This is a genomic window from Burkholderia sp. BCC1988, from assembly GCF_905339895.1.
Lineage (GTDB): Bacteria > Pseudomonadota > Gammaproteobacteria > Burkholderiales > Burkholderiaceae > Burkholderia.
On sequence record NZ_CAJPHA010000005.1, the window covers coordinates 113,628 to 344,313 of the forward strand.

Below are 230,686 nucleotides of genomic sequence, written 5' to 3' on the forward strand. Positions count from 1 at the left end.
GCGGGGCGCCCCATGCTTGCGGGTCCGGCGGCCGGGCCGCGGACACTCGGGGTGATGCGGCGGGGCACGGGGGACGGCACGGTTCGATTCCGTACGCGGGCAGCGTTGACGATAGCGAAGTCGATCCTGATCGACCAATTAAATGTTGCGATGCCATCCATTCGATTTCCCACTACCCGCCGCGGTGCGCGACGGCCGGCGAACGCGTGCCGCGGATGCGTCGGCGTATGAGGGAAATCCTGATGACCGGACGCCAACGCGTCGATCAGCAATATCGAAACGGGGTCGGCCGAACCTGCCCGGCTGCATGTCGATGCAACGGGAGATGCCGTCTACAAGCGGGAAAAGTCAGGCAGGAGAGAGGCGCCAACCCGTCGAACGAGGCTGGGCATGAACTGCCGAAGGGGAGAAGGTGCCGGTCTTGCCGGCGACGGCCGCCCGGCTGAAGCTGCCGGGCCGGCTGTCGGATCGAGTGCCGACGCGTCGGGCGCGCCGGTGCGCGAACCGCGCACCGTGCCGCGCCCGCGGGGATCAGTCCCAGTCGCGGTGATGGCGATGCTTGCGGTGACGATGGCCGCGATCACCATAGTCGCCGCGGTCGTACGAGTTGCGCGACAGGTTGCCGCCGAGCGCCGCGCCGGCGCCGCCGCCGACGGCTGCGCCCAGCAGGCCGCCCGTGCGGCCGCCCATCGCGTTGCCGGCCGCGGTACCCGCGCCGCCGCCGAGTGCGCCGCCGATGATCGCGCCGGTGCGTTCGCGACGGTTCGACGTCACGGCACCACCCGCGCCGCCGCCGATCGCGCCGCCGATCACGGAGCCCGTGCTGCCGCCGACTGCGCCGCCGACCGCTGCGCCGGCAACCCCGCCGAGCGCGCCGCCAAGCGCGTTGTTCATGTCACCGGCCATTGCCGGCAGTGCGGTCGCGCCGGTCAGCACGGCGACGACGAGAGTGGGGGCGATTTTCTTCCACATTCCCGTATTCTTCCTTGTTCGCAATCTGGTTATTAAAGGTCCGCTCGTTACGACGATCCGAATCGATCGACGTCGATGCCGGCATTGTGCCGAATCCCGGACCAATTCATTTCAATGAGCTTGCGGCGAAGAATAGCATCGGTCGCGCCCCCTTGCCGTCGACATTCTGGTAACAAGTTGTTTACCGCAACGGGACCGGAAAAGGTTGCCGAAAACCGCCTGCAAAGCCCGCCGGTACGGGCTCCGGCCGTGGGCCGGCCGCACTCGAAGGAGGTGCCGGAAGCGCCCGTCGCGCGGGTTCGGACACACGTGGCAACACATCGCGGGTGCGCCACGAGCCGGCCGGGATCGACCGGGCCATCCAGGACGAACGAGGGTCAGTACACGCCCGGCAGCAGCCGCCACGTGTGCGCGCAGTACGCGTCGTATTCGGCGCCGAATTGCGCGCGCAGCAACGCTTCCTCGGAACGGATGCGGGCGACCAGCGGGATCATCGTCAACGCGACGAGCAGCAGCCCGATGCCCGAGCGGAACGCGCACGCCCAGCCGGCCGCATTGACGAGCAGGCCGAGATAACTCGGGTTGCGAATTCTCCGATAGATACCGTCCGTCACCAGCGTGTGGCCCGGCTGGATCGCGACGAGCCCGCTGAAGCGCTTGCCGAGCACGAACACGGGCCAGATGCGCAGCACGCCGCCCGCGACATACAGCACGACGCCGGTCCAGCGCACGGTGTCGCCGCCGAAGGTCCATACGTCGAGCCGGTCGGTCAGCGCGGGCAGGTAAGCGAGCAGGAACCCGCTGGCCGCAAAGGCCGCGAGCACCCAGCGGTTGTCGCGGTTCTCGCGTTCGCCGGCGCTCAGGTTGCCTTCGGTGAACAACGCGGCGACGGCCAGCGCGAGCGTCGCGACGGCAATGACGGTCAGTTGCGGATGCGAGAAGAAGGCGGCGAACCCGCCGATGCCGAGCACGGCGAGCCCGAGATAGACGAGCGTGGAGACGCTCGCCACGATTGCGACCTTGCGCGTAACGGCCATGGCTGCCTCGCCGGAGTGGGCTTTCCTGTGAAGTATAGGAACCCGGGCGGGCCATGCGCACGCGCGCCGTCATGCGGCGCGCGAGTCGTCCGTGCGGGAAGCGGCGGCCAAGCGTCGAACGACGGGGCCGCTCGACGTGCGGGCGGCGCCCGCGCCTGCCGCCCGGTCAGCGAATGCGGAAGTTGCCGCCGATGCCGACGCTGACGGGCGGTGCGTAATAGGCCGGCGCATAGCCGTAGTAGGCCGGCGCGGGTGCGTAGTAGCCGTAAGGGGGCGCGACATAGCAGCCGGACAGGCCGCCGATCAGCGCAAACGTGATGAGGATTTTGTACATGACTCGATTCCCGGCGAAGAGGGCACGTTGCATCTCGCGAAAACCACGCCGTCGCAGCCTGCGACGGCCGGCACGGAAGAGACAACCGGCCCTTCCCGTCGCTCGATGCGGCAATGCGCGGAGTCTAGCGCCGGGGCCACCGGGACACGTTTCGCGAGCGGTTACACGTGTTACGTGGTGTGACCGCTGAAACAGGCGCGCACGGCGTCGCGGCAAGCGCCCGCTGGCGCCGCCCGAACTACGCGCCGTCTACGCGTTACACGAAACGCGCGCGGATCCGCTCGGCGACCGATTCGAGCGTCGCCGAATCGGCGATGTCGCGCGCGTGCATCCGCAGCTCGACGCCTTCCCAGCGCGGAATCACGTGGAAATGCACGTGCGGGACCGTCTGGCCCGCCGCCGCGCCGTTGAACTGGCCGATGAAAACGCCGTCCGGCCCGAGCGCCGCGCGCACGGCCGCCGCGACGCGCTGCGTCATGCGAATGCCGGCCGCGGCCGCGTCGCCGGACAGCTCGAAGATCTGCGCGGCCGGCTCCTTCGGGATCACGAGCACGTGACCGTCGGCCTGCGGCATGAGATCCATGATCGCGAGGGTCGCGTCGTCTTCGGCGACCTTCACGCACGGCAGTTCGCCGCGCAGGATTCGGGCGAACGGGTTGTTGTTGTCGTAGGACATGGGCGTTTTCCGATGTTTGCGATTGCGGTTTGACTGGGAACGATGCCGGACGATTATCGGCCGACGGCGGTCCGGATTTCAACTTGTCAGGCCGTGTCGCCATGGCGGCGAACAATGCGCGCCGACTCGCGTGCAATGCCCGTCGCCGGATGGAATATCCGGCCGTCGCGATCCGTTTATTTCGAGTGCGGACTCGCACGTCAAGACCGCGGATCCGCGCCGGACATCCGCGCGCTGCGCAGGCCGGCAGCCGGGATGACTGCTCGCGATCATCAACCGGAGTCATGCCATGGACCCTCTCCCCTCCTGTCGTTCGCCCGCCCCGCCCGTGTTTGCCGTTCATCCGCCGATCCTCGCCCACGCCTGCCGCACGATGGCGCGCACGCTATGCCGCGCGGCTTGCGGCGCGGGGCTGATCGCGTTGTCGTCGGCTTTCGCGTGGGCCGGCGGCGGCAATTCGATCCTGCCGGTTTCGTCGGTCACGGCGTCGACCGTGCCCGCCAACGGCGACGTCAATCCGTACGGCATCGCGTTCGTGCCGCGCGGCGTGCCGAGCTGGAGCACGCTGAAACCGGGCGACGTCGTCGTATCCAACTTCAACGCGGCATCGAACACGCAAGGCACCGGCACGACGGTCGTCAAGCTGTCGCCCGGCAAGACGCCGGCAACGTTCTTCCAGGGCAGCAATGTCGGCCTGACGACCGCGCTCGCGGTGCTGCGCAGCGGCTTCGTGCTGGTCGGCAACGTGCCGGCACCGGACGGCAAGACCGTGGTCCCCCCGGGCTCGCTGCTCGTCATCGGTCCGCAAGGCAATCTCGTCACGCAACTGTCGAGCAGCACACTGCTCGACGGACCGTGGGACATGACCGTGATCGACCGCGGCCAGCGCGTGACCGCGTTCGTGTCGAACGTGCTGAACGGGACGGTCGCACGGATCGAGCTGATGATCGGCAGCGACGGCGTCAGGATGCTGCCGGGCTCGCAGATCATCGCATCGGGCTACGTGAACCGGACCGATCCCGCTGCGCTCGTCGTCGGCCCGACCGGCCTCGCGTACGATCCCGACATCGACGTCCTGTATGTCGCCTCGACCGGCGACAACGCGGTGTTCGCGATCCAGAATGCCGCGACGACGAATCGCAACGGCGGCGTCGGACGGATGATCTACTTCGATGCGGCTCACCTGCACGGCCCGCTCGCGCTGGCGCTCGCGCCGAACGGCCATCTCGTGACCGCGAACGGCGACGCGGTCAACCCCGACCCGCTGCAACCGAGCGAGATCGTCGAATTCACGGTGGACGGGCGCTTCGTCGCGCAGATGCAGGTCGATACCGTGCCGGGCGCGGCATTCGGGCTCGCGTTCGGGCGCGGCAGCAAAGGCCAGCCGGAATTCGCGGCCGTCGACGACAACACGAATACCGCGACGGTCTGGACACTGCGTTCGGACAACGACAACGCACAATGACGCATCCCGCGAACGGGCCGCGTGCGGCCCGTTCGAACCTGCGCGATCGACACATGCGATTCGCAGACGCCGGGCACCATGCCGCCTGACCGACGCCGCCCGGCGTCACCCGCCCCCACGATTGCCACCGCTCGCGCGAACCTGCGACACTGCCGGATCGTTGCCATCGTTGCCGGCCGGCACGCCACCGAGGACGCTCGCGCATGACGATCCCCTTCAAATCGCTGATCCTGCGCGGTGCCGCCGTCGCGCTCGTCGCCGCGGCCGGCTACGCCGGCTACATGCTGTCGCGGCTCGCGCCCATCGCGACGGGCTATGCCGCGAAGGCGCTGTGTTCCGGCGTGTTCGTGTCGGGCCGTCCGGCCGCGTCGGTGATCGACGTCGACATCATGGCCGGCGTGCATCCGCTGCTGAAGCTGGTGCGTCCGTCGATCGATCCCGAGCATCATCGTGCCGTCGCGACCTTCGCCGGGTTCGCGCAACGCGAGGCGGACTTCCGGCCCGGGCTCGGCTGCACGCTCGCGCTCGGACCGTCGCCCGGCGGGCTGCCGGCCGCGCTACCGCCCGCCACCGATCCGCCGCCCGCGCACGAAGCGGCGCCGGCCGACCCGCCCGCCGGCATCGACGCGCGCAAGCTGCAGGCCGCGCTCGACCGCGCGTTCGACGAACCCGATCCGGCGCGGCCGCGGCGCACCCGCGCGGTCGTCGTGATGTGGCGCGGCCAGGTGATCGCCGAACGCTATGCACCCGGCTTCGCGGCCGACACGCCGCTGCCCGGCTGGTCGATGACGAAGACCGTGACGGCCGCGCTGGCCGGCATGCTCGTCGCTCAGCACAAGCTGTCGCCGGACGCGTCGGCGCTGCTGCCCGAATGGCGCGACAGCGGCGATCCACGCGCGGCGATTACGCTCGACGAGCTGCTGCGGATGACGAGCGGCCTGCAATTCAACGAGGACTACGACGACCCGCTGTCCGACGTCGCCGTGATGCTGTTCACGCAGCCGGACACCGCGCGTTTCGCGTCGGCCATGCCGCTCGCCGCGCAGCCCGGCACGCAGTGGTACTACTCGAGCGGCACGAGCGCGATCGTCGCGCGCGTGATGCGCGAGGCGATGGGCGGCAGCGAAGGCGACTACCTCGCGTTTCCGCGCCGCGCGCTGTTCGCGCCGCTCGGCATGCGCAGCGCGGTGTTCGAGCCCGATGCGGCCGGCACGCTCGGCAGCGCGTCGTTCATGTATGCGAGCGCGCGCGACTGGGCGCGCTTCGGGGAGCTTCTGCGGCAGGACGGTGTGTGGAACGGGCAGCGGCTGCTGCCGCAAGGCTGGGTGCGCTACCTGACGCGCGCGACGCCGCTGTCGACGCGCCAGGAATTCGGCGCGCATCTGTGGGTGAAGGTGCCGGAGCCGTTCAACGATCGCGATGCGCACGCGAGCCCGCTGCCCGTCGACGCGTTTCATGCGGTCGGCCATGAAGGCCAGTTCGTGAGCGTGGTGCCGAGCCGCGAGCTGGTGGTCGTGCGGCTCGGGCTGTCGCGGCCGGAATCCGCATGGAATCACGAGGCGTTTCTCGCGCGCGTGCTCGAGGCCGTACCGGCATCGGGCTCGTGACGGCCGCGGCGCGGCGGCGATGCGGCGGCAAATCACGCCGCCGCGCCGCGCGCGACATGCGATGCGTTACGGGTTCGCGCTGCCCGCGTACTGCTTGAAACCTTCGCGCGTCGCCAGGCGCTCGATGTAGCGCTTCACTGCCGGGAAATCCGGATGCTCGAACGGCGTGCCGAACCAGCGGTTCACCGACAGGCCGATCGGAATGTCCGCGAGCGTGAAGCGGTCGCCGGCCACGAACGCGCCGGTCGCTTCGAGCTGCGCGTTCAGTATCTGCATGTGCTTCGTCCAGCCCGCGATCGACTGCGCGATCGCCGCCGGGTCCTGGTGATCGGGCGACTTGCGCACGAGGCCGAGGAACGCGCCGACCCACGAGCGGTTCAGGTCCGTGCCCTGCCAGTCGATCCACTGATCGACCCGCGCGCGCGCCTGCGGCTCGGCCGGATAGAGCGCGTCGCCGCCATAGCGGTTCGCGAGATAGCGGATGATCGTGTTCGACTCCCACAACACGAAGTCGTCGTCCTTGATGACCGGCACGAGGCCGTTCGGATTCAGCGCGAGGTAGGCCGGGTCGTTGGTCGTGCGAAAGCCCGCGCCCCAGTCTTCCTGTTCGAACGGCAGGTTCAGTTCGGTGCACAGCCACAGCACCTTGCGGACGTTGATGGACGGGATCTTGCCGAGGATGTGCAGCATGCAGGCTCCTTGTGAGGTCGAATGCGAAGCGTTCGGGAGGCGCGACACGGCCCGGACGCGCTCCCGTCGAAGTTATACACGAGCCCGCGAGAATCGACAGCGCGTCAGGCGAAATCGCCGTTGCAGGCCCCACTGCCTCGCTCACATCGGCTTGAGCACCATCAGGAAATAAACGCTCAGCATCGCGAAGAACGCCGGATAGCCGAGCAGCTCCCAGCGCTTCGCATAGCGCCAGTACCGTTCCGGCAGCGCGGCATCGCCGTTCGCATGCGCGAGCTTCGCCATCGCGGCCAGTTCGATCTGCAGCCATACGACCGGCAGCCAGCACGCGCCCGCGACCGCATACAGCACGATCGACGCGACCAGCCACGGCGTCGTCCACGGCCAGCCGGCCGTATGCGCGAGCCACAGCCCGGATGCGGGCTGGAACAGCACGGCCGGCGTCGTGAACCACCAGTCCGCGCGCACGACGAGGCGCGACACGGCGGCGATCGCCGGCACCGAGCGCGTGCGGTTCGCGAAGAACAGGTAGAACGCGGTGCCGAAACCCGTGCCGACCATCAGCACCGAGGACAGGATATGCAGCGTCTTGATCACGAGATAGGTGTTCATGCGTGTTCTTCTTCTGAAAAGAGGATCAACAGGATCGCCAGAATCGGCACGTTCTTGAGCACGGGGCCGAACGGCTCGGCGAGCAGGCCGGGCATCGTGACCGCGATGACGGCCGAATACGCGACGATCAGCGCGCCCTGCGCGGCCCACAGCCGGCGGGACGGCGCGACGACGGTCGCCACGCCGAACGCGAAGTCCAGCGCGCAGGCCGCGTAGAGCGCGATCAGCGCGGGCAAGCCAGTCAGGTGCGCGCGGGCGAGCATCGCGAGGCTGTCGTGCCGCGGATGGATGAATGCGCTGACGATGGCCGTCCAGATCCAGACGATCGCGAGCGCGCCCAGCAGCAGCGGCCGCCGCCACATCGCGAGCGCGTCGCGGCGCAGCGCGGGCGCGTCCGCGCCGATGAAATGCCGCAGCCCGCGCGGCGGCCGGCCGAGCACGGCCGCGAGCGCCGCGGGATCGCCGGTGTTGCCGCCGCGCAGCATCGTCCACGTGTCGCGGGTCAGCATCGCGCCCGGCAGCGTGCCGAGAAGCGCGGCCGCCGCACCGACCAGCGGGCCCGGCAGCGCGATGCGCGCCGCCGGCGGGAAGCCCAGCGCGGCGCGATAGACGCTCAGCATCTCGCGATACTCGACTTCGTCGCCGCCGACCGCGTCGATGACCGGGTTGCCGGCCGCCGGCGCATCGACGAGCCGCGCGACGAGTTCGGCGAGATCGTCGATGTGCACGGGGCGCAGCCGCTGATGGCCGCCCGCCGGCAATGCGTGCACGGGCAGGCTCGCGAGCATCCGGAAGAACCGTGCCGACGTGCCGGAAGCGCCGTAGACGAGCGCCGGGCGCACGATCCGGTAATCGAGCGGCAGCGTCCGCAGGAAGGTGTCGGCTGCGTATTTGCTGGCGAAATACGGCGTGTCGCCGCGCTCGACGCCCAGCGCCGAGATCTGGATCACGCGTCGCACGCGGGCACGACAGCACGCGGTGAAGAGCGCGCAGGGCGCCGCGCGATGCACGGCGTCGAACGTCGCGTCACGCCGGTCCGCAAGGATGCCGACCGCATTGATCACCACGTCGACGCCGTCGAGCCGGGCGAGCCACGCATCGGGATCGACGTCCTTCGTGAAGTCGATCGCGACGTCGTGCGGGCCGACCGCATGCCGCACGCCGCGCAGCACGCGATGGCCGCCGGCTTCGAGCCGCGCGCCCAGCGCCCGCCCGATGAAGCCGTTCGCGCCGCAGACGAGGATGTTCATGTCGCACTCCACGGTGCGGCATGCCGGCGGATCGATCGCGATGCCCTGTTCATTTTCGTCCTCTATCTACAGTTATTTCTGTAAAGACAGAAATTTCACTTCCAAAAAAAGCGGGCTGCGTGCCCGCACGTCCGGTACCGCTTACTTCGACGACTTGCGCCTGACCGTCTGGCTGATCTTCGCGCCGATGCCGAGCGCCTTCATCAGCGTGTCGGGCTTGAGCCGCAGCATCTCGTCCGACCAGGTCGTGAGCGTCTCGACGAACTGCAGCGTGTCGCGGATGCGCTGTTCGGTTTCGCGGCTCTCGTCGGCGATCTCCGGGCTCGTCAGGCAATCGCGCAGCACCGTGAGCGTCGGTTCGATCTCGCGCTGCCGCCGCCCTTCGACGATCAGCTTGAACAGTTCCCAGATGTCGGTCGACGTCTCGAAGTGGTCGCGCCGGTCGCCCAGCACATGCACGACCTTCGCGAGCCGCCATGCCTGCAGTTCCTTCAGGCTCGTGCTGACGTTGGAACGCGCGACGTTGAGCGTCTCGGCGATCTCGTCGGCCGCAACCGGCCGGCCGGCCAGGTACAGCAGCGCGTGAATCTGCGAGACCGTGCGGTTGACGCCCCAGCGCGAGCCCATTTCGCCCCAGTGGAGGATGAATCGTTCGGCAATCGGTGTGAGTTTCATGTCGGGGAATTTAGTTTTTTCAGTTATTTCTGTCAAGAGAGAAATAACGGGCGGCGACGCGAATGGCTGCCTCGACGGTCCCGCCCGCGGGCGACTGCGACCGCGGCCACGGCTCGCCTTTCCCGCCGTTGCGCCCGCTTCCATTACAATGCGCGGGATTTTTCCGATTTCAGGCCGTCCGCGCCTTTCTGACTAGAGGTTCTCCCATGATCATCAAACCGCGCGTGCGTGGCTTCATCTGCGTGACGACTCATCCGGTCGGCTGCGAAGCCAACGTCAAGGAACAGATCGACTACGTGACTTCGCACGGCCCGATCGCCAACGGTCCGAAGAAGGTGCTCGTGATCGGCGCGTCGACCGGCTACGGCCTCGCCGCCCGGATCTCGGCCGCCTTCGGCTCGGGCGCGGACACGCTGGGCGTGTTCTTCGAGCGCGCCGGCAGCGAAACGAAGCCGGGCACCGCCGGCTGGTACAACAGCGCCGCGTTCGAGAAATTCGCCGCCGAAAAGGGGCTCTATGCGCGCAGCATCAACGGCGACGCCTTCTCCGACAAGGTCAAGCAGATCACGATCGACACCATCAAGCAGGATCTCGGCAAGGTCGACCTGGTCGTCTACAGCCTCGCGGCACCGCGCCGCACGCACCCGAAGACGGGCGAAACGATCAGCTCGACGCTGAAGCCGGTCGGCAAGTCGGTCACGTTCCGCGGCCTCGACACCGACAAGGAAGTGATCCGCGAAGTGTCGCTCGAGCCGGCGACGCAGGAAGAGATCGACGGCACCGTCGCCGTGATGGGCGGCGAGGACTGGCAGATGTGGATCGACGCGCTCGATGAAGCCGGCGTGCTGGCCGACGGCGCGAAGACGACCGCGTTCACGTATCTCGGCGAGCAGATCACGCACGACATCTACTGGAACGGCTCGATCGGCGAAGCGAAGAAGGATCTCGACAAGAAGGTGCTGTCGATCCGCGACAAGCTGGCCGCGCATGGCGGCGACGCGCGCGTGTCGGTGCTGAAGGCCGTCGTCACGCAGGCGAGCTCGGCGATCCCGATGATGCCGCTCTACCTGTCGCTGCTGTTCAAGGTGATGAAGGAAAAGGGCACGCACGAAGGCTGCATCGAGCAGGTGTACGGGCTCCTGAAGGACAGCCTGTACGGCGCGACGCCGCACATCGACGAGGAAGGCCGTCTGCGCGCGGACTACAAGGAGCTCGACCCGCAAGTGCAGGACAAGGTCGTCGCGATGTGGGACAAGGTCACCAACGAGAACCTGTACGAAATGACCGACTTCGCGGGCTACAAGACGGAATTCCTGCGCCTGTTCGGCTTCGAGATCGCCGGCGTCGACTACGACGCGGACGTGAACCCGGACGTGAAGATCCCGGGCATCATCGACACGACGGTCTGACGAAACGCCCCGCCGCCGCGCTCATCGAGCGGGCGGCGGGGTCGCGCTGCCGGCCGAGTCAACGCGGCGCCGGCTCTTCCAGATAGACGCCCGACGACAGCGTGGCCTTCACCTGCCGCGTGAACTCGTCGGTCGACACTTCCTCCTCCCCTGCTTCGATTGCGTCGTACGCCTGGCGCACGACGTCGGCCGGCGTGGCCTTCGGCACGTCGAGGCCGGCCGTCAGGTCGGTATCGATGAACCCCGCATGCAGCCCGACGACCTGCGTATGCTGTTCGCGCAGCGAATGGCGCAGCCCGTTGGTCAGCGCCCACGCGGCCGACTTCGACACGCCGTAGCCCGACAGGATCGGCCGGTTCACCCAGCTCGCGACCGACAGCACGTTCAGGATCGCGCCGCCGCCGTGGCCGGCCAGCGTTCCCGCGAAGGCGCGCGACATCGCCAGCATCCCGAACACGTTGGTTTCGAAGTGATCGCGCAACGCGTCGAGCGCGCCGTCGTCGGTCAGGCTGCCGAGTCGCGCGATGCCCGCGTTGTTGATCAGCAGCGTGACGTCGCGCGCGATATCGGCGGCCGCGGCGACCGTCGCCGGATCGGTCACGTCGAGCCTCACGGGCACCACGCCCGGCAGCGTCACGCTGGCCGGATCGCGCGCGCCCGCATAGACCTTGCGCGCCCCGCGTTCGAGCGCCTGCTTCGCGAACTCGCGGCCGAGCCCGCGGTTCGCGCCCGTGACGAACACCACTGCACCTTCGATCTTCATGCTCGTTCCTTTCGGAGAAAGGATCCCGCTCGCGCCGGTTCGCCGCGCGCCCGGGATCCGGTGATAAACCACGCCGCCATCGCGGACCGAACCGTTGCTCCGCCGGTGCCGTGCCGGAAGCCGCGCAGTCCGCCGCCCACGCCACGCCGCACCGGGACCGATATCCATCCGTGCCGCGCCGGTCGCTTCGCTTCATTCGTGAAGTCGGCTACACTCGATGTCAATGTCGATCACCATTGTCTTTGCGATGCATTGTGTCAGCGCGATTTCGACACGTCAATGGCGATCACCATTGTGTTTTTCAATCGACGCAATTGCCGGAATGAGGGAGGGATCGATGGGCGTCTCGAGACAACAGGCCGCCGAAAACCGCAACGCGATCGTCGCGGCCGCCGAGCGGCTGTTCCGGGTGCGCGGCGTCGACGCGGTGGGGTTGACGGAGTTGATGAAGGAAGCCGGCTTCACGCAGGGCGGCTTCTACAACCACTTCAAATCGAAGGATGCGCTGGTCGCCGCGGTGATGGAGAAAGCCATCCAGGACCGCGCGGATTCACCGAACGCCGTCAGCGTCGCGAAGCAGGCGACGGCGTACCTGTCGGCCGCGCATCGCGACAACGTCGAAGCCGGTTGCCCGCTGTCGGGTTTCGCAGGCGATGCCCCCCGGCTGACCGACGCGGCGCGCGCGTGCTACGCGCACGGCGTCGCCGCGTATCTCGACCGGCTGGAACGGATGGTGGCCGCCGAAGGCTCGGCCGCGGCGGACACGCGCCGCGACGCGATCGCCGCCTTCAGCCAGATGGTCGGTGCGCTCGTGCTGTCGCGCGCGATCGCCGGCACCGATCCGGCGCTGGCCGACGAGATCCTCGACGCGGGTCGGCGCACGCTCGGCGCGCAGCCCGACGATCCGGCCGTACCGGCGTAGCGGCACGACGGGCGCCGGTCGCGCGCGGTCGCTATTGCACGGCCCTGGCGGCGTCCCACAACGGCCGCTGGCCGAGCGCCGCATGCCACGCTGCAAATTGCGTGCGCCACGACTCGAACGGCTCCGTCAGCGGATGACGCGGATCGTCGCTCAACGCATACGCCATCCCCTCGATCAGCCAGCGCGGCTTGGTCGCGACCGCGAGGTTGCCGAGCACTTCGGCCTGCCGGTGGTGGATCAGCTCGTGGGCGAGAAAGTAGGTCTGCCAGCCGCGCGGCGCGACGACTACGCCGAAATCCCCGAGCGTCAGTGCCGCGCGTTCGCCGAGACCGAACTGGTCGGCACACGCGCGCGTCGAGCAGAACACGACGCGCGGCGCGTCGCGAAACGGGCCGACGGCCGCGGCCGCGCGCGCGTAGCCGTCGCGATAGAGCTGCTGCGCGATGCCGAGCTTCGCGGCATCGTCGGTGCAGATGTCCGCGCTCGGGCATGACACGCCGGGCAGCAGCGCGGGCGCGACGACGCGCAGCGGCTTGACGAGCGCGTAGGCGGCGATCGGCACCGCGACGAGCAGGCCCGTGAGGGCGAAGGCGATACGGGAGCGTTTCATCGAGGCGGCAATTCCGTTGGCGTGGCGGTGACGTGTTCCAGCACGAATATATCGGAGCCGCGGCGGCGCCGGCCGGCTTTTCTGGTTCGCCCGGCTTCCGGCGGCGGTACTGCCGCGCCGCCGCGCATGCGCGCCGGTCGCGACCCGGATCGCGACCGCATCCGGCCCCGTTACGCGAGCTGCTTGTGAAAATACGTCGTCGCGCACAACGCGCCGTCGGGCATCAGCGCATAGTTCGGCACGACGCCTACGCGCTGCCAGCCGGCCCGCTCGTACAGGCGCTCGGCATCGCCGCCCGTCACGGTGTCGAGCACGAGCACGGTCTTGCCGGCGGCGCGCGCGGCGTCGTCGGCAGCCGCCATCAGCCGCGCAGCGACGCCCTGCCGGCGCGCACGACGCGACACGAGCATCTTCGCGAGGTCCGCTCGATGCGGCTGGTTCTCCGGCTGCGCGGTCACGAGTTGTACGGTGCCGACGATCCGGCCGGCCGCGTCCTCGGCGATCAGCAGGATGCGCTCGCCGCTCGCGACGCCGTCGGCCACCCGCGTCCAGAACGCGACGGCCGTCGAGCGTTCGATCGGCAACATGAAGCTGACGGACGCGCCGCCTTCGACGCAATCGATCAGCACGTCGGCCAGCGCGTCGATGCAGGCGCGGGCTTCGCTCGCGTCGACACGGCGGACGGTCACAGGTTCTGTCATACCCTCTCCGGAAATCAGGCGGAGCACGCGTTCGGCCGACGTGCGCCCGGATCGAATGGAATGCCGCCGTGTTGCTGATACATGCGAAACGGCGGCGGATGCCCGGCAACACGACGCCCGGCCCGGTCGGCGCGTGTTACCACCCCATCATCCTAAGCGACGAAAATTCTCGTTGCATTGCCTATACTTAGCCGCATGGCTAACTTTGAACCCGGCATCACCGACGTATTCCAGGCGCTCGCCGATCCGACGCGCTGCGCGATCGTCAGCGCGCTCGGCAACGGCGTGCGGACCGTTTCGGAACTGGCCGCGCCGTTCGACATGGCGCTGCCGTCGCTGATGAAGCATGTCGCGGTGCTCGAGCGCAGCGGCCTCGTCACGACCCGGAAAACCGGCCGCACGCGCACCTGCGAGCTGGTCGGCGGCCGGCTGGCCGAAGCCGAGCAGTGGCTCGCCGCGCAGCGCGCGCTGTGGGAAGCGCGCGCCGATCGTCTCGTGGAATTCGTCGAACGCCGTCACCAGGAGGAGCACGCGCATGTCAACCCGCCACGTCGACCCCGCCGAAGCTCATGACCTCGTCATCACGCGCACGCTGCATGCGCCGCGCCAGGCGCTCTGGCGCGCGTGGACCGATCCCGAACTGCTGAAGGAATGGTGGTGCCCGAAACCGTGGACCACCGAAGTCCGCGCGTTCGACCTGCGCCCGGGCGGCGCCTTCCACACGTTCATGCGCGGCCCCGACGGCGGCACGAGCGACAACCCCGGGTGCTTCCTCGACATCGTGCCGGAAGCGCGCATCGCGTTCACGTCGATGCTCGCGGGCGGCTGGCGGCCGCAGGTGCCGTGGCTGGGCTTCACGGCGATCATCACGATGGCGGATGACGCCGCCGGTTGCCGCTACGACGCGCGCGTGATGCATCCCGACGCCGCGACGCGCGAGCGCCACGAGGCCCTCGGCTTCTTCGAGGGCTGGAACACCTGCATCACGCAGCTCGACGAATTCGCGTCCGCATTGCGCTGAATACGCACGTGCGCGGGCCATTGCATGCCGCCGCGCGCGCGCCTAGGATTCCTGAAGGAAGCGTGACGACACGCCGGCATCCGGCGTGCACCGTCGCGCGCGCTCCGCGGGAGGCCACATGCTGCAGATGCACACGCATTCGACCCGGGTCAGCCGGCACCTGAACGCACCGCGCGGGCGCGTCTATCGCGCGCTGCTCGATCCGCACGCCGTCGAACAATGGAAGGTGCCGGACGGCATGACGTGCCGCGTGCTCGCCTACGACGCGCGCGAAGGCGGCGCGCTGCGCGTGTCGCTGAGCTACGACGAACCGTCGGACGGCACCGGCAAGACCACCGCGCACACCGACACCTATCACGGCCGCTTCGTGACGCTCGTGCCCGACGAACGGATCGTCGAAATCGACGTGTTCGAAACCGACGATCCGATGCTGCGCGGCGCGATGACGATCACGATCACGCTGTCCGACGAAGCTGGCGGCACACGCGTCGACGCGGTGCACGACGGTGTGCCGCCCGGCGTGCCGGCGGCCGACAACGAGACCGGCTGGCGCATGGCGCTCGCCCGGCTGGCGGCGCTGGTCGAGACGGGCTAGCCAGCGCGACGCGACGTGCGCGGTACGCGTCAACCGAGCCGGTACGCGTGCGAGACGGTCCCGCGGAACAGCGCATCGCGCTCGTCCGGGCTCGCGTGTGCGGTCAGCCGCTTGAACGCGTTCCAGCCGTTCACGTACGAATACGAGCCCTTGTCGACCGGAAAATTGCTCTCGAACATGCAGCGCTTCGCGCCGAACGCCTCGATGCACGTGAGCATCCACGGCTTCCACGCGGCGGCGAGCTGTTCGGACGACGGCGGCCGCGTGCCCTTCTCGAAATCGAACCCGTTGATCCGCATGCCGAGGCCACCGACCTTCACGAATACGTTCGGCAGCTGCGCGAGTTCGCGCATCGACGCCGACCAGCGCTGGAAGACTTCCGGCCGCTGGTCCGCGTAGCTCGCGATCCGCACGACGCCGCCGCAGTGATTGACGACGATCCGCGTGTCGGGGTTCGCCTTCGCCAGATCGAACAGCTCGGGCAATTGAGGAAAGAACAGCCACGCGTCGTACGACAGTCCGAGCGGCGCGAGCTGCGCGACGCCGGCCCGGTACGCGGGGTCGAGCAACAGCCCGCGCGGCACCGCCGACAACGGGTTGGCGAGCGACGGATCGGCATCCCAGGTACTCAGGTGTCGAACGCCGCGAAAGCGTCCGCGCCCCGCGTCGACATGCGCTTCGAGCACGTCGCGCACGCGCTCGCCGAGCCGCAGGTCCGCGTGCCCGACGATGCCTTTCGCGACGGCCGGGCCGCTGCGTTGCAGCGGCTCCGTCACGCCGGCGACGTAGGCCGTCTCGCCGACCGGCTTCAGTTCGGCCGGGCCCGCGTCGCGATAGCGCGTCAGCGCCTGCATGTAGACGGATGCCTGGACGTTGTGGCCGGATCGCGCGTCCTGCAGATAGTCGTCGAGCATGTAGATCCAGCCCGGCCGCTCGTAGAAGTGATGATGCGCATCGACGATCGGCAGATCCGGATCGAGTGCGGGTTCGAGCGCAGATGCGAGCCAGTCGCTTCGCACTGCGAGATAGTTGCCTTGGGTCGTCATGCGGGAGGGTCCGTTTTCAGCCGGCGCGCGCGTATCGGCCCATGCAGGGAGCGCGAGCGATGCGGCGGCCGCACCGAGCAACCGGCGTCGTTTGATCGAAATGGTCGCATCCATGTCATTCGCTCCGGTCGAATGCGTACAGCGACAGCGTGAGCAGCGTCGTGATCGCCAGCACGATCGCGAGGCCGAGCATCCCGGCCGTGAAGGTGCCGAAGCCGTCCTTCAGGTAGCCGACGAGATAAGGGCCCGCGAATCCGCCGAGCGCGCCGATCGAATTGATCAGCGCGAGCCCGCCGGCCGCCGCCTGGCCGGACAGGAAGCGCGAAGGCAGCGTATAGAAGATCGTGCGGCCGGCAATCGTGCCGATCAGCGCGAGCGTGATGCCGACGAGTGCGGGCCCGAGCGTCAGGAAGTGGGTCGACACACCGAGCGCCACCGCGCCGATGGCCAGCCCGATCGCCAGGTTCGCGACCGGGCCGCCGCGCCGGTCCACCCGCTTCGCCCACCACAGCAGCGCGACGGTCGCGAAGAAATACGGCACCGCGGAAAGCCAGCCCGTCTGCATCGTCGACATGCCGTGCGCCTTGAGCATCTGCGGCAACCAGATGCCGATCCCGTAAGAACCCATCGTGAAGCCGAACGAGATCAGCGCGAGCACATACACGCGCACGTCGCGCAGCGCGACGCCGAAGTGCTTCTTGCGGCCGGCGGCCGCGCCTTCGCGCTCGAACGCGCGCTGCAGCGCGGCGCGCTCGTCGCTCGACAGCCACGCGGCATCCGCGGGCGAATCGGACAGCAGCTTCAGCACGAAAAAGCCGAGCGCGCACGCGGGCAGCCCTTCGACGATGAACATCCACTTCCAGCCCGCAAGGCCGAGCGCGCCGTCGAGCTGCAGCAGCCACGTCGACAACGGGCCGCCGATCAGCGACGACAGCGGTGTCGACACCGTGAACCACGCGAGCACGCGGGTGCGGTAGCTCGCCGGAAACCACACGGCGAGGAAGAAGATCACGCCCGGAAAGAACCCGGCTTCGCCGATGCCGAGCAGCAGCCGGATCGCATAGAAACTCGTCGGCCCGGTCGCGAGCGCGGTCGCCGCCGCCATCAGCCCCCACGTGATCATGATGCGCGCGAGCCAACGGCGCGCGCCGAAGCGATACAGCGCGAGATTGCTCGGCACCTCGAACACGCAATAGCCGGCGAACATGATCCCCGCGCCCCAGCCGAACTGCGTCGCGGTCAAGCCGAGATCGCGGTTCATCGTCAGCGCCGCGAACCCGACGCTCGTGCGGTCGAGGTAGTTGAAGAAGTACGCGAGCGCGAGCAGCGGAATGAAACGCCACGCGGCCTTGCGCACGGCCCGTTGCTCGATCGACGCGTCGGTTTCGCGATCGGCGGCCAGCGCCGGGGAAGCGGATGTCATGGTTGTCTCCGTGGATACGGCGCTACGCGCCCGCGCGATCGCACGGGCAGGACGCCTTTTGTTCGTTCGATGGATCGCGGCGGCGCTACGCGCTCGCCACTTCGTTCGCCGAAGGCGCATCGGCCGCCACGTCCGGCGGTTGGCCGTCCGCGCCGTATCCGTGCGACCCGGCGACGACGCCGGCTGCGATCAGCGCCCGGGCCTCGTCCGGCGTATAGCCGAGTTCGCCGAGCAACGCGCACGTGTCCTGACCGAGCGCGGGCGGCGCCGCGCGCAGCCGCAGGCGCTCGCCCGCGAGCGTGAGCGGCAGCAGCGCGGTGCGCGTGTCGACCGGCCGGCCGGCGCTGCTCGCGTCGGCCGGCAGCGTCACGGCTTCGAGCCCGCCCGTCGCGAGCAGGTGCGGATCGTCGAACAGGTCCTGCGGCTTCGTGATCGGCGCATACGGCAGGCCGATCGATTCGAAGATCGCGCCGATCTCCGCGGCCGAATGCGCGGCGAGCCGCGCACGCAGTTCAGGCAGCAGCCACTCGCGGGCCTGCACGCGCAAGTTGTTGGTTGCAAGACGCGCATCGTCCTTCAGCGCGGCGAGGCCGAATGCATCGCAGAACAGCGCCCATTGCGTGTCCGATACGACCGCGAGAAAGATCTGCTCGCCGTCCTTCACCGAAAACACGTCATAGACCGCCCACGCGGAAATGCGGCTCGGCATCGGCGACGCGGCCTGCCCCGTCACCGCGAACTGCATCATGTGCTGCGCGACGAGGAACACGTTGTTCTCGAACAGCGAACTCTGCACCTGCTGGCCGCGGCCGGTGCGTTCGCGCTGCGCGAGCGCGGCCATCGCGCCGATCGCGCCGAACATCCCGCCCATGATGTCGTTCACGCTCGAGCCCGCACGCAACGGCCGGCCTTCGGGGCCCGTCATGTACGCGAGACCGCCCATCATCTGCACCACTTCGTCGAGCGCGGTGCGATGTTCGTACGGCCCCGGCAGGAAACCCTTGTGCGACACGTACACCAGGCGCGGATTCAGCGCGGACAACGCGGCATGGCCGAGACCGAGCCGATCCATCGTGCCGCTCTTGAAGTTCTCGCTGAACACGTCCGCCGTCGCGACGAGCCGCCGCACGATCTCGAGCCCGCGCGGATCCTTCACGTCGACCGCGAGGCTTTTCTTGTTGCGGTTGAACATCCCGAAGAAGCCCGCGCCGGAACCGCGCAGCGCACGCGTGCTGTCGCCCGCGATCGGTTCGATCTTGATGACTTCCGCGCCGAGATCCGCGAGCAGCATGCCGCAGGTCGGGCCCATCACCATGTGCGTCATCTCGATCACGCGCACGCCTTCGTACGGCAGCGCCGCGGCCGGTTGGCGATCGTTCATTGCGCGACTCCCGTCAGGCAACCTTCCGGCTGGGCCGCCGACGGCGCACGGCCGTCCGCGTAACGGAATCCCTTCGGCAGCCCCGCGTCCGGCACGTGGCCGTACAGCGGCTCGGCAGGCAGCGCCGCGTGCAGGATCGCGCGCGCGGCGAGCAGCGCATCGGCGTCGATGCCCGTGTCGATCCCTATCGACTCCAGCAGGAACACGAGATCCTCGGTGACGATGTTGCCGGTCGCGCCCGGTGCATACGGGCAGCCGCCGAGACCGCCCTGGCTCGCGTCGATCGTCGTCACGCCGGCGTCGAGCGCGGCAACGACGTTGGCGAGCCCCTGCCCGCGGGTGTTGTGGAAGTGCGCGCCGCCGGCCTTGTCGCCGACTTCGCGTTGCAGGCGCGTGAACAGCCGGCGCACCTGCACCGGATTCGCATAGCCGCTCGTGTCGGACAGACCGATCTCGTCGACCCCGCATTCGGCCATCGCAGCCGCCATCGCGATCGTCTCGTCGTCGGAGACCGCGCCGGCAAGCGTGCAGCCGAACGCGACCGACACGCCGGCCTCGATCTGCACTGACGGAAACCGCGCATCGCGCAGCGCGACGATCGCGCGCACCTCGTCGATCATCTGCGCGGGCGTCTTGCGGATGTTCGCCAGCGAGTGCGCCTCGGTCACCGAGACCGGCAACGTCAGCTTGTGGACGCCCGCCTCGAACGCGCTTTCGGCGCCGCGCAGGTTCGGCGCGAGCGCGGCGACGTGCAGCCCGGGAATCGCCAGCGCATGCGCGACGACTTCCCGCACGTCGGCCATCTGCGGCAACAGCCGCGCGGGCACGAACGACCCGACCTCGATCTCGCGCAGGCCGGCCGCGGCGAGCGCGGTGATCCAGCGCCGCTTGTCGGCTGTCTGCATCACGGCCTTGATGCTCTGCAGGCCGTCTCGCGGCCCGACCTCGCTGACCAGCACCTCTGGATACCCGGAAACGCTCATTCGACACCTCATAGTTCTATCCAAAAGAACAACGTTCTGTTTGACGGAACTTTAGAGGCGCGTCGAATCGCCTGTAAGCGGGGTATACCCGTGAAATTGCGATTTTCTGGAACTTGTGTTCTATCAGGCAGAACGATATAGTGGATCGACCGTCACCCAAGGACCCGCAAGCCGTGCCTCCGACCTCGCTCCCCGCAGAACCCACCGGCGCAGCACCCGACTCGTCGGCCGACGCCTCCAGCGGCGTCGCCGTCCTCGATCGCGCGTTCGCGATCCTCCATGCGTTCGGGCAAACCGACGACCGGCTGTCGCTCGCGGAACTGTCGCGTCGCACCGGGCTGTACAAGAGCACGATCCTGCGCCTGCTCGCCGCGCTCGAGCACGGCGGCTTCATGCGCAAGCTCGACGACGGCCAGTACGCGATCGGACACGAGCCGTTGCGGCTCGCCGCGCTGTACCAGCGTTCGTTCCGGGTCGGCCCGGTCGTCGAGCCGCTGCTCGAGACGCTGAGCCGCGAACTCGGCGAAACGGCATCGTTCTACGTGCGCCACGGCGAGATGCGCTCGGTGCTCTACCGCGTCGAACCCACGCGCACGGTGCGCGTGTCGATCCGGGTCGGCGAGGAGTTTCCGGTTCACCAGGGAGCGTCCGGGAAGGTGCTGCTCGCGTTCACCGACCCGCACGATGCGCGCTGGAACGACATACGCGAACAGTTGTGGGCCGCGTCGTACGGCGAGCGCGACCCGGAGACGGCGTCGGCGTCCGTGCCGGTGTTCGGCGCGGCCGGCGATTGCGTCGGCGCGCTCACGGTGTCCGGGCCGAAATCGCGGCTGGCCGCCGCGCCGGCGATGGCCGCGGCGCTCGCGCTGCTGTTGCCGCTCGCGCAGAAGGCGACCGTCGCGCTCGGTGGCGCCGGCGCGCGCTACGACGCGCAGGCCGTGCGCGACAGTCTCGCGCGCTTCACCGCGGCGGCGGACGAACCCGCGCAGCCCTAGCCGGCACGCGCGTCCGCGACGCGGCAGCGCAAACGCCGGCCGCATGCGACACTGGCCGCTGCCGCATGCAGCGCGCCGCCCGCCGGCGCGGCCCATGCCACTGCCGTCCGGACACGCACAAGGGAACCCACGATGAACGCCCCGCGCACCGCCACCTGGTATTTCGATTTCGTCTCGCCGTTCGCCTACCTGCAGCAGGAACGGTTCGACGAGTTGCCGCCGGCTGCCGCCTACGAGCCGAAACCGATCGTGCTCGGCGCCGTGCTCACGCACTGGGGCCAGAAAGCGCCGGCCGAGATCGCGGCAAAGCGCATCTTCACCTATCGCCACGCGCAGTACCGCGCGGACAAGCTCGGCATTCCATTCCGGATGCCGCCCGCGCATCCGTTCAACCCGATCCGGCCGCTGCGTCTCGCGATCGCGATGGGCAACACGCCCGATGCGATCCGGCGGATCTTCCGGCACATCTGGCGCGACGGCCAGGACGTATCGACGCCAGAGGGTTTCGCCGCGCTGTGCGAGGCGGTCGGCTTTCCGGAAGGCGTGACGGCGGTCGACGCGCAAGCGGTGAAGGACGCGCTGCGCGCGAACACCGATCAGGCGATCGCGCATAGCGTGGTTCGGCGTGCCGACCTTCGAACTCGACGGCGACCTGTTCTGGGGCGACGATGCGACCGACATGTTCGTCGATTGCGCGACGTCCCGCGCGTGGCTCGACTCGCCCGAAGTGCGCCGCATCAGCGCGCTGCCCGAAGGCATCCGGCGCGGTTGACGGCGCGCCGCGGCGCTTGCGGCTCACGTGTCGCGTCGTTCGACGCGCAGCCGCCTCGACGCGGTGCTGTTCTCGGCATGTTCATCGGGATGGAGGGCGGCGCCGCGCTCGGCGGTTCGTTGCTCGCGCAACTTGACCGGCATGCGGTGATCGCACCGGCGCCGACAACGTCGCCACCGGCATTGGCCGTGCGCACGTGGCGCCGTCGATTTTCGACAGCGCGATTGCGAGGCAGGCGGGGCCGCAGGGCTTGCCCGCCTTTTCTTTTATTTTCGATCGGTGCTGTGCGGCCCCGCGCGGGACGGCCGATTCGTGCGAGAGACAGCCGGCATTCGTTCATCCGATGCAATACTCGGAACGCGTCGCCGGATTGCGCAGTTCAACCGATTATTTTTTCGCCCGCGCCCGGCGCACGCGCGCAATCATCGGATCATTTATCACGGCCGCACCGCACGGCCCTCCGCAATCCGGCCCCATCGGCAAAGGACGTGTTCTCAGGGGATTCCCGGTATTTTTTCCCATTTTCTTCGAAATTACCGGTGACATACTTGCCCCCCATTGCGCTCCGGTGCGAGCGCGCTTCCTGATCCCTGCCGGTCGCATGTCCTGTGCTGCGTGTCCGCCGGGGTCGCAGAACATGAACAATTTCGACACCACGATCCAGATCTTCCTCACCCACATTACGTTCGGACCGCTGATGAATCATGCGATCCGCGTGATCGCCGGCCTCTATACGTTCAAGGGCTTCGTCCTGATCCCCGTGCTGTGCTGGCTGTGGTTCCAGCCGGGAGCGCAGCGCGAACGGCAACGCGAGCTGGTCATCGCGACGGTCGCGAGCGGGCTCGTCGCGCTCGCGTTCGGCCGGTTGCTCGCGAAAGTCCTGCCGTTCCGCGTGCGGCCGATCTACAACCCCGACCTGCACCTGCACTTCCCGTCCGAGGAATTGCGTGCGGCCACGCTGCAGGCCTGGAGTTCGTTTCCGAGCGATCACGCGATGCTGTGGATGGCGATCGCGACGGGCATCTTCATCATCGCGCGACGCGCCGGCGTGTTCTCGCTGCTGTACGCGGTCGTGTTCATCTGCGTGCCGCGCGCGTATCTCGGCTATCACTACCCGACCGACCTGATCGCCGGCGCCGCGATCGGCATCGCGCTCGCGTGGCTGCTGACGCGCGATGCGATTCGATCGCGTTTCGCGCCGCAGGTGCTGGAGGCGATCCGGCGCTTCCCCGCGCCGGCCTATACGCTCGCGTTCCTGCTGTGCTTCGAGCTGATCACGCAGTTCGACGAACTGCTGACGCTCGCGCAGTCGGTCAAGCATACGGCGATGTAACGGGACGGCGCCGCCATGCATCCGCTGCTGTCGACACGACGCCCGGGCACACGCTGCCGGCCCTGCGCGGCGGCATCGCGCCCGGCGCGCGCCGCCGTCCGGATCGTCGCCGCCGCGGCGACGGCGGCCGCGCACGTCAGTCGCGGTCGGGCGCCCCGAGCGGGAAGAACGAGCGATACGGCCGCGCTTCGTCGACCGCACGCGCGAACGACGGCCGCGCAAGCAGCCGCCGGCGATATGCGATCACGTTCGCGAACGACGGATCGATCCGGTGCGTCCAGTCCGCGTAGAACAGGAACGGCGCCGCGCCGCAGTCGGCGAGGCTGAAGCGGTCGCCGGCCGCCCATTCGCGATCGGCCATCGTGCGATCCAGCCATGCGTACGACGTTTCGAGCATCGCGCGCGCATCGGCGACACCCCGCGCATCGCGCTCGTGTTCCGGCCGCAACGCATCGAACACGACCTTCTGCTGCGGGGTCGCGACATAGTTGTCGAAGAAACGATCCATCATCCGCACTTCCAGCGCCGCGCGCCGGTCGTCGGGCACCAGCCGCGCGGGGCCCGGGTGGTAGAGATCGAGATACTCGACGATGATCGTCGCCTCGATCACGGTACGGCCCGCGTCGACGAGCACCGGGAAGCGCTTCAGCGGCCACAGCGCGGCCAGTTCCTGCATCGGCTTCGGATCGTCGTGCGCGAGCACGCGATAGTCGAACGGCGTGCCGTTCTCGTACAGCGCGGTCAGCACCTTCTGGCAATAGGACGAAAAGGGATGGGCGTAAAGCGTCGGCGTCATCGCGAGTCTCTCGGGGTTTCGGCGCCGCGTCATGCGGCGCCACGTGATCGGATACCTTGACGACGAACGGCGCCGGGCCGAATCGACACCGGGCCGAACATTTTTTTCCGTTGCGCGGCATCGCGCCGCTACGACCGGCCATCCATCACGACGCGGCCTTCGCCGCGCCAGCGCAGCATCCCGCCGCCGAGGTTCGCGACGGCATCGAAACCGGCCTTCAGCAGGATCACGGTCGCCTGAGCGGAGCGGCCGCCGGCGCGGCACACGGTCACGATCGGCCGGTCGCGCGCGAGTTCGCCGGTGCGCGCGGCCAGTTCGCCGAGCGGAATCGGCGTCGCGCCCGGCAGGTGGCCGAGCGGGCCGGTGAATTCGTCCGGCTCGCGCACGTCGACGACCTGCACCGCCGGCAGGTGATCCTCGAGCCACTGCGGATCGATTTCCCAGAATCCGGCGAACGTATAGACGAGCGGCGCCCAGTCGGGCGCCGCCTGCACGTCGGGCGCGTTCGCGGCGAGCCCGCACTGCAGGTTCGCGGGCACCGCGACGTCGATCTGGCGCGGATGCGCGAGCCCGAGGTTGCGCATGTAGCCCGCGAAATCGTCCTCGCTGAGATCGCCGCCGAGGCGCGGATTGAAGCGCCGCTCCTCGCCGACGCTCGTGACCGTGAGCCCGCGATAGTCGTGCGCGGGATACAGCAGGCATGCGGCCGGCAGCGTGAAAAGGCGGCCGTGCACCGCGCGATACAGCGCGCGCGGGTCACCCTGCTGGAAGTCGGTGCGGCCGGTGCCGCGAATCAGCAGGCAGTCGCCGGTAAACGCCATCGATTCATCGTCGAGCACGAGGCTGATGCAGCCGCTCGTGTGGCCCGGCGTCGCGCGCACGGTCAGGTAGCGCGGGCCGAATGCGCAGCGATCGCCGTCGTTCAGGTAGCGGTCGGCGCCCTGCGCGCCGCTCGCGGCCGAAATCGCGATCGCGCTGCCGGTGCGCTGCTTCAGCAGCCACGCACCCGTCACGTGATCGGCGTGCACGTGCGTATCGACGGTCGCGACGAGCCGCAGCCCGAGCTCGTCAAGCAGCGCCGCATCGCGGCGCACCTGCTCGAACACCGGGTCGATCAGCAACGCTTCGCGCGATGGGCGGTCGGCGAGCAGGTACGTGTAGGTCGACGATTGCGGGTCGAAGAGTTGCCGGAAGATCATCGCGAAATCGCTCCGTCGGCTGGGCGTGTCGGTCGGGTGAAGGGTGCGGGTCGTGCAACCCGCGCCGCGTGTGGCGCCGGCTCGCGGCGCACACGTTCATACAGCGTAGTTCAAAACACGCGCGCCACCGGCGTCGTTGCACGCGGCGAGACGTCACGCCGCATCCGGTCCGTCGCGCGTGCTGCCTTACACTACCGCCTGTTCTCGTCTTACGTTCACAAGAATTGCGTCGACATGTCTCTGACGATCGATCCGAAGCAAGCCGCCGCGCTGCTGGCCGTCGCCGACACCGGCAGCTTCGAGCAGGCCGCCGTGCGCCTGCACGTGACCGCGTCCGCCGTCACGCAGCGGGTCCGCGCGCTGGAGGCGAGCCTCGGCGCGCCGCTCGTGCTGCGCACGCGGCCGTGCCGGCCGACGGCGGCCGGGCAGCGCGTGCTGCAGCACCTGCGCCGCGTCGCGCTGCTGCAGGCCGACCTGCAAAGCACGCTCGCGACCGAGCGCGAATCGCCGATCTCGGTCACGATCGCGCTGAACTCCGACAGCCTCGGCACCTGGTTTCTGCCCGCATTGACGTCGGTGCTCGCGGGCGAGCGCATCCTGTTCGAGCTGATCGTCGAGGACCAGGACCACACGTTCGCGCTGCTCGAAAGCGGGATGGCCGTCGGCTGCGTGACGACCGAGCCGAAGCCGATGCGCGGCTGCGTCGCGACGCCGCTCGGCACGATGCGCTACCGGCTGCTCGCGGCCGCCGCGTTCGCGCTGCGCTGGTTTCCGCGCGGCCTGAACCGCACGGGCGCGCGCCATGCGCCGGTCGTCGCGTATTCGCGGCGCGACACGCTGCAGTCCTCGTTCCTGAAGGAGAAGTTCGGGTTGCCCGAAGGCGCGTATCCGTGCCACTACGTGCCGGGCACGCACGCGCATTTCGCGGCGGTGCGGCACGGGCTCGGCTACGCGATGGTGCCGGAGCCGCTGCTCGGCGGCGCACCGCTCGACGCGCAGGGGCTCGTCGATCTCGCGCCGCTGCATCCGACCGACATCACGCTGTACTGGCACGCATGGACCGTGCAATCGCCGACGATGGCGTCGCTGTCCGCACGGGTCGTCGAAGCGGCGCGCCGGTTGCTCGCGCCGCTGCCGTGACGAACGGGTGATCGACACCGCCGGCGCGGCACGTCGCGCGGCATGCGCGGCATGCGTGGCCAAGAGAAACGCCGCCGCGCCGCCTATACTTTTTCCATCGGCCCCGCGAACGCGCCGCGCGGCCGATCACGCACATCCGGCCGTTCCCTTTCCCGTGAGGAGAACATCATGCCCCGCCGCTATATCGATTGCCGCGAGTTTCCCAGCGCGATGAATTGCTCGGTCGCAATTTCCGCCGACTCCGACGACGAACTGCTGGAGGCCGCCGTGCAACACGCGGTCTCGGTGCACCAGCACACCGACAGCGCCGAACTGCGCACGCAACTGAAAACACTGTTCCGCGACGGCACGCCGCCCGCCGACATGCTCCGGCAAGCGTAACCCGCCGGCACGCCAGATATCGACAGACGGGCTGCATCGCCGCCCCCGTCGCCTCCCTGCTCCTGCTTCGCGCCACGACGCGCCGGCGCCCCCCGCCGGCCGGCGCATTCGGCTTTACGTACGCCGCTGCGCGAAATACGCGCCGACCGCATCGATGAAGGTATCGATGTCCGCGCGCGACACGTCGCAGTGCGTGACGAAGCGCGACGCGTACAGCATCTGCGTGAGGATCCCGCGCGCCTTGAGCCATGCCTCGAGCGGCGCGCAATCGGCTTCGGGGAATTGCGCGAACACCATGTTCGTCGCATGCGACAGCACCTTCACCGGCTCGATGCGCGCGAGGCCTGCCGCGAGATGCGCGGCGTTCGCGTGATCGTCGGCCAGCCGCTCGACATTGTGGTCGAGCGCATACAGGCAGGCCGCCGCGAGAATGCCCGACTGCCGCATCCCGCCGCCCAGCACCTTGCGCCAGCGCTGCGCGCGCTCGACCAGCGCGCGATTGCCGACCAGCACCGAACCGACCGGCGCGCCGAGCCCTTTCGAGAAGCAGATCGACACGGTATCGAACGGCGCGCACAGTTCCGCGATCGGACGGCCCGACGCGACGGCCGCATTGCACACGCGCGCGCCGTCGAGGTGCGTGGCCAGCCCGCGGCTGCGCGCGAGCGCGACGGCTTCCTGCACATAGCCGTCCGGCAACACCTGGCCGCCGATCGTGTTTTCGAGCGCGAGCAGGCGCGTGCGGGCGAAGTGATTGTCGAGCGGCTTGATCGCCGCGGCGATCTTCGCGAGCGGCAGCGTGCCGTCGGGCGCGTTCTCGATCGGCTGCGGCTGGATGCTGCCGAGCACGGCCGCGCCGCCGCCTTCGTACTTGTAGGTGTGCGCGAGCTGGCCGACGATGTATTCGTCGCCGCGTTCGCAATGGGCCATCAGCGCGGCGAGGTTGCTCTGCGTGCCGCTCGGGAAGAACAGGCCGGCTTCCTTGCCGGCCCGCTCGGCCGCGACCGCCTGCAGGCGCAGCACGGTCGGGTCGTCGCCCCATACGTCGTCGCCGACTTCTGCGGCAGTCATCGCGGCCAGCATCGCCTGGCTCGGACGTGTCACGGTATCGCTGCGTAAATCGATCATCTTCGTGCCCTGAGTGAACGCGGACCGGTACCGATGCGCCCGGCCCTGCCGAAACGAGACTCAGAGTGTACGCAATTCGCGCAGCGCTTGCCGATGCTTCGCGCCGGGCGAAAGCCACGTGACCGGGCGCCGCAGGTGCACGATCCGGATACAACCGGCACGACGCGACGCGGTCCACGCCGGCGCGGCATCGTCAACAACGCGGCGGCGGCCGGACACCCGGCATCGGCATCGGCATCGGCATCGGCATCGGCATCGGCATCGGCATCGGCATCGGCATCGGCAGCATAGGCCGCGCGTGCCAACGCGTGGCACCTTCGCGCACGCCGCATCGTTCCCGTGATGCGACGCGCCATATTGCCGCACGTGCGGCAGACCGCCACGCCACGGTCGCCTGCGGCGCGCGCCGCGATCTTGATACGAATCAACGATTTATCCCGAAACCACGCGCGCCGGGCTGGACATCTGCGACGAGTTGGCGCATTTCGCGGCGCAACATCGCGGCACATACTCCAGCCAACCCCGATGCCCCCTCCGGCCGGGGTCCGCCGGCACCCCGCCGGCGGGTATCGTCAAGCCTCGGTCAACTGGTATGGACACCGCATTTTCGGCCCTCGATCTGGCCCGCCTGCAATTCGCGTTCACCGTCTCCTTTCACATCGTCTTCCCGGCGCTGAGCATCGGCCTCGCCAGCTTCATCGCCGTGCTCGAATATCGCTGGCTGAAGACCGGCAAGCAGTACTACAAGACACTCTGCCTGTTCTGGTCGAAGATCTTCGCGGTCGCGTTCGGGATGGGCGTGGTTTCCGGCGTCGTGATGAGCTATCAGTTCGGCACCAACTGGTCGGGCTTCTCGAGCTTCGCCGGCTCGGTCACCGGCCCGCTGCTGATGTACGAGGTGATGACCGCGTTCTTCCTCGAAGCCGGCTTCCTCGGCATCATGCTGTTCGGCTGGAACCGCGTCAGCCCGCGCGCGCACTTCGGCGCGACGCTGATGGTCGCGATCGGCACGCTGATCTCGACGTTCTGGATCCTCGCGTCGAACAGCTGGATGCAGACGCCGCAGGGTTTCGAGATCGTCGACGGCCGCATCGTGCCGACCGACTGGTTCGCGATCGTCTTCAACCCGTCGTTCCCGTACCGCCTGTTCCACATGGCGATCGCCGCGTTCATCGTCGCCGCGCTGGTGGTGGCCGCGACGGGCGCGTGGCACCTGCTGAAGGGCCGCCGCGACAAGGGCGTGAAGAAGATGTTCTCGATGGCGCTGTGGCTGCTGCTGGTGCTCGCGCCGCTGCAGGCCGTGATCGGCGACCAGCACGGCATCAACACGCTGAAGCACCAGCCCGCGAAGATCGCCGCGATCGAAGGGCTGTGGGAAACCGAAAAGGGCGGCACGGCGCTCAACCTGTTCGGCATTCCGGACATGAAGGCCGAAACGACCCGCTACGCGGTGCAGGTGCCGCACCTCGGCAGCCTGATCCTCACGCACAGCTGGGACGGCGAGATCCGCGGGCTGAAGGAATTCCGCCCCGAGGATCGTCCGAACTCGACGGTCGTGTTCTGGAGCTTCCGGATCATGGTCGGCCTCGGCTTCGCGATGATCGGCCTCGCCGCGCTCGCGTGGCTGCTGCGCCGCCGCGGCAGCCTGTATGAATCGAAGTGGTTCCAGCGCCTCGCGCTCGTGATGGGCCCGACCGGCTTCATGTCGCTGCTCGCGGGCTGGGTGACGACCGAGGCGGGCCGCCAGCCGTGGGTCGTGTATGGCGTGATGCGCACCGCGCAGGCCGTGTCGCCGCTGTCGGTGCAGCAGGTCAGCCTGTCGATGATGACGTTCGTGATCGTCTACTTCCTCGTGTTCGGCACCGGCGTGTACTACATGCTGAAGCTGATGAAGGCCGGCCCCGCGCTGCCCGACGTCAAGCACGACGCGCGGCACGGCGAGCCCGACACGCGCCCCGATCACACCGCGCGCCGCCCGATGTCGGCCGTCGACGAGCTGATCGAGACCGTCTGAGCCCACCCACTTTCGCAAACGAGAAAACCTATGGACGTCACCGTAATCTGGGCCGCGATCATCGCATTGGGGCTCTTCATGTACGTCGTGCTCGACGGCTTCGACCTCGGCATCGGCATCGTCTTCCCGTTCTTCCCTGACGAGAAGGAACGCGACCTGATGATGAACACCGTCGCGCCCGTGTGGGACGGCAACGAGACGTGGCTCGTGCTCGGCGGCGCCGGGCTGTTCGCGGTGTTCCCGATCGTGTATTCGACGGTGCTGTCGGCGCTGTACCTGCCGTTGATCTTCATGCTGGTGTGCCTGATCTTCCGCGGCGTGTCGTTCGAGATCCGCGCGAAGGCGCGGCGCACGAAGCAGCTGTGGGATCTCGCGTTCATCGGCGGCTCGGCCGGCGCGACACTGTTCCAGGGGATCGCGCTCGGCGCGTTCCTGCAGGGCATCGACGTGAAGGACGGCGTGTACGCCGGCGGCGCATTCGACTGGCTCACGCCGTTCAGCCTGCTGACGGGCCTCGGGTTGATCGTCACGTACGCGCTGCTCGGCTGCTGCTGGCTCGTCGCGAAGACGGAAGGCGACCTGCAGCGGCGCCTGCATCGCGTCGTGTGGCCGCTGACCGTCGTGCTGCTCGGCTTCATCGCGGTCGTCAGCCTGTGGACGCCGCTGCAGGATCCGGCGGTCGCGCAGCGCTGGTTCGATTCGGGGCTGTTCTGGCGCCTGCTGCCGGTGCCGTTCCTGGTCGCCGGGTGCGCGGTGTGGATGCGTCGCGCGGTACGCAACCGGCACGACATGACGCCGTTCGTGCTCGCGCTGGCACTCGTGCTGCTCGGCTACGTCGGCCTGCTCGTCACGATGTTCCCGTATGCGATTCCTCAGACGATGACGATCTGGGAAGCGGCGGCGCCACGGTCGAGCCAGACCTTCACGCTGGTCGGCGCAGCGGTTATCCTCCCGATCATCATCGCCTACACGACGATGGGTTACTGGGTATTCCGAGGCAAGGTGCGCCATGAAGACCAGCATTACTACCACCACTGATCCCGCGGCGCGCCGGCCCGACGCGCCGCGGCCGCGGATGCGCGGCTGGATGTGGTTCGTCGTCCTGTGGGCGGGCGGCGTGCTCGGCGCCGTCACGCTCGGCTATGCGTTCAAGATCTTCATGAACCTGACGCTGTTCGCGGTGAAGTAAAAGGCAGCGCGCCGGCCGGGCGATCGCGTCACGCGCGCGGCCCGGGCGCGGCGCGCATCGATCGCCCGATGGATGCGTGATCCGCTGCCTCTTCCTCCGCGTGCGTTATTGCGGCGCCCGCCGCACGACGCCGAGCTTCAATCCCAGCATGCCGAATATGCGGTTCATCGTCTGAACCGTCCCGTCGCTGCGGCCCTGCTCGATATCCTGAATCGTCTTTGTCGACACACCGGCGAGCTTCGCCATTTCGGCGCTCGTCAGCCGCATCGTCTGCTTCAGATGACGCACGGATTCGCGCAGCGACCACTCGGGATGCGCGAGAACGTCCTCGATCGCTTGCCGGCGCAACGCGAGCTGATCGGGAAGCGACATCGCGTTATAGCGTTTGTCCATCGTGTCGCCCTCGCCTAGCGCAGTGCATCCAGTTCGCGGGCGAGCCGCTCGATGCCCGGTTTCAGGAAAGCATGCACATCGTGCTCCAGTCCGAGATCGACACCCCGATCGGCGATCTCCTGCAAGCGCGGCGCCATTGCGTGCAGCCGTGCCCGCAATGCGTCGCGATCCAGCGCGGCATGCGCCTCCCCCGCCTGCGGCTCGCTCGACCGGACGACCGCATCGAGTACCCGCGCCCAGTCTGGCTGACCACCGTCATTTCCTTCCCAGCGGATGCGCCGTGCGATGCCGTCGGGATGCAGATACATCGGTGCGAAGTCGTAAAGCGGCGTCAACGCAACGCGTCCATCGAAGTCGCGTTGCAATGCCGTGTTCCGTGCATGATTGTCTTTGTTCCCCAACGCGAGATTCGCAACGTCGCGGCACAGATACTCGGCCACCTCGGCTTGAGGATCCGTGCATCGGCGCACGAGATGCCCGCACACCTCGTCGTGACTCGGCACGACGCCGAAGCCGGTTTTTCCGGTCAGCGACGCAATACTTTCCTGAGCGAACCGGACAACGCTGCCACCAACGCGCGCGCGATCGAACCGCGGAATGAATAGCGACCGATCGCGCAGCGTCAGCGGCGCATGCACGCGCAATCCAAGACGCTGGGCCAATGCCATGTAGGGCGCTTCGTGACGAAGGATTTGTGCAAGACGCTCGTTCGTGCCACGTCCGAACTTGACGATGTAGTGCGCGACCGCGCGCGCATCGGGCAGCGTGTGATCGAGATAGAGCAGTCCGTCGTCGGCACGGGTCAGCAGCAGCTTCGGCCACTCGCCCTGCACACCCGAGGAGCCCGCGACGAAGAATCCATGTTCGGCGAGGTATTCGCTGAATGCGTCTCCGCGTGCGGCAACGTCATCGTCGGTAAATCCTTGCCGCGGCCCCTGGCGCTCGGCGAGCCACTGCGCGGCTTCCTTGATCCGCAGATTGCCGATCGAGTTACCGGCTCCCGCGAGCAGCAACGGCCAGTCGGCACGCTCCTCGGCTGTTTCCGGCAGATCGAGGCGGCGCAACAACTCCTGACGGCCGAAGCCTTGCGGCAGCAAATCGATCAGGAAAATCGGCCAATGGGGCGTCACCAGTGGCTCGAGATCGACCGGAAAACCGCATGCCATCGCGTGCGCATCGCGGGCGAATTGATGTCGAACGATCCATTCGACGTCGTAACCCGTATAGGCACGACTGCGCCAGCCCTCGTCAGGCTCGCCGAAAAGGGTGACGACGCCGACGTCGTGCCAAATACCATCGGCGTGGAGCTGGATCGTGCAGGAAGCGTTCATTTCAGCAGAAATCTATACAAATCATGCCGTTCATCGTAGCTGAATTATATAAATTTCTACCGAAATAGGAATCGAGCCCCTTGAACTCCGGAAGCAGCGGTCGAGGGGAAACTGCCGCCGCTTACCGCCGCTCGCGCAGCGCCGCCTCGATCTTGCGATCGGTCTTGTACTGGCTCAGCGCATACACCGACCAGATCGCGGCCGGCAACCAGCCGATGATCGTGAGCTGCAGGATCAGGCAGATCACGCCGGCGATCGGGCGGCCGATCGTGAAAAACTGGAACCACGGCAGCAAGAGGGCAAGCAGCAGACGCATCGGATTTCCTTTTCGCATCGTTGAAGAACAGCGTACGCGGCCAATATGGCGCGTCACGCACCCCATTTCAAGCCGGCGCGCGCCCGGCACGCAGCCGACGCCCCGCGCCGGAACGCCCGCACCGCCCTCGCCTTCTTCACCCGCCGGCCGCGAAAAAACGGCCCTCGCATCGCACGAGAGCCGTATCGAAATCGCTGGAGAAGGTACCGCGCCGCGCCCGGAACGTGTGCCGCATGCCGATCCGCACGCGCGTCTGCGTGTTCCCGTCAGCCGGGATGCCGACCTACGCCGAACCGGACAGCCATCGCGCAACCTGCGCGACGAGCGGATCCGCTTCGTCGAAACGCTCGACGCCCGCCACCTGCGGCGCGTCGCAGATCGCGAACACCGGCTTGCCCCATTGCAGCCCCAGCGCGATTTCGGACAGCGTGCCGAGACCGCCGCCGACCGCGATCAGGCACAGCGACGCGCGTGCGATCAGCGCATTGCGCGTGATGCCGAGCCCGGTCGGCAGCGCGACCGACAGGTATGGATTCGCGTCCCGCGCATCGTCCTCGGGCAGCAGCCCGATCGCGCATCCGCCCGCGGCCCGCGCGCCGCGCGCCGCGGCCTCCATCACGCCCTGCTTGCCGCCGCCGACGATCGCGATGCCCGTCGCCGCGATCGCGTGCGCGATCCGCTCGGCGACGGCGAGCTGCGCGTCGGTCGCGTCGCGCGGCCCGATCACGCCGACCGGCATCCGGTGCCGGCGTGCGCCGCGCTGTCGCTGTGCGAGCTGCGCCAGCGCGGCGCGCGTGTCGTCCGACCATTCAATGACGTCGTTGCCGTGCAAGTCCTTCCCCCAGTGCAAGAACGCAGGTGCAAAGCGCCGTCAGCACGATCGACAGTACGGCGGCCTGCGAGAAATCGGTCTGTCCGTCGGACAGCTTCAGGTACATCAGCAGCGGCAGGATGTTGACCTGCGTGCCGGCCAGCGCGAGCGCCGTGCCGTACGTGCCGAGCGCGATCGCACCGACGAGGCACCACGCCGACGCGATCGACGGCCACAGCTCGCGCCACGCGACGTCGATCCACGCGCGCCACGGCCGGGCACCGAGCGTCAGCGCCGCCTCGAGCGGCCGCCGGTCGAGATTCGCGAGCGCCGGGTAGAGCATCAGCGCGACGCGCGGGATCAGGTAGTACGCGTAGGCGAACGCGAGCCCCGGCATCGTGTAGATCGCGCCGCCGACCACGGTCGGGTCCGCGCCGAGCGACGCCAGCAGCATCGTCACGAAGCCGGCGCGGCCGAACACGAGGATGAAGCCGTACGCGATCACGAGGCCGGAGAAGGCAAGCGGCACGCCGAGCAGCGCGAGCGACCAGCGGCGCCGCGCCGGCGACTGCCCGGCCAGCACGAACGCGACCGGCACGCCGACGGCGACCGACAGCGTGCCGGCGCCGATCGCGAGCGCCAGCGAGCGCACGATCGCGTCGGCGACGAGCGGATCGCCGAACACCGCGGCGAACGCACGACCGCCGCCGTCGAACGCGGCGCCGACGAGCGCGGCGAGCGGCAGCACGAAGCACACCGCGAACAGCCCGGCCGCCGGCACCGCGCCGTAGCGGCGCAGGACGCCGCGCTGCATGGACGAAACCCGCATCGCGCGCCCCTTACTTGCCGAGCGTCGCCTGCGACCAGAGCTGGTCGACTTCGGCCTTGTGCGCCGCGGCCTTCGCGACGTCGAGCGGACGCACCTGCGGCGCGTTCGGCAGCTTCGCGGCGACATCCTGCGCGACCGGCGTGCCGGGCACGGCCGGACGCACGAAGCCCTGCGCGAACAGCCCCTGCCCGACGTCGCTCATCACGAGGTTGAGCCACAGCTGCGCGGCGGCCGGATTCGGGCCGTTCTTCACGAGACTCATCGCGTACGGCGCCGACACGCTGCCGTCCTGCGGAATCACGACTTCGGCCGCGTCACCCATGCCGTCCGCGTACTTGGCCTTGAGCCCGTCGTTCTCGTAGCCGATCAGGATCGGAATCTCGCCCTTGACGAATTTCGCGTACGGCGTCGTCCCCTCGACGCGCAGTACGTTGCCCGCCTGCTTCAGCTTGCCGAAGAAATCCGCGCCCGGCTTCGGGTTGTCGACGCTGCCGCCGTTCGCATAGGCGGCGGCGAACACGGCGACCTGCCCTTGCCCCGTCGAGCGCGGATCGAGATAGACGACCGCATTGCGATATTCGGGCTTCAGCAGGTCCGACCAGCGCTGCGGCACGTTCTTCACGAGCTTCTTGTTGACGAGCAGCGCGATGTTCAGCGAATGCACCGCGAACCAGCGGCCGTCGGCCGCGCGGAACACCGTGGGCAGCTTGTCGAAATTGACCGGCTTGAACGGCGCGACGACGTCCTTGGCCGTCGCATCGAGCGCCGACGCCGCGAAGTAGTACGCCGTGTCGGCCTGCGGGCGGCGTCGCGACTTGTCGAGCGCGACGACCGTGGCCGCCGAGCCGATGTCGTTGTACGTGATCTCGACCTTCGGGTAGCGCTTGCGGAATTCGGCGAACAGCGACTTCCAGTTCGCCCATTCCGGGCCCGTGTCGAACGACACGACGAGCCCTTCGTCGGCGGCCTTCTCGTACAGCGCGTCCTCGCCGGGATACAGCGGCGCGGCATGGGCCAGCGCGGGCGCGAGGGTCGCGAACGCGCAGAGCGCCAGCAGGCGGCGGCGCGTCGCATGAAGGAAGTGGCGGCGTGCAGACATCGTGATTCTCCGTTGAATGAATGGGTCGTCCGCGCTCACGCGGCGGGCAGCACGAGCAGATGGCGCGGCTCGATCGACACGCAGCGCGCGGGCAGTTCGCGCCCTTCGCCGAGCAGTGCGTCGGTCGTGCCGGCCGGTACGAAGTCGAAGCGCTGGGTCGCGCCGAAGTAGCGCACCTCGCCGACCCGGCCGTCGATGCGGTTCGCGACGGACTCGGGTGGATCGGGCTGCAGGTGTTCGGGCCGGATCAGCACCTCGACCGGGTCGCCCGGCCGGTGCGCACCCGTATCCGCGCGCAGCGTCGTGAACCGCACGTCGACCGCGCCATGCGCGAGCACGCGGCCGCGCAGCAGCGTGGAATGACCGACGAAACGCGCGACCTGCGCGGTCGCCGGACGCTCGTACAGGTCGCGCGGGGTGCCGGCCTGCAGCATGCGTCCGCCGTCGACGATCGCCACGCGATCGGCCATGCTGAGCGCTTCGTCCTGGTCGTGCGTGACGAGCAGCGTCGTCGCGCCGCATGCGCGCTGCAGCGCGCGGATCTCGTCGCGCAGCTGGTGGCGAATGCCGGCGTCGAGCGCCGCGAGCGGCTCGTCGAGCAGCAGCAGCTTCGGTTCGATCACGAGCGCGCGAGCCAGCGCGACGCGCTGCTGCTGCCCGCCGGACAGCAGCGCCGTGCTGCGTCCGGCCTGCGCGGCGAGGCCGACGCGTTCGAGCATCTCGAGCGCGCGGCGGCGGCGCGGCGCCGCGGCCATGCCGCGCATCTTCAGGCCGTAGGCGACGTTGTCGACGACCGACAGGTTCGGAAACAGCGCATAGTGCTGGAACACCATCCCGACCTCGCGCTGCCACACCGGCACGCCGGCCATGTCGCGGCCGCCGATCGCGATACGGCCGCCGTACCCGTCGAGCAGGCCGGCGGCGAGGCGCAGCAGCGTCGATTTGCCGGAGCCGCTGCGGCCCATCACGGCGAGCAGTTCGCCCTGGGCCGCGGACAGCGTAACCGCGTCGACGCCGTGACGGGCGCCCGGATACTGGAAGCTGACGTTTTCGAAATCGAGACTCATGACGGTTTCACTTCAGGCGTGGCACGGTGAGGACGGAAGCGAGCGTCGCGAGCACGGCAAGGACGAGCAGCACGACGGTCGCCGCGCAGGCCATCCCGGACGCGCCGTAGAACGCCTGCAGCAGCACGATCGGATAGTTGCGGTAACGGAAGCCCGCGATCAGGTTCGAGATCTGGAATTCGCCGATCGACAGCGCGGCGACCATCACGAGGCCGGAAAACAGGCTGTGCCGCAGGTTCGGCAGCACGACCGTGAAGAACTGGCGCAGCGGCGTCGCACCGAGCGTCGCCGCACACGCCTCGAGATGCGCGAGCCCCAGGTGGCGCAGGTCGCTCAGCAGCGTCTGCAGCAGGTACGGCAGCGTCAGCACCGCATGCGCGGCGATCATCAGCGGCAGCGTGCCGAGCCACGGCAGCGCATCGCCGCTGAAGATCGCGATGTAGCCGAACCCGAGTGTCAGCGCCGGCACCGCGATCGGCATCAGCATCACGATGCGCGCCGCGAAGCCGCGGCCGGCCAGTGCGCGGTGATGCAGCGCATAGGCGAGCGGCAGCGCCAGCACGGCATTGATCGGGCAGCAGGCGAGCGCGACGACGAGGCTCGTGCCGAATGCGCGGGTAAAGCTGCGGTTCGCGGCCAGATCCGCGAACCAGTGCGACGTGATGCCGGTCGGCAGCAGCGTGTTCGTCCACGACTGGCCGACCGAGCCGATCAGCAGCAGCACGATAGGCAACGCGAGGTACAGCCCGAAGACCGCGACGAGCGCCTGCAGCAGCAGGCGTCCCGCGATCGCGCGCGGCCGTTTGTTACGACGAATCGGAATAGCTTCGGCAAGGGCCGGAGCGGCTGGCGGATGCATGGCGAATCTCGCTGACGGACACGGAACGAGTCACGCAACGCCCGCCGGGCAGGGCCGGCACGCGTTGTCATGACGGCCGCAGTGTGCGGATCCGACATGGCATCGTCATGAAAAAAACGTACAACGCCCGCATCGATCTGTGCGCGCAAGGAATAGTTCGCCGTGAAGCACCTGTTTCCCAACGTCGCGGAGCTGCACGCGTTCGCGACTTCCGTGAAGTACCTGAACTTCTCGTATGCGGCGCGCGAGCTGGGCCTGACGCCGAGCGCGGTCAGCCGGCAGATCGCGAATCTCGAGACGCTGTTCGGGGTGAAGCTGTTCGTGCGCGAGGGGCGCAATCTCGCGCTCACGCGGGCCGGGCAGGTTTATCACGCACGCGTGATCGGCCCGCTGCGCGAGATCGGCAACGCGTCGATCGAATTGCTGAGCGCGCGCGAGGACAGCGACCTGCTGACGATCGCAAGCGTGCCGACCTTCACGACGAAGTGGCTGGTGCCGCGCCTCGCGCGCTTTCTGGCCGGCGCGCCGGACGTCACGCTGAGTTTTCGCCGCCATCTCGCGCACGGCGACGTGTTTCCGTTCGGACTTGACGCGGCGATACGCTATGGCGACGGCGCATGGGAAGGCGTCCGCTGCGATTACCTGGACGGCCGCACGTTCGTGCCGGTCTGTTCCCGCGAATTCGCGGCGCGACATGCGCTGCGCACGCCCGCCGACACGGCCGCCGCGCCGCGGCTCGTGCACGAGCAGGCGGAAATCGCGTGGTCCCTCTGGGCGGAGCGCCATCGCGTCGCCCGGATGAACGCGCTGGCCGGGCCGCGCTTCGAACAGTATTCGGTGCTGATCCAGGCCGCGCAAGCCGGGCTCGGGCTCGCGCTCGTGCCGCGCTTCCTGATCGCCGACACGCTCGCGAGCGGCGCGCTCGTCGAACCGTTCGACGCGCCCGTCGACGTCGATGCGCAGGGGCACTACCTGTGCTATGCGCCGGAGCGCCTGGAGACGAGCGCCGCGTTGCGGCGCTTCAGGGAATGGATCCTCGGCGCATGCGCGGAGCGCTGAGCGTGCCCGGCATGGCCGGGCACGCCCGGACGGCACGGCGGCGCCGGTAACACGGCGCCGTGCCGCCCGTCCCGTTGCGTCAGTGGTCGATGCCGAGCCCCGGCAGCACGTGCGTGTTCTCGGCCACGACCGCGTGCAGCAGCTTCGGTTCGGCGCCGAGCAGCCCGAGGATTGTCGGCGCGACCTGCTTCGTGCCGACCACATCGCTCACGGTACGCGCACGATGGAGGCCCGGGTACGACACGAGCAGGCCGAGGTGGCTGTCGTCCGGCGCGTTGCCGCCGTGTTCCTCGTCCTTCTTCGTGCTCGACGTGTAGATCACGCCCGGATTCGGCTGGACGATGATGTCCGGCGTGCGGCCGTTGGCCGGATCGCCGAACCGGTCGGCCAGCGCCGCGCCGTACAGGATGGATGCCTGCGGGCCGTCGGCGCAGATCCCCGGCGCGTTGCAGCCGAGGTTCGCCTTCAGCGTCTGTACCACGGCCGTGCGCTGGCTGCGGTCGCGCAGCCAGATCAGGCCGACGTCATCAGTCTGCACGAAGCCCGTGCCGACCAGGCCCGAGCCGTCGTTCAGGTTGCCCGTCGTCGTGTTGTTCTGGCCGAAGTTGCCGTTCGGGTCGACGTAGTTGTTCGCTTCGAGCAGCTTCGTCAGCGTGTCGCCGTTCTTCACGAGCTTCGTGTGATCGGTCGGCGACTGGCCGTGCTTCGCCGTGACGATCACGGCCGTCGACGTGTACAGGTTGCGCTGCTTCAGCTCGGCGACGATGCGGCCGATCGAGTTGTCGACGTACGTGATCGCGTTCGCGACCTGGCCGTTCGGCGTGAAGTTCGCGTCGAGATAGCCGCCGCCCTTCGCGACCGGCGCCTTCTGCGCGACGCTCAGCGTCTGGAAGTTGGCGCCGAACAGCGTCGGCACCGGCGCGTTTTTCGTGCCCGTCGAATCGCGGCCGTCGATCTGGTTGACCAGCGCCTGCACGTGCAGGTTGTCGAAGCGCGCCGTGTGCGAATAGACGTCGGTGTAGGCCGTGTTAGTCGCCGGGTCGATCGAGTTGATCTCGGTGCGCATCAGATCGTCGACGCCGGTGCCCGACGGGCCGTTCAGCCAGTCGTAGCCCCACGCGTGCTTGTCCGCCCACGCGGTGTAGGCGTTCGGCACGCCGGCCTTGACGGCCTCGAACACCGTGTTGGTCTTCACGTAGTTGTGCGGATAGACCGGCACGCACTGGCCGTCGACCTTCGCATGCGGAATCGCCTGCGGATTGAATGCGCCGCCGCCGTCGAGGTGCACGAGCGCGCCGCCGTTGAACGCATCGATGCCGGTCGTCTCGTCGAACACGACGTTCCAGCCCTGCTTGCCCGAGCAGGTCGTGTCGCTCGGCGCGTACAGGTTGCGGTCGTACGACACGTCGTAGAACAGGCCGGCCGTCTTCGGCGAGCCGCCCGTCACGAGCGCGGCGAGCCCCGGGAACGAGTCCGACAGGCCGGGCGTATAGGCGTTCGTGTACGTGACGCCGCTTTGTGCGAGCACGGCGAGGTTCGGACACGTGTTCGCGCCGATGCAGCGTGCGAGATCCTGCTCGTGCAGGCCGTCGACGCTGATCAGCAGCACGTGCTTCACGACGCGCCGGCCGTGGCCGGCGTCATCGCCCTGGCTGTTGCCGTCCTGCTGCGCCGCGTAGACGCCGGCGCTTGCGAGCGCCAGCGCGCCCGCCACCATCACCGCCATTTTTCGTTGCTTAGCGAACCTGGAAATCATCACCCCACCTCATCGATTGACGTTGAACTGCGTGACCTGCCATCAGGCGCGCAAAATATCGCCGCGCCGTGGGGCGCTCGCGTGAAGCGGGGCTTTCTGTTTTCTGTCAAACGTAACCAATCGCAAGTGACACGACGCGGTCGCAAAAGAAAGCGACCCGGCGCACGCTGCGACGTGTGCGCGCGAGGTTCGCACCGGGTCGGTGCATCGGGCGCGCCGTCGCCCGCCGCGCGAATTTTTTTCACGCTTGGCGTATGACTATTGGCGTGTGATAAAGGGTTTTCCCTGACCCGGAGCACGAGTATGTCGACCCTGGAAGCTCTCCGGTTCGTGCTGGACGATGCACGCACCCCCGAAATCATTCGCCACCACGTCGTCGACGCGCTGCAGTACGCGTTGCGCAACTACGGCCAGGTGTTCACCGCGAAGGAAGTCGAATGGCTCACGCATTGGGACGATGCGCGCCTGCCGCTGGCCGCGAGGAAGGAACTGGACAAGCGCGAGCCGGCGATCGAGGTGCGCTGACGGGACGCGCGCCGCCGCGCCCGATTGCCGATCGGACGCGGCGGCGGCGGATGAGGGCGTAACGCTTACTGCAGGCCGAAGTCGACGCGCGTCGTCGCGCCCTTGTCCTCGATGCCCTTCGCATCGAGCTTCGGCGCCACGACGAACATGCGGCTCGCATCGATCTTGCCGTCGAGGTACTGGCGCACGGCCTGCGCGCGCTGCTGCGCGAGCGCGCGCAGCGCGTTGTCGTCGGCCGGCGCGTGATCGGCGAGCGCCTGCTTCATGTCCGCATCGGGCAGCGTCTTCTGCAGGCCGATCAGGTTGCGCGGCTTCTTGAAGTCGGCGTCCTTGTACGCGCGCGTCAGGTACTTGGTGTACTCGGCCGGTTCGACCTTCACCGACATCGGATCGATGCTCTCGCCCTGGCCGACCACGTCCTTCAGCTTCTGCTGGCGAACCAGCCGTTCGACGTACGCGTCGCGCAACCCCGGCGTGTCCTTCGCCGGATCGACGCGGCCGATCAGGTCCAGCCGGATCGACGGCTTCTCGGTCAGCATCTTCACGACGGTATCGAGCTTCTTCTGCTGCGCGTCGGTCAGCTCGTACGCGCCCGGCGCGAACTCGACGTAGCCGAGATCCTCGCCGCCGCTGCCGCCGAACGCATTCGCGAGCAGCGTGAACGGCGACGTGACCGCCTTCGCGATCAGGTTCAGCACCGCGCGCCAGATCAGCCCGCCGACGCTGAACTCCGGATTCGACAGCGAGCCCGACACCGGCAGGTTCACGTCGATCTGGCCGCGCGTGTTCTTCAGGAGCGAGATCGCGAGCTTCACCGGCAGCTTGGTCGCCGTGTCGTTTTCGACGTGATCGCCGAACGTGAGCTGGTCGATGAAGATGTGGTTGTTCGCCTGAAGCTGGTCGTTCGCGAGCTGGTAGTGCAGGTCGACGTTGAGCTTGCCCTTCGTGATCGGGTAGCCGGCGTACTTCGCCGAATACGGCGTCAGGTTGGTCAGCTCGATGTCGTGCGCGGTCGCCGTGAGATCCAGCGCGGGCTTGTCGATCAGCGGGTTCACCGAGCCCTTGATCGAGATCGGCCCGTTGCCCGCGAGGTTCGCGGCGACGTCGACCGGCGCGGACGTCATCGAGTCCGTGCCGAACGCGCCGACCGTCCCCTTGATCGCGACCAGGTTCGCCGTGTAGTTCGGCTTGATGAAGTTGTCGGTGTAGGTCACGCGGCCGTCCTGCAGCAGAAGCTCGCCGAAATGCATGCGCACCGGATTCTGCGGCGGCGGCGCGGCCTTCACGACGACCGTCGCCGATGCGGCGGCCGGCGCCGACGCCTGCTGCGCGGCCGCGGCCGACGAGGCCTGCGCGGCGGCGGCCGGCGGCGTCATGCCCGGCGACAGCGGCACCGGTTCGGGCTTGCTCGCGTCGCGCGTCAGCGACTGCGCGGGGCCCGTCTCCTTCGCGACGACGTCCTTCAGGTTCAGCCGCCCCTGCGCATCGAGCAGCACGCGGCCGTAGAAGTTCGAGAACGTCACGCGCGCGGCGTCGACGTCGGTGCCCTTCTCGTCGTGGTTCACCTTCAGGTTCGACAGCGCGAGCGAGCGCCAGCCGGCGAACGGGTCGGACGTCGCCTTGTCGAGCATCCGCACGTCGACCAGCGCGACGTCGCCGCGATAGGTCGCGCGCGGCATGTCCTTCACCTGCGCGAACGTCAGGTTGCCCTGCGCGTTGAGCAGCGCGCTCGCGATGGTCGCGTTCAGCGCGCTGCCGAAGTACGGCTCGAACGCGGCCGCGTCGAGGCGGTTGCCGTTGATCTTCAGGCCGAGCTTCAGCGGCTGCGCGGTCACGTCGCCCGACACGTTCACCGAGCCCTTGCGGTTCAGCGTCGCCTTCAGCTGCACCGGCAGCGGCTTCGTCAGGTCGTCGCTGATCTTCTGCACCGACAGGTCGAGCGGCTTGATCGCGAGCTTCACCGGGCGCGGCGTCGACAGGTCCGTGAAGTTCGCGGACGATTCCTTCACGTTCAGCGCGTCGATCCGGTAATGCCATGACGGCGCGGCCGCCGCAGCCTTGCGCGCGACCGTGCGCCTGGGCACCGCCGCCTGCGCGGGTTCGCCCAGCGCCGCCAGGTCGATCTTGCCGTCCTTCAGGCGCTTCACGTCGAGCGCGAGCCCGGTCGCGTCGACGCTCGCGATTTCCGCGCTGCGCGCGGCGACGTCGACCTTCGTGATCTTCGCGCTCGCGTCGGGCAGCACGATCGCGGGCGCCTTCGCGTCCGGCGTCGCGAGCTTCAGCGACTTCAGGCTCACCGTGCTGTCGGCGACCTGCGCGTCGAGCGGCGTCTTGCCCCAGTCGGCCTTCGCGTTGACGCTCGCGCCGAGCGTGCCGTCGAGCACGCGCGCGCGGGTCGCCTCGCCGAGATACGGCTGCAGCGCCGGCAGCGCGAGCGCATCGACCGTCAGCTTCGTGTCGGCCTGCTTCGCCGCCAGGCTGAACGCGCCTTCGGCCTTCAGGTCGCCGCCGCGCGACAACGACGTCGACAACGTGTATTTCGCGGGCGTCTTGCCCTGCAGCGCAAAGCCGTCGAGCGTCGCGGCCAGCTTCGTCAGCGACAGCGCGGTCGGCGTCGCCGGCACGCGATCGTCGACGTTGATCGTGCCGCCGTCGATCGCGAGATGACGGATCGTCAGGTCGAGCGGCGGCGCTTCCTTCGCGGCGGCTTCGGCCTTCGTGCCGCTCGCGGCGGCGACGGCGGCGGCTTCGCTCGATGCGGTGGCACCCGATGCGGCAGCGGCCGACGAAGCAGCGGCCGGCTTGCCGGCGGCCGCCTTCGGCGCGGCAGACGGCTGGCCGGCGAGCTTCTCGACGTTCAGCACGCCCTGCTTGTCGCGCGCCAGGTCGACGACCGGCTGGTCGAGCCGGATCTCGTCGAAATGCAGCACGTTGCGCAGCGGCTCGAGGCCGGCGGCCGCGACGTGCACGCCGCGCGCGGCGAACAGCGGCGCGGACGCGCGGTCGGTCACCTTCGCGTCGTTGAGATCGACGGTGCCCGACACGCGCAGCGCGGGTGTGTCGCCGCTCATCACGAAGTTCAGCTTCAGGTCGCTGCTCAGGAGGCCGCTCGTGACGATCACCGGCAGCTTCGCCGGCGCATACGAAATCAGCTTCGGCACGTCGAGCCGGTCGAACGTCAGCGCGACTTCCGACTCGCGCGACTGCGCGAACGGCTTCGTCCTGCCGTCGATCGCGATCGGGCTGCCGTCGAACCGCGCGCGCAGCCTCGGCTGCACGAAGATGTCGGTCTTCGACGGCAGCGTCGCGATGAACGGGATGCCGAGCGTCCAGTTGTCGACCACGTGCTTTTCGTTCAGCAGGCGGTCGTCGAAGTCGATCCGGCCGTCGTTGACCTGGATGTTCGACACCGAGAAAAGTGTCGGCTTGCTTTCGGGTTTGGACGGCGTCGAGAACTTCTCGATCAGGTCGGTGAAGTTGAAGCGCTGCGCGTCGTAACGGACGATATGGAAGCGCGGCGAGTCGACGCGCACTTCGTTGACGATCGGCGCGCCGCGGAACAGCGACGACCACGACGGCCTGACGACGAGCTTGCCGATGTCGATGAAGTCGCCCTGGCCGCCGCGCTCGCCGACGTGCACGCCGTCGGCTTCGAGGTTCAGCGTGTACGGATTCAGCGCGACGCGCTGGACCGTGGACGGCCGGCCGAGCTGCTGGCTCAGTTGCTGTTCGGCGATGTGGCGGATCAGCGGCGGCGCCGCGAAGAACCCGAGCAGTCCGAATAAAACGAGGAAGATCAGCACGCCGAGGCCGATACGCCGGGTCCGGCGCGAGCGTGCAACGCCGCCGAGGGCATGGAGGGTCGAGGGTACGGTTTCTTTGTCTGCGCTTGCCATGCTTGGATGCCTCGGGATTGGATGCCGGGCCGCGCCGGAAAACCGGCACGGCCGTGCACGCTATCCCGAAAGTATAGGCTCAGGTGGTGACGGAACGACGTTCGGGCGCTGCTGCCGCGCCCGCGGATCGGACAGCGGCGGCGCCCGTCGGTTCATTTCCGGACGACGACGGGCGGCATCCACGAGCCGTCGCTCGCTTGCGGCTTCGGCGCGTACAGCCGCAGCGCGAGCGCGAAATCGGTGCGCGGCGCCGGCAGCCAGTTGGCCGCATGCGTGCCGCCCGGCGATGCCGACACGACCACGTCGATCGAGCCGTCGTGGTTGCGGCGCAACCGGTCGCGGTCGCCGAGCGAGCGGCGCGCCGAGCCGACGTCGGGCAGCGCACCGTTCGTCGCGTACGGCGTGAGCGTCCAGAACCCGCGCACCGGCGGCAACGCGCCGGGCGCGAAATGCAGCACGTAGCGGTTCGCGCCGTTCAGCGCATGGCCGTCGCTGTCGACGCGCACGAACGCGAGCGTCTCGTCGTCGCGTGTCGCGGTGCCGAACTGCGTGTAGGCCGCGTACGCGCGCAGCGTGTAATCCTGACCGTACTTGCCGGCCGTGTCGCCGATCCAGCTCCAGCCGTTCGCGTTGAGCAGGTTCGACGGCGGTGTCGCGAGCCGCGCGCGCGCCTCGGCGACGCCGGCCGTCGCGGCGTTCAGGCGATCGCCCGTCCACAGCACCGGGTAGCCGGCCGTCACGCCGATGTCCTTCAGCTGTTCTTGCGCGTGCGCATCGTCGGCCGGTGCCGGGTTGTCCTGCAGCGCCTGCGCGAAGCGCGTGAAGAACGCCTTCGGGTCGAGCGCGGCCACCTGCTCGGCCGGCGTGCCGCCGCTCGCCGCTTCCGACGGCGCGCTGCCCGCATGGACCGCGACCGACGCGCCGCGCGCGCTGCCCGTATAGACGGACAGCGGCACCACGCGGATCGTCCGCTGCAGTTTCTTCACGTTCGTGAGGTCGCGCCCGCCGCTCGTCTGCAGCCGCACTTCGAGCCACGCGTTGGCCGACGGCACGTCGATCCGCAATGCGCCCTTCGGCAGCGTGCCTTGCCAGTCCTTTGCGGCGAAGGCAATCGTTTGCGCTCTCACGACGCCGCGAGCGCCACGCGCCGCCACGCTCGACGCCGACCACAGCACGTTCGTCCACATGTCGAGCGCGCGCGCATCCCAGTAACGGCCGCGGGTGTCCGGCAGCGTCACGATCACCGGCTCGGCGCCAACGTCGAGCCAGCCGGTCGAGTCGAGCGTGTCGACGCCCGGCAGCGGCGGGTTGAGCGCGCCGACGGGCGGCAGCGCCTGCGCGTGACGCAGCGTGTTGAGCGGCGCCTGGCCCGGCTGCGCGCCGTCGCCGCCCGTCGCGGCTTCCTTCGCGACGTCCATCAGCACGAGCGGATACGCGTATACATAAGAGTCGGCCACTTCGGCGCGCATCCAGCCGGTTTTCCGCTGGATCGCATCCGGTTGCGACGCGCATCCTGCCAGCAGCGTCGCCAGGGCCAGCGACGCGCCTGCCGCGCGCCGCAGAGCAATTGATTCTCGTAGGTTTTCAATCATTGAATACTGGCCGAATATCGTTCTTGTCAGTCAACGCCTTGTTCGACTCACGATCGGCGAAGGCAAGGCACCCCAGCCTGCCCGGTCGCCGCTTCGCCGGGCGGACGCTGATGTCAGGCCGGTATCATAGCGCCTAAGGGCATCCCCCAATATGCCGAATAACGGGCGCAGCAGTAGCCGGCTTGTCGTCAGCCTGAATTTCCGCTGATCCGGCCCCTTGTACGAAGCGGTCCGCCGCCTGCGCTGGCCGGGCATGACAGGCGAGAATGCGTTGGCCGTCGACACGATCCTGTATTGCATCCCCCCTTGACCTTCCCATCATGGGAATGTTGATACTGACATCATTCGCGGCTCGATCCGCGCTCTTGGGGAATCCGACATGACTGAACCACTCGCCTCCGCAGCCCTGCAAACGGTCGAACTGACCGTCGACGGCATGCATTGCGGCGGCTGCACCGGCCGTGTGCAACGTGCGCTGGCTGCGGTGCCGGGCGTCGTCGAGGCCGCGGTCGATCTCGACGCGCATGCGGCCACGGTCACAGCGCATGATGCGGTCACGCCGGCGCAACTCGTCGATGCGATCGGCGCCGCCGGCTATCGCGCTACCGTGCGCGAAGCGACGGGCGCAGCCGCGGCGGCCGCGCCCGCGGGGCACGCGACGCGCGTCGCAGCACCGCCGGTAACGGCAACGGCATTGCCCACCACCGCCACCGCCACCGCCACCACGATCGAACTCGATATCGACGGCATGACCTGCGCGTCGTGCGTGTCGCGCGTGGAGAAAGCACTCGCGAAAGTGCCGGGCGTCACGCGCGCAACGGTCAACCTCGCGACCGAACGCGCGACGGTCGACGCCGCAGCGGACGTTTCCGCGTCGCAACTGGCGGATGCCGTCAGGCAGGCCGGTTATGGTGCGACGCCGCTCGCACCGGATACCGCCGCCCTCCCTGCCTCGTCCGTGCCTCCGGCATCCGCCAGCCTCGAACTCGCCATCGACGGGATGACCTGCGCGTCATGCGTGTCGCGCGTCGAAAAGGCGCTGGAGAAGGTGCCGGGCGTCACGCATGCGTCGGTCAATCTCGCGACCGAACGCGCGTCGGTGCATGGCACCAGCGCGCTCGACGCCGCCACGCTGATCGAGGCGGTCACGACGGCCGGCTATCGGGCGTCGCTCGCCGCCACCGCGGACGTGGGCGCCTCGACCGACGCCACCGCCGGCGCCGACACCGGCGCCGCCGCGCAAGCCCCCGACGCCCGCAAGCAACGCGAAGCAATCCGCGAGCGCAATCTCGTGATCGGCTCGGCCGTGCTGAGCGCGCCGCTCGTCGTGCCGATGCTCGTCGCGCCGTTCGGTTTCGACGCGATGCTGCCCGGCTGGCTGCAGCTCGTGCTCGCGTCGATCGTCCAGTTCGGCTTCGGCGCGCGCTTCTACCGCGCCGCCTGGCATGCGGTGAAGGCACGCACGGGCAACATGGACCTGCTCGTCGCACTCGGCACGTCGGCCGCGTTCGGCCTGAGCCTGTGGATGCTGCTGCGCGACCCCGCGCACCCCGGCCACCTGTATTTCGAGGCATCGGCCGTCATCGTCACGCTGGTGCGCTTCGGCAAATGGCTCGAAGCGCGCGCGAAACGCCAGACGACCGAGGCGATCCGCGCGCTGAACGCGCTGCGTCCGGACCGTGCGCGCGTCGTCGAGCACGGTGTCGAACGCGACGTGCCGCTCGCGCAGGTGCGCGTCGGCACGACCGTCAGCATCCGTCCCGGCGAGCGTGTGCCCGTCGATGGCCGGATCGTGTCGGGCCGCTCGCACGTCGACGAATCGCTGATCACCGGTGAAAGCCTGCCGGTGCCGAAGGACGACGGCGATCCGGTCACGGCCGGGTCGATCAACGGCGAAGGCGCGCTCGTCGTCGAAACCACCGCGATCGGCGCGGAAACGACGCTCGCACGCATCATCCGCCTCGTCGAATCCGCCCAGGCGGAGAAAGCGCCGATCCAGCGGCTCGTCGATCGCGTCAGCGAAGTGTTCGTGCCGGCGATCCTCGGCATCGCCGTGCTGACGCTGATCGGCTGGCTGATCGCCGGCGCCGGCACCGAAACGGCGATCCTCAACGCGGTCGCGGTGCTCGTCATCGCGTGCCCGTGCGCGCTCGGCCTCGCGACGCCCGCGGCGATCATGGCCGGCACCGGCGTCGCGGCCCGCCACGGCGTGCTGATCAAGGACGCCCAGGCGCTCGAACTCGCGCAGCGCACCACCGTGATCGCGTTCGACAAGACCGGCACGCTGACCGAAGGCAAACCGTCCGTGACGGCGTTCGACGCCGTCGGCATCCCGCGTGAGCAGGCGCTCACGCTCGCGGCCGCGGTCCAGCGGCAAAGCGATCACCCGCTCGCGCGCGCGGTGGTCGCCGCACACGATGCTGACGTCTTGGCCCGCGGCGGCGGCGCGGGTTCGGCCGAGATCGTCGCGGCCGATGCGCGCGCGGTGGCCGGACGCGGCGTCGAAGCGCGTGTCGACGGGCAGCTTCTCGCGCTCGGCAGCACCCGCTGGCGCGATGAACTCGGCATCGTCGTGCCGCCCGAACTCGACGCGCGTGCCGCGGAACTCGAACGCGCGGGCAATACGATTTCGTGGCTGATGCGCGCCGATGCGCCGCGTGCGCTGCTCGCGCTGATCGCGTTCGGCGACACCGTGAAGCCCGGCGCGCGCGACGCGGTCGCGGCCCTGTCGGCACGGGGCGTCGCGAGCGTGCTCGTGACGGGCGACAACCGCGGCAGCGCGGCGGCCGTCGCAGCGACGCTCGGGATCGGCGAAGTGCATGCGCAGGTGCTGCCCGACGACAAGGCACGCGTGGTGGCCGAACTGAAGCGTACGCACGGCGGAATCGTCGCGATGGTCGGCGACGGGATCAACGACGCGCCCGCGCTCGCCGCGGCCGATGTCGGCATCGCAATGGCCACCGGCACCGACGTCGCGATGCACACGGCCGGCATCACGCTGATGCGCGGCGACCCGGCGCTCGTCGCCGATGCGATCGACATCTCGAAGCGGACGTACCGGAAGATCCAGCAGAACCTGTTCTGGGCGTTCGTCTACAACCTGATCGGCGTGCCGCTCGCGGCGCTCGGCTGGTTGAATCCGGTGATCGCGGGGGCAGCGATGGCGTTTTCCAGCGTCAGCGTCGTGACGAATGCGTTGCTGCTGAGGAGATGGAAAGGGCGGGCGCGATGAGCCGGCGCGGCGCGAAAACGGGCGGGACTGCAACCCGCACGCTCGCCGCCGCGCGCAGGATTCAACGGCTTCGACGAATCCAGAAACAATACGCGCCGATCGCGACCAGCATTGCGCCATCGACAATACCCAGCAACGGGAGCGGATTCGTCCACTTGTCCATATTGGTCGTCCGCGCGTAGTAGGGTGGTCCGTCGCCGTATGCCTCTTCGAGATTGATCGCGTTGAACGCAAAAACGAGCAGGATCGAAATCAGCAGCGCCACACCAATCAAGATATGCAACGGGCGTTTTCGCATGTCAGTATTGAATCGTCAGTGGAACGTAGCACTCGGGCGCGTCCTTCGTCGCCGCCTCGATGTCTCGAACGAAATTTTCCATTCCGGAATGAAGATTGATGCATCCGGCAGATCCCGCGTTCGTGCCACCATGGATGAAGAATCCACCGCGACCGAACGCTCGGGTTCCGGGCATGACATGAATGGTCAGTCGGTGATCGCCCCATGCTGCGTATGAGTACGCCAAACTGTTGGCCCGCTCATCATAGGATCCACACTGGATTTCGGTTGCCATGCAGGTTGGGCGCCCCGCGTTCAAAAGACCAAATCGGGCTCGCGGGCCCGTCCAGAGCGCGCCACGGCCCACGCGTGTGCTTACGTCAAATCGTGTCGAAACGAAAACGTTGCGCCTGCGGTGTCGAATCTTCGTCGTTAGCCAGAGACGACCGGCTTGATCAGCGTCGTCGTGATCGGCGCGAAGCCGCACGCCCGATACAGCGCACGGGCAGCCGTGTTGTGATTGAACACCGACAGCCCGATCTCGGTGACGCCATGGCGGCGCGCCTCGGCCTCCAGCGCATCGAGCGCGCGTGTGGCCCAGCCTTGGCGGCGCCGGGACGGGACGATGTCGAGGTCGTAGATGAACAGCGTGCGGTTCGGCCCTTCGGGCACGATCGCGTACCAGAGATCGCCGACCGTGTCGCCGCTGGCAGCGTCGATCAGTTGGACGAGTGTCTGGCCGGAAGTGAGCAGGCCGTCGGGCAGCAGCGTATCGAAGCAGGCGCGGGCGCGGCTCGCCGCGTCGTCGGCCGCATTCTGCCCGGACGACACGAGATCGCGCGCGTAGCCGTCGATGGCGCGCGTACGGTATGCGTGGAATTCACCGGCCGTCATCGGCCGCATCTGCAGCATGGCCCGGGTGTCGCGAGGGAAGTCGGACTTCCAGTGTAGCGGGACGGTCACACCGGCGCGCGATGCGACGGCGGAAAGCGGGCAGGCAGTCGCGGCGAGCGCTGCGCCGGATCAGCGGATCAGCGGATCAGCGGATCAGCGGATCAGCGGATCAGCGAATCAGCGAATCAGCGAATCAGCGAATCAGCGAATCAGCGAATCAGCGAATCAGCGAATCAGCGAATCAGCGAATCAGCGACGATACAGGACGATCGGCACGAGGTTCGCACGACGCACGCGCTCGGCTTCGGCGCGACGCGCAGCGTACGAATATTCCGCGTCGAGCGGCAGGTGCGGGGAGACGAACAGGTCGTCGATCTTTTGCAGCAGGGCAAGAATGAAGCTCATGTGAGACTCCTGACAGATGGCGCTAGGGTTTTCCCTTAGATGGACTTCATTCTAAGGGTTTTCCCTGAACTCTGCCAGCGCGCCGCATCAGTTTGCCGCACCCGTGCAACGGCCAATGGACGGTCTCCCGCGACGCGCCTTGCCAGGCCGGGGTTTGCAGGTAGGGTCGGACGATTTAGTGCGTTCGACGCGCGCGCTTCGCGGCCGTCGCCTCACGGTTCGCATTGCGCTGCAGCCGGTCGACCTGCGACAGCATCGCTTCGTGGTGTTCCGCGAGCGTCATCAGCGTTGCCTGCTGCGTCGACAGATCGGCAGCCAGCCGGTCGATCCGCTGTTGCCGGGCATCCAGCTCCTGCTTCAGGTGCGCGATCTGCCGTGTTTGCAGCACCAGTGCGGTGAGCCCCGCGAACACGACGATCGCCAGCGCCAGCAGCAGCCGGTTGACGCGACGCATCTCGCGATCGGCCGCCTGCTTCATGCCGGCCGTGTCGGCCTGCAGGGTGGCGAGCCGATCCGACAGCGGGCGCAGATGCGTGTCGGGATCGAAGGCTGGCCCGCTCGACGCGGCCGGTTGCGCGCGATCCGCCGACGGCTTCGTCACGAACGACGCCGCGGACGCCACCGGCTGCACGACCGGCGAGACCGGTGCTGCGGCTGCTCGCGCAGCATCACGGGTACTCGCGGCAATCGCGGCAGCGACCGGCCCGGCCGGTTCGGCGCTCGCCTGCGGTTCGGCGGTCGCCTGCGGTTCGGCGGACGGCGCAGTGTGCTGCGCCGGAGTCGCCTCCGCCCCGGCGCCGACAGGCGCTGCTCCCGGCGCACTGCGCACCGCTGGCGCTGCCGCTTCGCGCGTGCCGGCAGTCGCACGTCGCTTGCCGCCGGAGGATGCGCGACGCCCCTTCGTGGTCTCGCCGGGCGCCCGCGCCGCGTCATCGTGTGCGACCGGCACGGCGGCACCTTCGGCCTCCCCGCCCGCTTTCACGAGACGATCGGCGATGACGGCCTCGACCGCACCGCCCACCGCATCGGCATTCGCGGTCGAACGATCGGCGTTCGTCCCGGCCGCGCCGCCGGCTTCCGACACGCTGCCGGCCTTCATCTGGCCGCCGCCCGTTGCCGACTCACCAGCTGCGGGCGCGCCGCCACCATCGGACAGCCGCGCCCCGCCAGGTTTCGTCGTGTCTGCAGCGGGCGCGGGCACGACATCTGCACCGACCGCATCGCCGTTTCCACGCGTCGAAGCCGACTCCGTCGCCGTCGCGACGTCGGGCGCCGGCTCGACCGCCCCGGCAGCGGCGCCCGGCGTCGCGAATCCGTCCAGCGTCGCCTGCCGAGCGGCGTCCTCGCCGTCCGCAACGGCGGCCACCGTTTCGGCGTCCGCCACCGCGTCATCACGCGTGACGGCCGGCGCACGCGCAGCCGGCTCGCGCACCGGATCGCCGAACAGGTCGAGCGTGTGTTCGTCCCGCGGCGCATCGCCGCCCGCGTTGCCGGACCGCGCGGTTGCCTTGGCGGCGGTGTCTGCCGCGGCCGCGACGGAACGCGGGCGCGAACGGGCCGATGAACGGTCGGAGCGGGAATGGGAACGGGAGCGAGGCACGGAAACGGATTCGGTCATGGAGTCGGATTGCAGGCCCGCGAGCGCGGAACCGAAGGTCGAACGGAATCAGTGACCGGCCATTGTCGCATGACCGATCGCCGATCCGGCCGATCGGATGCCGTCTATTCGTCGCCCGGCAACCCGCCGCCTTGCTCGAATCGCGTCACGCACGACAGCCCGCGCAGCTTGTCGCAGATCGCGCGGTATTCGAGATCCGACACGCGCCCGAGCGCGATGCGCACCTCGTCGTGCTCGCCCGTGTCGTCGGCGCGCTGCACGATGAATTGCTTCACGCGCGCGCTGTCGGGGCCGAGCGCCGCGTGCAGCGAATCGAACGTCAGCGCGCCGCTCACCACCGTCAGCGCGAGCTGACGCCGCTGCCGCACCGTGAAGTAGCGCCGCTCGAGCGGCTTGATGCCGGCCAGGATGATCAGGATGATGAGCGTCGCGGCAATCGCCGCGACGTACAGGCCGCCGCCCACCGCGAGGCCGATCGCGGCGACCGACCACAGGCTCGCGGCCGTCGTCAGCCCGCGCACGATCTCGCCGCGCAGCAGGATCGAGCCCGCGCCGAGAAAACCGATCCCCGATACCACCTGCGCGGCGATCCGCGACGGATCGAGCACGACGTGGTCGCCGCTGCCCAGCACATCGGCGAAACCGAATGCCGACACGATCATGATGAGCGTCGAACCGACACAGACCAGCATGTGCGTGCGCAGGCCGGCCGCCCAGGAAAGGCGCTCGCGCTCAAAGCCGATGACGCTGCCGAGCGCCGCCGCGAGAACCAGCCGCATCACGAGTTCCAGGTTGTCGAGCATCCGATTTTTCTCCTTTTTTGGCGTCGGCCGCGCGGAATGTTTTATCCTTGGCCCCGGCCGCGCCGATCCTCCGGGCCGCGCCGACACGTTTCGATCCAAGCGCATAACCCCGTCATGTCCGTTTCCGACTCCGCTTCCGCCCAGGCCGCCCAGTTGCGCCGTCATTTCGCGCACGTCGTCTTGCCGATCTGGCAGGGTTCAGGGTTCGACCACACGCTGCGGCTACCGTTCGAGGCCGTCGATCCGGCCAGCCATGCACCGCTGCCCGTCACCCGTTATCGCGCCATGGCCTGCGCGCGGCAGCTGTTCGTGTTCGCGCAGGCCGGCAACATCGCGCACGCGGCCACGCTGTTCGACTCGCTGTGCGGCCGCTTCCGCGACCCGCGCCACGGCGGCTGGTTCTACAGCGTCGACGCGCAAGGCGCGCCGCTCGACACGACCAAGGACCTCTATACGCATGCGTTCGTCGTGTTCGCGTGTGCCGCGTGGCATGCGGCGTCGGGCGACGCCGCGGCGCGCGCGGCCGCCGAGGACACCGCCGCGCTGATCCAGGACCGCTTCGCGCCGCAGCCGGGCGACGCGCTGCTCGACGCCGCGCGTCACGCCGATTTCTCGTCGTCGGGCAGCGGCGCGCTGCAAAACCCGCTGATGCACCTGACCGAAGCGTGGCTCGCGGCCGCCGATGCGTTCGGCGACGCGGCGTTCGACGATGCGCTCGCGCGCACCGCGCAGGCCGTCGAACGCACGTTCATCGATACCGTGACCGGCTGCGTCGCCGAGCTGCCGCTCGGGGCGGCCGACAACCGCTTCGAGCCCGGCCATCAGTTCGAGTGGTTCTATCTGGTCGACGCGGCCGGCGCGCGCCTCGCGCAAACCGGGCTGCCCGACGCACTCGCGCGCGCGTTCGCGTTCGCCGAGCAGCACGGGGTCGATCCGCAGACGGGCGCCGTGTGCGCGGCGGTCGACGCACGAGGCGCATGCCTCGACGGCACGCAGCGGATCTGGGCGCAGACCGAATACCTGCGCGCGCTCGCGACGCACGGCGGCACGCCGGCGTCCGCGCCGCTCGCGCGGCAGATCGAGCGCTTCGCCGCGCGCTTCCTGCATCCGCGCGGCTGGTTCGAGTGCAAGACGGCCGACGGGCAGGTGTCGCGCGCCGACATGCCGTCGACGACGCCCTACCACCTCGCGACCGCTTACGCGGCGCTGCCCGCCGTTTCGTAACCGGCGTCGGCCGGCGACGGCGACCCGCGAACGTCGCGAACGCCGCGAGCCGCGCGCGCGTCGCCCAGTTCGAACACCGACACCGCCTGCATCAGGTGCGCGGTCTGGTCGTTCAGCGACGCAGCCGCCGCCGCGACTTCCTCCACCAGTGCCGCGTTCTGCTGCGTCAGCTGGTCCATTTGCGTGACGGCCTGGTTGACCTGCTCGATGCCGACGGTCTGCTCGACCGACGCGGCCGTGATCTCCGACATCGTCTGCACGACCCGCGTGATCGACGCCGAGACCGTCCGCATCGCGTCGCCGGCCCGTTCGACGAGTTCCGAGCCGCCGTCGATCTGCGCGACCGACTCCTCGATCAGCGCCTTGATCTCCTTCGCCGATTGCGCGCTGCGCTGCGCGAGCGAGCGCACTTCGCCCGCGACCACCGCGAAACCGCGACCCTGCTCGCCGGCCCGCGCGGCCTCGACCGCCGCGTTCAGCGCGAGGATGTTGGTCTGGAACGCGATGCCGTCGATCACCGAAATGATCTCCGCGATCCGCCCGGAGCTCTGCGCGATGCCGCGCATCCGGTCGATCACGCTGTCGACCACGCCGCCGCCGTGGCGCGTCGCGTCGAGCGCCGCGTCGGCCAGCGCGCTGGCCGCACGTGCGCTGTCGGTGTTCTGGCGCACGGTCGCGGTCAGTTCCTCCATGCTCGCGGCGGTTTCCTCGAGCGACGCGGCCTGCGTGCCCGTGCGCGCGGACAGGTCCGCGTTGCCGCCGGCGATCTCGCCCGCGCCGAGGTGGATCGCGTCAGATGCGTGACGCACGGTGCGCACGGTGTCCGCGATGCTCGCCTGCATCGCGGCGAGGCCGCGCAGCATCCGGTCGATCTCGAACACGCCGCCCGCCCGCACGGCTTCGTCGAGCCGGCCCTGCGCGATCCGCTCGAAATGGCGGCCGGCTTCGTCCAGCGGCGCGACCACCGCGCGCCGCGCGGCCGCGTAGATGGCCGCGCTTGCCGCGAGCATCGCCACCAGCAGCACGATGCCGACCCACTTGAACCACTGCATCCCGCTGTCGATCGTGGCGAGCGCGTCGCGGCTCGACGCGCCGCCGTAGTCGGCGAAGCGGTGCAGTTCGGCGAGATACGCGTCCTGGAAGCCTTGGGTCGGCTGGTCGAGGAACGCCTGGATGTTGTCGGCGTCGAGGAACTGCACGAGTTCGCCCAGCGCGCCGCGCAGCGCGCGATAGCGCTCGGCGAGCGCCGCGACGCGCGCGCGGTTCGTCGCGTCGACGGCCTGTGCGGCCGTCAGCGCGGCGAACGCCTTGTCCGCTTCGCCGAGCGAAGCGCTGGCATGACGGATGATCTCGTCGGGCTTCGGGCCGCCGCGCACCATCCGCGTGCCGGCGCGCGACAGGTTCACGCGGGCGTCGAGCAGGCGCTCGGTCGCCTGGCTGGCCGCGTCGACCTGCGCGATCGCGACGTTCGACAGATCGTCGACGCCGCTGCGCGTCGACGCGAGCGCCCAGAAGCCGAGCGCCTCGATCGCGAACAGAAAGAGGCAAAACACGGTCAACACGCCGAGCAGACCCGACGCGAGCTTGATTTTTCCGAACATGGGGGAGATTCCTGGAGAGCCGACGATGAAGCAATGCCCCGGCATTAGCGGCATTTCTTCGTCGGACTTTAGGAACATCCGGCGAGAGGCGCCCGGCCAGTCCCCACCATTCCCGTCGAATCGCCGGCAAACGAGGACAACATGCGCGTTCGACGCAATCATCACGTCGCATCGCGCTGGCATCTGCATGAAATGCGGACGAATTTCCTTGCTTATCCGCGGCCCCCTTCCTAGAGTTCAGCGCAAGCGGACACGCATTGGGGAAGTCGATGACGGACATCACGGACCACGCGCGCGGCGCATTGCGCGCGCAACCGTTCAGCATGCTGCTGGGCACGGAGCTGATGCATATCGGCGACAACGAAGTGTCGCTGTGCCTGCCCGTGCGGGAAGAACTGCGGCAGCAGCACGGCTTCGTGCACGGCGGCGTGATCGGCTATCTCGCCGACAACGCGCTGACGTTCGCCGGCGCGCTGGTGCTCGGCCCGCGCGTCATCACCGCCGAATACAAGATCAACTACCTGCGGCCGGCCGTGAACGGCACGCTCGTTGCGCGCGCGAAGGTCGTCTACGCGGGCCGGCACCAGGCGACCTGCCAGTGTCATGTGTTCGTCATCGACGGGGACCACGAGCGGCTCGTCGCGATCGCGCAAGGCACGATCAACCGCGTCGGCGACGGCAAGATGCCGGATGCGCGGGAGGAGACGGCGTGACGGGCGCCGCCGGCCGGCTCGATGAGATAAGCCGCGAAACGCCGAAGCCGCAACGCGTGTCGCGCTAGCGTTTCATCGCAGCGAGATAGACGGCATCGCGCTCGCGACGCCCCACAGCGACCACCAGCACCACGACCTCCGCCTCGCGCACTTCGTACACGAGGCGATAGCCGACACTGCGCAGCTTGATCTTGTAGCGGTCCGGATGACCGTGCAGTTTCGCCGAAGGAATGCGAGGATTTTCGAGCCGTTCGGCAATTCTCGCCTTGAACTGATCGCGAACGGTGCGATCGAGCTTCTTCCACTCCTTCAATGCAGGTTCGAGAAAGGCGAGCTCAAAGGTCATTCAGGTTGACCTTGACGACTTTCCCCTTGGCGCGTGAATCGGCGAGCGCGTTGTCTTCAATATCTTCGAGACGTTCGACCATCGCCTCCCATGTCTTCGCCGGGATGCAATAGAACGCGGGTTCGTTGTGATTCAGGATCGCGACCGGGAAGCCCTCGCCCGCCGCCACGGTTCCCATCGGGTTCCGCTTCAGCTCCGAAACGCTCGCCGTCACGCTGGCCAGAATGGTGTGGGGCATGCTCGCTCCTGGTTCGATTGAATTTTTATTGTACCTTATTTAGCACCAAATTTAGCTCCATCCTGAATGCTCTACGGACCACACCAGGTTTGCTCCCGAACCGTGAGGTTCGACGCGCTACTCGGCCCCATCGCCCGCCAGTGGCAAAAAACGCGGCGCCACACGCGCCCGCACGTTCCCGTTCTCGTCAGTTCGATAGATCCCGCGCGCCGCATTGTGCGGATGCTCCAGCGCTTCGGCCACGCTCAGCAACGGCGCGAAGCACGCGTCCGTCCCTTCGAGCAGCGCGCGCCAGTGCGCGGACGGCTGCTGCGCGAACACCTCCGCGAAACGTGCCTTCAGCGCCGGCCAGCGCGCGCGATCGTACTGCGACGCCGGATCGACGTCGCTCAAACCGAGCAGCTCGACCAGCAACGCATAGAACGGCGGCTCGAGCGCGCCGATCGTCACGCATTCGCCATCCGCGCAGCGATACACGTCGTAGAACGGCGCATCGTGGAAGAGGCTCGGCCGCGCGCCATCGAGCTGCCCGTTCGCGCGTGCCCACAACGCGAGCGAGCCGAGCATCGACACGATGTCGACGATCGCGCCGTCGACCACGCGCCCCGGGCCGCCGCCGCGCACGTCGAACAGCGCGCAGACGATCCCGAACGCGAGCCCGAGCGCGCCGCCCGCATCGCCGACGACGGTCGGCGGCACGCCGGGCCGGCCGTCGCGCGGTGCCGACAGCGACAGCAGCCCCGTCAGCGCGACGTAGTTCAGGTCATGCCCGGCGGCCGTCGCGAGCGGGCCGTCCTGGCCCCAGCCCGTCATGCGTCCATACACGAGCTTCGGGTTGTGGCGCGCGCAATCGTCGGGCCCGAGGCCGAGGCGTTCCATCACGCCGGGACGCAGGCCCTCGATTAGCGCGTCGGCCTGCGCGATCAGCGCGAGCGCCGCGTCGCGGCCGGCCGGCGTCTTCAGATCGAGTTCGACGATCGTCTTGCCTTCGCGCAGCAGGTCGCCGTCGCGGGCCTGCAGCGCGTCCGGTGCGCTGGTGCGGCCCGCCGGACGCGCGATCAGCGTGATGCGCGCGCCCATCCCGGCGAGCATCCAGCCCGCGAGCGGGCCGGGACCGAGGCCTTCGAATTCGACGATGTGGACGCCGGCAAGCGGCGCATCAAGCGACATGCGATTCTCCTGTCGATCCACGTTAGCGCTTTAGCGCTTACGTGGATCCCATGCTTCGCGGTCGATCCACGTTTGCGCTTTAGTGCTCACGTGGGTCCCATGCTTTGGGATCGATCTGCGATGACTCACGCCAGCGCGGATCCGTGCGTCACGACCGGGGCACGCTTCCGCGCACCGGTACGGTCACCGATCCCACGCGTTGAATAGCGAATTGCCTTCGTCACGCATGCGCCAAACGAAAAAATCCCTGCGCAGCGGGTCCGCTTCGCAGGGATCGGTCCTGTTCAGCGCTGCAGGGCTGCACGCACGAACCGCGGAAAGCTCAGAACGCATCCCCCGGCACCCGCACCCAGCCTTCCATCAGCACGCGCGCGCTGCGGCTCATGATCGCCTTCGTGACGGTCCATTCGCCGTTCTCGAGCTGCGCTTCCGCGCCGACGCGCAGCGTGCCCGACGGATGCCCGAAGCGCACCGCATTACGCTCACCGCCGCCCGCCGCAAGGTTGACGAGCGTGCCGGGGATCGCCGCGGCCGTGCCGATCGCGACCGCCGCCGTGCCCATCATCGCGTGGTGCAGCTTGCCCATCGACATCGCCCGCACCAGCAGGTCGACGTCGCCCGCATTCACGCGCTTGCCGCTCGACGCGACATAGTCGGCCGGCTTCGCGACGAACGCGACCTTCGGCGTATGCTGCCGCGTCGCGATCTCGTCGAGCGTGTCGATCAGCCCCATGCGCAGCGCACCGTGCGCGCGGATCGTCTCGAACTTCTCGAGCGCCTTCGGGTCGCCGTTGATCGCGTCCTGCAGCTCCGTGCCCGTATAGCCGATCGCTTCCGCCTCGACGAAGATGGTCGGAATCCCCGCGTTGATCATCGTCGCCTTCAGCGTGCCGATGCCCGGCACGGCGAGGTCGTCGACCAGGTTGCCGGTCGGGAACATCGAGCCGCCCGCGCCCTCTTCGTCGGCGGCCGGGTCCATGAACTCGAGCTGCACTTCGGCGGCCGGGAACGTGACGCCGTCCAGTTCGAAATCGCCCGTCTCCTGCACCGCGCCGTTCGTGACCGGCACGTGCGCGACGATCGTCTTGCCGATGTTCGCCTGCCAGATCCGCACGGTCGCGACGCCGTCGCGCGGCACGCGCGACGCATCGACGAGGCCGCCGCTGATCGCGAACGGGCCGACCGCCGCCGACAGGTTGCCGCAGTTGCCGGTCCAGTCGACGAACGCGCGGTCGATTGCGACCTGCCCGAACAGATAGTCGACATCATGCCCCGGCCGCGTGCTCTTCGACACGATCACCGTCTTGCTGGTGGACGACGTCGCGCCGCCCATCCCGTCGATCTGCTTGCCGTACGGATCGGGGCTGCCGATCACGCGCAAGAGCAGCGCGTCGCGCGCGGCGCCCGGCGCTTGGGCGGCATCCGGCAGATCCTGCAGCCGGAAGAACACGCCCTTGCTGGTGCCGCCGCGCAGGTAGGTCGCGGGAATCCTGATTTGAGGAATGTGAGCCATGTTTGCGTTGTCCCTGTATGACCCGGTCAAGCCGCCTGCGACGATTCGAGGAAGTCCTGCGCGAAGCGCTGCAGCACGCCGCCCGCGTCGTAGATCGACACTTCCTCGGCCGTATCGAGCCGGCACGTCACCGGCACGTCCACGCGCTCGCCGTTCTTGCGGTGAATCACCAGCGTGAGATCGGCACGCGGCGTACGCTCGCCGATCACGTCGAAGGTCTCGGTGCCGTCGATGCCGAGCGTCGCGCGGTTCGTGCCCGGCTTGAACTCGAGCGGCAGCACGCCCATCCCGATCAGGTTCGTGCGGTGGATCCGCTCGAAGCCTTCGGCGACGATCGCCTCGACGCCCGCGAGCCGCACGCCCTTCGCAGCCCAGTCGCGCGACGAGCCCTGGCCGTAGTCGGCGCCCGCGATCACGATCAGCGGCTGCTTGCGATTCATGTACGTCTCGATCGCTTCCCACATCCGCATGACCTTGCCTTCCGGCTCGACGCGCGCGAGCGAGCCCTTCTTCACCGCGCCGTCGACAACCGCCATCTCGTTGATCAGCGTCGGGTTCGCGAAGGTCGCGCGCTGCGCGGTCAGGTGGTCTCCCCGGTGCGTCGCGTACGAGTTGAAGTCTTCTTCCGGCAGGCCCATCTTCGCGAGGTATTCGCCGGCCGCGCTGTTCGCGAGGATCGCGTTCGACGGCGACAGGTGGTCGGTCGTGATGTTGTCGCCGAGCACCGCGAGCGGGCGCATGCCCTTCAGCGTGCGCTCGCCGGCCAGCGCGCCTTCCCAGTACGGCGGGCGGCGGATGTACGTGCTCTGCGCGCGCCAGTCGTACAGCGGCGCCGCGCGCTCGCCCGCATCGGCCGCGCGCGCGAACATCGGTTCGTAGACCTTGCGGAACTGCTCGGGCTTCACGCTCGATGCGACGATCGCGTCGATCTCCTCGTCGGTCGGCCAGATGTCCTTCAGCGTGACGGGCTTGCCGTCCTGGTCGTGGCCCAGCACGTCCTTCTCGATGTCGAAGCGGATCGTGCCAGCGATCGCATACGCGACGACGAGCGGCGGCGACGCGAGGAACGCCTGCTTCGCATACGGGTGGATACGGCCGTCGAAGTTGCGGTTGCCCGACAGCACGGCCGTCGCGTACAGGTCGCGCTCGACGATCTCCTGCTGGATCTTCGGATCGAGCGCGCCCGACATCCCGTTGCAGGTCGTGCACGCGAACGCGACGATGCCGAAGCCGAGCTTCTCGAGCTCCGGCAGCAGGTTCGCTTCTTCCAGATACAGCTCGACCGCCTTCGAGCCCGGCGCGAGCGAGCTCTTCACCCACGGTTTGCGCGTGAGACCGCGCGCGTTCGCGTTGCGCGCGAGCAAGGCGGCCGCGATCACGTTGCGCGGGTTGCTGGTGTTCGTGCAGCTCGTGATCGCGGCGATGATCACCGCGCCGTCGGGCATCTCGCCCGCCTTCTCTTCCCACTGGCCGGCGATCCCGCGCGCGGCGAGGTCGGACGTCGGCAGCCGCTTGTGCGGGTTCGACGGGCCGGCCATGTTGCGCACGACGCTCGACAGGTCGAACGTCAGCGTGCGCTCGTATTGCGCATCGTTCAGCGTATCGGCCCACAGGCCCGCCGCCTTCGCGTAGGTCTCGACCAGCTTCACCTGCTCGTCGCTGCGGCCGGTGAGGCGCAGGTAGTCGGTCGTCTGGCCGTCGATGAAGAACATCGCGGCCGTCGCGCCGTATTCGGGCGCCATGTTCGAGATCGTCGCGCGATCGCCGAGCGTGAGGCTCGCGGCGCCTTCGCCACGGAATTCCAGGTACGCGCCGACCACCTTTTCCTTGCGCAGGAACTCGGTCAGCGCGAGCACCACGTCGGTCGCGGTGATGCCGGGCTGGCGCTTGCCGGTCAGCTCGACGCCGACGATGTCGGGCAGGCGCATCCACGATGCACGGCCGAGCATCACGTTCTCGGCTTCGAGGCCGCCCACACCGATTGCAATCACGCCGAGCGCGTCGACGTGCGGCGTGTGGCTGTCGGTGCCGACGCAGGTGTCCGGGTACGCGACGCCGTCGCCGCTGACCTGGATCACCGGCGACATTTTCTCGAGGTTGATCTGGTGCATGATGCCGTTGCCCGGCGGGATCACGTCGACGTTCTCGAACGCCTTCTTCGTCCACTCGATGAAGTGAAAGCGATCCTCGTTGCGGCGATCCTCGATCGCGCGGTTCTTCGCGAACGCGTCGGGATCGAAGCCGCCGCACTCGACGGCGAGCGAGTGGTCGACGATCAGCTGCACGGGCACGACCGGGTTCACCTTGGCCGGGTCGCCGCCGCGCTCGGCGATCGCGTCGCGCAGGCCCGCGAGATCGACGAGCGCCGTCTGGCCGAGGATGTCGTGGCACACCACGCGCGCCGGGAACCACGGGAAGTCGCGTTCGCGCTTGCGCTCGATGATCTGCTTCAGCGACTCGGCGAGGATCGCCGGATCGCAGCGGCGCACGAGGTTTTCGGCGAGCACGCGCGACGTGTACGGCAGCGTGTCGTATGCGCCGGGAGCGATCGCTTCGACCGCGGCACGCGCGTCGAAGTAGTCCAGCGACGTGCCGGGCAGGGGTTTGCGGTTGGCGGTATTCATGATGTGGGGCGGAATTCGGGGTAAGACGTTGCGCGCGCGCCGGCGGCCCGCATCACGGGCGCCGGCGCGCGCGGCCGAAGATCAGCGCTTCTCGATCGGCACGAACTGCAGGTCTTCCGGACCCGTGTAGTTCGCGCTCGGGCGGATGATCTTGTTGTCGACGCGCTGCTCGATGATGTGCGCGCTCCAGCCGGACGTGCGCGAGATCACGAACAGCGGCGTGAACATCGCGGTCGGCACGCCCATCATGTGATACGACACCGCGCTGAACCAGTCGAGGTTCGGGAACATCTTCTTCGCGTCCCACATCACCGATTCCAGGCGCTCGGCGATGCTGTACAGCTTCAGGTCGCCCGCTTCCTTCGACAGCTTGTGCGCGACGCCCTTGATCACCTTGTTGCGCGGATCGGAGATCGTGTAGACCGGGTGGCCGAAGCCGATCACGACTTCCTTGTTCTCGACGCGGCGGCGGATGTCGGCTTCGGCATCGTCCGGCGAGCTGTAGCGGCTCTGGATTTCATACGCGACTTCGTTCGCGCCGCCGTGCTTCGGCCCGCGCAGCGCGCCGATCGCGCCGGTGATCGCCGAATAGATGTCCGAACCCGTGCCCGCGATCACGCGGCCGGTGAACGTCGACGCGTTGAACTCGTGCTCCGCGTACAGGATCAGCGACGTGTGCATCGCGTCGACCCACGACTTCGACGGCGTCTTGCCGTGCAGCAGGTGCAGGAAGTGACCGCCGATCGAGTCGTCGTCGGTTTCCGTCTCGATGCGCTTGCCGTTGTGCGAGAAGTGATACCAGTACAGCAGCATCGAGCCGAGCGACGCCATCAGGCGGTCGGCGATGTCGCGCGCGCCCGGCAGGTTGTGATCGTCCTTCTCCGGCAGCACGGTGCCGAGCACCGACACGCCGGTGCGCATCACGTCCATCGGATGAGCCGACGCCGGGATCTGCTCGAGCGCGGCCTTCAGCGCGCTCGGCAGGCCGCGCAGCGCGCGCAGCTTGGTCTTGTACGCGGCGAGTTCGGTCAGGTTCGGCAACGTGCCGTGCACGAGCAGGTGTGCGATTTCCTCGAACTCGCACGATTCGGCGACGTCGAGAATGTCGTAGCCGCGATAGTGCAGGTCGTTGCCGGTCTTGCCGACCGTGCACAGCGCCGTGTTGCCGGCCGTCACGCCCGACAGCGCCACCGACTTCTTCGGCTTGAATGCGCCTGCGGCGGCCGGTGCTGCTGCGTCTTTCGTCTCGCTCATGTTTCCGTTCTCCAATGGGTATCTGGGGTGTCACGTCGGCCGGGCGCGGCGCGCGTGCGCGCGGCCCGGCTTCATGCAAAGCGTTCCGGGAACCGTGTCCCGGCGCGCGGGCCGCGTTACTTCTTGCCCTGCGCGAACAGTTCGTCGAGCTTCTGCTCGTACGCGTGATAGCCGAGGAAGTCGTACAGCTCGGCGCGGGTCTGCATGGTCGGCACCGCCGCCTTCTGCGTGCCGTCGCGGCGCAGCGTCTCGTAGAAATTCAGCGCGGCCTTGTTCATCGCGCGATACGCGCCGCAGCAGTACAGCGCGATGTCGACGTTCGCCTCGCGCAGCTCGTCGAGCGTGAACAGCGGCGTCGAGCCGAACTCGGTCAGGTTCGCGAGGATCGGCACCTTCACGGCGGCCTTGAAGCGGCGATAGTCGTCGAGCGTCTTCATCGCTTCCGGGAAGATCATGTCCGCGCCGGCTTCCACGTAGGCGATCGCGCGCTCGATCGCGGCGTCGATTCCTTCGGCGGCGGCCGCGTCGGTGCGGGCCATGATCACGAACTGGTCGTCGGTGCGCGCGTCGACCGCGGCCTTCACGCGATCGACCATTTCGTCGGTCGGCACGACTTCCTTGCCCGGACGGTGGCCGCAGCGCTTCTGGCCGACCTGGTCCTCGAGGTGGACGGCCGCGACACCGGCCTTGATGAACGAACGGACCGTGCGCGCGATGTTGAACGCGCCGCCCCAGCCCGTATCGATGTCGACGAGCAGCGGCAGGTCGGTCGCGTTGGTGATCCGGTTCGCGTCGATCAGCACGTCTTCCATCGTGCTGATGCCGAGATCGGGAATGCCGAGCGAATTCGCGGCGACGCCGCCGCCCGACAGGTACACGGCCTTGAAGCCGACGGCCTGCGCCATCTTGGCTGCGTACGCGGTGATCGCGCCGACCACCTGCAGCGGCTGCTCGGCCGCGACTGCCGCGCGGAATTTCGCGCCGGCGCTCTGAAGATGCGTGTTGCTCATGAACGGCCTCCTGAAGGAATGACCATGAACAGCAAGGACCGGGCCAGCTCGTGAATCGGGGCTAACCCACTGATTCTTAAGCAACCGGCACGGGCGAGGCAGCGCCCGATGATTTCATTTCAGCAATTTCGGGTTTCAAAAATGAAATCGCGCGCGCATAATCGGTCGCCATGGACCTCTCCTCGACCAAGCCCGTCGGCCCGGCCGACCGCACGGTGCGTCCGCGCATCTGGGCGATGGGCATCAGCCGCCTGCGCGACCTGTTTCGCGAGATCGCCGGCGAATTCGACGAACGCGCCGACGTGCGCATCGTCACGCGCGCGTACGAAGACGCATTGAGCGCGATCGCGGAGGCCGGCACCGCGCGCCCCGACGTGATCGTCGCAGCCGGCTCGAACGGCGGCTTCCTGAAAACGCGTGCGCAGGTGCCGGTCGTGGTCGTGTCGCCGACCGGCTTCGACGTGATGCAGGCGCTCGCGCGCGCGCGGCGCGACGCATCGCGGATCGCGCTCGTCAGCGCCGGCGAGACGCCGCCCGAAGTGCGCCGCTTCGTCGCCGCCTACGGTCTCGACGTGCAGTTTGCGTCATATCAGTCCGCGCAGGAAGCGGAAGCCTGCGTGCACGACCTGCACGACCGCGGCATCGAGACGATCGTCGGCCCCGGCCTCGTCACCGATCTCGCGGCGAGCGCCGGCATGGGCGCGGTGTTCCTGTATTCGCACGCGTCGGTGCGCAAGGCGGTCGAGACGGCGCTCGAGGTCGCGTACGCGACGCACGCCGAGGCGTTTCGCCGCCAGCGGCTCGACAACCTGCTGCAGCACCTGCGCGACGGCGTGGTCGCGCTCGACGCGCGCGGCCGCGTCGAAGCCATCAACGAACGGCTCGCGTCGGCGCTCGGGGTCGAACCCGCGGCGGCCGTCGGCCGCGCGCTCGTCGACCTGCGTCCGGAACTGCGCACGCTGCGCGGCGAGGACGGCGACGCGCTCGCGACCGTGCGCGGCGTGCGATACGTCGTGCATCGCGGGCCGCTCGTCGATCGCGGCGTCACGTCGGGCAGCGTGCTGACGTTCCAGGAATCGCGCGCGGTCGAACGGCTCGACCGCGCGCTGCGTTCGCAGCCGAACACGCAGCAGTTCGCGGCGCGCTACACGCTCGACGACGTGGTCGGCGCGTCCGCGCCGATGGCGCGCGTGCGCGATCTCGTGCGCCGCTACGCGAAATCCGATGCGACCGTGCTCGTGCTCGGCGAAAGCGGCACCGGCAAGGAAATGATCGCGCAGAGCCTGCACGCGCTGTCGGTGCGGCGCAGCTATCCGTTCGTCGCGATCAACTGCGGCGCATTTCCGGAGGCGCTGCTCGAGAGCGAGCTGTTCGGTTACGAGGAAGGCGCGTTCACCGGCGCGCGGCGCGGCGGCAAGACCGGGCTGTTCGAGGCCGCGCACCGCGGCACGCTGTTTCTCGACGAGATCGGCGAGATGCCGCCGTCGCTGCAAAGCCGGCTGCTGCGCGTGCTGCAGGAGCGCGAGGTGATCCGTCTCGGCTCGACCGAGCCGATCCGCATCGACGTGCGCGTGATCGCCGCGACGCACCGGCCGCTGCTCGCGGCCGTCGAGGGCGGCACGTTCCGCGCGGACCTGTATTACCGGCTCAACATCCTGAACGTCGGCCTGCCGCCGCTGCGCGAGCGCGCCGCCGACATTCCGGCGCTCGCCGCCACGCTGCTCGTGCAGGCCGCGCGGCGCGAGCCGCGGCTGGCCGAACGCATACGCGAGGCCGACGATGCGATGCGCGTGCTCGGCGCGACGCAGGCGACGCTCGCGCGCTACCGCTGGCCCGGCAACGTGCGGGAACTGCAGAACGTGGTCGAGCGGATCGCGGTGGAACTGGCCGAGGAGGTCGACGAGCACGATCCGGGCGCCGCGTGCGCGGCACTCGCGCCCGATGCGCTGCAGGCGATCGCACCCGAGCTGTTCGCGGCGCCGCCCGATGCGGCCGATGCCGACGCCACCGACGCGCAGACGCTCCACGCGCGCCGCCGTCGCGCGGAAGCCGACGAGATCCGCGCGGTGCTCGATGCGTGCGGCGGCGATCGCGATCGCGCGTGCGCGATGCTCGGCATCAGCAAGACGACGCTGTGGCGGAAGTTATCGGCGCAATAGGTTCGGGATTCGAGGTTCGGGCGGGATTCGCACGATGGAGGCGTGACGCGCCGGACACGCGCCGCCGTCACTCGGCCTTGTGATAGTGGCGATACGCCTTCGCGCGATTCCCGCATGACGACATCGAGCACCAGCGGCGGCTGCCGTTCTTGCTGTCGTCAATGAACAGCCACTGGCATTCGTCGTTCGCACAGCGCTTGACCTTCGCAAGCCGCGCGCCGCCGAGCAGGTCGATCGCCGACCACAGTACCGGACTCAGCAGCCCCGCGAGCGTCGCGCCTGCTGCGCCGATCCGCCACGCATAGCCGCCGTCGATCCGCGCGAGCGCGACGCGCGGCGCCGCTTCCACCAGGAACCCGCTCAGCAGCGCGAGATCGTCGGCCTGCGGCTCGCGCCGCTCGGCCTGCGCGTGAAAGAGCCGGTAAAGCGCCTCGCGCAACGCGAGCGCGCGCGCCAGCGTCGCCGGCTCGTCGCCCTTCTCTGTCTCCTGCTCACGGACGCGACATGCGTCGGCCAGGCCGGCCGGTACGCCCGCCTGCTCGCGGCACCATGCGAACAGGTCGTCCAGCGTGCCGAAGGTTTCGGTCGGCACGTCGGCGCCACGCCAGTACAGCGTGTTCGCGAAATCGATGCTCAACGTTTCGGACGGGGCCGGAACCAGGCAGTCCGTCGTGACGGAAGGTTGCGTTTTGCTCATGACGCGATCGTATCTAACCACCATGCCGGTTGACAAGCATCCGGGCGCTTCCTAACATAACCAGCATGGTGGTTAAAAACGGGTTTGCTGCTGCGATGTCCCCTCTGTAGTTCAAGGAGCCACAGATAATCGATCGTTTTTCGCACGACGTTGTCCACACCGGCCGCAGCCGCGCGTTCCACGACAGCATGCTGGGCGCGCTTCGCCACAAGCGGATGGCCTGGTGGTTGTAAGCAGGTTTGCTGCACTGATGCCCCCCTTCAGTTCAAGGAGCCACAGATGATCGATCACCTTTCGTTCGGCGTTGCCCACATCGACCGCAGCCGCGCGTTCTACGACAGCACGCTCGGCGCGCTCGGCTACAAGCGGCTGTACAGCGACGACGGATCCCTCGGCTACGGCACCAGCGAACCGGTGCTGTGGTTGCAGCACGCGGCGCGTCCGGTCGTCGCCGATCCCGATTCAGGGTTGCACCTGTCGTTTCACGCAGCGTCGCCGGTGGAAGTCGATGCGTTCTACCGCGCCGCGCTGCAGCACGGCGGACAGGACAACGGCGGGCCGGGCAAACGCGAGCACTACGGCCCCGGCTATTACGCGGCGTTCGTCATCGATCCCGACGGGTATCGCCTCGAAGCCCATTGCGAGCTGGGCAACGTCGTCTGATCCGCCGAGTCCCAACGCGGATGAACGACAAGGGCCCGGTTCCGCGTCATGCGGAACCGGGCCCTTGTCTTTGTTGCATCGGGGTCGGCGTTCGACTCGCGTCGGTCGCCGCCGGCGATCCGGCGACGGGTCCGGCGGCGCTGGCGGATAGCCGGCCGGTTACGTCCGCCAGCCTCGCCCGCGCCGCGCGAGCGCTCACTGCGCGTTGCGCGTGCTCTGTAACTGCTCGCCGAGCCCCGCGATCCCGAGGCGCACCGTCTGACCCGCCTTCAGGAACACCGGCGACGGCTTGATGCCCATCCCGACGCCCGGCGGCGTACCGGTCGTGATCACGTCGCCCGGTTGCAGCGTCATGCAGGTCGACAGGTAGGCGATCAGTTGCGCGACGGTGAACACCATCGTGCGCGTGTTGCCGTTCTGATAGCGGTGGCCGTCGATCTCGAGCCACAGGTCGAGGCGCTGCGGATCGGGCACCTCGTCGCGCGTGACGAGCCACGGGCCGATCGGGCCGAACGTGTCGAAGCCCTTGCCCTTGTCCCACTGGCCGCCGCGCTCGATCTGCCACTCGCGCTCGGACACGTCGTTGACGACGCAGTAGCCGGCGACGTAATCCAGCGCGCGCGCTTCGTCGACGTCCTTGCACGTCGCGCCGATCACGACGCCCAGTTCGACTTCCCAGTCCGTCTTCACGGAGCCCTTCGGGATGTCGATGCCGTCGTTCGGGCCGCAGATCGAACTGGTCCACTTGCCGAACACCACGGGTTCCTTCGGCACCGGCATGCCGGCTTCGGCTGCGTGATCGGCATAGTTGAGACCAATGCCGATGAACTTGCCGACGCGCCCGACGCAGGCGCCGATGCGCGGCTCGCCGGAGACGAGCGGCAGCGTGGCCGGGTCGATCGCGCGCAGGCGCGCGAGACCGGCGTCGGACAGCGCATCGCCGGCAAGATCCGGCACGTGCGCGGACAGGTCGCGAATCCGGCCGTCCGCGTCGAGAATACCGGGCTTTTCCTGGCCCGACGGGCCATAGCGAAGCAGTTTCATCGTGCTCAACCTCTGTTGTCGAATGTGACAGGATACCGGCCGACGCGGCCGCTGACGGCCACGCGCCGGACTGAATGCCGATCGTCGATGACGCGCGTCAGCCCCCGAATCCGGCAGGCCAATCGACACGCGAGGCTCGCGCAGGCGCAGCGATCGCGGCGCCGCACCGGGTGCGACGCGCATCGAACGGGCGGCCGCCGGTCTGCGCATCGGCGACGACGGCCCGGCCTCCGCGCCATGTGCCGGCCGGTGCCGGTCGGCTTCACGCGCGGCCGCACCGTCGCTGGCCCGCCGCTCTTTGTACCATCGGCGGCCCGCCGTGAAATGGCGCGCGACGGATACCGACTATTGGTGCGCCTGCGGAGATTGCACAGCAGCATCGGGGCCGCCGAACCATCCGGCTTTACGCCCAATGCCGCGGTCCTTCGATACCGAAAGATGAATGTCGAATATTTCTTACGACCCTGTCATCGGGAACGGCACGTAATCCGTTCTTGCTGGACAACGATCGACAAAAAGACGCCGCATTGCACACTGAACGTTTATTGTCAGGCTCGTCCGGACGGCAGTCACATCCGCCTGCGGCTTCGCGAATCTGCGTGCAAACCGGCCAGCGTGCGTCGCCAACCGATTGGCCATTCCCGGACTTCCTACCATGACGCAAACGACCAATAACCCGCTCCCCGGCAGCGACGCACGGGCGTCGATGGGCGCAGCCGACCGCTATCGCGCACCCGCCCTCGACAAGGGGCTCGACATTCTCGAACTCCTGTCGGAACAAAAGGAAGGGCTCACCCGCACCGAAATCACGAAGGAGCTCGGCCGCAACGCGAGCGAGATCTACCGGATGCTCGAACGTCTCGTCGCGCGCCGCTACGTGATGCGCTCGAGCGGCGGCGACCGTTACACGCTCAGCCTGAAACTGTTCGCGCTCGCGCACCGCCATCCGCCGATGAACCGGCTGATCGCCGAGGCCTTGCCGCTGATGCAGCGCTTCGCCGATGCGGCCGAACAGTCGTGCCATCTGACCGTCTACGATCGCGGCAACCTGCTCGTGATCGCACAGGTGGACGGCCCCGGCCCGTGGGGCGTGTCGGTGCGGCTCGGCTCGCGCGTCGGGCTTGCCGATACGGCGTCGGGACGCGTGATGCTGTCGTTCCAGGGTACCGAGCAGCGCGCGCACATGCTGGTCGAGCATCGCAAGGTCAAGGGTGAAACGCCGATGAACGAGCAGGAACTCGCGCACGCGTGCCAGTCCATCCGCCAGTCCGGCTACGTGCGCCAGGACAGCCGCCAGGCATACGGCGTCACCGACCTGAGCGCGCCGATCCTCGGCCCGGCCGGCCATGCGATCGCGGTGCTGACCTGCCCATACATGCGCCGGATCGACGCGCACATGGCGCCGTCCGTGGAGGTGGTCGTCGCAAGGCTGCGCGATACGGCAGGCCAGTTGTCGATGTGCCGCGCGGAGACTTGCTGATTGTTGTCGAGCGGGCGACCGGGTTGAAATTGGTCGGGCGAGCGGGCGGGCGCGGCGGGCGGTCGTTCGGTCAGCGGGTCGGGCAGGCCGGTGCGACGCCGCCCACGCGGTATGCGATGCGAGCCGGTCGCGCAGGCGTTCGTACCGGCATTCCGCAGACCGTTTCCGGATGCGCGGACGCCGCGCTACGCTAGAATAGCGGCCCTCTCAAAAACTACGGCGGCCGGCTGTCGCGGCCGTCGTATCCGATGGATGTCATGGCCAAACTTCTGAACGATCAAGAATTCCAGCGTTTCTCCGAACTTCAGCAGAAGCAGGCGAGCTTCACGATCACGTCCGAGGAAGCGGACGAGCTGCGCGACATCGTCGCGCGCGCGCAGAAGAAGCGCGACGACCGTGCCGCAGCGATGCGGGCGATCGAGAACTACATCGAGCAGTTCGACATCACGCCCGACGAACTCTTTTCGCCCGAGCAGATTGGCGACGCCGCACGTACCTACGGCCTCATCACGGCCACCAAGAAGGAACGCACGCTGCCGCCGTCGATCACGTACAACGGCAAGCCGTACCAATGGACCAAGACGCTTCCGGACGACGTGCGCGGCGCGCTGTTCGATGCATTCACGTCCGGCGAATCGGTCAAGCGCTTCATCGCGATGCCGAAGGACATCGCGCGTTGCGCGCTGACGATCGCCCGCCTCGAGCGCGAAACCGGCGGCATCTATGCCGACGCGCACCTCGAAGAACTCGCGATTTCGCGTGAGCAGGTGAACGACGCGGCATCGAAACTCGCTGCATAAACGCTGCTGCGGGCACGGTTCATGCGTGCCCGCACCGGCCGGACGCCGGCAACAACCGGCGCCGCGCCAGCCGGAGCACTGCGTTTGCAAGCTCCCGAAAAGTCTCACCGAAGCGTCCCGTAAACGCTCACCCAGACATCCCGGAAAAGCTCACCTGAAGCCCCCGGAGACGCTCACCAACCCCTTCCCGAATGTTCTCACCGATGCCTCCCGGAGATGCTCACCGGGCCCTCCCGGAAAGGCTCACCAGGGCTTCCTGCAAGGGCTCACCGGCAGTTCCCCGGAAAGGCTCACCGAGCGCTCCCGTATCGGCTCACCCGACAGCTCCCGGAAAAGCTCCCTCGTGGCTCCCGAAAAGTCTCACCTTTGCTCTGTTCCCGATCCTGCGCATGCGAAATGCCGGAGTTCATGCGCTCGACCATGACACCCCGGAACCGGTGATACGCGGAGGTCATCGGCACACGCAACGCGCCCGCCGCGGATGCCGTGACTCGACGCGTTCGCCGTTTCCCGCCGGTCACCGAGCGACTGTCGTACAGATCCACGCAATCGAGCGAACCAGTCGAACGATCGGCATGCCGAACGTCGACGAATTCGCTCGGCAGTGCCTGTACACCATCGACATCATGCATGCCGTACCGACTCTGCACGCTGCCGCCGGACGCGCGAGCACGCTCACCCACGCGATTACGGTTGCAGCTTCATCCTGAACCCCACCACGCCGGGTTCCTCCGTCGTCGACACGGCGAAGCCGCACGACTTCGCCAGCGAGATCATCGCGGTGTTCTCGCGCAGCGCCTCGCCGATCATCCATCCGGTGCCGCGCGACCGCGCATAGTCGATGATGCGGGTCATCATCAGCCGCCCGAGGCCCTTGCCCTTCTGGTCGGGCCGCACGGCGATCGCGAACTCCGCCGTCTCGTTGTCGGGATCGGTAACCGCACGCGCCACCGCGAGCGTGTGCGACCGGCCCGACGCGTCGGAGAACGACACGATGAAGGCCATCTCGCGGTCGTAGTCGATCTGCGTCATGCGCGCGACTTGCGAATGATCGAAGCTGCGCACCGCGCCGAAGAACCGCATCCGCAGATCGTCCGGCGTCATCGCGCCGAGCAGTTCGTTGTGTGCTTCCTCGTCTTCCGGACGGATCGGACGGATCGTCACGGTCTCGCCGCGCCATTCGAGCGTCTGCTCGAGATGGCGCGGATACGGCATGATCGCGAGCCGGCTGCGCCCGGCCGCCACCGTGATGCGCGGCCCGACCACGTATGCCCGATCGGACAGCACGCGCAGCGTGACCGACATCGCGACGACTTCGCGCACGTCGCAAACGACTTGCGACAGTGCCGTCAGCGCATCGAGCGTGGGTTCGACGGGCGTGCGGCGCGCATATGGCGAACGCTCCATCACCGCGCGGGCGAGCACCGTATTCAACGGCGGCAGCCCGTACACGACGAACGGCGCCGATACGCCATCCGCCGGCGGCACGGCATAACGGAACACCGGGCCGAAGTTCGAATCGTCGTACATGTCGACCGTGACGTCGACGATTCTGGCGCCGGCCGATTCGTCGGCCGGTGAATCGGCCGGCTCGCCGTGCAGGCCGAAGTGGGAGAGCCAATGCAACGCCGCTTCGCCGGCCAGTTCATGCTCGCCGGCCTCGACCATCCGTCGCGCCTCGGCCTGCGCGGATGCAACGCATTCGGCCGGCTGCGGCGGCGTGCCCTCGGGCGTCTGCATCAGCAACTGCCGCCCGAGGTTGTAGTCGACGAGCCGTGCGTATGCGCGCGCAAGCCGCTGCGGCGTGGTGTGCACGGGAATGCCGTTCGCGTGCAGCGCGTCGCGCGTCGCCGCGTCGACCGCACCGAAGAAACACGCGAGGATGCCGCGGTACGCGTACTGCCGCGATTCGATCAGCGTGCGCGCGACCGCGTCGGCCGGCGCGCTGTGAGACGTCGAATGCACGACGAACAGCGTGCCCGTTTGCGGAAACGGCGCGAGCGCCTCGATGGCGGCGCCGAAATGTTCGGGACGCGCATCGTCGCCGAGCGTCAGCGGATTGCCGGGGGCGGCCAGATGCGGCAGCGCGACCGCGACCGCCGACGTGGCCGCCGCCGGCCAGTCGGCCAGCACGTCGCGCACCTCCGCGACCGCATCGACCGCGAGTTTCGCGACGCCTGCGTCGCTCGTCACGAGCGTCGCCGCGCCGCGCGCGGTGACGCGCCCGACGCCGAGCGTCTCGATCTCGTCGAGCAGATCGTCGAGCGCATCGACACGCACCAACCCCGCGCGCTGGAACGCCGCCGTGTAAAGCGCGTCGCCGGGATCGGCGCGCCCGGTACGCAGCGCGAGCACCGGCTTGTTGCGCGCCGCCGCGCGCGCTGCCGACATGAACTTGCGCGCGGCGCACACGGTGTCGAGTTCCAGCAGGATCGCACGCGTGCCGGGATCGCTGGCGAGATAGTCGAGCACGTCGCCCGCGTCGACGTCGGCTTCGCGGCCCAGCGCGACGACATGCGAAAAACCGAGGCCTCGCGCATCGGCCCAGCCGAGTACTGCGTTCGTCAGCGCGTTCGATTGCGACACCCACGCGACGCCGCCCGATCGTGCCGTATAGGCCGGCGCGCCGAAATGCGCATGCCGCGCGGGCGACAGCACGCCGAGACTGCCGGGCCCGACGATTCGGAGCACGAACGGTTTCGCGGCCTTGAGCGTGCGATCGAGCGCGGCGCGATCGGCGTCGGTGCGCGCCTCGCCGACGATCACCGCGACGCGCGTGCCGATCTCGCCGAGCTTGCGTACGATGCCGGCCCACGTGGCAGGCGGCGTGCAGATCACGGCGACCGACGGCGGCGCGGGCAGCCGGTCGACATCGGTCACGACCGTGTGCCCGTTCAGTTCGCGATGCTTCGGATTGACGGGCCACACGGGCCCGTCGAACGCGCCGTCGAGCACGCGCGCCCACACCATCGCACCGATACTGCCCGCGCGCGACGATGCACCGACGACCGCGACGGAGCTGGGCTGGAATAACGCATCGAGATGGCGGACGGTCACATCGGCTCCATACGGTAACGAAAGACGACACGACCGGCACACAGGCACGGATGGCCGTGCACCGGTCGACGCGAACTCCAAGCATAGGCGAACCCGATGCGGCTGCCTATATGCCGAACGGCCAACTGTGCGACGCGCATCAATGCCCGCAACATGGGCCGGTCGCCGACGCCTTCGCACGACGCAATGGGCGAAGGCGACACGATGCGGTCATCCGGCCGTCACTTCAAAGGTGAGGATTTACAGGAACCATGGTGAGCAACTTCGGGAATTGCACGGCGCAATGCGCCAATGCGCGAGAGGTGACGGCAATCGGCGGTACGTCAGCACCGCGGCGATCGACAACGCCAATGCGCGCATGCCGCGTAATTGCGGGGTTGTTTACCGGAATTCGCGGCGATATCCGGTCGAATCGCGGTGAATTCGCAAAACGGGATCCGTCAATCGCGCGGCATTGGCGTTCAATTCGCGGTTTCAAGTCGTGCTGTCGCCACCCAAAAACAAAACGGTGCGACGGCCGCATGGCCGTTCGCACCGTCAGTCAGCGCACGAAAGGTGAGGATTTTCGGGAGTCAGTCCTTGATCAGGAAACGCGCGCGGTTCTTGCCGAGCCATGCCGGCGCACGCCCGCGGCCACTCCACGTTTCGCCCGTCTTCGGATTCAGGTACTTCGGCGGCAACGGACGCTTCGGTTTCGCGGCGGCAGCAGTGCCGATCGGCCGGAAACCGAGCTCTTCCGCGGTAATGTCGAACTCCTCGATTTTCGCCCGAATGGCGGCAATCGCATCGGCAATCGCCTTTTCGCGTTCCTTGTCGATCTTTTGCTGAAGTCTTTCGAGCTGCGCTGTCAGTTGCCTGTAGGTCGCCATATTGGATGGGACTCCGTGAGTGTTATTCATGAAAAATAGCCGACTCCAAGCGAATGGAAAAGCGCTTCACCCGATTATGGTCTCCTTATCCAGGCATATCGGGATCAATAGCCGCTTTTCCTCTTGCATGCGAAGAGAAGATTTCGCACGGCGTCATCGGTCGATTGCTGGAGAACGTCGTATTCCCCATTGCAGATGGCGCGGGCATTGTCCGTGCAATTGCTCCAGTCGCTGCCGGTGCACTGCACCTGCGTAGTCGGGCGCCCGTCAGAAGTGAACAGCGGCGCCCCACCGCCGCAGCCGCCGAGCCCCGCAACCAGGGCCAACAATCCGGCCCGACGCCAATGCGTTCGAGGCCACCGACAGACCGACGCAAGCATGTGATTCATTGTTCTTTCCGTCAACCGATTTTTGAATGCCGCGAGTATGCCACGCACCGTCGTCACACGTTCAGTCCCGCGCTCGGTCCGGCGTCCGGTCCGGGCGTCCGCGCGTCTTGTACGGCACGGCCCGGTGCGGATCGTCGGTGATGCGAACGAACACCTGCTCGACGTCGGGGAGCGCGCCGAGTTCGCGCGCCAGCGCCTCCCGATCGAATGCCGGATCGGCGCACCCTTCGACATAGATGAAGCGCCGCTGCACGGTGATCCACAGGCTCGTGCCCTGCAGACGATCGGTGCCCGCGAAATGCGCTTTCGCCGCCTCGGCGATCGGCGCGTCATACATATAGGAATTCGGTTTCGTGCAGCGGTGAGCGAGCCAGCAGGTGGTCCCGCGCTCGGCGCGGTAATGCGCGTCGTCCGTCATCTCGGCGCGCGTCATCCACGGGCCGAGCGGCAGCGGGCATTCCGCGAAGCCCCGCGACAACGCGACGAACGGATCGTTGTACCAGTTGCGCCGCACCGCAGGCGAATCCGCATCGTCCGCCTGAGCGAACGAGGACGTCGCCGCCAGTATGGCCAGCCATCCGGCAATGCCGATTCGCTTCATCGTTGTCTCCTGTCGGGCACTTCACCGGTGCCGTTCGTCATGTCCGGGCGCATCGGCCACCGCTTGCTAGCGGTCGATCCCGAGCGCCGCGAGTTTCTTGTAGAGCGTCGCCCGGCCAATGCCGATGCGGGCGGCCGCTTCTACGACCTTCCCGTCACAGGCCGCGAGCGCGTCGATCAGGAACTGGCGCTCCCACGCGGCCAATGCATCGGCATACGAAACGACCGGCACACCGGCGGCACCCGATGCGTCGCCCGCGTCCCGGCCGAGCGGCAACGGAACAGCCCGCGTGCCCGCCGGCACGCTGTCCGGCGCCACGCGCACCGGCCCGAGGAACGGCGCGAGCGCACCCGCATCGATCACCGAGCGATCCGACAGCATCAGCGCGCGCTCGAGCGTATTGCGCAACTCGCGCACATTGCCCGGCCACGGGTACGCGCACAGCATCCTCAGCGCATCGTCGGTCAGTTCGCAGTGCGCGGCACGGCCGTGCTGCGCGGCGAGTTCCTCGAGCGTCGCATAGACGAGCGCCGCGATGTCGGACGCGCGCTCGCGCAAGGGCGGCGCGTGAATCGTCAGCACGTTGAGCCGGTAATAGAGATCCGCGCGAAAGCGGCCGGCCTCGACCAGCGCCGGCAGGTCGGCCGACGTCGCGGCGATGATCCGCACGTCGGCGCGCACGATCCGGTTCGAGCCGACCGGTTCAAACTCCTTGTCCTGCAGCACACGCAGCAGCTTGCCCTGCAGCGGCAACGGCATGTCGCCGATCTCGTCGAGAAACAGCGTGCCGCGATCGGCCAGTTCGAACTTGCCGACGCGTCCCTTGCGGTCGGCGCCGGTATACGCGCCCGGCGCCGCGCCGAAGAATTCGGTTTCGAGCAGCGTGTCGGGAATCGCCGCGACGTTGACGGTCACGAGCGGCTGGAGCGCGCGCGCCGACGCCGCGTGGATCGCATGCGCGAGCAGTTCCTTGCCGGTCCCCGTCTCGCCGAGCAGCAGCACCGGCGAATCGACCTGTGCCGCGCGCCGCGCCTGCCGCTTGGTTTCGAGGCTTGCGGCGCTCGTGCCGACGAAGCTAGCGAACGTGTATTTCGCGCGGCGCGCCTGCGCGAGCGAACGCTGCGTCGCGATCAGTTGCTGCTGAAGCTGCGCGTAACGGGAAAAGATCGGCGTGAGCGTCTTCAACTGGTCGAACAGCGCGAAGCCGATCGCGCCGACCGTCTCGCCCGCCTCGTTCTTCAACGGCAGGCGCGTGACGACGAGCGGCTCGCGGCCCGTCTCCATGATGTCGAGCAGGATCGGCTGTCCGGTCGACACGACCTCGCGCATCAGGCTGTTCGGAATCACCGCCTCGCAGTCGAGGCCGACCGCCTGCTGCGGATCGGCGAACCCGAAGCGCGCCGCATAACGCTCGTTCATCCACACGACGCGCGCGTCGCGATCGACGACCACCGTGCCCGCACTCGAATCCTCGAAGGTCCGAAACAGCGACTCGGCGGCGCGCAGCAGCACGTCGCCGTAATTGACGGGCAGGCGCGCCCAGTCGTTCATCATCGTGTCGTCGTCTCCGCGTATGCTTGGCCGGATGTCTCCGGAACGGGACGCAGTATCTCATTTTGGAGACACGCCGGAATGCCTTGTCCGGGAAAGCCCTGCCCGCTTCGATCGGCTGTCCCGACGGCCAAAGCGTCTCCGGATGGAGACGATTTATGTAGAATCTTCAGACATTGGCCGGCGCGGGCCCGCCGGCCTGCGCCGGACCCATGTCCGGCGGCGCAATGCGGCCGATGGCACGAAATCTGCAAGAACCTGGGCCGGTCCGCGGCGCGCTCCGCGATCGAACAACAACCAAAGCCATTCCAAGCTATTAGGAGACTCCCTTGTCTTTCGTGATCGTCCTCGCCGCGCTGGCGTTCCTGATGTTCGCCGCGTATCGCGGCTACAGCGTGATCCTGTTCGCGCCGATCGCCGCGCTCGGCGCAGTCCTGCTGATCGAACCCGCCGCCGTCGCACCGGTCTTCTCCGGCATCTTCATGGAGAAGATGGTCGGCTTCGTCAAACTGTATTTCCCGGTATTCATGCTCGGCGCCGTGTTCGGCAAGGTGATCGAACTGTCCGGGTTTTCCGAGTCGATCGTGCACGCCGCGATCCGCTACATCGGCCGCTCGCGCGCGAATGCGGTGATCGTCGCGGTGTGCGCGCTGCTCACCTATGGCGGCGTGTCGCTGTTCGTCGTGGTGTTCGCGGTGTACCCGTTCGCGGCCGAGCTCTATCGCCAGAGCAACATTCCGAAGCGGCTGATGCCCGGCGCGATCGCGCTCGGCGCGTTCTCGTTCACGATGGACTCGCTGCCCGGCACGCCGCAGATCCAGAACATCATCCCGACCACGTTCTTCAAGACGACCGCCTGGGCGGCACCCGCACTCGGCACGATCGGCTCGCTGTTCATCATCGTCGTCGGCCTCGCGTACCTGGAATGGCGCCGCCGTTCGGCGATGGCGAAGGGCGAAGGCTACGGCACGTCGCTCGTCAACGAGCCGGAGCGCGTCGAAGCGACAGCACTGCCGAATCCGGCGCTGGCGATCCTGCCGCTGCTCCTCGTCGGCGCGTCGAACTTCACGTTCACGAAGCTGATTCCGCAGTGGTACGGCGCAGCGTCGTATACGGTCGCGCCGGACGTGCTGCCCGGCGTGCACACGCCGGTCACGACGTCGATCAAGACCGTCGTCGCGATCTGGTCGGTCGAGGCCGCGCTGCTGCTCGGCATCGTGCTGGTCGTCCTGACCGCGTTCAAGCGCGTCAGCGACCGCTTCGCCGCCGGTTCGAAGGCCGCCGTCGGCGGTGCGCTGCTCGCCGCGATGAATACCGCATCGGAATACGGGTTCGGTGGCGTGATCGCCGCGCTGCCGGGCTTCCTCGTCGTCAGCGACGCGCTGAAGAGCATTCCGAACCCGCTCGTGAACGCGGCCGTGTCGGTCAGCTCGCTCGCCGGCATCACCGGGTCGGCGTCGGGCGGCATGAGCATCGCGCTCGCCGCGATGTCGGACCTGTTCATCAAGGGCGCGCAGGCCGCCAACATTCCGATGGAGGTGCTGCACCGGGTCGTCGCGATGGCCAGCGGCGGCATGGACACGCTGCCGCACAACGGCGCCGTCATCACGCTGCTCGCGGTCACGGGCCTCACGCACCGCGAGTCGTATCGCGACATCTTCGCGGTCACCGTGATCAAGACGCTCGCGGTGTTCTTCGTGATCGCCGTGTACTACACGACGGGCCTCGTGTAAGCCGCCGCATCGGGCGGCGTTCCGAGCGCCGCCCAACCCTGCCGGCCGCATCGACGCGGCCGGCGCGCCTTCCTCCCTCCGCGTGTTCCCGGCTGTTCGACCGGTCCGGCATTGCCGCAGCGGCATCACAGCGCGATGCTTGTCGCGACGCGCCGCACCTTCCCGATACCTCCGCTTGCAAACCAGCACGGATCGCCGGGATTCGCATCCGCCACTTCGTCCCCGGCCGACCGGAACCACTCGACGCCACATTGCGGTGCAGACCGGACGGCCTGTCGCCCGTCACGTGCCGCCATCCGGGCCGTCCGCTCCACCGTTCATTGTTTCCGGCAGCAGAACACTGCGTTGGGAGCGATCGCATTTTTCCCGCGCGTGGTCGGGCCTACACTGCTTTCAACCGCCGCCGCTTCGTCAAACGGAGTCCGGCCGCCCAGCTGGAAACATGGAGGTCACGATCATGAAGCGCCTGATTCACGCAGTTGCCGTTGCCCTGGCTATATCCGCCCCGCTCGCCGCGCAAGCGCAGTCGAACCCGCCGCTCACGCGCGCGCAGGTCCGCGCCGAAGTGAAGGCGCTCAAGCAGGCCGGCTTCCAGCCGAGCGACTGGTTCTATCCGGCCAGCATCGTTTCCGCCGAAGCGAAGATCGCCCGCCAGCAAGGTGCCGGATATGGCAACGACCGCGGTGCATCACCGGAGTCGGCCCGGTAATCGCCGCAACGACGCGGCCGTCCCGCCCGACCGCTCCGTCGCGAGCCGTCACGCCTTCACCGGCTCGATCAGTTTCGCGCATGCCGCTGCCTGCGGATCGCCCGCCGGCAGCTTCGCGCACACTCCGTCGAACTGCTTCACGACCGACCTGACCGACGCATCGTGCGCGCCGCCGCCGCGCCAGCGATTCAGTTGCGTGACGACCTTGGTCAGCGCGCGCAGGTTCGCCCCATAAAACGCATCCTTGGTCTTGCCGGCCTGCGCGAGCACGCTCGCGGCGATCGCTTCGATCCGTGCAGAATCGTCCGGCGCCAGCGCGACCGCATTCGCGAAATAGGTCGCGCCCCAGCGCAGCTTGGTCGCCGGTCCGCTCGCCGAGTCGTATGCCTTGCTGTACCAGTCGAGCGCCGCGGCCTTGTCGCCGCGCGCCTTCGCATTCGCGGCCAACCCCGACATGAAGTAGTACGGCGTCGCCGAACGCGGCAACTCGGCCTTCAGCAAGACGTCGGATTCCTCGTACAGCCCCGCGTCGGTCAGCGTGTCCGCCGCTTCGCTGACGAGCGCCTGCCGCTCGTACGCGTTCGCGGCGCCCTGCACCGATGCGGCGATCTGCTTGCGCGCGGTGTCGACCAGCGCCGGCGCGCCGCCGTGCGCGTCATTGCGCGCGAGCAGCACACGGCCGTGCAGCGCCATCAGCCGGTCGATCGACGACAGCGTCGAATCGGTCGACAGGCGCGCGAGCGCCGTGTCGTACGCGTCGCGCAGCGTCGTGCGCTGCGCGGCGTCGCCGCCGAGGTATGCGACCACGCGCGCGGGCGCCGCGACCAGCACGTCCGAATCCGCCCGCGCCAGCGCCGGTTCGCACAACACCGCGCGCAGCGCGTCGGCGAGCGCCGCCTTGTCGAGCGCGCCGGCCTGTGCGGGATCGTCCGATGCCGCCACCACCGCCGACTTCAGCGCGAACCGCGCGGCGTCCGCCTTCGCGCCGGCGGCACGCGCACGTTGCGACAGCGTCTGCAGCGTCAGCGCGACACGATCGGCCGGCACCGGCAGCGCGCCGTCGGTGTCCCAGGAATAGTCGGCCAGCAGATGCCATTCGGCCGGCGTCAGCGCCGCGCCGTTGTTCAGCGCGGTCGAGAGCGTCTGCCGCACCGGATGCGCGGCCGTCATCCCGAGCGACAGCGCCTGCATGTAGCGCTCGAGATCGGCCTCGCCCGGCAGCCGCGTCACTTCGGTGCCGTCCGGACGGAACAGGATCATCGTCGGATAGCCGTGCACCTTGAAGCGCTCGCCGAGCTTCTGCGCGCTTTCGGTATCGCCGTCGAGATACACGGGCACGAAGAACGACGAGCGAGCCTTGAATGCCTGCTGGCTGAAGATCGTCGACTTCACCTGGTTGCACGACGGGCACCATACGGCACCCCAGTACAGCAGCAGCGGCTTGCCGGTGCGCTTCGCGAGCGCGAACGCGGCATCGACGCCGCCCTGCTGCCAAGCGATGCCGGGCGGCAGATGCGCGCCGCCGCTCGACGGGCCCGATACGGGAGCGCCCTGCGGCGCGTTGGCGGCAAACGCCGCACCTGCGGCGGCGAACAGGCAGGCGACAGTCAGGTTACGGAGGACGGTTTTCATCACGGCGGGTTCCGTTGAAAGAGACGGTTGCGGATAGCGGCGTCGCGCGACGGCGGAACCGGTACGCTGCGACGGCCGGCCCATGCGCACGAAACGGCGAAGCGAAAACACGACGAAGCGATGCAACGACGAAGGGTATCGACGGATGGCACGACGCATGCCGGCATCGGCCGTGGGCATCGCGTAGGGATCACGCAGGCATCGACGCGAAAGGCCCCGACCCGCCGCTTCATGCGCACACCGCGCAGCAGTACCAACTGCGGCGACCACAGCGACCGGCAAATCATTCGACGATACGATTCGCGCGGCCGGTTGAAAACGAACTAATTCTCGAATGGATATGAAGTGTGGCGTCGCCGACGTGCGCGCCTGCGCGGTCGACGCGACCACCCACTGCGCTGCATGCGGCGCTGCATTGACTGCCGTCGGTCGCTGCACGCGATCGGGTACACGGAGGCAGGCACGACAAGGCGCACGGCATGGCCAATGCATGCACATGCCGCGGCCGATGCAACGACGCGCCGGCCCGCACGCGCTTCAGCACGCGTCCATCACTGCCGCCCCTTGATCCGCGCCATCTGAAACACCGATGCATACGCACCGTCGCGCAGCGCATAGTCCGGCGCCTCGCCTTCTATCCGGAAGCCGTGCTTTTCGTACAGTGCGATCGCCGCCGGGTTGTCGACGAACACCGTCAATTCGAGACGCGTGATGTTCAGCCAGTTTTCGGCGAGTTCGATGGCGGCGGCCAGGAGCCGGCTGCCGATGCCGCGCCCGTGATGTGACGCATCGACCATCATCCCGAGCGACGCGGCATGACGCCGGCGCGGGTTCTGCTCCGGATGCAGCCCGAGATGGCCGACCACCGCGCCGTCGAGTTCGGCGACGAGGCTCACGCCCTGTTCGCGCAGGCGTTCGAGCCGCTGCTGCCATTTCTCGTGCGACGGAAACGGATGCTGGAGCGTGTTCATGTACACCGCGGGGTGCGCGATGATGTGCCGGATCGCGTCAACGTCGTGCGTCTCGCTGTGCCGGATCGTGATATCGGTCATGACTGGATGGAGTCGAAGGTATCGGGCCGGGGCATATTGCCGCGCGTATGCAACAACGCATCGAGCTTATCCGATTTCACGCCGATGAAACATGGTTGCCGCACGACACGATGCCGTTGCACGCACAACCACATCGCGTAACGCCAGCTTCACGAAATCGGCAATTCCCGACCGTTGTCGCCAAGCGCAATCGGTAATTTCGACCACTCCGACGTCTTCCCCGCGCGTCACAGATTAGTTGTGCACGCAACGTCATAAACGCGACACACCCTGTCATTTCCACATCACGCCGACGTCATCTGCGCTCCCTAGACTGGCCGCGCCCTGCCCGGCACTCGCCGGGCCCGCATGTGCCGTCGCGCAACGCGGACGGCTCGCTCGCGGACGCCGACGTCGCCGTCGAGTACCACGACTTCGCGCCGACCACGTCGAGCCGGCCCGCGGCCGACGGCCGTCCGTACGGCCGGGCCCGCGCGTGCCGATGTGGGTCGTGTCGCCGTGGAGCCGCGGCGGCTGGGCGGCGCTCGCCGCCGACGACGGTAAATATGACCTGTGGGTGCTCGGCCCGAACGGCTATCACCGCCGCTTCACCGGCGACCTGGCCCGGCTGGCCGGCGCGCGCGTCGCATCCGGAGATCCGGATCGGCGACGCGGGCGCGAGCGGCAACCTGCATCTGCGGCTGCACAACGACGGCGGCGGCCCGGTGCGCTTCACGGTGAAGTCGAACAAGGTGTACGGCCTGTCCGGCCGCGGTGCGAACGACGAGCGCGGCCACGGCAACGAGGACGGCATCAGCCAGGGTCGCGGGCACGGCAGCGACGCCGGCACGACGTGGACAGTCACGGTGCGCGCCGGCGGCCGGTCGGAGCTGCACTGGCAGCTCGACTCGACCGGCCACTGGTACGACTTCGTCGTCACCGCCGACAGCGACGCCAGCTTCTCCCGCCGCGTGGCCGGCCGCGTCGAAACGGGCCGCCACTCGGTCAGCGACCCGGCGATGGGCCTCGCCGACCGCTTCTGACGGCGCCCGCGCCGCCCGGCCGCGCACCGGCCGGGCGCCGGGCGCGGATCGGTCCGATCCGGCCGAAACGCCCGCCCGGCGCGGCTCAAACATCAGAAGGATGGCCGGTGCAGCCCTCATTCAGGGACCACGAAAATGCTCCGTGTTGTGGCCCATTCGCGTTAAACTTCGTCAAGCTGCATTCAACAACGACATCTTCGCCAACCTGGCACACACGATACGAGGATAGGTTCGATGCGCACTACCGGCTCATCCGGGGCAATGACCCTGCTCACCGAACATGACCCGGCCGACGGCCGCGAACTGCGCTCGCTCCGGCTCGAATCGACCGACGACGGCAAGAGCGTGCTGCTGATCGACATCGACGAGCGCAAGCCCGGCATTCACCGCGAGGTTCGCTACGAGATCACGCCGGCCGAGCTGATCGCGGCGATCCGCTCGCACGGCGCCGAACTGCCTGGCGAAAACCACGGCGCCGCCTCGCTCGTCCGCACCCCTACCCCTTCGTGATGTCGACCGGTGAGCCGCGCACAACGCACCGGCTCACCGATCCGCCCGCATCACCCTGCCGCCGTCAGGCGCTTTGCGTCATTCCCCGCCGTCCGCTTGAAAATGGCCGATAATCGGCCCATCTTCGTACCTTCCACACGCGCTTCCTTTTCGGCCAGCCGTCATGCTCCGTGACCTCGTCGCCCAATACGGGCCGCTTCTCGTCTTCGCCAACGTGCTCGCGGCGGCCATCGGCCTGCCCGTACCGGCGATGCCGACGCTCGTGCTGTTCGGCGCGATGGCCGCGATGAATCCGGCGATGATCGGCTCGCAGCTCCTGACGGTGCTGGCGCTGTCGGTGCTCGGCGCGCTGATCGGCGACACCGTGTGGTACGTCGCCGGGCGGCGCTACGGCGGCACGACGCTGAAGACGATCTGCCGGCTGTCGCTGTCGCGCGACACCTGCGTGAAGAAGACCGAACGATTCTTCGGCCGCTACGGCGTGCGCGTGCTCGCGGTCGCCCGCTTCATTCCCGGGCTGTCGCTCGTGTCGGTGCCGATGGCCGGCGCGCTCGGCACGCGTTATCGCACGTTCGCCGGCTACGACGCGCTCGGCGCCGCGCTGTGGACGATCGTCGGCCTCCTCGCGGGGCTCGTGTTCTATCGGCAAATCGACTGGCTGTTCGCCGGCGCGAGCCGGCTCGGCCGCGCGGTACTGCTGGTGATCGTCGCACTGCTGGCCGTCTACGCGGCCGTGCGCTGGATGCGCCGCCGCGCGCTGATCCGCCAGCTCGCGACTGCGCGGATCGGCGTCGACGAGCTCGAAGAACTGCTGCGCGATGCGGCCGCGCCGGTGGTGCTCGACGTGCGTTCGCCCGAACACCGCAAGCTCGACCCGTTCACGATTCCCGGCGCGCAGTTCGCGGACGAACGGCACATCGAGGACATCGTCGCGCGCTATCCGTTCTCGCAGAAGTTCGTCGTGTATTGCTCGTGCCCGAACGAAGTGACGGCCGCGCTGATGGCCAAGCGCCTGCTCGACGCAGGCTTCACCGATGCGCTGCCGCTGCGCGGCGGCCTCGACGCCTGGCGCGACACGGGCCGCCAGCTCACGTCGCTGGTGGAGGACATGCCCACCGCGAACGATCCGGTGGCGGGGTTGCACAAGCCGGCCTGATCGAACGGGTCGCAGGCCGGCCGCGCGAGACGAAAACGACTGAAGGGGACGTTGCGTCCCCCCTTCGATCAGAACGCGTGCAGCGGCACGTTCACGACCAGGCGGTACTCCTTGTTGGTCGCGTCCGCGGTATGCGTGGAACCGGTGTGCCACATCGCGATGAACGTGACCTTCGTGTCCTTCAGCTTGCCGCTCCGGAACGTGTACGACGGGATGAAGCCGAACTCGTGGTGACGGCCCTGCACCGGCGCGCCGTTGCTCCAGTAGATGCTCGACTTGCTCGGATCGTTCGCAGCCCCTGCGCTGCCGTCCGCGCCCCAGCCCGTCACGCCCCAGACCATCGCCTTGAAGCCCGGCAGGCCCGCTTCCTTGCCGTAGAACGTGTAACGCAGCTGCAGCGACTTTTCGTGCGGCGCGTTGTAGTCGACGTCCATCGAGTTGGTCAGGAAGATGCCGTTCGTTTCGTTCAGGTAGTCGAAGAACTGGTCGCCGAGCACCTGCTGATAACCGAGCAGCAGTTCGTGCGGGCCGTGCTGCGCGGCCACCGACAGGCTGTACGCGTTGTTGTTGATCTTGCCCTGCAGCGCGTCGCCCGTGTCGTGCGTCGAGTAAACGTTACCAAAGCCGGTCCACTTGATCGACTTCGTATCGCCGATGCTGTGCTTCACCGACGCGTAGTACTGGTGCCACACGTCGTCGGCCTGGTTGGCGTACAGCGCGACTTCGCCGTCCGGCGAATAATCCCACGTGCCGCCGACGTAGGTCAGGCGATTGATGCGCGTGCCGCCGTATTGCGTCGTGAGGTTGGTGAGCGTCGTGTGGCCGCGCGCATCGGTCTTCGTGAAGCTGCCGGCCTCGAGCATCACGTTCTTGAATTCGTTGCTGACGATCGTCGCGCCGAGGAACGTCGGCGGCAGCGCGCGGTTGTCGTGCTGTTCCATGAACGGGTTGTCGACGGCCTGCAGACCGTACTTGACCACCGTGTTCGAGATGCGCGCCTTCACGTCGTAGATGCCCGGATAGGCCCATGCGAGCTGGTTCGAACCGCCGCCGCCCTTCGCGATGTGCACCATGCTGCCCGCGCCGGCACCGCCGTCGAGCTTCAGCGCCGCATACAGCGACGCGTCGAAGCCGATGCCGATCAGGCCGGTCGTGTAGCCCGACTCGAAGTTCGCCATCGCGCCCTGGACCCACGCGTGACGGTGCGGGCCGCCCTTGTTGTCGAGCGTGTCCGCATAGTTGCGGAACAGGAAATTCAGGTGGCTGTCGGCAATGAAGCCGTTCGACTTCGACTGTGCCGAAGGCTCGTCGGGCGGCGTGACGGCCTGGGTCGCCTCGGCGTTGATAATGGCGTTCGGGGTCGTTGCCTGCGCAACCGATGTGCCTGCGCCGGCGGACGGCGCCGCCTGCGCGACCGTCAGCGGTGCGGGGGCCGCGTCGTCGGCGTACGCCACGCCGCTCAGCGATACGCCGGCCAGCGCCGGCAAGCCCCATGCAAGCAGCATCTTCGATGCCGTCCCGATCGTCTTTTGCTTGTTCATCGTCATTCTCGTCTTGTGTTGATGTCGTCCACGCCGGTTGCGATCCGCTTCCAGCCCCCCGGCGAGCCCGGTTAAGGACGCGCCTTTACCCGCGGCGCGAAGATCATTCGCGCCGCACCCTACCCCTGTTGACCTGCCTGGTTATGTTTGCTGCGTCACTTCACGCCGCCACGCCCGCCCGGATGCACGCGACACGCGCCGGCGAGCCCTGCCGCACTTCCGGCAGCGGCACGTCCTGCGCGCACGCGTCGATCGCGACCGGGCAGCGCGTGCGGAACGCACAGCCGGACGGCGGGTTGAGCGGCGACGGCATCTCGCCCGCCAGCAGCATCGGACGGCGAGCACGCTCGCGCGCCGGCTCCGGCGTCGGCGCCGCATCGAGCAGCGCCTTCGTGTACGGGTGCTGCGGCACGCCGTACACGTCATGCCGCGTGCCGAACTCCATCACGCGGCCGAGATACATCACGAGCACGCGCTGGCTGATGGCCTTCACCACCGCCAGGTCGTGCGCGACGAAAAGATAGGACAACGACAGTTCGCGTTGCAGGTCGCGCAGCAGGTTCACGATCTGCGCCTGGATCGACACGTCGAGTGCCGATACGGGCTCGTCGCAGATCACGAGCTTCGGCTCGCCGATCAGCGCGCGCGCGATGCCGACGCGCTGGCACTGTCCGCCGGAAAACTCGTGCGGATAGCGCAGCAGGTGATGTGCGTTCAGGCCGACGCGTTCGAGCATCGTGACCACGCGGCGCCGCACTTCGGCGCGGCCGAGGCCCGCGTGGTGCGTGACGAGCGGCTCCGCGACGATCTGTTCGATCGTCATGCGCGGATCGAGCGACGCGAGCGGATCCTGGAAGATCATCTGCACTTCGCGGCGCATCGCGGTGCCGCGCAGGTGATCGGGCGCGACGGCTTCGCCGCGCCAGCGCACCGTGCCGGCCGTCATCGGCACGAGGCCGATCAGCGCGCGCGCGAGCGTCGACTTCCCGCAGCCCGACTCGCCGACGAGCCCGACCGTCTCGCCGCGCTTCACGTCGAACGACACGCCGTCGACCGCGCGCAGCGTGCCCTTCGGCGACCACGGATAGCCGCCGAGCGGCACGCGGAAATGCACCTTCAGATCGTCGACGGACAGCAGCGTATCGCTCGTCGTGCCCGTCGCGCCGGCATTGCGGCGTTCATCGACGCTCATCGCAGACCTCCCGTCAGATCGGCCAGCGGCCGGTGGCACGCGCGCACCGCGCCCGCCGCGCCATAGGTTTCGAGCGCGGGGCGCGCGGTACCGCAGCGCGCCTCCGCATACGTGCAGCGTTTCGCGAACGCGCAGCCGGCCGGCGCGGTGCCGGGCATCGGCGGATTGCCGGGAATCGCGACGAGCGGCGCGTCGTCGGCGTCGGTCAGGCGCGGCAGCGCGTTGAGCAGGCCGATCGTGTACGGATGCGACGGCGCCGCGAAGATCGAGTCGGCCGGCGCATATTCGACGGTGCGGCCCGCATACATGACCATCACGTCGTCCGCGAGGCCCGCGACCACGCCCATGTCGTGCGTGATCAGCACGATCGCGGTGCCGCGCTCGCGGTTCAGCTCGCGCAGCAGGTCGATGATCTGCGCCTGCACGGTCACGTCGAGCGCGGTGGTCGGCTCGTCGGCGATCAGGATTTCCGGCTCGGACAGGAGCGCCATCGCGATCATCACGCGCTGGCGCATGCCGCCGGAAAACTCGTGCGGATACATGCGGATGCGGCGCGCGGCGTCGGGAATGCGCACCGACTCGAGCGCCTCGATCGCGCGCTTCGTCGCTTCCTTGCGCGACAGCTTGCGATGCAGCTGCAGCGTCTCGGTCATCTGCCGCTCGATCGTCAGGAACGGATTGAGCGACGTCATCGGATCCTGGAAGATCATCGCGATCCGGTCGCCGCGCACCGCGTTCAGCGCACGCGTATCCATCTCGAGCAGGTTGTCGCCGCGATAGCGCGCGGCGCCCGTCGTCGCGCCGTTGCCGGCCAGCAGGCCGAGCAGCGCCATCACGGTCTGGCTCTTGCCCGAGCCCGATTCGCCGACGATGCCGAGCGTCTTGCCGGCTTCGAGCGAGAACGACACGCCGCTCACGGCGTCGATCGGCGGTGCGTCCTTGCGCGAGAAGCGCACGCCGAGGTTTTCTACTTCCAACAGAGCAGCCATCTTCAGCGATCCTTCGGGTCGAGCGCGTCACGCAGGCCGTCGCCAACGAAGTTCACGCAGTAGAGCGTCACGCACAGCATGACGGCCGGTGCCAGCAGCAGCCACGGCATCGATTCCAGTTTCTGCGCGCCGTCCTGGATCAGCACGCCCCAGCTCGTCATCGGTTCCTGCACGCCGAGGCCGAGGAACGACAGCACCGATTCGGTCAGCACGATGTTCGGCACCGACACGGTCGCGTACACGACGACCACGCCGAGCAGGTTCGGCACGACGTGACGCAGCACGATCGACGCGGGCGACACGCCGATCGCGCGCGCCGCGTCGACGAACTCGCGATTGCGCAGCGACAGCGTCTGGCCGCGCACGACGCGCGCCATGTCGATCCACGAGAACGCGCTGATGGTCAGCACGACCAGCATGAACGAGCGGCCGAACAGGGTCATCATCAGGATCGCGATCAGCAGGTACGGGATCGCGTACATCATGTCGACGACGCGCATCATCGCGGAGTCGACCCGGCCGCCCGCGAAGCCGGCGGTCGCGCCCCACGCGACGCCGAACAGGCCGGACACCAGCGTGCCGAGCAGGCCAACCTCGATCGACACGCGGCCGCCGATCAGCGTGCGCACGAGCAGGTCGCGGCCGAGCTCGTCGGTGCCGAACCAGTGCTGGTTCGCGAGCGTCGGCGCGAGGCTGATCGAGCCCCAGTCGCTCGCGGCGGGATCGGCCGCGAGCAGCCACGGACCGACGAAACATGCGAGCGTGATCAGCGCGAGCAGCACGAGGCTGAACACGGCCGCCCGGTTGTGAAGGAAGCGCGCGAACGCGAGCGCGAGCGGCGAGCGCGAACGCGGCGGCGAGTCGGTCTGCACAGGCAGACTGACGACGGGAGTAGTCGGAGTCATCGCAGTGCCTCGCTCAATAACGGATGCGCGGATCGAGCCATGCGTACGCGAGGTCGACCAGCAGGTTGAACAGCACGGCACAGACGGTCGTCAGCACGACGAGGCCGAGCACCAGCGTGTAGTCGCGGTTGATCGCGCCGTTCACGACCAGCTGCCCGAGCCCGGGCAGCGCGAACACCGATTCGGTGACGACGGCCGCCGTGATCGACGTGATGCAGACCGTGCCGAACAGCGACACGACCGGCATCAGCGCGGGCTTGAGCGCGTGGCGCAGCACGATCGTCGAGCCCGGCAGGCCCTTCGCGCGCGCGGTGCGGATGAAGTTGCTCGACAGCGTCTCGATCATCGAGCCGCGCATCACGCGCGCGAGCAGCGATACGTTGATGAAGGTCAGCAGCACGATCGGCAGCAGCCGGTACTGCCAGCCGCCGTCGCCCCAGCCGCCGGCCGGCAGCCAGCCGTTGCCGGCGGAGGTCTTCAGCAGGATCGCGAAGATCCACACCAGCACCGGGCCGAGCACGAACGGCGGCACGACGTTGCCGAAGTTGCCGATCAGCATCACGAAGCGGTCGATCACGCTGTCGCGGCGCACGGCCGCGACGGTGCCGAGCAGCACGCCGAACCCGATCGAGAGCGGGATCGAGATGCCGCCCACGCCGAGACTCACGGGCAGCGCCTTCTTCACGAGATCGTTCACCGACCAGTCGACGTAGCGGAACGACGGGCCGAGATCGCCGTGCAGCAGCGAACCGAGATACAGCAGGTACTGCTTCCACAGCGGCTCGTCGAGGTGGTACTTCGCGTTCAGGTTCGCGAGCGTCGCCGCGGACAGCTGCTTCTCCGTATCGAACGGACCGCCGGGCGTGAAGTGCAGCAGGAGGTAGCAGACGGTGATGACGGCGAGAATCGTCGGCACCGCCCACAACGTGCGTCTCAATGCGTAGGCCAGCATGATCGCTCCGCTCAGTGCTTGATCAGGTACATGTCCTGCGAAGCACGCATGTCGATCACGTTCTTCAGCGAGTAGCCGCCCACGTAGGGCTTCACGAGCCGGTCCGCGGAATACTGGAACAGCGGCACCATCGGCGTGTCGTTCATCGCCGCGTCGTGCGCCTGCGTGAGCAGCGTGGCGCGCGCCTTGTCGTCGAGCTTCTGGTTGCCTTCTTCGACGAGCGTGTCGGCCTGCTTGTTGCAGTAGCCGACGGTATTCTGCGAGCTGCCGCAGCGGATCAGGTCGAAGAAGGTCATCGCGTCGTTGTAGTCGGCGAACCAGCCGTCGCGCGCGATCTGCACCTTGCCGTCATGCCGCTCCTTCATCAGCACCTTGAACTCGACGTTCTCGAGCTTCGTGTCGATGCCGAGCTTCGTGCGCCATTCCGATGCGGTGAACAGCGCGACCTTCTTGTGCAGGTCGTTGGTGTTGTACGTCAGCGTGAACGACAGCGGCTTCGCATCGGAGAAGCCGGCCTGCTTCAGCAGGTCCTTCGCGGTCGCGACGCGCTTGGCCATCGGCCACGACGCCCATTCCGGCGTGAACGGGTGCACGCCCTTCGTGCCGTTCGGCATCAGGCCGTACATCGGCTTCTCGCCGGCCTGCGTGAGCTTCGACGTCAGCACGTCGCGATCGATCACCATCGACAGCGCCTGGCGCACGCGCTTGTCCTTCAGCGCCGCGTCGCTGTTGTTCAGGTAGTAGTAGTAGGTCGCGAGCTGCAGGCCCGGGCGCAGTTCGCCGCCGAACTGCTTGCTGACCTGCTGGAAGATGCCCGACGGGATCGAGTAGCTGTAGTCGATCTGGCCGGCCTGGTACATGCGCATCGCCGTTTCGTCGCTTTCGATTGGCAGGTACGTGACCTTGTTGATCACGACCTTCGGCGCGTTCCAGTACTTCGCGTCCTTCGAGATCACGATGCGGTTGTTCGGCTGCCAGTCGACGAGCTGGTACGCGCCGTTGCTGACGATGTTGCCGGGACGCGTCCATGCGTCGCCGAACTTCGCGACGGTGTCCTTGTTCACCGGCGCGAGCGGCACCATCGCGGTCAGTTCGGGGAAGAACGCGACCGGCACGTCGGTCGTCACTTCCAGCGTGTACGGATCGACCGCGCGCACGCCGAGCGTCGTCGGCGCGGCCTTGCCGGCGATGATGTCCTTCGAGTTCTTCACGAACTCGACGAGGATCGTGTACTTCGAGCCCGTCTTCGGGTCGACGAGGCGCTGCCACGAGTAGACGAAATCGGCGGCCGTCACGGGCTGGCCGTTGCTCCACTTCGCATCGTGGCGCAGCTTGAAGATCCAGGTCTGCGGCGTCTTGCGCTCCCACGACTGCGCGACACCCGGCACGACCTGGCCGGCCGCGTCGATGCGGGCGAGCCCTTCGAACAGGTCGAGGCCGATCGTGTTGCCGGTCCACGATTCGATGTGCGCCGGGTCGAGCGACTCGACTTCGGCGGGCACCTGGCGCGTCAGGTCCTGTTGAGGAGCGAGCGTGACGTTCGACGGAACGGTAACGGCGTGGGCGACGGGCGTCGTCAGGGCGAGCGCGGCCAGCACGGCCGACATGGCATGCAAGGATTTCATCGTGGCAGTCTTGAGAAAGTTGTTCGGCGAGCGATGCGCGGCGGATGCCGCGGTTACGCGTGAGACGCTGACGGGTACAGCGATTGAGGAGGCCCGTGATTCTCGTATTGCATCTTAGTATTCCTTACGTTTCTTTCGACAGGCATTCCGTCTTGGAAACGAAGGAATACCTGTGCGTTAGAACAGCCGCGGCGTACCGACCCAGACCACCACCGACTCGACCTTCGCGGTGTTGACCCAGCTGTGCGGGACCGTCGACTGATAGTGCGAACTGTCGCCGGCCTGCAGGACGAACGTCTTGCCTTCCAGCGTCAGCGACACTTCCCCTTCAATCACATACAGGAATTCCTCTCCTGCATGGGTCGTCACCTCCGACCGCTTCTGCCCCGGCGGCATCCGCACGAGGATCGCCTCGAGCTGACGCCCTTCGGTCACGTTGGTCAGCCTCGCGAACAGGTTCGCCGAATCGGCGAATCCGAAGAAGCGCAACTGATCGCCTCTGCAGACCGAGCGTTCCTCGCTCGGCGTATCCACGAAGTACTGCACCGTCACGCCGAGCGCCTGTGCGATACCGGCCAGCGACGTCAGTGACGGCGACGCGAGCCCGCGTTCGACTTGAGACAGAAACGGCTTCGAAATCCCCGCGGCGGTAGCGGTGTCGTCGAGCGTGCGCTTGAGTCGTTGGCGCAACGCGCGAATCTTGCTGCCGAGTGCGGCAGCGTCTGCCGCTCGCGAGTTTTCAGTGGGGGGAACCATAGCAGGCCGAAAAGTGGTCGTCAAAAAATGTTTGATGGAAAGTAACTAAGTTAATACGAGATAGCTTAATCTTCGGGTTCGCACACGTCTTCGGTGTTGAGCCCGGTGCACTAAACAGGGCACGAAGCGGGCGAAACGACGCGCTATCTTGCCAGACTCGCCGGCTTCACAGGCAAGCTGCAAGCGGCTCTCCGGGAATTTTCGGAGAACGGGCGCAAAGCTTACAAATAGATGATGAGACAAATTTTCCTGAAAGCTGCTGCCATATCGGGAGTTTCCCTGAGTGGCGCGGACCTGACGCACCGGACCGGCAAACGTTACCACTCGCGCGCCGGTCGGGGCCTCGCACCGCCTTATCGGGCGGAGTCCGACCCCGGCCCGGGCTAACCCGCCCGACTGCTCCATCGCCGACGCAAAGCCTACCCGGCCACCGTGCTCCGGCGCCAGTTCGACCCCCAAGGCGACGCGCGATCCGCGCCGTCCGTTTCAAACGAGATTGATGATGCACGCACCTGTTTCACAGACCCGTTCGTTTACGACGGTCTTCCTCATCGAAATGTGGGAGCGCTTCGGCTACTACGGTATGGCCGCGCTCCTGGTCCTCTTCATGGTCGACCGGCTCGGTTTCACCGACAGCCATGCGAACCTGACCTGGGGCGCGTTCACCGCGCTCGTCTACGCGTCGCCGTCGATCGGCGGCTGGATCGGCGACAAGGTGCTCGGCGCACGTCGCACGATGATCATCGGCGCGGCCGTGCTGTGCGCCGGCTACCTGATGCTGGCGGTCCCGAACGACGCGCTGGCGTACATGTACGCATCGCTCGGCGTGATCGTCGTCGGCAACGGCCTGTTCAAGGCCAACGCGGCGAACCTCGTGCGCCGCATCTACGAAGGCGACGATGCGCGCATCGACAGCGCGTTCACGATCTACTACATGGCGGTCAACATCGGCTCGACCGTGTCGATGCTCGCGACGCCGTGGATCAAGGATCACTGGGGCTGGCACACCGCGTTCGCGGTCTGCTGCGCCGGTATGCTGCTCGCGATCCTGAACTTCATGCTGATGCACCGCACGCTCGCGCACATCGGCTCGCAGCCCGACGACGAACCGATCCGCTGGAAGCGCCTCGGCGGCGTGGCGGCAGGCGGCGTGGCGCTCGCGCTGGTCACGCTGTACGTGCTGCAGCACAAGCAGCTCGCGGTCGCGAGCGTATGGACGGCGGCGTTCGCGATCCTCGCGATCTTCGCGTACATGATCGCGAAGTCGGAGCGTTCGGAACGCGCGGGCCTGATCGCGGCGCTCGTGCTGATCGGCCAGGTGATCCTGTTCTTCATCTTCTACGTGCAGATGTCGACGTCGCTCACGCTGTTCGCGCTGCGCAACGTCGATCCGCGCTTCATCCTGTTCGGCACGACGCTGTTCACGTGGAGCGCCGCGCAGTTCCAGGCGCTGAACCCGATCTGGATCATGATGCTGAGCCCGGTGCTCGTGTGGGTCTACAACGCGTTCTCGAAGAGCGGCCGTGACCTGCCGGTCGCCGCGAAGTATGCGTTCGGCTTCGGCGCGGTAGCCGCCGGCTACCTGGTGTTCACGATCAGCGGCCGCTACGCGGTGGACGGCCGCGTGTCGTCGTGGTTCATGGTGTGGGGCTACGGCCTCTACTCGCTCGGCGAACTGCTGGTGAGCGGCCTCGGCCTCGCGATGATCGCCCGCTACGTGCCGGCGCGCATGAGCGGCTTCATGATGGGCGCGTATTTCGTCGCGACGGGTGTGTCGCAGTATCTGGGCAGCGTCGTCGCGAACTTCGCGCAGATGCCGTCGCACGACCTGCCGGCCACCGAATCGCTGCCGCTGTACCTGTCGCTGTTCGAGAAGCTCGGCTGGCTCGCCGCGATCGGCATGCTGCTCGCCCTGCTGCTGCTGCCGATGATGAACCGCCTGTCGCGCCAGCATCAGCGCTGCGCGGAAGAGCGCCGCGAGGAAGAAGCGGTGCAGGCGCAGGCGATGGCCTCGGCGCAGTAAGTACTATCCCTCGGCGTGCGGCGTGCACGCCACATTCTCCCGCCAGCGCGGCCAGCACGTCCTACACTGGTTGCAACGGCGCATCCGCTCCGTCGTGATGCGCACTGGCGGGAGAAGATCATGAAAAACAAGACGACTCGGCTCTTGAGGATACTGTCGGACATCCGGCACGCGCAGCGCTGCACCACATTGCGCGCCGCCCGGGCCGCGGCCGAAGCCGACGCGGTGCTCGCGCAGCAGGACGATCCGAAGTCCGACGAACGCGACGACGCCGAATCCGACGACGCGACCGTCGTCCCCCGCTCCCGTATCGGCTCACCTCACTGAGCGCACCGCGCGGCACGTTGCGTGCCGCCCGCGCGTTTTCCCGCACCGTTCACGCGGCCGCGCCGCGCCGGCGTGCGAACCACGTTCCCGAACCGGCCACCGCCATCATCAGCCCGACCGCGCATGCGTCGGCCGCGAGGCCCACGCCGATATGCCGCAGCTCGGCGCCGTTCGCGACCGGATGCAGCAGCGAATCGATGACGAGCGAGATCGCCGCGCCCGCGACGAAGCAGATCAGGCCGCGCCGGCCGACCGCGACGACCGGCTGCACGGCCCGCGCAATGCGCGCGATCCAGCCGTAACGCACGCAGTCGGCCATCAGCCAGGCAATCGCCGCGAAGCTCACGATGCGCGGCAGCGCGAGATCGCGCTTGAGAATACCTTCCGGCAACGGCAGCCCCGAGAACAGCTTGTAGCTCGCACAACCGAGCACGATCGCGCACGCGACGCCGGTCGCCGCGGCGCTCCAGCGCCCGAGCGCGACGTACCGGTAGAAAGGCTGGCAGCGCGCGAGCACGCCGGCGACGAACATCAGCTGCCACGCGAACGGGTTGAAGTTCCAGCGGAACGCATCGGTATCCAGCAGTTCGGGGCCGAGCCAGCCCGCCGCGAGCCACGACGTCGCGCTGAACGCGACGAGCAGCCACGGATGGCGGCGCGCGAACGGCACGATCACCGGCGACGCGAGCGCGAACAGCACGTACATCGGCAGCACCGACGCGAGATACGGCTGGCGCTGGAACGTGAGCAGTTCGGCGAGCCCCGTGAGCGGCGACGCGAGCATCACGCTGACGTCATCGAGCGCGAGGTTCGGCGCGTCGATCCCGTAATGGTCGAGCACGGCGGACACGACGAGCATCAGCGTCGACGTCGCGAGAAACGCGCGGTAGATCTGCATCGCGCGGCGCACGAACCGCCGCTGCGCCGCGCGCGCGCCGTGCCGGTCGGCGATCGCGCCGTACGCGCTCGCGGTCGCGAAGCCGCCGAGGAACACGAACACCTCGGCCGCGTCGCACAGCGCGAATGCATGGAGCGTCACGCGCGACAGCACGCTCGCGCCGATGTGATCGACGACGATCATCAGCAGCACGATGCCGCGGAAGAAATCGACTTCGATCAGGCGCGCGCCGCGGGTCGGCGGCATCGGGACGGCAGGCGGCATGTTCAACGACATGGCCGCACCTGCACGACGACGGTGCGGCATGCACCGAAGGAGGATTCGGAAGGGAGAAGGCGAACGCGATCGGCGGCGCTACGCGTATGCTCGTATCGCGCCAACCCGGCCGGCCCGGCACGGAAATGACCGTTCATGGAAAAGCCGCATACGAAGAGGAGGCGGTCAGATCAGTCTAGCGGCCGGTCGGGAGATACCCTAAGTAACAAAGTGCAACGGAATCTTCTGTTCGATTACAGGCGTGACATCGGCGATGCAACGCTGGCGAGGCCGCCAGCCAGACGTCAGCTGCACATCAGCGCGATGCCAGTTCGACGCCTGAATCGTGGGACGCGACGCAAGCAATGCGCGCTGCGCGGCACGTTCGTTGCCGCCGTCGCGCGGCCGGGCGGCGATGCTCAGCCGCGCGCGGGCAAGCGCCGCATCAGCATCGCGCTGTGCCACGCGGTCAATGCAACGGCGACCCAGATCGGCCCGTACGTCGCGAGCTGCGCGACGCTCAGCGTCTCGCCGAGCAGCAGCAGCGACACCGCGACGAGCAGCACCGGTTCGACGTAGCCGAGGATCCCGAACAGCGCCATCGGCAGCATCCGGCTCGCCTTCAGGTAGCTCGCGAGCGCGAGCGTGCTGAGCACGCCGAGCCCCGGCAGCAGCACGGCCCACAGCAGCGGATGGCTGGCGACCGGCGTCGCGCTCGCCGACACCATCGCGAACGCGACCGGACACAGCAGCACGATCTCGAGCGCGAACGCGGCCAGCGAATCGGCGTTGATCCGGCGGCGCAGCACGAAATACGGCGGATAGCCGAGCGCGACGACGAGCGTCGGCCACGCGAACGCGCGCGTCGCCCATACCTCGTGCGCGACGCCGAGCGCCGCGCATGCGACCGCCGCCCATTGCAGCGGATCGAGCCGTTCGTGATAGTAGAAGCGGCCGACGAGCACCATCGTCAGCGGCAGCAGGAAATAGCCGAGCGACACTTCGAGCATGCGTCCGTGCAGCGGCGCCCACAGGAACAGCCACAGCTGCAGGCCGAGCAGCGCCGCGCTCGCGGGCAGCGCGACCAGCAGGCGCCAGTCGCGCACGCCGCGCCGCACGAGTTCGACGAGCGCCGGCCAGCGGCCGCGCAGCGCGATCAGTGCGAGCGCGCCCGGCGCGGTCCACAGGATGCGCCACGCGAAGATGTCGAGCCCCGTGAGCGGCGCGAGCAGTTTCGCGTAGGCGGACATCAGCGCGAACAGCGTCGACGCCATCACCGACAGCGCGATGCCGCGCCCGGCCTCCGGATACCCCGTCATGTTGTTTTAGCCTTGCGCGTTACTGCTGCTGGAAGCGCTCGAAGCGCTTTTCGACGTGGCGCTCCTCGAACGTCACCTCGGTCACGCGCGCGGACGGCGGCCCGTGGCGCAGCCACGCGAGCATCCGGTCGATCTGTGCGCCCGGGCCCTGGATCATCGCCTCGACGCTGCCGTCCTCGAGATTCGCGACCCAGCCGCGCAGCTTCAGCGCATGCGCCTCGCGCACCGTCGCGTGACGGAAACCGACGCCCTGCACGACGCCGCGCACCCGCACGTAGTAGGTCTCGATCCGTTCGTCCAGTTCATTGCGGCTCATCGCGTCGCCCTCCCGTCGTGCAATCCATTCAAGCCCGGCATTGTAGTCGCGTCGGCCGCTTCGCACACGGGCCCGGCGGGCCGGCTCGGCGCCGTCGCCAGTGCAGCCGCCCGCGCGAGCACGCAACTGCGGGTTTGCTGCCCGGCGATGCGTGCGTGCCGGAGGACGGCGCTCGCGTCGCCGGGCGCGCCGACCACGTACAATCTCGCCGACGCACAACCGCCGCGCCGCCCGCGCGCGGCCCTGAAGGAAACGCATGACTGATACCTCCCGCGATCTCGTTCTCGTCACCGGCGCGTCCGGTTTCGTCGGCTCGGCCGTCGCACGCATCGCGCAGCAGAAAGGCTATGCGGTGCGCGTGCTGGTGCGCCCGACCAGCCCGCGCACGAACGTCGCGGATCTCGACGCCGAGATCGTCACCGGCGACATGCGCGACGAGAAGTCGATGCGCGCCGCGCTGCGCGGCGTGCGCTACCTGCTGCACGTGGCGGCCGACTACCGGCTGTGGGCGCCGGACCCGCACGAGATCGAGCGCGCGAACCTCGAAGGCGCGGTCGCGACGATGCGCGCGGCGCGCGCCGAAGGCGTCGAACGGATCGTCTACACGAGCAGCGTCGCGACGCTGAAGGTCACGAGCGCCGGCGATCCGTCCGACGAGAACCGGCCGCTCACCGCCGGGCAGGCGATCGGCGTGTACAAGCGCAGCAAGGTGCTGGCCGAGCGCGCGGTCGAGCGGATGATCGCCGACGAAGGGCTGCCGGCCGTGATCGTCAACCCGTCGACGCCGATCGGCCCGCGCGACGTGAAGCCGACGCCGACCGGCCGCATCATCGTCGAGGCCGCGCTCGGCAAGATTCCCGCGTTCGTCGATACCGGGCTGAACCTGGTGCACGTCGACGACGTCGCGCACGGCCACTTCCTCGCGCTCGAGCGCGGCCGGATCGGCGAGCGCTACATCCTCGGCGGCGAGAACCTGCCGCTGCAGCAGATGCTGGCCGACATCGCGCAGATGACGGGCCGCAAGGCGCCGACGATCGCGCTGCCGCGCTGGCCGCTCTACCCGCTCGCCGTCGGTGCGGAGGCCGTCGCGAAGTTCACGAAGAAGGAGCCGTTCGTGACCGTCGACGGGCTGCGGATGTCGAAGAACAAGATGTATTTCACGTCCGCGAAGGCCGAGCGCGAGCTCGGCTACCGCGCGCGTCCGTACCGCGAGGGACTGCGCGATGCACTCGACTGGTTCGGCTCGGCGGGCTACCTGAAGTAACACAAAGCGGCGTATTTCACGCCGCTTTGCGCACTTTGTTACACGTCGCTGACGGACCGGCACCGGCGCAGCGGTTAAAATCGCGGGTCTTACGCAGAGAAGACACGCATGAACCTGAACGAACAGATCGATTCGCTCAACGCGGGCGTCGATCAGCTCCTCCACGATCACCACGCCGCGCAGCAGGCGGCACGCAGCGCGGAAGCGTTCGCGCGCGCCGCCGCGGCGGAAGCCCAGGCCGCCGCCGCACGTCACGCCGCCGCGGAAGCCGAAGCACAGGCCGCCGCGCAGCGCCACACGGCCGCAGCCGCCGACGCCGATGCCGCGCAGCAGCGCCACGCCGACGCCACCGCCGCGGCCGAAGCCGCCGCCCTACGCCACACCGAAGCCGCCGCGCAGGCCGAGGCCGCCGTCCAGCGGCACGCCGAAGCGACCGCGCTGACCGAGGCGCTCGCGCAGCGCCACGCGGATGCCGAAGCCGCGTCGCAGCGTCATGCGGCCGCGATCGCCGAAGCCGAGGCCGCCGCGCAGCGTCATCACGCCGCCGCGACCGAAGCGGACGCGGCCGCGCAGCGTCATGCGGCGGCCGCCGCGGAAGCCGAAGCCGCCGCGAAGCGCCATGTGGAAGCGACCGCCGCAGCCGAGACCGCGACGCAGCGCCACGCGGCCGCGATCGCCGAGGCCGAGGCACTCGCGCAGCGTCACACGCAGGCGATCGCCGAAGCGGAAGCGGCTGCGCAGCGCCATGTCGAGGCAACCGCCGAAGCCGAAGCGATCACGCAGCGTCACGCCGAAGCGATCGCGCAAGCCGACGCGGCCGCGCAACGCCATGCGGAGGCGACCGCGGAGGCCGAGGCCGTCGCGCAGCGCCATACCGAAGCGATCGCGCAGGCCGAAGCGGCCGCCGAGCGTCACGCGAAGGCGATCGCCGACGCGGAAGCGCTGGTCGAAGCCGTCGTGAAGGACGCCGCGACGAACGCGGCAGCTTTGGCCACCGAGCCGGCCGTCGCGGCTGACGTGGTCGAACCGGCCGTCGGGTCCGCCGTTGAGCCGATGACGAACGCCACCGCGCCGGCTGCCGCCGATGAAGTCGCCGCTGCGGCGGCCGACGCGATCACCGACGTCGTCGCGACCACCACCGCCGACACCGCGATCGAAGTCGCGCCCGCGGCCGAAGCAGCCGCCGACGCCGCCGCGGACAAGGCGACGCTGCACGTCGCGCGCCCGTCGCAGAACGAACTGACGCTGACCGTCAACGGCCAGTCGATCACGTTGCACCCGGAGCAGCTGGGCCAGCTGATCGAGGAACTCGCGCATGCGCGCGCGTCGATGCAGCCGGAACCGCCGCCGGGCATCCCGGCCGGCTGGCGCTTCGTGACGACGAAGAACCCGATGATGGCCGTGCAGAAGCAGTCGAACGGCGATCGTCTGCTGGTCGCGCGCCACACCGGCTACGGCTGGGTGCCGTTCACGTTCTCGCCGGACGTCGTGATTCAGATGTACATGATGCTGACGCAGCGGTAAGCACGCGCGCAGCGGCGACCGGACGTCGGCCGGAAAGCAAACAGCCCGAATCGGCTCACGTCGATTCGGGCTGTCTGTTTTCAGCAATCCGGTGGTCCTGACGGCCGGCATCCGCCGGCCCGCTTCAGCGCTCCACCGGCGCCTGCACGCGCGCCTTCCACTGACCACCCTTGCCACGCCAGTAGCGCCACGCGGACGCGAACGTCGCGCCGACGTAGAACAGCGCCACGAGCGGCAGCGCGGGCGCCCACAGTGGCGAGCGCCGGTAATAGCGCAGCATCGGCGCATACGCGGTGCACATCGACGCCCATGCCAGCCACGCCGGCCAGGCGCGCGCGCCGTATGCGAGCGCGGCGACAGGCGGCACGAGATAGATGATCGTCATCCCGAGCAGCGTGCCGGCGAGCAGCAACGGCGAATAATGGAGCTGCGTGAACGCGGTGCGCGCGATCATGTTCCAGATGTCGCGCCAGCTGTCGTACGGACGCAGCGACACGCTGCGCTCGGCCAGGTCGAGCCGGATCGGATGCCGGCCGCTGCCGCGATGCTTGATCTGTGCGGCAAGGCTGCAGTCGTCGATCAGCGCGCCGCGGATCGATTCGATGCCGCCGGCCTCTTCCAGCGCGCTGCGCTTGACCAGCATGCAGCCGCCCGCGGCGCCGGCCGTCCGGTTGCGCGGATTGTTGATCCACGAGAACGGATAGAGCTTCGCGAAGAAGAACACGAACGCCGGGATCAGCGCCTTTTCCCAGAACGAATCGCAGCGCAGCCGCACCATCAGCGACACGAGATCGCGCTGTTCGGCCTGCGCGCGCGTGACGAGCTGCGCCACCGCGTCGGGCGGATGACCGATGTCGGCATCCGTCAGCAGCAGGTAGTCGGCCGGCAGCCCCAACGTGCGCACCGCGGCGATGCCCTGCGACTGCGCCCACACCTTGCCCGACCAGCCGGCCGGCAGCGGCTTCGCGGCGAGCACGGTCAGGCGGTCGGCGCGGTTGATCGCGAGCGCGGCCGCGCGGGCTGCGGCGGCGGTGCCGTCGTCGCTGTGGTCGTCGACAATGATCAGATGAAAGTCGCCCGGATAATCCTGCTCGAGCAGCGACGTCGCCGCTTGCGCGATCACGTCGACCTCGTTGCGCGCCGGCACGACCGCGACGACCGCCGGCCAGCCGGCCTCGGCCGCGGCGCCGCGCGCTTCCGGCGGCAGGGCCCGCGCGGGTCGCGCGCGCCAGAAGCCGCCGCGCGCGACCAGCAGCACGATCCAGATCAGCAGCGACAGGCCGGACACCAGAAAGGTAATCGCCAGCATCATCGGCACGCCTCCTGCCGGACGCCGGCGCCAGCGGCCCCGGATCGTTCGATCTCAATCAGGGTCGGAGTGAGAACACCCTTGACCGCACCGGCGGCAGGGCAATACGCGTAAGAATCGACGGTCATCGAATGGCCTTGAAATGAGCGCGACGCCGGGCAGCCGGACGGGCTGCCCGCGAAACCGCGCAGTTTACCGGGTTCCGCGCGCGCGAGCGCCGACGCGGCGCTGCGGTGGATGCAACACGGCCGATACAGCACCAGAGCAAGGACGGCCCGATAGGGTTAAAATGCGCGATTAATTCGGGGTTCCGGGGCCTGGCCTGGCCGGTTCGTTCCTGCCTTCATAACATCAAGCCGGGGCGAGCGAGCGGTGCCAGCTCTTCGAACCCGGCGTCTGTCGTCGGAGTTCGCTCACTTATGCGAGTCATCCTTGCCCAGCCCCGCGGCTTTTGTGCGGGGGTTGTCCGCGCGATCGAGATCGTCGATCGCGCGCTGCAACAGCACGGCGCGCCGGTCTATGTGCGTCATGAGATCGTGCATAACCGGCACGTCGTCGAAAACCTGCGTAATAAAGGGGCTCGATTCGTCGAGGAGCTCGACGAGGTGCCGCACGGCGCCGTGGCGATCTTCAGCGCGCACGGGGTCGCCCAGACCGTCGAACGCGACGCGGAAACGCGCGGGCTCGACGTGCTGGACGCCACCTGCCCGCTCGTCACGAAAGTGCACGTGCAGGGCCGCCAGTACGTCGCGGCGGGCCGCCGGCTGATCCTGATCGGCCATGCGGGCCATCCGGAAGTCGAGGGCACGATCGGCCAGATCCCGGCCGAGGTGATCCTCGTGCAGAGCGAGGCCGAAGTCGATACGCTGACGCTGCCGGTCGACACGCCGGTCGCGTACGTCACGCAGACGACGCTGTCGGTCGACGACACGCGCGGCATCATCGAAGCGCTGCAGCGCCGGTTCACCGACATCGTCGGCCCGGACACGCGCGACATCTGCTACGCGACGCAAAACCGCCAGGCCGCCGTGCGCGAGCTGAGCGGCCAGGTCGACGTGCTGCTGGTCGTCGGTGCGACGAACAGCTCGAACTCGAACCGCCTGCGCGAGATCGGCACCGAAAGCGGTGTACCGAGCTATCTCGTCGCCGACGGCTCGGAAGTGAAGGCCGAATGGTTCGCGGGCGTGCAGACGGTCGGCCTGACCGCCGGCGCGTCGGCACCCGAGGAAATGGTCGAGGATGTAATCGGCGCGCTGCGCGCGCTGGGGCCCGTCGATGTCACGACGATGGCGGGCCGTGAGGAAAAAGTCGAATTCAAGTTGCCGGCGAAGCTTACGCAAGCTGTCGCCCGCGAAGTTTAAGGAGGACATCTCTTGTCTATTCCGCTGCTCCAGCAAGTCCGCGTCGGCGCATACATCATGCGCCAACACCTGTCCGGCAACAAACGCTATCCGCTCGCGCTGATGCTCGAGCCGCTGTTCCGCTGCAACCTCGCCTGTAACGGCTGCGGCAAGATCGATTATCCGGACCCGATCCTGAACCAGCGCCTGTCCGTCGAGGAATGCCTGGAAGCCGTCGACGAGTGCGGCGCGCCCATCGTGTCGATCGCCGGCGGCGAGCCGCTGCTCCACAAGGAGATGCCGGAGATCGTCAAGGGCATCATGAAGCGCAAGAAGTTCGTGTACCTGTGCACGAACGCGCTCCTGATGGAAAAGAAGATGGACGACTACGAGCCGAATCCGTACTTCGTCTGGTCGGTCCACCTCGACGGCGACAAGGAAATGCACGACCATTCCGTGTCGCAGGAAGGCGTGTACGACAAGGCGGTCGCGGCCATCAAGGAAGCGAAGCGCCGCGGCTTCCGCGTGAACATCAACTGCACGCTGTTCAACGATGCGATCCCCGAGCGCGTCGCGAAGTTCTTCGATACGCTGGGGCCGATCGGCGTCGACGGCATCACCGTGTCGCCGGGCTATGCGTACGAGCGCGCGCCGGATCAGCAGCACTTCCTGAACCGCGACAAGACGAAGAACCTGTTCCGCGAAATCCTGAAGCGCGGCGAAGGCGGCAAGCGCTGGTCGTTCAGCCAGTCGTCGCTGTTCCTCGACTTCCTGGCCGGCAACCAGACGTACAAGTGCACGCCGTGGGGCAACCCGGCGCGTACCGTGTTCGGCTGGCAGAAGCCGTGCTATCTGGTCGGCGAAGGTTACGTGAAGACCTTCAAGGAACTGATGGAAGACACGAACTGGGACAACTACGGCGTCGGCAACTACGAGAAGTGCGCGGACTGCATGGTCCACTGCGGCTTCGAAGCCACCGCCGTGATGGACACGATCGCGCATCCGCTGAAGGCGTTCGCCGTGAGCCGGAAGGGCATCAAGACCGAAGGCGCGTTCGCGCCGGACATCTCGATCGCGAAGCAGCGTCCGGCCGAGTACGTGTTCTCGCGCCACGTCGAGATCAAGCTCGAGGAAATCCAGCGCGCCGGCAAGGGCAAGCTGCAGAAGCCGGCCAAGCCGGCAACGGCGGCTTAAGCGCGTGTCGCCATGCGGAGGTTCGCGCCTCCGCATCGGCCGGCATCGAAGAAGCGCCACGGAGTTCGCTCCGTGGCGCTTTTGTTTTGTCGGGCTTGGGTTGTGTCGGCCTTCGTGCGGGGAGCGGCGCGCATCCGCGCACGCATGAGCGGGCGAACGCCGCTCGCCTAGTGTCTCGACTCCGCGGCCGCGATCAATTGCCAGGCGGTCGGGCCGGGGTCGAGCAGCGGGTCGGACGGCGGATCGAGATCGTGCCGATGCTCGTCTTCGGACGGCAGCGTCTGCCGCTTCGCAATGCCGATCTCGTCGCCGCAAACGGTGCATCGATAGATGCCCGCGATCGTCACTTCGCTGCCCGGCGGCAGGTTCTCGCTGAAGGCGCGGCCGCTTCCGCACGTGAAGTAGCCGCCGATCCTGTATAGCGCCATCGCTCCTCCTGATCGAAACGGATGCGTTCACGCCGACACGCACGATCATCGCCCACGCGAGGATGAATCGTCATCGACCGAACCCGTCCGGTTCCTGTCATGACATTAGACGGCGAGCGTCGGCGCCGGGGAATGGGACAGGTATGAAACATCGCGCGGCGCCGGTCGCGTCGACGACGCTCAATGCAGAACGGCCGGTTCCCGCATCTTCGCCGCGGCTTGCGCGACGAGGGCCGGCTGGTCGGCCGACGCGAACGCACTGACGTGACGCCACAGCTCGGCGAGCCGGTGCCGCGTGAGCGTCGCGACGCATGCGTCGTTCGCGGCGAGGATGCGCTCGAGCACCGCGCATTCGTCGTCGTGCAGCGTCCATGCGCCGCTTTCCGCCGCGCGCGCGACGCTCGCATCGAGCATGCGCTCCGCATCGACGCACAGGTCGATGCTCGCGTCCGCCGATACTGCATCGTCGAGCGCGAGGAACACCAGGTAGACGCTCGTGCGCAGCCGCATCAACAACGTTTCGCTGCCGTGCTCGCCGCGCAGCGCGACGAGCGCCATGTGGCATTTCAGCGAGATGTCGCGCACATGCGCGGGCGGCAACGGCAGCAGCCATTCGCGCGTCAGCGGCGGATGGCGGCGGCTTTTCCGGACGGCCTTCATGATCCGCTCTCGCTGGCGGCAACGTCGTCCGCGTCGAAGCGCGGCCACCCGGTGCGGCACGCGACGGCGCCGGGGCGCGCGGCGCGATGGCCGTTCGCGCGGCGCCGCGCGGCGTACGGATCGTCACGCCGCCGCGTCGCGCACGCGTGCGGCAGCCGGCGGATCGTCGACGTGCGCCACGCGTCGGCGAGTCGGTTCGCGCATGCCATGCTCGTCTCCCGCATCAGAACGTGTTCTCGCCTTTCAGGTAGTACGCGGTCTTCACGAAGAACGCCTTTACCGGATGGCCGCTCTGCGCGGCGCTGGCCGCACGCGCTTCCATCGCGGCCTTCTCGTCGCGCGAGCGGTCGGGCACCGGGTTCCGTACGCGTTCGAGCGCACGCTGCATCGCGAGCGGATAGTTCTGGTTGCCGGCCGTCGTCGCGCGATAGCCGGCGCGCGTCATCTGCATCAGTTGCACGTCGGTTTCGGCACGCGCCGCGGACCAGGTCAACGGCGCGACGTTCGACTGCCATTCGGTATCGACGGACTGCGCGAAGCTCGCGGCGGGCAGCACGGCAAGCGCGCCGGACAGCACTGCAAGGGAAACAACGGTTCGCATCATGGCCTCCAGATGGTTGCGTCCGCATCGATCTTCGACGTCGATGCGGTGAAACCATCGTATGTCGCGCGGCCGCGCGCTTGAATAGCCGATTCCGCAATTGATATTTTCGGCACCGACGGCCGGCGCGCGACGCGCGCGATTCGCCAATGCCGCCCGAGCGGAATTTCTTTATTTCATTCAACGACATGATCGCGTTTTTGCAGACGATTAGATGCGGTGCGCGAATCGCTTTTGCCATTTTCGAAATGACGTATTGCCGAAGCGATTTCGCTCGGCGCCCGCGCCGGCCAGGCTTGCGGCGCGATGCCGCGCATGCCGGCCCGCGCGGGAAATACCTCAACGAACCCGCCGGTTTGTTTGACGCGCAACCATTCTTCACGCCGATTTATCGCTTCGCGACAAGACGTGTCCGACAAGGACGCGCGATAATTGCGCATCGCGCCGCAAGTGACGGCGCTCATGCCTTCCCTATTCCTCTCACGAGTCCCGTCATGGCTGATATCGATTCCACCGCGATCAACAGTTGGCACGCACACGTCTACTTCGACGCCGCCAGCCGCGACGCGGCCTGGGCGTTTCGCCTCGTCGTCGAAGAGCGGTTCGGCGCGATCATCGAGCTCGGCCGCTTTCACGAACGCCTCGTCGGCCCGCATCCGGCCTGGTCGTACCAGATCGCGTTCGACGCCACGCGGTTCGACACCATCGTGCCGTGGCTCGTGCTGAATCACGGCGCGCTCGACATCTTCCTGCATCCGAATACCAACGACGAACTGCGCGACCATCGCGACAGCGCGGTGTGGATCGGCAAGTCGCATGAACTGAATCTCGGCGCGCTGGGGGGCTGACGCGAACGGCGGAACGCGGTTGCGGTTGCGCTCGGCGCACGCAACATCCACGTTTCGGCCTCTGGTGAAACGTCCGGCAGCGTTGCATCAATACAGTGGTGCCGTTATCCACGCTTGCAGGAACCCGCCATGACCCACGCCGACACCGATGCGCACCGCATCCATCGAGACTGGCACGCCGCCGTCGTCGCACGCGACCTCGATGCGCTGATGTCGCTGTACGCGGACGACGCGATCCTCGAAACGCCGCTGATCGTCGCCACGCTGCCCGATCACGACTCGGGCGTGCTGCACGGCAAGCCCGCGATCGGCGCGTTCTTCGCGGCAGGGCTGCGCAATCCGGGCAACCGGCTCGGACGCTGGTACCGCACGGGCCTGTTCTTTTCGAACGGCAAGCAACTCACGTGGGAATATCCGCGCGAAACGCCGGACGGCGATCAGGTCGATCTCGTCGAGGTGATGGATCTGCGCGGCGGGCTGATCGCGCATCATCGCGTCTACTGGGGGTGGGTCGGGTTCGACGCGCTGCGCGACGTCGCGCCAGCGGCCGGTCGCACCTGATGCCGACGACCACGAAGAACGCGCGGCGCGCCTGCTCCGGCTGACTCGGGCGCGGCCGCATGCGGCCGCGCCTTCGCCGGCGTCCCGCGTCGCTCACGCGACATACATCGCGACACTGACGAACTGGCACAGGCTGCCCGCCAGCACGAAAAGGTGCCAGATACCGTGCCCGTGGCGGATGCGTTCGTCGTTGATGAAGAAGTAGATCCCGGCGCTGTAGATGACGCCGCCGGCCACGAGCCATGCGGTACCCACCGGCGGCAATGCATGGATCAGCGGGCGGATCGCGACGAGCGCGAGCCAGCCCATCAGCACGTACAGGATCATCGACACGATGCGCGTGCGCCGTCCGAGCGTGAGCTCCTGCACGATCCCGAACGCGGCGAGCCCCCAGCTGACGCCGAACAGCGACCAGCCCCACGGGCCGCGCAGCGTGACGAGCGTGAACGGCGTGTAGCTGCCCGCGATCAGCAGATAGATCGCCGAATGGTCACACTTCTGCAGGATCGCCTTGAGCCGCGGGTTGCGCACGCTGTGATACGCGGTCGAGATCCCGTACAGCAGGATCAGCATCGCGCCGTACACGCTGAAGCTCACGATCTTGTAAGGATCGCGGTCGAGCGCGCCCATCGTCACCAGCGCGACCAGCCCTGCCACCGACAATACCGCGCCGACGAGATGGGAAATGCTGTTGAAACGCTCACCGACATGCACGACGGGGTTCTCCTGCGCGGATTCATCGGAAAAAAGTAGAGCCCTATGATACCGGCGGCCGGATCAAGCCGCGCTGAAGCCGGCCAACCGCCGCAACCACGACAGGCAGCAAACATGCCCGCTCCGGCCCGCCAAATAAAAAAGCGCCGCGAATGCCTTCGCGGCGCTTCCTGGTCCGTCACCGGACTGCACTTGGTGGTGCCCTTACCGGCCGGCTTCGCCGGCCCGCTTCAGCAACACTTCCCCGCCCCCGACCCGTACCGCGCATTCTGACGCTCGCGGAAGAATTCCTCATACGTCATCGGCTCGCGGTCCGGATGGGTGTCGCGCATGTGCGCGACGTAGGTGTCGTAGTCGGGCAGGCCGACCATCAGCCGCAACGCCTGCCCGAGGTAACGCCCCGCGCTGCGCAGGTCGCTGCCCAGATCGCTGAACATCGCGGCCTCCCTTTAACGTCCGCTGCCGAGCGCCTGCGCGGCCGGCATTGCTTCGTACGGCGTCTCGCGCACGGTCGGCTTCGACTCGCGGCGCGCGCGCAGCACGGCGAGCAGCCCGTACCCCGCGATCGCCACGACGACGAAGATGAACAGGCCGGCCAGCGCCGCATCGATGTAGTCGTTGAAGATGATCCGCTGCATCTGCGCGATCGACTTCGCCGGTGCGAGCACCTTGCCTTCGTCCACCGCGGCCTGCAGCTTCGCCGCGTGCGCGAGGAAGCTGACCTTCGGGTTCGCATCGAAGATCTTCTGCCAGCCGGCCGTCAGCGTGCAGATCAGCAGCCATGCGGTCGGCACGATCGTCACCCACGCGTAGCGCTCGCGCTTCATCTTGAACAGCACGACGGTGCCGAGCACCAGCGCGATCGCGGCGAGCATCTGGTTCGAGATGCCGAACAGCGGCCACAGCGTGTTGATGCCGCCGAGCGGATCGACCACGCCCTGGTACAGGAAGTAGCCCCACGCGGCCACGCACAGCGCGGTGGCGACCAGGTTCGCGGGCAGCGACTCGGTGCGCTTGAGCGCCGGGTGGAACGTGCCGAGCAGGTCCTGCAGCATGAAGCGGCCCGCACGCGTGCCGGCGTCGACCGCCGTCAGGATGAACAGCGCCTCGAACAGGATCGCGAAGTGATACCAGAACGCCATCATCGCTTCGCCGCCGATCACCTGGTGCAGGATGTGCGCCATGCCGACGGCCAGCGTCGGCGCGCCGCCCGCACGCGCGATGATCGTCGTTTCGCCGACGGCTTTCGCGGTCTGCGTCAGCATGTCGGGCGTCAGCACGAAGCCCCATTGCGTGACCGTGTTCGCGACGGCTTCCGGCGTCGAGCCGAGCACGGCGGCCGGCGCGTTCATCGCGAAGTAGATGCCCGGCTCGATCACGCACGCGGCGACCAGCGCCATGATCGCGACGAACGATTCCATCAGCATCGCGCCGTAACCGATGAAGCGCGCGTTGGTTTCGTTGTCGATCAGCTTCGGCGTGGTGCCCGACGAGATCAGCGCGTGGAAACCCGACACCGCGCCGCACGCGATCGTGATGAACAGGAACGGGAACAGGTTGCCCGACCACACCGGGCCCGTGCCGTCGACGAACTTCGTCAGCGCGGGCATCTTCAGTTCCGGCGCGACGACCAGGATGCCGATCGCGAGGCCGAGGATCGTGCCGATCTTCAGGAACGTCGACAGGTAGTCGCGCGGCGCGAGCAGCAGCCACACCGGCAGCACCGATGCGACGAAACCGTAGCCGATCAGGATCCACGTGAGCTGCGTGCCGCTGAACGTGAACCATGCGGCGAGCGCCGCCGAATCGTGCACGGTCTGGCCGAACGCGATCGACGCCATCAGCAGCACGAAGCCGATGATCGACACTTCGCCGATGCGGCCCGGACGGATGTAGCGCGTGTAGACGCCCATGAACAGCGCGATCGGAATCGTCGCGGCGACGGTGAACGTGCCCCACGGCGAATTCGTCAGCGCCTTCACGACGATCAGCGCGAGCACCGCGAGGATGATCACCATGATCAGGAACGCGCCGAACAGCGCGATCACGCCGGGCACCGTGCCGAGCTCCATCTTGACGAGGTCGCCGAGCGAGCGGCCGTCGCGGCGCGTCGAGATGAACAGCACGATGAAGTCCTGCACCGCGCCGGCGAACACGACGCCGGCCAGGATCCACAGCATGCCGGGCGTGTAGCCCATCTGCGCGGCGAGCACGGGGCCGACGAGCGGCCCGGCGCCGGCGATCGCGGCGAAGTGATGGCCGAACAGCACGTACTTGTTGGTCGGCACGTAGTCGAGGCCGTCGTTGTGCCGGACGGCCGGCGTCATCCGCAGCCCGTCGAGCTGCATGACCTTGCTGGCGATGAAACGGCTGTAGAAGCGATATGCGATCAGATATACGCAGACTGCGGCGATCACGATCCACAGCGCGCTGACGCGTTCGCCGTGCGCAAGTGCGATCGTCCCGAACGCGAATGCGCCGAGCAGCGCGACGGCGATCCATAGCAGGGTACTGGAAGCCCGATTCATGGCGTCTCCTGGTCTCCAATGTGGTTTTGAGTGGATCCGGCCAGGCGCCGAACCCGCGTGACGTCGATGCGTCGTGCCGCGTCTCGTGGATGCCGCGGCGATGGGCCGTAGTATTCCGCGCGACGGGGGCAGCTTACAAGCGCACAACTACGTATGCGGGGCTACGTAGAATTACGTAGGCCGAGCGCGGGCGCGCGGTGCGCCCGAGATGAATCGACGCGCGACGCGACGTGGCGCGGCCCGGCGCGCGGCCGGCCGGCCATCGCGGGTCGCGCGCCGGGCCGCGTGGATCAGTGCTTGTCGTCGGCCTTCTTCGGCTTCGGCGGCGACGGCACCTTCGCGTACTGGAACGCCGGCGTGGCCTTCAACGCGTCCTTCGTCGCGCCCGGCAGGTAGATGTTGCCGTTGCGCACGTCGAGCGACGCGATCGGCACCGCGACGTCATGCGCGGCCACGCCGAGGAAGCCGCCGGCCGACACGATCGCCGCCGACACCGAGCCGTCCGGCGCGACGATCAGGTCGCGCACCGTGCCGACTTTCTGGTTCTGGTCGTTGTACACGGCCTTGCCGAGCACGCTCTTTTTCACGCTCCAGCCTTCGAGCAGCGCCTGCGATTGCTCGACGGTCACGCTGAGCGGCTGCGCGCCGGCGATCTGCGCGTGCGCGCTGACGCTCGATGCGATGACGGTTGCCGCGATGAGGGTCTTGTAGAACTTCATGTATTGCACTCCGGTTCGGTTGTTGTTGATTCCGGGAGCGAAGCGACGCGGGCGCAACGGCTGATCGGTGAGCGCCCCGCGCTTCGTCGGTCGCGTGGCGGCCAGCCGCGCCGCCACTGCGTGTGTGCATGACGGACCGGCGTGGCCGGACCGCAGCGTGCAACACGGCTTCATGGTAGCGGCATTCGCCGGATCGTGCGTTCGGAGTGCGACGTGACAGGCGGGGCGAGACGGATGGAGATCAATGACTGTGCGGACGGAGAAAAGCGCGCGCCGCGGCATGTCGATCGGGAGAACATCGGAGACGGGCATCCGCTCGTCACCGGCGCACGAACTACGCGGCGGATGCCCCCCGGCCCCGCCGCGCAGTCACACCGCCTCACGCGTTGCGCGAATACACCCTGCGATGCCGCACTGCCTCCGCCAGCACATCGAGCACCGGCTCCGTCTGCGTCCAGCTCAGGCACGCGTCGGTGATCGACACGCCGTACTGCAGCGGCACGCCCGGCTTCAGATCCTGGCGCCCGGCCTCGAGATGGCTCTCGACCATCACGCCGACGATCCGGTGCTCGCCCTGCGACAGCTGCCGCGCGAGATCCTGCGCGACCTCGATCTGCCGCTCGTGCGACTTGTTGGAATTCGCATGCGAGCAATCGACCATCACCTGCTCGCGCAACCCGCTCTTGCGCAGCACCGCGCAGCTCGCCTCGACGTGCTCGGCGTCGTAGTTCGGCCCGTTCTTGCCGCCGCGCAGGATCACGTGCGCGTCGTCGTTGCCGCGCGTCTCGAAGATCGCGGCCATGCCCATCTTCGTCATCCCCATGAACGCGTGGCTCGCGCGCGCGGCGACGATCGCGTCGGATGCGACCTGCACGCCGCCGTCGGTGCCGTTCTTGAAACCGATCGGGCAGCTCAGCCCCGATGCCAGCTGACGATGGCTCTGGCTCTCGGTCGTGCGCGCACCGATCGCGCCCCACGCGATCAGGTCCGCGATGTACTGCGGGCTCAGCAGGTCAAGGAATTCGGTCGACGCAGGCAGGCCGAGCGCGTTGATGTCGAGCAGCAGTTGCCGCGCCGCGCGCAGCCCTTCGTTGATGCGGAAGCTGCCGTCGAGGCGCGGATCGTTGATGTAGCCCTTCCAGCCGACCGTCGTGCGCGGCTTCTCGAAGTACACGCGCATCGTGATCAGCAGGTCGTCCTTCAGCGCATCGGCGGCGGCCTTCAGGCGGCGGGCGTACTCGAGCGCCTGGTCGTGATCGTGGATCGAGCACGGGCCGACGACGAGCAGCAGCCGGTCGTCGCGGCCGTGCAGGATGTCGCCGATCGCGCGGCGCGTGTCCTCGACGAGCGTCTGCGTGGCGGCCGGCACCGGCAGTTCGTCCTGCAGCAGCGCCGGCGAGATCAGCGGACGCACGGCGCCGATGCGGACGTCGTCGATACGCGTGGTGTCCTGCGTCGCGTCGGCACTGCCTACCTCGCGATCATGGGAAGGATTGTCGAGGTTCTGCATGGTGATTCTCCGGGGGACGTCTGGAATAAGGTGCAGGCTCGATTATGGCACTCGCGCAAGGCGGCAGCGAGGCGCGGCGCGGGCATGCGACCTGCGTCAAGAGGCCGGGCGGCCGGGCGAAAGAACGGCGATCCGCAACGGATCGCCCGGGTATTCGGCGCGTTGCGCCGATGCCGCACGCTGCGGGCGCGCGCCTGCCGACGTTTCCGGGCCTGTCGACAGGGCTTCATGGAACGGGCGTCATGCAGGCGCCGCCGGTCGCCAGCCGCAACGCGACCCGGGGCGCCGGCCGTTCGGCCGAGTGGTCGCGTGTGGCCGACGTACCGTACGATCATGGCTGTCCGCTGCCGATGACGCCTCGCCTTCGGCGCAGGCGGCACGACGCACCACCTGTCTGTGATTGATCGTACGCAACATGACCCGACACGCCACGATGACCGTATCCGAACTGCTCAGCGCCATCCGCCAGCCCTACGCCGACCTGCTCGCACAAGCGGCAGCGCAACCGGCGGCCGTCGTCGAACCGGCCTACCGGAAAGCCGACGGCACGCTGGCCACCGAAGGCCCGCTCGCACTGCCGTGCCGCGCCGACATCGTTCACACCGAAGGCGAATCGGCCGGCCAGCCGGCAATGGTCGACTCGACCACGCAACTGGACTTCGAACCGTTCGCGTTCGAACTCGAAACGGCGGCCGTGTCGATCCGGCCGTTCGTGTGGGACTGGGCGACGATCGAAGCCGACGGCATCGGCGAGGCCGCGGCCACCGACGCGTTCAGGACATGGTTCTTCGCGTGGTTCGACGCCGACGACGCAGGCGAGCCGGCCGAGGACGGCCTGCACGGCATCGTTCACTATCTGTCGGAACCGGCGGGCACGGAGCAAGGATGGCGCGTCAATGCGGACCTGGGCTCGGCGCCGGGCGCGGCCGTCGAGGATCTGCTGTTCCGGCTCGTCGACGCGGGTGCCACGCGAATCAGCATCGGCTGAATCGCTTCTCCATCCGCGACTCCCATGCGCGCCGGTGTCGAGTTGGCTCGGGCGGGCAATCAGCCGGCGTCGCCCGGGGTATCGACGTCGATCCCGAGTTCGGTCGCCATCCGCTGCACGAGTGCGTTCAGCCGCGCCACTTCATCCGCAAGCCGCTTCTGCTCGGCCTTGAGCGCCTCGAACTCCGACGGCGGAACGGAATCCGCGCCGCCGCCCGCGTCCGCACCGGCGTAGTCGGCGACGTTCACCTCGCCGCACATCAGGTGCATCCAGCGGTTCTCGCGCGCACCGGGCGCGCGCGGCAGCCGGACGACCAGCGGCTGCGCACGCGCCGCGAGTTCGTCGAGGAACGCCTCGACCGACGAGATGTCCGCGAAGCCGTGCAGGCGTGCGCTGTTCAGGCGCAGTTCGGCGGCCGTCTGCGGGCCGCGCAGCAGCAGGATCGTCAGCAGCGCGATCGCCTGGCTCGGAATCCCGAGCACGCGGTTCACGTTGTGCTCGAAACGCGGCACGCGGCTGCTGCTGCCCTCCATCACGAGGCTCAGGTGCTTGAGCCCGTCGAGCGCGGTCGTGACTTCGTCCTCGCTGACGTTCATCACCGGCGAGCGCGCGGTTTTCTGGTTGCAGCCCGCGGTCAGCGCATTCAGCGACAACGGATAGGTGTCCGGCACCGTGTGCTGCTTCTCGACGAGCACCCCGAGAATGCGGGCCTCGAGGGGCGTGAGTTCGCGCAGGGCGCGTGGCGTGGGCATGTCCGGCGTGGTGTTCATGGATGGCGTCGCAGCGTGCAGCAGGTGAAGGGAAACGGTCGCGGCCCGTCCGGCGTCGCGAACGGGCGAGCCATATGATAGCTCGCGACGTGAGGCCCGGCGCCACTCGCCGCCGCGGCGCGCGCACTTGCCGCGGCCGGTTTTCGTCCAACGGTTCGGCCGTGCGGCGGCGCACGACGACGCCTGCGTCCGGCCGCACGAACGCAGGCTCCACGCTCGCGCGCGGCATCGTCCCGCGTTTGCGCGCTGCGCAGGCCGGCGCTACGATACGCGTTCACCCGGACACGCGGCGCGGCGCTCGGCCGGACTCGTCCGCCAGGTCAAACCCGTGCATCGCCCGTCCCGCACGCCGTACCGCCCCGCCTGCGCGCCGCGCCTGTCAACACGCCTCAACCGTTCACTCGTTCACCGCCATGATCGCCTCCTCTCTCGCGCCGCACGTGCGCGCCATCGTCACCGGACACACGCGCGGCCTCGGCGCGTCGCTTGCCGAACAATTGCTGCAGGAAGGCATCGCCGTGCTCGGCGTGTCGCGCAGCCGTCATCCGTCGCTCGCCGCGCAGGCCGGCGACCGTTTCGCCGAAATCGAACTCGATCTGTCGGACACGTCGGCCGTCGCGGCCTGGCTCGCCGGCGACACGCTGCGCCGCTTCGTCGACGGCGCGTCGATCGTGCTGCTCTTCAACAACGCGGGCATCGTCGATCCGATCGGGCCGCTCGCCGCGCAGGACCCGGCGCTCGTCGCGCGCGCGGTCGGCCTGAACGTCGCGGCGCCGCTGATGCTGTCGGCCGCGCTCGTGCAGGCGGCAGCGGCGCCGACCGAATGCCGGATCCTGCACGTGTCGAGCGGCGCCGCGCGCAACGCGTACGCGGGCTGGAGCGTCTACTGCGCGACCAAGGCCGCGCTCGATCATCACGCGCGCGCCGTCGCGCTCGATGCGAACCGCGCGCTGCGGATCTGCAGCGTCGCGCCGGGCGTCGTCGATACGGGCATGCAGGCGACGATCCGCTCGACCAGCGAAGCGAACTTCCCGATGCGGGAGAAATTCGACGAACTGAAGTCGAGCGGCGCGCTGTCGACGCCCGAGGCGGCCGCGCGGCAACTGATCGGCTATGCGCTGAGCGATGCGTTCGGATCTGTGCCGACGGCCGACGTTCGCGAACTGCCCGCGCCCTGATCCGGGATAGAATTTCGCGATTGCCCTTCCCCAAGGATCCCCCGATGGTCACGAAGACCACCGCACCGTTCCAGCAGATCAAGACGCTCGTTCGCCAGAACGTCGATGCGGGCGACTGGCGCCCGGGGGACCGCATTCCGTCCGAACTCGATCTCGCCGCGCAATTCGGCGTCGCGCGCATGACGGTCAACCGCGCGCTGCGCGAGCTGACCGAGGAAGGCGTGCTGAAGCGCATCGCCGGCGTCGGCACCTTCGTCGCCGAGGTGAAGCCGCAGTCGAACCTGCTGATGATCGCGCACATCCGCGACGAGATCCGCGCGCGCGGCCACGAGTACCGCTGCCGCGTGCTCAGCCAGTCGCGCGAGCCCGCGTCGTTCGACGTCGCGGCCGCGTTCGGGCTGGCGGTCAACACGCCGGTGTTTCACGTGGTGTGCGTGCACGAGGAAAACGGCCGCCCGATCCAGCTCGAGGATCGCTACGTGAACCCGGCCGCCGCGCCCGAATTCATCGATCAGGATTTCCAGGCCGAGCCGCCGTCCGAATACCTGTTCAACAACGTGTCGCACTACGAACTGGAGATCGAGCACGTGGTCGACGCGTCGCTGCCGTCCGGTGAACAGGCGCGGCTGCTCGACATGCGCGCCGACGAACCGTGCCTCACGCTCACGCGCCGCACCTGGACGAACGGGCTGCCCGTCACGTTCGTGCACTTCCTGCATCCGGGCAACCGCTACCGGCTCGGCTCGCGCTTCAAGCCGGGCGCCGGACGTCACCAGACCTGAACCTTCTTCAGCGCGGGTAAGAGACCACGCGCGGCGCGCCGCTTCGCGAAGAAACGGCCACCGCGCGCATGACGTCGCTGAATGTCGCTGAATGTCGCTTGACGTGGCTTGACGTCACTCGATGTCACGTGACGTCGTCGATCCGCGCCGCTCAGATCGCCCCGACCTGCCCCGCGCCGCGCGACCATACGACCGGAAACAGCGCATGCTCGAGCGGCGCGCCGTCGGGCAGTTCGTCGGCCAGTCCCGGGAAATCGGGCGACGTCTTCCAGCGGCGCGGAGCGTGACGGATATCGTCGCCGACGAAGCGGATCGAGAACGCGCGCCGGCGGTTCTGCGTCCCGCCCGACGCATGCAGCGTCAGCATCCGGAAGCACACCATGTCGCCCGGCTCGAGCGCCCAGTGACGGATCGGGAACGCCGCGCGGTCGGCTTCGATGTCGGGCAGGTCGGCGAGGCTGCCTTCCGGGAACCACTTCGCTTCCTTGTCCATGAACGTGCGCGGCATCAGCCACGGCCCCTGGTGCGAACCCGCGACGAATTCCAGCGTCGATTCGAGCGGCACCGGATCGACCGGAATCCACATGCTGACGTTGTCGTCGCCTTCGATGTTGTAGTACGGCTGGTCCTGGTGCCACGGCGTGCGCTGCCGCGTGCCGGGCTCCTTCACGAGCAGGTGGTCGTGATGCAGCCGCACCGTCTGCGTGCCCATCAGCGCCGCGGCCACCGACGGCGCGGGCGACCGCACGATGAAGTCGCGATACGCGTCGTTGTGCTGCCAGTTGCAGAAGTCCTCGAAGAACCAGCCCGGATCGTCGGGCCGGCTCGCGACCTTCGCGCGCGCGCTCGGCTGCGCGAGGTTCGCGTCGATGCCGGCACGCAGCGCGGCCACTTCGTCGGGCGAGAAGATGCCCTTGATGCATACCGCGCCTTCGTCGCGGAAGGCGGCGATCAGTTCGGGCGTCACGGCTTGCGCGACGCGTTCCTGGATACTCGTCATGGGTTGCCTGTCGATTGATTGAGCCACGGAGTCATGGAATGGCAGGGTCACGGGTTCACGGCGCGGAAGTCAGCTGCTGCTTCGCGCCGTAGATGTCGAAGTCGAAATATTTCGCGGCGATCTTCTGGTACGTGCCATTCGCGCGGATCGCGACGATCGCGTCGTTCAGCCGCTTCTTCATGTCGGCGTCGCCCTTGCGCACGCCCATCGCGACGCCGTAGCCGGTGATGCGCACGTCGGTCACGTCGGGGCCCGCGAACGCGTAGCCCTTGCCGCGCGGCGTCTTCAGGAACGAATAGCCGGCCTGCGTCTTGTCCTGGAAGGTCGCGTCGAGACGGCCGTTCACCAGATCCTGATACACCTGGTCCTGGTTCTGGTACGACACGATCGTCACGCCCTGGGTCGCCCATTCGGCCTTCGCGTAGGCCTCCTGCGTCGTGCCCTGGTCGATCCCGACGCGCTTGCCCGCAAGCGACGCCGCGGTCGGCAGCAGCTTCGAGCCGGCCGGTGCGACGAGCGCGCCCGGCGACGCATACAGCTTGTTCGAGAAGTCGATCTGCTTGAGCCGCTCGTCGGTGGCCGTCATCGCGGACATGATCACGTCGAACTTGCGCGCGCGCAGCGCCGGAATCATCCCGTCGAAACCCTGCTCGACCCACACGCATTTCGCGCGCAGCTGCTCGCAGATCGCATTGCGCAGGTCGATGTCGAAGCCGGCGAGCGAGCCGTCGGGCTGCTTCGCCTCGAACGGCGGATAGGTGGGATCGATGCCCCAGCGGATCGTCGCCGTGTCCTGCGCGAACGAGACGAGCGGCGCGAACGCCAGCGCGGAAGCGAGAAGCCTTGCAGTGCGGTTCATGGTGTGTCCTTTTGGTCTCGACGTGGCGGGGGAAGGCGCCGGGCGTCCGTTGGGGAGCGTCGTGCCGGCTGGCCCGGCGCGGTACGCGAAAGACAGGGACTTCGATGAATCTGCGATGCAGTCTAGACCGCTTGATTTTCGAGCGCAAGCGGAAGGAATGGAGGTGCGGCCGACCAGGAGAATTGGACGGAGAGATCGCCAAAAAAGAGCGATGTAACACGACATATGCAGCAATTTACGGTAATTTTTCTGATGCTCAGGCGTTTACCCGATAATGCGCACAGTCGGCCGAGAGTAGGTTCGATTCGATATCCACAAGCCGTGGCGGTCCAAATTTCACGGTGAATCAGACCGCCACCCATCGCTGGCTGCCGAAAAGCGGCCTTCCGATCTATACCACCTCGACGCTACCGCGCTCCCGCCGCCATCAGGCCGCGCAGCGCCGCCGAGCGTGCCGACGATCGCCATCCGTTTGAAAAGCAGGTCCGCCCGCACAGCCGCGCCGGGTCCGGCGAAACCGCGATTGCCCGCGGTCTCGGGCCATGTTAAAAGTCGTCGCATTCATTTGAAAATGAAATGCCCGAACCCGCAAAAGTGCAGAAATGAATAGACCTTTGTTCGACCTCGACCTGTTGCGCGCGCTCGTGATGGTCGCCGACTGCGGCAGCTTCACGACCGCGTCCGCGCGCCTGCATTCGACGCAGTCGACGGTCAGCCAGAAGGTGCGGCGGCTGGAGGAGATCGCCGGGCATCGCCTGCTCGACCGCGGCACGCGCGACGTGCGGCCGACCGACGCCGGCGTGACGGTGCTCAGCTACGCGCGGCGCATGATCGCGCTGAACGACGAGATGCTGGAAGCGCTGTCGGGCGCGACCGTCGCGCTGACGATCCGGCTCGGCGTGCCCGACGATTTCGCGGCGGGCCGCACGACCCATGCGCTTGCCGCGTTCAAGCGCGATCATCCGCAGGTGAAGCTCGAGGTGACGTGCGGGCTGAGCCGCGACATCTGTGCGGCCTACGATCGCGGCGAGCTCGATCTCGTGCTGATCAAGCAGCGGCGCGACAGCCGCGAGGCGGTGGTGCGCTGGCCGGAGAAACTGCGCTGGATCGACAGCGCGCAGCATCCGACGATCGACCTCGACCCGGTGCCGATCGTCGTGTTCCCGCCGCGCGGGCTTTATCGCGACGACATGATCAAGGCGATCGAGGAACGCGGCCGCCGCTGGCGGATCAGCTTCACGACGTCGAGCCTGAGCGGGATCCAGGCAGCCGTCGCGGACGGGCTCGGCATCAGCGTGCTGCCCGCGCGCGTGGTGACCGACGACCACGTCGTGCTGACCGACGCGCACGGCGGCTTCGCGCCGATCGAGCACATGGACATCGCGATCCTGCATCGGCCGACCGCCGATCCGATGGTCAGCGAACTGACGAAGGCGCTCGCGACGATGCTGGAGCACGAGCAGGAATGAGCGCAGCGATGCGGGCGGGCATCGACCGGGCGGCGGCGCATGTCGAGAAAACCGACGCCCGTCAGAACATCGTGTTCCCGTTCGCCGCCTGCTCCGGCACCGGCTGGTTCACGTCCCAGTGCTCGACGATCTTGCCGTGTTCGAGCCGGAAGATGTCCACGATCGCGCTGCCGCGCGTGCCGGGTTCGCGCACCGCGTGCACGTGCAGGATCACGTAGTCGCCGTCGACGAACGAGCGCTTGATCTCGCTGTGCGACTGCGGATACTTGTCGCGCAGGAACGCGACGAACTTGCGGAAACCGTCGCGGCCGTCGGCCGCGTTCGGGTTGTGCTGCACGTACCGTTCGCCGACGTACGCGAGCGCGGCATCCGCATCCTTCTCGTTCAGGCCTTTCTCGTAGAACGCGAGCACCGTGCGGCGATTCGCTTCCTGCTGCGCGCTGTCCGCACCGCCCGCACCATCCTGGCCGGCCGCCATTGCGTGCGCGGCCGCCGCTGCGAACGTCGCCGCGGCGATCCATCCTGCGGCCCGTGCGGCCATCGTGCGTGTGCGTCGCATCGTCGTCTCCCGGAAGATCAGGCTGAAGGAAGCCCGATCATAACCGGCACGATGCGGCGCCCGGTTCAGACCAGCGCGCCGTCGCGCGCGACGATCTTCCCCGACGACACGACGAGTCGCCGCGTCGGCCGCGCGACGACGGCCTCGGCGAACGTCAGCGCATCGACCAGCACGACGTCCGCGCGCTTGCCTGCTTCCAGACCATAGTCGGCGAAGCCGCAACCGCGTGCCGCACCGTGCGTCACGCAGTCGAGCGCGACTTCGAGCGCGTCGTCGCGGCGGAAATCGTTGCGCATGCCGATCAGCATCGCGCGTTCGAGCATGTCGGGCGAGCCGTACGGCGTCCACGTGTCGCGCACGCCGTCGTTGCCGCCGATCACGGTCACGCCGGCCGCGCGGCACGCAACGACCGACGGCACCGGCACCGCGGCCGGCGCGGTCGTGACGATCGCGACGCCGAGTTCCGCCATCCGCGCGAGCAGCGCGTCGCGCTCGCGCTCGGCGATGTCGCCGAGGCAGAAGCCGTGGCTGATCGTGACCTTGCCCTGCATGCCGAGCGCGGCCGTGCGCTGCAGGATCAGATCGAGCGAGTACGCGCCCATCGATCCGCGTTCGTGCAGATGCAGGTCGAGGCCGCGGCCATGACGCTCTGCGATTCCGAACAGCACGTCGACCGCTTCGACCGGATCGCCTTCGATCGCGCACGGGTCGAGGCCGCCGAGCAGGTCGGCGCCCGCGCCGAGCGCGTCGGACAGCAGCGCGGCCGTGCCGGGCCGCTTGAGCACGCCCGACTGCGGAAACGCGACGATCTGGATCTCCACCTGGCCGCGCAGTGTCTCGCGCGTCGCGAGCACGCCGTGCAGATGGCGCAGCCCGGCTTCGGTGTCGACGTCGACGTGCGTGCGGATGCGCGTCGTGCCGGCCGCGAGGAACGCGCGCGACAGCGCGAGCGACGCGGCGCCCGCGTCATGGCCGCTCGTCGCGCGGTAGTGACGCTCATTCTCGATGCGGTCGACGAGGCGCGGCCCCACCGCGTTGCGATACCACGGCATCCCCCAGTGGGTCTTGTCGAGGTGCGTGTGGCCTTCGACGAGGCCGGGCAGCGCGAGCGCGCCCGCGCCGTCCTCGATCGCGCAGCCGGCGGGCGCGTCGAGCGACGGGCCGACGCGCGCGATGCGCTCGCCGTCGATCAGGATGTCGAGCGCTTCGTCGGCGTGCGTGCGGACGTTGCGGATCAGCAGGTTCGTCATGTCGGTTCCGGTGTGGTCGGTCAATCGGTCAGTCGGTCAGTCAGTACGAAGCAGCCGCGATGCACGCACCGCGACGGCGGTCGGGTCGTCAGCGCGTGAAACGCAGCGCCGGCGCGAACGGCGCGCCGGTGTCGCTTTCGCCGCGCCGGAACACCCAGCGTTCGGCCGGCACGCCGGCGACGGCGGCCGCCGCATTCGGCGCGCGCACCGCGACGAAGCTCGCGTCGCAGCCGACCGCGATGCCGTAGTGCGCGAGGCCGAGCGCGCGCGCGCCGGCGTGCGTCGCCATGTCGAGCGCGATGCCGAGCGCTTCGTCGGTAAAGAAGCCTGAGCGGTAGCCGACCATCATCGCGCGCTGCAGCATGTCGCCGTTGCCGTACGGCCACCACGCGTCGCGAATGTTGTCGTTGCCGGCGAACACGTGGACGCCCGCGTTGCGCAGCTGCTGAACCGGCGGGAATGCGCAGTCGCCCGGCGCGTTGGTCAGGATCGACACGCCGGCGTCGGCGAGTGCGGCGGCCGCGCGCTCGACGTCGCCATGTTCGACCTGGCCGAGCGCATACGCGTGGCTCACGTTCACGCGGCCGCCGAGGCCGGCCGCGCGCGTGCGCGCCGCGATCCGCAGCAGTTGCGCGATGCCGGTCTCGCCCGGTTCGTGCAGGTGGATGTCGATCTTCGCGCCGCGCTTCTCGGCGATGCCGAACACGATGTCGAGCTGGCCGTCCGCGTCGCCGTCGAGCGTCGTCGGGTCGATCCCGCCGACCACGTCCGCGCCTTCGCGCACGGCCGCATCGAGGATCGCGGCGGTGCCCGGGCACGTCACCACGCCGGCCTGCGGAAACGCGACCAGTTCGATGTCGACGATTCCGCGCCACTGTTCGCGCGCGGCCATCACGGCGTGCAGGTTCGACAGGCCGGTCGTCGCGTCGACGTCGACGTGGCTGCGCATCGCGATCGTGCCGAATGCGGCAGCCTGCGCGATCAGCGCATTCGCGCGCTCGACGATCGGCAGCGCAGCCGCGAGCTGGCGCTTCTCGACCACGAGCCGCTCGCGCAGCGAGTCGACCGATTGGTGCGGCACCCAGCGGTCGCCGACGAAACTCTTGTCGAGATGGATGTGGCCGTCGACGAAGCCGGGCAGCACGACGCGGCCGCCGAGGTCGATCGTTTCGGCGCCAGGCGCGGCAGTGCAATCGGCGCCGATCGCGACGAAGCGGCCGTCATGGACGACGAGGTTGACGGGCCGGCCGCCGGCATCGACGGCGTTGGTGAAGAAGCGATCGGTCATGAGTCGGAATGAGTGGGGCGGCCGCTGCGCGACGCCGACGCGGACAGGGGAAGGCACCGCAGCCGGCACGGCGCGACCGTTGGCAGGGATGTGCGGTCACGATATCGGACGGGGCGGCCAGTGGCCAATTAAATGTCGCGATGCCGCGCATTCGATTTCGCGATATGCGGGCGAGCTGCCTGTCGGGCGTGGCGCGAAGATGGGGCGTGATCACCGCGCGGGCGTGCGCCGGTGCCGATCGTCGCGCAATCGGCGCCCTCACGCGGCTGCCGGACGGCGAACCGCATCGTCGAATCTCGGCCGCGCCGCACCGCGATTTGCGCGGCAACAGACTTTACACGTTGTTACCCGGCCGCACCGGACGTGCATCCGCCCTTTCCTTATACTCACGCCGAGTTCGCCACCCGTCCCGGTATTCGTCGGCGAACACGTTGCCGATGCAGGAAACATCATGATGCGCATGCCTTCCACGAAGACCGTTCTGTTCGCCACGCTCGTCGCCGTGGCGGCGCTTCCGCTGACCGCCTGTGTCGCGCCGGGCTACTACGGCGCGCAACCGGGCTATCCGCAGCAGCAGTACGCGACGCCCGGCTACGCGCAGCCCGCGTATTCGCAACCGGGTTACGTGCAGCCGCAGCAGCCGGCCTATCCGAACCAGGCACCGCAGTACGACCAGTACGGCAACCCGCAGCCTTACGGCGGCCAGTACGGCAACGGCTACGGCACGCAATACGGCACCGTCGCGAACATCCAGCCGATCAACGGCTCGGTCGGCACGTCGGGCGTCGCCGGCACCGTCGTCGGTGCGCTGGTCGGCGGCCTGGTGGGCAACCAATTCGGCCGCGGCCACGGCCGCGATGCGGCCACCGTGATCGGCGCGCTCGGCGGCGCCGTCGCCGGCAACCAGATCGGTCAGCAGATGGGCGCGGCCCAACCGCCGAGCAGCTACCGGATCGACGTGCGGGTGAGCGACGGCTCGACGCGCTCGTTCGACGTGCAGTCGCCGGGCGACCTGCGTCCGGGCGATCGTGTGCAGATCAACGGGAATCAGTTGTCGCGGTATTGATGCGGGTCGCATGCGCCTGAGCTGATCGGGTGCATCACACGTGTCGCGCGCACATCAACGTCGCAGAGGCGGTATTGATGCGGGTCGCATGCGCCTGAGTTGATCGGGTGCATCACACGTATCGCGGACACCGCACGTCGCGGAGGCGGTGTCGATGCGGGTCGCATGCGCCTGAGTTGATCGGACGCATCACACGTATCGCGGACACCGCACGTCGCGGAGGCGGTGTCGATGCGGGTCGCATGCGCCTGAGTTGATCGGACGCATCACACGTATCGCGGACACTTCACGTCGCGGACGTATTTCGCGTGCTCAGCGGCGCTTCGGCGCAACAGCGGGCACGCGCTTCACTTCATCTCCCTTCCACGAGTCGGCGCGGCATGCCTGTCGCGCACGGCACTGCGTCGTGACGTTCCTCACGTCGCGCGCCACCCGCGGTCGCGGTCGCATCCAATGCAACGGCAGGTGCGTTCGCATCATCCGGCTCATTTCCGCGTGCATGCGTTCGGCGCCGCGTGCGATTGCCCGCAGACTTCGCGAACGCGCATCGATTCTCCACGCATCATCCCCGCCATCATTCGCGCCTCGGTACAGCGCTTCACGCCTGTCGATGCGGCGTGTCGATCGCACCAGCAAATGCGTGTGTTTCCGATTAGCATGGTCGATGCCCTGCCGCGCACCGCGCCGCAGATTCCGACCTTCCGGCACACCAACGACAACACCGACCGATGATCACGATCCGCCTGCTCGATGCCGCCGACGCGGCGCAATTCCAGTCCGTCCGCCTGCGCGCGGTCGCCACGTCGCCAACTTCGTTCCTGCCGACCCGCGATGAGGAAGCCGGCGTCCCGGTCGACGAATTCGCGACGCGCATCACGCCCACCCACGAGCGCGCCGTGTTCGGCGCATTCGCCGACGCATCGCTCGTCGGCATCACGGGCGTGCGCCGCGACGCGCGCGCCAAGGTCGCGCACAAGGCGACGATCTGGGGCGTGTTCGTCGACCCCGCGTACCGTGGCCGCGGCATTGCGCAATCGCTGCTCGATAGCGCGACCGCGCACGCGGTACAGGCTTGGGAATGCAGGCAACTGATGCTGTGCGTCAACGAGATCAACGGCACCGCGGAACGGCTGTATGCGTCGCAGGGGTTCGTCCGGTTCGGCACGGAACCGCGCTCGCTGTTCGTCGACGGCCGCTTCTACGATGAACACCACATGGTCAAGACGCTCGCATGATGCGTCGCGATCGCATGCATCGGCCGTCCGCACGCGATCGCTCTCCTGCCCCGTCACGTCACCGCGTTTCGCCGATCGTCGTGTTGACCGCCTGACCGCGATCGACACGTTCGTCAGCGTCATCACGCTCACGTTGAACGCATGGATCGGCCCCGGCGACGTGACGGTCGGCGAGCGCGCCGGTCCAGCCGATGAAGGCGCGACGCGAGCGATCGGACGGGTGAAGACGAAGGGCGGCGGCTTGCGGCCGTGGGCGCGACTCCTTCAGCGGTTCAGGTATCGACACGCCGGACGGCATATCTCTACTCATACGTCGTCACACTACATTGCGAAGTCCAGACATGGTCGCCACCGCGTACATGACGGTCGTTTACCCCACTTTTACTGATACCTCACCCCGTATGTGTGCGCACACTCACTTCCTGATCGTTCGACATAGATATCCGTTGTCGTATGTTTATGCGCAAAAACTCCACGTCTGATGGATACACGGTCGAGTCCGAATCGACCGCGCGCATGGAATATGACAAGCTCGCGGAGACCTCACTCTTCCATTCAAACCGTCACAGGAGCCTCAATTGCAGACCCGCCACGGAGTCGACCTCATCCGCGCCCGCGCGCTGTTCGATCGCGAGCGCCGTGCATTCACCGAAGCCATGCCGATCTCCCGCGCGTTGTCCGCGGAAGCGTCCGAGCATTTGCTGTTCGGCGTGCCGCTGCACTGGATGCAGGACTGGTCGACCCCGTTCTCGCTGGTCGTGAAGGAGGCGCGCGGCGCGACCTTCACCGACGTCGACGGTCATCGTTACGCGGACTTCTGTCTCGGCGACACGGGCGCGATGTTCGGCCATGCGCCCGAGCCGGTCGCACGCGCGCTCGCCGAACAGGCGACGCGCGGCTACACGACGATGCTGCCGAGCGAGGACGCCGCCTGGGTGTCGCGCGAACTCGCGCGCCGCTTCAGGCTGCCGGTCTGGCAGTTCGCGCTGAGCGCGAGCGACGCGAATCGCTTCGTGCTGCGCTGGGCGCGCGCGGCCACCGGCCGCAACACGATCGTCGTGTTCAACGGCTGCTATCACGGTACGGTCGACGACGTGTTCGTCGATCTCGTCGACGGCCGCCCGGTGCAGCGCGACAGCCTGCTCGGGCAGTCCTACGACCTGCTCGCGAACACACGCGTGGTCGAGTTCAACGATCTGGCCGCGCTCGAGGCGGCGCTGAAGGATGGCGACGTCGCATGCGTGCTCGCCGAGCCGGCAATGACGAACATCGGGATGGTGCTGCCCGAGCCGGGCTTCTGGGAGGCGGCGCGCGACCTCACGCGCCGCTACGGCACGCTGCTCGTGATCGACGAAACCCACACGATCAGCAGCGGCCCGGGCGGCTACGCGGCCGCGCACGGTCTCGAACCGGACGCGCTGGTGGTCGGCAAGCCGATCGCGGGCGGCGTGCCGTGCGCGGTGTACGGGTTCAGCGCCGACTTCGCGGAACGCGCGAAACAGGCGAAGCTGAGCGCACCGCCCGGCCATTCCGGGATCGGCACGACGCTCACCGCGAACATGCTCGCGATGCATGCGATGCGCGCGACGCTCGCCGACGTCGCGACCGATGCCGCGTATGCGCATATGTTCGCGCTCGCCGCGCGGCTCGCGGCCGGGCTCGAACAGGCGATCGCAAAACACGGGCTGCCGTGGTGCGTGACGCGCATCGGCGCACGCACCGAGTTCCAGTTCACGCCGGTGCCGCCACGCAACGGCACGATCGCGGGCGAGCAGCTCGACAGCGAACTCGAGCACATCGTGCATCTGTATCTGCTGAACCGCGGCGTGCTGATCACGCCGTTCCACAACATGATGCTCGTATGTCCGCAGACGACAGCCGACGATGTCGACACGCTCGTCGCGCAGTTCGACGCGTGCCTGGGTGAACTGGTGTGATGTGAGACACGCGGTGCGTCCGGCTCGCCTGCATCGGGCCGACCGGACGCATGCCCGACGCTACTTCAGCAGATCCGTCGAATCGACCTGCGCGCCCAGCACGCCCACGGAGCGCGCACTCACTTCCGGCTCCACACGCAGCGCCGCACACGTATCGACGCGCCTACTTCGGCAGATCGGTCGGATCGACCTGCGTGCCGGGCACGCCCGCGGTGCGCGCACTCACTTCGAGTTCGTCGCGCAGCGCCGCAAGCGTATCGCCGGTGCCGCCGCCCTGCCCCGACGCCGCACCGCCATCGAGCGCCGGCAGGATGTAACCGTTCACCATCCGCCGGAACAGCTTCACGTTCTCGGCGTCGCGCAGGCCGCCGTCCACCGGCAGCACGCCCGTCATCACGATCACCGTATTGCGCTTCGGCAGCACCGTGATGAATTGCCCCTTGAAGCCCATCGCGTCGAATTCCGGCTCGCTGTCGACGATGTTGTTGATCCACCAGTAGTAGCCGAAGTGCGGCGACACGCGCGGCGCCGTCATCTGCGCGATCCACGCCTGCGGCACCACCTGCCGCCCCTGCCAGCGCCCGCCGTCGAGCACGAGCATGCCGATCTTCGCCATGTCGACGGCACGCAGCCGCAGCCCCCAGCCGGCCGACACGAGCCCCGTGCGGTCCGCACGCTCCCATGCCGCGCGCCTCATGTCGAGCGGGCCGAACAGATTCGTGCGCGCATAGCGCTCGACGGGCTCGCCGGCCGCCGCGCTCAACATCGCCGACGCGAGAATCGGGTTCACGTCGGTGTACTCGAATACGGTGCCCGGCGCGACCTTCGGCGCGGCCGACGCGGCGAGCTTCAGCCGGTCCGGCGCCGTGTAGTAGATCGGATCGTCCTTCGGGCTGAAGTCGTAATGCAGGCCGCTCGACATCGACAGCACGTGTTTCAGCTCGATGCCGCGCTTGTCCGCGAGCGCGCCGCCGAGCTCGGGGCGCCACGCGGCGAGCCGCGCGGCCACCGGCTCGTCGAGCTGCACGGCGCCATGTTCGACCAGGATGCCCGCGACCAGCGACGTCACGGCCTTCGTCACCGAGTACAGCTCGTAGGTCGAGTCGCGCGACGCGTTCGCGCCGTAGCGCTCGAAGATCAGCTTGCCGTCCTTCACGACGAGCAGGCTGTACACGTCGAGCTTCTGCTCGCGGATCCAGCGCGACAGCGCGACGAGCCTGCGCGAATCGACGCCGACGTCTTCGGGCGCGGCCGCCGCGATGCCGGTTTCATGCAGCGGCGGCAGCGGCAACGCGTCGGCCGCGTGCGCCACGGACAGTATCGGTGCCGATGCCGACGCCAGCGCCCCGCCGCCGATCAGCAACGCGGCAACCCGCGCGAGCAGCCGGCGCATGAACGGCGCAGCGGGCCGCCGCGCATCGGAACGCCACGCGGACGAATGGTCGATGAAGTTTGCAATCCTCATCAAATCTCCGGTGCATCGTTGAACGCGGTGGCGGTACCCGGCACCCCCTTCGTCTGCCGGCTGCGCTTGAGTTCGTCGCGCAGCGCCTGCGTGGCTGCCGCGCTTTCGACCGGCGGCCGCGGGGGCGTGAGCGCCGGCAGGATGTAGTCGCCGACCATCCGCCGATAGAGGTTCAGGTAGGTCGCGTCGCGCAAGCCGCCGTCGGTCGGCAGCAGGCTCGTCATCACGACGACCGCGCGCTGCGCGGGCAGCACCGTGATGAACTGGCCCTTGAAGCCCATCGCGCCGAATTCCGGCGTGCCGTGCGCGACGACATGGCCGATCCAGCAGTAGTAGCCGTAGTCGGCCGCGGCCGGCGATGGCGTCGTCATCTGCCGGACCCAGCCGGCCGGCACGACCTGCTTGCCGTTCCAGCGGCCGTTGTCGAGCAGCAGCATGCCGATCTTCGCCATGTCGACGGCGCGCAGCCGCAGGCCCCAGCCGCCCGCCACCGCGCCGGTGCCGTCGGCGCCGCTCCAGCGGTAGTGCGCGAAGCCGAGAGGCTCGAACAGCCGCTTGCGCGCGAAGTCGTCCTCGCGCTCGCCCGCGGCGATCGACACGGCCGTGCCGACCAGCACCGGGTTCACGTCGATGTAGTCGAAATGCGTGCCGGGCGGCTGCGCGGCACGGCTCGTCACGGCAACCTGCAGCCGGTCGGGCGCGTCGTAGTACAGCGGATCGGTGCCTTCGCGCGTCGTGTAGCGCAACCCGCTCGACATCGACATCAGGTGCCGCAGCTCGATATCCTGCTTGTCCGCGAGTTCGCTCGCGAGATCGGGCCGCGCGGCCGCGATCAGCGGCGCGACCTTCGTCGACGGGCCGAGCTTGCCTTCGCCGTCGAGAATGCCGGCGAGCAGCGCGGTGATCGTCTTCGTCACCGAATACAGCTCGTAGTTGTTGTCGCGCGTGAGGCCGTCGCCGTAGCGCTCGAACACGATCTTGCCGTCCTTCACGACGACGAGGCTGCGCACGTCCATCCGGTCGCGGCGCAGCCATTCGGACAGCCGCACGAGCGGCGCCGAATCGACGCCGGCCGCTTCGGGCACGACGCTCGGCGGGTCCTGCGGCGCGCCGCCGGCAGCCAGCGCCGGACCGCCGCCGCATGACCCGGCGACGATCGCCGCGGCCGCGAGGCCGCGCATTGCGAGGGAAACGCTCATCGTAGCTCCTGTTGAAACGGCGCCCGCCGCGTCGCGCGGGCGCTCACATCGCAATCGCATCGCGCGACGTCAGTCGAGGCACGGCTTGCCGGCCGGCACGAACTGCCCGCGCCCCGGCTCCGCCGCGAGCAGCCGGCCGTCCTCGACGAGCAGCTCGCCGCGCGACAGGCAATGACGCGGCCAGCCCGTCACCTCGATCCCTTCATAAGGCGTGTAGTCGACCGCATGATGCAGCGACGCGTTCGCGATCCGCACACGTTTGTCCGGATCCCACACGACGATATCCGCATCGGCGCCGACCGCGATCGTCCCCTTGCGCGGATACAACCCGTACAGCTTCGCGGGCCGCAGCGACGTCAGCTCGACGAACTGGTGCAGCGACAGATTCCCCTTGCGCACGCCATCGAACAGCAGCGGCAGCCGCGTCTCGAGCCCCGGAATCCCGTTCGGGATATGGTCGAACGAGACGGCCTGCCCGCCCGGATGCTTGCCGCACGGATCGTCGTAGTTGAACGGTGCGTGATCGGACGAGAATACCGAGAACACGCCCTGCTTCAGCGCCTTCCACACCGCCTGCTGGTTGGCCGGATCGCGCGGCGGCGGGCTGCATACGCATTTCGCGCCTTCGTAGCCGTCGTGACCGTGATGACCGAGATCGGCGGCCGTCAGATACAGGTACTGCGGGCAGGTTTCGGCCAGGATCGGCAGGCCGCGCGATTGTCCCCAGCGGATCTGCTCGATCGCCTCGGCGCCCGACACGTGCACGATCAGGATCGGCACGTCCACGAGTTCCGCGAACGCGATCGCGCGATGCGTCGCCTCGCGCTCGACCACGGCCGGCCGCGCGTGCGCATGAAAATGCGGCGCGACGTGGCCGTCGCCGAGCAGCCGCTCGGTCAGCCAGCCGATGCAGTCCGAATTCTCCGCATGCACCATCACGAGCGCACCGTGCTCGCGCGCGACCGACAGCACGTCGAGCATCTGCCGATCGTTCAGCTTCAGGTCGTCGTAGGTCATGTACACCTTGAACGACGTGTAGCCGTTCGAGATCAGCCGCGGCAGCTCCTCGGCCAGCACGTGCGGCGTCGGATCGGCGACGATCAGGTGAAAACCATAGTCGATCAGCGCGCGCCCTTCCGCGCGCCGGTGATAGTCGTCGACGGCCGCCTGCAGCGACTGCCCCTTCGCCTGCGCGGCGAACGGCACGACGGTGGTCGTGCCGCCGCACAGCGCGGAGCGCGTGCCGGACAGGAAATCGTCGGCCATCTTCAGCCCGTCGGGCATCGGCTGGTCGAGGTGGCAGTGCGCATCGACGCCGCCCGGCATCACGAGCATGCCGCTCGCATCGAGCTCGCGCGGCGCGCGCGGCAGCCCGTGGCCGAGCATGGCCACACGCCCCGCGCGGATGCCGATGTCGCACGAGAACCGGTCCGCCGCCGTCACGACGTCCGCGTGACGGATCACGAAATCGAGATCGTTCGACATGACGCGCGCCTCAGATCACGTCGCTGAAGAGACGCCCCCAGCCTTTCACCTGCCGCGTGTCGTAGTCGGCGAGCTGCAGCGACTTCCACACGACGGTCGAGATCGTGTCGTAGATCGGAATGCCCGTCTCTTCCTCGAGCGCCGGCACCAGGTGCGCGGCGTTCAGGTTCGTGCAGAAGATCGAGATCGCGCGCGGGCCGGCCTTCGCCACTTCGCGCACCATCCCGCCGATCTGGTCGCCCGTCACTTCGGAGAACGAGAAATTGACCTTCAGGTTCAGGTGGCGCTCGGCGATGCAGTTCAGCCCCGAGCGGCGATAGTTGTCGACGATCTTCGTCTGCACGTCGTCGAGATACGGCGTGACGAGGCCGAACTCGTGCGCGTTCGTCTTCTTCAGGATCTCGTTGAGCGCGAGCACCGACGTCGTGGCCGGAATGCCGGTCGCTTCGGTGATGCGCTCGCACAGCCGCTCGTCGGCCTCGAAGCCGAGCCAGCCGGACGACGTGCCGTTCCATGCGATCACGTCGACCTTCGCGTCCGCGAGCAGCATCGCGGCCTGGATGATCTTGTCGTCGTCGAACTGGCCGAGCGCCTGGCCCGTCAGCGAGATTTCGGTGACGGGAAAGCGCGCGAAGTGCGCGGACACGCCCGGCAGGCCGGCGACCATCGCGCTCGTCAGCGGTTCGAGCGACGTGTTGGACGAAGGGGTGAGCATGCCGAGCAGGGTACGTTTCTTCATGATGGGTTTTCTCTCTACCAATGAATGCAGTCGATGCAGTGAAAGGGGTCGGTCAGACGGGGAGCTTGTTTTCGTAGTCGATCGCGCTGGAGCACACGAACAGGCCGACGCCGGCCGCCGCGAACACCATCAGCGCAAGGAAGTAGGAACCGGTGAACTGCACGATCGCGCCGACGAGGATCGGCACGGTGATGCCGCCGATGTTGCCGCCGAGGTTCATGAGGCCGCCGAGGAAGCCGATCTTGTTGCGTGTGCCGAGCGACGACGGGATGCACCAGTACAGCCCGCACCAGCGCAGGAAGAACAGCGTCGTCGACAGCAGCGCGACGCACACGACCGGGCTCTTCACGTAGGCGACGGAAAAGATCGACACGGTCGCGATCACCGCGGCGATGCCGAACAGCGTGCGCATCACGACGTTCGGACGCCCGCCCGCGGCTTTCCACTTGTCGGCGATCCAGCCGCCGAGCAGCTCGCCGACGAAGCCGCAGAAAAAGATGATGAAGGTCGACCCGCCCATCTGCTTGATGTCGAAGCCGTGCACCTTGTGCAGGTAGTTCGGCATCCACGTGAGCAGCCCGTAGAACACGCTGTTGAAGCACATCCAGCCGAAGAACATGCACCACACCGAGCGGTACTTGAAGAAGTCGCGCGAGCGCCCCGATGCACCGGCCGGCTCGGCCGCGAGGTCGCTCGCGTGCGACGCCTCGATGTAGTCGGCCTCGAGATCGTTGACGCCCGGATGCTCGCGCGGCGTGTTGCGGATGTAGTACCACGCGAGGAAACCGGCCAGCACGGTGCCGACGCCGGCCACCGCGAACGCGAGCCGCCACGAGCCGAGCAGCGCGATCAGGCCGGCGATCAGCACCGCGCCCAGGGCCGCGCCGAGCGGCGCGCCGCCGTCGAGCAGCGTGGCGCCGCGGCCGCGCTCGGTCTGCGTCATCCAGATCGCGTTGAGCTTGCCGCCGGCCGGATAGATCGGCGCTTCTGATGCGCCGAGGCCGAGGCGCGTGAGCAGCAGCGACGGCGCGTTCGTGCACAGCGCGGCGATCGCCTGGAAGAAGCCCCAGAACACGGTCGCCGTCGCGATCACGATGCGCGGCTTGAACCGGTCGGCCAGCATCCCGCCCGGGATCTGCATCACCGCATAGGTCCAGAAAAATGAACTGAGGATCAGGCCCTCCATTGCCGGCCCGATCTTGAACTCCTGCGAGATGTAAGGCATGGCGACGGACAGCGACGCGCGATCGACGTAGTTGATCGCGATGAGGCTCAGCATGACGACGAATATCTTCCAGCGGACGGCGGACTTGCCGACCGTCAGGGCAGCGACACCGGAGGTTGAAGACATGAACGGACTCCAGGGATGAACGAGGATGGTCAGGACGTCGCGCAACGTTGAGCCGAGTATAGGATTAGAAATTTATAATTACCGTTATCGTAAACGCTTGGTTTAATTGAATTTGTTTTATCACTATCGTGGTGCAGGGTAAGCCCCGATATCGTGATAAGCTTGCGCCATCATGAGCCAGACACCCCGCAATCCCCTGCTTCTGCGCACGCGCGGCATGGCCGCGGAGATCGCCGCGCGCCTGCGCGTGATGATCGACGAGGGCGAACTGCCGCCCGGCGCGCGGATCGACGAAAAGGAACTGAGCCTCGCGTTCGACGTGTCGAAGACGCCGCTGCGCGAAGCGCTGAAGGTGCTCGTCGCGGAAGGCGCCGTCACGCATCGCCAGTACATCGGCTATCGCGTCGCGTCGATCGACGTCGACGATCTCGTGTCGACGTTCGAGCTGCTGCACGGGCTCGAGGCGATGGCGGGCGAATTGCTGCGCAAGCGGATCGGCACGTCGACGCTCGCCGCGCTGCAGGCGAAGCACCGGCGGATGGTCGAGTGTCACGAGGCCGGCAAGCGGGTCGAGTATTTCCGGCTGAACCAGCAGATTCATCAGATGATCATCGACGCGGCCGGCAACCCCGTGCTGTCGGGCATCTATGCGTCGCTGATGTCGAAGGTGCACCGCGCGCGCGGCGCCGCGAACGCGGACACGCTGCGCTGGGCCGAATCGCTGCACGAGCACGAAGCGATCATGGCCGCGCTCGCCGATCCCGACCACGCGCGGCTGCCGCAGGTGCTGCGCAGCCATTCGGAGAACACCGCGCGCGAAGTGCTGGCGATTCTCGATCGCACCGGCACGGCCGACGTGTCGGCCAGGCGGGCGGCCGAAGCGTAACGGCCTGCCGGGCGAACCGGACGCGTAGCGGGTGCCTGCGAACAGACCGTCGGAGGCCTGCTACGCCGCCTTCAACGCCCGCCGCGCCACCTCCGCGAAATACCGCGCGCCGACCGGCAGAATCTCGTCGTTGAAATCGTACGCCGCGTTGTGCAGCGGCACCCCGCCGCGCGCGGCCGCTTCGCCGTTGCCGATGAACACGAAGTTGCCGGGCACCGCCTGCAGGAACGCGCCGAAGTCTTCCGAGATCATCATCGGCTGCACGTCGGCGTTCACCGCGTCGGCGCCCGCGACGTGCGTCGCAGCCTGCACGGCCGTGTCGACCCATTCCGGGGAATTCACCGTCGGCGCGAACTCGTGCGTGTATTCGAACGTGCACGCCGCACCGTGCGTGCGGCAGATCCCTTCGCTGATCTCGCGCATCCGCGTTTCGAGCAGCGTTTGCACGTCGCGCGCATAGCTGCGCGTGTCGCCCTTGATCGTCACCGTCGACGGCAGCACGTTGCGCAGCCCGTCGGTGATGAACTCCGTGCACGAGATCACCGCCTGCCGGCCCGGATCGAGATTGCGCGACACGATCGTCTGCAGCGCGAGCACGATCTGCGAGCCGATCACGATCGGATCGATGCCCATGTGCGGGCGCGCCGCATGCGTGCCGCGCCCGTCGATCCGGATCACGAAGTTGTCCTCGCTCGCCATGATGCCGCCCGCGCGCGTCGCGAACGTGCCGGCGCGCATGCCCGGCATGTTGTGCGCGCCGAAGATCGCATCGACCGGGAAACGCTCGAACAGCCCGTCGGCCATCATCGCCTTCGCGCCGCGGCCATGTTCCTCGGCCGGCTGGAAGATGAAGCGCACCGTGCCGTCGAAGTCCTTGCGCTCGGCCAGCAGTTGCGCGGCGCCGAGCACCATCGACATGTGGCCGTCGTGCCCGCACGCGTGCATCTTGCCCGGCGTGCGCGACGCATGTTCGCGGCCCGGCGCGTGCTCGGCGATGTTCAGCGCGTCCATGTCCGCGCGGATGCCGATCGCGCGCGTGCCGGTGCCGACCGTCAGGTTCGCCACCAGCCCCGTGCCGCCGATCCCGCGCTGCACGTCGAGCCCGAGCGTCGTCAGGATCCGCGCGACGTAGTCCGACGTGTTCACTTCCTCGAAACCCGTCTCCGGGTGCTGGTGCAGATGCCGGCGCCAGGTTTTCAGCCGGCCCTGCAGCGTGCTTTCCGCCATTGCGTCCAGTGCGTCCATCGTGCTTGCCTCGTCGGTCGTCAGGTCGTTCGGGTCGCTCAGGCTTCCGCTGCCGCGCGGGTCCGCGTCAGCCAGTCGCGCTGGCGCGCCAGCACCGCGTCGGCCGCCTCGCCGACACACTGCCGGTAGACGCTCGGTGCGGTCGCGCCTTCCGTGTTGATCGCCAGCACGCGCGCGTTCGCGTCGAGCCCCGCCTGCCGCGCCAGCGCCGGGTCGCGCATCAGCACGGTCAGCCCCGCGATGCCCGCCGCGCCCGACTCGCCGGACACGAACGGCACGTCGCGTTCGCTGCCGGCGGCCAGCGCGCGCATCGCCTGCACCGCGTCGTCGTCGTCGATCAGCATGAAGTGATCGATGCTCGGCTCGAGAAAGTCCCACGCGAGCGGCGACGCCTCGCCGCACGCGAGCCCCGCCATCACCGAGTCGACGCTGCCGGTCGCCTTCGTCGCGCGCCCGGCGAGCGCGCTCTGGTACAGGCAATCGGCCTGGCGCGGCTCGACGACGATGAAATGCGGCCGCCGTGCGCCGGCATGCTCCCACAGATAGCTCGCGACACCGGCCGCAAGGCCGCCGACGCCGCCCTGCAGGAACACGTGCGTGAACGGCCGGTTATCGCCGCTGCCGCTGCCGCTGCCATCGCCATCGCCATCGCCATCGCCATCGCCGAGGTTGCCCTCTCCCGCCGCCTGCGCGAGCGCCTCGGCCGCGATCACGCCGTAGCCCTGCATCACGTCGCGCGGAATCGCCTCGTAGCCGTCGTACGACGTATCCGACACCACGTGCCAGCCGTTCGCGTCCGCGAGCTGCGCGGCGTGCACGACCGATTCGTCGTAGTTGCCGGCGATCCGCACGATCCGTGCGCCGTGCGCGGCGATCGCATGCTCGCGCTCCGCGTCGACGTGCGCGTGCAGCACGATCACGCAGCGGCAGCCGATCGCGCGCGCGGCTGCAGCCAATGCGCGGCCGTGATTGCCGTCGGTTGCGCTGATCACCGTCAGGTCGGCCAGCGACGCCGCGTAGCGGCCCGTGACGAGCCCCTGCGGATCGAGCGCCTCGTTGCGCCGCAACCGCTTCACGAGCCGCATCAGCGCGATCGGCGCGCCGAGCGCCTTGAAGCTGCCGAGCGGCGAACGGCACGCTTCGTCCTTCACGCTGATGCTCGCGACGCCGAGCCGCGCGGCCAGATCGGGCAGCGCACGCAACGGCGTGCGGGCCGCGCCGACGAGCGGCCAGTGCGCGAGCCACGCGCCGCTCTCGTCTGCCGCGGCGATGTTCATGATGCGGCGCAGCGTGTCGGGATAGTCGGTGCGCGACGCGCGGGGATTGGCGATCAGCATGGCGGGAAGGGCTCCGGAAATGGGCCGCGCGGGCGGCCCGGCGGTGGATGCGGTGCGGGCGCATACGGGTTGCGCACGCCGTCGGTCCGAAAAATAATATTGCGCATCCCGGTCAACAAAATCGCCAAATCGGCGCTCCGGACGCAAAAATTTCTCATTCTTTCGAGGCTGCCGCACCATCATGCCCACCCCACTCGATGCATTCGATCGCAAGCTGCTGATGGAAGTCCAGCGCGACGCGCACACGCCGCAGACCGAACTCGGCGCCCGCGTGAACCTGTCGACCGCCGCCGTGAACCGCCGCCTGCGGCGGCTCGCGGAAGACGGCGTGATCGAGCGCTACACGGCGGTCGTCGCGCCGGAGAAGGTCGATCATCCGCTGACGATCGTCGTGAACGTGGAGGTCGAGCGCGAGCAGATCGACCAGCTCGACGCGATGAAGCGGACCTTCGAGCGGTGCCCGCAGATCCAGCAGTGCTACTACGTGACCGGGGAATGGGATTTCGTGCTGATCCTCGCCGTGCGCAACATGGATCAGTACAACGCGCTCACGCGCGAGCTGTTCTTCGCGAACAACAACGTGAAGCGCTTCAAGACGCTGGTGAGCATGAGCCGCGTGAAGGTCGGGCTCGAGGTGCCGGTGGATCCCGGCGAGTGACGCTCGAACGTCAGCGCCTGTCGGCAGCCAATGAACCGAAAAACGTCGCGACCTTCGCCTTGCTCGTCGTCTGCAATCGCGACATGAGCCCGTGATCGACCTGCCGCAACCCGTAAGTCTCGCCGATGTCGCGCTGCATCCGGCACCACAGATGGCTCGCGATCTCCGCGTCGACCATCGCGCGGTGGGCACGGCCCGTCTGCGGCAAGCGCAGCATGTCGGCCAGGCTCGACAGCCGGTGACTTTGCGCGTGCGGGTAGAGGCGCCGCGCGACGAGCATCGTGCATGCGAACGCATGCTCGGCCGCCATCCCGAGCATCCCGAGTTCGGCCTGCCAGAACCGCTTGTCGAAGCCGGCGTTGTGCGCGACGACGGGATGGCTGCCGACGAATGCCGCGGCTTCCTTCATGACCTTCGACACCGGCGGTGCCGACGCGATCATGTCGTTCGTGATCCCCGTGAGCGCGACGATGTCGGACGGAATGCGGCGTCCCGCGTTCATGAGGCTCTGGTAGCGGTCGACGATCTGGCCGTCGCGCAGCAGGATCACGGCGATCTCGGTTGCCCTGTCGCCCATGTTCGGAGAAAGCCCGGTTGTTTCGAAGTCGAGTACCGCTACGGTTTGCATGGTCGAATCAGAGGAAAGATACCTGGCGGCGCACGTCGGCCGGGACGTGTCTCGCCGACGCGAAAGCGCCACAGTGTATCCCCGGATGCCACGTCGGGCCCCAAACTCGATCATCGTGCGCGGCGCACCGCCGTTTCCATCCGGACGGACCGGCACGCTCGCGCCATCCGCCGCCGAACAGCGGCGAATGTACCGAAGCTTCCGCGCGTCGGTACATCCCCCTTCCCTACATCATCGACAACTGAAGCTCGCCGCCGAATTCACGTCGCCCGAGCCGTTGTAGCGCGCGACCTGCGGATACGGGCACAACGGCCGCGTGCGTCCCGCGCCCCACGACGTCGGCACGTCCGCGTTCGGCACCGCGTTCGTCGTGTCGCGCGCCGTGGCGACGATCGCCGCGGGCGCCTGCCCCTGCTCGACCCACGCGACGAGCGGCGTCAGCATGTCGAACTGGTCGGCCGCCGGCCCGCCCGAGCAGTGGTTCATGCCCGGCACCGGATAGAAGCGCGCGAAGCCCGACGCGTCGCCGCCGTTCGCCTGCGCGAGCCGCCCGTACCAGTCGCTCGTGTCGTTGAACGAGAACACCGGGTCGCCGGTGCCGTGATAGACGAGCAGCTTCGCGCCGCGCGATTTCAGCGCGGACAGGTTGGTCTCGTCGGGCGGCGTCATGAACGACCACGACGATTGCGTGTACACGCCGTTCGTCGCGAAGATCGCCGGCGCGTCGTTGTCCATGTCGAAGCCGAGCGCGAAGCCGGCGAGGTTCGCGAGCGTCGCGGCGGTTTTCGGCGGCGTCATGAACGTGAACGCCATCGCGGCCGGGTCGAGCATGACCGAATTCGACTGTTTCCATGCGGCCCAGCCGGGGCCCGAGATGCCCGGATCGTACGGAAAACTCGCATAGAGCGCCGTGCCCGCGCTGTTGCGCGCGCCCGCGAACACGTTCTCGAGCGCGCTCTTCTGCGCGGTCGTGAGGCACGCGCCGGTGCGCGTGGCGTTCGCGCAGGTCGGAATGTCCGTCTCGACGCTGAAATGCGCCTGGCACGCGGCGACGTCCTGCACCATCCCGTCGGCCACGCCATCGAGCGCATCGCACTTGTCGAGAATCGTCGCGCCGACGAACCGGCGCTCCGCATCGGTGAAGCCGCTGCGGATGTCGGGTAGCCCGTTCGTCCCGGTCGCCGACGCGATCTTCGCGAACTGCTGTGCGCCGTACATCTCGCCGATCGCCGCCTTCGGCAGATGGAAGCCCGGATCGCCCGCGATGATCCCGTCGTAGTCGCCCGCGTTGCGCACGGCCGTGACCATCGCGTGCCGGCCGCCGTTCGAGCAGCCGCCGAAATAGCTGCGGTCGGGCGTCTTCCCGTATGCGAGCCGGATCACCTGCTTCGCCATCGGCGTGAGCGCGTCGACCGCGCCGTAGCCGTAATCGAGCCGCGCCTGCGGATCGAGGCCGAACAGCGGGTTCTGCGCGGCGCTGTGCCCGGAATCCGAGCTGATCACCGCGAAGCCCATGTTCAGCGCATCGGTCAGCGGCCCGCCGCCGCCGACCTCGCCGGTCGCGGTCACGACGTTGCCGTCGAGCCCGCCGTTCGCCTGGTAGAAGAAGCGACCGTTCCACGCTTTCGGCAAGCGCATCTCGAAGCCGATCGCATAGGTGTTGCCGTCCACCGCGCTCACGCGCTCGTTCATCTTCCCTTCGATCACGCAGTGCTCGGCGATCGGCTTGCCGGCCACCGTCAGCGCGCCGGCGGCCGCGGTCGTCACCGACGTGAACGACGTGTTCGCATACGCGAGCTTCGCGGCGAGCGCGTCGCACGTCTGCGCCATCGCGGCCGGCGTCGCGGCGCTCAGGTGCGTCGGCGTGGCGCTGACCGAATCGTCGCCGCCGCAGCCGGCGAGCATGGCCGCCGCGGACAGCGGCGCAATACAGAGGAATGCAGATTTCCTGTTCAAGATAGCTCCCGTTCGTCTGGCTGCCGGATCAGAACATGTGCCGCACGCCGACCATCGCGCCGAGCTGCCCCATCCCTGCGCCGGGTGTCGTGCCGGGCCCGCCGCCGCTGACCGCGTAGCGTGCATGCGCGCTGTTCCACAGATACGACGATTGCGCGTAGACGGCCGTGCGCTTGCTCAGCAGATAGGTCGCGCGCAGCGTGGCCATCGTCGCGCGCGTGTCGTGCGCGCTGTTGACGATCCGGTAGCCTTCGCCGTCGACGACGAAATCGGGCTTCACCGCATACGACGCGCCAACGAAGAACAGGTCCGAATGCGCGCCCGGCGCGACCGGCGAACCGGTCGACACGCGCCGCCCGATCCAGCCCGCGCCGATCCGCGCGCCCGCCGCCTGCGCATACGCGCTCACGTGCGTGCGCGCGTCCTTGCCGCCGCTGCTCGTGAAAGGAACGGGCGCCACGCCATCGAAGAAGTTCGCGGCCGCGCCGGTGCCGCCGCGCTGCTCCTCGTACGACGCCGCCGCACCGAAATACGCGCTGTCGTACTTGAGCATCACCGACCAGTTGCGGCACTGGACGGCATCGCCCGGCACCTGCCCCGCGCAGGTGCCCTGCCCCGGCGAGTTGCCGGTGCCCGCGCCGTCGCGGCCGAACGAATACGCGGCGCCGAGCGTCACGCCGCGATAGGTGCCGACGTAGGTCACCGCGTTGTCGGCGCGGCCGTTCGGCACGTACGCGTCGAACGAGCCGAGCCCGTAGATGTCGGGGCCGATGATGTCCGCGCCCTGCAGCGCGAGATAGGTCATCGTGTACTGGCGGCCGAACGCGAGCGTGCCGAAGCCGCTCTTCAGCCCGACGAACGCCTGCCGCCCGAACAGCCGGCCGCCCTGGCCGAGATCGCCGCCGCGCACGTTGAAGCCGCTTTCGAGCGTGAATACCGCCTGGTAGCCGCCGCCGAGATCCTCGGTGCCGCGCAGGCCCCAGCGCGACGGCAGCTCGCCCGTCACGCCCGGCATGCGCACGACATGGTCGCCGGCCGCGTTCGCGTGCGACACGAACTCGACGCCCGTATCGATGATCCCGTACAGCGTCACGCTCGACTGCGCGTGCGCGCCCGGCGCGGCGAGCGCGCAGCACGCGCCGGCGGCCAGCAGGCCGTTCCTTGTCTTCGTCTTCATGTCGTTGCGTCTCCAGACCGTGTTGAATCGCGCGCTCTGACGGCGCGCATCGAAAAAAACGAAAGCTCAGTCGCCGGCTTGCGGGCGGCGAATCAGCACGAATGCGGCGAAGGCCGCGACGAGCGTGACGGGGATGCTGGCGCCGATCACGACGGGCGCGCTGCGGCCGGCGGCCAGCAGCGTCGCGGCCGCGAGCGGCCCGACGACGGAACCGAGCCGGCCGACGGCCACCGCCGCGCCGACGCCCGTGCCGCGCATCGCGGTCGGGTAATAGATCGCCGCGAGCGCATACAGCACCGACTGCCCGCCGACCACGAACATCCCGGCCGCGAACGCGGCTGCCGCGAGCGACGCGAAGCCCGGCGCGGCCGCGAGCGCGGCGAGCGACAGCACGATCCCGACGTACATGCCGCCAACCACGCGCGACGCGCGCATCCGGTCGAGCGCCGCGCCGATGCCGAGCGCGCCGAGCCCCGCGCCGACGTTGAACGCGATCTGCACGAGGCCGACGTGCGCGCGATCGAGCCCGCGCGAGGCCATCAGCGACGGCAGCCAGTTCAGCAGGAAGTAGAGGACGATCAGCGTGCAGAAGTAGCTGATCCACAGCGCGACCGTCGACGTCGTGCGGCCGTCGCCGAACAGCGTGCGCGCGACGCTCGTGCGCGCGGCCGGCGTGCCGGCGACGTCGAGATACGCGCGCGATTCCGGCAGGAACCACACCAGCAGCGGCACGAGCAGCAGCGGCCCCACGCCGCCGACGTAGAAGATGTGCCGCCATTCGGTGTCGCCGGCGAGCAGCACGCCGATCAGCGACGCGATCACGCCGCCGAACGGGATGCCGCAGTACATCGTCGCCACCGCGCTGCTGCGCGAGCGCGGCTCGACCGCTTCGGACGACAGCGCGATCAGGTTCGGCATCGCGCCGCCGAGGCCGATGCCGGTCAGCACGCGCACGACGACGAGCATCGCGAAGGTCGAGACCTGCGCGGTGGCGATCGACAGCAGCCCGAACAGCACGGCCGACGCGATCAGCACGCGCTTGCGGCCGATCCGGTCGGCGAGCCGCCCGCCGAGCATCGCGCCCGGCAGCAGCCCGAAGGTGCCCGCGCTGAACGCGATGCCCATCTGCGACACGCTCAACCCGAATTCGCGCGCCATGCGCGGCGCGGCGACGCCGACCGACTGCAGGTCGAGCCCTTCGAGAAGGGCGATCGCGAAACACAGCGCGAGCGTGGTCGCGACCGTGGGTTTTTCGGCAACGTAAGTGTTCATCGTGTCTGTCTCCAATCCCATGTCTTGTAGTCGTCGGCCCTGCAACGGCCGCCGCGCGCCGCCGCCGGCCAGTGGCGGAGCGGCGCGCGCGGTGTCGTCCGAACGGCCTCCCTTATCAGGCAGCCTGATTCGCTGGCCGCAAGAATGCCTGCCGGTATCGTGACCGGCCGGTCGTCGTGCCTGCTTGCTTCGGTTTGCTTCGGTCTGCTTCTGCTTACGCGTAAATCACGTCGGGATCGCGTCGCGCCGGGTCGTACAGCGCGTCGATCGTCGCCGCGCGATGCTTCTGCACGGCCGCCTGGTTCAGCGAACCCTTGTCGGTCACTTCGCCGAGATCGAGCGAAGGCGGCGTATCGATCAGCCGGATGCGCGCGACGAACGTCGAGCCGCCGCTCGCATGCCGGTTCAGCACGGCAAGCCATGCCGCGAACGCCGCGCGCACGACCGGCGCGCGCAGCACGTCGGTCACGGACGCATCGGCCGCGAGCCCCGCCAGCGCGCGGCACGCTTCGACGCGCGGAAACACCAGCAGGCCGATGTCGTCGCGATCGATGCCGGTGACGACCACGTCCTGCACGTACGGCGCGCCGCTCGACACCGCGTTCGCGCGCAACGGCCCGACGCTGACGAAGGTGCCGCTGCTCAGCTTGAAATCCTCGGTGAGCCGGCCGTCGAACAGCAGCCCGAGTTCCGGCCGCTGCGGATCGGCGAAGACCCCCGCATCGCCGCTGCGGTAATAGCCTTCGTCGTCGAACACGTCGCGCGGATCGACGTCCGCGTGCCAGTAGCCGCGCATCACGTTCGGCCCCTTGAAACGCAGCTCGAGCTTGTCGCCGCACGGCACGAGCTTCGCGTCGCAGCCAGGCGCGGGCAGGCCGATATAGCCGGCGCGCATCAGCGGCCCCGTCGTGAACAGGCACGACGGCGACGCCTCCGTCATCCCGAGGCCGGCCATGATCCGGATGCGCTCGCCGCAATGCGCTTCGGTCACGCGGTCGAGCCGGTCCCACGCGGCCTGCGACAGCCCCGCGCCGCCGAAGAAGTACAGCTTCACGCGCGAGAAGAACGTGTCGCGCAACGCCGAATCGCGTTCGAGCGCGGCGGTCAGTTCTTCCCAGCCTTTCGGCACGTTGAAGTAGATCGTCGGCGCGATCTCGCGCAGGTTGCGCACGGTTTCGTCGAAGCGGCCCGGCACCGGGCGGCCGTCGTCGATGTACAGCGAACCGCCGTTGTACAGCGCGATGCCGAGGTTGTGACTGCCGCCGAACGTGTGATTCCACGGCAGCCAGTCGACCAGCACCGGCGGCTCGCGCGTCAGCTCGGGCATCGTCTGGCGCAGCATCTGCTGGTTGCTGCACAGCATCCGGTGCGTGGTCGGCACGGCCTTCGGCTGCTTCGTCGAACCCGACGTAAACAGGATCTTCGCGAGATGGTCGGGGCCGAGCGCCGCATGGATTTCATCGATCGTGCGCGGCACGGTGGCGAGCAGGCGCGACAGCGGCACCGCTCGCCCTTCGGCGTCGACGTCCGCATCCTGCGCGACGATCAGCGCCGCATCGGCCGGCAACGTCGCGTCGAGCGCACGCGCGAACGGCGCGCGTTCCGCGACGAATACCGCGCCCGGCCGCAGCACGCCGAGCGTGTGACGCAGCTTGCCGTAGTCGGTCGACACCAGCGAATACGCGGGCGAGATCGGCGAGTACGGCACGCCGGCCAGCATCGCCGCGAACATCAGCTGCAGATGCTCGAGATCGTTGCCGGACAGCACCGCGAGCGGACGCTCGACCGACAGCCCGAGATCGACGAGGCCCTGTCCAATCGCGCGGGCGCGTTCCAGCATCTGCGCATAGGTGAGCGCGATCCAGCGGCCGTCGGCACCGCGGCGTGCCGCCAGTACGCGGTCGGGGTGCGCTTGCGCGCCGCGCACGAGGCAGTCGGTCACGCGCGTCGGGTAGTCGCCGAGCGGTTCGCGCGAGCGCAGGTACCACGCGCCGTTGTCCGCGCGGCGAATCTCGGCCGCGCCGACCGCGACGGCCGCCGCGCGATAACGCACGCCGCCCGTTTCATTTACCTGCCCGCTGGCGGGCGTCGCAACATTCATCGTCGGCTCGCTCATATCGGGTAATGACGCGGCGTGGTCTGCACGGTGATCCAGCGCAGCTCGGTGAATTCGGCGATCGACGCGCGGCTGCCGAAGCGACCGTAGCCGCTCGCCTTCGTGCCGCCGAACGGCATCTGCGCCTCGTCGTGCACGGTCGGCCCGTTGATGTGGCAGATCCCCGATACGATCCGGCGCGCGACCGTCATCGCCCGTGCGATGTCGCGGCTGAACACGCTCGCCGACAGCCCGAACTCGCTGTCGTTCGCGAGCGCGACCGCTTCGTCGTCGCTGTCCGCGCGCATGATTGCGACCACCGGCGCGAACGATTCCTCGCGATAGAGCCGCATGTCGTGCGTGACGCCGTCGACGATCGCGGGCTGCATCGTCGCGCCCTCGATCCGGCAACCGAGCGGCAGGCGCGCGCCGTGCGCACGCGCATCCTCGACGAGCGACGCGGCACGCGCGGCGGCCGCCGCATCGACCATCGTACCGAGCGGGAGGCCGGCCAGCGGATCGCCGGCGGCCAGCGTGCGCGCCTTCGCGGCGAGCCGTTCGACGAGCGCATCGGCGATCGGTCGCGCGGCGATCACGCGCTCGGTCGACATGCAGATCTGCCCCTGGTTGAAGAATGCGCCGAATGCGATCGCGTCGACGGCCGCATCGAGATCGGCATCGTCGAGCACGAGCACCGGCGCCTTGCCGCCCAGTTCGAGCAGCACGGGTTTCAGGTGCGCGGCCGCGTGGCGCGCGATGATGCGCCCGACGTGCGTGGACCCGGTGAAGTTGATCCGCTTCACGTGCGGATGCGCGATCAGCCGCTCGACGAGTGCGGGTGCATCGGCCGCCGCGTGCGTGATCACGTTGACCACGCCCGCGCCGAGCCCCGCTTCGTCCAGCACCGCGCCGATCAGCGCGTGCACGCCCGGGCACGCCTCGGACGCCTTCAGCACGACGGTGTTGCCGCACGCGAGCGGCATCGCCAGCGCGCGCGTGCCGAGGATCACCGGCGCGTTCCACGGCGCGATGCCGAGCACGACGCCGCACGGCACGCGCATCGCGAGCGCCAGATTGCCGGGCACGTCGGACGGGATCACGTCGCCGTCGATCTGCGTCGTCATCGACGCGGCCTCGCGCAGCATGTTCGCCGCGAGCGTCACGTTGAAGCCGAGCCAGCCGGGCGTCGCGCCAGTTTCGGCGACGCCGGTCGCGATGATCTCGTCGATGCGCGCGTCCATCAGGTCGGCCGCCTTCAGCAGCCGGCGGCGCCGTTCGGTCGGCGCGAGCGCCGCCCACGCGGGGAATGCGCGGTGCGCGGCGTCGATCGCCGCGTCGGCATCGACCGGGCCGGCCGCCGGCGCGCGCGACGCAAGCGCGCCCGTCGCGGGGTTGAATCGGTCGAAGGTTCGGCCGTCGCGGGCGGTGCACCACTCGCCCGCGATCAGCATCCGTCTGTCGGTCATGTCGTCTCCTGCCTTGCCTGTCTCTTGCGGCTGCGTTGGCGATTGCTTCGGCGCCTGTATCAGCGCTTGTATGCCTGCAGGCCCGGCTTGATCGTCTTGTCGTCGAGGAACTGCTTCAGCCCCTGCTCGCGGCCGCGCTCCGGATCGCGCAGCTGCGCCTGGTCGAGCTTCGCATACAGGTAATCCTCGCACTGCTCCCACGTGAGTTCGCGCGAGCGCTTGAAGCCGTGCTTCGCGGCGCGCAGCACGACCGGGTTCTTGTCCATCAGCCGCGCGGCGAGCGCGATCGTCGCGTCGCGCAGGCCGGCCAGCGGCACGCTGCTGTTCACGAGGCCCATTTCAGCCGCTTCCACGCCGGTGAACGTATCGCCGGTCATGATGTAGTGCAGCGCGCGGCGGTGCCCGACCGTGTCGGCCATCGCCTTGCTGACGAGGTTGCCCGGCGGGATGCCCCAGTTGATCTCCGACAGCCCGAACACCGCTTCGTCCGCCGCGATCGCGAGGTCGCAGGCGACGAGCGGCGAGAACCCGCCGCCGAAGCACCAGCCGTTCACCATCGCGATCGTCGGCTTGTTGTACATCCGCAGGCGGCGCCACTGCCATTCCGACGCGTCGCGCCGCACCTTTTCCTGCAGCGCGTCGGAGCCGCCGTCGATCTCGCGGAAATATTCCTTCAGATCCATGCCGGCCGTCCACGCGGCGCCCGCGCCGGTCAGCACCAGCACCTTCGCCTCGTCGTCGAACTCGACCGCGTCGAGGACCTCCAGCATCTCCCGGTTCAGCGTCGGGCTCATCGCATTGCGCTTCTCGGGGCGGTTCAGCGTGACCCACGCGATGCCGGCCTCCACGTTCACTTTCACGGTCTGCCAGCGGTTGTCGTACTTGCTCATGTCTGTTCCTGTCGTTCGTTCCTGTGCGATTCGGTGCGCAGCATTCCTGCTGCGGACGGCTTCATTTAATATCAGGCTACCTGATATTGCAAGCGGCATGAGCGCCGGTGTAAACCCGGAGCGGAAAGCGGCGGTGACGACGGAATCGGGGCACGGTCGGGCGACCGGCGACGGCGCGTGCACGGCCAACGCGGGCCGCACGGGCCCGCGCCGTCAGGTCCGGAAACGGATCAGCCGCGCAGGTTGCGCGAGAACAGTTCGAGCGCGCGCTGCACGTGCGCGGCGTCGTCGGCGGAGATGTCGCCGAGCATGCGCGCCTCGAGCGGGCGCAGCACGCCTTCGCATTCACGCAACATCGCCGCGCCTGCGTCGGTCAGCGTCAGCAGGATGATGCGGCCGTGCGACGGGTCGGCCTCGCGCGTGACGAAACCGCGGGCGGCCATCACGCTCATCACCTCGTTCGCCGATTGCGGCGTGATCCACGAGCGCTCGGCCAGCTGCGCGTTCGACGAGGCGCCGCGCGCCTCGAGCACCGACAGCGCCGTGTATTGCGCGAGCGTGATGCCGAGCGGCGCGAGCGCGTCGGTCATGTGACGGCGCAGCAGCCGGTCGAGGCCGCCGATCACGTAGGTCAGGCGCTGTTGCACGCGCGCCTTCGGCTTGTCGCCCGTCGCGCGGGCAGCGTTCTTCGCGGCGTTTTTCGGGTTCGCGGGCTTGGTCGGGGTGGAGCTCATGGTGCGGGCGGGATGGGATTGCGGGCCATCTTACCAGCAGGTCGGCGGCGGAACGGGCGTTCCGCGAAGCCGGAACGGCACGGCGCGCGCACGCAAGCGCGGCAAACCGCGGGCCTGAACGCGACGCCGCCGCGTCAGCGGCATCCCATGAACGGGATCCTTGCAGTGCGCGAATGCGCGATCAGTTGCGCGGCGCGCCTGCGAATCGCGCGGTCGGCAGCCCCGCATGGCGCGTTTGCGCGACGAACACGCCGCCGGCATCGGCATCGCTCGCCAGCGCGTCGTCGCCCAACCCGACGCGCGCGCTCGTCACGTACAAGCGGCCTTCACCGTCGATTGCGACGCAGCTCGGCTGCGCGGTCGGCACGGCCACGCGGTCCGTCTCGATGCCGTCCGGCCCGTAACGCACCACGCGCCGGCCGCCCCATTGCGCGTTCCACAGCCCGCCGTCGCGATCCATCGTCGAGCCGTCCGGGTCGCCATCAGCATCGGTCAGTCGCGCGAACGGCCGCACGTTGGCCACGTCGCCGCCCGCGCGGTAATCGCAGACGAGAATCTCGCGCACCATCGAATCGCAGAAATGCATCTTCGCGCCGTCCGGCGAGAACGCGATGCTGTTCGCGATCGCGGCCGCCGGCAATGCAAGCCGTTCGAGCGTGAGGTCCGGATTGAGCCGGTAGAAGCCGCCGACCGCGCGCGGCGGATCGCCGCCTTCGTCCTTCATCCCGAACACGAACGCGCCGAACGGATCGCAGCGGCCGTCGTTCAGCCGCGTCGGCAGGTCGGGTTCGACGTCGACGATCCGCGTGAATTCGCCGCTGCGCAGATCGAAGAACGCGAGATGCGTCGCAAGCCCGACCAGCAGCACGTCGGGATCATGCGTGAGCGCGAAGCACGCGAGCCGTTCGGGCATCGGCCACTGCGCGAGGTCCGAGCCGTCCGCACGGCAGCGCCACAGCCGCGCGCCTTCGATGTCCGTCCAGTACAGCGCGTGCGTCGCGTCGCACCACGTCGCGCCTTCGCCGAGCGTGTTGCTGCTGTCGACCAGCAGCGCCGCCGCCGTGCCCGGATGAGTCTGTTGCATGCCGTCTCCCGATGTCTTTCGCATTCGCAGGCGGCCGCGCGTGCGTCAGGGTCAGATCTTCATCGCGCGCCGCTGGTTGCGACGATACTGGTCGAACAGCACCGCGAGCAACAGAATTCCGCCGCGTATCAGATATTGGTAAAAGGTCGGCACGTTCAAGAGGCTCATCGCATCCTGCACGGAGCCCATGATCAGCACGCCGACCAGCACGCCGGAGATCGTCGCGACGCCGCCCGTCAGCGACACGCCGCCGAGCACGCACGCGGAGATCACGCCGAGTTCGAGACCGACCGACGTCTTCGGGTCGCCGAGGCTCATCCGCGACGCGAGCATCACGCCGGCGAAGCCGGTCACGAGGCCCTGCAGCACGAACACCGCGATCTTGATGCGCATCACCGGCAGCCCCGCGAGCAGCGCGGCCTCGCCGTTGCCGCCGACCGCCAGCACGTTCTTGCCGAACACGGTCTTGCGCAACAGGAAGCCGAACACGACGAAGCCGACGATGTTGCTCCAGATCGGATACGAGATGCCGAGGAACGACCCGCCGCCGAGATCGAAGAAGCGCTCCTCGGAGATCATCACCGCGTCGCCGTTCGACGTGATGAACGCGAGCCCGCGCACGACTTCCATCATCGCGAGCGTGACGATCAGCGAGTTGATCCGCCAGCGCGCGATCAGCACGCCGTTCACGAGCCCGACCGCGCCGCCCGCGAGCACGCCGGCGGCGATGCCGAGCACGACGCTGTGCGTCGCGGTGATCAGCGTCGACGCGACGACGCCCGAGAACGCGACGATCGACGCGACCGACAGGTCGACTTCGCCGAGCGCGAGCACGAACATCATCGTCACCGCGATCGAGCCGATCAGCGTGACCGACAGCAGCAGGCCCTGGATGTTGCGCGGCGTGAGGAAGTCCGGCACGGTCAGCGACAGCGTCGCGAACAGCACGAGAAACACCATCACGATGCCGGAGCGGTTGATCAGTTGCCACACGCCGCCGCGCGCTCGCGCGGGCGCGGCTGCGGCATCGGGGGACGGGGAAGTGCGTTGGGGTTGCATTGCCTGGCTCATAACGTTTGCTTTCCGGTTGACTGCAGGCCGCTAGCGCGGCAGCGCGAGCTTGATCAGCGCGTCGGGTGTCGCCTGCGCCTTCGCGACCTCGCCCGCGATCCGTCCTTCCTTCATCACGATGACGCGGTCCGCCACGCCGATCACCTCGGCCAGATCGCTCGACACGATGATCACCGTGCGGCCCGCTTCCGCGAGTTCGTAGAACAGGTTGTAGATTTCCGCGCGCGCGCCGACGTCGATGCCGCGCGTCGGCTCGTCCATCAGGAACACGTCGATGCGCTCGGCCAGCCAGCGCGCGAGCACGACCTTCTGCTGGTTGCCGCCCGACAGCGCGCCGATCGGCGTCTCGCCGTCGCGGGTCTTGATCGCGAGCCGCTCGATGTATTGCTGCGCCAGCTCGCGTTCGCGCCGCGCGTCGAGCAGCACGCGCGCCGGGCTGAAATGACGGCGCGCGCTGATGTTCAGGTTGTCGGCCACCGACGCGATCGCGACGATGCCTTCCTGCTTGCGGTCCTCGGGGCACAGCGCGATGCCGGCGCGCACCGCGTGCCGCGGGCTCGCGAACGCCACGCGCTTGCCGCCCAGCTCGACATGCCCGCCCGTGGGCCGCGCCGCGCCGTACAGCAGCTTCATCAGCTCCGAGCGGCCCGCGCCGACGAGCCCGAAGAAGCCGACGATCTCGCCGCGCCGCGCGGCGAACGACACCGGCTCGGACAGGCCGGGCCCGACGAGCCCCTTCGCCTCGATCAGCACGTCGCCGGCCGTGCGCGGCCGGTAGCCGTACACGTCCTCGATCGAGCGGCCGACCATGCAGCCGATCAGCCGGTCGCGATCAAGGTCGGCGACCGATTCGAACGTCTCGATCCGGCGGCCGTCGCGGAACACCGTCACGCGATCGCACAGCGCGTCGACTTCCTCCATCCGGTGCGTGACGTAGATGATCGCGCGTCCCTCGGCACGCAGCGAACGGATGATGCGGAACAGCTGCGTCGTCTCGCGCGCGGACAGCGAGCTCGTCGGCTCGTCGAACGCGATCACGCGCGCGTCGCGCATCAGCGCCTTGCCGATCTCGATCATCTGGCGCTGGCCGATCGACAAATACTTCACCGGGATGTCCGGATCGATGTGCTCGCCGAGCCGCTCCAGCGCATCGAGCGCGCGCACGGCAAGCGTGCGCTCGTCGACCACGCCGAGCCGGCTCGGCAGCTGGCCGAGCATCAGGTTCTCGGCGACCGTCAGCTCGGGTACCAGATGCAGCTCCTGGTAGATGATCGCGATGCCGGCCTCGAGCGCGGCGCGCGTCGACGCGAAGCGCTGCACCGTGCCGTTCAGCGTCAGCGTGCCGGCCTGCGGCTGATTTACGCCGGACAGCACCTTCAGCAGCGTCGACTTGCCCGCGCCGTTCTCGCCCATCAGCCCGTGCACCTCGCCCGCGCGCACCGACAGCGACACGCCGTCGAGCGCGCGCACGCCCGGGAACGTCACCGTGATGCCGTCGAGCGCGAGCAGCGCGCCGCCGGGCGGCGGCGGCGCGGTGCCGGGCGTGGCCACGTCGTCGTGGCGCGAACTGGCCGTCATCATCTGCATCGTCATCGCGTCGTCGCCCCGCACGTTCAGATGCCGAGTTCGGCGCGCACGGCCTGCCAGTTCGCGCGCGTCATCAGCTTGCCGCTCGTCTGCGTGTCGGCCGGCGGCGCCTTGCCGTTGCGGATCCAGTCGACGAGGTTCTGCGTGCTGTCCTTGCCGTGATTCGTCGAGCTGACCGCGATCGTTCCGTAGAAGCCGGTCGGCTCCTTCTTCTGGAACTCGGCGAACGCCTCGCCCGCGCCGTTGATGCCGACGCCGATCACGTCCGCGGCCGGGATGTGCAGCTGTTCGGTCGCGCGTACCGCGCCGAGCACGGTTTCCTCGTTCAGCGCGTAGACCACCCACTTCTTGATGTTCGGATGGCGCGCGAGCACGGGCGCTGCCGCGCTGAAGCCGCCTTCGTCGTCGGTCGTCTTCTGCGGCGCGTCGAAGATGTTTTCCTTGCGGAAGCCGTTCGCGAGCAGCGCCTGCGTCGCGCCGTCGGTGCGCAGCTTCGCGGTCGGCAGCTCGTAGTTGGTGACGCGCAGCGCGCCGACTTCCTCCGGCTTCCAGCCGCGCCGCTTCATCTCGTCGGCGATCGCCTGGCCGACCTGGTTGCCGATCTTGGTCGCCGACATCCCGAGGTGCGGCACGTTCGGCAGCGGCTTGCCGGTCGAGTCGACGAGCTGGTCGTCGACTGTCACGAACTTCATGTTGTAGCGTTTCGCGCGCGACGCGATCGCCGGCCCGAGGCGCACGTCGGGTGCGCAGATCACGAAGCCCTGCGCGCCTTGCGAGCCGAGGTTGTCGATCGCGGCGAGCACCTTCTCGCCGTCCGGCGTGCCGATCTTCACGACCGAGAAGTTCTCCTTCTGGCCGAGCGCGGACGCCGCGTTCTGCTCGTTGATGAACCATGCCTGCTCGGGCATCTTCACCAGGAAGCCGATCTTCAGCGGCGCGTCGGCGTGCGCGGCGCCCTGCATCCCGAGCGGCGCGAGGCAAAGCGCGGCCAGCAGCGCGCGCAGCGTGTGGCGGCGGATCGTGTGGGTCGTGCGGTTCATGCGGTGTCTCCTTGTCTGTTGGCTTGGGTCTTCAACTTGCGTCGTGCGCGTTTCGTCGTGCGCGGTCGCGCTCGCGGCGGCACGGTGTCAGCGGCCGAACGCGTCGGTCCCGACGCGCCGACCGAACAGGAATGCGTCGGCGACGAGCCGCAACGGCCGCACGTCGACGTCGCTTGCGCCGCGCGCGATCAGCGCGCGGAACTGCGCATACAGCGCCGGGTACTCGCGCTGCGGCCCGAGCTCGACCGGCTCGCCCGCAATCGACAATTGCGCGCCGCCGCGGCTGATCGCGAGCACGCCGTCCGACGTGTCGACCGCGATCTCCCATTGCTCGACGGGGCCGTGCCGCCAGTCGAATTCCGCGCGCACGGGCACGCCGTGCGTATCGGCGCATTCGAGGTCGGCCGCGATCGGCATCTGCGCGTCGCTCGGCACGTAGAGCGTCGCCTCGCGCAGCACGAGCTCGCGCGGCAGGATCCGCGTAACAATCGACAGCGCGTTGATGCCGGGATCGAACACGCCGAGGCCGCCGGGCTCCCAGATCCACTGCTGGCCCGGATGCCAGCGCCGCACGTCCTCCTTCCAGCGCACCTGGACCGCACGGATCGTGCGCGTCGCGAGCCACGCGCGCGCCGGTTCCACCGCGCTCGCGCAGCGCGAATGCCAGGTCGCGAACAGCGTGAGGCCGCGTTCGCGCGCGAGCGCGTCCAGCGCGGCCACTTCGCCGAGCGTCGCGCCCGGCGGCTTCTCGAGCATCACGTGCTTGCCGGCCTCGAGCGCGGCACGTGCCTGCGCGTAGCGCACCTGCGGCGGCGCGCACAGCGACACGGCGTCGAGCTCGGGCTCGGCGGCCAGCAGCGCGCCCAGGTCCTGGTAGTTGCGCACGCCGTCGACTTCCGCATGACGGCTCGCGCACGCGGTCAGCACGAAACCCGGTTCGGCGGCGATCGCCGGCAAATGCTGGTCGCGCGCGATCTTGCCGATCCCGATCACGCCCAGTGAAATCACGTCGCTCATCTGCGTTTCTCCTTCGCCACTTGCTCAGTGCGCCCAGCGCAGCACGAGCGGATCGAGCCGGCGCGCGATCGCGAGCAGCTCCGCGCGCGTGTCCGGGTGCAATTCCGGCATCGGGTGCCGCGGCCGCTCGCACGCGATCACGCCGCCGGCGCGCATCAGCGCCTTCGCGGTGAGGATCCCGGACTGGCGGTTCTCGTGATTGATCAGCGGCAGCCACGTCTGATAGCGCGCGAACGCCTCGTCGTGCCGCCCTTCGCGGAATGCTTCGAGGATCGGCCGGATGCCGTCCGGAAAGCCGCCGCCCGTCATCGCACCGGTCGCGCCGGCATGCAGGTCGGCGAGCAACGTGATCGCCTCCTCGCCGTCCCACGGCCCTTCGATCGCGTCGCCGCCGAGCCGGATCAGCTCGCGCAGCTTGTTCGCCGCACCCGGCGTCTCGATCTTGAAGTACGCGACCTGCTCGATCTCGCGCGCCATGCGCGCGAGGAACGGCGCGGACAACGCGGTGCCGCTCGCGGGCGCATCCTGGATCATGATCGGGATGTCGATCGCGTCCGACACGCGTGCGAAGAACTCGAAGATCTGCGCTTCGGGCACGCGGAACGTCGCGCCGTGATACGGCGGCATCGCCATCACCATCGCCGCGCCAAGCTGCTGCGCGCGCAGGCTGCGTGCCGCGCACACCTGCGTGCCGTAGTGCGACGTCGTGACGATCACCGGCACGCGGCCGGCGACGTGTTCGAGGATCGTGCGCGTGAGCACGTCGCGTTCGTCGTCGGTGATCGCGAACTGCTCGGAAAAGTTCGCGAGGATGCACAACCCGTCCGAGCCCGCGTCGATCATGAAGTCGACCGCGCGCTTCTGGCTCGCGAGGTCGAGCTCGCCGGTCTCGGAAAACGTCGTCGGGACGACGGGGAAGATGCCGCGATAGCGCGGCGTGCTGCTCGATGTCATGGTTCGGTCCTGCGTCGGTCGAAGCGGCGTTCAGCCGGAAAACACGGGGTTCAGGATTCGCCGGCGAATGTGCCCGCGGCCGGCTCGGGCGCGCGCAGCGCGGCGCGCACCACGAACGTCATCAGCACCGCGAACAGCAACGTCGCTGCGAGGAAGTACAGGCCGGCCGCGAGGCTGCCGGTCGACGCCTTGATCAGGCCGATGCCGTACGGCCCCAGGTAGCCGCCGAGATTCGCGAGCGAATTGATCGCGGCGATGCCGACCGCCGCGCTCGTGCCGGTGAGGAATTCGCCGGGCAGCGCCCATACGACGGCCTGGATCGAATACAGCGAGAACGCGGTCAGGCAGATGAACAGGAACTGCAGCGCCGGTTCGCGCACCCACGCGCTCGCGGCCATCGTCACGGCGGCGGCCGCCGACACGACGACGATGTGCCAGTAACGCTCGCGCTTGCGATCCGAATGACGCGGCACGACGAGCAGGCCGACCACCGCGAACAGGTACGGCACCGCGGACAGCATCCCCGTCGCCGCATCGCCGGTGCCGAACGCGTGGATGATCGTCGGCAGCCACAGCGACAGCCCGTAGATGCACAGCGGAAACGGCAGGAACAGCGCGGCGAGCAGCAGTACGCGGCGGTCGCGCAACGCGGCCAGCGGATTGCCGTGCGAATCGGGGCGATACGTGTCGCGATCGGCGGCGAGCTGCCGCGCGATCCAGCGGCGCTCGTCGTCGTTCAGCCAGCGCGCATGCACGGGCGATTCAGGCAGCAGCCGCAGCGTGGGCCACGCGAGCAGCACGGCCGGCAGGCCGCTGACGACGAACAGCGTCTGCCAGTCCGACAGGCCGAACAGCCCGTGCGTCGACAGCAGCCAACCGGCGAGCGGGCCCGTCACGATGCCGGCGAGCGGCTGCGCAAGGACGAGCAGGCCGATCACGCGGGCACGGTCGCGCATCGGGAACCATTGTGTGAGGAAGTACAGGATGCCGGGATAGAGGCCGGCTTCCGCCGCGCCGAGCAGGAAGCGCAGCACGTAGAAGCTGGTCGGTCCCTGTACCAGCGCCATCGCCATCGTGATCACGCCCCACGTCGCGAGGATGCGTGCGAACCAGACGCGCGCGCCGAAGCGTCCGAGCGCGAGGTTGCTCGGCACCTCGCACAGGAAGTAGCCGATGAAGAACAGTCCGGCGCCGAGTCCGTATGCGGCATCGCCGAGGCCGATCGCCGCGTTCATGTGCAGCTTCGCGAAGCCGACGACGGTACGGTCGACGTAGGCGACCACGTAGATCAGCGCGAGAAACGGCACGAGCTTGCGCGTGAGCAGGCGGGTCAGTTGCCGTTCGTCGACGGCTGTCGGCGAATCGGACTGGTCCGCCACGGCGTGCGCGGGGGGGTACTGCGTCGTCATCTTGTCTCCTGTCGGCCACCGTTAGCGCTTTAGCGCTTACGTACGCCCCATGCTTTGCGGTCGGCCACCGTTGGCGCTTTAGCGCTTACGTACGCCCCATGCTTTGCGGTCGGTCACCGTTAGCGCTTTAGCGCTTACGGGGGTCCCATGCTTCGCGGTCGGCGTACGTCGGCGCTTTAGCGCTTACGTACGCCCCATGCTTCGCGGTCGGCCTACGTTGGCGCTTTAGCGCTTGCGTACGCCCCATGCTTTGCGGTCGGCCCGCATTAGCGCTTTAGTGCTTGCGTGCCCCCCATGCTTCGCGCTCGGCCACGGCCGGCGCGTCAACTCGTTTCCCTCAGGCCCCGCCACAATCCGCGTCCCTGCACGGCTATGCGCCGCTCAATGCGAATGGCTCGGCACGTCCGCCCCGCGCGTGCCGACCAGGAAGTCGAGGTCGCACCCCTCGTCGGCCTGCAGCACGTGATCGATATACAGCCGCGCATAGCCGCCCTTGCCGAGCTGCCCGGCCACGCCCGGCGCTGCGGTCGGATCGACGTCCGACAGGCGCCGCTGCAGTTCGTCATCCGAAATGTCCAGATGCAGCGTGCCGGCCTCGCAGTCGAGCTCGATCCAGTCGCCGTTGCGCACCGCGGCGAGCGGGCCGCCCGCGGCCGCTTCCGGCGCGACGTGCAGCACGACCGTGCCGTATGCGGTGCCGCTCATCCGCGCATCCGAGATCCGCACCATGTCCTTCACGCCCTGGCGCAGCAGCTTCGGCGGCAACCCCATGTTGCCGACCTCGGCCATCCCCGGATAACCGCGCGGCCCGCAGTTCTTCAGCACCAGCACCGAGTTCGCGTCGACGTCGAGCGCTTCGTCGTTGATCGTCGCCTTGTAGTGATTGAGGTTCTCGAACACCACCGCGCGGCCGCGATGCTTCAGCAGCTCGGGGCTCGCCGCCGACGGCTTCAGCACCGCGCCGCGCGGCGCGAGATTGCCGCGCAGGATGCAGATCCCGCCGTCGGCGATCAGCGGCCGGTCGAGCGGGCGGATCACCTCGTCGTCGTAGTTCGGCGCTTCGCGCACGTTGTCCCACAGCGACTTGCCGTTGACCGTCAGCGCGTCCGGGTGCGGCAGCAGCCCGCCTTCGCCGAGCCGGCGCAGCACGGCCGGCAGCCCGCCCGCGTAATAGAACTCCTCCATCAGGAAGCGCCCCGACGGCATCAGGTCGACGATCGTCGGCGTGTCGCGGCCGATGCGCATCCAGTCCTCGAGTTCGAGCGGCACGCCGATGCGGCCCGCGATCGCCTTCAGGTGGATCACCGCGTTGGTCGAGCCGCCGATCGCCGCGTTCGCGCGGATCGCGTTCTCGAATGCGGCGCGCGTCAGGACCTTCGACAGCACGAGCCCTTCGAGCGCCATCTCGACGATGCGGATGCCCGACATGTGCGCGAGCACATAGCGGCGCGAATCGACCGCCGGAATCGCCGCGTTGTGCGGCAGCGCGACGCCGAGCGCCTCGGCCATGCACGCCATCGTCGACGCGGTGCCCATCGTGTTGCAGGTGCCGGCAGAGCGCGACATGCCGGCCTCGGCCGACAGGAAGTGGTGCAGGTCGATCTCGCCCGCCTTCAGCGCTTCATGCAGCTGCCACACGGCCGTGCCCGAGCCGATGTTCTTGCCTTCGAGCTTGCCGTTCAGCATCGGCCCGCCCGACACGACGATCGCCGGCACGTCGCAGCTCGCCGCGCCCATCAGCAGCGCGGGGGTCGTCTTGTCGCAGCCGGCGAGCAGCACGACCGCGTCGATCGGGTTGCCGCGGATCGCTTCCTCGACGTCCATCGACGCCAGGTTGCGCGTGAGCATCGCCGACGGCCGCAGGTTCGATTCGCCGTTCGAGAACACCGGGAACTCGACCGGGAACCCGCCCGCCTCGGAGATCCCGCGCTTCACGTGCTCCGCGAGCTTGCGGAAGTGCGCGTTGCACGGCGTCAGTTCGGACCACGTGTTGCAGATGCCGATGATCGGCCGGCCGTCGAACTCGTGATCGGGGATGCCCTGGTTCTTCATCCAGCTCCGGTACATGAAGCCGTTCTTGTCGTTGGTGCCGAACCATTGGGTGGAGCGCAGCCTGGGTTTCGTTGCCGACATCGTCAGTCCTGTGGTGACGGGATACCGGCGGAGTCTAGGCAGAATTTTGATAACTGGCTAATGACGTTTTAGGCGATTACGATATCGATTCCGATATCGATATAAACCCGTACGATGCCCGAAGCCAGCCCGTGGGGAAACCGCAGCCGCCTGAAGACCCGCCAGCTCCTGCTGGTCGTCGCGCTCGCCGACGAAGGCAGCATCCACCGCGCGGCGGCCGCGCTGAGCATGACGCAGCCGGCCGCGTCGAAGCTGCTGCGCGAGCTCGAGGAATCGATCGGCGCGGTGCTGTTCGAGCGGCTGCCGCGCGGGATGCGGCCGACGCTGTACGGCGATGCGCTGATCCGCCACGCGCGCGCGGCGCTCGGCAGCCTCGACCAGGCGCGCGAGGAGCTGGCCGCGCTGAAGGCCGGCCATCTCGGGCATGTGGCGGTGGGCGCGATCACGTCGCCGGGGCTGCGGCTCGTGCCGCCGGCCGTCGCGGCCGTCAAGGGGACGCATGCGAACGTGCGCGTGTCTGTGACAATCGACACGAGCAACGTGCTGCTCGAACACCTTGCGCAGGACAAGCTCGACATCGTGCTCGGCCGGCTGTCCGCCGAACACGACAAGCTGCACCTGCGCTACGAGCCGCTGACCGGCGAGCCGGTCGCCGCGGTCGTGCGGCCGGGCCATCCGCTGCTCGCGCAGGCGCCGCTGTCGCTCGCCGACGTGCAGCGCGCCGCGTGGGTCATGCCGCCGGCCGGCAGCGTGCTGCGTCACCGCTTCGAGCTGGTGTTCCAGCGCGCGAGCCTCGCGCCGCCCGCGAACGTGGTCGAGACGGCCGCGCTGCTGTTCATCACGCAGCTGATCGAGCAGAGCGACATGATCGCGGTGCTCGCGGAGGACGTCGCGCTGTACTACGCGCGCCACGGGATCGTCACGGTGCTGCCGCTGGAGATGGATTGCCGGATGGACGATTTCGGGATCATCACGCGCACGGACCGGCTGCCGTCGCCGGCTGTCGAGGTGATGGCCGATGCGATTCGGGCGGCGGCTCGGGAGGTGTACGGGGTCGTGTTGTGAGGCGGGGGCAGGGTTCGCCGCCGCGGCTTGGATCACCGGGGCGCCGGTCGTGGCTCTCCGGCAATAGCGCCACGAGCTAGGCGATCAGCAAAGCCGTCAGTTCTCGATCCTCGCCGGCGTCGTCGCCGACTACGCCAGGCCGAGTGGCAGATTGTGCGCGCTTCATCAGAACTGTGCGGTGACCTGAAAACCAACCGTCACGCGTGCCGTAGGAAACCCGGACGGTTTGTAGATCGGCGTGCCGGCAAACAGGTCGTAACCGTAGGCGCCCAGTCGAGTCGCGACGCTGCCCTTCACGCCGATGACTGCACCCGCCAGTTGCGTGCCGACGAGCGTGACCGGCTGGGGGCCCCATACGCGGCCGTAGTCGATGCCCGCATACACCGCCCGCCCGGTCTGGCCGATCGGCGCCTGCAGTTCGTTGCGCCAGTAGAAGCCACGGGAGGCGGCCAGCATCGTCTCCCCGTCGAATCCGCGTACGGTGTAACGGCTGCCGATCGTCAGGTCGTCGATGTAGTACAGCGTGTTGCCCGTGTACTGCCCGTGGAACGTCGTCACGTAGCGGAACGGCTGCTGCGCGATGGTGAACGGCACCGACAGATTCGCGTCGAGCACGGCCATTTTGTAGCGGTAGGTCGGGCCGCCGTCCGCCGCAAGGCTGTCGTCCTGCGCGCCGAACGCACCGATGCCCTGCCGGTACGCGAGCGTCCCGTCGAACTGCGCATTGCCGAAATAATGGCGATCGGTCAGCCCGAATTCGACGAACGTGTTGTTGCGGCGCTGCTGCGGAATTTCGGTGTCCTCGATGAAGCTCTGGCTGAAGCGGCGCGACAAGCGGAACTGCGCGCCGAACACATCGTTCTGGCCACGCGACAGCACGCGGTTCAGCTTGAAATCAACCGTCTTCGAATTGCCGCTCGCGATGAACGTCTGGTTCACGCCGGCGATTTGCTGGTAGTACGTGTTGGTGTACGCCGATAGTGTGGCGGTCCAATAGCCCCACGGGATCGAGTAGAAGCCGTTCCAGCCGTGTGAGCCGAGACGCTTGTCGCCGAATTCGAGATCCTGGCTCACGCCGATGTTGAAGATGTCGTTCAGGCCAAGGGGATTGTCGATACCGAGCGACAGGTTGCCCTGGAGGCGGCCCGTCGCGCGCGTGCCCGAGTTGTCGATCGAAGCGACGACCGTCCACGGTTTGCCGTGCTTTACGTCGAGCACCACGTCGCTTTCGCCGGGCACGTCGGCCGGCACGATCTGCATCGATACGTCCTGGCTCGTCACGCGCTTCATCTGCTCGAGGCCCTGCTCAAGGTCGCGCAGGTTCAGCAGTTCGCCATCGTGAGTCGGGAAGGCGGTTTTCCATGTGCCGCGGAGTTTTTCGTCGGCAAAACGCACGTGGCGGATTACGCCGGGGATCAGCGAAAACTTGAGGGTGCCGGTCGACAGATCCTGTTCGGGCACAAGCACGCGCGTGGTGACATACCCGCGCGCAAGGATCGCTTGCGACAGGCCCTTGACGAGCATGTCGAGACCCTGTTTGCCGACGCACTGGCCCGAGTAGTGCCCAAGCCATTCACGCGCGAATGCGAAGCGGTCCATCGGCAATGCCGATGCGCCTTGCGATTTAAGGGAAGCGGGCAGTGCATCGGGTACGTCGAGTATGAAACGCTCGATCCGAAAGCAGGGTGATTCGGTAGGGAGCGTTGGGTACTCGGCGCTCGCCGCCACTTCCGATCGCACCCCAGGCGCGGAGACTGCTCGTTCGCGTTCGCGCGCCTCTTCGTGCTGTCGGGTTTGTTGGTCGTTGCCCGGAATGATCAGGCGGGGGGCCTCCTGGGCCGACACGCTGGTCGCGATAAGCAGTAGTGCTGCTGCAGAATTACCCCAGCGAATTGCTCTCATATTTTTTAGAATTTAATTTTTTAATACGATTTCTATCGGAATCGCCTGAATGCCACAAACACCCATCTGATAACCTCAATGGATATTGCAAAACAAAATGCCCAGCCAAATACCGTCAAGATGGCGCCATGATTTGCCGCCTGTCTGGGGGAAAGGGGGGCTATATTCCAATGTTTCGCCCCCCAATCGATCGCCATCGGGAGGCACTTTATTGCAAAATAAGCAATGACCATTCCAACAACTCGGATACAGGTTCCTTTCCAATCTTGGTCGGATATCAATTGATCAATTCGAGATTGTTTCATTTTTACGCCGGTTTAGCTGGTACAAGTGATGACGTCCCTGCGGCGACGTCCCCTGACCAAGCACCGACAAGCCCGGGAACTGGATTCGCGACCTTAGGTTGCAAGAAAGCTCGCATTGTTGGATTCAAATTTTCATACACAAGTGGCATTCCCACAAAACAACCACCAACCGCACCAATTGTCTGAATGACCCTCACATCAAGAACGACCATCTTCCTTATATGTTTGTTTTGCCTTGCGCCAAACCGAATTACCAAATGGTTTAATTTTCAGCATGTGGGCGCGGCTGAAAAACCCGCCGACAAGAGCCAAGCCAAATCCGATCAACGCAACCACTCCACCAGTGAGCGTTGGGGGGATCAATTTGAAGGCAAAAAACATTAGCGCGAAGCCAACAACAATAAATAACAACCGCACCCAATCAGAAAAATTACCATCCTCGACTATCTTGATTTTTCGCACTTTTACCTCCATTCCCAGAGATACTACTTGCTACAGACTGCCAATAGGAACTTATCCTTGTCCACGTAGTCTCGCGATCCGGCACGGCACCGCTTCGCCAGCCGCACTGGCCGCGGCCATCGCGCCTGCCCCGGAGAATAGTTCTCATGTGTTTTTCTAGATATCTGATCGTTGGCGACAGTTCAGTCGAGCATGTTATCGGCGCATCACTTCTTGTCCGGTTCGTCGGCCTTCACTTCGTAGCTCGCTCGCGCCCTTTTATAACTGTTATCAAAAGGCTTGATCTTCAGCATATGCGCTCGACTGGAAATGCCTCCAATGGCCATCATCGCAAAGCCAAAGATGAATGCCGCAGCCCTGATCCATCGGGGCATTTGGTCAAGTCCAAGCCCGCCCGCAGCCAAGGCTAAACCAATCAAAAAAAGGACAACTCTAAGCCGCCCTGAGAAATTACCGTCTTCGATGAGTCTCATTTCTTTCCCTTGTCGGCACTCGGACCGAAAATCGAATTCAACTGCTGGCCAACCCAGTTGCCAATCGTCGTTGAGAATGGCTGCTTTTTTATGACTTCGGATGTGCCATTGATGACCAGCGACGCGATAGGAATTTTGTCTCCAACCACTTGACCACCCAGTGCCAAAGCACCTTCGTAAGTGTATTGACCTGCATTGGGACTTACCAGTTGGGACACGGCGTCAGCTCCGATACCCACGACCGTCGCTCCGTAGGCAATTGTTCCAAACGCTGGAGCAAAGGGTGACGGCACGGCAACCCCCGTTGCCGCAGTCGACGAAATCCACCCTGCGGTATTCGACACCATCGAGGCCGTATCCGCAGTCGTGCTCTTCACATAGTTCGCATCCGATTGGTCGAACTTCGTAAACGGTCCCGTCAGATTGAACCCCGACCCGCCGCCTGTAGAACGATCATAGTTAAACTGGCTCGGTACCTGAGCAGGCGCAGCCGAGTTCGCGTTTGCCACGATGTATGCCTGCAGATCCGAATTCACCTGTGCTGTCGCCTGGGTCAGAATTGGTTTCCCGTCGGCTGTCGAACCCGCATAAATCCATTTGGCCCCGGAGTCCGTCGGCTCTTGCCCCACCAGCGTCTCCGGCGCACCTGATTGATGCTTGCCATTAACAGACACACCCATGACTCTCATCTGATCTTCAATCTGCGCTTGGGTATATTTACCTTTGCTCTTCTCTGCTAGCTGCTTCGCGAGCGTCTTTTCTTCAGGATGCAGCTGCCGGTTAAACCGATCCACGTTGTATGCCGAGAACGCTCCCGATTCCCCGCCGAGGGCCGCACCAGCCCCTGTCGCAAGCACATTCGCCACGATATTGCCCAGTGCCTGATTCATATTGACGTTACCGGTCGGATCGCTGCCTGCGATCGCACTACTCAGCTCATTCAGCTTGCCCGACGCGATCGAGGCAATCGCCGCACCAGCGGCACCACCGACCGCATTTCCGCCCGCCAACCCCGTTACCAACGCCGCACCGGCACCTTGCATCAATGCACGGTTCGCTCCGCCCTCCTTCCAAGCGTCGACACCGGCCTGATCACCGTTCGCGGCGGCGTCTTTCATCATCTTGTCCGCGTAGTCCCCGATCCGGCGCGACACCGCTTCGCCAGCCGCACTGGCCGCAGCCATCATGTCCGCTTGATTGCTCAAGAGATTTTGCATGTCGGGGAGTTTGGCGACCGTACCGTTCGTATTCGTCGTATCGCGGTTCAAGCTCGCCACGTCCTGCTTCTGGTTTGCCGCATCCGTAATCGTGACGGTCCCCGCGCTTACGCCGCTCTTCGTCGTTGCACTATCACTGCCGCTGTCGCTCTGTCCGAGCATGGGCGCGGCGCCGCCAGCGTTCTTCCCCGACGCGCTACCATGCGTGCTGTAATTCATCCCGCCATCGCCGGTCGTCGCGCCTGCGCTGAAGCCGCTTGAACTCGCATCGTAGTGCGACTGATTCTGAATGTCCGAGAAGGACAGCGAACCCGTCGTCAGCGTGCTCTTCGACGCATCCGCTTCACTCGCGATTAGCCCGCCCTTCAGGTCGGTATTGCCGGTGACGTTGATATTGAAGCCGCCATCGCCCGCGTGAATTCCGGCTTGCTCGTTGACGCCCGCAAAACTGCCCGTGGCATTGCCCTTGCTCTGGCTGAAGCTCGCACTGGCGCCGCCTTGACTGATGCTGAATCCGCCACCCGAACTCGACTGATGCGCCGCGCTCGTCAGCGTATCCTGCACGCTGACGATGTTCAGATTCCCGCCCACATCGGCATTCACCTGATTGCCCTTCACGTTCGAGCCGATGATGTTCGTGTCGCCGCCCGAGATGATCGTCACGCCGTTTGCTGCATTCACGTGACTGCTGTTCTGCGTGGCCAGATCGCTGTTGCCGTCGCCGTTGGCCTTCGACATCGCCGCCGAAATACCAAAGCCGCCAGTGCCGACCGACACGCCCAAGCTCGCGCTCTTCGATTCGTTCGTGCTGCGCGTCGAATCGGTGTCCGTTGTATTGACGATATTGACCTGATTCTTCGCTGCCAGAATCACATCGTTTGCGTTCACGTTCGAGCCGGCGATCGTCACATTGCCACTGCCTGACTGACCATTGCCGGTCGCCGCGAACGCAGCTGTTCCGCCCGCGGTGACGCTGGAGCCACGATTCGTCACACTGTCCTCAGTGAATGCGCTCTCGCTGTGGCTACTGCCGACGCTGACTTCGACTTTGAACTGCGGCGTTTCGCCCGCCCCCAGCGCCCGGACCACATCGCCCGCGGCCACGTTTGCATCCCACGCCGCGCTTGCCGCTGCCATCCCGTGCAACGCTGCCGCACGACCATCCTGGCTATTGCCGGCCGCACGCGATTGCCCCACGGCATTCGACACCGCGTCGATCACCGGCGCCTTCAACGCCAGCGTCAAGCCACTCTTCGATGCTTCCTGCGTCTCGCCGCGGTGATGCGTATCCTGCGCCGAGTCGATCGTCACGTTCGCACCTGTGCCGCTGAGGTTCTGCGCGGCAATCAGGTCGCTTGCCGTTACGTGCAGGTCGTTCCCGGCCGTGATGCCGACGTTGCCCTTCAGCGAGCCGATCGTACTGCCGTTGTTCGATACCTCGTTCGTCTGACTGGTCGTCTTCAGCGAGCTACTGCCGACCGACACAGACAGGCCACCACCCGACATCAGCCCCGATTCCTCCTTGTTGTAGTAGCTCGACGACTGCAAGGTATCCTGCGACGTCGCAATCGTGACGTTGCGCGCAGCAGTGAGCGCAACATCGTTCGTTCCAACGATGGTACTGCCCTGAACGTTGACGTCCTTCCCGCTGACGATATTCACGCCGTCCGCCGATACGAGACTGGCCTGATTCAACGTCACGGTCTGGTCGATCCCGCTCGCAATCTTCACGCCGCTCACAACATTGCTATGACTATGCGTTTCATGCGAATTGAGTTCGTGCGTCTCGGTTGCTGCGGCGACGTTCACGTTGCCGGCCGCCAGCAGGTTCGCATTACCCTTGTCAAGGCTGATCGCGCTGCCGGAGAGCGTAATGTCGCTGCCCGACACGATATTGACCGTATCACCGCCCTTGAGCGTGCTCCCGGTCAGCGCCTGATCCGACGTATGCAGCGTCTCCGCGTAGCTGCCGTGACTGTCGCTGCCCGAACTGTTGCTGTTCACGGTCGACGTCGCACTCGCCGCGCCGAGCGTCACATTACCCTTGGCGGCAATCGTGCCGCCTTGGCCCAAATCGACCTGTGCCCCCTTAGCGGTCAGGTCTCCGCCAACGCCGATCATCGATTGCCCGCCGACCGCCACCGAGCTGCCGGTGACTTTGTTGATGTCGGTATTCGACACGCCGTTCGCGCGCTGCACGATCTTGTGCTCGCCCGCCTGGACCGCACCGAGATCCCAGTTGCCGCCGACATTCATCCCGAGGTTGCCGCCGACCGACAGGTTGCCCGCGTTCTGCTGGAAGTTACCACCGGTGACGATCGATGCGTCGCCCGCGACATCCAGCTTCGCGGTCGGCCCGAGCGTTGTCACCACGCTCGTCGCGCCGTCGCGGCTCACGCGCGTGTTCGTCTTGGTCGCCGTATCGAGAATCAGGTGCTTCCCGGCATCAAGCTGAAGGCTGCCAGTCTTCACATTCGCCGACGTCAGATCGATGTTGTTCTCGGTCTTCAGCGACATCAGCCCGCCGCTTTGCAGCGCGCCGAACGCGTTGTCGATCTGCTTGCCCTGGATCGCCAGCGTGTTGTCCGCCTTGATCGTTCCGCTATTGGTAAATGACTGCGCGTTCTGGAAATCGATGTTCGTCGCGCTGATCAATGGGCCGTTGATATTCTGCTGGCTGGCCTTGGCGAGATACACGACCGGCACGAGCACCGTCTGACCGTCGACCACGCGCGTTTCCATCATGATCACGTTGCTGGTCAGCTTCGACACCTGATCGGCCGACAGGCTCGCGCCAATTGGCAAATCGAGTGACTTCGAAAAATCCGCGCCCGCTGCCATCAACGATTGGTACATCGTCTGCAGGTCCGCATACGGTCCAAGCACCGCCTTGCCCGTCAGCGCAGTGACTTCGTTGCGCACGAGCTGCTGTTCGTAGAAGCCGTCGCCGAGTCGCTTCGGGATGTGCGTGAGGTCCACACCGAGCTGACCGAAGAAATAGTCACTCGAAATGAAGTTCTTCTGGTTCGTGAAAGCCGGGTTCGTCTCGATCACATAGTTTGCGTTCGGCGCAGCGGTCGGTTTGAACAGCCCTCCCTGCGGAATCGTGAGGTTGTCGAGCACGTTCAGCGCGGTCGCACTCGCGATGATCGGGTTGACCGGCGCAGATGGACCTCCGTGCACCGACGACGCCCCCGATTTCACTCCGCTCGCGTTACCGCTCAAATTGGCCGGCGTAAGACCCGGTACCGACTGCCCCGGCAGCAAACCGAGCGACGGAATCGATGCGTTACCGGCCGTGTTATTGACGCTGACACCTGTACCCGAAATCGTGCCATTCGAACTCATCGTCGAAAAGTAGCCGGGCAGCGTGTAGTCCTTGATCGACGCCGGTGCCGCCTGCGTATAGCCGCCCGGGCGACTACCGACGAACGGCGCATTGCCGAACGGCAATTTCCAGTCGTATTCGCTGTTGTCGTAGTTGTTGTAGTGATATTGCCCCGAGTAGGAAACCGTCACGCCCGGCAGTGTCTGACCGGATGCTGCCCAGCCGTCGGCGTCGTAGTGGGCCGGCATCTTGATGTCGCCGACCGCCGCGAGGTTGCTCCAGTAGTTTTGCAGCGTGCCGACCGACGATGCATCGATCTTGCCGCCCGAAACGATCTGCGCGGCCGGACTGAGGTCCGTCACGGTCGTCGCCGTCGCGCTGTCCGCATAGTACGTCGTGTACTGATACGTGCTGTTCCACTGGCCGCCATGAGGCGGCTCGGTGTAGACGCCGCCGATGCTGTCCGGATCCTTCACGCCAACCTGGCCCGTACGGCCGCTGATCGGAACGCCGAACTGTGCGAGCGATGCCGGATCGATCTGGCTGGTGGAGGTCTTCATCACGCGCCGCGTGCTCGTCACCTTGTCGGCGTGCAGTTCCATGTCTGCGCCGGACTGGATCAGCGCCGATACGTTGTTGACCCGCACCGCATTCGTGTAGTTGCCGCTCGCGTCCTTGCCGCCTGCCAGCACGACCTTGCCCATGCCGAAGATCGCCGTCGTCGCCATCGAATCGGTCGCGGTCGCGTCATCGCGGTTTTCAATGTCGTGCGCGAGGATTTCCAGCGTACCGTTGCTGTCCGATGCACCGATGAGCGCGGTCGGCCCGAGGTTCGAGATCGTATTCGTCGCGTTGAGCGAAACGCTGGCGCCCACGAGCGCACCGGTATTGGTCAGGTTCGTCGATTGCGTGTGCAGCAGGCCGCCGGCCGTCAGGGCACCTACGTTGACGATATTGCTCGCGTTGACGCTCAGGTTGTTGACCGACTGCAGGTTCGCGTTGTTCATGAAGGTGCCCGGCAACGTGAAGCCGAGGTCGTGGCCTACATTGAACTGGGTGTCGGCCGTCGCCGTATAGTCGCCTTGAAGGCTCACGTTGACGTCATGCGTCGCGCTATATGTACCGCCGCCCAGCAGCGTGGCCGCCGCGACCGACAGATCGTGCGTCGAGCTGATCTGGCCATTGGTGTTCGTGATCGCGCCGGTTGTCGTGACGTTCACGTCGCCGTTCGAATTCGTGACGTTGCCGACGATGTTGCCAATGCGGCCGCCGCTGTTGTCCAAGGTGTCGCCTTGAACATGCAGCGATGCGCCGCTGAGCTGACCACCTTGCGTGTTGCTGATCGACGCTGCGCTGACCGTCACATCGCCGTTACCGGTAATCGCGCCCATACCCGCTACACCGCCGGCGTGGCTGTTGGCGATCTGGCTACCGCCTTGCACGGTCATCTTGCCCGCGCCGAGGTCGACAATGGCGCCGTCCGCGTTGTCGATCGAGGCCGATTGAATGGCGAGCGTGCTGGTGTCGCCTGCAACCGATTGCCCCGCCTGGATGTGGCCGCCCCGGTTTGACAAAGCACCGCCGTTCCTCAACGACAGGGACGCATCAGACCGGAGCAGGCCTTGCGCATTGTTCACGTCGCCCGCAATGGTCGCGTTAATGCCGCGCTGCGCGGCGAGGATACCGCTCGCGTTGTTCCAGGAAGCCGCGTTGACGACGGCTTGCCCCTTCGTCACGATGGCGCCCCACGCGTTGTTCAGCGCGCTCGATCCGTTGCCTGGCCCGATCGTCAGCGTACCAGTGCCAGCGTGCGTAATGGTGCCGCCCGTGTTGTTCAACTCGGCAGGGGTGAGCGTCAGGTCCGTGCTGTTGGTCTGAATCACGCCGGCAGCCGAGTTGTCGAGCGTGCCGCTGACGTTCATCCCCATCGCCGACGATCCATACTGCGTGATCGTACCGCCGTGGTTCACGAGGTTCGCTGCCGTCAGCGCAAGCTGATTGGCTTCGAGCTTGCCGCCGCTGTTGTCGAGCGTCGAATCGGCGGTGACTGACAGGTTTGGTGCAACGATCGATCCGCCCTGGTTCGTCATCGAGCCGGTGCGGATCGTCGCGTTCGTGCTGGCGCCGAGCTGACCGCGATCGTTCGACAGTGTGCCGCTGGTGACGCTCAGGTCCGTGTTCGATAACAGCTTGCCATTCGCGTTGTTCAACGTGCCGCCGACGGTTGCCGTCAGTCCGTTCTGCGCGTTGATCGAGCCCGCCGTGTTGTTCAATGTGCCGGTTTGCACGACGACGCGCCCGTTGCTCGCGATCGAACCGCCTACGTTCGACACGGAACCCGAACCGCCTCCGAGCATCAGAGTACCGTTGCCTGCATGCGTGATCGTGCCGCCGTCATTAATGAGCGCGGTGGGGGTGAACGTCAGGTCGGTGCTGTTCGTTTGCAGCGTGCCGCCATTCGAGTTGTCGAGCGTACCCGACACGTTCACGCTCATCGCGCCGGCGCCGGTCTGCGTGATGGTGCCGCCGTGATTCACGAGGTCCGTCGCATTCAGCGACACGTTGTCGGCCTGTACCGTGCCGGCGCTGTTGTCGAGCGTCGTAGCTCTGACCGTGGCCGTATTGGCGACGATCGAACCGCCGTTGTTCGTCAGGCGCGCGCCGGCATCCACCGCGACGTTTTGCGCAGCCTGCAGCGTGCCGCCGCCGTTGTCGACCGACTGTCCCGAAACGTGAAGATTCGTGCTGGATGTGATCGCGCCGCGATTGACAACGTTTGCGCCGCGAACCGAAACATCGCCGTTGCCGCCGATGACACCGCCTTGCGCGCCGTTCGAGGTCATTCCTGCGGCGTTGGTCAATTGGCCGCTCGTCGTCACCGACAAGCCATCGCCGTTGAGCGATGTGATCCGCCCTGCCGTGTTATCCAGTGACGCACCGGACACTGTCATGCCGGCCGCGCTTTGAATCGTGCCCTGGTTGTTCGCGATGGCGCCGCCATGTAGGTCGGCCGTGCTTTCGGAGATCAGTTCACCGGACTGGTTGGCGATCTGGCCTGCCACGTTGACCGACAGCGGACCGTGCGACGAGACCTTGCCGCTTTGATTCGACAGGCTAGCGCCGGTCAATGTCGTGCTGCCGCCGCTCGACAGGCTGCCGTGATCGTTGATCACCGTGCCGGACGCATTCGCCTGAATCGCGCCTTGCGCGCTCGTCGTTGCGTTCGACAAGTTCACGTCGCCGGCCGTCGCGTTCAGCGAGAGATTGCCGTTCGCCGCCGTCCGGGAGCCGGCAAGCGTCACGCTGGCGCCGGTCAGCGATGCGTTGCCGCCCGCGACGTTCTGGCCGATCGCGCTCAGTTGGCCCGATGCTGTCAGGCTCAGGTCACCACTGTGCCCAACGGTGCCGTCGTTGCTTACGCCCGCGCCGAGCGTGCCAGTCGAGTTGACGCTGCCGGCATTCACTGTCGTATTCTGCCGCGCCGCGAGCGTCCCGCTGTTCGTGAGATCGGCGGTTGTGCTGGCCGACAGCGATTGCTGCGCGTACGTCGTGCCGTCGTTCTGTATGCCGCCGGTCGCCGACAGCGCGAGATTGCCGCTCGCGGTCGTCTTGCCTGTGAGTACGAGCCGGCCGTTCGACTGCAGCGTCAAATCGCCCGCCTGCGCCGCGATCGTACCGGCGCTGGCCACCCCTACGCCGTTCTCGTTCGAGGCGAGGAAGATTCGATTGCTGTACATGCCTCCCAACTGGCTTACATCGATGGCAACCGACGACGCGGGACCATCGCCAGCGATCGGCGTCGCGGAAAGCGTGTCGTGATTGATCTGGCTCGCGCCGGCGATCACGTTCAGATTCTTCGCGTAGACCGCTGCGTTCACCTGCACCGCGCGCGCAATCAGATCGACCTGATCGATATTGGCCGCATTCAGGCCTGCACCAGCAACGGTCACGAGGCCGCGATTAACGTTGTAGCCGGCAAGCGACCCATCGGCGCCGTAAAACGGCACGCCGGTTGTCAGGGTCGCGCGACTGGTATTGAGAAAGCCCCCGCCGTCGACGAAGATGCCGGACGGGTTAGCCAGGACCAGTTCTGCACGGGCGCCTGCGATCTCGACTGTCCCACGGATCTGGGACGGATTCGGGCTGTTGACCTGATTGACGATGATCCGCGCGGCCTGCCCGGCTCCGTAGTTCGGGTTGCCGTTGATCCAGCCCGCCTGCTGCGTCTGAACCATCGTGGCCGAGTTGTTCAGGATCGCACCGGCCTTCTGCACATCAAACTGGTTGTAGGTGTTGACCGAGACGCCTGCGCTCGACGGCCGCGCCACGTTGACTTGCGGCAAGCCGTTCGGCGTCTGGATCACCTGTGTGCTGGTGCCGGGCGTCGGGACGATCTGCGCACCGGACAAGGCGGGCAGCATGCCGAGCGCAGCGGCGCCCGCCGCAACGGCGCGCGTGCCGGACGCCGATGAACGCCGTCGTGCACGGGCTTCGCCCGTTGCCGATTTCCGCTCGGCCGTCACCGTCTCTGCAACGGCCACCACAATACCCCGAAGCCTGGAATACACCAGGCGGTGCGTATTCTTGTTCATTCTTCTCGACGCGGCCCGCGTCCGTTCATTGGTTCTTGAACCCGAGCCTACCGAAGCACCAAAAGAACGACTATCAACAATTGCCAAACCGTTGAATTGAAACCACAAATTTCGAATTTCAGACGCGTCTGATTGACACGCATCGCGAGCGCCTCAAATTGATTCAATAAGGAATACGAATAATCAATTCGATCGACTTATCGATTTCCGGATACAAACGAGTATCGGTTTCTCTGAGCGATGAACCGCGAGGATCTCTCGTCATACCTCGCCAGCGAAAACACGTCGCCTAGGCGAGAGCGCGGGTGCAAGCCGCGGCTTCGGCTTCCCGACCTCTGCCAGCACGAAATGGCACGTCACGCTTGCATTGCTTGGGGAATAGAACGCTTCAACGCCCGTTCCCCGACATGCATCACGCTTCCGCGACCTCGATCACCGGCTCGCACCGGATCGGGAAATTCACGGAGTTCGCCACATAGCACTTCGCATGCGCGTCGTGATGCAGCCGCTCGGCGAGCGCACGATCGTCGCCCGCCTGGATCGTCACGCGCGGATGCAGCACGATTTCGGTGAAGCGCCCCGGCCCGGGGCTGTCGAGCATCGTCCCTTCCGCATCGTCCACATACGCCAGCACGCGGATTCCCGCATCGGAACACAGATGCAGATACCAGAGCTTGTGACACGCCGAGGCCGACGCGAGCAGCAAGTCTTCCGGATTCCAGCGCGCCGCATCGCCGCGGAACGCCGCGTCCGACGAGCCCGGAATGTCCGGCTTCGAACCCGCGCGGATCACGTGATCGCGGCCGTATTCGCGATACCCCGACGTGCCGGTTCCCCGGTTGCCGGTCCACTCCACTGCCACGCGGTACTTGTGTTCGCCATGCGCCATCTCGCTCTCCTTCGATATCGGAACGTGAGGTCGTCATTGTGGCACCGGAATACCGTTTGGTATACCATTATTCCAAAATGAGGAGCACAGGAACATGGAAGCCAGACTCGATTCGACGGCGGACGCGGTGGCCGCATCGTTGCGGGAGATGATCATCAACGGCGAGTTGCAGGCAGGCGAGCGGCTCGTCGAGCGCGACCTCGCCGAACGCTTCGGCATCAGCCGGATTCCGATGCGCGAGGCGATCCAGCGCCTCGAACGCGAAGGATTACTGGATATCTTCAGGAATCGCGGCGCGGTCGTGCGGATGCTGAGCGCATCCGACGTGCAGGAGATCTACGACATGCGCACGCTGCTCGAAGGCGACGCGATCTACCGCAGCGTGAAGCGGCTCGACGACGAAACGCTCGCGCGCGCGGAACTCGTGCACCGGCTGCTCGGCGAATCGAACGTGCCGCGCCGGCAAGGCGAGCTGAACCGCGAATTCCATGCGCTGCTGTATTCATGCTGCGGCAACGAGCGGCAGTTGAAAGCGATCGCGGAGCTGCGCAGCCAGGTCGAGCGCTACGAGCGACTGCAGGCGACGTTGCTCGCGGATACGCCGTCATTCCAGGTCGAGCATGAAGAAATCCTGCAAGCGTGCCGCGAACGCAACGCACGTGGCGCGCGCGCGATGACGGTCGCGCACCTCGATTCGGCCCGGCGCATCGTGATGCGGCTCGTCGAGGATGATCTGCGCCTTGGGGCGTGATCGAGCCACTCTTGTGATTCCATCTACCGACCCGCGGCCGGCCTCTACTCAGGCTTAGCCCGTCGGCTTCGGCTTCGGCTTCGGCTTCGGCTTCGGCTTCGGCTTCGGCTTCGGCTTCGGCTTCGGCTTCGGCTTCGGCTTCGGCTTCGGCTTCGGCTTCGGCTTCGGCTTCGGCTTCGGCTTCGGCTTCGGCAAGCATGACACTACGCGACGCGCCCCGTGCAGCCGCCTTCTCCCGCTAAGCCATCGCGCACCGCCCCCGTCGTCCCGCGCACCACCAGCCGCGGCACCGACGCCGTCCGCACGCGCGATGCATCGTCGACCTGACCGCCCGCCTCGCGCAACGCGTTGAGCAGTTCGACCGCGAGCCCCGCGGCCTCGGCGGTCGGAATCGCGACGGTCGTCAACGTAGGACGCGTATCGCTCGCCAGATGAATATCAGTGATGCCGACGATCGACAGATCGTCAGGCACACGCCGGCCGCGATCGGCGGCCGCGTGCAGCGCGCCGATCGCGGGCAGGTCGTTGGTCGCGACCAGCGCGGTCAGCCCGGGATGCGCGTCGAGCAGCCGGCCCGCCGCACGCACACCGCCTTCGATCGAATCGGGCTCGGCCGCGACGATCGACGCGTCGAGCCCCGCTTCGCGCATCACGTCGACGAAGCCGTCGTAGCGCGCCGCCTGCACGCCGCTCGCCGAGCCGCCGACGATCACGCCGATCGTCTTGTGCCCGAGTTCGACCAGATGCCGCGTCGCAATCCGCCCCGCCTCGCGGAAATCCACCGCGACGCACGGCAAGCCTTCAGGCGGCGCATCGGGCCGCTCCCACAGACACAGCACGATCGGCACGCCGCGCCGCGCGACGTCGACCAGATCCGGCAGGTGCAGGTTCGCGTTGGTCACGAGAATCCCCTCGGAAATCGTGCCGGCGATCTGGTCGAGATACGCGCGCCCCTGCAACGGATCTTCGTTCGTATTGCAGACGATCAGGAATTGCCCGTTGCGCCGCACCGCGCGCTCGACCGCGAGCGCGAACTCCGGATAGAACGGGTTCGCGATGCTCGACACCATCAGCGCGACCGTCGGCGCGCGCCCTTCCGCCAGCGCCCGCGCGGCCAGATGCGGCCGGTAGCCGAGCGCCTGCACCGCTTCGAGCACCCGCGCGCGGGTGGCTTCGCCGACCCGGCCGCGGTCGCGCAGCACGTTCGAGACCGTCGCGGCCGTCACGCCGGCGCGACGGGCCACTTCATCCAGTGTCGCCATGATTTGCCCACTATATGAGACGTCGATCCAGTATTTGCTTCGCTCACCGAAGCGGCGCACTATCGCCGCACACCCTGCCGCCCGACCGACGGGCGCGACTCGGCCGCGATCGCGATCGGCTCTTTTTTTGATCGCGTTGCTTAAGCGCTTAAGCATCGACGAAGGCGCATTAGAACATGGAGCGGAGACAATGGCGAGCATCTCGATGCGACGCGTGCAGAAAGCCTATGGCGAGCACGCGCCGGTCATTCGCGACGTCGATCTGGAGATCGGCGCGCACGAGTTCTGCGTGTTCCTCGGCCCGTCCGGCTGCGGCAAGTCGACCCTGCTGCGGATGATCGCGGGCCTCGAGGACCTGAGCGACGGCGAGCTGTCGATCGACGGCCGCCGCGTCGACGACGTGCCGGCCGCCGAGCGCGGCGTCGCGATGGTGTTCCAGAGCTACGCGCTGTTTCCGCACATGACGGTCTACGAGAACATGGCGTTCGGGCTGAAGCTCGCGCGCGTGCCGAAGGCCGAGATCGACCGGAAGGTGCGCGACGCCGCGCGGATCCTGCAGCTCGACACGCTGCTCGAGCGCAAGCCGAAGGCGCTGTCCGGCGGCCAGCGGCAGCGCGTCGCGATCGGCCGCGCGATCGTGCGCGAGCCCGGCGTGTTCCTGTTCGACGAACCGCTGTCGAACCTCGACGCGGCGCTGCGCGGCCAGACCCGCATCGAGATCGCGAAACTGCACCGGCAGTTCGAGCGCGCGAGCGTCGTCTACGTGACGCACGACCAGACCGAAGCGATGACGCTCGCCGACAAGATCGTGTTGCTGCACGCCGGCGCGGACACCGCGCGGCACGGCAGCATCGCGCAGGTCGGCGCGCCGCTCGACCTCTATCACCATCCGGCGAGCCGCTTCGTCGCCGGCTTCATCGGCTCGCCGCGGATGAACTTCCTGCCGGCCGTCGTCACCGCCTGCGACGCGCGGCGCACGATCGTCACCGTCGTGTTGTCCGGCGAAACCTTCACGCTGCCGCGCGACGGTTCCGCGCTCGCGGTCGGCGCGGCCGTCACGCTCGGTATCCGCCCCGAACACCTGACGCTCGGCGCCGCGCACGACGCGACGACGCTTGCGCGCGACGTCGCGCTCGTCGAACGCCTCGGCGAGCAGACCTACGTGCACCTCGACCAGCCCGGCGGCACGCCGCTGATCGCGAAGGTGCCCGGCGACGCCCCGCTGCGCCGCGGCGAACGCGTGCACGCGCATGCGCCGGCCGCCGCCTGCCATCTCTTCACCGAAGACGGCCGCGCGGTGCCCGCGTGCGCCGACCTTCCCGTCCACCACTACGCATAAGGATCGGGCATGCGCCTCGGAGTCTGTTACTACCCGGAACACTGGCCGGAATCGATGTGGGCCGACGACGCCCGCCGGATGAAGGCACTCGGCATCGCGCAGGTGCGGATCGCCGAATTCGCATGGAGCCGCATCGAGCCGTCGCCGGGCGAATACGACTGGGGCTGGCTCGACCGCGCGGTCGACGTGCTCGGCACGGCCGGCCTCGAGATCGTGATGTGCACGCCGACCGCGACACCGCCGAAATGGCTCGTCGACCGTCACCCCGACATCCTCGCGATCGGCGCGGACGGACGGCCGCGCAAGTTCGGCTCGCGCCGCCACTACGACTTCTCGTCGCCGACCTATCTGGAAGCGTCGCACCGCATCTGCACCGCGGTCGCCGAACGCTACGGCCGCCACCCGGCCGTGCGCTACTGGCAGACCGACAACGAGCTCGGCTGCCATCAGACGGTCGTCAGCTACTCGCCCGCCGCGCTCGTGCGTTTTCGCGCATGGCTGCACGCGCGCTACGGCACGATCGACGCGCTGAACCGCGCGTGGGGCACCGTGTTCTGGAGCATGGAATACCGGCATTTCGACGAAGTCGATGCGCCGGTCGGCACCGTGACCGAAGCGCATCCGTCGCACCGCCTCGACTACCGGCGCTTCGCGTCGGATGAAGTCGCGCGTTATCACCGGATGCAGGTCGACGTGATCCGCGCGCATTCGCCGGGCCGCCCGGTCGCGCACAACTTCATGCAACTCTTCACCGAGTTCGATCATTACGACGTGGCGCGCGACCTCGACGTCGCGACCTGGGACAGCTATCCGCTCGGCGCGCTCGAGGAGCAATGGTTCGCGCCCGACGTGAAGGCGCGCTGGCTGCGCACCGGCCATCCGGATTTCGCATCGTTCAATCACGACCTCTATCGCGGCATGTCGAAGCTGCCGTTCTGGGTGATGGAGCAGCAGCCGGGCCCCGTGAACTGGGCGCAGTGGAACCCCGCGCCGCTGCCGGGCATGGTGCGGCTGTGGAGCTGGGAAGCGTTCGCGCACGGCGCCGGCTGCGTGTCGTACTTCCGCTGGCGGCAGGCGCCGTTCGCGCAGGAGCAGATGCATGCGGGCCTGCACACGCCCGACGACCGGCTCGACGAAGGCGGCCGCGAAGCGCAGCGCGTCGCGCAGGAGATCGCCGCCGTGCTCGACGCAGGTGCCGATGCCGACGCGAACGGCGCGGTGCGTGCGCCCGTCGCGCTGGTGTTCGACTACGAAGCGAAGTGGCTGTTCGAAGTGCAGCCGCAAGGCGCCGATTTCCACTACCCGCGCTTCGCGTTCGAGTACTACTCGGCGCTGCGTTCGCTCGGCCTCGACGTCGACATCGTATCCGCGCACGCGCCGCTCGACGGCTACCGGCTCGTCGTCGTGCCGCCGCTGCCGGTCGTGCCGGACGACTTCGCGGCACGGCTCGCCGCATCCGGCGCGCATGCGGTGTTCGGCCCGCGCACCGGCTCGAAGACCGCCGACCTGCGGATTCCGCCGACGCTGCCGCCCGGCCCGCTCGCGTCGATCCTGCCGGTGCGCGTGTGGCGCGTCGAATCGCTGCGACCGAACGTGACCGAGCGGATCGACGGCACGCTGCGCGACGGCGCGCCGCTCACCGGCGACGCGCGTCACTGGCGCGACCTCGTCGAACTGCGCGACGACGACGCGCGCAGCGTCGTGCGCGCGCGTTTCGCCGACGGTCATCCGGCCTGCGTGTCGCACGGCACGCTGCACTACTGGGCCGCGCTGTTCGACGACGCGACCACCGCGCGCCTGTTCGCCGACGTCGCGGCCGAAGCCGGCCTGACACCGTCGCCGCTCGGCGACGGCGTGCGCGTGAGCCGGCGCGGCGGCCTGACCTACGTATTCAACTACGGCAACACGCCGCACACGATCGATGCGGTGCCGCCGCCCGCGTTCGTGGTCGGCGCCGCGCAGGTCGAGCCGCAAGGCGTCGCCGTGTATCGAAGCCGTTCGTAGCAGCCGTTCGTAGCAACCGCCCCCGGCGCCGCGATGCGCCGGTCACGCACAACGACAGACAGGAATGGAGACACCCATGACACATCGCCCCCTTCGCGTCGCCGCCCGGCTTGCGACCGCCGCCGCCATCGCGTTCGCTTCGTTCGGCGCCGCCGCGCCGGCCGACGCGGGCACGCTGACGATCAACATCGCGTTCAAGGGCGCCAGCCAGCGCGCGGTCTGGCAGTCGACGATCGAAGCATTCCACAAGGCCCATCCCGACATCGACGTGAAGCCCACCTTCGTCGACGAGGAAGCGTACAAGGTGCAGCTCCCCGCATGGCTCACGACCGTCGCGCCCGACGTCGTGAACTGGCACGCGGGCGAGCGCATGGCGTACTACGCGAAGCGCGGGCTGTTCGAGGACCTGAGCGGCGACTGGAAGAAGAACGGCTGGGACGCGATGTACGCGTCGACGCGCAGCGCATCGTCCTATAACGGCAAGCAGTATGCGGCGCCGACCGTCTATTACTCGTGGGGGCTGTTCTACCGCAAGGACCTGTTCAGCAAGGTCGGCATCGCCGACGAGCCGAAGACCTGGGACCAGTTTCTCGATGCATGCAGGAAACTGAAGGCGGCCGGCATCACGCCGATCGCGATCGGCGGCCGCGACGCGTGGACGCTCGCCGGCTGGTTCGACTATCTCGACCTGCGCCTGAACGGCAACGCGTTCCACCAGCAGCTGATGGCCGGCGACGTGCCGTACACCGATCCGCGCGTGAAGAAGGTCTACACGACGTGGAAATCGCTGATCGACTCGGGCTACTTCATCGACAACGCGCTGTCCTACGATCTCGACGGCGCGCAGCCGTTCCTGTTCCAGGGCAAGGCCGCGATGATGCTGATGGGTACCTTCATCGCCGCGGGCTTTCCGCCGAACGTGAAGCAGGAGATGGGCTATTACCGCTTCCCCGTCATCGACCCGAAGGTGCCGACCGCCGAGGACGGCCCGGTCGAATCGCTGCACATCCCGACCAAGGCGAAGAACAAGGCCGACGCGCATACCTTCCTCGCGTTCGTCGAAACGCCCGAGATGGGCGCGAAGCTCGCCGAAGGGCTCGGTTCGCTGTCGGCCAACGGCAAGTCGCCGGAGCCGGCCGATCCGATCTCGCGCATCGGCTTCCGGATCCTCGCCGACACCCGGGGCGGCGTCGCGCAGTTCTACGACCGCGACATGACGAAGGAAATGGCCGACGAAGGGATGAAGGGGATGCAGCAGTTCGTCGCGAATCCCGCGCAGCTCGACACCCTGCTCGCGCAACTCGAACAGACCCGCAAGCGGATCTACAAGAAGTAACCGCGTGACCCCTGCGGCGGCCGAGTGCCGCCGCGTCCGCCCAGGAGGCTTGCCGTGTCCAGTCCGATCACGTCCAGACCCGTCGCAACGGCGGCTACCCCGGCCGCACCGCCCGCCGCCGCGCCGCCGGCCCGCAGCTCGCCTGTCGCGCTGCGCGCGCGCCGGCCGTCGCCGGCCGTGCGGCGGCAACGGCGCGCCGCGTGGCTCTTTCTCGCGCCCGCGTGCGCAATGGTTGCCGTCTATGTGATCTGGCCGATCCTGTCGACGCTGTGGCTGAGCCTCTGCAACTGGGACGGGATGACCGAGCGCACGTTCGTCGGCCTCGCGAACTACGCCGAGCTGCTTCAAGCGCCGACGTTCTATACCGCGCTGCGCAACAACGTGATCTGGCTCGCGCTGTTCATGCTCGCGCCGCCGCTCGGCCTCGCGCTCGCGCTGTACCTGAACCAGGCGGTCGCCGGCATCCGGCTCGTGAAGTCGCTGTTCTTCGCGCCGTTCGTGCTGTCCGGCGTGGTCGTCGGCCTGATCTTTTCGTGGTTCTACGATCCGACCTTCGGGCTGCTCGCGCTGATCGCCGGGCACGGGATCCCGGTGCTCGGCGATGCGCGCTATGCGACGTTCGGCATCGTGTTCGCCGCGCTGTGGCCGCAGACCGCGTACTGCATGATCCTGTACCTGACCGGCCTCACGTCGGTGAACCCGGAGCAGATCGAAGCGGCACGGATGGAAGGCGCGCGCGGCTTCGCGCTGCTGTGGCACGTCGTGCTGCCGCAATTGCGGCCGACCACGTCCATGGCGATCGTCGTCACGGTGATCGGCGCGCTGCGCAGCTTCGACCTGATTTCGGTGATGACGGGCGGCGGCCCGTTCGAGAGCTCGACCGTGCTCGCGTATTACATGTACGACCAGGCGATCAAGTATTACCGGCTCGGCTATTCCGCGTCGATCGCGGTCGTGCTGTTCGCGATCATGCTCGTCTACATCGTGTTCCAGTTGCGCCGCATGCTGCGCAACGAGCAGTGACCTGACCTTCCGGGGATCCGTTCATCATGTTTCCGACACCCGTTGCCCACTGGAAGCCGGTATCGCGCCGGCTGTACAAGCTGTCGCTGCCCGTCGCGCTCGTGATCTGGCTGCTGCCGATGATCGCGGTGTTCGTCACGTCGGTGCGCTCGACCGAGGAGCTGGTCGAAGGTCACTACTGGGGCTGGCCGCGGCACTTCTCGATGATCGAGAACTATCGCGACGCGCTAACCACGTCGCCGATGCTGCATTACTTCTGGAACAGCGTGCAGATCACGGTGCCGTCGGTGCTCGGGTCGATCGCGCTCGCGGCGATGGCCGGATTCGCGCTGGCGACTTACCGGTTTCGCGGGAATGCCGCGCTGTTCGGGACCTTCGTCGCGGGGAATTTCGTGCCGGTGCAGGTGCTGATGATTCCGGTTCGCGACCTGTCGCTCAGGCTCGGGGTGTTCAATACGGTCGAGGCGCTGATTCTCTTTCACGTCGCGTTTCAGACGGGGTTCTGTACGCTGTTTCTGCGCAATTTCATCAAGCAGTTGCCGTTCGAGCTGATCGAGGCGGCGCGGATCGAAGGCGCGGGCGAGTGGACGGTGTTCTGGCGGATCGTGTTGCCGTTGATCCGGCCGGCGCTGGCAGCGCTCGCGATTCTCGTGTTTACGTTCGTGTGGAACGACTACTTCTGGGCGCTGTGTCTCACGCAAGGTGACGAGGCCGCGCCGATTACCGCGGGTGTGGCGGCGCTGAAGGGGCAATGGACGACGTCCTGGAACCTTGTTTCTGCCGGGTCGATTCTCGCAGCGTTGCCGTCGGTCGCGATGTTCTTCGCGATGCAGAAGCATTTCGTCGCGGGACTCACGTTTGGGGCGACGAAAGGGTGAACTCGCCCTGACCGCCGATTGCGGATTCGGATCTCCCCCTCTTCATCGAGAGGATTACCCGCTTCGGCGGGCTTTTTTTATTTTTTCGAGGTTGGATGGATGTCGCTTGACGCCGCGATGCAAACTTTCGCCATAGACCAAATTCAACAATCACAATGTGCCAGCCTACCGCGTCGGATAAGCGCTCAACCACAACGCCCTAAGCCATCGGTTGCAATCCACGACCTTGTAACTGGCCCCCCAGATCAACCGCAAGACTATGTTTCGAATCCACCTACTGTGCACCACACAAGACATTCAATAAACGGCCTTCGGCGTCGATTTCATTGCGCTCCCCGGGGAAAGGGATCAACCAAATCCTTTGAGCGCAACCAGCCAAACGTGATACGACCATCAAATTTCGGCCCTGTATTGACGTAGCGGACATATGAGAACTCACCACGCACTTTTAGAACAACGACGGCATCGCCACTTATGAGGTAAGAATTTTTTACTATGAATTTACCGCCTTTTATATCGTGCAAGTTGGATTTCTTCGTGACCAAACGAATACCAAGCGCTGGAATTTCACTTGACGTGAAAAATTCTTTCGCCGATATATCTGGCGGGTCCGCAGAGAAGATGCCTTGCACGCTGCTGCAACCGGCCTGCGGGCTCACTGTTCTAAGAACCCACCCCTCATATTTTTTATATAAATAGCCATCGATGTCGTAATCTTTGTCCCGATCTTCAAAATCGAGTGGATCTTTTGGGTAAGAGGCTATTGTTTGCAGCGGCGTTGACAATGCCTGGCTCGGTATTTGCCGGGAGTGCTGTTTTATTTCAGCAGCCATACTTGATTGCGTTTGTGAATTCAATATTATCCTGACCAGTTGAGACTTGATAGAACGGCTTCCTGATTCACCAGGTTTTCCGGGTCAAAGCCCGAGCGATTTTTCCGGCATTTTTATCAACCTGATACGTCGCAGCGGCATTCTTGGCCCCGCCCGACCCGACGATGCCGCTCGCGCCCTAGTGCGCAAAATCGCGATCACCCCATTTATCAAGCAGCATCGATCAACGCAGAACCTGATGCCTCGATAAATAATTAGTAATGTCTTATTTCTGAGGAAAAGGATCCACCAAATCTCTTGTACGCACCCATCCAAAAGTAACGCGCCTCTCGAACTTCGGCCCAACACCTACGTAACGGATGTATGAAAAATCATCTTTATTTTTCATTACAATCACACCATCTCCCTCTACAAGATAGGATTTTTTCGCCACAAATTTTCCGTCGCGATTGTCATAAAAAGCCGCTTTACCCTTCACAATACGAATTCCGATGGCCGGAACCTCTCGAATTACATGATAAGTGACCGATCTAAAATCTTTTGGCCCAAACGCGAACACTCCTGTTGCATTTTCACACCCAGCCTGACCAACCTCAGTCTGTATAATCCACTCACTGTCGTGTCGATACAAAATCCCTTTGATGTCGAATACTTTATTCCTATTCTGAAATTCCGGGGACAACTCACCCAAAACGAAAGTAAGCAACGGTGTATCAACATAACCCTCAACACTCACACTACTTGACCTATCACCGTCCTCTACAAACAAGAAGCTGCAAGAAAATTTTTCATTCTCCGAATCATAAAAACCAGATATAGCCCTCCCTTCGCGAAATCCGATTAAACTTGGATCATTGAACAGAATCGCCTCGCCAGCAAAGGACAAACACGAAATCGACGCAACAAATAAAAACACAATGAATTTACTTGAACTGTTCATAGAATTTTTTGAGATTTTCAGCGTAGTGAGGATTCTTCGTGCGCCAGTGCCTACCATTGTATGAAGTCGCAACCTGCTCCCATTTGCGCTCTCTCAATCCGTCAACACCAGCACGCTTCTCTTTTTTCATAAATGCAATAAATATTTCCATCTGCCCATCCGTTCCAGATATGAATTTATTGGCAAATTCCGCCGGCGTCGAACACCCACACGATGAATAGTATTCCCCCAGAATTTGAAAACCTCCCCAAGAGCATGATTGTATGGCGATATCAAAATCAAGAGCCGCAGCACGAACCAGCTTTTCATATTGATTCAAGCCGCCTCCGCCATATTGATCTCCGGTTGGGAAGCAGAGATCGGGAAATTTTGGATAAGGATTTTCAGGGAAATCCTTTCTTTTGAACGAGCGCACTTTCTTCTTGGCAGCGCCAGTCGCTTTTGCGCTCTGCGATTCTGCCGCTTCCTTTTCCGCCCCCCTTTCCCTCTCCTCTGCCTCCTTGTCGCGCTTCTTTACCGATAGATCAAAGAAGTGCCGTCGTTCATACAGTATGGGAGGGAGTCCATTTTCCAGAAATGGATGGCCTTGAGATTCCTGTTGAACCAGCGCCTTAATGGCGGCGACTTCTACGTTAAGTTCACTAGCCATGCGCTGATACTGCACATCCGAAAAAAACTCTGGCTTGGGGTAACTCAGCCTCGAACCAAAAATGCTGAATGCTACGGTGCGCGGCTCACCAGTGTTCACCACCTTATAGCGGTGTTCAATTGTAATCTTGGTTTTCTTCTTGTGCGTTTTTTGATCGACAGTGACTTCCTTGTTCTTCTTGGGAAAATATTTATTTACCCGGCCTTGCTCGGTGACTTTTTGCGTCCATGCAATGTATTGGCCAAATTCCTTGACCAATCTCTCGATCGTCATAACTTCGCCCTCTTTCACAACCGGAAGATTTAGATTCTGCTCAAACTCGTCCTTTGGGGTGAGTTGTGTAGTGGACTCCAAGTGATATTCTGGACTGACGATGGTGAACGCGCTGATATCCTTCTTGGGGACAATTTGGGCTTTCCAGGCAAACTCCCCACGACGATTCTTGACGAACACATCTATCGGTTGATTGCGCGCCGCATTCGTGATCGTCACCGCAAAACCATCCTTGTCAGTGGTCGCCTCCGTCTTGTTGTCCAAAATGGGCGACGAGCGGGGAGCGGTCGGTTCGGCTTTGCTATTCGGTGGCGTTTTTGCAGGCGCCGGCGCCGAGCTGGATACCGCTTCAGGTAAGGCAGCGGCACCGGAAGCGGGTGTCGCAGCTGGCGCATTGCTCTGTGTTGCCGAATCCTCTTGGATGATCGTTGGATCGGGGCCCGTTTCCCACGCGGGGGCCGGCGGTGCGTTTTTGCCAGACGTCAATTGGACGGCCAGGCCTTCAATAGGCTTTTTCAACACGTCGCGAAAAAGCACGGTTACCACCACGAATGCAGCTGGTTGAGCCTTCGGTGCCGGTGCGTCGGCGGATTGTGCGTTCGACACTTGCTCTCCCTATCGATTTCGCGGATATCAGAAGTTGAATCGGTCAAGTTTCCCGCTGCTCGTCGACCGGGTCTTCGCTCGCGTCGTCGACGGTTTCTTCATGGTCGTAAGCATCTTCAATCGCGTGCCAGTCGCCGCCACCGATCTCACACTTCACGTTCATTGGTGTAGGTGTGTGAACGGTCGCCGTTTCGCCGTCGAGTAGCCCGCCCTGCTGCTGAAGTGTTCCGTCCGGCAAATAGATGCGATATGTCTGCGCTCGCAGCGCTTCCCCGACACCAAGATTCGCGATGACCGAAGATACGTCGAAAGTCTGCGTATATTCATGGGTCAGGTTTTGCTGCAACGTGCTGACAGGAAGCGGCGGGATGGAATAGCGCATACTGCTCGGCCCACTAAACGCATGCTGCGCTCCCTTGAACTCGACGGTCCCGGGTGCATGCCCGCGGATATTGCCGCCTTCAAGGGTGATTGATGCGCCGCCCGCGGTGAGCACCAGCTTTCCACCCGCTGCGATCTCGATGTCGCCTTGTGCCAGCAGTTTGAGGACTGCTTTAGCGATCACCTCGACATTCGCGTCATGCGACTGGATCTGCACGGGTCCCTTGGTGAACAGCCTGATCGCCGTCTGCGAGAACATCCCAATGGCTTTGGCGGCATTTACGATAAATGCTCCCGCTGATCCGATATGCGTGTTCAGGCCGCTGACCACATTGATATGGCGATCTGCCGTCATGTGCAGCGAGTCTTGCGTAGACGTGCCGATGCCGAACGGGCTAGCGAGTAGCAGAATCGCCTTCTTGAACGCGTTCGCACTGCCAGTCCCGCCCCCGGCAGTACGACCGCCGCCGGCTTCCAGCGTTTCCGGCTGCTGGGTGGCGTCCGTGAACTGCTTGAGCGAAGCATGGCTCTCTTTCAAGCTGTCCGCGTGGTGCTGCACGCCGACGTTCGACAGCGCCTCAACGAGGCTTTCGGCGCTAATCAATTGACCCTGCGCTTCCTTGACGTCAAGCTGATCATCGTTGTGCGCCTTCGCGTGCGTTCCGATATATGCACCACGATTCGCCCGCATACCGAGATAATCATCCGTGTGCAGCAAAGCCCCTTTTCCGAGGTATCGGCCCCGCGCGTTGTTATTGCCCGCATGGTCAATCAGAACCCCTTGGTGGTACAGGCTGTAGCTGTTCCCGACCCTGCCCGTGTAGGTGGTCAGTCGTGTAGCCCCTTGATGTGTCGCATCGTCGTGTACGAACGCGTTGTAAGCACCACTCTTACCGAAGCCATTCGACATGAGGCCCGAGAGGAGCACGTTGGTATGCCATTGTGGGGGTGTCGTTTGGGATGGCAGGCGCCCGAGCACATACGGCCGGTCACAATCACCCTGGAAGTAGTCGACGAGGACCCATTCGTCTTTGCGCGGCACATGAACGCCACCATAGCCATATCCGGTGTCGGCCTGCATCACCAGCAGTGGCGGTGACGTTTGCGTCCGGTTCGTTCCGTCGCGCTCGTCCCACGGGTAGATCACGTAAATGCGATTGCGCTCGTCGGCCCATGCTTCCTCATTATCCGGGCCATTCACGAGCGCGTGCTCGGCATACATCAGCGGCTTTCCATGCTCGAATGGACTGCGATACTCGATGTTGGTCCGCCGCGCTTCTACTTTGACCAAGTAGATGCCGCCCAGGCCATCGATGGGATTGGCTCGCGAGCTAAACTGCGTGCCATAGTCCTGGCGCGAGTCGGACAGTGCGCTCTGCAAACTCAGTGGATAGGTCGCAGCGTGATTAGATAGCGGCACATTGTTCTCAATGAGCCACTCAACCTCGACGACCATGAACTCCCGAAGGTTCGAATCGAACGTCATATGCCGCGTGTGATGCTCGAGCGTGAAACGCGATCCGGCGTCGAGCCATCGCACACCGCCGAGACCAATGTATCGCCGGGCGGCGGAAGTCCAAGCCTGGGTTCTATTGGATGCACGTCGTCGCCCCTCGTCCGAGTTCGGGTAGGCATACGACAGGGCTTCACGAATAATCATGGGCGCATACGGAACGCTGCGCCTCACCTGCTGACGTCGCTCTTCGGTCACATAGGTGCTTGCGCTGTCGCCCAAGTCACTCCGCACCGAATAATTCTGTTGCGGATTCTTGTAATTGAAGGAGGTTGTCGCGTAGGCAAGACTTTGTGCAGTCTGAGTCACCGCCCATTGCGTGAAGCCATCTACCTCGTCGCTAATTGCACCGTTGAAAAATTCGATCGGTTTCGCATCAGGCAAGGCAGAAAGCCGATCGACTATGACGAGTGTTGACACGCGTGGATCGTCTTCATACTGGACTGGCGCATGCTCGAAATAAAAGTACCATCCTTCGTCTTCGAGAATTCTATGGAAAAAGTTCAGATCTGTTTCGCTCTGCCGCGTGTACGATCGCGCACGTGGCTCGTCCCACAGGACGAAACGTACTCGCCCGGCAAGTTGCGGGTAGGCTCCCAGCAACTCAGAGAGAATTTCCCGTGCGCTTTTATTGAACCAATGATCGTTCTTGCTCGCCTTGCCGAGAAAGAAAAGCGCCGACTCGAACTCAACCTGGTAGACGGTCAGATTTCCGTCTTGCCCGAGCGTGTGGAATTTGTGAACGAAACCGTGAATCGGGCGATAGACTGATTCAACAAATGGCTTGGAGGTTTGCTGAATAAACAACGTGACAGGCTGATGCTCGAGTTCCAGGTTATCGATATCGTCACGTAACGAAACGACGTCGACCACCCAGCGATAGCCTCGCCCGACTCTGGACCATCCCTTTGCGCGCACTGGAATGAGCGTTTGCGCCCCCAGCGGGGAGCGGAACATAAGCAGTCGCTCGTGCTGCATCAAGCCCCGATGTATCGACTCGTAAAGCGTAGCCGCCCGCAATCTTGCGGGATCGACGGGTGGAAAAACCATTTCCTTTCCTTGTCTCTCAGGTTCAACCGCCAAGGAAGCGACGCGGGTGACGGTCGGCCATTGCGACGATGAGTCGCTCGCTCGATTCTATTCAGGATCGAGCGGAGCTATATATGTGACCAAGTACTTGAAAATGGTTTATCTCTGAAAATGGAGATCCCCGTGCGCTCAACTCATAATCTCAAATATTTTCGAAAGATTAGCGCAACAACCCCGTTTCCGGGCCGGGAGTATCTCAAATTAGCAGCCGTTCCCTTCCTACACGGAAATTGGATGGCAACCTTTAAATTTCACAGAATGTGGCAAAACGATATATATGCCACGCTTCACCTGCACGTAGGCTTTGAAGGGGGTCCCAGAGGATCCGCCATGCTACTTGGACGCTTTGTCACGGCTACCCGATGTGCCCGCCGGCCGGCCTGCCCCCAGCCGGGCTTGCCCGGAGGTTTGCTGCGCGGCCTTTTCACGCTGACCGGACTGCCGATCGTGTAGTCCGGTCCGTTACCGGCCGGCTTCGCGTGCGGTGCCGCCGGCTTGCGCTTGCTTTCTCCGCCTGGCACCTGCGGTGCGCGGCATTTTACCGGGCACCGGCTGGCGTGCCGCGCACCAGATACGTCACATTATGACGTAATAGTCGATCAAACCGCATCGTCAACGCACTTCGTTTGATTGACGTCATCGTACGAACGCACCGGTGCTTTCTCAAGTCCACCCTTCGAGCCGCAACGTCGAGCGCACGAGCCGCTGCTCCTCCTCTTCGATCTCGCGCAGATACTCGACGCACTGCCGGATATGCTCGCTCGCCGCCTTGCGGGCCTGGTCGGGCAACCGCCCCGTCACCGCGTTGTAGAGCCGCGCGTGCTGGCGGTCGATCTGCTTCTTCAGCGGCTCGCGGTGATAGAGGTTGTTCACCGACGCGAACACGGAGCTGAGCAGCAGGTCGGTCAGCGACTGCAGCGTGTTGACGAGCACCGGATTGTGCGACGCCTCGCAGATCGCGAGATGGAACGCATGGTCGAGCTTCGCGCGCGCGGCCGGATCGAGATCCTGCGCATCGGCCGCCGTCATCTCCTCGTAGCGGCGCTTGATCAGGATGAAGTCGGCGGGTGTGCCGCGCAGCGCGGCGAGCCGCGCGGCTTCGGTCTCGAGCATGCCGCGCACCTCGAACAGGTCGTACAGCGTGCGCGGCTGCGAGCCGAGCAGATGCATCATCGGCGAGACTTCGCGCTGCGGGGTCAGGCTTGCGACGAACGAGCCCTTGCCGTGCGTCGTGTCGATGATCCCGCGCGCGCGCAGCAGCTTCATCCCTTCGCGCACGGCCGTGCGCGACACGCCGAGCTTCTCGGTCAGCCGCCGCTCGGACGGCAGCGCCTGCCCGGCCTTCAACACGCCGTCGACGATCAGCTGCTCGATCCGCTCGGCGACGACATCGGCGACATTGCGCGCCGGCGCTTGTCGATTCTGGATTTCCATACTGGTATGACCACTTCTGACGGATGTCGCCGATTTTCGCACAAACCCTTGTGTTGATTGCGTTTTACGTCCCATCCAGCCGCCCCTCAAAGGCACTCGAACAAAAACTGGTATGACCACGGCGGCGGCATCTGGACACGCCCCCGCCGCCCGCCAAGAATGCCGTCCATCGGCGTGCCGCGCGTCCCGCGGACGCCTGCACGATGAAGATGGTGGAGACGGAGACACACGATGAGTTTCACCTACGACGAACGGATCGACGGCCCGTTGGCGACCGTCGACCGCGACACGCTCGTCGCCGCGCTCGGCGCGGCGGCGCCCGGCCTCGACGTGCTGCACGAGCGCGAGGCGCTGAAGCCGTTCGAATGCGACGGCCTCGCCGCGTACCGCACGGTGCCGCTTGCGGTCGTGCTGCCCGACACGGTCGAACAGGTGCGTGCGGTGCTACGCGTCGCGGCCGCGCACGGCGTGCCGGTCGTCGCGCGCGGCGCGGGCACCGGGCTGTCGGGCGGCGCGATGCCGCTCGAAAAAGGCATCCTGCTCGTGATGTCGAAGTTCAACCGGATCCTGGAAATCGACGCCGACGCCGGCATCGCGCGCGTGCAGCCGGGCGTGCGCAACCTCGCGATCTCGCAGGCCGCGGCACCCTACGGCCTCTACTACGCGCCCGATCCGTCGTCGCAGATCGCCTGCTCGATCGGCGGCAACGTCGCCGAAAACGCGGGCGGCGTGCACTGCCTGAAATACGGGCTGACGGTGCACAACATCCTGAAGGTCGAGATCCTGACGATCGACGGCGACACGCTGACGCTCGGCGCCGACGCGCTCGACGCGCCCGGCTTCGACCTGCTCGCGCTGTTTACCGGCTCCGAGGGGATGCTCGGCATCGTCACCGAGGTGACGGTGAAGCTGCTGCCGAAACCGTCGAGCGTGAGGGTGCTGATGGCGAGCTTCGACGACGTGGCCGAAGCCGGCGCGGCTGTCGCGCGGATCATCGGCGCGGGCGTGATCCCCGGCGGGCTCGAGATGATGGACAACCTCGCGATCCGCGCGGCCGAGGACTTCATCCGCGCCGGCTACCCGGTCGACGCGCAGGCGATCCTGCTGTGCGAACTCGACGGCGCCGCGACCGATGTCGACGAAGACGCCGAACGCGTGGCCGCGCTGCTGCGCGACGCGGGCGCGTCGGAGATCCGCGTCGCGCGCGACGAAGCGGAGCGGCAGCGCTTCTGGGCCGGCCGCAAGAACGCGTTCCCGGCGGTCGGCCGCATGTCGCCCGACTACTACTGCATGGACGGCACGATCCCGCGCCGCGAGCTGCCGCGCGTGCTCGAAGGGATCGCCGCGCTGTCCGCGCAATACGCGCTGCCGGTCGCGAACGTGTTCCATGCGGGCGACGGCAACATGCATCCGCTGATCCTGTTCGACGCGAACCGTCCCGGCGAGCTCGACCGCGCGGAAGCGCTCGGCGGCAAGATCCTCGAACTGTGCGTCGCGGCAGGCGGCAGCATCACCGGCGAACACGGTGTCGGGCGCGAGAAGATCAACCAGATGTGCGTGCAGTTCAACGCCGACGAAATCACGTTCTTCCATGCGGTGAAGGCCGCCTTCGATCCGCAGCGCCTGCTCAACCCCGGCAAGAACATCCCGACGCTGCACCGCTGCGCCGAGTTCGGCGCGATGCACGTCCATCACGGCAAGCTGCCGTTTCCCGAACTGGAGCGCTTCTGATGCGACGCGAACGCGAACCCGAATCGATCGACGACAGCGCGGCACTCGTCGCGCAGGTCGACGCCGCGATCCACGCGCGCCAGCCGCTGCACATCCGCGGCGCGGGCACGAAGGCGTTCGTCGGCCGCGCGGTCGAAGGCCGCACGCTCGACGTGCGCACGCACCGCGGCATCGTCGCGTACGACCCGACCGAACTCGTCATCACCGCACGCGCGGGCACGCCGCTCGCCGAACTGGAAGCGATGCTCGACGCGGCCGGCCAGATGCTGCCGTGCGAGCCGCCCACGTTCGGCGGCACGGCAACGGTCGGCGGCATGTTCGCGGCGGCGCTGTCGGGGCCGCGCCGCCCGTGGGCCGGCGCGGTGCGCGACTTCGTGCTCGGCTGTCGCGTGATCACCGGCCATGCGAAACACCTGCGCTTCGGCGGCGAGGTGATGAAGAACGTCGCGGGCTACGACGTGTCGCGGCTGCTCGCGGGCAGTTTCGGCTGTCTCGGCGTCGTGACGGAGGTATCGCTGAAGGTGCTGCCGAAGCCGCGTGCGACCGGCGATCTCGCGCTGACGCTCGCTGCCGGCGAAGCCGTGCAACGCGTCGCGGCATGGCGTCGCGCGGGGCTGCCGCTCGCGGGTGCCTGCCACGCGGACGGCGTGCTGCGCGTGCGGCTCGAAGGCGGCGAGGGCTCGGTGAAGGCCGCGCACGACACGATCGGCGGCGAGCGGATGGACGATCGCGACGACGGGTTCTGGGCGCGGCTGCGCGACCTGTCGTTGCCGTTCTTCGACGATCCGCGCCCGCTGTGGCGCGTATCGGTGCCGGCGGCCGCGCCGCTCGATGCGCTGCCCGGCGCGCTGCTCGTCGACTGGGGCGGCGCGCAGCGCTGGCTGAAAAGCGACGCCGCGCCGGCCGACGTGCAGCACTTCGCCGCGCAGTGGGGCGGCCACGCGACCTGCTTCACGCCCGGCACGACGCCCGAACCGTTCCAGCCGCTGCCGCCCGCGCTGCTGCGCGTGCATCGGCAGCTGAAGGCGCAGCTCGATCCGCATGCGATCTTCAATCCCGGCCGCCTGTACGCGAACGTCTGACGCCAACCCGACTTCGAACCGCCGATATGCAAACCAATCTCAGCGAAGCCAGCAAGGCCCTCGACCGGGCCGACGAAGCGGAAGCGATCCTGCGCGCGTGCGTGCACTGCGGCTTCTGCAATGCGACCTGCCCGACCTACCAGGTGCTCGGCAATGAGCTCGACGGGCCGCGCGGACGCATCTACCTGATCAAGCAGATGCTCGAAGGCGAGCCGTGCGGCGAGCGCACGCAGCAGCATCTCGACCGCTGCCTGACGTGCCGCAACTGCGAGACGACCTGCCCGTCCGGCGTGCGCTATCACACGCTGCTCGACATCGGCCGCGCGGAAGCCGAGAAGCGCGCGCGGCGGCCTGCGCGCGAGCGCCTGCTGCGCGCGGGCCTGCGTCACGTGGTGCCGCGGCCGGCAACCTTCGCCGCGCTGCTGAAGGCCGGCCGCGCGCTGCGCCCGCTGCTGCCCGGCACGCTGCAGGACAAGATTCCGGCCGCCGTGCCCGCCGCCACGCCGCGCCCGCCGGTACGCCATGCGCGGCGCGTGCTGATGCTGGAAGGCTGCGTGCAGCCTTCGCTGTCGCCGAACACGAACGCGGCCGCCGCGCGCGTGCTTGACCGCCTCGGCATCGGCGTGACGCCCGCGCGCGAAGCCGGCTGCTGCGGCGCGACCGAATATCACCTGAACGCGCAGGATGCCGGGCTCGCGCGCGCGCGCCGCAACATCGACGCATGGTGGCCTGCGATCGAAGCCGGCGCGGAGGCGATCGTGCTGACGGCGAGCGGCTGCGGCGCGTTCGTGAAGGAATACGGCGACCTGCTGCGCTCCGACCCCGTCTATGCGGACAAGGCGCGGCGCGTCAGCGCACTCGCGCGCGACCTCGCGGAAGTGATCGCGGCCGAGCCGCTCGACGCGCTGGCCGAGTCGACGCGACGCCGCGTCGCGGTCCACTGCCCGTGCACGCTGCAGCACGCGCAGCGGCTCGGCGGCGCGGTGGAAAGCATCCTGACGCGGCTCGGCTTCGATCTGACGAATGTCGCCGACGGCCATCTCTGCTGCGGCTCGGCCGGCACCTACGCGCTGACGCAGCCCGAACTCGCGGCCAGGCTGCGCGACAACAAGCTCGACGCGCTCGAAGCCGCGCGGCCGGACCTGATTGTCACGGCCAACGTCGGCTGCCAGACTCACCTGAACGGCGCGGGCCGCACGCGCGTGCGCCACTGGATCGAGCTCGTCGACGACCGACGGGTCGACTGATTCCACCGACTGCTGATTCCGGAGGAACATGATGCAAACCAAACCCGAACTCCAGCTCGCCGACGCCGAACGCATGCTCGCGGCCGCCCGCGTGGAAGCCGCACGGCACGGCTGGGCCGTATCGATCGCCATCGTCGACGACGGCGGCCACCTGCTCGCGTTCGCGCGCCTGGACGGCGCATCGCCGGCCAGCGCCGTCATCGCGCAGGACAAGGCGCGTGCGGCGGCGCTCGGCCGGCGCGAGACGAAAGCGTATGAGGATATGATCAACGGTGGCCGCACCGCGTTTCTCAGCGTGCCGCTGACGGGCTTGCTCGAAGGCGGCGTGCCGGTAGCGTTCGACGGCCGGATTGCGGGCGCGATCGGCGTGTCTGGCGTAAAGTCCGAGCAGGACGCGCTGATCGCCCGCGCCGGCGTACAAAGCGTCGCGACATGAGTCAGCCAAGCCGCGCGCGAATTTTTTCCCCGGGAGGAATCACGATGATCGACCAAGCAGGACTGCAAGTCGCGCCAGCGCTGAGCCAGTTCATTGAAAACGAAGCACTGCCGGGCACCGGTATCGACAAGGCCGCGTTCTGGAGCGGTTTCTCGGCCCTGGTACACGACCTCGCGCCGCGCAACCGCGAGCTGCTCGCGGAACGCGACCGACTGCAGCAGGAACTCGACACGTGGCATCGCGCGCACCCCGGCCCGGTGCGCGACCATGCCGCGTTTCGCGCATTTCTCGAACAGGTCGGCTACCTCGTGCCGGTCCCGTCGAACGTCGCGGCAGCCACCGCGAACGTCGACAGCGAGATCGCGACGCAGGCCGGCCCGCAGCTCGTCGTGCCGCTGTCGAACGCGCGCTATGCGCTGAACGCCGCGAACGCACGCTGGGGCAGCCTGTACGACGCGCTGTACGGCACCGATGCGCTGCCGGAAGACGGCGGCGCCGAGCGCACCACGGCGTACAACCCGACGCGCGGCCAGCGCGTGATCGACTACGCGCGCGGCGTGCTCGACAACGCGGCGCCGCTCGCGAGCGGCTCGCACCGCGACGCGCTGCGCTATCGCGTGGAAGACGGCCAGCTCGCCGTCGAAACCGGCAAGGGCGTCGTGCACCTCGCGCAGCCGGCACAGTTCGTCGGCTACCAGGGTGCGGCGGGCGCGCCGTCCGCGATCCTGCTGAAGCACAACGGCCTGCACCTCGAGATCCAGATCGACGCGTCCACCCCCATCGGCCGCGCCGATCTCGCGAACGTGAAGGACGTCGTGCTCGAAGCCGCGGTCAGCACGATCATCGACTGCGAGGATTCGGTCGCGGCGGTCGACGCCGACGACAAGGTCCAGCTCTACCGCAACTGGCTCGGGCTGATGCAGGGCACGCTGGTCGAGGAGGTCGCGAAGGGCGGCAAGACCTTCACGCGCCGCCTGAACGCCGATCGCGAGTACACCACGCCGGCCGGCGGCACGCTGGTGCTGCACGGCCGCTCGCTGCTGTTCGTGCGCAACGTCGGCCACCTGATGACCAACGGCGCGGTGCTGGACCGCGACGGCAACGAGATTCCGGAAGGCATCCTCGACGGTGTCGTCACGACGCTGTGCGCGCTGCACGACCTGAAGGCCAAGCGCAACTCGCGCACCGGCTCGATCTACATCGTGAAGCCGAAGATGCACGGCCCGGTCGAAGTCGCGTTCGCCGACACGCTGTTCGCGCGCATCGAGGATCTGTACGGCCTGCCGCGCAACACGCTGAAGATGGGCATCATGGACGAGGAGCGCCGCACCAGCGTGAACCTCGCCGCCTGTATCGCGGCGGCGGCCGCGCGCGTCGCGTTCATCAACACCGGCTTCCTCGACCGCACCGGCGACGAGATGCACACCGCGATGGAAGCGGGCCCGATGATCCGCAAGGGCGACATGAAGTCGTCGGCGTGGATCCAGGCGTACGAGCGCAACAACGTGCTCGCTGGCCTGTCGGCCGGCCTGCGCGGCCGCGCGCAGATCGGCAAGGGCATGTGGGCGATGCCGGACCTGATGCACGCGATGCTCGAGCAGAAGATCGCGCATCCGCGCGCCGGCGCGAACACCGCGTGGGTGCCGTCGCCGACCGCCGCGACGCTGCACGCGCTGCATTACCACCTCGTCGACGTGCAGGCCATCCAGCAGGAACTCGAGAAGACGCCGTACGCAAGCGAGCGCGACACGCTGCTCGAAGGGCTGCTGACCGTGCCGGTCGTCGAGCGCGCCGCGTGGAGCGAGAGCGAAATCCTGAGCGAGGTCGAGAACAACGCGCAGGGCATTCTCGGCTACGTCGTGCGCTGGGTCGAACAGGGTGTCGGCTGCTCGAAGGTGCCGGACATCCACGACGTCGGCCTGATGGAAGACCGCGCGACGCTGCGCATCTCGAGCCAGCACATCGCGAACTGGCTGCGCCACGGCGTGATCACCGAGGCCTTCGTGCTCGACGTGTTCAAGCGGATGGCGCGCGTCGTCGACCAGCAGAACGCCGGCGACCCGAACTATCGCCCGATGGCGCCCGGCTACGACCAGTCGACCGCGTTCAAGGCCGCATGCGCACTGGCGCTGCAGGGCACGTCGCAGCCGAGCGGTTATACCGAGCCACTGCTGCATCGGTTCCGGCTCGCGTACAAGGCGCAACAGCACGGCGCGTAAGCCTTCGCATGCGGGCTTTCCCGCATGCGGTTTTCACGAAGCGGGCAGCCATTACGGCTGCCCGTTTTTTGCATTCGAATTCATGCAAACGCTGAAACGGATAATCGATCCGAATCGCACGATTTAAGGTTCCGCGTCCGCCTGCCGTTAAAGCATGTAAATCGGCGACGGCCGTATGCGCGCTGCCCCCTCCTGGCGCAAAGCCTTGCGCTGCAACGTTCCGCACGCGACTGGCAAGTCTCTGCCAGGGCGATAATTTGATCCGGATCAACGGTCCGCAACATTTTCCGCGTGCACGAATGCGCGCGTTATACTCGGACCAATCCGCGCCGCCCGATTCGTCGGATCGTCGAATCGCGGCAATTCTTGCCGGTCGGCAGGTGATGCAGCGGTTTATCAGGCCGCCATCGCCGATCATCGGCACCGTGTTCCAGGTCGGTCGGGCGGAATGCGCACCGGGGGGTGCATTCCGGATCATCGCCGGCAAATCATACGAACAATCGCATCGGCCCGCCGCCCCGGCGACGATGCCCATCGATCCACGGACCATGGCAGAAACCGACTACGCAATGCCCAGCGAATCCGGCCTGACAAGCCGCGTCGCCGCCCAATTGCGCCGGTTCCTGCTGCCGCACCTGATCTTCTATTCAGGGCTGCTGATCGCACTGATCCTGTTGTTGCTGTGCGGCATCCTGCTGTACGAAGGCCGGATCGACGCACGCGATCGCGCGCGCACCACCCAGCAGAACATCGCGCTGATGGCGTCGTGGGACATCGAGCGCAACATCGAGTTCTATGCGCTGTCGCTGCAGGCGGTCGTCGAAGGCGAGAACGATCCCGCGGTCCTCGCGCTGCCGATGCCGCTGCGCCGCCAGGTGCTGTTCGATCGCGCGACGACGGCCAAGTATCTCGGCGGCATCTACGTGCTCGACTCGAACGGCGACATCGCGGTCGACGGCAAGAGCGACGTGCCGCGCAAGGCCAACTTCGGCAACGAATCGTTCTTCACGGTGCACCGCGACAACCCGGACGTCGGCCTGTACGTCAGCGACCCGTACCGCTCGCGCTTGCGCGGCGGCTCGCCGAGCATCGCGCTCAGCCGGCGGATCACGCGGCCCGACGGGTCGTTCGGCGGCGTCGCCGTGATGTCGATCCGGCTCGAATATTTCCAGGACCTGTTCTCGCGCCTCTCGCTCGGCGATCGCGGGTCGATGGCGCTGATCAATACGAAGGGCCTGATGCTCGCGCGCCAGCCTTACGATCCGGCGATCGTCGGCCGCAACATCAGCAAGGCCAGCACCTTCCGCCGGTTCATGACCGCCAACGAAGGGAGCTTCGCCGATACCGCGTCGATCGACGGCGTGCGGCGCCTGTACGTGTTCCGGCACCTCGACCACCTGCCGCTGATCATCATGGTCGCGCGCTCGGAGGCGGACACCTACGCCGCCTGGTACGACCGCGCGATCCCGATCGGCTCGGCGATGGCCTTGCTCGCGCTCGGCTTCGTCGGCCTGTCGATGCTGCTCGACATCCAGCTGCGCAAGCGGCACCGCGCGGAAACCGAGCTGGAAGCGCTCGCACGCACCGACGGCCTCACGGGCCTCGACAACCGCCGGATGCTCGACGTCACGCTCGCGCGCGAATGGCGCCGCGCGGCGCGCTCGCAGCACGCGCTGTCGCTGCTGTTCGTCGATGTCGATCACTTCAAGCGCTACAACGACACGCAAGGCCACCAGGCCGGCGACGATGCGCTCGCCGCGGTCGGCCGCTGCATCGCCGGATGCCTGCGCCGCCCGGCCGACTATGCAGCGCGCTACGGCGGCGAGGAGTTCGTCGTGGTGCTGCCGGACGTCGACACGCCCGGCGCCGTGACGATCGCCGAATCGATCCGCACCGCCATCCTCGATCTCGGCATCCTGCACGACACGGATGCGTCGGACCGCCTGACCGCGAGCATCGGCGTGACGACCTGCTATCCGGAACTCGACGACAGCATCCAGGCCGCGCTGAAGCTCGCCGACGACGCGCTGTACCGCGCGAAGGAAGGCGGGCGCAACCAGGTCGTCGTGCAGACGGCCCCGTCCGCCGAGCGCACGCTGCGGCGCGCCTGAGCCACGGCTGGCCGCCCGGCCGCCACAGCGCCGGCCGCGGGCGAAATCGCCGACAATGTCGGCTCGCCCGGCCGCCGCGCGACACGCGCGCCCGCTTCACACCACCATGAGACTCAAGGCAAAGATTTTCCTTCTGGCCATCGTGCCGTTCCTGCTCGCGATCGCCGGCATCGGCTTCGGCGTGCGCCAGCAGGCGACGTCGCTCGCGCGCACGCAGCACGCGACGATCCAGGCCGCCTACCTGTCGAGCAAGGAAGTCGAGCTGAAGCATTACGTCGAACTCGCGACGAGCGCGATCATGCCGCTGTACGACGCGAGCGGCCGCAATGCGCGCGACGACGGACTGCTGCGCACGCAGGCGCTCGCGATGCTGCAGAAGATGGATTTCGGCCCCGACGGCTATTTCTTCGTGTACGACCTGCACGGCAATGCGCTGATGCATCCGCGCGAGCCCGAGCGCGTCGGCCACAACTACTGGTCGATGCGCGACCCGCAGGGCGCGCTGACGATCCAGCAGCTGATCGGCGCCGCGTCGCACGGCGGCGGCTACGTGCGCTACACGTGGCAGCGGCCGTCGACGGGCAAGCCCGCGCCGAAGCTCGGCTACGTCGTCGCGCTCGAACGCTGGGGCTGGATGGTCGGCACCGGCATCTATCTCGACGACGTCGACACCGCGCTGCAGCGCATCGACGCGCGCGCGTCCGCGAACATCGAGCGCACGATGAGCTGGCTCACCGCGATAGCGCTGACCGGCGCGGCGGCGATCGCCGTCTGTGCGCTGGTGCTGAACGTCAGCGAGTCGCGCAGCGCCGACGCGAAGCTCAAGCAGCTCGCGCAGCGCGTCGTCGAATCACAGGAGCAGGAGCGCGAGCGGCTGTCGCGCGAGCTGCATGACGGGATCAGCCAGATGATGGTGTCCGCGAAGCTGATGCTCGAATCCGCGCTCGCGCGCTTCGAGCGCGGCACCGCGCGCATGCCCGAGGCCGAGCAGGCGCTCGCGTCGGGCGTCGGCCGGCTCGGCGACACGCTGCGCGAAGTGCGCCGCATCTCGCACGCGCTGCGCCCGGCGATGCTCGACGATCTCGGCCTCGCCGCCGCGCTCGAACAGCTCGTGCGCGAGCTCGGCGCGGAAAGCGGCATCGACATCGGCTATACGCAGGTCGCGCATAGCGGCGCGCGGCCGCTGCCCGCGCCGGTCAACACGGCGCTGTTCCGGATCGCGCAGGAAGCGCTCAGCAACATCGTGCATCATGCGCAGGCGTCGCGCGCGGCCGTCACGCTCGACGTCGGCGCGCATGCCGTCACGCTGACCATCGCCGACAACGGCTGCGGCTTCGACGCCGAGCGTACGCAGACCGACGCGCGCCGCGGCATCGGGCTGCGCAACATGCGCGAGCGGCTCGACGCGCTGGGCGGCATGCTGACGATCACGTCGCAGGTCGGCCACACCGTCGTGGCCGCGCGCGTGCCGCTGCGCGCCGCCTGAACACGATCCCCATAACCGGAGACCCTTGCCCATGAGCGCCCCCGACACCGCCCGGCCCGCTGCCCGCCTTCTGCTGGTCGACGATCATCCGCTGGTGCGCGACGGCCTGCGGATGCGGCTCGAGGCGGCCGACCTGTCGGTGGTCGGCGAAGCCGGCAACGCGGACGAGGCGCTTGCGCTCGCCGCGTCGCTCGAGCCCGATCTCGCGCTGATGGACGTCGGCATGAACGGGATGAACGGCATCACGCTCGCCGGCGTGTTCCACGAGCGCTTTCCGGGGATTCGCGTGCTCATGCTGTCGATGCACGACAACATCGAATACGTGACGCAGGCCGTGCGCGCCGGCGCGAGCGGCTACCTGCTGAAGGATTCGCCCGCGAGCGAGATCGTGCGCGCGATCGGCTCGGTGCTGGCCGGGCAGACGTTCTTCAGCGAAGGGCTCGCCGCGCGGATGATCCAGGCAAGCGCGACCGCGTCGCCGCTCGACCGGTTGACGCCGCGCGAGCGCGACATCCTCGATGCGCTGGCCGAGGGGCTGTCGAGCAAGCAGATCGCGCAGCAGACGGGGCTGTCGGTCCGCACGGTGGAAACGCATCGGCTCAATCTGAAGCGCAAGCTCGAGATCGAAGGGCAGGCGGAGCTGATCAAGTTCGCGGTCGAGCATCGGCGGCGGTAGGGCGGCGACGTGCGGCGCCGCAAAAGGCACTCGCCTCGGTCACATTGATTAGCCCTACGATGCGGTTTTTTCTCGCTTCGCATGTGATTCGCCGAGTCGGCATCGCGCAGTGGAATCACCGCTCGACCGCTCGACTGACCACGAACGAAAAAGGCGCCCGGAGGCGCCTTTCACTCATCCAAAATCCAGACTGCGCGCAGCGACGCTCAATTCGTGCGCGAATTGTGCTTCTGCAGATACGCGATCAGGCCGTCGATCCCGCCCGACGCGAGCTGGCTCTTGAACTGCCCCTGGTACACCTGGATCAGCCACGCACCCGACATGTCGATGTCGTAGATCTTCCAGTCGCTGCCGACCTTGCCGAGCCGGTAGCCGACCGACTGGCTGTCGCCCGGCGTCGTGACCGTCGACTGCACCAGCGCATCGGCACCCGACGCGCCGCCGGCCTTGAACGAGAACTTCGCGTCCTGGCTGCCGAGCTGCGCGAGCGACGCGGCATAGGTGCGCGTCATCAGCAGCTTGAACTGCTTGTACAGCTCCTGCTGCTGTTGCGGCGTCGCCTGCTTCCAGGCATCGCCGACCGCGATGCGGGTCGTGCGCTCGAAGTTCGTCGCGGGCAGGAAGCGCTGCTCGACGACTTGCGTGACCTTCGCCATGTCGCCGCCGCGCGCACCCGGATCGGCCTTCATCGCGCTGACGGTGCCTTCGACCGCATTGCGGACGATGTCGACCGGCGCGCTCTGCGCGAAAGCGGAAACCGACACGGCGGCCGCCGCGACGAAAGCAAACAGATGACGTTTCATACGGATATTCGCACTCGGTAAAAAAAACGGACGGCGGATTGCGTCGATCGCATCGGCCGGTGGGTCGAAGTATAGCGGCCCGGCGGCCCGCCTGCCGCGCGGTGACCGACTGTTACCTTTCAGCCCCTTTTGTCACAGGGTGCCGGCCGCAGCGCGATCGGCGCCGATTATGTCAATTTCCGCCGACCATTCGTCCGACAATTCGCGGCGATTCCCTCCCGGCGCAGCAAATATCCTTCCCGCCCCTTTACGCTCCAACGTGGCGACCGACGTCACGTGGCGCCGGTATACTCTTTGCCTTGTCCTTGCCAGCCCCTCCCCACCGCCACATGGTGACTTCTCTCATCGTCCGACTCGTCGCATTGTCGGTACGCCGCCCCGTCTGGGTCGTCGTGCTGTCGCTCGTCATCGCCGTCTTCAGCGGCGTCTACGTCGCGCAGCACTTCAAGATCAACACGGACATCAGCAAGCTCGTCGACGCGGAACCGCAGTGGGCCGCGCTCGGCCAGGCCGTCGACAAGGCCTTCCCGCAACGCAACGGCACGATCCTCGCGGTAGTCGAGGCACCGGCCCCCGAATTCGCGACGGCCGCCGCGCACACGCTCACCGAAGCCCTGCGCAAGCAGGCCGACGCCGGCCGCATCGGCCAGGTCGCCGAACCCGGCGGCGGCCCGTTCTTCGAGCACAACGGGCTGCTGTTCCTGTCGCCGCAGGAAGTGTCGAATACGACGTCGCAGCTTGCGAGCGCGCGGCCGCTCGTCAACGAACTCGCGAAGAACCCGAGCCTGACCGGGCTCGCGACCACGCTGTCCACCACGCTCGGCCAGCCGCTCCTGACCGGCCAGGTGAAGCTGCCCGCGATGGCGAAGCTGCTCGCGCGCAGCGCCGCGACGGTCGACGACGTGCTGGCCGGCAGGCCCGCCGCGTTCTCGTGGCGCGGGCTGGTCGACAGCGATGCCGCACGCCAGCCGGCACGCGCGTTCGTCACGGTGCAGCCGGTCGTCGACTATGGCGCGCTGAAGGCCGGTGCCGAAACGACCCGGGTGATCCGCGACACGGCGAAAGCGCTCGGCCTCGAGCAACGCTACGGCGCGGTCGTGCGCCTGACCGGCGAACAGCCGCTCGCCGACGACGAATTCGCGTCGGTGGAAGACGGCGCCGCGCTCAACGGCGTGCTCACGCTGCTCGCGGTGCTCGTGATCCTGTGGCTCGCGCTGCGCTCGAAGCGGATGATCGGCTCGGTGCTCGTCACGCTGTTCGTCGGGCTCGTCGTGACGGCCGCGCTCGGCCTCGCGATGGTCGGTTCGCTGAACATGATCTCGGTCGCGTTCATGGTGCTGTTCGTCGGCCTCGGCGTCGACTTCTCGATCCAGTACGGCGTGAAGTACCGTGAGGAACGCTTCCGCGATCCGCGCATCGATCACGCGCTGGTCGGCGCCGCGCACTCGATGGGCATGCCGCTCGCGCTCGCCACCGCGGCGGTTGCGGCGAGCTTCTTCTCGTTCATCCCCACGGCCTATCGCGGCGTGTCCGAGCTCGGCCTGATCGCGGGCGTCGGGATGTTCGTCGCGCTGCTGACCACGCTCACGCTGCTGCCCGCGCTGCTGCGCCTGTTCGCGCCGCCGGGCGAATCGAAGACGCCGGGCTTTCCGTGGCTCGCCCCCGTCGACGACTTCCTCGATCGCCATCGCAAGCCGATCCTGATCGGCACGCTCGCGGTCGTGATCGGCGCGCTGCCGCTGCTCGCGTTCCTGCACTTCGATTTCAACCCGCTGCACCTGAAGGATCCGAACAGCGAATCGATGGCGACGCTGCTCGCGCTGAAGGATTCGCCCGAAGCGGCCGTCAACGACGTCACGCTGCTCGCGCCGTCGCTCGCCGAGGCCGACGCGGCCGCGAAGCGCCTCGACGCGCTGCCGGAAGTCGGCCGCACGACGACGCTCACGACCTTCGTGCCGGCCGACCAGCCGGCCAAGCGCGCGGCGATCGCCGCGGCCGCGAGCGAGCTGCTGCCCGCGCTGACGCAGCCGGCCGCGCCGGCCGCGACCGATGCGCAGCGCGTCGCCGCGCTCAAGCGCGTGTCGGACCTGCTCGGCTACGCGGCGGAAGATCACCCGGGCCCGGGTGCCGCCGCCGCGCAGCATCTGTCGGCATCGCTCGCGAAGCTGGCCGCCGCCGACAGCGCGGCGCGCGACCGCGCCGAACGCGCGTTCTCCGACACGCTGCGCATCGCGCTCAACCAGCTCGCGACGCTGCTGCAGCCGCAGGACATCACGCGCGAATCGCTGCCGCCGCAGATCGTGCGCGACTGGGTCGCGCCGGACGGCCACGCGCTCGTGCAGATTTCGCCGAAGGTGCCGAAGGGCGTCGACCCGAACGACGACACGATGCTGCGCCGCTTCGCGAAGACGGTGAAGGCGGCGGAACCCGGCGCGACCGGCGGGCCGATCTCGATCCTGCATTCGGCCGACACGATCATCAACGCGTTCCTGCACGCGGCGCTGTGGTCGATCCTGTCGATCACGATCCTGCTGTGGATCACGCTGCGCCGCTTCGGCGACGTGCTGCGCACGCTGGTGCCGCTGCTCGTGTCGGGGCTCGTCACGCTCGAGATGTGCGTCGTGCTCGGCATGTCGCTGAACTTCGCGAACATCATCGCGCTGCCGCTGATGCTCGGCGTCGGCGTCGCGTTCAAGGTGTACTTCGTGATGGCGTGGCGCGCGGGCCAGACGGGCCTGCTGCATTCGAGCCTCACGCACGCGGTGCTGTTCAGCGCCGCGACGACCGCAACCGCCTTCGGCAGCCTGTGGCTGTCGCATCATCCGGGCACGTCGAGCATGGGCAAGCTGCTCGCGCTGGCGTTGACCTGCACCCTGATCGGCGCCGTGGTGTTTCAGCCCGTCCTGATGGGCAAACCGCGCGTCAAACGCGCCAAGAACCAATTGCAAGGAAACAATGAATAAGGTGCGAATCATTGCGGCGACCGTCGCTGCCAGCGCAGTGCTGAGCGGCTGTGCGACGGGCCCGAACCGCAACCCCAACGACCCGCTCGAGCCGATGAACCGGGCGATGTACAAGTTCAACGACACGGTCGACACGAACATCGCCGTGCCGATCGCGAAGGGTTACCAGAAGATCACGCCGACGCCCGTGCGTACCGCGATCAGCAATTTCTTCTCGAACCTCGGCGATCTCGGCAACATGGCGAACAACCTGTTGCAGTTGCGCATCACCGATGCGACGCAGGACCTGATGCGCGTGGCGATGAACTCGGTGTTCGGCGTCGCCGGCCTGATCGACATCGCGACGCCGGCCGGGCTGCCGAAGCATCACCAGGATTTCGGGCTGACGATGGCGCGCTGGGGCATGCCGTCCGGCCCGTACCTCGTGCTGCCCGTGTTCGGGCCGAGCACGATCCGCGACGGCGTCGGCCGCGCGGTGGACGTCCGCTTCAACCTGCTCAACTACATCGAGCCGGCCGTGCGCAATCCGATGTACATCGCGCAATTCATCAGCGCGCGTTCGGATCTGCTCGGCGCGACCGATCTGCTGAAGCAGGCGGCACTCGATCCGTACTCGTTCGTCCGCGATGCGTATCTGCAGCAGCGCAAGTCGCTGACGTATCACGGCCAGTCGGCGTCGGCCGCGCCGCCGAATTACACGGAGCCGGGTGAAGCGGGGGCGGTGCCGGCGGCCACGCCGGCCGTGCCGGGCTTGCCGAACTACGAGGATCCGGGCGAGTCGGGCGGGGCGCCGAACAACGCGCCGGCGGCGCCGGGCTTGCCACAGTACGACGATCCGGGTGCGGACGGCGCGATGCCCGCGAGCGCGCCTGCCGCGGCCTCGGCCGCTGCGCCCGTGACGGCGCCGAGCGGGGCGACGACGGCGCCGGCCTCCAACGGCGCGCCGATCGCGCCGGCGATGCCGACCCTGCCCGCGAGCGCACCGGCCGCGCAGTAACGCGGCACGGAACCCGCCGACAAGCCGAAGCGCGCTGCATCACGCAGCGCGCTTTTTTGTGCGTCCGGAAAACGGGAACGGAAGGGGGAGAGGAGAAGCGGCGAACGCCGCTCAGACGATCCGCATCGCGCCCGCACGCTCGAATGCGTGCCGCGCCTGGATCAGCGTCGTGCGTGCCGCACGCGCGTCGCCCGCGACCTGCAGCAGCGGGCCGAGCTGCGACGGCTGCTTCAGCAGTTCGCGCAGGATCGGCAGGATGGCCGTGCTGCCGTCGTCGCGCAGGCCGGCCGTCGCCGCGCGCGGCAGCGTGCGCCACGCCGGGTCGACGATCGCGCGGCACACCGCGAACGGTACGCCGCGCGACGCGGCGAAGGCCGCGGCGATATGCGATTCCATGTCGACGGCGAGCGCGCCCTTCGCGCGATGCAGCGACGTCTTTTCCTGTTCGCTGACGACCGGCGCGCCGACCGCCGCCATTGTGCCGCGCGTGACGCGCGCCCATACCGGCGTGTCGTGCAGCGCGGCGACGAGCCGCGCGCTCCAGCCCGGATCGGTCTGCACGCGGCCGAACGGCCCGTCGATCGCATCGGCGATCACGAGCGCGCCGGGCGCGAGATCGGGCGCGAGCCCGCCCGCCGTGCCGAAGCTCACGATGCCCGCGCAACCGCGCGCGGTCGCCTCGGCCAGCGCGCGCTCGAGGCGGTCGGCGCGCGCGGCGAACACGGCCTCGACGCCCTGACCGCGCGCGATGCGCGCCTCGAACGCCATCCCCGTGACGGCGATGACGGGCAACGTGCCGTTGTGCTGCGTCGGCGCCACGCGTTACATCCCGACCGTCACGCGCGTCACGTTGGCGCGCTTCAGGTTGCGATAGCGCGCGAGCGCCCACAGCGGGAAGAACTTGCGATAGCCGTGATAGCGCAGATAGAACACGCGCGGGAAGCCGGTTGCCGTGAAGCGCGTTTCGTCCCACAGGCCTTCTTCGTTCTGCTGAGCGATCAGGTAGTCGATGCCGCGTGCAACGGCCGGGTTGTTCACCTCGCCGGCCGCCATCAGGCCGAGCAACGCCCAGGCCGTCTGCGACGCGGTGCTCGGCGCCTGCTCGAAACCGCGGTAATTCAGCTTGTAGCTGTCGCCGTCCTCGCCCCAGCCGCCGTCCTTGTTCTGGATCGACAGCAGCCACTGCGCGCCGCGCTTCATGCGCGGATCGTCCGGCGTCAGGCCGGCCGCGTTCAGCGAGCACAGGGCCGTCCACGTGCCGTACACGTAGTTCATCCCCCAGCGGCCGTACCAGCTGCCGTCCGGCTCCTGCTCCTTCAGCATGTAGTCGAGCGCGCGACGGGCCGGCTCGCTGTTCAGCGGCGTCTCGCCGAGCTGCGACAGCATCGACAGGCAGCGGCCCGACACGTCGGCGGTCGGCGGATCGAGCAGCGCACCGTGATCGGAGAACGGAATGTTGTTCAGGTAGTACTGCGTGTTTTCCGGTTCGAACGCGCCCCAGCCGCCGTCGCTGCTCTGCATGCCGACGACCCATTCGCGCGCGCGCGCCATCGAGTCGCGATACGTGTCCGTCTGCCTGAGCTTCTGCGCGCGGTCCATCGCCATCACGACCACAGCCGTGTCGTCGACGTCAGGGTAGTGCGCGTTCGCGTACTGGAACGCCCAGCCGCCGGGACGCACGTGCGGGCGGCGCGAGATCCAGTCGCCGCGCACGTCGAGGATCTGCAGCGGGCGCAGCCAGTCGAGGCCGCGCAGCACGGCTTCCTCGGCACGCGCGTCACCGGTCTCGAGCAGCGCATGCGCGGCGAGCGACGTGTCCCACACCGGCGACAGGCACGGCTGGCAATACGCTTCGTCCTCGTGCATGACGAGCAGCTTCTCGAGCGCCTTGCGCGCGATCGCGCGGTTCGGATGATCTTCCGCATAGCCGAGCACGTCGTACATCATCACCGCGTTGGCCATCGCCGGATAGATCGCGCCGAGACCGTCCTCGCCGTTCAGGCGCTCGTCGACGAACGACACGGCCTGGCGGATCGCGCGTTCGCGCGTGTAGTTCGGGAACAGGCCGTCGACGGCGCGCAGCGCATGATCGACCACGCGGAAGAACGCGAACCAGCCGGGGCTCTGGTGGCCCTGGCGCGGCAGCAGGCCGGCGTTGACGGGCGGGTCGATGAACAGCTCGTCGATGCGCACGCCGCGCGGGTTCTTCGCGATCGGGCGCTTCGCGTTCAGCACCAGCAGCGGCACGATCACGGTCCGCGCCCAGTACGACACCTTCGACAGGTGGAACGGGAACCACTGCGGCAGCAGCATGATCTCGACCGGCATCATCGGCACCGCGCGCCACGGAATCGCACCGTACAGCGCGAGCTGGATGCGCGTGAACACGTTCGACATCTCGGCGCCGCCCATCGCGTGGATCGCACGGCGCGCACGCTGCATGTGCTCGGCGTTCTCGTCGTCGCCGATCACCTTCAGCGCGAAATACGCCTTCACGCTCGCGCTGATGTTCGGCGCGCCGTCGGTGAACAGCGGCCAGCCGCCGTCGGCCTGCTGGATGCGGCGCAGATACTTGCCGATCTTCCGTTCGAGCTCGAGGTTCGGCGTCTCGCCGAGATAGTGGACGAGCAGCACGTATTCGGCGGGAATCGTCGAATCGGCCTCGAGTTCGTAGACCCAGTGTCCGTCCGCGTTCTGCGCGGCCAGCAGCGCGTCGGTCGCGCCGGCGACGGCCGCGTCGAGCCCGGCCGGCACGGTGCCGGCGGACAGGGTGGCCATTTCGGTGAGATCGTTCATCGGTCCCTCTGTTGCTTACTGTGTCTGGAGCACGTCCGCGGCCAGCTGGCCGGAACGGATCGCGCCCTCGATCGTGGCGGGCAAGCCGGTGGCAATCCAGTCGCCCGCCAGCACGAGATTGGTCCAGCGCGTACGCACGGCCGGACGTTTCATTTCCTGCGACGGCACCGCCGCAAACCCCGCGCGCGGCTCGACCACGAGCTGCCACGCGGGCATGGTTTCCGGGTTCGCGCCGGTCACGCGCGCGACGTCTTCCCAGATGCGCCGCGCGAGCGCATCGCGCGGCATGTCGAGCCAGCGGCCCGCGTCGCGGATGGTCGCCGCGAGCGGACCGCCGCCGGTGCGCACCGCGTCGACGACGCCGTTGACGACGGTCGTCTGCAGCGGGCCGTCGGCCGGTGTATCGACCGCGAAATACGCGGTCACGACCGCACTGAACGTGTCGGGCGCGGTGAGATCCGGGACGAGCGGCTGCGCGACCTCGGGCGGCACGGCCAGCACGACCGCGTCGCCCGGTGCGAGATCGACGCGCTCGCCGCCGATCGCGACCGCATCGACCGCGTTGCCGTGCGCGCCGAATTCGAACGCATCGAGCCGCGAGTTCAGCCGGATCTGCGCGCCGCCGTGCTGCAGCATCCGCAGCGCCGGTTCGACGAATGCGCTGCCGAGCCCGTGGCGCGCGACGAGCGGGCGCCATCCGGGGCCGCCCGCGGCAAACGTGCCGCACAGCGCCGCGCGCGCGAGTTCGGCGCTCGCGTGGCGCGGCTCGACGTTCAGAACCCCGAGGAAATACGGCCGCAGCCAACGGTCCCACAGCACGCCGTCGCAGCGCATCGTCTGTGCGAGTGAGCGGCCGGTGCGCGCGAACGCGAGCGAGGCCAGCGCAAGATAATCGAGCGGCGTGGTGCCCGGCGCGCGCGATGCGGCGTCGAACAGCCACGACGGCCAGCGCCCGTTGCCGAAACGCAGCGTCCAGCGCTGCTGCGACGCGACGTCGACCACCGGACATTCAGGCAGCGCGGGCCCCGTGAGCCGATCGGCCGCGCCGATCGCGCGCAGGTAGCGCTGGGTCGCGGATTGCCCCGCGAAAACCTGATGCAGCCCGCTGTCGAGCGTCGTGTTCAGCACGCCGTCGAACCAAGAGCGGCAGCGGCCGCCCGCATGCGCATGCGCGTCGTGCAGCACGATGCGCCGCCCGCGGCGTTGCAGCTCGACGGCGGCCGACAGGCCCGCGAGTCCTGCACCGATCACGTGGACGGTTCTGGGCATCGGCTCAGAACAGCGCGTAGCGCGCGGCGATCATCAGCATGCGCGCCTTCGGCTTGCGCAGCGGCGCGCGCGGGGCGGCGAAGCCGCGCGCGATCGCGGCCTCCAGGATGCAGCGATACGCGCCCGACATGATGCGCGGCGCCTTCACCTGCGCACGCGTGCACGTATCCATCACGGCGTCCGCTTCGCGGAAGTGCTCGAGCGCGCGCTCGACGAGCGTCGCGCACACGCGCGGCAGCGCCGGGTCGCGCACGATCGTCGCCGGATCGGTGATCGCGATGCCTTCGCGCGCGAGCAGCTCGCGCGGCAGGTAGCAGCGGTTGATCGCCGCGTCGTCGTCGATGTCGCGCAGGATGTTCGTCAGCTGCAGCGCGCGGCCGAGGTGATGCGACAGCTTGATGCCTGCCGCCTCCGGGATCCCGAAAATCCTCACCGACAGCCGGCCGGCCGCGCTCGCCACGCGATCGCAGAACAGGTCGAGCGTCGGTTCGTCCGGCGCGCAGATGTCCTCGGCGGCGTCCATCGCCATCCCGTCGATCATCGCGTGGAAGTCCTCGCGCTTCAGGTCGAACGCGCGGATCTCGCGCTCGAGCGCGACCAGATGGCGCGGCGGCTGGCCGGCGAAGCACGCGTCGATGTCCGCGCGCCAGCGATCGAGGCCCGCGTTGCGCTCGGCGCGCGGCAGGTCGCTGTCGGCGATGTCGTCGACCGCACGGCAGAATGCGTAGACCTGGAACATCGCATCGCGCTGCACCGCCGGCAGGATGCGCATCGCCAGATAGAAAGAACTGCCCGATGTGACGGCAGCGGCGTCGGTTTCTTGTTCGTCCACGACGAGATTGGAAACGGCCAAGACGAGCTCCACGGAGACACCCACGCGGGGCGATTGAAGAAGCCATGCCCGGCTGGGTTGGTCAGGGCGTCAAATGCGTGCGAGATATGCGAACGATCGACGCAGACAGGCACAAATTACCGGCCGGAAGCCGGAATTGGGCGAAAGTATAGCAATCTTTGACGTTCGATGGCGGACACCGCCGCGCCCGGCGGGCCGCGCGGGGCCTGGCGGGCCGGCATGGCCGGCCGCGGCGGGGAGCGGCACCGCGCCGCTCGTCAGCCGTAGACGATGTCGCGCTGCAGGTCGAGCGCGATGAGCCCCATTTCGCGGGTCAGCTGCAGCATCGAGCGGCGTTCGAGCCGCGAGCCCATGAAGCTCGTCACGCGCCCGTCGGGCTCCGCCGTGAACTGGAACGACGGGCCGCCGGTGCCGAACCACGCGCCCGGCACGTCGGGCGATTCCTGCCAGTCGATCTGCTCGAACACGCGCGCGATCCCCGCGCGCACCATGTCGCTCGGGCCGATCGGCGGCGCGGTCTCGCCCAGGTCGTCGAGGGAATAGGGGCCGGGTTTGTCCGGCCGCCGGTAGAAGAGGTAATCGACGTTCATGGGGCGCAATCGGGAGCAAAGCGTCAAATTAGCGCGCTTCGGCGCAAATTCAAATCAGATCGAGACGAAATGTGGCCTGTACGAGACAAAAGCGCCGCATCCCGACAGCCGGTGCGAGCCCGTGCACGCTCGGGCCGTGCGTTCATGCCGGGGCGCGCAGCTTCGTCCACGCGGCTTCGTCTAAGATGAACATCTTTCTCGAAAAAACACACGGACACCATGGAGACGAACGTAACCGCCACCGCGCCATCCGACCATCCCGTTTTCGTGCTGGTGCACGGCGCGTGGCACGGTGCGTGGTGCTACGCGCACGTCGCGGCCGCGCTGGCCGCGCGCGGCTACCTGTCGATCGCGCGCGACCTGCCCGCGCACGGCATCAACGCCCACTTTCCCGCATCCTATCTCGAACGGCCGCTCGACAAGGACGCCTTCGGCGCCGAGCCGTCGCCGGTCGCGAACACCACGCTCGACGATTACGCGACGCAGGTGATGCAGGCCGTCGACGACGCGTATGCGCTCGGCCGCGGCAAGGTCGTGCTCGTCGGGCACAGCATGGGCGGCCTCGCGATCACGGCCGCGGCGGAGCGTGCGCCGGAGAAGATCGCGAAGATCGTCTATCTCGCGGCGTTCATGCCCGCGTCGGGCGTGCCGGGCCTCGACTACGTGCGCGCACCCGAGAACAAGGGCGAAATGCTGGGCCCGCTGATGCTCGCGAGCCCGCGCGTCGCGGGCGCGCTGCGGATCGATCCGCACAGCGGCGATGCCGCGTATCGCGGGCTCGTGAAGCGCGCACTGTATGACGACGTGCCGCAGGCCGACTTCGAGGCGGTGGCGAACCTGATGACCTGCGACGTGCCGGCCGCGCCGTTCGCGACCGCGATCCCGACGACCGTCGCACGCTGGGGCGCGATCGATCGTCATTACATCAAGTGCCTGGCCGATCGCGTGATCCTGCCCGCGCTGCAGCAGCGCTTCATCGACGAAGCCGACGCGTTCGTGCCCGGCAAGCCGACGCACGTGCACCAGCTCGACAGCAGCCATTCGCCGTTCGTGTCGCAGCCGGCCGTGCTGGCCGGCGTGCTGGCGGATATCGCGAAAAGCTGACGGAGGCGCGGCACGCGCGGTGTGCGGTGTGCGGTGTGCGGTACGCCGCAGGTAACCGCGCTGCGGCCGCGCCGCGCTTACGCGTATGCGATCGACCGGTCGCGCCCGAGCCGCTTCGCGCGATAGAGCGCGGTATCGGCCTCGTTGACGAGCACGTCGCACGCCAGCGCGCCGGCCGTCGCGCACGCGCCGCCGACGCTCGCCGTCACCGGCACGCTGACGCCTTCCGCGTCGACTGGCGTGCTGCCGATCGCGTAGCGCACCTTGTCCGCTACCCGCATCGCTTCGTCGAGATTCGTGCACGGCAGCAGCAGCGCGAATTCCTCGCCGCCGAAACGGCCGAACGTATCCTGCGCGCGCACGATCGACGCGACGCGGCGCGCCGTCTCGCGCAATACCGCATCGCCGGCCGCATGCCCGAACCGGTCGTTGATCGTCTTGAAGTGGTCGAGGTCGAACAGCAGCACCGACAGGTCGCCGCCGTAGCGCTGCCAGCGCGCGAACTCGTCACTGAGCCGCGCCTCGAAGAAGCGCCGGTTCGCGATGCCGGTGAGGCCGTCGAGATTCGCATGCTCGCGCAGCTTCGCGACCGCCTCCTCGCGCTCGCGCTGCATCACGCTCACGTGCGTGACGTCCGAGATCGTCACGCACACGGCCTCCACTTCGCGGCCGCGCGTGAGCGGCATGAACGTGCAATCCTGCTGCATGTAGTCGACGCCGCCCGTGATCGGCCGGTCGTGCTCGAAGCGGAACAGGTAGGGCCGCTGCTCCCAAGAGCTGAACGCGAAGCTGCCGAGCTGGAACACGCTCTCGAGCTTGCGCTCGAGCCACGCGCGCGGCAGCGCCGGAAAGCAGTCGAACAGGTTGCGACCGATCACCTCGGCGGCCGGGATGCCGCTGTGGTCCTGCATGAAGCGATTCCACATCAGCACGGTCATCGCGCGGTCGAGCACGAACAGGCCGAAGCCCACCCGTTCGATCACGAGGTCGCTCAGCGACGCGGCAGTGGCGGTGGCGGCGGGGGTCGCGTTCATAGCGCGGACAGCAACGCGTCGAGCGCTTCGCCCATCAGCCGGATCGAGTCCTCGGCCATCAGCATCACGAAATGTGCGCGAAACGCGTGATCCTCGAGACCGAAGTTCACTTCGAGCAGCAGCGCGACGCTCCAGGCCAGCGCGGTCGGCTGGAACACGTCGTCGAACGACACGTTCGCGCCGAGCAGCCCCGGCGGGAAAAACACGGGCTTGCGGCCGAGCTCGTCGAGGATCGACGCGACGCATGCGCTCATCAGCACGTTCGAGACATCGAACACGAGTTCGTCCTGCGTGGCCATGCCGGCATACACGCCGTCGCCGAACGTGCGCTCCATCAGCGACATGAGCCGCGCGACGCCCGCGCTGCGGCACAGCACGATCGCCTCGCCCTTGATGTCGGAACGGAATCCCTGGCGCACGGCCGTCACGTTCTCGTGGATGCCCGTCATCTCGCGCAGCGCGTCGCCCGCATCGGCGGCCTTCACGACGCGCACGCGCGGTACCGACAGCTCGATGAAGTGCCCGAGCAGCAGCGCAAGCCGTGCGGCGGCACGGCCCATCGCGAGGTTGGCGATTTCCTGCAACGCGTCGCGTTGCTCCGCCGTGAACACCGATTCAGGCATACAACCCATACTCCTTGAGAATGGGCAGCAACGCCTCCGACGTCACGGGCTTGGCAACGAATGCGATCGCACCCAACTCGCGCACGCGTGCTTGCGCCTGCGGCTGGATATCGGCGGATACCACGATCACGAACGTGTTCAGGTCTTCGTGGCGCAGTGTCTCGAGCACCTGATAGCCGTTCATGTCGGGCATCGTCAGGTCCAGAAACATCACGGAAGCCTTGCCGTCACGATAGAGCGCCAGGGCCTCACGACCATTCGCCGCATACGCGACGTCGACGTCCCAGTCCCCCGGGAGTGCCTTTGTCAGAAGTTTGCGAGCGAGCAAGGAGTCGTCGGCGATCACGATCGGCAAAGGCATGGCGGCGAAGCGGTATACGGAATGGTCTCTCTCGCGTTAACGACCGCGCGGCGCGCTTCTTTAGGCGCCATGCGATCAAGCGCGGCCACCGCCGTGCGGCCGCGCGCGGGCGCCGCGGCGCGAGGCACGCGACACACCGCGCCGCAAACGCCGGCGGGCGCATATATCTGTCATGGGGAAAGCAAGGCGCGATTCTCTGAGTAAACCGAAGGCGGTGCAACTCGCCATTTTCACCATTTCGAACAAAATCGATTCATTCGCCCTGCATTCTGAAAACAGCCGCGACCATTTCCGAGATAAGCACGCAAAATTTTTCTTTGTGTACGTTTGCGCTGCCGGATTCATAGCGTTTTCAAACTTTCACCGTGCCCCTGTCGGAATCACCAGGTTGCACATCGGTGCGGCGGTACGGCGCACGTGCGCAACTCGTTTATGATGGAACACCTCCGCTTCACCCGCTTTCTTCGATGACGTCCGAACGTCCCGCCGACTCCCGCACGCACACCGCACCGCCCGCCGACGACTGGCAGGACGACGGCAACTATGCGTCCGGCGCGCCCGAGCACGATTTCGCGGTCCGGCGCGTGACGCTGATCGTGCTGCTGGTCGCGGCGATCGTGCTGCCGTGCATCTACGTGTCGGTCATGGCGTACAACGACCTGAAGGCCCGCGAAGCCGCGGCGAGCGACGTGACGATGCGTACCGTGCGCGTCGCCGAGGAACATGCGCTCAAGGTGTTCGACCTGAGCGAGACGCTCGATGCGCGCATCGTCGACCTCGTGCAGGACATGGACGACGCCACCGTGCGCCGCCACGAATCCGACATCCACGAAGCGCTGAATACGATCGGCGGCGGCTATCCGCAGGTGGCCGCGGTGTCGATCTTCGGTGCGAGCGGGATGCTGCTCGCCAACAGCCTCTACTATCCGGCGCCCTATGCGTCGATCGCGAACCGCGACGACTTCGCCGGCATCCGCGACGGCCGCGTGATCGAACACATCTCGAAGCTGATGATGGGGCCGCTCAAGCTCGAGAACATCCCCGTGTTCAACACGGGCGTCGCGCGACGCCATAGCGACGGTTCGTTCGCCGGCATGGTGTCGATCGCGCTTAAGTCGTCGTATTTCAACGCGTTCTACCGCGACCTGCTCGGCGGCGCGGCCACCCCGATGACGATGGCGCTCGCGCGTTCCGACGGCGCGGTGATCGCGTCGTATCCGCCGCCGCCGTCGCTCGCGCACACCGATCTCACGGCCACCTTCGGCAACGCGCAAAGCGATCCGCGCGCGGGCGTCGTGCGGGTGCGCCACGACGGCGCCAGCAGCGAGATCGTCGCGTACCGCCAGGTCGGCAGCTACCCCGTGTACGTGACCTGCGCGTACCGCACGTCGGCGATCTGGCGTGAATGGTACGAACACCTGAGCGTGCTGTTCATCTCGATGTTCGCGCCGTCGATCGCGCTGTGGTCGGTGATCTGGCTGTCGCTGAAGCGGCTGAAGGCGGAAGAGGAGGCCTGGGACCGCTGGCAGGCCGAAGCGTCGATGCGGCGCTCGATCGAATCGGCGTACCGGCAGTCGCGCAAGATGCAGGCGCTCGGCAACCTGGTCGGCAGCGTCGCGCACGACTTCAACAACCTGCTGATGATCATCTCGAGCAACGTGCAGATCGCGCGGCGACGCGGCGTCCAGCATCTCGACAAGGAACTCGGCGCGATCGAACGCGCGCTGAAGAACGGCCAGTCGCTCACGCGCCAGCTGCTCGGCGTCGCGCGCAAGCAGCCGCTGCACAGCGAGACGATCGACGTCGGTCAATGGCTCGGCACGTGCCGCGAACTGCTGAAGACGTCGCTCGGTTCGAAATCGCTGCTGGTCGTCGCGATCGAGCCCGGCGTATGGCCGATCCGGGTCGATGTCGCGGAGCTCGAGCTCGCGGTGATCAATCTCGCCGTCAACGCGCGCGATGCGATGACGGTCGGCGGCCGCTTCACGGTCGGCGCGCGCAACGTGACGCTGCGCCGCGAGGACGGCTTTCCGCTGACCGGCGACTTCGTGCAGATCTCGCTCGACGATACGGGCTCGGGCATGCCGCCCGACGTGCTCGCGCGCGCGTTCGAGCCGCTCTTCACGACGAAGGCGCAGGGGATGGGAACGGGGCTCGGGCTGCCGCAGGTGTTCGCGTTCTGCGAGCGCTCGGGCGGACTCGCGACGATCGACAGCGCGGTCGGCGCCGGGACCTCGGTGCGCCTCTACCTGCCGCGCGCACGCGTCGAGGACATCGTCGCGCGACCGCAGGCCGCCGTGCACGACGCGGGCGGGCTTGCCGGCCTGCACGTGCTGCTGGTCGAGGACAACAGCGAAGTCGCGGCCGGCACCGAGGCGCTGCTCACGCTGCTCGGGCACCGCGTCACCTATGCGCCCACCGCCGACGACGCACTGCGCCTGATCGAGGGCGCGGCCGCGAACGACGCATTCGACCTGGTGATCTCGGATATCCACATGCCGGGCCGCCTGAACGGCATCGATCTCGCCGAAGCGATCGACAAGCGGCCGGGGAAGCTGCCCGTGATCCTCGTCACGGGTTACGCGGAGGAACTCGACCGCACGCGTACCGTCGACGTGCGCGTGCTGTCGAAGCCGTTCGACATCGCGCTGCTCGACGAGATCCTGCTCGGCATCCGCGAAGCGCGCGACGCACGGCACGCCGGCGCCTGACCCGCGGCATGCGGGCCGGTGCCGGCGGCGGCAAGGAAACGGCGATCAGGCCGCCTTCAGCACGCGCACCCAGTCGACGTAGCGGTCGACGAAACCCTGCAGGAACTTGCGGGTGTCTTCGCTGACGATCTGGCCCTCGTCGTCGATACGCGCCGGGTCGTGCTTGATGAACATTTCCGGCTGGCCGAGCGTCTTCACGTCGAGATACGCAAGCACGTTGCGCAGGTGCTGCTGCGCGAGCGCGGTACCGGTCGCACCCGGTGACGTGCCGAGTACCGCACCCGGCTTGCCGGACCACGAGTTGTGCCCCCACGGGCGCGAGCCCCAGTCGAGCGCGTTCTTCAGCACGCCCGGGATCGAGCGGTTGTACTCGGGCGTCACGAACAGCAGCGCGTCGGCCGCCTCGATCGACTGCTTGAAGCGCTTCGCGACTTCCGGAAAGTCCGCGTCGTAGTCCTGGCTGTAGAGCGGCAGTTCGCCGATCTCGACGAATTCGAACGAGAAATCGGCGGGGGCGAGCGAGATCACGGCTTGCGCGAGCGCGCGGTTCCAGGAACCGCGACGCAGGCTGCCGACGACGACTGCAACACGATAGGACATGGCTTTCTCCTTCCGGTGAGTAAGGAATCGGGTCGATTGATTCTGGACAGGCGACAAAGGTCTGTTTATAGGCAAGCCAGCCCGCGAGCCGTCCCACGGGGCCGGCCGGCCGACTTTCCACAAGGTTTTCCACAGAAATTGTGGATAACTTGACCGTTATGGTCTGATGTTACAGACCGCCCGCGTCGCGATTTCGCGGCGCGCGACGCCAGCTTCGGCAAGCATAGCGCAGCGCGCCAGCCGGCTTCGTGAATTCGCGACGGAACATGCGTTGCAGCGCAGCGTCTCGCCCAGTAAGCTGCTCGCACACCGCGATGCGCCCGCCCGGTGGCGCGCACGCGAGCGCTTTCGCTTCGTAAGGCTCCCGACCTGCCATGCTGTCCGCGTACGACGACCCCGCCTATCTCGCGCAACTGCGGCGCGACCTGCTGCGCTTCGCGCGACTCCAGCTCCGCGACACCGATGCGGCCGAGGATGCCGTGCAGGAAGCGCTGACCGCCGCGTGGTCGCACGCGGGAGAGTTCGCGGGACGGTCCGCCCACAAGACCTGGGTGTTCGGCATCCTGCGCAACAAGCTGGTCGACATCCTGCGCGCGCGGCAGCGGACGGTGAGCCTGTCCGCGCTCGATGCGGAACTCGACGGCGAATCCGCGCTCGATCGCGAACTCTTCAAGGAAAACGGGCATTGGGCGCCGCACACGAAGCCGCGGCCGTGGCCGCGCCCCGAAACGCTATTGCAGCAACAGCAGTTCTGGATGCTGTTCCAGGTCTGCCTCGACCACTTGCCGGAACACATCGGGCGCGTGTTCATGATGCGCGAATTCCTCGACGTCGAGATTGCCGACATCTGCAGCGAACTGACGTTGACGACGAATCATTGCAGCGTGTTGCTGTATCGGGCGCGCACGCGCCTGCGCACCTGCCTCAGCGAAAAAGGAATGACGACCGAAGATGCTGCCGGGGAAATGTAGGGACGTGACGCGACTGCTGTCGGATGCGCTCGACCGGTCCTTGACGCTTCATGAGCGCATGCAGGTGCATGTGCATCTGCCGACTTGCAGCGGATGCCGCGTGTATCGCGGGCAGATCGCGCTGCTGCGGACGGCAGCGCATGCGGCGGCAGGGCGGGGGACGGGTGATGAAGCGGGTGGCGATCGGGATGAGTCGTCGGGCGACGGGCAGGGCTGAGTTGCTGCCTTGTGATTTCTGCTACGAGCGGTTCATTTGATGACGGCTGGGAGCGTAGCCACGGTGGACGGTTGTGATATTCGAATTCAGTCGAGCGATCCGACGCGTCTCGTGATTGCTGCTACGAGTGGTTCCATCGATGACTGCTGGCAGGGCAGCCACGGTGGACGGTTGTGCTACTCGAATTCAACCGGTCGATCCGATGCGTCTCGTGATTTCCGCGACGCGCGGCTCATTTGATGACCATCGGCAGCGTAGCCACGGTGGTCGGTTGCGGCCCGCGAATTCAGCCGCTTATTCCCGGCGCGCTCGCGCCGGGACGATGCGATAAGAAAAATACGCCGAACAACAATTATTCGAACAGCGCGCGCACCGACTCGGGCGGACGACCGATGGCCGCCTTGCCTCGATACACGACGATCGGACGCTGCAGCAGAATAGGATGAGCCGCAATCGCTTCATAGGCCTCCGCGTCGGTCAGACTCGCACGGGCCAGATCCAGCGTCTTGTACGGCTCTTCGCCGTCGCGAAGCATGTCGCGCACCGGGCGCCCGAGCTGACGATGCAACGCTTCCAGTTCCTCGACCGTCGGCGGCGTCTTCAGATACTCGACGACATTCACCTGCGTGCCGGCGGTGTTCAACGTCTCGACCAGTGCGAGCGTCTCGCGGGACTTCGAGCAGCGGGGGTTGTGGTAGATCGTGATCATCATTCGGACCTGGATAGGAAAGGCACGTATTGTAGCCAGTCTGGTTGCGTGCGTTTCGGCGGGGACCGGCGCGCGGGCGAAAGGGGAGTTGGAGTACGGTGCGGCGTGCGGGGAGGAATCGTTCGCGCCGACGAGCGTGCAGAGCGCGTGATGCCTTTATGCGCATAAAGTGCGTTGCACGGGCAATCGCCAAGGACGTCTGCGGTGGCGAGCGCCGATGAACGACGACGCACCGCTACGGCGTGTTGCAGGTTCTCACGCGAGGGCCACCGTACGGTTTTGGTTTTATCCGTCGCCGAGTTTATGCGCATAAAGCTGTCGCTTCGCGAGGTGGGGAGGTCCACTGATATCGCGACTGGCCCGGACACTTCGATGCCTCGAACGATCAGCGGGGCGATACGCGATTGCGTCCATCCGGGGCGTTGTCTCGGGGCATATTGATGCGCGCTTGCCGACGTGGGGCCGCCGATCGCTGCCGAGCCTCTCGATGGTTTATGCGCATAAACGCTGGGGGCGGCCAGCGCTTCACCGCTTCACCGCTTCACCGCTTCACCGCTGCACGCTGCACGCTGCACGCTGCACGCTGCACGCTGCACGCTGCGCACGGCACACGGCACACGGCGCGAGTATCGCGCCGGCCTGAGTCGCGCCGCGTTCGTCATCCAGGCTCGTGCTCAAGCGAGGACGCCGACTCGCAGATGCTCTCCTGCACCGCCGAAGTTTATGCGCACAAACTCCTCCGTCACCAAGGCCCCGCGCGTTCGGCTATCGAGAGGGCAGGCGCCAACACATTGCGCCGATCAGCTTCTCGAACGAGGGGGCAGAAACGCCTGTCGTCACGACGATCCATCGGCTCATCATCCACCGCAGCAATCTCGCCGCCATCCGCTCCAGCCAGCCAGCGTCCCCATTCGTTTATGCGCATAAACCGATAGCCCGAATGGCTAACGCGTAGTTGGCAAACGACAATTTCATTGAAATATAAATATCGTCCTGTAGAATTCCAACGACCAAAAACAGGAGTGAAAATTGGCCGCGGAAATCATTGCAGTCACTCAACAAAAAGGTGGCGTCGGCAAAAGCACGATTGCCATGCACCTCGGCGCGGCATTCCATGAGAAAGGGAAGCGCGTCCTCGTCATCGACGCCGACGGTCAAAACACACTGATTCACTGGTCGAGCGCATCCGGTGACAGCGACGCCGGCATCCCGTTCCCGGTCGTCAATCTCGCCGAAGCCGGCGGCCAGATCCATCGCGAGATCAAGAAGTTCATCAACGACTACGACATCATCGTCGTCGATTGCCCGCCGTCGATCACCGAGAAAGTCTCCGGCGTCGTGCTGCTGGCCGCATCGATCGCCGTGATCCCGACTTCGTCGTCGCCGGCCGATTACTGGTCGAGCGTCGGGCTGGTGAAGCTGATCCAGCAGGCGCAGGTGATGAACGAAGACCTCCGTGCCGTCTTCCTGCTGAACAAGACCGAAGAGAAGCGCATGCTGACCCGCGAGCTCAAGCGTGCGCTCGAGGAGCTCGGCTTCCCGTTGCTGAAGACGCAAATCCCGACCCGGGAAGCGTACAAGCAGGCAATGGCGCTCGGTCAGACCGTGCTGCAGATGAACGATCGCGGCGCCAAGCTGGCCGCCGCGGAAATTCGCGCATGTGCCGACGAAATCGTCGCCATGCTGCCCTGACTTTATGCGCATAAAGGAGTCACATGAAACCCTCCCAATTTGCAAAAGGATTCCAAGCGCGCCCGGATATCACGACGAGCGAGAAGCGCACGGCGCTTGATCGGCTGAATGCCATCGACGGCATCGTCAAATCCGAGACGGCCACGCCGGCCCCGACGAAGTCCGCCAAGAAGGACATCACGCCGCCACCGTCTCCGGACGTCCTGCTCGATCCGTCGATCGACGAGTCGCCGCAATATCGCGCGTGGCGCCTCGAGAACCGCTATGCGCCCGGCCAGGTAATCGAACTGCCGTTGAAGGCGATCAAGCATAGCCCGTTCAACCCGCGGCACTTCTATCTGAAGTCGTCGATTGCCGAACTCGCGGTCAACCTCGCGAAGCAGGGGCAGCAGCAGGCGATCCACGTGATTCCGGACTACGACAATCCGGGCTCGTATTTCGTCAGCGACGGCGGCCGCCGCGTGCGCGCGCTGAAGGAAGCGAACAAGGAGTCGGTAAAGGCGATCGTGATCGACGTGCCGATCGGGATCCAGAGCTACAAGCTCGGCTACGACCTGAACGTGCAACGCGATTCGCAGACGGTGTTCGACAACGCCGTCGTGTGGCGCCGCTTCCTCGACGACAAGCACTTCCTGAGTCAGAAGGAACTGTCCGAGCATCTCGGCCTCGACGAGTCGACGGTCGCGGTCGCGCTGTCGATCGGCAAGCTGCCGGAAAGCGTGATGCAGGAGATGGTCGCGCGCCCCGATCGTTTCGGTTCGAACATGGCGTATCAGGTCGGCCGTTATCACAACGCGCGCGGCACCGAGGCGACGCTGCGCCTGATCAACAAGATCGTGTCCGACGATCTCAGCACGCGTCAGGTGTCGGACATCGTCAAGGGCCGCGTCGCGGCGCAGGAAACGCCGAAGCCGGCGGGCCGCCAGCGCTATGCGCAGCGTCTCGAGATCAAGCTCGGCGGCAAGTCGGTCGGCGACCTGAAGTCGTATGGCGAAGACCGCATCGAACTGCGCCTGCGCGGCCTCCCGAAGGACAAGCGCGACGCGATCCTCGAGCAGCTCGAGCGGATGCTGTTGTCGGACTGATGGAAACGGCCGGCAGGGCCTGGCGATGCGCCGGGCCCGCCGGTTGGGCGGGCAGCCGGCGGCGGCCCGTCAGAGGGGCCTGAACAGGCCTCAGGCGGCCCGCGATTGATTCAGGGTGAATGACAGCAGGTCGCCGTCGGTCGGCTCGCCCCAGGTCTTCTGGGCCAGCCAGTCGAAAAACGCCGTCTCGGCCAGCTTCGAATCGAGGCCGCGCTTGCGCCAGTCGTCACGCAGGTGCGAGCCCATCGTCGGCAGCACTTCCGACTCGAACGACTCGCGCGCCACTTCGCGCTCCGCGTCGCCCTGCTCCTCGTACAGCACCTTCGCTTCCTTGCGGCGGAACGCCGCGAATTCGCTCAACAGACGCGCCTTCAGATCATCCGGCTGCGCCGCGACGACCTTCGCGGCAGGCGCGCCCGACGGCAGCGCGTCAACGGACTCGACCGGCGGCGCATAACCCTTCTTCAGCGCATCCTTGAACAACGCGGGCGCGCTGCGCACCGGCGGCAGCGTCGTGCTGCGCATCCGCTGCTCGGTCATCTGCAGCGCGGCGCGAATCCGGTTTTCCTCGCTGTCCGCGTAGAGCGTCTGCGCTTCCTTGAGCGGAATCCCGAGCTTCACCATCCGGTCGACCAGCGTGCTGTCGAACACGTTCGGATGCTCGTCGAGCGCGAGCATCGGCTGCTTGCGCTCGGTCACGCGGAACTGGATCTCCGCGACCCGGCGCCCTTCGCGATGTTCGATCAGTTCGACGAAGATGTTGGTGACCGCATTGACCTCGGCGATCGCCGGACGCAGGTAGTCGCGCTTGAAGTACTTGTACTCGCGCTTCGCCTCGTCGCCGGCTTCCGTATCGGGCGTGCCCGACAGGATCGGCCGCCACCATTCCCACGGCTCGCGCATCGTCAGGTGGCTCGGGTTCGTCAGGTAGCGCACGCAGATCTCGTAGAGCGCGAGACCGGCGCTGCTGCGCAGCTGGCTCTGGAACTGCAGGCTCAGACGCGCGTACTGGACCGGGTCGAGCAACTTCTTCTTGATCTTAGGTGCGAACGAGAATTCGACCCACACGCGGCGGGTAGCCGGATCCTCGAGAATTTCGGCATCGGCGATCAGCGTCGAGATCCCCCACTTGCGGCCCGGCTTCTGGCTCGACGTCCCCGTGCTCCATTCAACCTGGACCGACACCATGCGGCGCAGGTGTTCCTTCACCAGCGCGGTGTCGTTCGAATCGAAGGCGGAGTTGGCGACGATATCCGACAGCAGCGCGCGATACGTATCGCCGGAGTCGTCGGCCTGCTGCGCGACGGCGAGCAGGACGTTGAACAGCTTGCGGGTCAGGAGCGTGATCTTGCCGCTCTTCGGCTGAATTGCGATCGCCTCGACGGCCTTACGCAATTCGGCTGAACTGGCACTCACCACATCCACATCGGTTTTCTTGGCGCGCTTCGTGGCCATGCGTCGGGTCGGAGGAGAAGTTTCACGGAAGGATAGCGCCTGTGGTGATGTGCGTCCAGAACGACATGCTCACCATAGCGGGTGAAGTGCGCGTGTGAAACGGCACTCACCCCAACCCTCTCCCGAAAACCCTCACCGGTCCGGATTTACAGCGTTTCGGACTCGTCCAGACGTGTCGCGGGATGCGCGGATTCACAGATTTTCGCCTGTGCTCGACACGTGCGAAACTTGCTCCCGTATCGGCTCACCTTTCGATTTGTCGTAATTTTACGACTGCACTTCCGGATCCTCGTCACAGGGTCGCCACTGGACGTCGCGACATCGAGCGGACAGGCCCGCACCGGCCTGTATGCATGTACAGGCGCGGCTGACCGGGGCGACCGCAACCACGCCCGGCACCCGGAAACCGCGCCAAAAAGGATGCGCCTCGAGGCCATCGAAGCCGATTCACAGGCCCGGGCGCGCATTGTACAGCGCACAGAAACCGTTCGGTCCCGAAAATTCTCACCTCAACGGCTCGGAATTCTGTGCCCCGGATCCAGACGAGTCCCCGGCACACGCGGGATCGCCAGCCAGGACCTCCCGAAAAGCCTCACCTTATTGAAAAAAGCGGCGCTCCAACGGATGCGGATACGGCTCCCGAAAAACCTCACCGTAACCGCCGCGGTATCAAAAATGTCAATGCCGTCCGATACTTATGTGCAGCAGGCGTTCCGCTGTGTCCGGCGATCGTCCCCCGAAAAGCCTCACCTTTGCGGCAGGCGAACGTCGGCGGCAGCTGTGTATCGACTCCTGAAAACTCTCACCTGTGCCAAAAAGTGGCACAGCAAAAATCAGATTCCTGCCAGTCCCGGCGGGCTTTTCAGCGAATTCGCCCCGTTATGGGTCCCGAAAAGCCTCACCTTTGCCCTATTTTCGAGCAAATGGCGCTCCCGAAAAGGCTCACCTATCAGGCAAACGGCAGCCTGTGATCGACGTCCCGAAAAAGCTCACCTCAACGGGATCCGGGCAGGAAAACCCGGATTTCGCTCCCGAAAAGCCTCACCTTTCAGGCTTCACAGGCCCCACAGGGCACTTTTGCTGTGCAAAATGACCGTCGGTTCCCGGAAATCCTCACAGCAAATCCCTGTGGAGTCCCGTGAAACCTCACCTTTCATGAAAACTGCCCAAAAGATGGGCAGAATAGGGGCGCGAGTAAGGTCCCGCAAATTCTCACCTATGTCTGCACAGGCAGAAAACTGTGCGCGCAGGCACAGCGCGGGTTCCATGGCTGTGCAGCCCCGAAAAGCCTCACCTTTGGGAAATCTCGCATTTCACTGTGATCCCGAATCCGCTCACGACCTTTCCTGCATCGGCTCACGCAGATCCCCGAACCCCATCACTTCAGCTCCCGCAGAAGATCACCTTGGTTCCCGTAAAACTTCACCTTCTCGGCCGGAAAGCCTTGCTACATAAGGCTGTGCCGTGGCGTTAACGTTTTTAACTAAGGGTTCAAGGGTGTTTACTTCTAATACTCTCAAGACATCGGTCGTCGAGTTTTCCACAGAGACCCCCAACCCCTGAACACCGACAGCGAGCGTGACGCCCATCATGTGAAACAAATGCCCTTTTTCGGGGCTTGCTAAAAAACGCTTTCAGCACAAGTACTTGGCTCGCTTTCTTCGCTTTGTTTCACGGAATCGGGACGCTGGCTCATCCAGATCGGCTCACAGCGCCGATTTCTGTGCACAGCGACGTAAATTCATCGCGGCCGACAAAAACAGGTATCAAAAAATACGTGTTCCGTTATGATCACAACATTTCAATGTCTGTGAGTCCTGCCATGACGCTGGATGAAATACGTGAAGCCATCCGGGAAGAACTCGAATCGCTACGCGCGAGCGGCGCGCGCCGCCAGGAGTTGTCGCTGCATGCCTGCAAGCGCCTGTTTTTCGATCTCGGCATCCGGCCGTCGGCCGCCAATGTCCGCGATCTGACCCAGACCGGCAGTGCCAGCGACATTCCGAAGGACATCGATCATTTCTGGGAACGGATCCGTGCCGCGTCGAAGGTTCGGCTCGACGGTGCGGCGATTCCGAAAGCGGTCGAGGAAAAGGCCGGCGCATTGCTCGGCGCGCTATATGAAGAGGCGTTGAAAGCGGCCAGGGAAAGTCTCGATGTCGACCGCGAGCAGATCCGCGCCGGCGTGACCGATGCGGAACAGCGGCTGCGCGACGCCACGGTTCGCCAGGAAACCCTCGAAGGCGCGCTGACGCGCAGCGAAGCCCGCAACGAGCAGCTGCAGGCGCGTGTGACCGAGCTCGAGGTGCAACTGGCCTCGCAATCGACGCACGGTTCGGCAAACGAGGCGACGCTGCTCACCACAGTCGCCCGACTCGAAAAGGAACTGGCCGCCATGGCCGGCCGCGTCGATGCCGAACAGACGCAGAACGCGGCGCTGCGCGACCGTATCGACACGCTGCAAGCCGAATTGCAACAGCGCACCGAACACTATGCGCAGCAGATCAAGGATGCGGTGGCCGAAGCCGAGCGCCGCGTCAAACCGATGCTGGTCGAGCTGGACTCGCTGCGCAGCATGGCGTCGACCTATCAGAGCGGTTTGCGCGACGTGCAACGCAAGGAATTCGATTTCCTTCAGCAACTGAGTTCGACCAAGGCCCGCGCGGACCGGCTCGAGGAACAGCTTCGCAGCCAGGGCGACGAGTTGGAGCGCGCGACGCGCGAGGTGAATACGCTGCGCGCGAGCCGCGGGATGAACCCGGAGATTTCCGCGCTGATCCGGCGCCTGGCCGATGCCGGTCAGCTGGATGCCGATGCGTTTTCCGCGATCGGGACGTCACTGGACCATGAAATTCCGGTGCCGACCCAGTGCCCGCATTGCGACGGCGAACCGGAGTTGTCGCACGGCGACGACGGGTTCGAAGTATCGTGCCCCGAATGCGAACATGCGTCGGGGCCCTGGCCTTCACGATTCGAAGCGGTCGCACGCTTTGCACGCGATTGACGCGCCGGTCGGCACAGCGATCGCACAGGTGAGGTGATTCGGGACGCGTGAGGTGAGGTTTTTCGGGAGCCGCGAAATGGTGAGGCTACGCCACACAAGGCTGCTCACGGATCACGTCGCGTGAGCAGCCGGTTCGGCATCAGTGAGTTTCGTCCTGGTCGGAAGCGTCACCATTCGCGAGATCGTCACGCCAGTTTTTCCACGCGCGGTGCAGCCGGTTCGACGAGATCGGCCGCACGAAGCCGAGCCATTTGCCGACCCGCTCGGGCGGTACGTCGTGTTCGAACAGCTCGGCCGCATAGGTATTGCGCAGCGTTTGCGGACTCGCGCGCGCGGTGCGCGACGACGTCAGCCCCGCGGACTCGACGATCGCGTCGATCGCGCGCAGCATCGTCGCCTTGTGCATCGGCCGCCCGGCATGCGATGCGGGAAACACGAGCTCGCCGGGAATCTCCTGGCGCTTGCGCTCCACGAGCCATGCTTCGAGCAACGCGATCGCGAACGACGCCAGATGGGTTTCGCGCGCGAAATCGGGATGCGTCGACGGGATCTGCAGCGACGTTCCGCTCGTATCGATGCAACTAATCGTGAGCACGCGTGCTTCGCCGGTCTTCACGCCGGCGCCGAGAAACGCGGCGACGAGCGCGCGGTCGCGCCGCTCTTTCCAGTATGCGGAGCCCGACACGCCGATCGGCGAAAACAGGTAGGCCAGCAACTTTGCGCGTTCGGCGGGCGTCAGGAAACCGGTTGGCTCGTTGTCGCGTGCCTGACGCCAGTTCGCTTCGCCATCCTGAGCAATGAAGCGGGCCGGGTTGGTGGACGCGAACTCGGTGCGCCGGATGTGGTCGAGCACGCGTTCGATCAGCCGCAAATAACGCATTCGCTGCGTTTTCCGGATCGGAAGCTCGCCGACGAAGTTCGCGATTGTTGCGGTATCGACGGTGGCCAGGTTTTTCTGGTTTGCACGCAGCCACGCAAGAAAGGCGCCCCATTGCGCGCGGTAGACGTCGGCCGACGAACGGCGGTAGTCCTGCATGGCAAGCCACGCGTCGAACGCGGCTTCGGGCGAGATGATCCAGTCGGACGCGCCGCGGTCGAACAGATCCTTTTCTTCCGGGCGTGCCGGGGTGTCGGAGGGCGTGGGAAGGGACATGTCATTTATTCCGTTAGTTGCGTATATGGTAGCCCTTTCCGCAACGTTGCGGACAGCAGGATGCGGAAGCCGCCCACCGTGTCGGACGCTCGGGGCCTGACGTCAGTCGCCCCACGCCTTCGACGGGCGGTGAACGCGCTCGCGGGGCGCCGCTTCCTGCGATTTGGCCGCGGCTTCATACGCGAGGACCGCGAACGAGAACACGGCGGGCAGCGCGTTCGATCGGCCGAAGTCGATCGGATCGTCCGTTTCGGGAAAGGTCATGTCCGACGGCCGTTCGAACAGTTGACGCATGCCGGCCTCGTGCCGGCTGGCAAAACCGAGATCGGCGAGCGCCTCGGCTTCGATCGCGTGCAGCAGGCGCCACGACAGCGGGACGCGCTGACGGATGTAGCGCCCGGCTATATGGCGAACGATCAGTTCGAGGTCGTGCGCGGCAGCCTTGAAGCTGAGCGCGGCCAAATCTTGTTCTTCTGTCATCGCAGGCTCCTGTCGACCGGCGCGGCGCCTCGGTGCGCCGCCCCGGCCATGCATGGCGGAATGTCCGTATACTGTACAAATATACAGTGTCTTCCGCAACTGGCCTTTCGGCCAGCTACCCGCATCGTCAGCGATGAATCACGATCAGCAGTGCGCGTGCCTCGGCCTTGCCGGGGTTGCGGATCGCATGCGGCGTGTCGGCCGGGTAGCGCGCGGTGTCGCCCGCCTTCAGGCGTCGGCTCGCCGCCGCGGCTTCGATTTCCATCGCGCCCTGCAGCACGGTGAGGTGCTCGCGCGTGCCGGGTTCGTGCGCGTTCGATACGAGCGCGCCGCCACTCGGCAGCGTCAGTTCGTACCACTCGAACTTGCCGGCCAGGTCGATCGGGCCCCATACGCGCAATTGATAGCGGCCGTCGTGGCCGGCGAGCGTCGGGATGTCGTGCGGGCCGTCCACGCGGATCGTCTCCGGCGCTTTCGGTTGAGAGAACAGCTCGTCGAGCGTGATGCCGAGCGCATTCGTGAGCCGCCATGCGACTGCGATCGTCGGATTGGCCTTGTCGCGCTCGATCTCGGAGAGCATCGACTTCGATACGCCAGCCGCGCGCGACAGGTCGTCGAGCGTCAGCTTGCGCTCGTTGCGCAGGCGCTGGATTTGCTCGCCGACGCGCGGCGGCGTCACGCCCGGCGCTTGCGGTGCGGCGCTGGCAGGCGTGCGCCGCGACGCGGAGGAACTTGCCATTTGGTTTCCGTTCGCTTAGAGTTGTTCGGTATTTCGAATTCTAGTTCGGAATATCGGATAAATGCGGTCAACCGAACGACCGACTATAACAGTAGCAGGCCGTTGCGCTGCCGCCACGAGTGGCGCGCGACGGGATGCGAATCCCTGTCAGGAGCTTTGCGATGCGTGATGCCTTTCTCGCCCAGGTGCGCGGGACGCTCGACCAGATCCGCGCGGACGGTTTTTACAAGACCGAGCGCGAGATCGCGAGTCCCCAGGCGGCGGCCGTGCGGCTCGCCGGCGGTGCCGGCGTGCTGAATTTCTGCGCGAACAACTATCTCGGTCTGGCGAACGATCCGCGCCTGATCGCCGCGGCGCAGGCCGGTCTCGACCAGGACGGCTTCGGCATGGCGTCGGTGCGCTTCATCTGCGGCACGCAAACCGTGCACAAGCAGCTCGAAAGCGCGCTGGCATCGTTTCTCGGCACCGAGGACAGCATCCTCTATTCGAGCTGCTTCGATGCGAACGGCGGCCTGTTCGAGACGCTGCTCGACGAGAACGACGCGGTGATCAGCGACGAGCTGAACCACGCAAGCATCATCGACGGCATCCGCCTCTGCAAGGCGAAGCGTTTCCGCTACAAGAACAACGACCTGTCCGACCTCGAGGCGAAGCTGAAGGAAGCCGACGCCGCGGGCGCGCGCCACAAGC

At 67.2% G+C, this 230,686-nt stretch carries 202 protein-coding genes and 2 pseudogenes (1 of these 204 running past the window's edge); 73 read left to right on the forward strand and 131 right to left on the reverse strand.

What is annotated here, in order from left to right; translation table 11 throughout:
* Window positions 1-531: 531 nt before the first annotated feature.
* The 4 genes from U4012_RS08830 to U4012_RS08845 all read right to left on the reverse strand — a co-directional run bounded on the left by U4012_RS08830 (window position 532) and on the right by U4012_RS08845 (window position 3,019).
* Window positions 532-972 (reverse strand): hypothetical protein, encoded by a 441-nt coding sequence (locus U4012_RS08830; RefSeq protein ID WP_124486109.1) that lies wholly within the window; start codon window positions 970-972, stop codon window positions 532-534.
* Window positions 973-1,349: 377 nt separating this feature from the next.
* On the reverse strand, window positions 1,350-2,009 hold the full coding sequence (locus tag U4012_RS08835; protein ID WP_321797790.1) for an isoprenylcysteine carboxylmethyltransferase family protein: 660 nt from the start codon (window positions 2,007-2,009) through the stop codon (window positions 1,350-1,352).
* 166 nt (window positions 2,010-2,175) lie between these two features.
* The gene (locus tag U4012_RS08840; RefSeq protein WP_185500310.1) at window positions 2,176-2,343 is read right to left on the reverse strand and encodes a hypothetical protein; all 168 of its coding nucleotides are present in this window, start codon (window positions 2,341-2,343) and stop codon (window positions 2,176-2,178) included.
* Between the two features lie 256 nt (window positions 2,344-2,599).
* A complete protein-coding gene (locus tag U4012_RS08845; protein WP_044848523.1) occupies window positions 2,600-3,019 on the reverse strand; it encodes an HIT family protein in 420 nt (139 codons plus the stop codon).
* Between the two features lie 289 nt (window positions 3,020-3,308).
* Between U4012_RS08845 and U4012_RS08850 the strand changes: the two genes are divergently transcribed.
* The gene (locus tag U4012_RS08850; RefSeq protein WP_321797794.1) at window positions 3,309-4,484 is read left to right on the forward strand and encodes a hypothetical protein; all 1,176 of its coding nucleotides are present in this window, start codon (window positions 3,309-3,311) and stop codon (window positions 4,482-4,484) included.
* 203 nt (window positions 4,485-4,687) lie between these two features.
* Window positions 4,688-6,091, forward strand: a complete 1,404-nt coding sequence (locus U4012_RS08855; protein ID WP_321797796.1) for a serine hydrolase — start codon at window positions 4,688-4,690, stop codon at window positions 6,089-6,091.
* Between the two features lie 66 nt (window positions 6,092-6,157).
* Here the strand turns inward: U4012_RS08855 and U4012_RS08860 are convergent, their stop codons facing one another.
* The 4 genes from U4012_RS08860 to U4012_RS08875 form a co-directional block, all read right to left on the reverse strand.
* Window positions 6,158-6,781: a glutathione S-transferase gene (locus tag U4012_RS08860; protein ID WP_321797798.1), complete on the reverse strand. Its 624-nt coding sequence runs from the start codon at window positions 6,779-6,781 to the stop codon at window positions 6,158-6,160.
* A 141-nt stretch (window positions 6,782-6,922) separates the two neighbouring features.
* A complete protein-coding gene (locus U4012_RS08865; RefSeq protein ID WP_124666353.1) occupies window positions 6,923-7,393 on the reverse strand; it encodes a DUF2269 family protein in 471 nt (156 codons plus the stop codon).
* Entirely contained in the window at window positions 7,390-8,643 is a 1,254-nt protein-coding gene (locus tag U4012_RS08870; protein ID WP_321797800.1) for an SDR family oxidoreductase, read from the reverse strand. Before U4012_RS08870 ends, U4012_RS08865 begins: the two co-directional genes overlap by 4 nt.
* Window positions 8,644-8,784: 141 nt before the next feature.
* Window positions 8,785-9,318: a GbsR/MarR family transcriptional regulator gene (locus tag U4012_RS08875; RefSeq protein WP_059448975.1), complete on the reverse strand. Its 534-nt coding sequence runs from the start codon at window positions 9,316-9,318 to the stop codon at window positions 8,785-8,787.
* Window positions 9,319-9,524: 206 nt separating this feature from the next.
* On the opposite strand from U4012_RS08875, the gene fabV reads away from it, so the two are divergent.
* Complete coding sequence (gene fabV / locus U4012_RS08880; protein WP_124529225.1) at window positions 9,525-10,727, forward strand: enoyl-ACP reductase FabV; 1,203 nt, start codon at window positions 9,525-9,527, stop codon at window positions 10,725-10,727.
* 58 nt (window positions 10,728-10,785) lie between these two features.
* On the opposite strand, the gene U4012_RS08885 is transcribed toward fabV, so the two are convergent.
* Window positions 10,786-11,490, reverse strand: coding sequence for an SDR family oxidoreductase (locus U4012_RS08885; RefSeq protein ID WP_321797805.1), 705 nt, complete (start codon window positions 11,488-11,490; stop codon window positions 10,786-10,788).
* Between the two features lie 337 nt (window positions 11,491-11,827).
* Here U4012_RS08885 and U4012_RS08890 point away from each other — a divergent pair, with 337 nt between their 5' ends.
* On the forward strand, window positions 11,828-12,412 hold the full coding sequence (locus U4012_RS08890) for a TetR/AcrR family transcriptional regulator (protein ID WP_321797807.1): 585 nt from the start codon (window positions 11,828-11,830) through the stop codon (window positions 12,410-12,412).
* A 31-nt stretch (window positions 12,413-12,443) separates the two neighbouring features.
* Here the strand turns inward: U4012_RS08890 and U4012_RS08895 are convergent, their stop codons facing one another.
* Both U4012_RS08895 and U4012_RS08900 read right to left on the reverse strand, forming a co-directional pair.
* Complete coding sequence (locus tag U4012_RS08895; protein ID WP_124486102.1) at window positions 12,444-13,022, reverse strand: hypothetical protein; 579 nt, start codon at window positions 13,020-13,022, stop codon at window positions 12,444-12,446.
* 170 nt (window positions 13,023-13,192) lie between these two features.
* On the reverse strand, window positions 13,193-13,723 hold the full coding sequence (locus U4012_RS08900) for a GNAT family N-acetyltransferase (protein ID WP_321797810.1): 531 nt from the start codon (window positions 13,721-13,723) through the stop codon (window positions 13,193-13,195).
* 195 nt (window positions 13,724-13,918) lie between these two features.
* Between U4012_RS08900 and U4012_RS08905 the strand changes: the two genes are divergently transcribed.
* From U4012_RS08905 to U4012_RS08915, 3 genes are all read left to right on the forward strand, one after another.
* On the forward strand, window positions 13,919-14,296 hold the full coding sequence (locus tag U4012_RS08905; protein ID WP_124529217.1) for an ArsR/SmtB family transcription factor: 378 nt from the start codon (window positions 13,919-13,921) through the stop codon (window positions 14,294-14,296).
* Complete coding sequence (locus U4012_RS08910; protein ID WP_321797813.1) at window positions 14,259-14,744, forward strand: SRPBCC family protein; 486 nt, start codon at window positions 14,259-14,261, stop codon at window positions 14,742-14,744. Before U4012_RS08905 ends, U4012_RS08910 begins: the two co-directional genes overlap by 38 nt.
* Window positions 14,745-14,862: 118 nt before the next feature.
* On the forward strand, window positions 14,863-15,339 hold the full coding sequence (locus tag U4012_RS08915) for an SRPBCC family protein (protein WP_044848511.1): 477 nt from the start codon (window positions 14,863-14,865) through the stop codon (window positions 15,337-15,339).
* Window positions 15,340-15,368: 29 nt separating this feature from the next.
* Here the strand turns inward: U4012_RS08915 and U4012_RS08920 are convergent, their stop codons facing one another.
* From U4012_RS08920 to U4012_RS08935, 4 genes are all read right to left on the reverse strand, one after another.
* Window positions 15,369-16,499, reverse strand: coding sequence for an amidohydrolase family protein (locus tag U4012_RS08920; protein ID WP_044848510.1), 1,131 nt, complete (start codon window positions 16,497-16,499; stop codon window positions 15,369-15,371).
* A 1-nt stretch (window position 16,500) separates the two neighbouring features.
* Entirely contained in the window at window positions 16,501-17,808 is a 1,308-nt protein-coding gene (locus U4012_RS08925) for an MFS transporter (RefSeq protein ID WP_044848509.1), read from the reverse strand.
* Window positions 17,809-17,893: 85 nt separating this feature from the next.
* Complete coding sequence (locus U4012_RS08930; protein ID WP_321797818.1) at window positions 17,894-19,189, reverse strand: CaiB/BaiF CoA-transferase family protein; 1,296 nt, start codon at window positions 19,187-19,189, stop codon at window positions 17,894-17,896.
* The gene (locus U4012_RS08935; RefSeq protein ID WP_321797820.1) at window positions 19,186-20,172 is read right to left on the reverse strand and encodes a hydroxymethylglutaryl-CoA lyase; all 987 of its coding nucleotides are present in this window, start codon (window positions 20,170-20,172) and stop codon (window positions 19,186-19,188) included. The genes U4012_RS08930 and U4012_RS08935 overlap by 4 nt, the downstream gene beginning before the upstream one ends.
* A gap of 173 nt (window positions 20,173-20,345) precedes the next feature.
* On the opposite strand from U4012_RS08935, the gene U4012_RS08940 reads away from it, so the two are divergent.
* From U4012_RS08940 to U4012_RS08950, 3 genes and pseudogenes are all read left to right on the forward strand, one after another.
* On the forward strand, window positions 20,346-21,167 hold the full coding sequence (locus tag U4012_RS08940) for an IclR family transcriptional regulator (protein WP_044848506.1): 822 nt from the start codon (window positions 20,346-20,348) through the stop codon (window positions 21,165-21,167).
* Window positions 21,168-21,299: 132 nt separating this feature from the next.
* Window positions 21,300-21,939: pseudogene (locus U4012_RS08945) on the forward strand (2-hydroxychromene-2-carboxylate isomerase).
* A 637-nt stretch (window positions 21,940-22,576) separates the two neighbouring features.
* The gene (locus tag U4012_RS08950; protein WP_321797823.1) at window positions 22,577-23,272 is read left to right on the forward strand and encodes a phosphatase PAP2 family protein; all 696 of its coding nucleotides are present in this window, start codon (window positions 22,577-22,579) and stop codon (window positions 23,270-23,272) included.
* Between the two features lie 136 nt (window positions 23,273-23,408).
* On the opposite strand, the gene U4012_RS08955 is transcribed toward U4012_RS08950, so the two are convergent.
* Window positions 23,409-24,068, reverse strand: a complete 660-nt coding sequence (locus U4012_RS08955) for a glutathione S-transferase family protein (RefSeq protein WP_124486094.1) — start codon at window positions 24,066-24,068, stop codon at window positions 23,409-23,411.
* 128 nt (window positions 24,069-24,196) lie between these two features.
* Window positions 24,197-25,267, reverse strand: coding sequence for an MBL fold metallo-hydrolase (locus U4012_RS08960; protein WP_124486093.1), 1,071 nt, complete (start codon window positions 25,265-25,267; stop codon window positions 24,197-24,199).
* Between the two features lie 234 nt (window positions 25,268-25,501).
* On the opposite strand from U4012_RS08960, the gene U4012_RS08965 reads away from it, so the two are divergent.
* Window positions 25,502-26,407 carry an HTH-type transcriptional regulator ArgP gene (locus U4012_RS08965; RefSeq protein WP_044848501.1) on the forward strand — a complete coding sequence of 302 codons (906 nt, stop codon included), beginning with the start codon at window positions 25,502-25,504 and terminating at the stop codon, window positions 26,405-26,407.
* A gap of 168 nt (window positions 26,408-26,575) precedes the next feature.
* Complete coding sequence (locus tag U4012_RS08970) at window positions 26,576-26,788, forward strand: DUF1059 domain-containing protein (RefSeq protein WP_044848500.1); 213 nt, start codon at window positions 26,576-26,578, stop codon at window positions 26,786-26,788.
* Window positions 26,789-26,902: 114 nt separating this feature from the next.
* Here the strand turns inward: U4012_RS08970 and ltaE are convergent, their stop codons facing one another.
* Window positions 26,903-27,916 (reverse strand): low-specificity L-threonine aldolase, encoded by a 1,014-nt coding sequence (gene ltaE, locus U4012_RS08975; RefSeq protein ID WP_044848499.1) that lies wholly within the window; start codon window positions 27,914-27,916, stop codon window positions 26,903-26,905.
* Complete coding sequence (locus U4012_RS08980; RefSeq protein ID WP_321797828.1) at window positions 27,913-28,344, reverse strand: hypothetical protein; 432 nt, start codon at window positions 28,342-28,344, stop codon at window positions 27,913-27,915. Before U4012_RS08980 ends, ltaE begins: the two co-directional genes overlap by 4 nt.
* A gap of 164 nt (window positions 28,345-28,508) precedes the next feature.
* Here U4012_RS08980 and U4012_RS08985 point away from each other — a divergent pair, with 164 nt between their 5' ends.
* From U4012_RS08985 to U4012_RS08995, 3 genes are read left to right on the forward strand one after another with little or no spacing between them, the layout of a single operon-like run.
* Window positions 28,509-29,930 (forward strand): cytochrome ubiquinol oxidase subunit I, encoded by a 1,422-nt coding sequence (locus U4012_RS08985; protein ID WP_321797830.1) that lies wholly within the window; start codon window positions 28,509-28,511, stop codon window positions 29,928-29,930.
* Between the two features lie 30 nt (window positions 29,931-29,960).
* Window positions 29,961-30,968, forward strand: a complete 1,008-nt coding sequence (cydB, locus tag U4012_RS08990; protein ID WP_124486089.1) for a cytochrome d ubiquinol oxidase subunit II — start codon at window positions 29,961-29,963, stop codon at window positions 30,966-30,968.
* Complete coding sequence (locus tag U4012_RS08995; protein ID WP_044848496.1) at window positions 30,940-31,119, forward strand: hypothetical protein; 180 nt, start codon at window positions 30,940-30,942, stop codon at window positions 31,117-31,119. Before cydB ends, U4012_RS08995 begins: the two co-directional genes overlap by 29 nt.
* Before the next feature lie 105 nt (window positions 31,120-31,224).
* Here U4012_RS08995 and U4012_RS09000 read toward each other — a convergent pair whose 3' ends face one another.
* The 8 genes from U4012_RS09000 to U4012_RS09035 all read right to left on the reverse strand — a co-directional run bounded on the left by U4012_RS09000 (window position 31,225) and on the right by U4012_RS09035 (window position 37,824).
* A complete protein-coding gene (locus tag U4012_RS09000; protein ID WP_044848495.1) occupies window positions 31,225-31,512 on the reverse strand; it encodes a helix-turn-helix domain-containing protein in 288 nt (95 codons plus the stop codon).
* A gap of 14 nt (window positions 31,513-31,526) precedes the next feature.
* Window positions 31,527-32,843: a type II toxin-antitoxin system HipA family toxin gene (locus tag U4012_RS09005; RefSeq protein WP_321797833.1), complete on the reverse strand. Its 1,317-nt coding sequence runs from the start codon at window positions 32,841-32,843 to the stop codon at window positions 31,527-31,529.
* Window positions 32,844-32,964: 121 nt separating this feature from the next.
* The gene (locus U4012_RS09010) at window positions 32,965-33,159 is read right to left on the reverse strand and encodes a YqaE/Pmp3 family membrane protein (protein WP_044848494.1); all 195 of its coding nucleotides are present in this window, start codon (window positions 33,157-33,159) and stop codon (window positions 32,965-32,967) included.
* Window positions 33,160-33,442: 283 nt separating this feature from the next.
* Window positions 33,443-33,898 (reverse strand): TIGR00725 family protein, encoded by a 456-nt coding sequence (locus U4012_RS09015; protein ID WP_063927876.1) that lies wholly within the window; start codon window positions 33,896-33,898, stop codon window positions 33,443-33,445.
* A 70-nt stretch (window positions 33,899-33,968) separates the two neighbouring features.
* Window positions 33,969-34,784: an ABC transporter permease gene (locus U4012_RS09020; protein ID WP_415750366.1), complete on the reverse strand. Its 816-nt coding sequence runs from the start codon at window positions 34,782-34,784 to the stop codon at window positions 33,969-33,971.
* Window positions 34,785-34,809: 25 nt separating this feature from the next.
* Entirely contained in the window at window positions 34,810-35,898 is a 1,089-nt protein-coding gene (locus tag U4012_RS09025) for an extracellular solute-binding protein (protein ID WP_321797838.1), read from the reverse strand.
* Between the two features lie 35 nt (window positions 35,899-35,933).
* Window positions 35,934-36,965, reverse strand: a complete 1,032-nt coding sequence (locus U4012_RS09030) for an ABC transporter ATP-binding protein (protein ID WP_321797840.1) — start codon at window positions 36,963-36,965, stop codon at window positions 35,934-35,936.
* A gap of 7 nt (window positions 36,966-36,972) precedes the next feature.
* The gene (locus U4012_RS09035) at window positions 36,973-37,824 is read right to left on the reverse strand and encodes an ABC transporter permease (RefSeq protein ID WP_321797842.1); all 852 of its coding nucleotides are present in this window, start codon (window positions 37,822-37,824) and stop codon (window positions 36,973-36,975) included.
* 162 nt (window positions 37,825-37,986) lie between these two features.
* Here U4012_RS09035 and U4012_RS09040 point away from each other — a divergent pair, with 162 nt between their 5' ends.
* The gene (locus U4012_RS09040) at window positions 37,987-38,883 is read left to right on the forward strand and encodes a LysR family transcriptional regulator (protein WP_321797844.1); all 897 of its coding nucleotides are present in this window, start codon (window positions 37,987-37,989) and stop codon (window positions 38,881-38,883) included.
* 79 nt (window positions 38,884-38,962) lie between these two features.
* On the opposite strand, the gene U4012_RS09045 is transcribed toward U4012_RS09040, so the two are convergent.
* Window positions 38,963-40,639, reverse strand: a complete 1,677-nt coding sequence (locus U4012_RS09045) for an alkaline phosphatase family protein (RefSeq protein WP_321797846.1) — start codon at window positions 40,637-40,639, stop codon at window positions 38,963-38,965.
* A 303-nt stretch (window positions 40,640-40,942) separates the two neighbouring features.
* Between U4012_RS09045 and U4012_RS09050 the strand changes: the two genes are divergently transcribed.
* Entirely contained in the window at window positions 40,943-41,164 is a 222-nt protein-coding gene (locus U4012_RS09050) for a hypothetical protein (protein ID WP_185500307.1), read from the forward strand.
* A 65-nt stretch (window positions 41,165-41,229) separates the two neighbouring features.
* Here U4012_RS09050 and U4012_RS09055 read toward each other — a convergent pair whose 3' ends face one another.
* Together U4012_RS09055 and U4012_RS09060 are read right to left on the reverse strand one after the other, a co-directional pair.
* The gene (locus tag U4012_RS09055; RefSeq protein ID WP_321797848.1) at window positions 41,230-45,060 is read right to left on the reverse strand and encodes a DUF748 domain-containing protein; all 3,831 of its coding nucleotides are present in this window, start codon (window positions 45,058-45,060) and stop codon (window positions 41,230-41,232) included.
* Window positions 45,061-45,212: 152 nt separating this feature from the next.
* Window positions 45,213-46,652, reverse strand: coding sequence for a DUF1254 domain-containing protein (locus U4012_RS09060; protein ID WP_321797850.1), 1,440 nt, complete (start codon window positions 46,650-46,652; stop codon window positions 45,213-45,215).
* 379 nt (window positions 46,653-47,031) lie between these two features.
* Between U4012_RS09060 and U4012_RS09065 the strand changes: the two genes are divergently transcribed.
* Window positions 47,032-49,884, forward strand: coding sequence for a heavy metal translocating P-type ATPase (locus U4012_RS09065; RefSeq protein ID WP_321797852.1), 2,853 nt, complete (start codon window positions 47,032-47,034; stop codon window positions 49,882-49,884).
* A gap of 61 nt (window positions 49,885-49,945) precedes the next feature.
* Here the strand turns inward: U4012_RS09065 and U4012_RS09070 are convergent, their stop codons facing one another.
* Window positions 49,946-50,182 (reverse strand): hypothetical protein, encoded by a 237-nt coding sequence (locus U4012_RS09070; RefSeq protein ID WP_124520069.1) that lies wholly within the window; start codon window positions 50,180-50,182, stop codon window positions 49,946-49,948.
* On the opposite strand from U4012_RS09070, the gene U4012_RS09075 reads away from it, so the two are divergent.
* Window positions 50,181-50,399 carry a hypothetical protein gene (locus tag U4012_RS09075; RefSeq protein ID WP_185702624.1) on the forward strand — a complete coding sequence of 73 codons (219 nt, stop codon included), beginning with the start codon at window positions 50,181-50,183 and terminating at the stop codon, window positions 50,397-50,399. The genes U4012_RS09070 and U4012_RS09075 overlap by 2 nt on opposite strands.
* A gap of 194 nt (window positions 50,400-50,593) precedes the next feature.
* On the opposite strand, the gene U4012_RS09080 is transcribed toward U4012_RS09075, so the two are convergent.
* The 4 genes from U4012_RS09080 to U4012_RS09095 form a co-directional block, all read right to left on the reverse strand.
* The gene (locus U4012_RS09080) at window positions 50,594-51,073 is read right to left on the reverse strand and encodes a GNAT family N-acetyltransferase (protein ID WP_124486078.1); all 480 of its coding nucleotides are present in this window, start codon (window positions 51,071-51,073) and stop codon (window positions 50,594-50,596) included.
* Between the two features lie 231 nt (window positions 51,074-51,304).
* On the reverse strand, window positions 51,305-51,460 hold the full coding sequence (locus tag U4012_RS09085) for a hypothetical protein (RefSeq protein ID WP_167359264.1): 156 nt from the start codon (window positions 51,458-51,460) through the stop codon (window positions 51,305-51,307).
* A gap of 175 nt (window positions 51,461-51,635) precedes the next feature.
* Entirely contained in the window at window positions 51,636-53,078 is a 1,443-nt protein-coding gene (locus tag U4012_RS09090) for a flagellar hook-length control protein FliK (RefSeq protein ID WP_321797857.1), read from the reverse strand.
* A 104-nt stretch (window positions 53,079-53,182) separates the two neighbouring features.
* On the reverse strand, window positions 53,183-53,881 hold the full coding sequence (locus tag U4012_RS09095; RefSeq protein ID WP_321797859.1) for an MgtC/SapB family protein: 699 nt from the start codon (window positions 53,879-53,881) through the stop codon (window positions 53,183-53,185).
* 114 nt (window positions 53,882-53,995) lie between these two features.
* On the opposite strand from U4012_RS09095, the gene U4012_RS09100 reads away from it, so the two are divergent.
* Window positions 53,996-55,105 carry an AGE family epimerase/isomerase gene (locus U4012_RS09100; RefSeq protein ID WP_321797861.1) on the forward strand — a complete coding sequence of 370 codons (1,110 nt, stop codon included), beginning with the start codon at window positions 53,996-53,998 and terminating at the stop codon, window positions 55,103-55,105.
* Here U4012_RS09100 and U4012_RS09105 read toward each other — a convergent pair.
* A complete protein-coding gene (locus U4012_RS09105) occupies window positions 55,078-56,706 on the reverse strand; it encodes a methyl-accepting chemotaxis protein (protein ID WP_321797863.1) in 1,629 nt (542 codons plus the stop codon). The two genes, U4012_RS09100 and U4012_RS09105, sit on opposite strands and share 28 nt — an antisense overlap.
* 269 nt (window positions 56,707-56,975) lie before the next feature.
* Here U4012_RS09105 and U4012_RS09110 point away from each other — a divergent pair, with 269 nt between their 5' ends.
* The gene (locus U4012_RS09110; RefSeq protein ID WP_044845017.1) at window positions 56,976-57,419 is read left to right on the forward strand and encodes a PaaI family thioesterase; all 444 of its coding nucleotides are present in this window, start codon (window positions 56,976-56,978) and stop codon (window positions 57,417-57,419) included.
* Window positions 57,420-57,483: 64 nt separating this feature from the next.
* Here U4012_RS09110 and U4012_RS09115 read toward each other — a convergent pair whose 3' ends face one another.
* The 7 genes from U4012_RS09115 to prpB all read right to left on the reverse strand — a co-directional run bounded on the left by U4012_RS09115 (window position 57,484) and on the right by prpB (window position 65,574).
* Complete coding sequence (locus U4012_RS09115; RefSeq protein ID WP_124529171.1) at window positions 57,484-57,765, reverse strand: type II toxin-antitoxin system RelE family toxin; 282 nt, start codon at window positions 57,763-57,765, stop codon at window positions 57,484-57,486.
* Window positions 57,755-58,003 carry a type II toxin-antitoxin system Phd/YefM family antitoxin gene (locus U4012_RS09120; protein ID WP_124529169.1) on the reverse strand — a complete coding sequence of 83 codons (249 nt, stop codon included), beginning with the start codon at window positions 58,001-58,003 and terminating at the stop codon, window positions 57,755-57,757. Before U4012_RS09120 ends, U4012_RS09115 begins: the two co-directional genes overlap by 11 nt.
* A gap of 117 nt (window positions 58,004-58,120) precedes the next feature.
* Complete coding sequence (locus tag U4012_RS09125) at window positions 58,121-59,173, reverse strand: CaiB/BaiF CoA-transferase family protein (protein ID WP_321797868.1); 1,053 nt, start codon at window positions 59,171-59,173, stop codon at window positions 58,121-58,123.
* Between the two features lie 322 nt (window positions 59,174-59,495).
* Window positions 59,496-60,686: a 2-methylaconitate cis-trans isomerase PrpF gene (prpF, locus tag U4012_RS09130; protein WP_321797870.1), complete on the reverse strand. Its 1,191-nt coding sequence runs from the start codon at window positions 60,684-60,686 to the stop codon at window positions 59,496-59,498.
* Between the two features lie 26 nt (window positions 60,687-60,712).
* Window positions 60,713-63,310: a Fe/S-dependent 2-methylisocitrate dehydratase AcnD gene (acnD, locus tag U4012_RS09135; protein WP_321797872.1), complete on the reverse strand. Its 2,598-nt coding sequence runs from the start codon at window positions 63,308-63,310 to the stop codon at window positions 60,713-60,715.
* 81 nt (window positions 63,311-63,391) lie between these two features.
* Window positions 63,392-64,564, reverse strand: a complete 1,173-nt coding sequence (gene prpC / locus U4012_RS09140) for a 2-methylcitrate synthase (protein ID WP_044845011.1) — start codon at window positions 64,562-64,564, stop codon at window positions 63,392-63,394.
* Window positions 64,565-64,680: 116 nt separating this feature from the next.
* The gene (gene prpB, locus U4012_RS09145; protein WP_044845010.1) at window positions 64,681-65,574 is read right to left on the reverse strand and encodes a methylisocitrate lyase; all 894 of its coding nucleotides are present in this window, start codon (window positions 65,572-65,574) and stop codon (window positions 64,681-64,683) included.
* Window positions 65,575-65,744: 170 nt separating this feature from the next.
* On the opposite strand from prpB, the gene prpR reads away from it, so the two are divergent.
* Window positions 65,745-67,733 carry a propionate catabolism operon regulatory protein PrpR gene (gene prpR, locus U4012_RS09150; RefSeq protein WP_321797876.1) on the forward strand — a complete coding sequence of 663 codons (1,989 nt, stop codon included), beginning with the start codon at window positions 65,745-65,747 and terminating at the stop codon, window positions 67,731-67,733.
* Between the two features lie 67 nt (window positions 67,734-67,800).
* Here the strand turns inward: prpR and U4012_RS09155 are convergent, their stop codons facing one another.
* The gene (locus U4012_RS09155) at window positions 67,801-68,454 is read right to left on the reverse strand and encodes a CGNR zinc finger domain-containing protein (RefSeq protein WP_321798135.1); all 654 of its coding nucleotides are present in this window, start codon (window positions 68,452-68,454) and stop codon (window positions 67,801-67,803) included.
* A 255-nt stretch (window positions 68,455-68,709) separates the two neighbouring features.
* On the opposite strand from U4012_RS09155, the gene U4012_RS09160 reads away from it, so the two are divergent.
* Window positions 68,710-69,093: a VOC family protein gene (locus U4012_RS09160; RefSeq protein ID WP_321797878.1), complete on the forward strand. Its 384-nt coding sequence runs from the start codon at window positions 68,710-68,712 to the stop codon at window positions 69,091-69,093.
* A gap of 195 nt (window positions 69,094-69,288) precedes the next feature.
* Here U4012_RS09160 and U4012_RS09165 read toward each other — a convergent pair whose 3' ends face one another.
* Window positions 69,289-70,137, reverse strand: coding sequence for an ureidoglycolate lyase (locus tag U4012_RS09165; protein ID WP_044845006.1), 849 nt, complete (start codon window positions 70,135-70,137; stop codon window positions 69,289-69,291).
* Between the two features lie 655 nt (window positions 70,138-70,792).
* Here U4012_RS09165 and U4012_RS09170 point away from each other — a divergent pair.
* Both U4012_RS09170 and U4012_RS09175 read left to right on the forward strand, forming a co-directional pair.
* Window positions 70,793-71,617 (forward strand): IclR family transcriptional regulator, encoded by an 825-nt coding sequence (locus U4012_RS09170; protein ID WP_185500306.1) that lies wholly within the window; start codon window positions 70,793-70,795, stop codon window positions 71,615-71,617.
* 248 nt (window positions 71,618-71,865) lie between these two features.
* Window positions 71,866-72,417: a hypothetical protein gene (locus U4012_RS09175; RefSeq protein ID WP_321797883.1), complete on the forward strand. Its 552-nt coding sequence runs from the start codon at window positions 71,866-71,868 to the stop codon at window positions 72,415-72,417.
* A 687-nt stretch (window positions 72,418-73,104) separates the two neighbouring features.
* On the opposite strand, the gene U4012_RS09180 is transcribed toward U4012_RS09175, so the two are convergent.
* The 5 genes from U4012_RS09180 to U4012_RS09200 form a co-directional block, all read right to left on the reverse strand.
* Complete coding sequence (locus tag U4012_RS09180; protein WP_321797885.1) at window positions 73,105-75,474, reverse strand: GNAT family N-acetyltransferase; 2,370 nt, start codon at window positions 75,472-75,474, stop codon at window positions 73,105-73,107.
* 572 nt (window positions 75,475-76,046) lie between these two features.
* Window positions 76,047-76,343, reverse strand: a complete 297-nt coding sequence (locus U4012_RS09185) for an H-NS family nucleoid-associated regulatory protein (RefSeq protein WP_044845003.1) — start codon at window positions 76,341-76,343, stop codon at window positions 76,047-76,049.
* 104 nt (window positions 76,344-76,447) lie between these two features.
* Window positions 76,448-76,732: a hypothetical protein gene (locus tag U4012_RS09190; protein WP_235879175.1), complete on the reverse strand. Its 285-nt coding sequence runs from the start codon at window positions 76,730-76,732 to the stop codon at window positions 76,448-76,450.
* A gap of 61 nt (window positions 76,733-76,793) precedes the next feature.
* On the reverse strand, window positions 76,794-77,333 hold the full coding sequence (locus tag U4012_RS09195) for a BON domain-containing protein (protein WP_321797888.1): 540 nt from the start codon (window positions 77,331-77,333) through the stop codon (window positions 76,794-76,796).
* 66 nt (window positions 77,334-77,399) lie between these two features.
* A complete protein-coding gene (locus tag U4012_RS09200) occupies window positions 77,400-78,887 on the reverse strand; it encodes a sigma-54 interaction domain-containing protein (RefSeq protein ID WP_321797890.1) in 1,488 nt (495 codons plus the stop codon).
* A 326-nt stretch (window positions 78,888-79,213) separates the two neighbouring features.
* On the opposite strand from U4012_RS09200, the gene U4012_RS09205 reads away from it, so the two are divergent.
* Window positions 79,214-80,617: a GntP family permease gene (locus tag U4012_RS09205; protein ID WP_044845000.1), complete on the forward strand. Its 1,404-nt coding sequence runs from the start codon at window positions 79,214-79,216 to the stop codon at window positions 80,615-80,617.
* A gap of 457 nt (window positions 80,618-81,074) precedes the next feature.
* Window positions 81,075-81,326: a DUF4148 domain-containing protein gene (locus U4012_RS09210; protein ID WP_124486051.1), complete on the forward strand. Its 252-nt coding sequence runs from the start codon at window positions 81,075-81,077 to the stop codon at window positions 81,324-81,326.
* 48 nt (window positions 81,327-81,374) lie between these two features.
* On the opposite strand, the gene U4012_RS09215 is transcribed toward U4012_RS09210, so the two are convergent.
* Both U4012_RS09215 and U4012_RS09220 read right to left on the reverse strand, forming a co-directional pair.
* Complete coding sequence (locus tag U4012_RS09215; protein ID WP_321797893.1) at window positions 81,375-82,958, reverse strand: thioredoxin family protein; 1,584 nt, start codon at window positions 82,956-82,958, stop codon at window positions 81,375-81,377.
* Between the two features lie 551 nt (window positions 82,959-83,509).
* Complete coding sequence (locus U4012_RS09220; protein ID WP_124921176.1) at window positions 83,510-84,010, reverse strand: GNAT family N-acetyltransferase; 501 nt, start codon at window positions 84,008-84,010, stop codon at window positions 83,510-83,512.
* 332 nt (window positions 84,011-84,342) lie between these two features.
* Here U4012_RS09220 and U4012_RS09225 point away from each other — a divergent pair.
* The 3 genes and pseudogenes from U4012_RS09225 to U4012_RS09235 form a co-directional block, all read left to right on the forward strand.
* Window positions 84,343-85,032, forward strand: a pseudogene (locus tag U4012_RS09225) (phospholipase domain-containing protein); the annotation flags it as partial.
* A gap of 234 nt (window positions 85,033-85,266) precedes the next feature.
* Window positions 85,267-85,542, forward strand: coding sequence for a hypothetical protein (locus U4012_RS09230; protein ID WP_044844996.1), 276 nt, complete (start codon window positions 85,267-85,269; stop codon window positions 85,540-85,542).
* Window positions 85,543-85,705: 163 nt separating this feature from the next.
* Window positions 85,706-86,698 (forward strand): DedA family protein/thiosulfate sulfurtransferase GlpE, encoded by a 993-nt coding sequence (locus U4012_RS09235; RefSeq protein ID WP_321797898.1) that lies wholly within the window; start codon window positions 85,706-85,708, stop codon window positions 86,696-86,698.
* A gap of 68 nt (window positions 86,699-86,766) precedes the next feature.
* Here U4012_RS09235 and U4012_RS09240 read toward each other — a convergent pair whose 3' ends face one another.
* The 7 genes from U4012_RS09240 to U4012_RS09270 all read right to left on the reverse strand — a co-directional run bounded on the left by U4012_RS09240 (window position 86,767) and on the right by U4012_RS09270 (window position 94,658).
* Window positions 86,767-88,239, reverse strand: a complete 1,473-nt coding sequence (locus tag U4012_RS09240) for an OprD family outer membrane porin (RefSeq protein WP_321797900.1) — start codon at window positions 88,237-88,239, stop codon at window positions 86,767-86,769.
* 160 nt (window positions 88,240-88,399) lie between these two features.
* A complete protein-coding gene (locus U4012_RS09245) occupies window positions 88,400-89,431 on the reverse strand; it encodes an ABC transporter ATP-binding protein (RefSeq protein WP_044844994.1) in 1,032 nt (343 codons plus the stop codon).
* Window positions 89,428-90,420 carry an ABC transporter ATP-binding protein gene (locus U4012_RS09250; protein ID WP_044844993.1) on the reverse strand — a complete coding sequence of 331 codons (993 nt, stop codon included), beginning with the start codon at window positions 90,418-90,420 and terminating at the stop codon, window positions 89,428-89,430. The genes U4012_RS09245 and U4012_RS09250 overlap by 4 nt, the downstream gene beginning before the upstream one ends.
* Window positions 90,421-90,422: 2 nt before the next feature.
* Window positions 90,423-91,325, reverse strand: coding sequence for an ABC transporter permease (locus tag U4012_RS09255; RefSeq protein WP_044844992.1), 903 nt, complete (start codon window positions 91,323-91,325; stop codon window positions 90,423-90,425).
* Between the two features lie 13 nt (window positions 91,326-91,338).
* Window positions 91,339-92,277: an ABC transporter permease subunit gene (locus U4012_RS09260; protein WP_124486048.1), complete on the reverse strand. Its 939-nt coding sequence runs from the start codon at window positions 92,275-92,277 to the stop codon at window positions 91,339-91,341.
* 11 nt (window positions 92,278-92,288) lie between these two features.
* Window positions 92,289-93,902 carry a peptide ABC transporter substrate-binding protein gene (locus U4012_RS09265; protein WP_044844990.1) on the reverse strand — a complete coding sequence of 538 codons (1,614 nt, stop codon included), beginning with the start codon at window positions 93,900-93,902 and terminating at the stop codon, window positions 92,289-92,291.
* A gap of 177 nt (window positions 93,903-94,079) precedes the next feature.
* Window positions 94,080-94,658, reverse strand: coding sequence for a cupin domain-containing protein (locus tag U4012_RS09270; RefSeq protein ID WP_044844989.1), 579 nt, complete (start codon window positions 94,656-94,658; stop codon window positions 94,080-94,082).
* 499 nt (window positions 94,659-95,157) lie between these two features.
* Between U4012_RS09270 and U4012_RS09275 the strand changes: the two genes are divergently transcribed.
* Entirely contained in the window at window positions 95,158-96,681 is a 1,524-nt protein-coding gene (locus U4012_RS09275; RefSeq protein ID WP_124921177.1) for a peptide MFS transporter, read from the forward strand.
* 120 nt (window positions 96,682-96,801) lie between these two features.
* Entirely contained in the window at window positions 96,802-97,008 is a 207-nt protein-coding gene (locus U4012_RS09280) for a hypothetical protein (protein ID WP_044844987.1), read from the forward strand.
* Window positions 97,009-97,057: 49 nt separating this feature from the next.
* Here U4012_RS09280 and U4012_RS09285 read toward each other — a convergent pair whose 3' ends face one another.
* The 4 genes from U4012_RS09285 to U4012_RS09300 form a co-directional block, all read right to left on the reverse strand.
* Window positions 97,058-98,182, reverse strand: coding sequence for an OpgC domain-containing protein (locus tag U4012_RS09285; RefSeq protein WP_321797908.1), 1,125 nt, complete (start codon window positions 98,180-98,182; stop codon window positions 97,058-97,060).
* A gap of 198 nt (window positions 98,183-98,380) precedes the next feature.
* Window positions 98,381-98,626: a hypothetical protein gene (locus U4012_RS09290; RefSeq protein ID WP_321798146.1), complete on the reverse strand. Its 246-nt coding sequence runs from the start codon at window positions 98,624-98,626 to the stop codon at window positions 98,381-98,383.
* Complete coding sequence (gene rarD, locus U4012_RS09295) at window positions 98,581-99,480, reverse strand: EamA family transporter RarD (protein WP_321797910.1); 900 nt, start codon at window positions 99,478-99,480, stop codon at window positions 98,581-98,583. Before rarD ends, U4012_RS09290 begins: the two co-directional genes overlap by 46 nt.
* 19 nt (window positions 99,481-99,499) lie before the next feature.
* Window positions 99,500-99,796 (reverse strand): acylphosphatase, encoded by a 297-nt coding sequence (locus U4012_RS09300; RefSeq protein WP_124486044.1) that lies wholly within the window; start codon window positions 99,794-99,796, stop codon window positions 99,500-99,502.
* Between the two features lie 256 nt (window positions 99,797-100,052).
* Here U4012_RS09300 and hpnA point away from each other — a divergent pair, with 256 nt between their 5' ends.
* Window positions 100,053-101,060, forward strand: a complete 1,008-nt coding sequence (gene hpnA / locus U4012_RS09305; RefSeq protein ID WP_321797913.1) for a hopanoid-associated sugar epimerase — start codon at window positions 100,053-100,055, stop codon at window positions 101,058-101,060.
* A gap of 108 nt (window positions 101,061-101,168) precedes the next feature.
* On the forward strand, window positions 101,169-102,584 hold the full coding sequence (locus U4012_RS09310) for a phage tail protein (protein ID WP_321797915.1): 1,416 nt from the start codon (window positions 101,169-101,171) through the stop codon (window positions 102,582-102,584).
* 124 nt (window positions 102,585-102,708) lie between these two features.
* On the opposite strand, the gene U4012_RS09315 is transcribed toward U4012_RS09310, so the two are convergent.
* On the reverse strand, window positions 102,709-103,896 hold the full coding sequence (locus tag U4012_RS09315) for a glycosyltransferase (RefSeq protein ID WP_044845035.1): 1,188 nt from the start codon (window positions 103,894-103,896) through the stop codon (window positions 102,709-102,711).
* Window positions 103,897-104,312: 416 nt separating this feature from the next.
* Here U4012_RS09315 and ispH point away from each other — a divergent pair, with 416 nt between their 5' ends.
* The gene (gene ispH, locus U4012_RS09320; RefSeq protein ID WP_044844980.1) at window positions 104,313-105,254 is read left to right on the forward strand and encodes a 4-hydroxy-3-methylbut-2-enyl diphosphate reductase; all 942 of its coding nucleotides are present in this window, start codon (window positions 104,313-104,315) and stop codon (window positions 105,252-105,254) included.
* A gap of 12 nt (window positions 105,255-105,266) precedes the next feature.
* The gene (gene hpnH, locus U4012_RS09325; protein WP_124520106.1) at window positions 105,267-106,427 is read left to right on the forward strand and encodes an adenosyl-hopene transferase HpnH; all 1,161 of its coding nucleotides are present in this window, start codon (window positions 105,267-105,269) and stop codon (window positions 106,425-106,427) included.
* Between the two features lie 167 nt (window positions 106,428-106,594).
* On the opposite strand, the gene U4012_RS09330 is transcribed toward hpnH, so the two are convergent.
* From U4012_RS09330 to U4012_RS09350, 5 genes are all read right to left on the reverse strand, one after another.
* A complete protein-coding gene (locus tag U4012_RS09330) occupies window positions 106,595-106,855 on the reverse strand; it encodes a hypothetical protein (protein ID WP_044844978.1) in 261 nt (86 codons plus the stop codon).
* Window positions 106,856-107,035: 180 nt separating this feature from the next.
* Window positions 107,036-107,515 (reverse strand): hypothetical protein, encoded by a 480-nt coding sequence (locus U4012_RS09335; protein WP_124520107.1) that lies wholly within the window; start codon window positions 107,513-107,515, stop codon window positions 107,036-107,038.
* On the reverse strand, window positions 107,512-107,724 hold the full coding sequence (locus U4012_RS09340) for a hypothetical protein (RefSeq protein WP_321797920.1): 213 nt from the start codon (window positions 107,722-107,724) through the stop codon (window positions 107,512-107,514). The genes U4012_RS09335 and U4012_RS09340 overlap by 4 nt, the downstream gene beginning before the upstream one ends.
* Before the next feature lie 14 nt (window positions 107,725-107,738).
* Complete coding sequence (locus U4012_RS09345; protein WP_321797922.1) at window positions 107,739-108,116, reverse strand: hypothetical protein; 378 nt, start codon at window positions 108,114-108,116, stop codon at window positions 107,739-107,741.
* Window positions 108,117-108,292: 176 nt separating this feature from the next.
* Window positions 108,293-108,580 carry a hypothetical protein gene (locus tag U4012_RS09350; RefSeq protein ID WP_321797924.1) on the reverse strand — a complete coding sequence of 96 codons (288 nt, stop codon included), beginning with the start codon at window positions 108,578-108,580 and terminating at the stop codon, window positions 108,293-108,295.
* Between the two features lie 30 nt (window positions 108,581-108,610).
* On the opposite strand from U4012_RS09350, the gene U4012_RS09355 reads away from it, so the two are divergent.
* Complete coding sequence (locus U4012_RS09355) at window positions 108,611-108,964, forward strand: DOPA 4,5-dioxygenase family protein (RefSeq protein WP_044844975.1); 354 nt, start codon at window positions 108,611-108,613, stop codon at window positions 108,962-108,964.
* Window positions 108,965-109,093: 129 nt separating this feature from the next.
* Window positions 109,094-109,525 carry a nuclear transport factor 2 family protein gene (locus U4012_RS09360; protein ID WP_321797927.1) on the forward strand — a complete coding sequence of 144 codons (432 nt, stop codon included), beginning with the start codon at window positions 109,094-109,096 and terminating at the stop codon, window positions 109,523-109,525.
* A gap of 93 nt (window positions 109,526-109,618) precedes the next feature.
* Here U4012_RS09360 and trhA read toward each other — a convergent pair whose 3' ends face one another.
* The 5 genes from trhA to U4012_RS09385 all read right to left on the reverse strand — a co-directional run bounded on the left by trhA (window position 109,619) and on the right by U4012_RS09385 (window position 114,996).
* A complete protein-coding gene (gene trhA / locus U4012_RS09365; RefSeq protein ID WP_044844973.1) occupies window positions 109,619-110,239 on the reverse strand; it encodes a PAQR family membrane homeostasis protein TrhA in 621 nt (206 codons plus the stop codon).
* 230 nt (window positions 110,240-110,469) lie between these two features.
* Window positions 110,470-110,676: a YbdD/YjiX family protein gene (locus tag U4012_RS09370; protein WP_006766647.1), complete on the reverse strand. Its 207-nt coding sequence runs from the start codon at window positions 110,674-110,676 to the stop codon at window positions 110,470-110,472.
* Window positions 110,677-110,688: 12 nt separating this feature from the next.
* On the reverse strand, window positions 110,689-112,767 hold the full coding sequence (locus U4012_RS09375; RefSeq protein ID WP_044844972.1) for a carbon starvation CstA family protein: 2,079 nt from the start codon (window positions 112,765-112,767) through the stop codon (window positions 110,689-110,691).
* Window positions 112,768-113,057: 290 nt separating this feature from the next.
* Window positions 113,058-113,486, reverse strand: a complete 429-nt coding sequence (locus U4012_RS09380; protein ID WP_321797981.1) for a PRC-barrel domain-containing protein — start codon at window positions 113,484-113,486, stop codon at window positions 113,058-113,060.
* Window positions 113,487-113,865: 379 nt separating this feature from the next.
* Window positions 113,866-114,996: a 3-deoxy-7-phosphoheptulonate synthase gene (locus U4012_RS09385; RefSeq protein WP_014900794.1), complete on the reverse strand. Its 1,131-nt coding sequence runs from the start codon at window positions 114,994-114,996 to the stop codon at window positions 113,866-113,868.
* Between the two features lie 433 nt (window positions 114,997-115,429).
* Here U4012_RS09385 and U4012_RS09390 point away from each other — a divergent pair, with 433 nt between their 5' ends.
* Window positions 115,430-115,984, forward strand: coding sequence for a hypothetical protein (locus tag U4012_RS09390; RefSeq protein ID WP_124486034.1), 555 nt, complete (start codon window positions 115,430-115,432; stop codon window positions 115,982-115,984).
* Between the two features lie 59 nt (window positions 115,985-116,043).
* Here U4012_RS09390 and U4012_RS09395 read toward each other — a convergent pair whose 3' ends face one another.
* Window positions 116,044-116,754: a YceH family protein gene (locus tag U4012_RS09395; protein WP_044844969.1), complete on the reverse strand. Its 711-nt coding sequence runs from the start codon at window positions 116,752-116,754 to the stop codon at window positions 116,044-116,046.
* Between the two features lie 413 nt (window positions 116,755-117,167).
* Here U4012_RS09395 and U4012_RS09400 point away from each other — a divergent pair, with 413 nt between their 5' ends.
* Both U4012_RS09400 and hutC read left to right on the forward strand, forming a co-directional pair.
* On the forward strand, window positions 117,168-117,932 hold the full coding sequence (locus tag U4012_RS09400) for an SDR family oxidoreductase (protein WP_321797985.1): 765 nt from the start codon (window positions 117,168-117,170) through the stop codon (window positions 117,930-117,932).
* A 44-nt stretch (window positions 117,933-117,976) separates the two neighbouring features.
* Complete coding sequence (hutC, locus tag U4012_RS09405; protein WP_044844967.1) at window positions 117,977-118,714, forward strand: histidine utilization repressor; 738 nt, start codon at window positions 117,977-117,979, stop codon at window positions 118,712-118,714.
* Between the two features lie 151 nt (window positions 118,715-118,865).
* Here the strand turns inward: hutC and U4012_RS09410 are convergent, their stop codons facing one another.
* Window positions 118,866-119,714, reverse strand: coding sequence for a phytanoyl-CoA dioxygenase family protein (locus U4012_RS09410; protein ID WP_321797988.1), 849 nt, complete (start codon window positions 119,712-119,714; stop codon window positions 118,866-118,868).
* A 55-nt stretch (window positions 119,715-119,769) separates the two neighbouring features.
* Window positions 119,770-120,573, reverse strand: a complete 804-nt coding sequence (locus tag U4012_RS09415) for an ABC transporter substrate-binding protein (protein WP_321797989.1) — start codon at window positions 120,571-120,573, stop codon at window positions 119,770-119,772.
* A 602-nt stretch (window positions 120,574-121,175) separates the two neighbouring features.
* Here U4012_RS09415 and U4012_RS09420 point away from each other — a divergent pair.
* Window positions 121,176-122,042 (forward strand): LysR family transcriptional regulator, encoded by an 867-nt coding sequence (locus U4012_RS09420; protein WP_044844964.1) that lies wholly within the window; start codon window positions 121,176-121,178, stop codon window positions 122,040-122,042.
* Between the two features lie 61 nt (window positions 122,043-122,103).
* Here the strand turns inward: U4012_RS09420 and U4012_RS09425 are convergent, their stop codons facing one another.
* The 3 genes from U4012_RS09425 to U4012_RS09435 form a co-directional block, all read right to left on the reverse strand.
* Window positions 122,104-122,601 (reverse strand): nuclear transport factor 2 family protein, encoded by a 498-nt coding sequence (locus tag U4012_RS09425; RefSeq protein WP_321797990.1) that lies wholly within the window; start codon window positions 122,599-122,601, stop codon window positions 122,104-122,106.
* Between the two features lie 65 nt (window positions 122,602-122,666).
* Window positions 122,667-123,851: an amidohydrolase family protein gene (locus tag U4012_RS09430; protein ID WP_321797992.1), complete on the reverse strand. Its 1,185-nt coding sequence runs from the start codon at window positions 123,849-123,851 to the stop codon at window positions 122,667-122,669.
* A gap of 88 nt (window positions 123,852-123,939) precedes the next feature.
* Window positions 123,940-125,139: an amidohydrolase family protein gene (locus tag U4012_RS09435; protein WP_321797994.1), complete on the reverse strand. Its 1,200-nt coding sequence runs from the start codon at window positions 125,137-125,139 to the stop codon at window positions 123,940-123,942.
* A gap of 451 nt (window positions 125,140-125,590) precedes the next feature.
* Here U4012_RS09435 and U4012_RS09440 point away from each other — a divergent pair, with 451 nt between their 5' ends.
* The 3 genes from U4012_RS09440 to U4012_RS09450 all read left to right on the forward strand — a co-directional run bounded on the left by U4012_RS09440 (window position 125,591) and on the right by U4012_RS09450 (window position 127,440).
* Window positions 125,591-126,205 carry a glycine zipper 2TM domain-containing protein gene (locus U4012_RS09440; protein WP_044844961.1) on the forward strand — a complete coding sequence of 205 codons (615 nt, stop codon included), beginning with the start codon at window positions 125,591-125,593 and terminating at the stop codon, window positions 126,203-126,205.
* A 453-nt stretch (window positions 126,206-126,658) separates the two neighbouring features.
* Window positions 126,659-126,937, forward strand: a complete 279-nt coding sequence (locus U4012_RS09445; protein WP_321797996.1) for a hypothetical protein — start codon at window positions 126,659-126,661, stop codon at window positions 126,935-126,937.
* Entirely contained in the window at window positions 126,934-127,440 is a 507-nt protein-coding gene (locus tag U4012_RS09450) for a GNAT family N-acetyltransferase (protein ID WP_321797998.1), read from the forward strand. The genes U4012_RS09445 and U4012_RS09450 overlap by 4 nt, the downstream gene beginning before the upstream one ends.
* 58 nt (window positions 127,441-127,498) lie before the next feature.
* Here U4012_RS09450 and U4012_RS35910 read toward each other — a convergent pair whose 3' ends face one another.
* Window positions 127,499-127,738, reverse strand: a complete 240-nt coding sequence (locus U4012_RS35910; RefSeq protein WP_415750367.1) for a hypothetical protein — start codon at window positions 127,736-127,738, stop codon at window positions 127,499-127,501.
* A gap of 280 nt (window positions 127,739-128,018) precedes the next feature.
* Between U4012_RS35910 and U4012_RS09460 the strand changes: the two genes are divergently transcribed.
* On the forward strand, window positions 128,019-129,377 hold the full coding sequence (locus U4012_RS09460) for an aspartate aminotransferase family protein (protein WP_321798000.1): 1,359 nt from the start codon (window positions 128,019-128,021) through the stop codon (window positions 129,375-129,377).
* Window positions 129,378-129,540: 163 nt separating this feature from the next.
* Here the strand turns inward: U4012_RS09460 and U4012_RS09465 are convergent, their stop codons facing one another.
* The 5 genes from U4012_RS09465 to U4012_RS09485 form a co-directional block, all read right to left on the reverse strand.
* Window positions 129,541-130,842, reverse strand: a complete 1,302-nt coding sequence (locus U4012_RS09465) for a serine hydrolase (protein ID WP_321798002.1) — start codon at window positions 130,840-130,842, stop codon at window positions 129,541-129,543.
* Window positions 130,842-132,041, reverse strand: a complete 1,200-nt coding sequence (locus tag U4012_RS09470) for a serine hydrolase (protein WP_321798004.1) — start codon at window positions 132,039-132,041, stop codon at window positions 130,842-130,844. Before U4012_RS09470 ends, U4012_RS09465 begins: the two co-directional genes overlap by 1 nt.
* Window positions 132,042-132,110: 69 nt before the next feature.
* Window positions 132,111-133,526: a dihydropyrimidinase gene (gene hydA / locus U4012_RS09475; RefSeq protein WP_321798006.1), complete on the reverse strand. Its 1,416-nt coding sequence runs from the start codon at window positions 133,524-133,526 to the stop codon at window positions 132,111-132,113.
* Between the two features lie 10 nt (window positions 133,527-133,536).
* Window positions 133,537-134,265 (reverse strand): aspartate/glutamate racemase family protein, encoded by a 729-nt coding sequence (locus tag U4012_RS09480; RefSeq protein WP_321798009.1) that lies wholly within the window; start codon window positions 134,263-134,265, stop codon window positions 133,537-133,539.
* 52 nt (window positions 134,266-134,317) lie between these two features.
* The gene (locus tag U4012_RS09485; RefSeq protein ID WP_124486017.1) at window positions 134,318-135,616 is read right to left on the reverse strand and encodes an MFS transporter; all 1,299 of its coding nucleotides are present in this window, start codon (window positions 135,614-135,616) and stop codon (window positions 134,318-134,320) included.
* Between the two features lie 172 nt (window positions 135,617-135,788).
* Here U4012_RS09485 and U4012_RS09490 point away from each other — a divergent pair, with 172 nt between their 5' ends.
* Window positions 135,789-136,502, forward strand: a complete 714-nt coding sequence (locus tag U4012_RS09490; protein ID WP_321798012.1) for a GntR family transcriptional regulator — start codon at window positions 135,789-135,791, stop codon at window positions 136,500-136,502.
* Window positions 136,503-136,562: 60 nt separating this feature from the next.
* Here the strand turns inward: U4012_RS09490 and U4012_RS09495 are convergent, their stop codons facing one another.
* Both U4012_RS09495 and U4012_RS09500 read right to left on the reverse strand, forming a co-directional pair.
* On the reverse strand, window positions 136,563-137,747 hold the full coding sequence (locus U4012_RS09495) for a M20 aminoacylase family protein (protein ID WP_321798014.1): 1,185 nt from the start codon (window positions 137,745-137,747) through the stop codon (window positions 136,563-136,565).
* 38 nt (window positions 137,748-137,785) lie between these two features.
* Entirely contained in the window at window positions 137,786-139,084 is a 1,299-nt protein-coding gene (locus U4012_RS09500; protein WP_321798016.1) for a PLP-dependent lyase/thiolase, read from the reverse strand.
* 181 nt (window positions 139,085-139,265) lie between these two features.
* Here U4012_RS09500 and U4012_RS09505 point away from each other — a divergent pair, with 181 nt between their 5' ends.
* Window positions 139,266-139,742, forward strand: a complete 477-nt coding sequence (locus tag U4012_RS09505; RefSeq protein WP_044847368.1) for an Lrp/AsnC family transcriptional regulator — start codon at window positions 139,266-139,268, stop codon at window positions 139,740-139,742.
* A 10-nt stretch (window positions 139,743-139,752) separates the two neighbouring features.
* Here the strand turns inward: U4012_RS09505 and U4012_RS09510 are convergent, their stop codons facing one another.
* The 16 genes from U4012_RS09510 to U4012_RS09585 form a co-directional block, all read right to left on the reverse strand.
* Window positions 139,753-140,370 (reverse strand): 3'-5' exonuclease, encoded by a 618-nt coding sequence (locus tag U4012_RS09510; protein WP_321798019.1) that lies wholly within the window; start codon window positions 140,368-140,370, stop codon window positions 139,753-139,755.
* Between the two features lie 231 nt (window positions 140,371-140,601).
* On the reverse strand, window positions 140,602-142,326 hold the full coding sequence (locus U4012_RS09515; protein WP_321798021.1) for a tannase/feruloyl esterase family alpha/beta hydrolase: 1,725 nt from the start codon (window positions 142,324-142,326) through the stop codon (window positions 140,602-140,604).
* A 28-nt stretch (window positions 142,327-142,354) separates the two neighbouring features.
* Window positions 142,355-143,503, reverse strand: a complete 1,149-nt coding sequence (locus tag U4012_RS09520) for a porin (RefSeq protein ID WP_321798023.1) — start codon at window positions 143,501-143,503, stop codon at window positions 142,355-142,357.
* A 66-nt stretch (window positions 143,504-143,569) separates the two neighbouring features.
* Window positions 143,570-144,775, reverse strand: coding sequence for a 3-(3-hydroxy-phenyl)propionate transporter MhpT (gene mhpT, locus U4012_RS09525; protein WP_044847372.1), 1,206 nt, complete (start codon window positions 144,773-144,775; stop codon window positions 143,570-143,572).
* A gap of 214 nt (window positions 144,776-144,989) precedes the next feature.
* Entirely contained in the window at window positions 144,990-146,891 is a 1,902-nt protein-coding gene (locus U4012_RS09530; protein WP_321798026.1) for a feruloyl-CoA synthase, read from the reverse strand.
* A complete protein-coding gene (locus U4012_RS09535; RefSeq protein ID WP_321798028.1) occupies window positions 146,888-148,336 on the reverse strand; it encodes an aldehyde dehydrogenase in 1,449 nt (482 codons plus the stop codon). The genes U4012_RS09530 and U4012_RS09535 overlap by 4 nt, the downstream gene beginning before the upstream one ends.
* A gap of 59 nt (window positions 148,337-148,395) precedes the next feature.
* On the reverse strand, window positions 148,396-149,226 hold the full coding sequence (locus U4012_RS09540; protein ID WP_044847375.1) for a p-hydroxycinnamoyl CoA hydratase/lyase: 831 nt from the start codon (window positions 149,224-149,226) through the stop codon (window positions 148,396-148,398).
* 230 nt (window positions 149,227-149,456) lie between these two features.
* Complete coding sequence (locus U4012_RS09545; RefSeq protein ID WP_044847376.1) at window positions 149,457-149,960, reverse strand: MarR family winged helix-turn-helix transcriptional regulator; 504 nt, start codon at window positions 149,958-149,960, stop codon at window positions 149,457-149,459.
* A gap of 181 nt (window positions 149,961-150,141) precedes the next feature.
* Window positions 150,142-151,044 (reverse strand): SMP-30/gluconolactonase/LRE family protein, encoded by a 903-nt coding sequence (locus U4012_RS09550; RefSeq protein WP_321798031.1) that lies wholly within the window; start codon window positions 151,042-151,044, stop codon window positions 150,142-150,144.
* Window positions 151,045-151,095: 51 nt separating this feature from the next.
* Window positions 151,096-152,115 (reverse strand): L-arabinose ABC transporter permease AraH, encoded by a 1,020-nt coding sequence (araH, locus tag U4012_RS09555; RefSeq protein WP_044847378.1) that lies wholly within the window; start codon window positions 152,113-152,115, stop codon window positions 151,096-151,098.
* A gap of 30 nt (window positions 152,116-152,145) precedes the next feature.
* A complete protein-coding gene (gene araG / locus U4012_RS09560) occupies window positions 152,146-153,708 on the reverse strand; it encodes an L-arabinose ABC transporter ATP-binding protein AraG (RefSeq protein WP_321798137.1) in 1,563 nt (520 codons plus the stop codon).
* A 20-nt stretch (window positions 153,709-153,728) separates the two neighbouring features.
* Window positions 153,729-154,742 (reverse strand): arabinose ABC transporter substrate-binding protein, encoded by a 1,014-nt coding sequence (locus U4012_RS09565; RefSeq protein WP_321798033.1) that lies wholly within the window; start codon window positions 154,740-154,742, stop codon window positions 153,729-153,731.
* An 87-nt stretch (window positions 154,743-154,829) separates the two neighbouring features.
* Entirely contained in the window at window positions 154,830-155,759 is a 930-nt protein-coding gene (locus tag U4012_RS09570; protein ID WP_044847380.1) for a Gfo/Idh/MocA family protein, read from the reverse strand.
* A 24-nt stretch (window positions 155,760-155,783) separates the two neighbouring features.
* On the reverse strand, window positions 155,784-156,713 hold the full coding sequence (locus U4012_RS09575; protein WP_044847381.1) for a dihydrodipicolinate synthase family protein: 930 nt from the start codon (window positions 156,711-156,713) through the stop codon (window positions 155,784-155,786).
* A gap of 50 nt (window positions 156,714-156,763) precedes the next feature.
* On the reverse strand, window positions 156,764-158,122 hold the full coding sequence (locus tag U4012_RS09580; RefSeq protein WP_321798037.1) for an MFS transporter: 1,359 nt from the start codon (window positions 158,120-158,122) through the stop codon (window positions 156,764-156,766).
* 381 nt (window positions 158,123-158,503) lie between these two features.
* A complete protein-coding gene (locus tag U4012_RS09585) occupies window positions 158,504-160,255 on the reverse strand; it encodes an IlvD/Edd family dehydratase (protein WP_321798039.1) in 1,752 nt (583 codons plus the stop codon).
* Window positions 160,256-160,369: 114 nt separating this feature from the next.
* Here U4012_RS09585 and U4012_RS09590 point away from each other — a divergent pair, with 114 nt between their 5' ends.
* Window positions 160,370-161,320 (forward strand): LysR substrate-binding domain-containing protein, encoded by a 951-nt coding sequence (locus U4012_RS09590; protein ID WP_044847384.1) that lies wholly within the window; start codon window positions 160,370-160,372, stop codon window positions 161,318-161,320.
* A gap of 165 nt (window positions 161,321-161,485) precedes the next feature.
* Here the strand turns inward: U4012_RS09590 and U4012_RS09595 are convergent, their stop codons facing one another.
* From U4012_RS09595 to U4012_RS09615, 5 genes are all read right to left on the reverse strand, one after another.
* The gene (locus U4012_RS09595) at window positions 161,486-163,222 is read right to left on the reverse strand and encodes a ShlB/FhaC/HecB family hemolysin secretion/activation protein (protein WP_321798042.1); all 1,737 of its coding nucleotides are present in this window, start codon (window positions 163,220-163,222) and stop codon (window positions 161,486-161,488) included.
* 503 nt (window positions 163,223-163,725) lie between these two features.
* A complete protein-coding gene (locus tag U4012_RS09600) occupies window positions 163,726-163,989 on the reverse strand; it encodes a hypothetical protein (protein WP_321798044.1) in 264 nt (87 codons plus the stop codon).
* Between the two features lie 206 nt (window positions 163,990-164,195).
* The gene (locus U4012_RS09605) at window positions 164,196-164,462 is read right to left on the reverse strand and encodes a hypothetical protein (RefSeq protein WP_321798046.1); all 267 of its coding nucleotides are present in this window, start codon (window positions 164,460-164,462) and stop codon (window positions 164,196-164,198) included.
* Window positions 164,459-173,599 (reverse strand): hemagglutinin repeat-containing protein, encoded by a 9,141-nt coding sequence (locus tag U4012_RS09610; RefSeq protein ID WP_321798048.1) that lies wholly within the window; start codon window positions 173,597-173,599, stop codon window positions 164,459-164,461. The genes U4012_RS09605 and U4012_RS09610 overlap by 4 nt, the downstream gene beginning before the upstream one ends.
* Window positions 173,600-174,011: 412 nt before the next feature.
* Window positions 174,012-174,488, reverse strand: a complete 477-nt coding sequence (locus tag U4012_RS09615) for an OsmC family protein (RefSeq protein ID WP_124485997.1) — start codon at window positions 174,486-174,488, stop codon at window positions 174,012-174,014.
* 94 nt (window positions 174,489-174,582) lie between these two features.
* Between U4012_RS09615 and U4012_RS09620 the strand changes: the two genes are divergently transcribed.
* Complete coding sequence (locus tag U4012_RS09620) at window positions 174,583-175,239, forward strand: GntR family transcriptional regulator (RefSeq protein WP_044847388.1); 657 nt, start codon at window positions 174,583-174,585, stop codon at window positions 175,237-175,239.
* Window positions 175,240-175,293: 54 nt separating this feature from the next.
* Here the strand turns inward: U4012_RS09620 and U4012_RS09625 are convergent, their stop codons facing one another.
* Together U4012_RS09625 and U4012_RS09630 are read right to left on the reverse strand one after the other, a co-directional pair.
* A complete protein-coding gene (locus U4012_RS09625) occupies window positions 175,294-175,434 on the reverse strand; it encodes a hypothetical protein (RefSeq protein ID WP_321798052.1) in 141 nt (46 codons plus the stop codon).
* 8 nt (window positions 175,435-175,442) lie between these two features.
* The gene (locus U4012_RS09630; RefSeq protein ID WP_321798055.1) at window positions 175,443-176,501 is read right to left on the reverse strand and encodes a LacI family DNA-binding transcriptional regulator; all 1,059 of its coding nucleotides are present in this window, start codon (window positions 176,499-176,501) and stop codon (window positions 175,443-175,445) included.
* Window positions 176,502-176,691: 190 nt separating this feature from the next.
* Between U4012_RS09630 and U4012_RS09635 the strand changes: the two genes are divergently transcribed.
* From U4012_RS09635 to U4012_RS09655, 5 genes are all read left to right on the forward strand, one after another.
* Complete coding sequence (locus U4012_RS09635; protein WP_321798057.1) at window positions 176,692-177,840, forward strand: sn-glycerol-3-phosphate ABC transporter ATP-binding protein UgpC; 1,149 nt, start codon at window positions 176,692-176,694, stop codon at window positions 177,838-177,840.
* 9 nt (window positions 177,841-177,849) lie between these two features.
* The gene (locus tag U4012_RS09640; protein WP_321798059.1) at window positions 177,850-179,844 is read left to right on the forward strand and encodes a beta-galactosidase; all 1,995 of its coding nucleotides are present in this window, start codon (window positions 177,850-177,852) and stop codon (window positions 179,842-179,844) included.
* A gap of 76 nt (window positions 179,845-179,920) precedes the next feature.
* Window positions 179,921-181,180: an ABC transporter substrate-binding protein gene (locus U4012_RS09645; protein WP_321798061.1), complete on the forward strand. Its 1,260-nt coding sequence runs from the start codon at window positions 179,921-179,923 to the stop codon at window positions 181,178-181,180.
* A gap of 54 nt (window positions 181,181-181,234) precedes the next feature.
* Window positions 181,235-182,203 (forward strand): carbohydrate ABC transporter permease, encoded by a 969-nt coding sequence (locus U4012_RS09650; protein ID WP_415750368.1) that lies wholly within the window; start codon window positions 181,235-181,237, stop codon window positions 182,201-182,203.
* Between the two features lie 26 nt (window positions 182,204-182,229).
* Window positions 182,230-183,081, forward strand: a complete 852-nt coding sequence (locus U4012_RS09655) for a carbohydrate ABC transporter permease (RefSeq protein ID WP_039318652.1) — start codon at window positions 182,230-182,232, stop codon at window positions 183,079-183,081.
* 323 nt (window positions 183,082-183,404) lie between these two features.
* On the opposite strand, the gene U4012_RS09660 is transcribed toward U4012_RS09655, so the two are convergent.
* From U4012_RS09660 to glcC, 5 genes are all read right to left on the reverse strand, one after another.
* Complete coding sequence (locus U4012_RS09660) at window positions 183,405-183,938, reverse strand: hypothetical protein (RefSeq protein ID WP_321798065.1); 534 nt, start codon at window positions 183,936-183,938, stop codon at window positions 183,405-183,407.
* Window positions 183,939-184,179: 241 nt separating this feature from the next.
* On the reverse strand, window positions 184,180-184,854 hold the full coding sequence (locus tag U4012_RS09665) for a hypothetical protein (RefSeq protein ID WP_321798068.1): 675 nt from the start codon (window positions 184,852-184,854) through the stop codon (window positions 184,180-184,182).
* The gene (locus U4012_RS09670) at window positions 184,838-186,382 is read right to left on the reverse strand and encodes an N-acetylmuramidase domain-containing protein (protein ID WP_321798070.1); all 1,545 of its coding nucleotides are present in this window, start codon (window positions 186,380-186,382) and stop codon (window positions 184,838-184,840) included. Before U4012_RS09670 ends, U4012_RS09665 begins: the two co-directional genes overlap by 17 nt.
* 43 nt (window positions 186,383-186,425) lie before the next feature.
* On the reverse strand, window positions 186,426-189,326 hold the full coding sequence (locus U4012_RS09675; protein WP_321798072.1) for a type VI secretion system Vgr family protein: 2,901 nt from the start codon (window positions 189,324-189,326) through the stop codon (window positions 186,426-186,428).
* 702 nt (window positions 189,327-190,028) lie between these two features.
* Window positions 190,029-190,799, reverse strand: coding sequence for a transcriptional regulator GlcC (gene glcC, locus U4012_RS09680; RefSeq protein ID WP_321798074.1), 771 nt, complete (start codon window positions 190,797-190,799; stop codon window positions 190,029-190,031).
* A gap of 231 nt (window positions 190,800-191,030) precedes the next feature.
* Between glcC and glcD the strand changes: the two genes are divergently transcribed.
* From glcD to U4012_RS09720, 8 genes are all read left to right on the forward strand, one after another.
* Window positions 191,031-192,530, forward strand: coding sequence for a glycolate oxidase subunit GlcD (gene glcD, locus U4012_RS09685; RefSeq protein WP_321798076.1), 1,500 nt, complete (start codon window positions 191,031-191,033; stop codon window positions 192,528-192,530).
* Window positions 192,530-193,612 carry a glycolate oxidase subunit GlcE gene (gene glcE, locus U4012_RS09690; RefSeq protein WP_321798078.1) on the forward strand — a complete coding sequence of 361 codons (1,083 nt, stop codon included), beginning with the start codon at window positions 192,530-192,532 and terminating at the stop codon, window positions 193,610-193,612. Before glcD ends, glcE begins: the two co-directional genes overlap by 1 nt.
* 26 nt (window positions 193,613-193,638) lie before the next feature.
* Window positions 193,639-194,859 (forward strand): glycolate oxidase subunit GlcF, encoded by a 1,221-nt coding sequence (glcF, locus tag U4012_RS09695; protein ID WP_321798080.1) that lies wholly within the window; start codon window positions 193,639-193,641, stop codon window positions 194,857-194,859.
* Between the two features lie 31 nt (window positions 194,860-194,890).
* Window positions 194,891-195,295 carry a GlcG/HbpS family heme-binding protein gene (locus U4012_RS09700; RefSeq protein ID WP_044848880.1) on the forward strand — a complete coding sequence of 135 codons (405 nt, stop codon included), beginning with the start codon at window positions 194,891-194,893 and terminating at the stop codon, window positions 195,293-195,295.
* A 44-nt stretch (window positions 195,296-195,339) separates the two neighbouring features.
* A complete protein-coding gene (locus U4012_RS09705; RefSeq protein WP_321798083.1) occupies window positions 195,340-197,514 on the forward strand; it encodes a malate synthase G in 2,175 nt (724 codons plus the stop codon).
* A gap of 548 nt (window positions 197,515-198,062) precedes the next feature.
* Window positions 198,063-199,625: a diguanylate cyclase gene (locus U4012_RS09710; protein WP_044848873.1), complete on the forward strand. Its 1,563-nt coding sequence runs from the start codon at window positions 198,063-198,065 to the stop codon at window positions 199,623-199,625.
* Window positions 199,626-199,731: 106 nt separating this feature from the next.
* Window positions 199,732-201,111 carry a cache domain-containing protein gene (locus U4012_RS09715; protein WP_044848872.1) on the forward strand — a complete coding sequence of 460 codons (1,380 nt, stop codon included), beginning with the start codon at window positions 199,732-199,734 and terminating at the stop codon, window positions 201,109-201,111.
* A 31-nt stretch (window positions 201,112-201,142) separates the two neighbouring features.
* Window positions 201,143-201,787, forward strand: coding sequence for a response regulator (locus U4012_RS09720; protein WP_044848871.1), 645 nt, complete (start codon window positions 201,143-201,145; stop codon window positions 201,785-201,787).
* A gap of 206 nt (window positions 201,788-201,993) precedes the next feature.
* Here the strand turns inward: U4012_RS09720 and U4012_RS09725 are convergent, their stop codons facing one another.
* Window positions 201,994-202,590: an ABC transporter substrate-binding protein gene (locus U4012_RS09725; protein WP_321798087.1), complete on the reverse strand. Its 597-nt coding sequence runs from the start codon at window positions 202,588-202,590 to the stop codon at window positions 201,994-201,996.
* A 329-nt stretch (window positions 202,591-202,919) separates the two neighbouring features.
* On the opposite strand from U4012_RS09725, the gene U4012_RS09730 reads away from it, so the two are divergent.
* Together U4012_RS09730 and U4012_RS09735 are read left to right on the forward strand one after the other, a co-directional pair.
* Window positions 202,920-205,553, forward strand: coding sequence for an MMPL family transporter (locus U4012_RS09730; RefSeq protein WP_321798089.1), 2,634 nt, complete (start codon window positions 202,920-202,922; stop codon window positions 205,551-205,553).
* Window positions 205,546-206,550 carry a VacJ family lipoprotein gene (locus tag U4012_RS09735; protein WP_044848868.1) on the forward strand — a complete coding sequence of 335 codons (1,005 nt, stop codon included), beginning with the start codon at window positions 205,546-205,548 and terminating at the stop codon, window positions 206,548-206,550. Before U4012_RS09730 ends, U4012_RS09735 begins: the two co-directional genes overlap by 8 nt.
* Window positions 206,551-206,661: 111 nt before the next feature.
* Here the strand turns inward: U4012_RS09735 and U4012_RS09740 are convergent, their stop codons facing one another.
* From U4012_RS09740 to U4012_RS09760, 5 genes are all read right to left on the reverse strand, one after another.
* Window positions 206,662-207,369, reverse strand: coding sequence for a phosphorylase (locus tag U4012_RS09740; RefSeq protein ID WP_082088758.1), 708 nt, complete (start codon window positions 207,367-207,369; stop codon window positions 206,662-206,664).
* 3 nt (window positions 207,370-207,372) lie between these two features.
* Window positions 207,373-209,346 (reverse strand): squalene--hopene cyclase, encoded by a 1,974-nt coding sequence (gene shc, locus U4012_RS09745; protein ID WP_321798093.1) that lies wholly within the window; start codon window positions 209,344-209,346, stop codon window positions 207,373-207,375.
* Window positions 209,347-209,361: 15 nt separating this feature from the next.
* Window positions 209,362-210,615 (reverse strand): hydroxysqualene dehydroxylase HpnE, encoded by a 1,254-nt coding sequence (gene hpnE / locus U4012_RS09750; protein ID WP_044848865.1) that lies wholly within the window; start codon window positions 210,613-210,615, stop codon window positions 209,362-209,364.
* 4 nt (window positions 210,616-210,619) lie between these two features.
* Window positions 210,620-211,468: a presqualene diphosphate synthase HpnD gene (gene hpnD / locus U4012_RS09755; protein WP_044848864.1), complete on the reverse strand. Its 849-nt coding sequence runs from the start codon at window positions 211,466-211,468 to the stop codon at window positions 210,620-210,622.
* Window positions 211,469-211,725: 257 nt separating this feature from the next.
* Entirely contained in the window at window positions 211,726-212,058 is a 333-nt protein-coding gene (locus U4012_RS09760; RefSeq protein WP_044848863.1) for a hypothetical protein, read from the reverse strand.
* Between the two features lie 219 nt (window positions 212,059-212,277).
* Here U4012_RS09760 and U4012_RS09765 point away from each other — a divergent pair, with 219 nt between their 5' ends.
* A complete protein-coding gene (locus tag U4012_RS09765; RefSeq protein ID WP_124520170.1) occupies window positions 212,278-213,162 on the forward strand; it encodes an alpha/beta fold hydrolase in 885 nt (294 codons plus the stop codon).
* Between the two features lie 77 nt (window positions 213,163-213,239).
* Here U4012_RS09765 and U4012_RS09770 read toward each other — a convergent pair whose 3' ends face one another.
* The 3 genes from U4012_RS09770 to U4012_RS09780 are packed head-to-tail and all read right to left on the reverse strand — an operon-like array spanning window position 213,240 to window position 215,180.
* Complete coding sequence (locus U4012_RS09770; protein WP_124485978.1) at window positions 213,240-214,196, reverse strand: diguanylate cyclase; 957 nt, start codon at window positions 214,194-214,196, stop codon at window positions 213,240-213,242.
* Window positions 214,193-214,819: a chemotaxis protein CheC gene (locus tag U4012_RS09775; protein WP_124520174.1), complete on the reverse strand. Its 627-nt coding sequence runs from the start codon at window positions 214,817-214,819 to the stop codon at window positions 214,193-214,195. The genes U4012_RS09770 and U4012_RS09775 overlap by 4 nt, the downstream gene beginning before the upstream one ends.
* On the reverse strand, window positions 214,812-215,180 hold the full coding sequence (locus U4012_RS09780; RefSeq protein WP_040138947.1) for a response regulator: 369 nt from the start codon (window positions 215,178-215,180) through the stop codon (window positions 214,812-214,814). The genes U4012_RS09775 and U4012_RS09780 overlap by 8 nt, the downstream gene beginning before the upstream one ends.
* Window positions 215,181-215,647: 467 nt before the next feature.
* On the opposite strand from U4012_RS09780, the gene U4012_RS09785 reads away from it, so the two are divergent.
* Window positions 215,648-217,891: a hybrid sensor histidine kinase/response regulator gene (locus U4012_RS09785; protein ID WP_044848765.1), complete on the forward strand. Its 2,244-nt coding sequence runs from the start codon at window positions 215,648-215,650 to the stop codon at window positions 217,889-217,891.
* 45 nt (window positions 217,892-217,936) lie between these two features.
* On the opposite strand, the gene U4012_RS09790 is transcribed toward U4012_RS09785, so the two are convergent.
* Window positions 217,937-218,491: an NADPH-dependent FMN reductase gene (locus U4012_RS09790; RefSeq protein ID WP_044848764.1), complete on the reverse strand. Its 555-nt coding sequence runs from the start codon at window positions 218,489-218,491 to the stop codon at window positions 217,937-217,939.
* Window positions 218,492-218,865: 374 nt separating this feature from the next.
* Here U4012_RS09790 and U4012_RS09795 point away from each other — a divergent pair, with 374 nt between their 5' ends.
* Window positions 218,866-219,462: an RNA polymerase factor sigma-70 gene (locus U4012_RS09795; RefSeq protein ID WP_321798104.1), complete on the forward strand. Its 597-nt coding sequence runs from the start codon at window positions 218,866-218,868 to the stop codon at window positions 219,460-219,462.
* Window positions 219,443-219,679, forward strand: a complete 237-nt coding sequence (locus tag U4012_RS09800) for a zf-HC2 domain-containing protein (protein WP_124666278.1) — start codon at window positions 219,443-219,445, stop codon at window positions 219,677-219,679. Before U4012_RS09795 ends, U4012_RS09800 begins: the two co-directional genes overlap by 20 nt.
* 352 nt (window positions 219,680-220,031) lie before the next feature.
* Here the strand turns inward: U4012_RS09800 and arsC are convergent, their stop codons facing one another.
* Complete coding sequence (gene arsC, locus U4012_RS09805; protein WP_044848770.1) at window positions 220,032-220,388, reverse strand: arsenate reductase (glutaredoxin); 357 nt, start codon at window positions 220,386-220,388, stop codon at window positions 220,032-220,034.
* Between the two features lie 1,029 nt (window positions 220,389-221,417).
* Between arsC and parA the strand changes: the two genes are divergently transcribed.
* Window positions 221,418-222,080: a ParA family partition ATPase gene (gene parA / locus U4012_RS09810; protein WP_006751663.1), complete on the forward strand. Its 663-nt coding sequence runs from the start codon at window positions 221,418-221,420 to the stop codon at window positions 222,078-222,080.
* A gap of 23 nt (window positions 222,081-222,103) precedes the next feature.
* Window positions 222,104-223,165, forward strand: coding sequence for a ParB/RepB/Spo0J family partition protein (locus U4012_RS09815; protein ID WP_044848761.1), 1,062 nt, complete (start codon window positions 222,104-222,106; stop codon window positions 223,163-223,165).
* A 90-nt stretch (window positions 223,166-223,255) separates the two neighbouring features.
* Here the strand turns inward: U4012_RS09815 and U4012_RS09820 are convergent, their stop codons facing one another.
* A complete protein-coding gene (locus U4012_RS09820) occupies window positions 223,256-224,620 on the reverse strand; it encodes a replication initiation protein (protein ID WP_044848760.1) in 1,365 nt (454 codons plus the stop codon).
* Between the two features lie 1,822 nt (window positions 224,621-226,442).
* Between U4012_RS09820 and U4012_RS09825 the strand changes: the two genes are divergently transcribed.
* The gene (locus U4012_RS09825) at window positions 226,443-227,624 is read left to right on the forward strand and encodes a DNA-binding protein (RefSeq protein WP_257772845.1); all 1,182 of its coding nucleotides are present in this window, start codon (window positions 226,443-226,445) and stop codon (window positions 227,622-227,624) included.
* Between the two features lie 139 nt (window positions 227,625-227,763).
* Here U4012_RS09825 and U4012_RS09830 read toward each other — a convergent pair whose 3' ends face one another.
* The 3 genes from U4012_RS09830 to U4012_RS09840 form a co-directional block, all read right to left on the reverse strand.
* Window positions 227,764-228,777: a tyrosine-type recombinase/integrase gene (locus U4012_RS09830; protein WP_044848758.1), complete on the reverse strand. Its 1,014-nt coding sequence runs from the start codon at window positions 228,775-228,777 to the stop codon at window positions 227,764-227,766.
* A gap of 102 nt (window positions 228,778-228,879) precedes the next feature.
* The gene (locus U4012_RS09835; RefSeq protein WP_124485970.1) at window positions 228,880-229,257 is read right to left on the reverse strand and encodes a DUF2471 family protein; all 378 of its coding nucleotides are present in this window, start codon (window positions 229,255-229,257) and stop codon (window positions 228,880-228,882) included.
* Between the two features lie 127 nt (window positions 229,258-229,384).
* Window positions 229,385-229,996 (reverse strand): XRE family transcriptional regulator, encoded by a 612-nt coding sequence (locus U4012_RS09840; protein WP_321798109.1) that lies wholly within the window; start codon window positions 229,994-229,996, stop codon window positions 229,385-229,387.
* A 161-nt stretch (window positions 229,997-230,157) separates the two neighbouring features.
* Between U4012_RS09840 and U4012_RS09845 the strand changes: the two genes are divergently transcribed.
* Window positions 230,158-230,686, forward strand: the beginning of a protein-coding gene (locus U4012_RS09845) for a glycine C-acetyltransferase (protein WP_124485968.1). Its footprint extends 671 nt past the window's final position; only the first 529 of its 1,200 coding nucleotides appear in the window; the start codon lies at window positions 230,158-230,160; the stop codon falls past the right edge of the window.

Coding starts and splice junctions, on each gene's coding strand:
- U4012_RS09480 (WP_321798009.1), bottom strand. CDS start 134,265: ATGAAGAAACGTACCCTGCTCGGCATGCTCACCCCTTCGTCCAACACG.
- hpnA (WP_321797913.1), top strand. CDS start 100,053: ATGACTGATACCTCCCGCGATCTCGTTCTCGTCACCGGCGCGTCCGGT.
- U4012_RS09385 (WP_014900794.1), bottom strand. CDS start 114,996: ATGCAGAACCTCGACAATCCTTCCCATGATCGCGAGGTAGGCAGTGCC.
- U4012_RS09230 (WP_044844996.1), top strand. CDS start 85,267: ATGCGCACTACCGGCTCATCCGGGGCAATGACCCTGCTCACCGAACAT.
- U4012_RS09270 (WP_044844989.1), bottom strand. CDS start 94,658: ATGGTTCCCCCCACTGAAAACTCGCGAGCGGCAGACGCTGCCGCACTC.
- U4012_RS09055 (WP_321797848.1), bottom strand. CDS start 45,060: ATGGCAAGCGCAGACAAAGAAACCGTACCCTCGACCCTCCATGCCCTC.
- U4012_RS09345 (WP_321797922.1), bottom strand. CDS start 108,116: ATGCGAACCGTTGTTTCCCTTGCAGTGCTGTCCGGCGCGCTTGCCGTG.
- U4012_RS09005 (WP_321797833.1), bottom strand. CDS start 32,843: ATGAACGCTTCCTGCACGATCCAGCTCCACGCCGATGGTATTTGGCAC.
- U4012_RS08920 (WP_044848510.1), bottom strand. CDS start 16,499: ATGGATGCGACCATTTCGATCAAACGACGCCGGTTGCTCGGTGCGGCC.
- U4012_RS09220 (WP_124921176.1), bottom strand. CDS start 84,010: ATGACCGATATCACGATCCGGCACAGCGAGACGCACGACGTTGACGCG.
- U4012_RS08970 (WP_044848500.1), top strand. CDS start 26,576: ATGCCCCGCCGCTATATCGATTGCCGCGAGTTTCCCAGCGCGATGAAT.
- U4012_RS09165 (WP_044845006.1), bottom strand. CDS start 70,137: ATGAAACTGCTTCGCTATGGCCCGTCGGGCCAGGAAAAGCCCGGTATT.
- U4012_RS09760 (WP_044848863.1), bottom strand. CDS start 212,058: ATGAACGTCGATTACCTCTTCTACCGGCGGCCGGACAAACCCGGCCCC.
- U4012_RS09445 (WP_321797996.1), top strand. CDS start 126,659: ATGCAACGGCAGGTGCGTTCGCATCATCCGGCTCATTTCCGCGTGCAT.
- U4012_RS09370 (WP_006766647.1), bottom strand. CDS start 110,676: ATGTTCAGCGATCTGGGCAGCGACCTGCGCAGCGCGGGGCGTTACCTC.
- U4012_RS09410 (WP_321797988.1), bottom strand. CDS start 119,714: ATGACGAGTATCCAGGAACGCGTCGCGCAAGCCGTGACGCCCGAACTG.
- U4012_RS08840 (WP_185500310.1), bottom strand. CDS start 2,343: ATGTACAAAATCCTCATCACGTTTGCGCTGATCGGCGGCCTGTCCGGC.
- U4012_RS09100 (WP_321797861.1), top strand. CDS start 53,996: ATGTCCGTTTCCGACTCCGCTTCCGCCCAGGCCGCCCAGTTGCGCCGT.
- U4012_RS09340 (WP_321797920.1), bottom strand. CDS start 107,724: ATGGCATGCGCGAACCGACTCGCCGACGCGTGGCGCACGTCGACGATC.
- U4012_RS09785 (WP_044848765.1), top strand. CDS start 215,648: ATGACGTCCGAACGTCCCGCCGACTCCCGCACGCACACCGCACCGCCC.
- glcF (WP_321798080.1), top strand. CDS start 193,639: ATGCAAACCAATCTCAGCGAAGCCAGCAAGGCCCTCGACCGGGCCGAC.
- U4012_RS09310 (WP_321797915.1), top strand. CDS start 101,169: ATGAACCTGAACGAACAGATCGATTCGCTCAACGCGGGCGTCGATCAG.
- U4012_RS09665 (WP_321798068.1), bottom strand. CDS start 184,854: ATGAACAGTTCAAGTAAATTCATTGTGTTTTTATTTGTTGCGTCGATT.
- U4012_RS09490 (WP_321798012.1), top strand. CDS start 135,789: ATGAGCCAGACACCCCGCAATCCCCTGCTTCTGCGCACGCGCGGCATG.
- prpF (WP_321797870.1), bottom strand. CDS start 60,686: ATGGCTCACATTCCTCAAATCAGGATTCCCGCGACCTACCTGCGCGGC.
- U4012_RS09630 (WP_321798055.1), bottom strand. CDS start 176,501: ATGGCGACACTGGATGAAGTGGCCCGTCGCGCCGGCGTGACGGCCGCG.
- shc (WP_321798093.1), bottom strand. CDS start 209,346: ATGAACGATCTCACCGAAATGGCCACCCTGTCCGCCGGCACCGTGCCG.
- U4012_RS09155 (WP_321798135.1), bottom strand. CDS start 68,454: ATGGTGGTTAGATACGATCGCGTCATGAGCAAAACGCAACCTTCCGTC.
- hydA (WP_321798006.1), bottom strand. CDS start 133,526: ATGTCGAACGATCTCGATTTCGTGATCCGTCACGCGGACGTCGTGACG.
- U4012_RS09070 (WP_124520069.1), bottom strand. CDS start 50,182: ATGCGAAAACGCCCGTTGCATATCTTGATTGGTGTGGCGCTGCTGATT.
- U4012_RS09335 (WP_124520107.1), bottom strand. CDS start 107,515: ATGAAGGCCGTCCGGAAAAGCCGCCGCCATCCGCCGCTGACGCGCGAA.
- U4012_RS35910 (WP_415750367.1), bottom strand. CDS start 127,738: ATGCCGTCCGGCGTGTCGATACCTGAACCGCTGAAGGAGTCGCGCCCA.
- U4012_RS09790 (WP_044848764.1), bottom strand. CDS start 218,491: ATGTCCTATCGTGTTGCAGTCGTCGTCGGCAGCCTGCGTCGCGGTTCC.
- U4012_RS09485 (WP_124486017.1), bottom strand. CDS start 135,616: ATGTCTTCAACCTCCGGTGTCGCTGCCCTGACGGTCGGCAAGTCCGCC.
- U4012_RS09575 (WP_044847381.1), bottom strand. CDS start 156,713: ATGACATCGAGCAGCACGCCGCGCTATCGCGGCATCTTCCCCGTCGTC.
- U4012_RS09535 (WP_321798028.1), bottom strand. CDS start 148,336: ATGACCGACAGACGGATGCTGATCGCGGGCGAGTGGTGCACCGCCCGC.
- U4012_RS08930 (WP_321797818.1), bottom strand. CDS start 19,189: ATGAACGATCGCCAACCGGCCGCGGCGCTGCCGTACGAAGGCGTGCGC.
- U4012_RS08885 (WP_321797805.1), bottom strand. CDS start 11,490: ATGAAGATCGAAGGTGCAGTGGTGTTCGTCACGGGCGCGAACCGCGGG.
- U4012_RS09170 (WP_185500306.1), top strand. CDS start 70,793: ATGACGCAAACGACCAATAACCCGCTCCCCGGCAGCGACGCACGGGCG.
- U4012_RS09570 (WP_044847380.1), bottom strand. CDS start 155,759: ATGAGCGACGTGATTTCACTGGGCGTGATCGGGATCGGCAAGATCGCG.
- U4012_RS08960 (WP_124486093.1), bottom strand. CDS start 25,267: ATGATCTTCCGGCAACTCTTCGACCCGCAATCGTCGACCTACACGTAC.
- U4012_RS09615 (WP_124485997.1), bottom strand. CDS start 174,488: ATGGCGCATGGCGAACACAAGTACCGCGTGGCAGTGGAGTGGACCGGC.
- U4012_RS09315 (WP_044845035.1), bottom strand. CDS start 103,896: ATGATGCTGGCGATTACCTTTCTGGTGTCCGGCCTGTCGCTGCTGATC.
- U4012_RS09110 (WP_044845017.1), top strand. CDS start 56,976: ATGACGGACATCACGGACCACGCGCGCGGCGCATTGCGCGCGCAACCG.
- U4012_RS08910 (WP_321797813.1), top strand. CDS start 14,259: ATGTCAACCCGCCACGTCGACCCCGCCGAAGCTCATGACCTCGTCATC.
- U4012_RS08875 (WP_059448975.1), bottom strand. CDS start 9,318: ATGAAACTCACACCGATTGCCGAACGATTCATCCTCCACTGGGGCGAA.
- hpnE (WP_044848865.1), bottom strand. CDS start 210,615: ATGCCCAGAACCGTCCACGTGATCGGTGCAGGACTCGCGGGCCTGTCG.
- U4012_RS08895 (WP_124486102.1), bottom strand. CDS start 13,022: ATGAAACGCTCCCGTATCGCCTTCGCCCTCACGGGCCTGCTCGTCGCG.
- U4012_RS09050 (WP_185500307.1), top strand. CDS start 40,943: ATGTCGACCCTGGAAGCTCTCCGGTTCGTGCTGGACGATGCACGCACC.
- U4012_RS08845 (WP_044848523.1), bottom strand. CDS start 3,019: ATGTCCTACGACAACAACAACCCGTTCGCCCGAATCCTGCGCGGCGAA.
- U4012_RS09435 (WP_321797994.1), bottom strand. CDS start 125,139: ATGACCGATCGCTTCTTCACCAACGCCGTCGATGCCGGCGGCCGGCCC.
- U4012_RS09190 (WP_235879175.1), bottom strand. CDS start 76,732: ATGAATCACATGCTTGCGTCGGTCTGTCGGTGGCCTCGAACGCATTGG.
- cydB (WP_124486089.1), top strand. CDS start 29,961: ATGGACGTCACCGTAATCTGGGCCGCGATCATCGCATTGGGGCTCTTC.
- U4012_RS09545 (WP_044847376.1), bottom strand. CDS start 149,960: ATGAGCTCCACCCCGACCAAGCCCGCGAACCCGAAAAACGCCGCGAAG.
- U4012_RS09350 (WP_321797924.1), bottom strand. CDS start 108,580: ATGAGCGCCGTCACTTGCGGCGCGATGCGCAATTATCGCGCGTCCTTG.
- U4012_RS09770 (WP_124485978.1), bottom strand. CDS start 214,196: ATGAACGCGACCCCCGCCGCCACCGCCACTGCCGCGTCGCTGAGCGAC.
- U4012_RS08835 (WP_321797790.1), bottom strand. CDS start 2,009: ATGGCCGTTACGCGCAAGGTCGCAATCGTGGCGAGCGTCTCCACGCTC.
- U4012_RS09245 (WP_044844994.1), bottom strand. CDS start 89,431: ATGAGCGTCGATGAACGCCGCAATGCCGGCGCGACGGGCACGACGAGC.
- U4012_RS09120 (WP_124529169.1), bottom strand. CDS start 58,003: ATGCCCCACACCATTCTGGCCAGCGTGACGGCGAGCGTTTCGGAGCTG.
- U4012_RS09505 (WP_044847368.1), top strand. CDS start 139,266: ATGCCCACCCCACTCGATGCATTCGATCGCAAGCTGCTGATGGAAGTC.
- U4012_RS09780 (WP_040138947.1), bottom strand. CDS start 215,180: ATGCCTTTGCCGATCGTGATCGCCGACGACTCCTTGCTCGCTCGCAAA.
- U4012_RS09240 (WP_321797900.1), bottom strand. CDS start 88,239: ATGAACAAGCAAAAGACGATCGGGACGGCATCGAAGATGCTGCTTGCA.
- ltaE (WP_044848499.1), bottom strand. CDS start 27,916: ATGATCGATTTACGCAGCGATACCGTGACACGTCCGAGCCAGGCGATG.
- U4012_RS09720 (WP_044848871.1), top strand. CDS start 201,143: ATGAGCGCCCCCGACACCGCCCGGCCCGCTGCCCGCCTTCTGCTGGTC.
- U4012_RS09420 (WP_044844964.1), top strand. CDS start 121,176: ATGAATAGACCTTTGTTCGACCTCGACCTGTTGCGCGCGCTCGTGATG.
- U4012_RS09195 (WP_321797888.1), bottom strand. CDS start 77,333: ATGAAGCGAATCGGCATTGCCGGATGGCTGGCCATACTGGCGGCGACG.
- mhpT (WP_044847372.1), bottom strand. CDS start 144,775: ATGAACACTTACGTTGCCGAAAAACCCACGGTCGCGACCACGCTCGCG.
- U4012_RS09795 (WP_321798104.1), top strand. CDS start 218,866: ATGCTGTCCGCGTACGACGACCCCGCCTATCTCGCGCAACTGCGGCGC.
- U4012_RS09775 (WP_124520174.1), bottom strand. CDS start 214,819: ATGCCTGAATCGGTGTTCACGGCGGAGCAACGCGACGCGTTGCAGGAA.
- acnD (WP_321797872.1), bottom strand. CDS start 63,310: ATGAATACCGCCAACCGCAAACCCCTGCCCGGCACGTCGCTGGACTAC.
- U4012_RS08985 (WP_321797830.1), top strand. CDS start 28,509: ATGGACACCGCATTTTCGGCCCTCGATCTGGCCCGCCTGCAATTCGCG.
- U4012_RS08935 (WP_321797820.1), bottom strand. CDS start 20,172: ATGAGCGTTTCCGGGTATCCAGAGGTGCTGGTCAGCGAGGTCGGGCCG.
- U4012_RS09470 (WP_321798004.1), bottom strand. CDS start 132,041: ATGAGCGTTTCCCTCGCAATGCGCGGCCTCGCGGCCGCGGCGATCGTC.
- U4012_RS08915 (WP_044848511.1), top strand. CDS start 14,863: ATGCTGCAGATGCACACGCATTCGACCCGGGTCAGCCGGCACCTGAAC.
- U4012_RS09095 (WP_321797859.1), bottom strand. CDS start 53,881: ATGCTCGACAACCTGGAACTCGTGATGCGGCTGGTTCTCGCGGCGGCG.
- U4012_RS09285 (WP_321797908.1), bottom strand. CDS start 98,182: ATGTCGTTGAACATGCCGCCTGCCGTCCCGATGCCGCCGACCCGCGGC.
- U4012_RS09465 (WP_321798002.1), bottom strand. CDS start 130,842: ATGAGGATTGCAAACTTCATCGACCATTCGTCCGCGTGGCGTTCCGAT.
- U4012_RS09610 (WP_321798048.1), bottom strand. CDS start 173,599: ATGAACAAGAATACGCACCGCCTGGTGTATTCCAGGCTTCGGGGTATT.
- fabV (WP_124529225.1), top strand. CDS start 9,525: ATGATCATCAAACCGCGCGTGCGTGGCTTCATCTGCGTGACGACTCAT.
- U4012_RS09595 (WP_321798042.1), bottom strand. CDS start 163,222: ATGAGAGCAATTCGCTGGGGTAATTCTGCAGCAGCACTACTGCTTATC.
- U4012_RS09440 (WP_044844961.1), top strand. CDS start 125,591: ATGATGCGCATGCCTTCCACGAAGACCGTTCTGTTCGCCACGCTCGTC.
- U4012_RS09115 (WP_124529171.1), bottom strand. CDS start 57,765: ATGACCTTTGAGCTCGCCTTTCTCGAACCTGCATTGAAGGAGTGGAAG.
- U4012_RS08865 (WP_124666353.1), bottom strand. CDS start 7,393: ATGAACACCTATCTCGTGATCAAGACGCTGCATATCCTGTCCTCGGTG.
- U4012_RS09725 (WP_321798087.1), bottom strand. CDS start 202,590: ATGAAACGTCATCTGTTTGCTTTCGTCGCGGCGGCCGCCGTGTCGGTT.
- U4012_RS09640 (WP_321798059.1), top strand. CDS start 177,850: ATGCGCCTCGGAGTCTGTTACTACCCGGAACACTGGCCGGAATCGATG.
- U4012_RS09090 (WP_321797857.1), bottom strand. CDS start 53,078: ATGACCGAATCCGTTTCCGTGCCTCGCTCCCGTTCCCATTCCCGCTCC.
- U4012_RS09590 (WP_044847384.1), top strand. CDS start 160,370: ATGCCCGAAGCCAGCCCGTGGGGAAACCGCAGCCGCCTGAAGACCCGC.
- U4012_RS09730 (WP_321798089.1), top strand. CDS start 202,920: ATGGTGACTTCTCTCATCGTCCGACTCGTCGCATTGTCGGTACGCCGC.
- U4012_RS09800 (WP_124666278.1), top strand. CDS start 219,443: ATGCTGCCGGGGAAATGTAGGGACGTGACGCGACTGCTGTCGGATGCG.
- U4012_RS09715 (WP_044848872.1), top strand. CDS start 199,732: ATGAGACTCAAGGCAAAGATTTTCCTTCTGGCCATCGTGCCGTTCCTG.
- U4012_RS09415 (WP_321797989.1), bottom strand. CDS start 120,573: ATGAACCGCACTGCAAGGCTTCTCGCTTCCGCGCTGGCGTTCGCGCCG.
- U4012_RS08850 (WP_321797794.1), top strand. CDS start 3,309: ATGGACCCTCTCCCCTCCTGTCGTTCGCCCGCCCCGCCCGTGTTTGCC.
- U4012_RS09400 (WP_321797985.1), top strand. CDS start 117,168: ATGATCGCCTCCTCTCTCGCGCCGCACGTGCGCGCCATCGTCACCGGA.
- U4012_RS09500 (WP_321798016.1), bottom strand. CDS start 139,084: ATGCTGATCGCCAATCCCCGCGCGTCGCGCACCGACTATCCCGACACG.
- U4012_RS09260 (WP_124486048.1), bottom strand. CDS start 92,277: ATGCTGGCCTACGCATTGAGACGCACGTTGTGGGCGGTGCCGACGATT.
- U4012_RS09030 (WP_321797840.1), bottom strand. CDS start 36,965: ATGAGTCTCGATTTCGAAAACGTCAGCTTCCAGTATCCGGGCGCCCGT.
- U4012_RS08900 (WP_321797810.1), bottom strand. CDS start 13,723: ATGACAGAACCTGTGACCGTCCGCCGTGTCGACGCGAGCGAAGCCCGC.
- U4012_RS09015 (WP_063927876.1), bottom strand. CDS start 33,898: ATGCCGGTCGGCGTGATCGGGCCGCGCGACGCGACCGACGCGCAGCTC.
- U4012_RS08860 (WP_321797798.1), bottom strand. CDS start 6,781: ATGCTGCACATCCTCGGCAAGATCCCGTCCATCAACGTCCGCAAGGTG.
- U4012_RS09710 (WP_044848873.1), top strand. CDS start 198,063: ATGGCAGAAACCGACTACGCAATGCCCAGCGAATCCGGCCTGACAAGC.
- U4012_RS08950 (WP_321797823.1), top strand. CDS start 22,577: ATGAACAATTTCGACACCACGATCCAGATCTTCCTCACCCACATTACG.
- U4012_RS09105 (WP_321797863.1), bottom strand. CDS start 56,706: ATGTTCGGAAAAATCAAGCTCGCGTCGGGTCTGCTCGGCGTGTTGACC.
- U4012_RS08995 (WP_044848496.1), top strand. CDS start 30,940: ATGAAGACCAGCATTACTACCACCACTGATCCCGCGGCGCGCCGGCCC.
- U4012_RS09080 (WP_124486078.1), bottom strand. CDS start 51,073: ATGCTGCAGATGCGGCCGATGACGGCCGGTGAATTCCACGCATACCGT.
- U4012_RS09565 (WP_321798033.1), bottom strand. CDS start 154,742: ATGAACCGCACGACCCACACGATCCGCCGCCACACGCTGCGCGCGCTG.
- glcC (WP_321798074.1), bottom strand. CDS start 190,799: ATGGAAATCCAGAATCGACAAGCGCCGGCGCGCAATGTCGCCGATGTC.
- U4012_RS09275 (WP_124921177.1), top strand. CDS start 95,158: ATGATGCACGCACCTGTTTCACAGACCCGTTCGTTTACGACGGTCTTC.
- U4012_RS09250 (WP_044844993.1), bottom strand. CDS start 90,420: ATGGCTGCTCTGTTGGAAGTAGAAAACCTCGGCGTGCGCTTCTCGCGC.
- U4012_RS09000 (WP_044848495.1), bottom strand. CDS start 31,512: ATGGACAAACGCTATAACGCGATGTCGCTTCCCGATCAGCTCGCGTTG.
- U4012_RS09330 (WP_044844978.1), bottom strand. CDS start 106,855: ATGGCGCTATACAGGATCGGCGGCTACTTCACGTGCGGAAGCGGCCGC.
- arsC (WP_044848770.1), bottom strand. CDS start 220,388: ATGATCACGATCTACCACAACCCCCGCTGCTCGAAGTCCCGCGAGACG.
- hutC (WP_044844967.1), top strand. CDS start 117,977: ATGGTCACGAAGACCACCGCACCGTTCCAGCAGATCAAGACGCTCGTT.
- U4012_RS09265 (WP_044844990.1), bottom strand. CDS start 93,902: ATGAAATCCTTGCATGCCATGTCGGCCGTGCTGGCCGCGCTCGCCCTG.
- glcD (WP_321798076.1), top strand. CDS start 191,031: ATGAGTTTCACCTACGACGAACGGATCGACGGCCCGTTGGCGACCGTC.
- U4012_RS09675 (WP_321798072.1), bottom strand. CDS start 189,326: ATGGTTTTTCCACCCGTCGATCCCGCAAGATTGCGGGCGGCTACGCTT.
- U4012_RS09735 (WP_044848868.1), top strand. CDS start 205,546: ATGAATAAGGTGCGAATCATTGCGGCGACCGTCGCTGCCAGCGCAGTG.
- araH (WP_044847378.1), bottom strand. CDS start 152,115: ATGAGCCAGGCAATGCAACCCCAACGCACTTCCCCGTCCCCCGATGCC.
- U4012_RS09765 (WP_124520170.1), top strand. CDS start 212,278: ATGGAGACGAACGTAACCGCCACCGCGCCATCCGACCATCCCGTTTTC.
- U4012_RS09035 (WP_321797842.1), bottom strand. CDS start 37,824: ATGCATCCGCCAGCCGCTCCGGCCCTTGCCGAAGCTATTCCGATTCGT.
- U4012_RS09635 (WP_321798057.1), top strand. CDS start 176,692: ATGGCGAGCATCTCGATGCGACGCGTGCAGAAAGCCTATGGCGAGCAC.
- U4012_RS09430 (WP_321797992.1), bottom strand. CDS start 123,851: ATGACGAACCTGCTGATCCGCAACGTCCGCACGCACGCCGACGAAGCG.
- U4012_RS09530 (WP_321798026.1), bottom strand. CDS start 146,891: ATGAGCGAGCCGACGATGAATGTTGCGACGCCCGCCAGCGGGCAGGTA.
- U4012_RS09025 (WP_321797838.1), bottom strand. CDS start 35,898: ATGTCTGCACGCCGCCACTTCCTTCATGCGACGCGCCGCCGCCTGCTG.
- U4012_RS09620 (WP_044847388.1), top strand. CDS start 174,583: ATGGAAGCCAGACTCGATTCGACGGCGGACGCGGTGGCCGCATCGTTG.
- rarD (WP_321797910.1), bottom strand. CDS start 99,480: ATGACGGGGTATCCGGAGGCCGGGCGCGGCATCGCGCTGTCGGTGATG.
- U4012_RS09585 (WP_321798039.1), bottom strand. CDS start 160,255: ATGTCGGCAACGAAACCCAGGCTGCGCTCCACCCAATGGTTCGGCACC.
- ispH (WP_044844980.1), top strand. CDS start 104,313: ATGCGAGTCATCCTTGCCCAGCCCCGCGGCTTTTGTGCGGGGGTTGTC.
- U4012_RS09175 (WP_321797883.1), top strand. CDS start 71,866: ATGGATGTCATGGCCAAACTTCTGAACGATCAAGAATTCCAGCGTTTC.
- U4012_RS08965 (WP_044848501.1), top strand. CDS start 25,502: ATGTCTCTGACGATCGATCCGAAGCAAGCCGCCGCGCTGCTGGCCGTC.
- U4012_RS09355 (WP_044844975.1), top strand. CDS start 108,611: ATGGCTGATATCGATTCCACCGCGATCAACAGTTGGCACGCACACGTC.
- U4012_RS09390 (WP_124486034.1), top strand. CDS start 115,430: ATGACCGTATCCGAACTGCTCAGCGCCATCCGCCAGCCCTACGCCGAC.
- prpC (WP_044845011.1), bottom strand. CDS start 64,564: ATGAGCGAGACGAAAGACGCAGCAGCACCGGCCGCCGCAGGCGCATTC.
- U4012_RS09125 (WP_321797868.1), bottom strand. CDS start 59,173: ATGTCGCTTGATGCGCCGCTTGCCGGCGTCCACATCGTCGAATTCGAA.
- U4012_RS09215 (WP_321797893.1), bottom strand. CDS start 82,958: ATGAAAACCGTCCTCCGTAACCTGACTGTCGCCTGCCTGTTCGCCGCC.
- U4012_RS09160 (WP_321797878.1), top strand. CDS start 68,710: ATGATCGATCACCTTTCGTTCGGCGTTGCCCACATCGACCGCAGCCGC.
- U4012_RS09060 (WP_321797850.1), bottom strand. CDS start 46,652: ATGATTGAAAACCTACGAGAATCAATTGCTCTGCGGCGCGCGGCAGGC.
- U4012_RS09020 (WP_415750366.1), bottom strand. CDS start 34,784: ATGCAGCGCGGCGTCCTGCGCCGCTACGGCGCGGTGCCGGCGGCCGGG.
- U4012_RS09045 (WP_321797846.1), bottom strand. CDS start 40,639: ATGATTTCCAGGTTCGCTAAGCAACGAAAAATGGCGGTGATGGTGGCG.
- U4012_RS09450 (WP_321797998.1), top strand. CDS start 126,934: ATGATCACGATCCGCCTGCTCGATGCCGCCGACGCGGCGCAATTCCAG.
- U4012_RS09830 (WP_044848758.1), bottom strand. CDS start 228,777: ATGTCCCTTCCCACGCCCTCCGACACCCCGGCACGCCCGGAAGAAAAG.
- U4012_RS09700 (WP_044848880.1), top strand. CDS start 194,891: ATGCAAACCAAACCCGAACTCCAGCTCGCCGACGCCGAACGCATGCTC.
- U4012_RS09300 (WP_124486044.1), bottom strand. CDS start 99,796: ATGAGCCGCAATGAACTGGACGAACGGATCGAGACCTACTACGTGCGG.
- prpB (WP_044845010.1), bottom strand. CDS start 65,574: ATGAGCAACACGCATCTTCAGAGCGCCGGCGCGAAATTCCGCGCGGCA.
- U4012_RS09540 (WP_044847375.1), bottom strand. CDS start 149,226: ATGAGCAAGTACGACAACCGCTGGCAGACCGTGAAAGTGAACGTGGAG.
- U4012_RS08925 (WP_044848509.1), bottom strand. CDS start 17,808: ATGACATCCGCTTCCCCGGCGCTGGCCGCCGATCGCGAAACCGACGCG.
- U4012_RS09580 (WP_321798037.1), bottom strand. CDS start 158,122: ATGACGACGCAGTACCCCCCCGCGCACGCCGTGGCGGACCAGTCCGAT.
- U4012_RS09235 (WP_321797898.1), top strand. CDS start 85,706: ATGCTCCGTGACCTCGTCGCCCAATACGGGCCGCTTCTCGTCTTCGCC.
- U4012_RS09375 (WP_044844972.1), bottom strand. CDS start 112,767: ATGAATCGGGCTTCCAGTACCCTGCTATGGATCGCCGTCGCGCTGCTC.
- U4012_RS09360 (WP_321797927.1), top strand. CDS start 109,094: ATGACCCACGCCGACACCGATGCGCACCGCATCCATCGAGACTGGCAC.
- U4012_RS08870 (WP_321797800.1), bottom strand. CDS start 8,643: ATGAACATCCTCGTCTGCGGCGCGAACGGCTTCATCGGGCGGGCGCTG.
- U4012_RS09425 (WP_321797990.1), bottom strand. CDS start 122,601: ATGCGACGCACACGCACGATGGCCGCACGGGCCGCAGGATGGATCGCC.
- U4012_RS09255 (WP_044844992.1), bottom strand. CDS start 91,325: ATGACTCCGACTACTCCCGTCGTCAGTCTGCCTGTGCAGACCGACTCG.
- U4012_RS08855 (WP_321797796.1), top strand. CDS start 4,688: ATGACGATCCCCTTCAAATCGCTGATCCTGCGCGGTGCCGCCGTCGCG.
- U4012_RS08955 (WP_124486094.1), bottom strand. CDS start 24,068: ATGACGCCGACGCTTTACGCCCATCCCTTTTCGTCCTATTGCCAGAAG.
- U4012_RS09550 (WP_321798031.1), bottom strand. CDS start 151,044: ATGCAACAGACTCATCCGGGCACGGCGGCGGCGCTGCTGGTCGACAGC.
- U4012_RS09655 (WP_039318652.1), top strand. CDS start 182,230: ATGTTTCCGACACCCGTTGCCCACTGGAAGCCGGTATCGCGCCGGCTG.
- prpR (WP_321797876.1), top strand. CDS start 65,745: ATGGACCTCTCCTCGACCAAGCCCGTCGGCCCGGCCGACCGCACGGTG.
- U4012_RS09495 (WP_321798014.1), bottom strand. CDS start 137,747: ATGGACGCACTGGACGCAATGGCGGAAAGCACGCTGCAGGGCCGGCTG.
- U4012_RS08890 (WP_321797807.1), top strand. CDS start 11,828: ATGGGCGTCTCGAGACAACAGGCCGCCGAAAACCGCAACGCGATCGTC.
- U4012_RS09705 (WP_321798083.1), top strand. CDS start 195,340: ATGATCGACCAAGCAGGACTGCAAGTCGCGCCAGCGCTGAGCCAGTTC.
- U4012_RS09510 (WP_321798019.1), bottom strand. CDS start 140,370: ATGCAAACCGTAGCGGTACTCGACTTCGAAACAACCGGGCTTTCTCCG.
- glcE (WP_321798078.1), top strand. CDS start 192,530: ATGCGACGCGAACGCGAACCCGAATCGATCGACGACAGCGCGGCACTC.
- U4012_RS09645 (WP_321798061.1), top strand. CDS start 179,921: ATGACACATCGCCCCCTTCGCGTCGCCGCCCGGCTTGCGACCGCCGCC.
- U4012_RS09075 (WP_185702624.1), top strand. CDS start 50,181: ATGTCAGTATTGAATCGTCAGTGGAACGTAGCACTCGGGCGCGTCCTT.
- U4012_RS09010 (WP_044848494.1), bottom strand. CDS start 33,159: ATGCGTCTGCTGCTTGCCCTCTTGCTGCCGTGGTTCCAGTTTTTCACG.
- U4012_RS09280 (WP_044844987.1), top strand. CDS start 96,802: ATGAAAAACAAGACGACTCGGCTCTTGAGGATACTGTCGGACATCCGG.
- U4012_RS09185 (WP_044845003.1), bottom strand. CDS start 76,343: ATGGCGACCTACAGGCAACTGACAGCGCAGCTCGAAAGACTTCAGCAA.
- U4012_RS09085 (WP_167359264.1), bottom strand. CDS start 51,460: ATGAGCTTCATTCTTGCCCTGCTGCAAAAGATCGACGACCTGTTCGTC.
- U4012_RS08905 (WP_124529217.1), top strand. CDS start 13,919: ATGGCTAACTTTGAACCCGGCATCACCGACGTATTCCAGGCGCTCGCC.
- U4012_RS09835 (WP_124485970.1), bottom strand. CDS start 229,257: ATGACAGAAGAACAAGATTTGGCCGCGCTCAGCTTCAAGGCTGCCGCG.
- U4012_RS09605 (WP_321798046.1), bottom strand. CDS start 164,462: ATGAGACTCATCGAAGACGGTAATTTCTCAGGGCGGCTTAGAGTTGTC.
- U4012_RS09380 (WP_321797981.1), bottom strand. CDS start 113,486: ATGAAGTTCTACAAGACCCTCATCGCGGCAACCGTCATCGCATCGAGC.
- U4012_RS09840 (WP_321798109.1), bottom strand. CDS start 229,996: ATGGCAAGTTCCTCCGCGTCGCGGCGCACGCCTGCCAGCGCCGCACCG.
- U4012_RS09200 (WP_321797890.1), bottom strand. CDS start 78,887: ATGATGAACGACTGGGCGCGCCTGCCCGTCAATTACGGCGACGTGCTG.
- U4012_RS09820 (WP_044848760.1), bottom strand. CDS start 224,620: ATGGCCACGAAGCGCGCCAAGAAAACCGATGTGGATGTGGTGAGTGCC.
- U4012_RS09815 (WP_044848761.1), top strand. CDS start 222,104: ATGAAACCCTCCCAATTTGCAAAAGGATTCCAAGCGCGCCCGGATATC.
- U4012_RS09065 (WP_321797852.1), top strand. CDS start 47,032: ATGACTGAACCACTCGCCTCCGCAGCCCTGCAAACGGTCGAACTGACC.
- U4012_RS09210 (WP_124486051.1), top strand. CDS start 81,075: ATGAAGCGCCTGATTCACGCAGTTGCCGTTGCCCTGGCTATATCCGCC.
- U4012_RS09395 (WP_044844969.1), bottom strand. CDS start 116,754: ATGAACACCACGCCGGACATGCCCACGCCACGCGCCCTGCGCGAACTC.
- U4012_RS09520 (WP_321798023.1), bottom strand. CDS start 143,503: ATGAAGACGAAGACAAGGAACGGCCTGCTGGCCGCCGGCGCGTGCTGC.
- U4012_RS09825 (WP_257772845.1), top strand. CDS start 226,443: ATGACGCTGGATGAAATACGTGAAGCCATCCGGGAAGAACTCGAATCG.
- araG (WP_321798137.1), bottom strand. CDS start 153,708: ATGACGATGCAGATGATGACGGCCAGTTCGCGCCACGACGACGTGGCC.
- U4012_RS08830 (WP_124486109.1), bottom strand. CDS start 972: ATGTGGAAGAAAATCGCCCCCACTCTCGTCGTCGCCGTGCTGACCGGC.